Raw genomic sequence first — 230,686 nt, forward strand, 5'->3', positions numbered from 1 at the left:
GTTGGACGCGAGGTTGATCTCGGTGGCGCCGGACTGTCGCGCGAGAGGTGCCCGGTGCAGCCCGGCAGCGGCGGTGCGCTCGGCGACGTCGGCGAGCCACGCCGCGGTCATGCCGGCACTCCCTGCCGGGACTGGAGGGTCGCTTGAACGGCTGCGGTGATGCCGGCGGTGATCGTCGCGAGCTGAGCGTCGTCGGCGATGAACGGGGGCATCGTGTAGATCAGATTCCGGAACGGACGCAGCCACACGCCTGCATCAAGCGCGGCGTCGGTGGCGGCGACCATATCGACGGGCCTGTCGAGTTCGACCACTCCGATCGCGCCGAGTGTGCGGACGTCGACGACCCCGTCCAGTGCGGAGAGCGGCGCCAGACCGTCGGCGAGGCGCTGTTCGATCTGGGGAACGCGGATGCGCCAGTCGGATTCGGCGAGGACTCCGATCGATGCACAGGCGACCGCGCAGGCCAGTGGATTCGCCATGAACGTCGGCCCGTGGGCGAGACCGCCCGCCTCGCCCCGACTGATCACATCCGCCACCTCGTCGGTGGTGAGCGTGGCCGCGAGCGTCATGTATCCGCCGGTGAGAGCCTTGCCGACACACATGATGTCCGGCGTCACCTCGGCATGGTCGACGGCGAACATCTCCCCCGTGCGACCGAACCCGGTGGCGATCTCGTCGCAGATCAACAACACATCGTGCACATTGCACAACGTGCGCAGTTCTGCGACCAACTGCGGATCGTGGAAGCGCATGCCGCCTGCTCCCTGGACGATCGGTTCGACGATCACCGCGGCGATCGTGCCTGCATGAATGGCGAGCGACCGGTCGAGCGCGGCGATGTAGGCCGGGTCGAAGTCGGTCGGCGGCGCGGGTACGAACACCTGCTCGGCGAGCACTCCTCGCCACATCGTGTGCATGCCGCCGTCGGGGTCGCACACGCTCATGGGAGCGAACGTGTCGCCGTGGTAGCCACCGCGCCAGGTGAGGATCTTGGTTCGACCGGCGAGTCCGCGTCCGCGTTGATACTGGATCGCCATCTTGACGGCCACCTCGACCGACACCGACCCGGAGTCGGCGAAGAACACCTTCCGAAGTGCGCCGGGGGTGAGGTCGACGAGCAGACCTGCGAGCCGAGCGGCGGGCTCGTGGGTGAGTCCCCCGAACATGACGTGCGACATCCGTCCGAGCTGCCGTGCGGCGGCGGCGTCGAGCACCGGGTGCCGGTAACCGTGGATTGCGGCCCACCACGAACTCATGCCGTCGACGGCCTCTGTCCCGTCGGCGAAACGAAGGTGGACGCCGGATGCCGATTCGACGATTCTCGGGCGAGTCGATGACGGGAATCCCCCGTACGGGTGCCACACGTGGTCTGCGTCTAGTTGCGCAATCGTGTCGGGACCCACTCCCGCTCCTCTCGTCGTGTCAGGTCACAGCCGACCTACTGATCCTGAACACCGTACAGGAAGTACCTGTACGCCGTACAGGTCGCTATGGTTGGCTGGTGAGCAACACCCGGGCCGACGTCCTCGCCGCCGCGCGCGCCATCCTCGCCGAGCACAGCCTCGCCGACCTGACGATGCGTCGCCTCGCGACCGACCTCGGAGTTCGCCCGAACGCGCTGTACTGGCACTTCCCGAACAAGCAGTCGATGCTCGCCGCACTCGCCGACGACATCCTCGCTCCTGTCATGTCGCACCCAGTCACCTCGCATGAGGGACGCGAGCTCCCCGACCGGATCCGCGACGTCGCGATCTCCATGCGCCGAGCCCTGCTCGCCGTTCCAGACAGCGCCGAGATCGTGTCCTCCGCGTGGGCTTCGGGCCTGTCGGGTCGTGATGCGGTCGACCTCGTCGTCGGGGTGGCCCGCGACGGAGGTCTCGACACCCAGACGTCCGCCGGCGTCGCCACGGCCGTGTGCCAGTTGACGATCGGCCTCACGATCGAGGAGCAGACCCGCACCCAGATGGAGCGGCTCGGCGTCATCGAGCCGTCCGGTCGCGACTTCGACGCGGAGTTCGCCTCCGGACTCGCCGTCATCGTCGCCGGCGCCGTTGCCGGACGCCCGTGAACGGGCGTCCGGGTCGGTAACATCATCGCGTGGAGCCGATAGCGACGTACCGCGTCCAGTTGACGCCCGACTTCGCTTTCGCCGAGGTAGTCGGAATCCTCGATCACCTCGCTGACCTCGGCGTCAGCCACCTCTACCTGTCACCGATCCTCCAGGCGATGCCCGGCTCCACCCACGGCTACGACTGGTGCCCGCCGGCCCGCATCGACCCGGGGTTGGGCGGCCTCGACGGTTTCCGCCTGCTTCGCGCACACGCTCGAGCAGTCGGCATCGGCGTGATCCTCGACATCGTGCCGAATCACCTGGGGATCTCCGATGCACGCCACAACCCCTGGTGGTCCGATGTGCTGCGGAACGGCCCGGACTCGACGTACGCCCACTACTTCGATCTTGATCTCAACTTCGGCGACGGCGCCCTGTGCCTGCCGTGGTTGGACGCCGACGGCGACCTCACTGCACTGCGGCTCGACGACGACGGTCACCTGTCACTCCACGAGCGAGTCCTGGCGACCGCTGACGGGACTGTGGCACGCGGCGATGATCCCCTCGCGGTCCTCTCTCGGCAGCAGTATCGACTGGTTCCGTTCGACAGCATGCAGATCGGCTATCGGCGCTTCCTCGCCGTGAACGACCTCGCGGCGCTCCGGCAGGAGATCGTCGACGTGTTCGACGCCACCCACGGATGGCTGACCGACCTAGTGGCCGAGGACCTCTTCGACGGCGTCCGAGTCGATCATCTGGACGGATTGACCGACCCCGTCGGGTATTGCGCGCGCCTGCGCCGACTGATCGGCGACCGACTTCTCTACGTCGAGAAAGGGCTCTCGGTCGGTGAACGTCTGGATCCTGCGCTCGTCGTTGATGGAACCACCGGATACGACACGCTCCGCGTCATCGAAGGCGCCTACACCGCCGCATCGGGAACCATCGAATTGTCGGAGATCAGCCAGCGGATGACGGGGGTCAGCGGCGACGGCGACGACCTCACCCGCCGCGCGAAGAACCTCAAGCACGTCACTTTGATAGATCTGTTCTCCGACCGCGTCCGCCGTACCACCGAGCTCTTCGCGGCCGCCGCACCCGACGTGCCGGTCCACAACATCCAGCAAGCCGTGACGACCCTGATCTGCGATGCCAGGTTGGCTCGACCCGACTACCCGTCGCTCGTCGAGGACGTCGTCGCCTCGATCGACCGGATCGCCGACGCCAACCCGACGATGTCGGATGCGTTGGACGCACTGGCGTACGCGTTCACTCATCGCGATCACGCCCCGAGCGCGATCGCCCGTCTCGGCGAAGCGGTCGCCGCCGTCAATGCGAAGGCGATGGAGGACATCGGGTACCACCGGACCGGTCGACTCGTGTCGAACAACGAACTGGGCTGCTCGCCCCTCGTTCCATCGGTCAACCGCACCGAGTTCCACGGTCATCACGCCGACCGCGCCCGGGACTGGCCGCTGTCGATGAACGCGCTGTCTACACACGACACAAAACGCAGCGAAGATGTTCGCGCACGGATCGCCGTCATCGCGCAGACTCCACAACGCTGGTCCGTGCTTGTGATGACCCTCTGGCGGGTCGTCCCTCCACCGGACCAACGCACCGCGTACTTCCTCCTGCAGAACATCGTCGGCGTCTGGCCGCAGGGCGATGTGCCGGACATCGCGCTACGGGATCGGCTCGCTCGGTACGCACGCAAAGCGATGCGCGAAGCCGGTCTCATCTCGTCGTGGACAGCCGTCGACGACGACGCCGAACGCATGATGCTCGCATGGCTCGACTCCCTTTACACGGGTCCCGCCACCACACTGATCAGCAACTTCGTCGATGTCATCGCGGACGCCGGCCGTGACGAGGCGATCGCCCGCAAGGTCCTCTCGCTACTACTGCCGGGAGTCGGTGACATCTACCAGGGCAGCCAGTGGTGGGACGACTCGCTCACTGATCCGGACAACCGCAGACCGGTGGACTACACGCAGTCACTCGATCACCCGAAGACCCGCGCGATCATCACCGCCCTCGCCGTACGCCGCCGCACTCCGGAGGCGTTCGGGCGCGGCAGCGGCTACACCGACATCATGTCGAAGGGCACCAACTCGACACACGTCGTCGGGTTCTCGCGCGACGTCGACGGTGAAGCCCGAGTGGTTGTGTTGGCCGTGCGTCTGGCGCACACCTTCCGCACCGTCGAGGCACGCGACGAGGCCCTGGTGCCGCTCCCTCCCGGACTCTGGCGTGACGCCGAGACGGGAGATGATCACTCCGAGAAGGTCACTGCCGCGACCATTCTCGGCTCACGTCCTTTCGCGATCCTCGAGCTTCTCTAGGCCGTCAGCCGCCCGGCTGCGGAGCAGGTGCGGGTGCCGTGGGAGCTCCCGGGGTGCTCGCTCCGTTCGGAACACCCGGGACCACGGCGAAATCGGAGACGAGCCAGTCCCCGTCGACCTTGTCGACGGTCAGCTGAACCAACGCCAGGTTGGTGCCGCCGGTCGGCGCGGTGGCGCTGGTGCCCTTCAACTCCACGGCGATCACCACAACCGCCCGATCCTTGCTGAACGTCTTCACCGACGACGACGTGACCTTCGTGGTGAAGTTGTCGATCTTCGTCTCCTTGGCGAAGTCGACCGCGCCCTGCGAGTCCTTCTCGACACGATCGTGGAACGCGCCCGTCGTCATGGGAAGCACTGCGTCCTTCAAGGCCGACGCCGACTGGTCCTTGCTGAACAACACCTCGAAGTACTTCGTCACAAAGGCCGACGCTGCGCTCTGGGAGTCGTCGAACGCTGCGAGTTCACGCTTGGTGTCGAACAGGGCCCATCCGCCGAAGGCGATGGCGACGACGACAGCAACACCGACCACACCGGCGACGATTCGCTTGAGCGTGCGCGCCGACACCGTGAACTCGCGGTCGGCTGCGGCTTCCGCCTCGCGCGCCTGCGCTTTCGCCTTGGCTTTTGCTGCGACGCCGGAGACCTTCACCTCTTCGGTCTCAACAGTCGCCTCGTCGACGATGTCGTCACCGGTCTTGTCGAGGTTCACCGTGGAGTCGTCGGTGGTGTCAGTCTCTGGTGTCTCGGAACTCATGTGTCCTTTTCTCTATCGGTCGAGCGGAACGGTACGCGCGTTCGGATCATAGTTCGGCGGCGGACCGGCGGTGTCGTCGCCCTTGGGGCGCGGAGCGTTCGCCGCGCCGCGGGTCTGCAGCGTCGGGTCGTTGGTCACGCAGTATAGGTTCTTCGGGACTGTCAGTTCGAGCACCTGGGTGGGCGGCGTCGGCGCGATCGAGTAATTGCACGAGGGCCTCGGGTAGATCGAGGCCAAAGCCCACCAGGCGCCGTCGTGGAACATCTTCTGAGCCTGGACGCTGCCGTCACGGATCGACGGGAAGAGCGTCGCCATCGTCGGCGCCCGCAACGCGCCCTGGCGTGCGATGTCGGCGAACTGTTTGACGAGGTCGGCGATCGGGTCGCTGATCGTCGACAGTGAACCGGCGAGCGAGCTGAACTGTGCGGGTCCGCGGCCGAGCAACTGTCGGAGTTCGCCGTCCGCATTCGCCGCCGCCGTGGCGACCTTGTTGAAGCCCTTCGCGAGAGCGTCGAGGTCCGGCTGAGCGTTGGCGGTCGTCTTGAAGATGGTCCCGAGGTTCTGAATCAACTTCGTCGTCTGCGGAAGTGTCTTGGCCAGATCGGCGAAGATCACGCCACCCGAGTGGAAGATCGACTTCAACTGGTTCGGGCCACGGTCGTTGAGGGCGATCTCCAACTGCTGGAGGGACGCCGTCAGCTTCGGCGGATCGATCTGACCGACCACGTCGAGCGTCGACTGCAGCATCGACGAGAACGCGACGGTCACGTGCGTCTGCCCTACCTCGACAACCGCCCCGTCCTCAAGGAACGGACCGTCATTCGTCGTCGGGGTGAAGTTGACGTACTGCTCACCTGCACCGGACAGGCCCAGCGCGGACACCTTGCTGTTCTTGTTGATCTTCACGTCGTCATCGAGGCGCATCGTCACGACGACGTCGGTCGGCGTCACTTGAATCGTCCGGACCTGCCCGACCTCGGAACCGCGCAGCATCACCTTGCTGGTCTCCTGCAGTCCTCCGGACTGCGGGAAATGGACGGTCACGTCGTAGGTGCCCTGCCACGGGCGCCAGCTCAGAGATCCGAACGCGAGATACGCCAGTCCGAGGAGCATGACGAGCACCAGCGAGAGGTTGCCGACCATGATCTTGTGTTCACGCAGCCAAGTCATCATCGTGCGATCACCGCCCCGTCAGTCGTGCGAGGAGTCGAGCAAGCGTCTGCTGCAGGGCGTGATCGCCCTGAGTGATGTCTGAACCCTCTGGCAGCCTCGACGCCGAGTCGAAACCGGCACCTGGCGTCAGCCAGAACACCTTCGCCGAGACGAGTGCCGCCGAACCCTGCGTCGACTTGATCCACTTCGGATTCAGCTTCTCCATCGCATCGGCCAGCGGGCCGAGCGTCGGCGCCGCATTCCCGAGCGCGATCAACGTGGTGTTTAGATGCCCGAGGAGCTCCGGCAGATTCTGACGTTCGGACCGGAGGAAGTCGTTGGTCGCGTCGGTCACGTTGTTCGTCTTGTCCAGCGTGGACAGGATCAGGCCGATGTCACCGTTGACGGCGTCGATCGCACCGGGAAGCTTGTTGATCGACGCAGCCAACTGCGCGCGTCCGTCGGCCAACGACTGGGTGAGGTTCGCCGTCGTCGCGAACGCCTTGTCGACCGCGCCCGCATTCCGGTTCATCTTGTCGATGGCCGTGGTGAACCCGTCGATCGCGCCACGGAGTTCCGGGGCGTTGCCCGACAGTGCGGTCGACAGTTCGGTGAAGATCCGTTGCATCGCTCCGACGGCGCCACCGTCGACCAGGCCGGTCATGCTGACCAGCAGGTCTTCGACTGTCGCTGCGGCCGACGTCGGTCCGGTGAGATCTCCGCCGTCGGCGATGAAGCCCTTCGACGAGTCCGCAGGCGGAATGAGCGCGACGAAGACGTCGCCGAGCGGCGTTGCCTGACGGAGTTCGGCTCCGGTGCCCACCGGAAGCCTCACATCTGTCGACACCGACATGGTGACATCGGCTCGATAGTTCGACGCAACGATGTCGTCGACCTGTCCGACGTCGGTTCCCGCGAGGCGGACCTTAGCCTGGGCCGGCAGGTTCAACGCGTTGTCGAACAGCGCGTGGACGGTGATGGAGTCACCGATCCCGCCGGGGGCCGGCAGTGGGATCTGCTCGACTGTCAGGCCCGGGATCGAGCCGCAGGCGGCCAGGCTCACTGTCGTGACAAGAGCGACGGCTGTCGCTGCGACCTTTCTCATGCGGTTCATTTCTGCAACAACCCCAACAGTCCTGAGTAGATGCCGAGGTCTGGGCCGAAATCACCCAGCTGACCGGTGCGGCAGCCCTTCTTGTTCACGTTGATCGCCTCACACAGACGGTTGGACAACTCGTTGTCGACCAACGACTTGTCGAGCAGCACCGACGCACGCCATGCGCCCTGTTCGGCGGAGATCGAGTTCGAGAGGTTCTGGAACAGCAGCGGCGCCATATCGATGCCGTCGACGACCTCCCGGGAGAAATCCGAGAGATTCGCCGTGACTGCGGCCATCCGGGACGTCGACGAACTGATCGTGCCGGAGTTGGCTTCGAGGAAATCCGACGTGTTCTGCAGGGCCTTGTTGAGATCGTCGAGTGTTGCGACGAGTCCGACGGACTGTTCGCCGAGCATTCGTGAGACCTGCGTCATCGATGATGAGAAGGCCATCATCTTCGGGTAGTTGTCGGTGAGCGCCGTCGTGAGCGTGCTCATCGCCTTGAGGATCTCGGTGAGCGAGTCGCTGTTGTCGGCGCCGGTCTTGCCTGCGGCGGCCAGCGCGGCGAGTGCGTCCCGCAGCTTCGCACCGTTGCCCGAAGCGATGCCCGATGTGACGTCGACGAAGTCGGCGATCGGACCGGTGCCGGGCTTGTCGCCCGACAGGTTCTCCACCAGTGAGTCGACTGCGTCGAACAGCGTGCCGATCTCCACCGGGGCTTCGGTCTTCTTGACCGTTCCGCCGTCCTGCAGCGTAGGCCCCTTGGTGTAGGCGGGCGTCAGTTCGATGTGACGCGTGGTGACGATCGATGTGTTGACGATCGCCGCGGTGGCGTCTTCAGGGACGTCGACGTCGTTGCTCACGGTGAACACCACCTTGACGCGTGTGCCCTCCGGTTCGACGGACGTGATGCGGCCGACGGGCATGCCCAGCACGGCGACGTCGTTCCCGACGAACAGACCGGACACGTCGTCGAAGTACGCGGTCACCGACTTCGCCTGCCCGAGGGTCGTGGTCCAACTCGCGGGCATCAGCGAGCAGCCGGTGACGCCGAGTGCGACGACTGCCGTCATGGCGGCCGCGGCGAGAGCACGGCGGGGAGCGGTCAGCATCCTTCCACCACCCTCGCGGCGCAGAGCCAGTTGTCGGGGAAGAGTCCCCACGGCAGGTAACCGTTGGCGTATGGACCGTCAGCCATGAGGTTGGTGGTCAAGCGCGCGGTCACCGGCAGTACCTCCAGGAGCTTCCGTAGGTTGTCGCGGTTCTTCTCCAACCCGGTCGAGATCGTGTCCAAGTTGGCCATCAACGGAGCGAACGTGTTGCCGTTCTCCGCAGCGACGGCCCGTGCCTGCTCGGTGAGTTCCGCGATTCCGTCGAGCATGCGAGTGACGAGTTGTTCACGGGTCGCGATCTTGTTCGCGAGCTGAGCACCCTGACCGACGATGATCGACAGCTGGAACTGGCTGCTCTGCACCTGTTCGGTCACGGCCTTCGTGTCCGTCAGGAGCGTGTCGATCTGCGAACTGCGGTCGTTGATGATCTTCGACATCCGTGTCAGCGCCTCGAGGGTCGGGCCCATGATCGCCGGTGCACCCTTGAGCTGCGTGTTCAATGTCCGGATGCTGTTGGCGAGATCCTCCGATTTGATCCCGGCCAGCACCGGGGTGCCCTTGGCGAGGGTCTGTTGCAGGTCGTACGGCACTCGAGTGTCGGTGATCCGCTCCCCCGACAGGTCCTTGTCGGATTCGCCGACGATGATGTCCACATAACGCTGCCCCAGCAGCGTCGACATCTTGATCTCAGCGGATCCGTCCTCCTTGACCTGCACTTCGTCGTCGACGGCCATCGAGATGGTGACGTGGTCGCCGTCCAGCTTCGTGTCGGTGACTTCGCCGACGTCGATCCCTGCTACGCGGACCTTGTCGCCGGGCCGGACCCCACCTGCTTGAGCGAAGTCGCCGGTGTAGGTTCGTTTGCCGAACTCGGCCTGGCTGAGGCCGACCGTCGCGACCAGGATGATGATGATCCCGACAGCACCGAAGATGCCCCACCAGAGGCGACGGTTGCCGTTGTACGAGGACTTCAGTCGATTCTTCACTGGCACACACTCGAATGGTTGGATCCGCCGATCTGAGTGATCAGTCCTGGCGGAAGCAGGACGTCGCCGATGGCGATGTCCAACGTGCAGGCGTAGATGTTCAGGTAGGCGCCCTGAGACATGACGAACGGGAAGTGTCCGAGGAAGATCGGCAGTTGCTTAGCCAGTGAGTCGAGCTTCGCACCGACTCCGATCAGGTCGTTCGTCGCGCTGACCCCTGTCGATCCGATCGACTTGAGGCTCTCACGACTGTCGGAGAGCACTCCGCCCAGTCCGGACGCGGTCTGGCCTATCTTGTTGATCGCCGTGCCGAAAGCCCCCGAGTTGGCGTTCAGATTCTCGACGAGCGTCGCGGCACTGTCGAGGAGCGTCTTGACCTGGTCGCCCTGTGACGCGAGTTCACGCATCACAACCGACAGGTTGGTGATGATCGCACCGAGCACCTGGTCGCGGTTCGCCATGTCACCCGCCACCTGCCCGATCTCGGCGATCGTCCGCGACAGCGACACCTCGTCACCCTGGAAGGCCTGGATGAGGCTCTCCGACATCGAGTTCACCTGTTCCGGAGTGAGCGTGTCGAAGACCGGTTGGAAGCCGGCGAGCAGCTTGGTCACATCGAACGAGTCCTCGCCCGGCAGGCGCAGCGTCGAACCCTTGCTCAACTGACTGCCCGGCGTCGCGCCGTCGAGGTTCAACGCCAGGTATCGCAGTCCGACGAGGTTCTGGTAGCGGATCGCGGCACGAGTGTTGGCGTAGACGTGCTGGCTGTCCTGAACCTCGAAGGTCACACGCGCCTTGCCGTCCTCCAGCGTGATGTCCTGGACTCGTCCCACTCGGACGCCCGCCATGCGGACGTCGTCGCCCGCTTTGAGACCGGAGGCGTCTCGGAACACGGTCGCGAAGTCGGTGGTGCTGCCCGAGACTGACCGCTCCAGCGTCGACCAGATGATGTAGGTCAGCAGGACTGCGACGACCGCGAACACACCGAACCCGATCAGCGGTTTGCGAATGCTCTCGGTGTTCTTGGCGCTCACCGTTCTCCTCCCTGCTCCGGCGTCGCCGACACCAGCGGACCAACCATGAGGGTCTCGGCCGCGGACGGCTTACGGCCCAGCGCCTTGCTCAGCGTCTTCTGGTCCTGCTTCGTGGTGACGCCGCGTACGTTCTTCGACGCCTTGCGCTTCATCGAGTTCGGGTACACCGACAACGGACCGGACATCGTCGGCCCTGTTCCGGTGCCGGGTCCGACACAGCCGGGTCCACGCAACTGGCCGTATGGCCCGCCGTCGTAGACGGGGCAGTTCTGCCGTGTGTACATCTGGTAAGCGCTGAAGTTAACGCCGAGGTTGAGCTGAACGTGACCGTTCACACCCGTGAAGACACCGAGGACACGCGTCGCGAGTGTGTAGATCTCTCGGAGGCCCTCGGGCAGTGAGTTCGGTTCGTACATGAGCGCACCGAGCATCGTGTTCAGGTCGTGGACGAGGCGCTTGCCGCCGTCACCGTTCTTGGCGAACAGCGCCTGAGTCGAGTCGAGCGTCGACTGCGCGTTCGTCAGCAACGCCGTCAGCTCGTCCTGCTTCTCGACGATCGTCATCGCCGGCTTCACCGATTTGCCTAGTGTGTCGAGCAATTCGGGCGTCGACGCCGCGAGTGCGTTGATCGACCGGTTGAAATTGTCGAAGCCGGACGGGGCGCCCGCGGGGAACTGGGCGTTGATCGTCTTCCAGTAGGTGTCGAGGACGCCGACGAACGTGGAGAACGTCGCGCCGCCGCCGTCGAGCGAGTCGGCGATGGTGCCGAGAACCATGCCGAGATCCTCCGGCGGCACACTCTTGAGCAGTGTTCGGAGATCGTTCTGCGCGTCCTGCAGACGGATCGTCGGCTCGGACGTGTCGGCCGGAACGACGTCACCCGAACCGAGTCGATCGCTCGACGGGTTCTCAGGTTGGATCAGCTCGACCGAGTTCACGCCGAACAGGTTCGACGGCACCGTGCGCGCCGTGGTGTTCTTCGGGATGCCCGACGCCTGGCCGGGATCGAGCAGCATCGCCACGTCACGCCGTTGGTCACCGGCCGAGCCGACCACCGACACCGAGTCGACCTCGCCGACGATCATGCCGTTGTAACGGACGTCCGCACCGCTGATCAGGCCGTCGCCCACATCGGTGAGTTGTGCCGTGACTTCCGTGTTGTCGTCGAATTTGCCCTGGTAGCGCATCATCAACAGCGTCACGACGAGTGCCGCCACAGCCGCGAAGATCACGCCGCGCACGAAGTACGTCGACAGTGACGGGTCACGGCCTCCGGTATCGATTCTCATAGACGGTTACCCCGATATCCTGATTCCGGCGGACATGCCCCAGAAGACGAGCGTCATGATCAGATTCGCGAAGACGATCGTGATGATCGACAGTCGGATCGCGTGTCCGGCCGCGACACCGACGCCCTCGGGGCCACCCGACGCGAAGTAGCCGTAATAGCACTGGATGAAGGTGGTCAGCAGGACGAAGACGATCACCTTCACGAATGAGAACGCAACGTCGCGCGACATGATGAACGAGTTGAAGTAGTGCAGGTACGTGCCGGTGCCCTGCCCGCTCTGCACCTGGAACATCAGCTGGCAGGCGATGTAGTTGGCGGCGAGCGAGATCGCGTACAGCGGGATGATCGACAGGACTGCTGCCGCCATTCGGGTGGTCACCAGGTACGGGAGAGGTCGGATCGCGATCGCCTCGAGGGCGTCGATCTCCTCGCTGATGCGCATGGAGCCGAGTTGTGCGGTGAAGCGGCACCCGGACTGCGCTGTGAACGCGGTCGCCGCCAACAGTGGCGCGATCTCGCGGGTTGTCGCGAAGGCCGACAGTCCGCCGGTCACCGGTGACATGCCGAGCAGGTTGAGTGCCGTGTAGCCCTCGATGCCGACCGTCGCACCGCCCATGACGCCGAGGATCACCATGACGCCGACGGTGCCGCCGCCGACGACGATCGCGCCGTTGCCCCATGCGACGTCAGCTAGCAGGCGCCACACTTCCTTCTTGTAGTGCCGGAAGGTGACGGGGGCGAGGCCGATCGACTTCACCAGGAACGTGATGAGGTGACCCATCGCGACGAGCGCGTCGCGCGGGGCTTCGAGCCCCTTGCGGCCCCATTCGAGCGGCTTGAGCAGTGGCGGCGTATACCGAGACGCTGTCATGTCACACCACCTTGGCCGGGACGACGAGGGCGAACAGCTGCGTCATCACCACATTGACGGTGAAAAGCAACAGCACGGAGTTCACAACGGCCGCGTTCACCGAGTTGGCGACACCGGCGGGGCCGCCGGTGGTGTTCAGACCTCGGTCACATGCGACCACGGCGACGATCGCACCGAATATCACGGCCTTCACCAGCGCGAATATCAAGTCCGATGTACTCGCGAACGACGCGAACGTACCCGTGTAGCTGCCAGGCGTTCCGCCCTGTGCGTACACGTTGAAGACGTAGCCGGTGATGAAGCCGACGAAGCAGACGAAGCCGCAGAGCAGGAACGCGACGACCATAGTCGCGAGGAGGCGAGGCGAGATGAGGCGCTGGATCGGGTTGACGCCCATCACCTTCATCGCGTCGATCTCTTCGCGGATGGTGCGGGAGCCGAGATCGGCGGCGATGGCCGACCCGACTGCTCCGGCGAGCAGCAGAGACGTGACCAGCGGCGCGCCCTGGCGGATCACGCCGAGGCCGGTGGCAGCGCCGGAGAACGACGTCGCACCGATCTGCCCGGCGATGTTGGAGACCTGGATCGAGACGATCACGCCGATTGGAATGGCGACCAGCAGCGTCGGGAACACCGACGTGGACGCCATGAACGCGCACTGGCGAATGAATTCCTTGAATGGGAACCGGCGCTTCGCGATGTCCGTCGCCAATACCCCGAAGACTTCGATGAACATCGCGAGCTGTCGCCCGAATGTCTCGAACGACTTGGTGACGTGATCGTGGAACCAGGTTCCGACGCCGCTGCGAGACCAGCGTTCGCCGATGCCGGTGCGCCGGGTGTCGACCGTCTGTGTGCTCACTCCCCTGCCTTCACATCGTCGATGTCATGGCGAAGCGACGCGGTGATTCCGCCTGGCCCCCACGATCTGTGGCTCGAAGCATACACAGAACGACACGTTTCCGGTGCCACGGGTCACAGATAATCACCTACTGTGATCCAGCACTGACGCATCAGCAGTAGTCAACGGGCATATTCGGGCATTTGGCACGACGGCGTGCCACATAGTACCGGCCGCGTGGCGAAACGCGGTCCCTCGGCTACGTCAGGTAGCGGTAGGCGGGAGTTCCCGGTTCGAGGCGCTCGACGTCGAGGCGCGAATGCGCCATTCGACGTTCCAGCCCCTCGAGACCCGACGGGTCGCCGAGCTCGATGCCGACGAGCGCCGCACCGGTGTCTCGGTTGTTCCGCTTCACGTACTCGAACAGAGTGATGTCGTCGTCCGGCCCGAGCACGTCGTCGAGGAATCGCCGCAACGCTCCCGGCTCCTGCGGGAAGTTCACCAGGAAGTAATGCTTGAGCCCACGATGCACGAGGGAACGCTCGATGATCTCCCCGTAACGGGAGACATCGTTATTGCCCCCGGACACCAGGGACACCACACGCGTCCCCGGCGCGATCTGAAGGTCGGCCAGTGCTGCCGTGGCGAGCGCACCCGCAGGCTCCGCGATGATTCCCTCGTTCTGATACAGCTCGAGCATCGTCGAGCAGATCGCCCCCTCGTCGACGTGAGTGAGCGTCACACTGCCCGGTGCGAGGTCGACCTCGTCGGCTTCGATCACCGGCACCGCTGGCGCATCGGTGATCGCGGCGAGGACCGGATGCGCGACGACTCGAGCACCGGCGGCCGACATGACCGCGTGGCCGAGGGCGCCGATCCGCTTGACCGAGGCGCCGTCGACGAACGGATCAATCGTGTCGAGGGTATACGGCGAGCCGTTGACCAGCGCCGCGGCGAGCGACACCGCGCCCGCGGGCTCCACGCCGACGATCGCCACCGCAGGGTGAACGGATCGAAGGTAGGTGACGATGCCGGCCATGCATCCCGCTCCGCCGACCGGGAGGACAACCACGTCGGGCGGCCCGTCGAGCTGATCGAGGATCTCCCGACCGATCGTGCCCTGGCCCGACGCCGTGCGTGCGTCGTCGAACGCGTGAATCCAGGTGGCGCCGGTCCGCATCACATCCGACTGCGCGGCCGACGCGGCGGCGTCGTAGGTCTCCCCCACCGGGATCAACTCGACAAAACCGTTGCCGTGCCAGACGATCCGGTCGCGCTTCTGCTTCGGCGTGGTGGTCGGCACGTAGATCCGGCCGTGAACCTTCATCGTGGCGCACGCGAACGCGACACCCTGTGCATGATTGCCGGCACTCGCCGCGACGACACCCGCCGCCAGTTCAGCCTCTGACAGCTGCGCCATCACGTTGTACGCGCCGCGGATCTTGTAGGACCGCACGGTCTGCAGGTCCTCGCGCTTGAGGTGGATCTGCGCACCGTAGTCACGCGAGAGTCGCGGGCACGTGTCGAGAGGCGTGTTCGAGACGACACCCTCCAGTCGCGCGGCGGCAGCATCAATGCTGCTCGGCGTCAGACCTGGGACGGGCGGCTCGGAACTATCGACTGCTGTCGGCGGCGTACTCACGCCGTCCATCGTCCCACCGTCGGCCGTACCAGGCGTAGCCGCCCCACCACGCTGTGACCGCCGCCGCTGCGGTCATCCAGGCGGCACCGACCATCGTCCCACCGAACACCATCACCGACGTGCCGGCGAGCACTCCGCACAGCACCGCGAGCAGTTTGTTCAGCGGCCACCTGACACCTGCCACGTCGACCGTCGGCATCAGGCGCGTCGCCTCACGAATCAGGGTGGTCATACACCGATGATAGCTCATCCTGATCAAGAGTTTCGGGTGCCCGAAACATGATGTGTCGCACACCCAGCAGACGGAGAGTCAGGTGAGGCAACTGGGGCCGAGGAGCGCCTTCAAGTCGCCCATCAGCGCCGACGTCGGATTCACGCGAAGCGCGTCGGTGAGCCGGAGTTGAGTCTGCTTGCGGTCACTGACGAGCGTCACGTGGACGTCGGACGTACCAGGGTGACGGACCAGAACTTGTTTGAGGGCGCCGATCCGATCAGGTGTGCATCGATTCGCGGCGAGAGTCAGCATCAGTGGCTTCGACGTGCCGACAGCGGTGAGGTCCGGAACGGCGAGATCGTTGGCGCTGATCATCAACGAGTCGTCACGTTTGTTGACGCGTGCCCGGACGAGGACGATGTTGTCCTGTACCAAGTCCATGCCGTACGCCGTGAATGCCCTCGGGAAGAAGTAGACCTCGGCGCCACCGACCATGTCTTCGATGGTGACAGCGGCCCACGGTTCGCCCTTCTTGTTCACTCGACGCGTGACCGACGAGATGATGCCGCCGATAGTGATCTGCGCGCCGTCGGAGATGTTGCCTTCCAGCAGCGAGGTGATCGACGTGTCGGTCTGCGCGGAGATCGCGTGTTCGACTCCGGCGAGCGGATGCCCGGACACGTACAGACCGAGCATGTCGCGTTCGAGCGCGAGCTTGTGCTTATTGTCCCACTCCTCGTCCGGCACCTTGACGGCGAACACGTCTCCGACGTCTTCGATGTCGGAGCCCCCGAAGAGGTCGAATTGGCCCATCGCCTCTGCCTTCTTCGTCCCGAGGACCGAGTCGACGGCATCGGCGTGCACCAGGAACAGACCCTTGCGCGGATGCTCCATGGAGTCGAATGCACCGGCCTTGACCAGTGACTCCGTCACCTTCTTGGTGCACGCGACCACATCGATCTTCCCGAGGTAGTCCGAGAAGTTCGAGTACGAGCCTTTGCTCTCGCGGGTCGCGATGATCGATGCGACCACGCCCGAACCGACGTTGCGGATAGCGGCGAGACCGAAGCGGATGTCCTCGCCGACGGCCGCGAAATCGGCACGCGACTCATTGACGTCCGGCGGAAGCACTGTGATGCCCATTTTGCGACAGTCCGCCAGGTAGATCGCGGCCTTGTCCTTGTCGTCACCGACAGAGGTGAGCAGGCCGGCCATGTACTCGGCCGGGTAGTTGGCTTTGAGGTACGCGGTCCAGAACGACACCAGACCGTAGCCGGCGGCGTGTGACTTGTTGAACGCGTAGCCCGCGAACGGAAGGACCGTGTCCCAGAGCGCCTTGATCGCGGCCTGGGAGAACCCGTTGTTCTTCATCCCCTCGGCGAAGCCGCCGTACGCCTCGTCGAGGATCTCCTTCTTCTTCTTGCCCATCGCACGACGCAGCAGATCGGCCTCGCCGAGCGAGTACCCGGCCACCTTCTGCGCGATCTGCATGATCTGCTCCTGGTAGACGATCAGGCCGTACGTCTCCGAGAGAATCTCCTTGAGCGGCTCTTCCAGCTCCGGATGGATCGGTTTGATGTCCTGCAGACCGTTCTTGCGCTTCGCGTAGTCGGTGTGCGCGTTCACGCCCATCGGCCCCGGACGGTACAGGGCGAGGACCGCGACGATGTCCTCGAAACCGGTCGGTTGCATCATCTTGAGCAGTTCGCGCATGGCCGCACCGTCGAGCTGGAACACGCCGAGAGTGTCGCCGCGAGCCAGCAGCTCGTAGGTGGCCGGGTCTTCCAGCGGAAGCTTGTCGAGATCGAGGTCGATACCGCGGTTCGTTTTGATGTTCTCGATCGCGTCGCCGATGACCGTCAGGTTGCGCAGACCGAGGAAGTCCATCTTGAGCAGACCGATGGCCTCGCACGACGGATAGTCCCAGCCGGTGATGATCGCGCCGTCCTGCGCACGCTTCCACACCGGGATCGCGTCGGTCAGCGGTTCGCTCGACATGATGACGGCACACGCGTGGACGCCGGCGTTACGGATCAGTCCCTCGAGGCCGAGCGCGGTGTCATAGATCCGCTTGACGTCGGGATCGGTGTCGATCAGGGTCCGGACCTCGGCGGCTTCGCCGAAGCGCTCGTGATTCGGATCGGTGATGCCCGCCACCGAGATGTCCTTGGCCATGATGGGCGGCGGGAGCGCCTTCGTGATGCGGTCGGCGATCGCAAAGCCCGGCTGCCCGAATTGGACGCGCGCCGAATCCTTGATCGCAGCTTTCGTCTTAATGGTTCCGAAGGTGATGACCTGAGCGACCTTGTCGTTGCCCCACTTCTGCGACGCGTAGACGATCATCTCGCCGCGTCGGCGGTCGTCGAAGTCGATGTCGATATCGGGCATCGACACGCGTTCCGGGTTGAGGAAGCGCTCGAAGAGCAGCCCGTGCGGGATCGGGTCGATGTTCGTGATGCCGAGCGCCCATGCGACGAGCGAGCCTGCCGCGCTGCCTCGGCCGGGGCCGACGCGGATGCCGACCTCCAGCGCGTGCTTGATGAGGTCTCCGACGACGAGGAAGTACGCGGGGAAACCCATCTGGTTGATGACCGACAGCTCGTACTCGGCGCGTTCTGTGTAGTTCGTGGGAACAGTCTGCCCGGTGAAGCGACGGTCGAGTCCGACCATCACCTCGTGTGCCAGCCAGGACTCCTGGGTGTAGCCCTCCGGCACCGGGAACACCGGCATCCGATCGCGGTGGGTGAACACGGCTTCGTACGACTGGACCCGTTCGCCGATCTCGACGGTGTTGTCACAGCCGCCCGGCACCTGGTGGTCCCACAGCTCGCGCATCTCGTCTGCCGACTTCAGGTAGTACCCGTCGCCGTCGAACTTGAACCGGGTCGGGTCCGACAGGGTCTTTCCGGTCTGCACACACAGAAGCGCTTCGTGCGACGTCGCCTGCTCGCGCGTCACGTAGTGGCAGTCGTTCGTCACGATCGGCTTGATGCCGAGCTTGCGACCGATGTCGAGCAGACCGGACCTCACACGGGACTCGATCTCGAGGCCGTGTTCCATCAGCTCGAGGTAGAAGTTTCCCTTGCCGAAGATGTCCTGCCATTTCGCAGCAGCTTCGAGCGCCTCCTGCTCGTGGCCGAGACGGAGGCGGGTCTGGACCTCACCGGACGGGCATCCGGTCGTCGCGATGATCCCCTTGGCGTGCGCCGCGATGATCTCTGCGTCCATACGCGACCACTTGCCGAGTTGCCCCTCCAGAGAAGCCAACGACGACAGCTTGAACAGGTTCCGGAGACCGTCCTCGTTCTCGGCGACCATCGTCATGTGGGTGTAGGCGCCCGAACCGGACACGTCGTCGCTCTTCTGGTCGCGTGTGCCCCACAGGACGCGCTTGGTGTTGAAGCGGTTGTCCGGCGCGATGTACGCCTCGATGCCGATGATCGGCTTGATGTCGTGTTTGCGGGCGGCGTTGTAGAACTCGGACGCCCCGAACATGTTGCCGTGGTCGGTCATGCCGATCGCGGTCATCCCCAGGCGTTTGGCCTCCGCGAACAGCGGCGACACCTTGGCTGCACCGTCCAACATCGAGTACTCGGTGTGGTTGTGCAGATGGACGAACGACCCCGACACGTGCAGCTCCCCTGATCAGATTCAGCTTCGAATGACACCACTGTATGCCGCCGGTACGACACCTCCGGTCCGGCACACGCGGGTGTGACGGATGAGGCGGTCGGACCGGCTGTCAGACGTCTCGCAAGACGTCCAGAGCGTGTTGCAGATCATCGGGATAGTCGGTCGTGAACTGCACACGACGACCGTCCGCGGGATGGGCGAACGCCAATGAGCGGGCGTGCAGCCACTGCCGTTCCAGACCGAGCCGCTCGGCGAGCTTCGGGTCCGCACCGTATGTCGGGTCACCCGCACACGGATGGTGCAGCGCCGAGAAGTGAACGCGGATCTGGTGAGTGCGGCCGGTCTCGAGGTGCACGTCGAGCAACGAGGCGGCGGCGAACATCTCGAGCGTCTCGTAGTGCGTCGTCGACGGCTTGCCGTTCGCTGTGACGGCGAACCGCCAGTCCGAACCCGGATGGCGGCCGATCGGCGCCTCGATGGTGCCTTCGGGCGGATCCAGGTGGCCCTGCACGAGCGCGTGGTACACCTTCTCCACCGTGCGGTACTTGAACGCTCGCTTGAGCAGCGTGTAGGCGCGTTCGGACGCCGCCACAACCATGATCCCGGACGTTCCGACGTCGAGGCGGTGGACGATGCCCTGCCGCTCCTGCGCGCCGGACGTCGAAATGCGGAAACCTGCTGCGGCGAGTGCCCCGATCACCGTCGGGCCGGTCCATCCCTGCGACGGATGCGCGGCGACGCCCGGCGGCTTGTTGACGACGACGATGTCCGAGTCGTGGTAGATCACGTCCAGGTCTTCCACCGGTGTCGGCTCGATCGTCAGCGGACGCTCCGGTTCGGGGAGCGTCACGTCGAGCCAGGCCCCCGCCACCAATTTGTGCGCCTTGTCGACGGCGACACCGTCGACGGTGATGTCACCGGCGTCGGCGAGCCCTGCCGCGACCGTCCGGGACAGTCCGAGCAGACGCGCGACTCCCGCGTCTGTCCGCATGCCGTGCAGCCCGTCGGGCACGGGCATCGCTCGCGAGTCACGCATGGTTGTCGGTCTCCTCATCGGTGCTGTCGGCCTCGGTCGGGTCAGTGTCCGCCGGGTCGGGGTCGTTGCGCGCCGCCCACCCGGTCCGGGTGCCGTCGTAGTCGTAGCCGAGCAGCGTCAGGACGACGAGCAGAATCGCGCCGCACACGACGGCGGAGTCCGCGACGTTGAACGTCGGCCACCAGTCGCCGACCTTGATGAAGTCGACGACGTGACCGCGCAGCGGGCCCGGGGACCGGAAGATGCGGTCGGTCAGGTTGCCGACCGCACCACCGAGGACCATCCCGAGGCCGATCACCCATCCGGTCGACACCAATTTCGACGAATACCTGATGATCCCGAGGACGACGGCGAGCGCGACGAAGGTGAGCACCCACGTATAGCCGGTCGCCATCGAGAACGCCGCACCGCTGTTGCGAATCAGCGTGAACGTCACGAAGTCGCCGATGATCTCCATCGGCTCGTAGGGCGTCAGGAACGCAACGACGAGGACCTTCGTCAGCAGATCCAGCAGATAGACTGTCACCGCGATGACGGCGAGCAGAGAGACGGTCCGGGCGACGCTGCGCCCGGGCACGGTTTGCTTCATGCGTCGATTGTCCCTCATCGGCCGACCACTACTCTCGTGGGCGTGACTGTTCCGCATCGAGACGCCAGTGCCCCTCCCCGTTCGACGACTCCGCGGCGCCGCACCGTCGCCGCTCTGGCGGTACTTCCGCTGAGCGCCGCCGTCGCGTTGACCGGCTGCTCGTCCGACGACTCCGGCACTGCCGCCGACTCCGGTCCGTGCGCGGAATCCTCGAGCGTGGACCGCGCCGGAGTGCGACCGATCCCCGTCTCCGCGGCGACTGTCACGGTGGTCGACCCGGGGTCCGGGACTCTCCAGTCGCTGACGCCCGCACCGGACACCACTCGCTCCCAGGAGGTGACGCTGACGACCGACTCATTGGAGGCGAGCATCGCGCCGGACGCGGAGAACAAGCAGCAGGTGCAACGGACGCAGCAGAACCTGACGACTCCGATCACCGCTCGGGTGGTGTGCGACGACCCCTCGAACCTCGAGTTCACGATCGGCACACCCACGAGCCTCGACAACGCTCTGACCCCGGAGCTCGGCGCGATCGCCGGATCGACGGGAGGGATCAGCTTCACCGCGGGCCTCAACCCTCAGATGCTCCGCCTGCTCCCCAACGAAGAATCGTCGTCCCCTGCCCGCAGCGCAGTCGAGCAGTCGTTCACCGGTGCGCTCGATCAGTCGGTTCCGCTGCCGACTCAACCCGTGGGCATCGGGGCGCGTTGGCAATCTGTTCGCACCGTTTCCTCGGCCGCGACCATTCGACGCACCACAACGGTGACCCTCAAGTCGCACGTCGGATCGGTCCTGAGGTTGGCGGTGACCGTCGAGGAGACTCCGGTGGACTCGGTGTTCCGGATCCCCGGGTCGGCCCAGACGCTGAACATCGACCGCTACGCGATGGCGGGATCCGGTGAGGTCACCGTCGACCTGACGAAGATGCTGCCGACTGGCGGGAAGATCGTCACCAAGGGAGCGCGTCAGCTGTCCGGGGATGCCGGCGCCCCGCCGTTGCTGCAGCAGAACGAGTACACGGTCTCCTGGGGCCCGTCCAAGCCGTAGTCGAGTTGCACGAACGACACGCTGAACGCACGAATGCCCCCGCCAGACGGCGGGGGCATTCGTGTCAGCAGGTCGAACTCAGTTGGTCGACTTCGCCTTCTTCTTCGACGACGGCGTGTCGCTCGCGCACAGCGGCGACTTGGTGTCGCTCATCGCGAGCAGCGAGCAGACCGTGTCCTTCGACAGCTTCCAGCGGCCGTTGTCGAAGACGATCGATGCGTCGATCGGGTTCGCGGGGTTGCCCGGAATCTTGACGAGAACCTTCACCTTGGCCTTCTTGGGGCCGTTCTTGGTGACCGGAGCCTTGATCCGGTAGGTGACCTTCGGGTTGTCCTTCTTCGCCTTCACCAACTTGTCGAAGATCGACGGATCCTTCTCGGAGCCCTCGATGAGGTCGACCTTCTCCGACGCCTTGATCTTCGGGTCCAGAGCAGTCGTCAGCATGTCGTTGAGCGCGGCGACACTCGGCACCTTGCTCGCGTTGGTCATCTCGGCCTCGGAGCCCGTCGCCGGAGCGCCGGTCGACGCGGCAGCCGAGGAGCTCGTCGAGGTGGGCACGGGCGGCACGCCGGAGTCGTCCGAGCCGCACGCGGCGGTGGTGGCGACAGCAGCGGCCACCACGGCAACGGCCACGAAATTGCGAATCTTCAAGGGTTCAATCCTCACGTCATGTTCCGCCCCGGCCGACTGTCGAGCCCGAGCACACAACCACTATGCCAAAAGGCAGCCATGGCACGCATCCGTTCAATCACGACACATCCGCCACTTCTGCCCCGTCCGCTACCGATGACCAGCGCACACTGCGTGCGAGAAAGTGCAACAATCGGCCCATGAACGCATGCCGGGTTGTGATGATCACCACCGGCGGGACGGCTGCGTCCCGCACGACAGACGACGGAGCAGTGCCTGTGCTGACCGCAGCGGACCTAGTTCCGACTGTGTCCGAGGACGTCTCCGTGATCCCGGTCGAGTTGATGGCCGTCGACTCGTCGGCGATGACGGTCCGTGAACAGTTCGCCGTGGTCCGCGCGATCGCCGATGCACTCGACGATCCGGAAGTGACCGGCGTCGTCGTCACTCACGGCACCGACACACTCGAGGAGACGGCCTTCCTCGCCGACCTCTTCGCAGCCGACCCTCGACCGGTCGTGTTCACCGGTGCACAGTTTCCGGCCGACCACCCGGAGTCGGACGGTCCGGCGAACATCACTGACGCAATCACCGCCGCGGCCGATCCCCGGTATCGCGGGCGCGGTGTGCTGGTTGCACTCGGCGGGTCGATCCTGAACTCCCGGGGAGTGTTCAAACGTTCGACGACTGACTTCCGGGCGTTCGACACGGTCAACGCCGACCTCCCACGTCCGTTGGTCGCCGACACGCTCCCGGACGGGCTCCGCGCACGTGTGGATCTCATCGCTCTCTACCCGGGAGTCTCGCCGGGGACCATCGCAGCGGCCGTTGAACAGCGTGCGACCGGCATCGTCCTGTCGGCGACCGGGTCGGGCAACACGCACCCCGACATCACCGCCCAGGTGAGTCTCGCCGTGCAACGCGACGTTGTTGTCGTCGTCTCGACCCGTGTCCCGTTCGGCGCGGTGGAGCCGACATACGGCGGAGGGGGCGGAGGGGTCGATCTGGACCGGGCCGGCGCGATCTTCTCTCCGTGGCTCCGGGCGCCGCAGGCGCGGATGGCACTGCTTGCTCTGCTGTCGGTCGGAGCAGACCGTCAAAGGGTCTCCGACTTCTTCGCGGCGTCGTCGCCCTCCTGATCCCACCCGAGACTGTCGAGCGGATCGGCCCTGGTCAGGCCGGATGCAGCCAGACGGAAGTTCCGGGTGCGCCCGGGACCGGTCTCGCGTGTCTCGAAGCGCACCGTCACGAACCCGTGTCCACCGCCTTGTACCCAGCCGTGCCCGTGGTCGGGGTGTCGGACATCGGTGCCGGTCGGCAGATCGTCGTCTCCCTCCTGCTCCCGGGGAATCTGCACACCTCGCGGTACGTCCACCGGGTCGGCACCAGCTGCCGGGTCGATGTCGAGTTCCGGGAACAGCGAGTCCTGTCGGACGTCGGACAACCCCGCGTAGCCGACTCCCACGAGCCGGATCGGGCCGATCTCCAACGGATCCAGCATCACCTTCAACGCCGCGTTCGTGAGAACGTCCAGGTCGGTTGTCGCGGCGTGCAAGGTTGACGAGCGGGTCAGCACCGACATGTCACTCCGCCGAAGTTTCACCACAACCGTTCGCGCGCCACGACCGTCGTCGATCAACCTGCGATGCGCGTCGGCCGCGGCAGCCAGCACTGCAGCGCGCAGGCCGACGATGTCGATGATGTCCGTGGCGAAGGTCGACTCCGCACTGATCTGCTTCGCGCTGGCGCGTTCGGCCACCGGTCGATGGTCGATGCCCTTCGCGAGTTGATGCAGGGCGGGCCCGACGGTGCCGCCGAGCACGGAGGCGACTTCGGTATCGGACATCGCCGCGAGGTCTCCGATCGTCTCCACACCGAGGCGGGCGAGTCGATCGCCGGACACCGGCCCGATCCCCCACAGTTTGCGGACCGGGAGTTCCTGGAGGAACTCGAGTTGCCGGCTCGGTTCGATCACACGAAGCCCGTCGGGTTTCGCCAAACCGGACGCGATCTTCGCGATCTGCTTTCCGGTCCCGAACCCCACCGAGGCCGCCAGTCCTGTCGCCTCGCGAATCGCGGTCCGCATGCGGCGCGCGAGCTCTGCGGCTTCGTCGACGCTGGCGCCCTGCAACTCCGCCGGCTCCCCGAACGCCTCGTCGAACGACAGTGTCTCGATGACCGGCGCGAACTCTCGGACGATGCCGAACACTCGCGCGCTGACGACGCGATACACGTCGATGCGCGGCGGCAGGACCACCGCGGACGGCCCGACAAGACGTCGGGCCTGATGCATCGGCATCGCGGACCGCGCACCGAACACACGGGCCTCGTAGCTGGCGCCTGCGACGACACCGCGTCCGCCACTGCCGCCGACCAACACCGGACGTCCTGCGAGCGTCGGCCGAGTCAGTTGTTCCACCGAGGCGAAGAACGCGTCCATGTCGATGTGGAACACCCACCGCGAGCTGCGTTCTGCGGTCACCGTTCGCGACAGAGTGCCAGGACGCGCGGATCAGTCGACGTGAAGCGGTCGACCTCTTCCCCACCGTCACACCGCAGCAGTGAGATCGTCACCGAGTCGGACCGTAGAGCCTCGACCGCCCACTGCGCGCCTGCGTCTTCCCAGCGCTGCAGTCGTTCCAGGTCATCGGCGGGCATGTGTCGATCCTATCCCTGCCTCAGGCAGGCGGAACCGACCACTCCGGGTACTTCGGGGCGAGGGTGTCGCCACTGGACACGCCACGGAGGCGACGACCCAGCCATGGTCCGGCGAAGCCGGTGACCCAGGTCAGGGCCGCGCGCGTCTGCTCGGCGGCACTCAGTTCTGGCAGCGGTGCCAGTTCGAGCGCCTGGAGATCGTGGTCCACACCGAGCGCGTCGAGTACCGCGATGGCCATCCGCTGGTGACCAGCAGCCGACATGTGCAGACGGTCGAAGCTCCACAGACGAACGTCGTCGTAGTCCCGGAGCCGCCAATAGTCGACGAGTACAGCACCGTGGCGATCGGCGATCTCCCGCATCGCTTCGGCGAGAATCGCGAACCGTCCGCGCAGAGCCCGAAATCCGGCGGCCGCACCCGGATCGTGCGGCGTGAACAGCACAACGGTCGCGCCGGAGGACACCAGGCGGCCGACCGCGTCGTTGTAGACCGCGGCAAGCGCGTTGATGTCGACCGACGGGCGCAGCAGGTCGTTGCCGCCCGCATGAATCGTGACCAGATCCGGCCCCAGCTCGATCGCGACGTCGACCTGCTCCTCGACGATCGGCACGAGCTTACGACCGCGGATCGCCAGATTCACGTACCGCGCCTGCGGTTGGGCCGCGTGCAGCACTGCGGCAACACGGTCCGCCCACCCGCGGACACCGTTCGGAAGGGTCGGATCGACGTCTCCGACACCTTCGGTGAAGGAGTCGCCGAGCGCCGCATATCGCAGATAAGTCACCGCGCCAGCGTACCGATACGGACGCGGGCACCAGGATCGGGCGACGGTTTCTGAGATTCGTCTGTCGGGCACGTCGGCCCGGGGTCAGGCCTTCGCCACGTCGGCGGAGACGCCGTCGTTGAGCTCGATCGCCGCGGCGTCGCCGGTATCGACGTCGAAGGTCGTCGCGAGGACCTCGCCTGCGATCATCGCAGCGTGGGTCCTGGCGGTGTCCACACGATCCTCCGGCACCACGAGTCGCACGACGATGCGGTCCGAGATCTCCAGACCGAGGTTTCGTCGGGCGTCCTGCAGTTCGCGGACGCGGTCCTTCGCCCAGCCCTCGGCTTCGAGTTCCGGAGTGACCGCGGTGTCCAGGACCACGAGTCCGGCGCCGCTGGGCAGCTCCGCAGTCGAATCGGGCGATGCCGCGACGAGCTTCCGGGAGAACTCCTCCCCACGCAGTTCGATGCCGTCAGCGACGACAACCTGCTCGCCGGTCTCAGCGTTGGTCGCGAACTCCCAGTTCCCGGACTTGACCGCCTTGATGGCCCGCTGGACCTCCTTGCCGATACGCGGTCCGGCCGCACGGGCATTGACCGCCACCTCGACCTTGCCGAACGAGTCGACGTCGGTCGACAGGTCAACCTTCTTCACGTTCATCTCGTCGGCGATCAGATCTGCGTACGGCGCCATCAACTCGGCGGTCGGCGACGCGACGGTCAGACCCGGCAGCGGCAGACGCACGCGCAGCTTGTTTGCCTTGCGGACGCTCGAGGCGACCGAGCAGACCGACTGGATCTCGTCCATCGCCGCCACGAGATCGGCGTCGGCGGGCAGTTCGCCTTCGGCGGGCCAGTCCGTCAGGTGCACCGAGCGCTCCCCGGTGAGACCGCGCCACATGGCCTCGGTCGCCAACGGCAGGAGCGGTGCGGCCAGTCGGCCCGCAACCTCGAGAACCGTGTACAGCGTGTCGAACGCATCGGGATCGGAGTCCTGACCCGCCCAGAAGCGAGCACGCGAACGACGCACGTACCAGTTGGTGAGCGACTCGCAGAACTCGCGGAAGCTCTCGCAGGCACCCGCGATGTCGTAGACGTCCAGAGCATCGGTCATCTCATCCCGCGTCGCCGCCAGCTTGGCGAGGATGTAGCGGTCGAGGACGTTCTCCGAGTCCGTGCGCCACGTGGCCTGACGGTCCGCGTACAGCTGCAGGAAGCTGTAGGCGTTCCACATCGGGAGCAGCGCCTGTCGGACGCCCTCGCGGATGCCTCGCTCAGTGACGACCAGATTGCCGCCGCGCAGGATCGGCGACGCCATCAGGAACCAACGCATGGCGTCCGACCCGTCGCGGTCGAACACCTCGTTGACGTCCGGGTAGTTGCGCTTGGACTTGCTCATCTTCTGACCGTCGTCGCCCAGCACGATGCCGTGAGCGGCCACCGTCTTGAACGCGGGGCGGTCGAAGAGCGCGGTGGCGAGAACGTGCAGGTTATAGAACCAGCCGCGCGTCTGCCCGTTGTACTCGACGATGAAGTCGCCCGGATTGTGCGGGAGGATCCCCTTCTCGGCCGAACCGTCGAACCAGTCGGTGTTCTCGAAGGGGTAGTGCGCCTGCGCGAACGGCATCGAACCGGACTCGAACCAGCAGTCGAGGACCTCGGGGACACGACGCATCGTCGAACGTCCCGACGGGTCGTCGGGGTTCGGCCGAGTCAGTTCGTCGATGTACGGGCGATGCATGTTGGTCGGACGAACTCCGAAGTCGGCCTCCAACTGATCAAGGCTCCCGTACACGTCGACGCGCGGGTAGTCGGGGTCGTCTGAGACCCACACGGGGATCGGTGCGCCCCAGAACCGGTTGCGGCTGATGTTCCAGTCCTTGGCGCCCTCGAGCCACTTGCCGAACTGGCCGTCACGGATGTGCGAGGGCGACCAGGTGATCTCCTGGTTCAGCTCCAACATCCGGGCCTTGATCGGCTGGACGGCGACGAACCACGACGGGACGGCCATGTAGATCAGCGGCTTGCCCGACCGCCACGAATGGGGGTACGAGTGCTCGATCGTCTCGTGCCGGAGTATCCGGCCGGTCTCCTTCAGGTCCTTGATGATCACCGGGTTGGCGTCGAACACCATCAGGCCCTCGTACGGCGGCACCTGCGCGGTGAACTTGCCGCCCGGATCGAGAGGCTGCACCACCTCGATGCCGTTGGCGGTCGCGCAGTCCATGTCCTCTTCACCGAATGCAGGCGCGAGGTGGACGATGCCGGTGCCGCTGTCGGTGGTCACATAGTCCGCGAGCAGAACGCGGTGGGAGTTCGGGTGGCCTGCGAAGAAGTCGAACGGCGGCGTGTAGGTCAGATCCGCGAGTTCGCGTCCGACGTGTGTGCCGATCGTCTCCACCTCGCCGAGTTCCTTGGCGTACGCCCCGACCAGAGCCGTGGCCAGCAGGTAATCGACGCCCTCAGTTGTGCGGACATGGGAGTACTCGACGTCCGGATGAACGGCGATCGCGAGGTTCGACGGCAGGGTCCAGGGAGTCGTCGTCCAGATGAGGGCGTTGACTCCGTCGAGCGGCGAGCCGGGGGCGCTCAGCGGCATGGTGACGGTCACGGCCGGATCCTGGCGCATCCGGTAGGCGTCGTCGAGCTTCGCCTCCTGGTTCGACAGCGGCGTCTGCTCGTACCAGGAGTACGGCAGCACACGGTAGCCCTGGTACACCAGACCCTTGTCGTGCAGCCGCTTGAACGCCCACATCACCGACTCCATGAAGTCGAGATCGAGGGTCTTGTAGTCGTTGTCGAAGTCCACCCAGCGGGCCTGGCGGGTCACATAGTCGCGCCATTCGCCGGTGTACCGCAGAACCGAGTCGCGGCAGTAGTCGTTGAACTTCTCGACGCCCATGGTCTCGATCTCCGACTTGTCGGTGATCCCCAGCTGACGCTCGGCTTCGAGTTCGGCCGGCAGGCCGTGCGTGTCCCAGCCGAAGCGCCGGTCGACCTTCTTGCCGCGCATGGTCTGGTAGCGCGGGACGACGTCCTTGACGTAGCCGGTCAGCAGGTGACCGTAGTGCGGCAGTCCGTTGGCGAACGGAGGGCCGTCGTAGAAGACGAACTCGGGCGCGTCGTCACGGTTCGCGATCGATGCCTTGAAGGTGTCGTCCGACGCCCAGAACTCCAGCACCCGCTGCTCGACGTCCGGAAACGACGGAGCACCGCGACCGGTGCCGCCCGTCAGATCGACGATCGGGTACACCGGTGCGGTGCTCGTGGTGTCAGTGTCGGGGGCGTTGTCGCTCACCAGTGTCTCCTCGTGCCAGTGCTGACATGTCAGCGTGTCTCGGCACGGGGACGCTCACCTCTGCGGTGCGCGCGGTACCACCCCGCTTGCGCCGCACCGGAATGCGACGCCTCTCGAATCTACGGCTGTGACGGGCCTGCCCGTCCGGTTCTACTGGGGCGCACGCGCCCGTTCTTCCGGAAGCTCCCCGGTGATGGCCGGATCGTCGCTTGGTCGTGACGAAGTCTACCCGTTGCGCGGTTCGCCGGTCGAGCCGGCGTCACCCTGTTCGTCGCCGTATACGAGCTTCATGGCGGGCAGGGTCGGATCCGGGGTGTTGACGACCACGGAGTCCGATTCGCCCTCCACCCGGCGACGCCGTCCGACGTAACCCGAGTCGGTGTTGATCTGCGGCTGACCGCCGGTGATCGGGTCCGACGTCTCGAGCGGTTGCGGATTCGGCTGGTACGACTGGACCGCCGGAATGCGCCCGGTCTGCGATGCGGCCGGGAACTGGCCGGTGACCGATCGGATGTAGTCGTTCGCGTCGCCGGTCTCGACCTCGGGCTCGACATGGTCCTGCGCGGTGTCGAATCGCGGCTGCTGACCCGTGTCGAAACGGGGCTGCTGTCCGGTGTCGAAACGGGGCTGCTGTCCGGTGTCGAAACGGGGCTGCTGTCCGGTGTCGAACGCGCGCTGCTGGCCCGTGTCGAACGTGGGCAGGCGCCCCGACTCGATCGGCTTCTCCGACTGGACCGGATTCCCGTGCGCCTCCGGAGAGACGATCGATCCCAGTCCGGAGGCCTCAGGTGCAGATTCGGCCTCCCACGAGGGCACGGGGTCGGCTACGGCTTCGTCGACGTCGTCCGCCAGCGGCTCGGCGCGCGAGGCCGATTCGCGGCCCCGGATGGTGAACAGCGGCTCGTCGTCAGCACCCGTGCCACCCCGCTTGCCTGCCCGGATGGTGTCGATGAGAAGGACCACCAATCCGACCACACACACGATGATGCACGCGACTGCGAGAGCGAAGTTCGAGCTCACGAGGGCGAAGACGAGAAGGCCGAAACCGACGAGAGTCAGCGCTACGGCGAATGTCAGCACGAGCGAGGTCCTCTCGTCGGTTCGGTGTTCGAGAATGCGGCCACGCTAGTTCTGCGGGTAGCCGCCGTCGAAGCCCTGCGGGGCCTGACTCGAGTCGGCAGGCGCCGCACTGCCCCGCTGCTGCAGCTCTTCCAGCTGCGACTCCAGGTAGGTCTTCAGGCGCGTACGGTACTCACGCTCGAAGGTCTTGAGCTGCTCGATGCGACCCTCCAGCACACCACGCTGCTGGTTGATCGTCGACATGATCTCGGTGTGCTTCTGCTCGGCGTCGCGCTGCAGGAAGTCTGCGCGCTCTTGAGCCTGGCGGACCTGAGCCTCGGCGCGGGTCTGCGCATCGGCCAGAAGCGCCTCGCTGCGCTGACGCGCATCGGCGAGCGTCGCGTCGGCATTGCTCTGCGCTTCGTTGACCATGAACTCGCTGCGCTGACGCGCGTCGTTCAACAGTCCGTCGGCCTCGGCACGCGCCGAGCCCGTCACGCGGTCGGCAGTGTCCTGCGCGAGGGCGAGAACGCGTGCAGCGCGGCCGTGCGCCTCTTCATCGTTGGCAACCGGCGCAGCAGCGACAGGCGCGGGTTCGGGGGCCGGAGCAGGCGCAGGTGCTGCAAACGCCTGAGTGCGGTCCGAGCCGCCCTTGGCGCGGGCCTCGGCGAGTTCGGTCTCGAGTTCGGAGACGCGCTGCTTGAGATCGTTGTTCTCGTCGATCAACCGTGCAAGCTCTGCCTCGGCGAAGTCGAGGAACTGGTCGACCTCGTCCTCGTTGTAGCCACGCTTACCGATCGGCGGTTTGCTGAACGCCACGTTGTGCACATCAGCCGGTGTCAGCCGCATTTCGGTTCCCCTCTTACGTTCCCCTCGAATCCGGTCGGATTTCGAGTCCGTTGTCCTCAGTCGAGTACATGCGGTCCGCGTGAGCGAACACGTTCGATGCGACGGACTTCCATCGCAATTCCATTAATACCAGTACCACTACGTCACTAGCGTGTCATCTCGTCACTCCAGGACCAAGTTTCATCCACAGGCTCTACCCGTTCGAAATACAATCTCGATCGTTTTGTCACCGAGAACGGAGCGGCGAGCCGGTCTGCGGCACCGCGGGCCCCCTGACCGCGTCAAAGGCCATGTCAGAGGCGATGAAGGACGTCCGACCACTGCGACCCGCGACACTTCACGCCGATCACGTACATGTGATCTGCATTCCATTGCCGCGAACCATCGCCACCCTCGACGAAAGGTCAGTTCTCTATTCAACAAAGAATGTGAACAATTGTTCGATACGCGCGGCGGACGTCTATCAGAGACCCGATGCCACCGCGAAATGTTGAGTCACCTGCATGCCGATCGAGACCAGGATCAGGATGATCAGAAGTGAGAGATCGAGGCGCACCGCACCCAAGTTGAGCGGTGGGATCAGTCGGCGCAGAAGCTTCACGGGCGGATCGGTCAGCATGAACACGATCTCGATGATCACCACCGACGGGCCCTTTGGTCGCCACCGACGCGCGAACGACTGCACCATCTCCACCACGAGCCTGCCGAGCAGGAGCAGCGTGTAGACGAACAGCGCGAAATAGAGGATCCACAGAAACGATGTCACCCGTCAATCGTGCCTGATGTCAGACGACAACGCCGCGCCGACCCGCCGGAGGAGGCGGTTCGACGCGGCGCGGGCGTCAGTAGAGACGGTCGCTCAGGACTGGTTGGAGAAACCGGTCTCCGCGATCCGTCGCCGTTGCTCGGGGCTCACGTCGATGCCTGCGGGCGAGAGCAGGAACACCTTGGTGGCGACCTTCTCGAGCGAACCGCGGACCGCGAAGGCGAGTCCCGCAGCGAAGTCGACCAGTCGCTTGGCGTCGTCGTTGCTCATGTCGGCGAGGTCGATGATGACCGGGTTGCCGTCACGGTAGCGCTCACCGATGGTCCGCGCCTCCGAGTAGTCGGCGGGACGCAGCGTCGTGATCTTGGCCGAGGTGTCGGCGACCGCGTCGACCTCCATGCGGGGTTCCGGCGCGATGGCGTTGGCGCCGCGCACCTGCAGACCAGACGACCGCTCGAGAGGCTCGAGACGCGAACGGAGCGGAGCCTCGTCGGCGAGGCGGCGCGGAGCCTCCACGCGGCGTGCCGCGACATACGGACGCTCCGATCGCGGGGCGTACCCGCGCGAGCCCTCAAAGCGGCCGCCGTCGTGCATCACGGGTTCACGCAGCCCGGCGTCGGCGTACTCGGCTTCGCGATAGCCCGCTTCGCGATACTCGCCTCGGAACTCCGACGCGCGGTAGTCGTCGTCTTCGTAGAAGGGTTCCTCGCGCAGCGAGTTCGAACGGTACTTCTCCATGTACGTCCGCTCACGAGCACTGGGCTCGCCGTCGGACGGTCCGTCGAAGTAGTCGTCGTCGTACTCGTTCGGAGGCACCATGCCGAAATATGCCTTGAACTTCTGCATCGTCGTCATCGGAAGCCTTTCTCGAGATGCGCGTGGTCCGTGTGGAAGTTGTTGCCGGTTGGTCCAGATGATTCTGTTGTGACCAATGTGACTAGAGAGAGAGTATCGGTCGCGGACCCATGATCGCGGTTCCGACACGCACACATGTCGATCCGGCTTCGATCGCTTCCTCAAGATCGCCGGACATGCCTGCCGAGAACTCCCGAGCCTCCGGATGGCCGGCGACGAAGCGCTCCCGCACCGCCGCCGCCTGCAGCATTGCCGCATCGGCGGCGATGCCAAGAGGAGCGATGACCATGAGCCCGTCCAAGCGCAACGCATCATGCGAGGCGACGCGATCGGCGGCGCCGGCGAGATCTGCCTCGACGAGTCCGCCACGTGACGGGTCGCCGTCGAGGCTCAGCTGCAGCAGCACACCGAGCGGCGACGTCCGTTCGCCGTCGTCGATGCAGCGAGCCGCGGCGCCACCGAAGGCGTCGATCAAGTCCAGCGAGTCGACCGAGTGCACTCGGCGCGCCCACCGAGCGACCGACCGGGCCTTCTTGCGTTGCACCGTTCCGATCATGTCGGCGTCGAACGAGATGCGGGGACGAGCCGCGGACACTTCGACGAGCTTGCGACTCGCCTCCGGCTCACGTGACTCCCCCACTTCCCGGACACCGAGGTCGAGCAGATGCACAACGTCCGACGCCGGGAAGAACTTAGTCACGACGAGCAATGTGACGTCACCGTCGGTCCGGCCCGCAGCCCGAGTCGCATCCGCCACGCGGGTCTGTGCCGCATTCAGTGCGGCCGACAGCGAGTCGCGTCGGGAATCCGTCACTCGGTCTCCCGCGTGGCAGAGGAGTCCATCCAGACGACCGACGCGATGCGCCCCGTCGGCGCTCCGCGCCGGTGGCTGAACAGCGACAGATCGTCGATCGTGCATCGCGGGTCGACGGCCACTCCCCCGACACCGGCCTCGAGCAACTGCCGACGGATGCCTGCGCGCAGATCGAGTCCCGCCGTGCCCTTGCTCGTGCGGCATGCGCTGCCGGGAAGATGCTTCTCCACATCGGCCTGCATCGCACTGGGCACCTCGTAGCGGTCACCGCCGGCGGCCGGCCCGAGGAACGCGCCGATTCGGTCGGCTCGCGCCCCGAGGTCGAACATCGCCTCCAGGACGACCGGCACGATGCCGATCCGCGCACCGACGCGGCCGGCGTGGACGGCGGCGATCACGCCGGCCTCGTCGTCGCTGAGCAGGATCGGGACGCAGTCCGCGGTCAAGACGGCGAGTGCGAGGTCGGTGCGCGACGTGACGAGTGCATCGGTCACCGGAACCGGTTCGGCGACCGGACCGTCGACGACGGTCACGGTGCGGCTGTGAACCTGCTCCATCCAGACCACACGATCGGGGCCTACGCCCAGATCCCGAGCCAGACGTGACCTGTTCTCGGCGACGGCGCCAGGATCATCGCCCACATGGTCGCCCAGATTGAACGAGTCGTACGGCGACTGCGAGACCCCACCGGCCCGGGTCGTCACGGCACGACGGACCGTGTACGCCACGGTCACTTCATGAAGTCGGGAACGTCGACGTCATCGTCGTCGAAGCGCAACGAGTTGCGGCGCGGCGCCGGGTCGCCGAAGGGGTTGCCCGGCTTCTCCCGCTCGCTGCCGAACAGCGGATCCTTCGCCGCCGGAGTCGAGACCTCGCCGGAACTCGCCGGCGCAACCTGGTTCCGGTTGTTCGACGCGAGAGGTGCGTCGACCTTCTTGCGGGGGGTTCCGCCGTCGAAACCCGCCGCTATCACCGTCACCCGCACCTCGTCACCGAGGTTGTCGTCGATCACGGTGCCGAAGATGATGTTCGCCTCTTCGTGCGCGGCCTCCTGGACCTGCGACGCGGCGTCGTTGATCTCGAACAGGCCGAGATCACTGCCGCCGGCGATCGAGATGAGCACACCGCGGGCGCCCTCCATCGACGCTTCGAGCAGTGGCGAGTTGATCGCGGCCTGCGCCGCCTTGCTCGCGCGGCCGTCTCCCCGCGCGGCGCCGATTCCCATGAGTGCGCTGCCCGCATCACTCATGACGCCCTTGACGTCGGCGAAGTCGACATTGATCAGACCCGGCGTGGTGATCAGGTCCGTGATGCCCTGGACACCGTTGAGGAGCACCTCGTCGGCGCTGCGGAACGCGTCCATCAGCGAGAGGTTGGAGTCGCCGAGCTGCAGCAGGCGATCGTTCGGGATCACGATCAACGTGTCGCACGACTCGCGCAGAGCCGTGATCCCCGCATCGGCCTGACCGCCGCGGCGCTTGCCCTCGAACGAGAACGGGCGTGTGACCACACCGACGGTGAGTGCACCGAGCTTGCGGGAGATCGACGCGACGACCGGTGCGCCGCCGGTGCCGGTGCCGCCTCCCTCGCCCGCAGTCACGAACACCATGTCGGCACCCTTGAGCAGTTCTTCGATCTCGTCGCGCGCATCCTCTGCGGCCGCGCGGCCGACCTCTGGGTTCGCTCCTGCGCCAAGGCCTCGTGTCGAGTCACGGCCGATGTCGAGCTTCACGTCGGCGTCTGAGATCAGGAGCGCCTGGGCATCGGTGTTGATGGCGATGAACTCGACACCCTTGAGGCCCTGCTCGATCATCCGGTTGACGGCATTGACACCACCGCCGCCGATGCCGACGACCTTGATGACAGCCAGGTAGTTGTGGGGTGGCGTCATGATGCCTTTCCTAATCCTGATTCAAACCCTAAAGCTCAACCAAAGGGTTATAGTTATGTCAAGTACGTAACACTTGATGACAACGGTATTGATTTCGTGCACATGTGCCGGGTAAGGCGTGTGGGCGTGTCGCAGATTGTTCGCCGCGAAATCTCAGTTCACCGCTGGGAATTCCGGACTCGACACGTTGTAGGTGTCCCCCTTCACCTTCAGCGCACTCTGCAGAGCTTCCGCTTTGTCGTCGGTCCGCTCTGCATCACCCCAGATCACACGACGTTTCGACGCCATGACCAGAGTGATGTCGGCCGGCGACGACGCTTCGATCGTCGTCGTCCGTGATCGGAGCCACTCCGGCAACTCCTGCGCGACCGTCAGGGCCGCCAAAGTCGCCGGATCCTTCGATCCGGGGTTCGGAACCGCAAGAATCGGCAGTCGCCCGAACGCCTTCGGCACCGAGGCCCGGTCAGCGAACGTCAGATAGACCATTCCCAGCCGATCCATCACGCCGATCTTGCCCTCCCACTCGAGAGTGGCGACCGGCGTCCGCTCGGTGACGTCGATGGTCAGCGTGGACGGATAGCTCCGCTCCACTCGGACCTCTTCGACAGCGGGCAACACCGCGATCCGATCAGCGATCGCACCCGTGTCAACTTGAAGAAGCGGCACCCCCTGCGGCGCGGCCGCGAGGCGCAGCACCTCGTTGCGGTCGACGGACTGCGTCCCGACCACGTCCACCGATCGAACGGACATCAACGGCGAATAGTAGGCGACGGCCACCGCTCCCCCGACCAGTCCCAGGACTCCTGCCAGCACCAGGATCACCGACAACTTGCTCGGCCGCCGACCGCTGTCTCGGGCGGCGCGGTCGCGTCGGCGTCGACGACGCTCGTCGCCGTCGGTCATCCCTGCTGTGCCAGCGCCGACAGTATCGGCGCCGCCTGCATCGTGATGTCTCCGGCCCCGATGGTGAGGACCAGATCACCGCGCCGTGCGCGTGCGGCGACTGCGCCGGGGATCTCGGACATGTTCGGAACGAACTCGGCCGGCACCGTGACCGCGTCGGCGATCAGGAGGCCGCTCACCCCAGGCTGCGGGGCTTCCCGAGCGCCGTAGACGTCGGCGACCAGCACCTCGTCCGCCAGGCTGAGGGCGTCGGCGAACTGGGCGGCGAACTCGGCCGTCCGCGAGTACAGGTGCGGCTGGAACACCGCGATGACGCGGCCCGAACCGTGCCGGACCACGTCGCGTGCCGCCGAAAGGACCGCGCGGACTTCGGTCGGGTGGTGTGCGTAGTCGTCGTAGACGTCGACTTCCCGCTCTCTTCCGCGGAACTCGAACCGTCGGTGCACGCCGCCGAAGCTCTCGATCCCGTCGGCGACGGCGTCGACGCTCTGCCCCGTGCTAACGCAGGCCACGAGCGCGCCGAGCGCATTGAGCGCCATGTGCCGCCCAGGAAGGGTGACGTCGAGGGAACGCTCGAGCACAGTCGACGCGACTGGCGGCGAGAGGCGCACTGCGGTGGTGCTGCCCGCGCCTCGGGGAGTCACCTCGAGAAGCTCGGCCACCAGGGGCACGCCCGGGGCCAAGTCGGCGTGATCACCGGCGCCGTATCCGAGAACGGCGACTCCACGATCGACGAGGGCTGCAGCGGTGCGTCCGCCGAGTGCCGCCGAACCCGGATCGTCGAGGCAGAGCACCAAGACTCCACCGGGACGAATCAGCGCGACGAATCTGTCGAAGACGTCGACATACGCCTGTTCGGTGCCGAAGAAGTCGAGGTGATCAACCTCGATGTTCGTGACGACGACGATGTCGGGGGTGTACTCGAGGAGTGAACCGTCGCTCTCGTCGGCCTCTGCCACGAACACGCCGCCGCTGCCGTGGTGCGCATTGGTGCCCGACTCGTTGAGCTCTCCGCCGACCGCGAACGACGGGTCACTGCCGCAGTGCTGCAATGCGACGACCGACATAGACGTGGTCGACGTCTTCCCGTGAGTACCGGAGATCAACAGCGTGCGATGCCCCTGCATCAAGAGCGCGAGCACCTGCGGGCGGTACAAGATCGGGATCCCGCGTTTGCGAGCCTCCACGAGCTCCGGATTGTCTTTCGGGATGGCGGCGTGAGTGGTCACGACAACAGTCGGACCGCCGTCGAGCACATCCAGCGCGGACGGATCGTGGCCCACGGTGACCTGAGCTCCACGGGTACGAAGTGCGAGAATCCCTCTGGAGTCCTTGGCGTCGGATCCGGAGACACTTCCGCCCCGGGCGAGCAGGATGCGAGCGAGCCCGGACATCCCGGCTCCGCCGATTCCGACCATGTGTACTCGGGCGAGCTGCTCCGGCAGCTGCGACGACGGCGCGGTCATCGGGTTCTTCTCTCGGTCGCGAGTTCCAGTGCTGCGGTGGCGACGGCGACGGCCGCGTCGCGGTGACCGACTGACGCCGCGGCGGCACCCATCGCGGCCAGCCGTTCCGCGTCCGTGATCAATGCGGGCACCTGCTCAGCGACCCATTCGGGCGTGACGTCGTTGTTGTCGACGATCAGGCATCCGCCGACCTGCTCCACGGGGAGGGCGTTGAGCCTCTGTTCACCGTTGCCGTGCGGCAGAGGGACGTACACCGCGGGGAGCCCGGCCGCCGAGATCTCGGCGACGGTCATCGCGCCCGAACGGCACATCACGAGGTCGGCCGCCGCATAGGCGAGGTCCATCCGGTTCAGGTAGCTGATCCCGACGTAGGCCGGAGCTCCTTCGGGCGAGACCGGGCTGATCGAGTTCTTGGGTCCGTATGCGTGGAGAACTCCGACCCCGGCGTCGCCGAGCGCTCCAGCAGCGGGGGCGACGGCCTCGTTGAGCCGTTGTGCACCCTGCGAGCCACCGAACACGAGGAGGGTGGGTGCATCGGCGTCAAGACCGAAGAACTGACGGGCCTGCGCACGAACCGCGGCCCGGTCGAGGCCGGTGATGGCTCCGCGGACGGGGATTCCGACGACCTCTGCGCCTGCGAGCCCGCAGTCGGGGACGGCCGCGAGGACACGGTCGGCGACCTTGGCGCCCACTTTGTTGGCGACGCCCGCACTCGCATTGGCCTCATGGATCACCACTGGCAGTCGAGACGCCCGGCGGAACGTCGACCGGGCCGCGAGGTAAGCCGGCAGTGCGACGTATCCGCCGAACCCGACTACCACATCGGCGTCCACCTCGGCGAACACCTTGCGCGTCGCGCGAACCGAACGCAGTACTCGCCACGGCGTCTTGGCCAGTTCCAGACCGGGCTTGCGGGGCAACGGCACCGGCGGGATCAGTCTCAAGTCGTACCCGCGGTCCGGGACGATGGTCGTCTCCAGACCCCGGGTGGTGCCGAGTGCAGTGATCCGCGCCGTCGGGTCGAGCTGGCGGACGGCATCGGCGACAGCGAGCGCGGGCTCGATGTGCCCCGCGGTCCCGCCACCTGCCACCACGACGGACAGCGGCCTGCCGGTCTCTCTGTTCTTGCTCACCGGCGCCTGGTCTCCCCTTCGTTCCGCCTTGTCGGCCGTGCTCGCGACGACATGTCTGCGCCGCTGCGTTGTGATCGTTCTGCTCGGGCGCCCGCCGACCGAGGTAGGCGCGGCTGCTCACGTCGGAACGCTCCCGGCTGGCTGCCAGGATAGTGGATCTCACCGGAGCGGACAGACGTCGACCCGCTGCCCGTCGCGGGACGCCGGACGCGGGACGAGCGGACAGGCGCCGGACGGCGTCTATCAGCCGTCGGCACCGGACGACGACGCTCCCGGCGACTCCGGTTGACCGCGGCACGCGGCGGCTTGTAGGCCTGCGGAACCGGCAGGCGCAACAGACGCGCAAGGCCCTTCGGCTTCGGCCGAGTCAGTGCGGTGACGGCTGCAGGTTCGTGGCGCGCGGCGTTCGCGAGCAACCCGAGCATCGCGAGCATCGTCAACGCCGATGTGCCGCCGTACGAGAGGATCGGCAACTGGATACCGGTGACCGGCAGCAGACCGATCACGTAGCCGATGTTGATGAAGGCCTGCGCGAGGAACAGCACGGTGATCGTCACCGAGAGCAGTCGGAGGAAAGGGTCCGCCGAACGGCGCGCGATCCGCATTCCCACCCAGCCGAGCAAGACGTACAGGGTGACGACGCTGAGAGCGCCGATCAGCCCGAGCTCTTCGCCGATGATCGCGAAGATGAAGTCGTTGTGCGCGTTCGGCAGGTAGTTCCACTTCGCGGTTCCCTGCCCGAGCCCCTTGCCGAAGATCCCGCCGTCGGCGAGGGCGAACTTGGCTTGATTCGCCTGGTAGCCGCCGCCGAGGACATCCTGGGCTCCGCCGAGGAAGCTGAACACTCGGGCCGCGCGGTACTCCTCGACAAACGCGAAGGCGACGAACCCGATGGCGCCGAAGAACGCGAACGATGCGACGACCCGACCCGGCAGCCCAGCGAAGACGAGCAGCACACCCACGATCATGACGAGGATCATCATCGTCGACTGGTTCGGCTGAATCGCCACGAGGAACGCCATCACCGCCGCCACCGGCAGGAGCGGGAGGAGGAGTTCCTTGCTGAAGGTCCCTCCGGGCCGCTTGTGGGCCAGAATGCTCGCGCCCCACAGACACAGCGCGACCTTCGCGACCTCGGACGGTTGCAGCGTGAGCCCACCGATCTCGATCCATCGCTTGGCTCCACCGCCCTGCACGCCGACTCCGGGGATCATCACCATGATCAGCAGGAACAACGCGACGAGGACCAGCGGGAACGACATTCGCTGCAGGACGGCCGGCGACACTCGCATCGCCAGGTAGAAGCCCACAAAACCGAGAGCGACGAACATCGCCTGCGTCGTGAACATCCCGTAGGCGGAGCCGTCCTTCGAGTACCCGTCGACCGAGGACGCGGACAGCACCATCAGCAGACCGAGGACCGTCAGGATCACCGTCAGCGACAAGACCATGTGGAACGACGTCAACGGTCGTCCGACAAGATTGCCGACGCCCTGCCGCACGGTGCCGATCACGGCGCGGACGTCGAACGAGGACATCGACAGGTTCAACCGCCGAGGGACTTCTGGAACGCGCCTGACGGGTTTCCGTGCTGCCTCGGAGTCAGCGTCCGACTCCGATTCCGCCTCGAGAATGTCCGGTGTCGAGGGATCATCCGAGCCGTCGTCGACCACCGAGCCAGGGTCTGCGGCGGCGCCACCGCCGACTCCCTCCAGCGAGTTCTCGGCGTCGGTGTCCGACTCGGCGACAGGCGCCTCGTCCTTGGCTTCGGTGGTCTTCGCGGTGTCAGCGTCGGCCGCACCGGGCCGCCTGCGGCGTCGGTCGCGACGATCCCGGCCGTCTCGCCGGTCTCGACTGCTCATCGGTTCGCGACGGAGTCGGCGAGAGCCAGCGATGCGGTCGCGAACGAGTCGCCACGCGCACCGTAACTGGCGAACATGTCGAGCGACGCGGCCGCAGGCGCCAACAGCACCGCGTCCACGGCCCGACCGGAGCCCGCCTGGTCTGCCTCTGCCAACTGCCAGGCGGCCGAGACCGCCTGCGCCATCACGGCGTCGGCACCCGAGGCACCGGTCGCTGCGATGGCTGAAGTGCCGCCATCAGTCCGCTGAGTCATCACCGAACCATCGTCCCTTGTGAATACTGTGACTGCTGGGACTTCTGGGGCGTGTCGCGAAATCGCGTCGAGAATGATCTCGCGATCAGTTCCAATCGCGACGACTCCAGCGAAACGATCCTTGTTGCGCGCGATCAGGTCGTCGACCGGCGCACCTTTCAACAGGCCGCCCGCGATGAGCACCACTCGCTCGTATCCGGACACCGCGGCCTGCGCGGCGTGTGGGTTCGTGGCCTTCGAGTCGTCGACGAACACGGTCGTGCTGATCCGCGCCACGGTCTGGCCGCGGTGCGCAGCCGGCGAGAATCCGATCAGGCCGCGCTCGACGGCCTCCGGAGCAATCCCCACCGCCCTGGTGACCGCAGCCGCCGCCAACGCGTCCAACAGCCCCGACGGTCCGGCGGGCCGGATGCGGTCGGCGGCGATGAGCGTCCTCGCGGTGTCGGCGAACGCATTGTCGACGAGCATCCCGTCCACGATGCCCAGTTGGCCGGCCTCCGGCACGGCCAGGGTGAACCCGATCCGCCGGGACCCCTCTCCAACCGGGAGGCCGGAGGCGACCGTGTCGTCGAGACCGATGACGGCCACGTCGCCCAGCAACGCCTGCTGTTTCGCGGCCGCGTACGCGTCGAACGACCCGTGCCAATCGAGATGATCGTCGGCCACATTGAGCACCACACCCGCCGCCGGCCGTACCGACGGCGCCCAGTGCAGTTGGAACGACGACATCTCGACGCACAGGACGTCGGCCCGGGGCGTCGCCCGGAGCGCGTCGGCGACGGTCAGCCCGATGTTGCCGCACGCGAGCACAGCGAGGTCCGCAGCGTCCACGATGGCCTCGGCCATCGACGTCGTGGTGGTCTTGCCGTTGGTACCGGTGATCACGAGCCAGGTCCGCGCCGGGCCGTACAGTCCGGCCTGGTCGGCGCGCCACGCCAGTTCGACGTCGCCCCACACCGGAATCCCCGCGGCGGCCGCGGCCGCCAGCAACGCGTCATCGGGCCGGAAGCCCGGCGACACGACGATCACGTCGACGTCCGACGGCGCACTGACGACACCGTCGACGTCGAACGCGTCGGGTGCGACCATCGCAACGCCTCGCCCAGCCAGATCGGGGTCGGTCCCGCCGTGGGCGAACTTGGTGTCGAGCATCGTCACCCTGGCGTTCTGCTCCTGGAGCAGGTTCAGGACCGCGAGACCGGTCGCCCGCGCTCCTGCGACCAGGACGTGCTTGCCTGCGAGGATGAGTTCGGGCCGCTGCTGCACACTCATGGTTTCGTCAGCTCTGCAGCGAGAGGAACTCGCCGTAGAACAGCGTCAGGCCGAGCGCGCATGCGATGGCCGTGAGCAACCAGAACCTGATGATGACCGTGGTCTCGGCCCAGCCGCCCAACTCGAAGTGATGGTGGAACGGCGCCATGCGGAACACGCGCTTCCCGGTGGTCTGGAAGAACGCGATCTGGACGACCACCGAAATGATCTCGGCGACGAACAGCGCGCCGAGAACAACGGCGAGCAGCTCAGTCTTGGTGGTGATCGACAGGCCCGCGATCAGACCGCCGAGGGCAAGCGAGCCGGTGTCGCCCATGAAGATCTTCGCCGGAGCGGCGTTCCACCAGAGGAAGCCCAAGCACGCGCCGCCTGCCGCTACGGCGACGACGGCGAGGTCGAGCGGGTCGCGAACCTGGTAGCAGCCCGCCTTGTCGTCGGACACGCCGAGCAGTTCACACGACTGACGGAACTGCCAGAACGTGATGAGGACGTACGAACCCATCACCATGGCGGCCGAGCCGGCGGCGAGACCGTCGAGGCCGTCGGTGAAGTTCACCGCGTTCGACCACGCTGCGACAACGAGCCAGCAGAAGAACACAAAACCCACCGCGGTGAGCGAGATGACGTTGATGTCGCGCGCGTACGAGAGGTGCTCGCTCGCGGGCGTCAGTTCGGCGCCGTTGCGGAACTGCAGCAGGAGGATGCCGAAGATGATCGCGGCGAGGAACTGGCCGACCGATTTGGCGGTCTTGTTCAGCCCGAGGTTGCGCTGTTTGCGGATCTTGATGAAGTCGTCGAGGAACCCGACGAGCCCCAAGGCGGTGGCGAGCCCCAGCACCAGGAGACCCGAGGCGCTCGGTCCCTGGCCGTTGCCGATCAGACCTACGAGGTGAGCGCCGAGGTAACCGGCCCACAGTGCGGTGATAATGGCGACGCCGCCCATCGACGGGGTGCCGCGCTTCGCCTTGTGGCTTTCGGGGCCCTCGTCGCGGATCTCCTGGCCGAATCCCTGGCGCGAGAACACCTTGATCAGCACGGGGGTCAACAGAATCGACACCGCCAGCGAGATCGCTCCGGCGATCAGAATCTGGGTCACAGCTGATGAATCCTCACTCGTCGAGAGAACTTTGACTACTGAATCTAGCCTGTGAAGGCCCTGAATGAGGGCACCCGGTAGGCGGTCGCGCGTCGGACATCACACTCGGACGCGACGAACCTGCAGGTGAAGCTCGTTCTGCCAGAACGCGATCAGCGCGGGAGCGAGGTCGTCCGGTCCGGCGACCACCACCACGTCACCCGGTCCGGGGCGGTAACCCGACGCGGTGCGCATGTGGTCGACGGCCGCCGCGGGCGTCTCGACGAACGCGGCCTCGTCGCCCCACGACCCCTCCATGACCGCACCCTGATGCAGGGCACGGACCACACGTGAGGTGCCGACGGCGATGATCTTGTCGACCGCAACACGGACGGCCTGCCGTCCGAGTCCGTCGTGGTCCACCGCCCGGGTGTTGTCGTCGGATCCGGTTGGGTCGGCGAGTTCGCCGAATACGGCCCAGGTTCGGGCCGAATCGCCGGAGCGGTGGGCACTGCCCGCTCCAGAGTCTGCCGCGACCGCCACCATCTCGCGGAGCAGCCGTTTGGCCGCGGGCACGTCGGCTCCGGGGTCGGCGATGAGGACATGCAGCGTCGCGTCACGAGACGTCGCGTCAAGTGCTTCGCCGAGGACCTCGCGGTCGTCGAAGGGATGCTTCACCCCGTTGATCTCCTGCCCCGTCTCGTGGCCCTTGCCCGCGACGAGCACCACGTCGCCGGAACGCGCCCACGCCACGGCGGCGGTGATCGCAGCTCGCCGATCGCCTATCTCACGGACGTCCGATGCTCTGCGCTCGCTGGCGGGAACGGCATCGGCACCGGCGACGACGGCCGCTCGAATCGTCGACGGGTCTTCAGACCGCGGATTGTCGTCGGTCACGATCACCAGGTCGGCGGCCCTCACAGCGGCCGCACCCATCAGAGGCCGCTTCTCCGTGTCGCGGTCGCCGCCTGCGCCGAGAACAACGGCGATACGTCCGTCTGTGTCGGCGGCGAGAGTAGCGAGAACCGCCTCGACGGCCGCGGGCTTGTGCGCATAGTCGACTACTGCCAGGAAGTCCTGCCCTCGGTCGATCTTCTCGACCCGTCCGGGCACGGCCACGTCGGCGAGGCCGCGGATCGCCACGTCGACGTCGACACCCGCCTCGTCGACCGTGGCGAGAGCGACGAGGGCGTTCGCGATGTTGTACGCGCCGGGGAGCGGAACGAGTACGTCGTGGGCTATTCCGTCCACGCTCACCGCGGACACCCGTTGGCTTCCCCGCGCTTCGCTGACCACTGCCGACACCCTCCAGTCGCCCACGGTGCCGCCCGTCGACACCGTGACCGTCGGATGCCCGCCGTCGGACGCGATCCGCGCCATCCGGACACCCCACTCGTCGTCGACGCAGATCACGGTGCGCGCAGCGCGATTGGGCGAGCCTGCGGCGAACAGCCGCGCCTTCGCGTCGAAGTACTCGTCCATCGTCTTGTGGTAGTCGAGGTGATCCTGAGACAGATTGGTGAACGCTCCAACCGCGAACCGGCAGCCGTCGACGCGACCGAGCGACAGAGCATGACTCGACACCTCCATCACCACGGCGTCCGCGCCGCGCTCGAGCATCACCGCGAGCAGCCGCTGGAGGTCGGGCGCCTCCGGCGTGGTCAGGTCGCTCGGAATCGGCTCGCCGTCGATCCTCGATCCCGTCGTCCCGACGAGTCCGACACTCTTGCCCGACGCTCGCAGCGCCGCCTCGGCTAGATACGACGTCGTCGTTTTACCCGACGTCCCAGTGATCCCGATGAGAGTGAGCTTCGACGACGGGTCGCCGTACACGCGCGCCGACACCGCACCGAGCACACTCCGCGGCTCTGGATGGACCAGCACCGGAAGCGTCGACCCGGCCGCCCGGACCGTCTCGAGGCCTGCAGGGTCGGTGAACACCGCTACGGCCCCCGCCGCCTCCGCCTGGCTCACGTAGGTCGCCCCATGGGTCCGTGTGCCTGCCATGGCAGCGAACACGTCGCCTGCTCCGGCCGCCTGCGCACGCAGCGTGATGCCGGAGACCTCGATGTCCGAGCCGTCGAGGGTCGCACCGGACAGAGCAGCGAGCTGCGACAACAGCACCGGATCGGTGGCCGGTCGGAACCCGTTGCGCGGGACGTCCGCTCCTGTGCTCACGTCGAAGACCTCTTCCTGTGGTGCTCCGCGCACGACGGATCGTTCGTGCACGTTTCTCGACAGATGAATCTACCGTGGCCGTGCGACAGCGCCGGTCAGGCCTGCAGGCGCAGACGCGGTGCGGGCTGAGCCGAGTACGGCACACGCTCGTGCTGCAGCAGCCATGCGCCGATCGTGGCGAACAGAGGTGCCGCCGACTGACCGCCCGAGCCGTCGGAGCTGCGCACCGGGTTGTCCATCATGATGCCCACGACGTACCGCGGGTCGTCCGCCGGTGCGATACCCGCGAAAGTGATGTTGTAGCTGGACTTCGAGTAGCAGTTGCACGCCGGATCCACCTGCTGCGCGGTTCCGGTCTTCCCCGAAGTCTGGTATCCGGCGATGGCGCCCTTCGCGCCTGTCCCCTGCTGGTTGCCGTCGTCGTCGTTCTGCATCACGGCTCGGAACATGTCGCGGACGGTGTCGGCCGTCTTGGGAGAGACCACACGCACCGAGTCCGGCTTCTCGCCACCGGTGATGATTCGCGGCGGGATCCGCACACCACCGTTGGCGATCGCCTGGTACATCGACGTCATCTGCAGCAGAGTCATCGACAGACCCTGACCGATCGGGAGGTTTGCGAACGAACCGCCGGACCACTGACTGAGAGCTGGAACGGCGCCTGGGCTCTCGCCCGGCAGACCGACGCCTGTCATCGCACCGAGCCCGAAACGCTGCAGCATGTCGGCGAAGCGACGTTCCCCGACCCGCTGCGCGAGCATGAGCGTGCCGACGTTCGACGACTTCCCGAACACGCCGGTCGTCGTGTACGGCGCCGTGCCGTGGGCCCACGCGTCGTTGACGGTGATGCCCGACATCTTGATCGAGCCCGGAACCTGCAGAACCTCATCGGGATTGGTCACTCCGTACTCGAGCGCGGCAGCGGCGGTCACGATTTTGTTGACCGACCCCGGCTCGAACGGCGAGGTCACCGAACGGTTGCCCAGGTCGGCGCCTTTCTGCTCGTCGAGCGGCTTCGATGCATCGAAGGTGCCGTCGTTGGCCATCGCGAGGACTTCACCGGTCCGACTGTCCATGACGACCGCGGACACGTTGTTCGCACCTGACGCCTTCTTCGCCATGTTGACCTGGCTCTGCACAAACCACTGGACGTCGGAGTCGAGCGTCAGGTGGACAGTCTCACCGTCCTTCGCCGGATGCACGTTCCGCTTGCTGCCGGGGATCATGACGCCGTCACGCCCCTGGTCGAAGGTTTCAGTGCCGTTGGTACCGGCCAGGACCGGTTCGAGCGACGATTCGAGGCCGATCAGTCCGTTGCCGTCGAAGTTCACATCGCCGACGACGTTGGCTGCAAGAGATCCGCCCGGGTACACCCGTATGCTCTGCTTCTCGGCTCCGACCTCGGGGAACTTGTCCTGGATCGACTTCGCGAGCTCCGGAGTTATGGAGCGCGCCAGGTAAACGAAGTCCTTGTCGGACGTCAGCCGCGCGAGCAGATCCTCTTGACTGATGCTGCCGCCGAGCATCTCCGACACACCGGTGGATATCTCCTTGAGTCGCGTCGGAACGTCCGGGACTGCGCTGTTCTTCTTGTGCTCTGTGTCGATGGACGCGCGGACGGCCTTCGGCTGGAAGGTCAGCGCACGCGCGTCGTCGGTGTGCGCCAGGAGTCGCCCGTTGCGGTCGACGATGGATCCACGTGTCGCGGGCAGTTGCATCGTCACCGACCGCTGCTGCGCGGCGAGTGCAGAGATGTCGTCTGCCGCGATCACGTTGACGTACACCATCCGACCGGTGACAAGCACCAATGCGGCGGCCACGAGAACCCCGACGATTCGCTGCCGTCCGATGAATCGTGGCGACGGGGCCGAGTCGAGCTCATCGATCCGCGAGTCGTCCACCGGCGGCGGGGTCGGCGGTCGACCGCCCGCACTCGACCTTGCGCCCGGCCTGGACGCCGGCGGGCGCACGGAACGGGAACTGGATCGGGTCATGATTGTCGATTCTCCACCCGGTCAGCGTGCACGTGCGGTATTCGGCCTCGGCGTGGCGGCAGACCGCGGAACCACATTCGGCGCAGGCGTCGACGATGTCGGGGCCGTCGCGCGGTCGGTTGACGTCGGCGCGGTCGACGTCGTTTCCGTCGTGCCCAGCCCCTCCGAGTCGTCGACCTTGGCGGCGTCGATCTTCGCGACCGGGTTCGGCTCCGGGTTCAGGGCGGGCAGCGGTTTGCCGTCGGCCGGGTTCGCCGTGCCGCGGACCTTCTTCGGCCCGTTCTCGCCGACGGTCACCTGGAGGGCGCCGTCAGCGGGCACCATCCCCTGTTCGGCGGCCTTCGCCGCGAGTGCGGGTGCGGCGTCGGCCTTGTCGAACGTGCGCTGCAGATCGTCGCGACGATCAGCCAGCGACTGGTTCTCACTGCGCAACGCGTCGAGCGCGTACGAGTCCTGAGCCGACTTGGTCGTCAGGTACAGGGTGAGGCCGAGAGCTCCGACGATCAGCAGAAGAACCGGGAACACCAAGGGGACGCCTGCGATGCGCCGACTCGTGATGCCGCCCGACACGACAGCTCCCATGCGACGTTCACGCCGGTCCAGAGCACGCTGCGCGGCCTTCGACCGGCTCGCTCGCTCGACTGCAGCGGTACCGCGAGTCCGCCGCGGACGACGTTCACCTCGTGCCTTCTCGGTCCGAGCGCCGGCCCCCGCCGAACGCTCGGGACCAGTCTTACGGTCGTCGAGCAGAGTGCTCACCGTGTGCCCCCTTCGTCTTGTGCCACGCGTTCGATCGCACGGATGCGCACCGGCGCAGAGCGAGGATTCGCTTCGCGTTCGGTTGCGTCGGCCTGTTCCGCTCCCCTCGTCACGAGAGCGAACCGGGCGGCCGTGCCCGGAAGGTCCACCGGAAGACCGGCGGGTGTGGTGTTGCGGACCGCCTGTGCGAAGTCGCGTTTGACGATCCGGTCCTCGAGGGACTGGTAGCTCATCACCGCAAGACGTCCACCGACTGCGAGTACGTCCAGCGACGCCGGAATCACGCCACGGAGCGAGTCGAGCTCGTGGTTGACCTCGATCCGCAGGGCCTGAAACGTCCGCTTGGCGGGATGACCTCCAGTCCTGCGTGTCGCCGCCGGGATCGTCGCGTACAGCAGCTCGACGAGTCTGCCGCTCGTGGTGAACGGTTCGATGGCGCGCTCACGGAGGACAGCAGACGCGATCTTTCCCGCGAAGCGCTCCTCGCCGTACTCACTGAGCACACGCGCCAATGCACCGTGCTCGTACGTGTTGAGGATGTCCGCGGCGGTCAGATCGTCGTCTGCGTTCATCCGCATGTCTAGTGGGGCGTCCACCGAATAGGCGAAGCCGCGATCGGTGCGGTCGAGTTGCATCGACGAGACGCCGAGGTCGAGCAGGACCCCGTCGACTGTCGACAGGCCGGCGCGCGTCACCACGTCGTCGATCTCGTCGTAGCGTGCGTGGTGAAAGAACACACGGTCGCCGAATCCTGCGAGGCGTTCACTCGCGATGCCGATGGCCGAGGTGTCGCGGTCGATCGCGTGCACCGTGAGCGCGGGCAGCCGGGTGAGGAAGTACTCGGTGTGTCCGCCCGCTCCGAGTGTGCCGTCGACGAGGACCGCGCCACTGCCGTCGGGATCGGTGCGGGTCAGCGCGGGCGCCAGGAGATCGAACATTCGCTCGGCCATCACCGGCACGTGTCCGTGTTCACCGTGCTGACGTTCGTTCACTGCGCCCCCTCCCCGGTGTCGCATGTAGGACGCCGCCACGGGTCGGTGGCAGACGCGTCGTTATGTGCTGAACGAATTGAGCACGCGGAAACGACGCTGCGGTGAAGCGGGGTCCCCGCCCGAGCGCACCTGGCGTTGGGGAAGTACGTCAGGGTCGATCGGGCCGAGGCCTCGTCTCACCGCAGGTGTCGTCGTCCGTCGTGTTCAGTTCGTCAAAAAAGTCGCTAGAGGATCGAGTCCAGTGCGGTCGACCCGGCGTTCGAGAACGCCTCTTCGTGCTCTGCCTGGTACTCGCGCCACTTCTGCGCGTCCCAGATCTCGAGGTGGTCGTACGAGCCGATCACCACGCATTCCTTGGTGAGCTCCGCGTACTCGCGATGCTCTCCGGAGAGGCTCACCCGCCCCTGCCCGTCCAGTCGTTGCTCGTCCGCACCTGCGAAGAAGTACCGCAGGAATGCGCGGGCCTCAGGATCGTTGCGCGACGCGGTCACCGCCTTCTCGGCGATGGCGTCGAACTCCTCTGCGCGGTACACCGACAGGCTGCGGTCCTGGCTTCTTGTCACCATGACCCCTCCTGCCAACGCGTCCCGAAATTTGGCCGGCAAGGTCAACCGCCCCTTGTCGTCGAGCTTGGGTGTGTAGGTACCGAGAAAGCGAGCCATGTCGGCAACCTCCTCACCCGTTCTGGTTTCGGCGGTTCCGGTGTCCCCCTCATCCAGTGATGCCCACAGTACCCCACTTTCCACCACTTTCCACCCCCGAAGCCCCACAGCAGCCCCACCCCCACACATATATGCAGGTCAAGGGAATGACAAGCTGAAGATTCTCAGGAAACAGCCAGCACACAACCTGCGTGTCGGCGGGCATACGTGGGACAAAACAGCACTAAAGAGGCTGAAGTGGGATCCCACGACCGCCGGTGGGTGAAAGTGGGGACCCGAGGTGGGGCATCGTGGGGAACCGGGGGCCGACGGCTTCTGGACACACGAAAGCGGGGCCTCTCCTTCTCTTCGATGAGAGAAGGAGAGGCCCCGCCTGAGATCTCTAGTGGGCTGCTAAAGCCCTAGTGAACTGCTAGTGATCGTCCTGGTCGAACCGACGCTGGAAGCGCTCTTCCATCCGTTCGCTCAGAGACGGTTTGCCCGGCTTCGCCCGCGAGGACGATCCACCCCGCGATGCCGGAGACGACGCGTCGGCGAGGTTCGAACCCCGGGGACCGAATATCCCGAACGCCGCGGCGCCGAACATCACGAGGAAGCCGATGAAGCTCAGAATGCGGAGACCGCCCACTTCGACGTCGACCATGAGGCCTCCGACAAGAAGCGCCAGACCGACAAGGAATCCGAGCACGGCGACAAGGCGTCGTCGCGCCGTCGGACGGCCGACGCGCTGTTTTGTCACGCTCGAGGCGAACTTCGGATCCTCGGCGTACAGCGCGCTTTCGATTTCGTCGAGCATGCGTTGCTCGTGCTCAGAAAGCGGCACTATCCCTCCTCGCTGGTCAGCTAGGCGTCTTCGGTCAATGCCCAGTACAACTTCATGATACGAGCAGATCCGCTTGACGACCACCACTCCGTCCGGTCGACCGACGACGATCGGGCATCTTTCCCTGTTCGTACATCAATAGTGTGGCATCTGCCAGGTCCAAGAACTCCATCGCCCTGCGTTCCACACGCGCGCACAACGTCGAGTCGACAGTCTTGACCAGTCCGGCCTCGACGTGACCGCGCATCACCGAGAGTCCGCCGAAGTACTCCGCGAGATCGTGAGCCTCGGGCGCCACGGCCTTGATCCGACTCCAGGCGTCACGCGCATCGCGGCGCCGACGGACCGGCCCCGGAGGCTCGTGTACGGCCAGGACAGCAGCGGACGCCCGGATCGCAGCCAGGTAGAAGAGGCGGAACCGCTCGGCGCCGTCGTCCTCGACTGCCGACGCATCCTCGAAGAGCGCCTCCGCCCGTTCCAGGAGCTCTCGGCTGCGCAGCACGACCCGCTCGTCGACGACGCTGCGCGTCGACTCGGACGATCGTGCACTCGCTCGCAACCGTGCCATCTCGGGTCACGTCCTCTCGTCATCCCTGCTCGTTCCGGTGCCTCACCGGCGATCTGGTGCTCACAGTCCCACGAGGGTCTGACAATTCTGGTCGCGCTAATCTCTCCACAGCTTTCGCCACACCAGATAGGACAGAAGAATGACCACCCGTTCGCCGTCGCCGTACCGCCTGGTGGCGCTGCATCCGCAGGACGCGAACGAGTGGATCGACCCCGCGGTGCACACGTACGTGACGGCGATGAACTATCCGCGCGGAACGGAGGCGCACCGTGCTCCCCTGTGGCGGGACCACATGTCTCGACCGGGTTGGTACGCGGTCGGCGCGCTCATGGAGGTGTCGAGCGTCGATGCACTTCGCCCATCGATCAGCCGACTCCGCGTCGACGGCATGACCGGCGTGGACCGCGAGATACTCGTCGGAGTCGCGTACGGGTATCACGGCGCCCGCGATCAGTGGTGGAACCAGCAACTTCGATCCGGCCTTCGGCGCACCGGATGCTCGACGGCCGAGATCGAAAAGATCACGTCCGACTACTTCGAGCTCACCGAACTCCACGTCCACCCGATCGCACAGGGCGCACGGCTGGGCGAACGCCTGTTGTTGGCACTGCTCGCGGACCGGCCCGAATCGACGGTTCTCCTCTCGACGCCGGAGGTCGCCGATGAGGCGAACCGCGCGTGGTCGCTGTATCGGCGTCTAGGATTCGCCGACGTCCTGCGCGGCTTCACCTTCGTCGGCGATTCCCGCCCCTTCGCGTTCCTCGGGCGGCCGCTCCCGTGTCGCGAGGACCATTCGTTGCAGCGCTCTGGCACGATGACACCGTGAAGTCACTCCGCAGAGCCCCGGTTCTCGCCGTCGTCGTGCTCCTCGCAGTGGCGCCGCTGCTGTCCGGTTGCCTCACCAAGTCGACGACGGTTGGCGACCAGTTCTCTGGCCGAATCCTCGTCGTGAGCAGCCCCGACGCCGGCCCGACGACTCCCGCGTTCGACATTCCGGCATCGCTCGGCGGCCAGGTGTGGTCTACCGATTTCCCGTCGAAAGACGCGGCGACCGCTCCCACCGCGAGCAAGACCCCGGACTCGACCGACACCGTCGTCCCGACTGCCGAGGGGAAGAGGGGTGCGCAGCTGTCGTTCGATCACCTCTCGACGGGGCAGTTCAGCCAGCTGGGCGACATCATCGCGGCCGCGCTCCCCGACCCGACAGCAACCGTCGACCTGAAGGCGACACGCAGCGGCGAGTTCGTTCGCCTCCGCGGGACGGCTTCGCTGCTCGAGCTCGACCCGGCGAAGACGTTCGTGTCGATCACGGTCGACTTCGCAGGCCCCGTCGCGGCGACGAACGGTCAACAGTCCGGCGACTCCACTGTCACCTGGATCCCCGAGCCCGGTCAGACGACGGATTTCAACGCAGACTCCGAGTACGCCGACCCGGCGACCGCCGCCGTCCCGAGTTGGACCTGGTTCATGCTCATCCTGTGCGGCGCCCTGGTCGTGTTCATCGGTCTCGCCGCCTACAAGAACCGGGACAACAGCCCGCGTCCCGGTCGCTCGCAGCGGTCCACGCCGCTTCCGAAGCCGCTGCAGAAGGTCGCCGACAAGGTCACGTCCTCCAACTGACGCACGTCAGACGGAGGCGAGAGCACCTCGGGTGTCGATGCCGATACGTTCGAGAACCTCACTGGTGGCCTTCGTGAAGTTGAGGCTGCAGAAGTGCAGGCACGGTGCGCCCTCGTCGATCAACCGCTGCGCCATCTCCGTGCACAGGTCGATTCCAACCTGACGGATGGCGGCCTTGTCCTCTTCCGGACCGTGGCCTGCTGCTTCAACGAGTCGCTTCTCCACGTCCGCCGGGATCGTGCTGCCCGAGAGCTCCGTCATACGACGCGCGGTGGCCAACGACGTGATGGGCATGAGCCCCGGGATGAGCGGCTTCGCACCCTGCTCCGGATCCGCGGCCACCACCCGGTCGCGTAGGCGGAAGTAGTCGTCGACGTCGAAGAACACCTGCGTCACCGAGTACTCGGCTCCGGCGCGCAGCTTGCGGACCAGATTCTCCGTGTCCGACGCCAAGTCGGGCGACCGATGGTGACCTTCAGGGAACGACGCGACGCCGGTATGGAAGTCGCCGAGGGAATCGATGAGCTCCACGAGTTCCGATGCGTACTCGACACCCTGAGGATGCTTCGTCCATGTGCCGAGCGGATCGCCCGGGGGGTCGCCGCGCAGTGCGAGAAGGTTGACGATCCCCTTGTCGGCGTAGGCGCCGACAAGGGCCCGAAGTTCATCGATGCTGTGGTTGACCGCGGTCAGGTGCGCGATCGTCAGCAGAGTGGTCTCGGTCGCCAGTTCGCCCGCGATGCGCACCGTGCGGTCGCGGGTGCTCCCCCCGGCGCCGTAGGTCATCGAGACGAAGGCCGGGTTCATTCGTTCGAACACCCGCACGGCACGCCACAGTCGAGCTTCAGCCGCCTCGTCGCGCGGCGGGAAGAACTCGACCGAGAACGGTACGGGCCCGCTGTGGGGGGCTGCGATCCGTTCGATCACGGACTGCCCGCGGGCTGCGACGGCTGTCGACTCATTGCGTTCACTCACGCCCCGATCATACGGTCGTGGCCGGACCGCCTCGGTTCAGCTCCGACACGGACCGATCCCTGCCGCCGACGGTGGTCGGCATGTCGACTCATCGGCGTGAGTGCGGTCACCACAACATCCACCGGTAGGGTTGCTGACGTGGTGAATCTGACGGAGCTGCCGGCTGCAGTGGACGATGTGCTCGACGGGTTCTTCCAGGCCACGGCACCGATCCTCGAGTCGATCTATCCCACTGTCGGCGAGGCAGGCGACGCCCTGCGCGACTTCGTGATGACCGGTGGCAAGCGCGTCCGTCCACTGTTCGTGTTCGCCGGACGGCAGTGCGCCTCTACGCTCCCGACGAGCGCCGGCGGAGATAAAATCACGATGATTGAAACTCCGGAGGCGCTACACGAGACGCTGCGAGTGTGCGCGGCGATCGAGCTGATCCAAGCGTGCGCCCTGGTCCACGACGACATCCTCGATCGTTCCGACACGCGCAGGCAGAATCCGACGGTGCACCGTCGTTTCGAAGCCGTCCACGCCGACCGAGGGTGGTCGTCCGACTCCGGGCACTACGGCGATTCGGCCGCGATCCTGATCGGCGACATGGCTCTGGCCTGGGCAGACGACCTGTTTCACGGTGCCATGCCGACACCTGACGCCGCCTACGCTCCCCCGCACCGCCCGATCCCGTTCGCGGCGACCGCGGTGTGGTCCAGGATGCGGACCGAGGTGCTCGCGGGCCAGTTTCTCGACATCACCAACGAGGTGTCCGGTGACGAGTCGCTGACCGCTGCAGAACGAGTGATGGCTTACAAGACCGCCGCCTACACCGTCGCTCGTCCACTGGAACTAGGTGCGACACTCGGTGGTGCCTCTCCCGAACTGTGCGCCGAACTTCACGGACTCGGCATCGATCTCGGGATAGCGTTCCAGCTTCGCGACGATCTGCTGGGTGTTTTCGGCGACCCCGCCGAGACGGGCAAACCCTCGGGCGACGATCTCGTCGCAGGCAAGCGCACGGCCCTGCTCGCCGTCGCTCTCGACGCCGCGTCCGACGCCGACGCCAGGCTGCTGCGCAACAGCATCGGGCGCCCCATCGGAGACGCCGAGTTGACCGCAGCTCGCGACGTCCTCGTCCGATCCGGAGCCGTCGCCGAGATCGAACGACAGATCGCCGATCGACGCGACGCCGGCCTCGCCAGGATCGACGCACTCGACTGCCCCGCAGGGGCGCGCACCGACCTCACATCCATGGCGCACCGCGTCACCAGCCGAAGCAAGTGACTGCCGTGACTGCTCCCCATGTCGTGGTGATCGGCGCAGGCCTCGCCGGATTGTCGGCAGCGGCCCGCCTCCGCCAGTCCGGCCTCGACGTGACGATCGTCGAGACAACTTCTGCCGCAGGCGGTCTCGTCCGGACCGAGACGATCGACGGGCACCGTTTCGACACGGGCGCAACGGTCCTCACGATGCCGGGGCTCCTCGTCGACGTACTCGACGCCGTCGGCGTCACCGAACAGCAGGCTCGCGAACGCCTGTCTCTGACGCCCGTTGATCCGGGCTACGTGATGAACTACTCCGACGGAACGTCGTTGACGATCCCGCACGACGCGGCGGCGATTCCCGCATCCGTCGCCGAGACCTTCGGCCCGAAGGCGGGTTCCGACGTCGCCGATCTGCTGACCTGGCTCCGGAGAGTGTACGACGCCGAGTTCGACGTCTTCATCGACCGGAATTTCGACGGATTCGGCGACCTCGCCGACGGACGGACCCGAAAGGCGGCGGCCGAGCTCGTCCGACTCCGCACGCTCGGCGGTTTGACCGGCGCGATCTCACGGTTCGTATCGGACGAGCGACTGCAGCGAGCATTCACGTTCCAGGCCCTCTACGCGGGCGTCCCACCACACCGTGCCCGCGCGATCTACGCGATCATCCCGGACATGGACATCGGGCGGGGCGTGTGGGCGGCGCCCGGCGGCATGGGTCGAGTCGGGGAGGTCCTCGCGTCGGCGCTTGTTGATGCAGGCGTCCGCATCTCCTACGGAATCACCGCGACCGGGTTCACCAGAGACTCTTCAGCCAGGATCGTCGCCGTCGACACGACCGACGGTCCGATACCCGCGGACGCAGTCGTCTCGACCGTCGAACGCGACGCCGTCGCGCGCCTGACCGGCGAGAACCGGGCACTGCGACGTCTCACCTACTCCCCGAGCGCTGTCGTCGTCCACGGCCTGGTCCCGGTCGAGAAGACCGCCCGGTGGCGATCGGGTCACCACACGCTCGACTTCGGCGCTGCGTGGACCCAGACGTTCGCCGAGATCACCGGTCGCCGCGGCCGCCTGATGGAAGACGGGTCGTTCCTCGTGACGCGAAGCGCCGTCGGCGATCCGGGCACGTTTGTCGTCGACGGCATGGAATCGGTGTCCGTGCTCGCTCCGACCCCCAATCTCGACTCGGCCGATCTGCCGTGGGATGTCCTCGCCGAGCCGTACGTCGACGAGGTTCTCGCCACGCTCGCACGCCGCGGTTACCCGGGCATCGACGCGATGCGGCTGCTCCGAGTCGACCATCCCCGTACCTGGGAACGGGCGGGCCTGCCCGCAGGCACCCCGTTCTCGGCCGCGCACACGGCCGCGCAGACCGGGCCGTTCCGCACCCGAAACGTCTGGCCGACGATCGACAACCTCGTCCTCGCAGGCAGTGCGACAGTTCCCGGTGTCGGCATCCCTCCGGTCCTGATCTCCGGCGGCCTCGCCGCGTCGCGCGTCATCGACCTGTTTCGAACCAGCGGGCGCCGATGACCACGGCAGTCACCAAGGCCCGCGGCGACGCGACCGACCGGTCGTTCCCCGCGTTCATCGGCCGGTATCCGAACGCCGTGCTGGGATTCGTGGGCGCGCTCGCAGTGACGGTCGGCACCTACGGCCTCGCCGATGTGCCGCGAAACAACCCGACGCTCGCCGACCTCGGTCTCGCGCCGATGAGCTACGGCCACGGCAAGACGCTGTCGGGCCTGGTGTTCTGGCTCGGCGTCACATTCATGATCTGGGCATGGGTGCGGATCGGTCGGACTCCCCACGCGATGAGCACACGAGCGACCGTCACGACGGTCGTGGCCTGGGCCGCGCCGCTGATGCTCGCGATCCCGGTGTACAGCCGGGACGTGTACGCCTATCTCGGTCAGGCCATGGTGCTCGCCGACGGATTCGATCCGTACCAGGACGGCCCCGCCCACGTTCCGGGGCCGATTGTCGACTCGATGGCTCAGATCTGGGCACCCACGACGTCTCCCTACAGCCCGGCGTTCATGCTGCTTGCACGCGGTGTTGTCGCGGTGACCGGCCAGAACGTGTTCGCCGGAGTCATCGCCTTCCGCATCGTTCTGCTGCCCGGTCTGCTGCTCACACTGTGGGCGGTCCCGAAGATCGCCGCGCATTTCGGCGCGAGTCGACGTCGGGGGCTGTGGCTGGCGGGGCTCAACCCCATGCTCCTGATCCATCTCGTCGGCGGTCCGCACGCCGAGCTGCTGCTGATGGGAGTGCTCGCCGCCGGGGTCGCCCTCGTCCTGGACGGCCGTCACGTCCTCGGACTGCTGGTCCTCGGCTGCGCGGGATCGCTCAAGGTGACCGCGTTCATCGCGGTCCCGTTCGTGGTCTGGATCTGGATCGATCACCTGCGCAGGGAACGGGTCGTCTCCGCACGGGACGGTGTTGGAGTGTTCGCCGCGACGGCGGCGATCCCGCTTGCGGTCTTCGGCGCGTTCACGGCCGTCCTCGGACTGGGGATCGGCTGGACCAACGGCCTGACGTTCGCCGACCGCATCATCAACTGGTTCACTCTCCCCAGCCTGGTCGGGCATGTGGCGAGCTATGTCCTCGCGCCGTTCCACGTGTGGAATCTTCAGGCGATCCTGCCGGTGACCCGCCTGATCGGCCAGATAGTACTCGTTGTCCTGCTCGTCTGGTTCTTCCTCCGCGGACGACGCGACGAACACTCCGCCATGAGATACATGTGCTGGGCGATGTTCGCGGTCCTCCTCCTGGAACCGTCGACTCTCCCCTGGTACTACTCGTGGGTGACGGTCCTGGTGGTCGCGTTCACCCTGCCGATGTGGGCGCGGCAAACGATCGTCGGAGCGAGCGCCTTCCTGCTCATCGTGTTCCAGCCGGACGATTCGATCGTGTTCTACAAGCCTGTCGAGACGCTCCTCGCCCTTGCTCTCGCAGTGCTGGCCGCGGTGTCGCTGCGGCAGGCCGACCCGCTCCGACTACGGCGCGGCGGCGCGTTCCTGCTCGGAAGATGAGCGACGTCGCACGCGGGCACTCCGTCGCCCGATCGGTGACGGCGAGGGCAGGCCGTACCTACTATCTGGCGTCACTGATGCTGCCCGCTTCGCGACGCCGCGCGGTGCATGCACTGTACGCATACGCCAGGTCCGTCGACGACGCCGTCGACAGCGGCCTTCCACCAGATGTCGCGACAGCTCGGATCGACGTTCTCGAGGCCGGACTGCACGCCGCGCTGCGAGGCGACGATCCACCTGCTGGGCTGTCTTCCGACGACGTCGACCTACTCGCCGCGCTGGCAGCCGCCGCCGGAGACAACGGCATTCCGATCACGACGTTCGACGCCTTCGGGCACTCGATGCGCATGGACCTTCCCGGCTCTCCGCTGTTCCGAAACCGGTACCGGACATTCGACGAACTCGCCGAGTACACGTACGGTTCCGCCGCAGTCATCGGCATCCAGATGATCCCCGTACTCGGGGCCGACCCGTCGCTCACCGACGGCGCCGCACTGCTCGGCGAAGCCTTTCAACTCACCAACTTCATCCGCGACGTCGCCGAGGACCTGCGGCGCGACCGCGTGTACCTTCCGACGGACGTTCTGTCGGTGTTCGGCGTCGACGAGAGTCGACTGCGCGACGACCTCCGGCGGCAATCGACGTCATCTGAGCTGAGACGCGCAGTAGCTCATCTCATCGCGGTCAACCGGGATCAGTACCGACGCACGACACCCGCGATCGAACGACTGCCCGCGACAACTCGCCCCGCCATCGCGGCCGCCGCACGGTCGTACAGCGACATCCTCCGAGTGATCGAAGACGCCGACCACGACGTCATGGCGGCGCGAGCCGTTGTGCCGCGGCGCACCCGCGTCCGCCACGCGGCTCAGTCCCTGTTCGGCGCCCCCAAGTTCTGATCGAAGCTATCCACCCGCACCGCGATCTGGTCGTCGGAGGGTTCATGGCCGTCTGCGCATCGCATTTCGACGCGGACGGGCGCATTGCAGTCGACGTGCGCCAGTCGCAGTGGCGTGGGCGCGTCGGCGTGGGCCTCTCCCCACTGGAACAGGCCGAACACGACTGGCATGAGGTCCCGACCGGAGTCGGTGAGCACGTACTCGTGGCGAGTGCGCTCCCCCTCTTCTCGATACGCACGCTTATCGAGCAGCCCGGCCTCCACGAGGCCCTTCAGGTTGGCCGACGTCGTCGCCGGAGACATGCCGACTCGCTCGGCGAAGTCGTCGAACCGCATGGTGCCGTAGAACGCCTCCCGCATCACCAGCATCGCGTTGCGTGTGCCGACCACTCGCATCGCCTTCTCGATCGGACACCGCCCGTGAGTGACCCAGGCGCCGCGGTCCTCGAGCACCCCGTCCAATCGCATGACGCACCTCACATGTCTACTGACTTCAGATTACTGAACTCAGCGTACACTCGACACTGACTTCAGATAACTGAAGTCAGATGGCGAAGGAGAGCTCCCATGACCGGTATCGCACGTGACGCAGTGATCGTGGACGCGGTCCGCACCCCCGTGGCCAAAGGCAAGCCGGGCGGCGCGTACCACGAGATCCACCCCGTCGATCTGCACGCTCGCGCCCTGTCCGCACTCGTCCAGCGAACCGGGATCGACCCCACGAGGATCGACGACGTGATCTCCGGGGCCGTCGGCCAGGTCGGCGAGCAGTCGGGGAACACCGCTCGGTGGGCGGCACTCGCCGCCGGCCTCCCGGAGTCGGTGCCCGCGGTGACCGTCGACCGGCAATGCGGGTCGAGCCAGCAGGCTCTGCACTTCGCGGCGCAGGGTGTCATCGCAGGCGCGTACGACGTCGCGATCGCCTCAGGTGTCGAATCGATGAGTCGCATTCCCATCGGCTCTCAGTTCCTCGGCGCGGACTTCGCAGGCCCGACCGTCGCCGAGCGGTACGCACCAGGCCTCATCCCCCAGGGTGTGAGCGCTGAACTGATCGCACAGAAATGGGATCTGAGCCGGACCCGACTGGACGAGTTCTCCGCGGAATCGCACCGCCGCGCCGCGGCCGCGTGGGCGGACGGCAAGTTCGACTCGCAGATCACCTACGTCAACGGCCTCCGGACCGATGAGACGATCCGCCCGTCGTCGACCGCCGAGACCCTCGCCGGCCTGCGACCGGCGTTCCGGAGTGACGCGTGGGAGGCGCGCTTCCCGAACCTCGACTGGCGAATCACCGCGGGCAACAGTTCACCCGTCAACGACGGGTCGGCAGCTGTCCTCGTGGCGTCCGATCTCGCCGCGCAGGAGTTCGGCCTGACTCCGCGGGCGCGTGTTCACTCGTTCGCGGTCTCGGGCGACGATCCGATCCTCATGCTCACCGGCATCATTCCGGCGACCCGAAAGGTGCTCGCGCGCGCGGGCCTGAGCATCGCCGACATCGACGTGTTCGAAGTGAACGAGGCGTTCGCCAGCGTCGTCCTGGCATGGCAGGCCGAGACCGGGGCCGACCTGACGAAGGTCAACATCAACGGCGGCGCCATCTCGATCGGGCATCCGTTGGGCGGGTCGGGGGCGCGCCTGACGACCACCCTGCTCAACAATCTCGAGCAGGTGGACGGACGGTTCGGGCTTCAGGTGATGTGCGAAGCCGGCGGCCTCGCGAACGCCACGATCATCGAGCGAATCTGACGTCCGATCCGCCGGGCGGCTAAAAAGCCTGGGCCTGCGCCCGGCGGATGACCTCGCGTGCGGAATGCGTGTGCAGGGCGTCCGCCGGGCGGAGACCGAGGTCGTCCTGCTCGGTGAACAACCACTCCATCGCGTCGTCGCGGGTGTAACCGCCGTCGAGGAGAGTCCGGACCAGGCCCTCGAGGTGCTTGGCGAGGCCGTCGGGACCGAAGAACGCCGCGGGAATCACCGGCACGCCGTCGCGGGACGCCGCAAGAAGGTTGTGGTCCCGGACCAACGTCCGGACACGGTTGGACGAGACGTGGAGTCGGCGTGCGGCCTCATCGAGGTCGACGGTCTCGACGTCGGCGGGCAGGACATTGACGGAGAGCGGAAGGGATGCCACGGGCGAAACACTACCCGCCCGGTCGGACGCCTCACACGAGACGCCAGGTGTACCGGGTAGATTCGAACATCATGACAGCCCCCGCCGACCCCCTGATCGGCCGCGTCCTCGAGCGGCGATATCAGATCGACGCTCCGATCGCGCGCGGCGGGATGTCGTCGGTGTACGTCGGGACCGATGTCCGGCTGCACCGTCGAGTCGCGATCAAAGTCATGGATTCGCGGTACGTCGGCGATCCGCAGTTCCTCCGCCGCTTCGAGTTCGAGGCGCGCGCCGTCGCGGGATTGAGTCACCCTGGACTTGTCGCCGTCTATGACCAGAGCATCGACGGCGACATCGCCTTCCTGGTCATGGAGCTCGTCCGCGGCGGCAGCATCCGCGAGCTCCTCCGCGAACGCGGCCCGATGCCGCCGCATGCGGTCGCCGCGATCGGCATCCCGATGCTCGGCGGTCTCGGGACCGCTCACCGAGCGGGACTGGTCCACCGCGATGTGAAGCCAGAGAACGTACTGATCTCCGACACCGGAGACATCAAAGTCGCCGACTTCGGCCTTGTTCGCGCCGTCGCTGAAGCGGGCGTCACGTCGGCGAGCGTGATCCTCGGAACGGCCGCCTACCTGTCGCCGGAGCAGGTGTCGTCCACTGACATCGACGCGCGCAGCGACGTCTACTCCGCGGGCATCCTGTTGTTCGAATTGCTCACCGGTCGGCAACCGTTCAGCGGCTCCACCCAGCTCGCGCTCGCCTACCAGCGATTGAGTTACGACGTGCCCGCCCCCGGCGACCTCATTCCCGGCGTGCCCCCGCAGTTCGACGAGATCGTCCTGCGCGCAACCGAGCGACGACCCGACGATCGATTCGCCGACGGCTTCGCGATGCAGCACGCCATCCTCGACGCCGTCGACGAGATCGGGCTGCCACCGTTCACCGTTCCCGCCCCGAGTCAGGCGTCGGCACGCGTGACGAACGCAATCGCCCGCCCCGTCGTGCCTCGCCCCGTCGCCCCGCCTGCGCTCGCTCAACCGGCTGTCGCCGGGACCCGACAGGCTACCGATCCCGATCGATTCGATTACGCACCCGAGTACGACGCCCCCGATGACGACTACGCCGATGACGGGCAGTGGGACGATGACCACTGGGACGATGACCACTGGGACGATGACCACTGGGACGATGAGCACGAATACCGAGGACGAGATCTCGACGACGACCCTTTGCCGCCGTCTCGCCGCATGGCGGCGGTCGTCTGGTTTCTCCTGGTCACCGCCGTCGCGGCGGGAATCGGAACCCTCGGATGGGCGCTCGGTTCCGCTGTCGCCTGACGCTAGACGTGCCACGACGTGCAGTTCGTCCGTTCGGATGAACTCTGTGCAGAGAGCACTTCGCAGGGACGTTTCTTTCCGACCCCGCTCCTACGTTGATGTCCACCAGCAACCGGGCCGAAGGCGCGCGACCCGTCGCCGACGAGTACCGTCGATGATGTGCTTCGAGCTGCTGGAGACATCGAAGAAGCGGCAGCTCACGTTCGGCCGCGACCTGCTCGTGCTTCCCGTGCTCATCGGCACGTACGCGGTGACGATCAGCCGCGAAGCATCTCCGCGACGAGGAACGCCAACTCCAGCGACTGCTGAGTGTTCAGGCGCGGATCACATGCCGTCTCGTAGCGGCCTTCGAGGTCGAGATCAGAGATGTCCTGAGCGCCGCCCAAGCACTCGGTGACGTCCTCACCGGTGAGCTCGATGTGGATGCCGCCGGGATGGGTGCCGAGCGCGCGGTGCACCTCGAAGAAGCCCTGAACCTCGTCGACAACACGATCGAAGTGACGGGTCTTGAAACCCGTCGACGCCGTGTGGGTGTTGCCGTGCATCGGGTCGCACTGCCAGATCACCTTATGCCCGGTCGCTTCGACAGCCTGCACGATTGGCGGGAGCACCTCGCGGACGTTGCCGTTGCCCATCCGGGACACCAGCGTCAGGCGGCCGGGACGGTTGTCGGGGTCGAGCAGCTTCACATACTCGGCGGCCTGTTCCGGCGTTGTCGTTGGGCCGATCTTCATGCCGATCGGGTTGCTGATCAGCTTCGCGAGGGCCACGTGAGCGCCGTCGATCTGACGGGTCCGCTCGCCGATCCACAGGAAGTGCGCCGACAGGTCGTAGAGCACCTGTTCGTCACCGCCGCGCGGATCGTCGGCCAGACGCAGCATGCCGCGTTCGTAGTCGAGGACGAGTGCTTCGTGCGAGGCGAAGATCGACGCCGACTCCAGGCTCGAGTCGGTCACTCCGCACGCGTCCATGAACTTGAGACCGCGGTCGATCTCCGCAGCGAGCGCCTCGTACCGCGCGCCTGCAGGCGAGGTGCGGACGAACTCACGGTTCCAGTCGTGGACCCGAGCCAGACGGGCTTCGGCACCGGTCAACGCCCGGACCAGGTTCATCGCCGCCGACGCGTTGGCGTAGGCGCGGACAAGGCGGGACGGATCGTGAGCGCGGGCCGACTCGTCGGCGGCGAGCGAGTTGACCATGTCGCCGCGGTACGACAGGAGACCGAGCGAATCTGTGTCCGACGAACGGGGCTTCGCGTACTGGCCTGCGATGCGAGCCACCTTGACCACGGGCAGGCTGGCTCCGTAGGTGAGCACAACGGCCATCTGCAGCAGGGTGCGAATGTTGCCCTTGATATGCGGCTCGGTGTTGGCGGCGAACGTCTCGGCGCAGTCACCGCCCTGCAGCAGGAACGCCCGACCATGCGCCACCTCGGCGAGTTGGTCGGCGAGGTTCTCCACTTCGGTCGGCATGCAGATCGGCGGCACGCTCTCCAGAACGGTGCGCATCTTGCGCGCTTCGTCAGCGGGCCAATTCGGCTGCTGAAGTGCAGGGCGCGAGAGCACGTCCTCGAACTTCGCAGCAAGGGAACCCGGCAGCGGAGGCAGTTCGGGAAGCTCGTCGAGGGGCACGTCTACGGTCCAGTTCACCACGTCGTTCAGCCTATCCTGCGTACGCGGAGTCGTCTCGCGCCGCCTCGATCGAGAGCCACTTGTTCAAGTTGTGCCGAGCGTCGGCGAGCGCGTCATGCGCATCCTTCGGAGCCGGGGGCAACGTCGGCGAACCCGCCGCCTCCCAGTGCTGACGAAGCTCGCGGGTGAAACGCGGCAGGTCGCGTGGAAGTTCGGTCATCGGGCCCCACAGCTGGCAGAGCACCACGTGGTCGTAGGCGGCCACCCACGCCCACAGTTCAACACGCCCGTCGCCCGCGACGAGGAAGTCGTAGAGGTCGTCGCGGATGGCGCGCCTGGACTTCCACGCCTTGTCGGCAGGCGACGGCAGCTTGTCCAGAACGTTCGCACGCACCCAATCCCCCGCGCGACCAGGATCGAACTCGGTGGAGACCGCATAGAACTCGCGACCGTCCTCGGCGACCACACCGATCGACACGAGTTCGATAGTGGTTCCGTCTTCGATGAACTCAGTGTCGTAGAAGTAGCGCACGAGTTGAAGGTTATCCCCCCGCAGCGGCCATAATCTCCCTATGTCCTCCTCGACCCGCGCCGCCGAGTCCACGCTGCGCCGTTGGCGGCCGGGCCCGGGGGGGTCGGCGCTGGCCGCTCTCGTGTTCATCGTGTCGTCGACGCTGCAGATCGCCGGCGTCCCGTTCACCTCGAGTTTCGGCACGCGGACCCGCTTCGACATGGACGTCTACCGCCTCGGCGGGCAGATGTGGCACCAGGGGTTCAGCCTGTACGCCGACGGCTCGTTGCCGTTCACCGAGGACGGGATCTGGCTGCCGTTCACCTATCCGCCGTTTGCGGCGCTGCTGTTCACACCGCTCGGCGCGATGTCGTTGGCGGTGACGAGCATCGGCGTCTCCGTCGTCACGGTGCTGCTGCTCGTGTATGTGACCAAGGTGACGTTCGACGTCCTCGGGGTCGGCGATCGTGCAAACCGGTGGCAGGCGGCATCGCTGCTGTCCGCTGTGACGGTGTGGTTCAACCCGTTCGGGATGACGCTGGGATTCGGGCAGATCAATCTGGTGCTGATGGCGGTGATCGTCGTCGACGTCTTCATCGTCGGACGCACCCCGGGCCCGTCGACCGCACTTCAGGGTGTGCTGACCGGCCTGGCCGCCGCCGTGAAGCTGACCCCGCTCGTGTTCCTCGGCGTCTTCCTGGCGGCCGGACGGGTCCGTGCGGCCGTGACCGGCGTCGTGACGTTCGTCGGCGCAGCCGCCATCGCCTGGGTGTGGATCCCCGACGACTCGAAGACGTACTGGACCGACACGGTGTTCCACACGGGGCGGATCGGCGAGCCCGAAGGTCGCATCAATCAGAACCTGAACGCGCTGTGGCTGCGCCTGTTCGACGACGGCGGATCGACGGCGTCGATCCTCTGGGTGCTGTCGAGCCTGCTGGTGACGGTGCCCGCCCTCCTCGCCGTCCTCGCGGCACGTCCACGCGAGGCGTTCTCCCCCGGCCCGATCGGCGGCCGGGTGAACGCAATGGTCGTCACATGCGCGATCGCGGTGTGGGGGCTGCTCGTCTCCCCGACCACCTGGGCTCATCACTGGGTCTGGTGTGTGCCCGCGATCCTGACGTGCCTGGTGTTCGTGTTCCGGGCCGATTCCGGTCGGGTGCGGGCGGTGTACGGGTCGTTGGCCGTGGTCGGAACGGTCGTCTTCGCGATGGGGCCGTTCCAGTTGCTTCCGCCGATCCAGGACGGCTGGGCGTGGTGGCAGCACATCGTCGGAAACGCGTACCCGCTCTGGGGCATCGCGCTGCTCATCGCCTTCTGGCGACTCCCGTACCGGCCCGCCTCGTGACTGCCGAAAGCGGTTCGCGGTCCCCAGCCGTCAGGCTGCGGGTTCGCCGCCGTCCATCAGTTCTTCGGCCTTCTTGTACGTGCCGTCGGAGTTCTTGAGCTTCGCGGCGTACACGTCCACGTACTGCTGCCCGGTCAGACGCATGAGCGCGTACATGATCTCGTCGGTCACGGCGCGTTCGATGAAACGATTGCCCGCCATGCCCTCGTAGCGTGAGAAGTCGAGGGGTTCGCCGACACGAACCGTGATGCGGGTGGGACGGGGAAGAATGGTCCCGGGCGGGTTGATTCGCTCGGTGCCGATCATCGCCACGGGGATGACGGGTTTTCCGGTCTCCAACGCCATGCGGGCGAGTCCGGTCTTGCCCTTGTAGAGGCGACCGTCGGGCGAGCGGGTCCCCTCGGGGTACAGACAGAGCAGACCGCCGGCGTCGAGGACACGCTTACCCGCGATCAGGGCGCCTGCAGCGGCGCTGGCTCCGGACCGGTCGATCGGAATCTGACCCGACGAGCTGAAGAACCACTTCTTGAACTTGCCTTTGACGCCGCCCTCGGTGAAGTACTCCGACTTCGCGAGGAAGAAGATGCGACGACGAACCATCAGCGGAAGGTAAAAGCTGTCGACGACGGCGAGGTGATTGGACGCGATCAGAGCAGCGCCCGACTTCGGGATGTTGTCGTGCCCCTCGACGGTGGGGCGACCCATGAGCCGCAGTCCCGGGCCCATGAGGATGTACTTGAAGATGAAGTACCACATGCTCGCGTCAAGTCCCTTCTCACGACTGCCGGTCGGCTCGTCGGTGCGTCGCCTCACTCTACTGGCTTGTGCGAAGTCCCTCGCGTGCTACTTGTGCGGCGCCGATCACTCCGGCCGACTCACCCAGCTGAGTTCCGCGGATCCGGGCGAGTTGTCGGTGACCCGCACCCGTCACCGACGTCGTGTACTGCTCGCGTGCGTCGTCGAGGAACAGACTGGAGGCCGCCCCGACGCCCCCGGCCAGGACGATCAGATCCGGGTCGAACACGTCGGCGATCATGCCCAGCCCAAGCCCGAGCCATCGCGCCAGGTCCGCGTATGCGGCCAGCGCGACGGGGTCGCCGTCGGCGGCGGCTGCCGCGACTCGCCGCCCGGTGAGCGAGCCGGGGTCGGCGTCCGACTCTGCGGCCAGCACGCTGCGCGGGAACCGTTGTGAGGCGAGTATCTCGACTGCTGTGTCGACGAGTGCCGTCCCGCTGCAGTATCGCTCCCAGCAGCCCTTCTTGCCGCAGCCGCACGGACGACCGTCGGGGACCACGGTGAGGTGACCGAGTTCGGGCGCCACACCGAAACTGCCTCGGTAGAGTTGTCCACCGAGGATCAGACCCGCCCCGATTCCGGTGCCGATCGCGAGGACGAGAGTGTTGTGTCCGCGGGCCGCGGCCCCGAAGTGGAGTTCGGCGACGGCTGCAGCGTTCGCGTCGTGCTCGGCGAACACCGGCATGCCGATCCGCCGTGACATGTCGGCCGCGACATCCGCTTCGATCCACGGCAGGTGAGGCGCGAACCGGACCGTCTTCCGGTCCGGGGTGAGAAACCCCGCGATGGCCAGTCCCACTGCTCCGACCGCCCACCTGTCACTGAGTTCAGCGACCAGCCGATCCAAACAGTGCTCAAGGGCCGACGCCGTGGACGGAGTCGCGGTGCGCAGGGTGTCCAGCATGCGGCCCGACGAGTCGACGACGCAGGCCCGGACGCTGGTGCCGCCGATGTCGATCCCCACGGTCAGGTCCGATCCCGCACTCGACGCCACTCTATCTACGCTCCGGAGTCCGAGATCCGGACCGGGATCGACTCGAAACCGCTGCTCGGCGCCGGCTGTCCGGCGGGTGCCGACCGGAGCGATTCGGCGATCGCTTCGAGGATCGCGATGACTGCGGAGAGGATTCGGGCGAGGAGATCGCCGAGCTCTGCGAGCAACGTCCCCAACTCGGCTGCGAGTTCGGGGATGGGCCCTGGAACGACACCGACGGCCGCGGCGGCAGCCGAGTGCCCTCCGCCGATGATGGCTGCCAACTGATCGATGTTCGAGACCAGTCCGAGCAGCATGTCCTGCACCGGATCGCCGCTCGGGGCGGCGCCGGCGCGGGTGTCGCGCTCGTTTGCAGGCATTGCTCGTGCACTCCTTCGGCGGGGTCCGACGCCCTGGTTGCCCGGCGTCGAGGGTGTGTGCGGATTCTACCGGGCGACGTCGAAGAACTTCCGTGTCGGTTACCTCGCGGGCCCGGATCCGCCGTCTCGTGCGGGCCACACTGCCGGATCGGGCGAAAAGGTCACGGTGATCCGGCCGGACTCCCATCCGGCGCCGGTCACGCGACATCGCCGCAGGACAGAGGGCAGTCGGACCGGATGACGGAAGCCGTCGATAGTGACGAGCAGGTCGTCGCCCGATCGACCGAGTTGGAGTCGATCCGGCCGCGGCAGACCTTGCCGCCACGTGAGTTCGAACACAGTGTCCACCCCGTCGCCGGACACCTTGGTGACTGTCAGTGCACCGCTGCCACGCGGTCGTCCGCTCGGCTTCTGCGCGTGCAGCGTGATCTTGCGGATGCGGGAGAGTCGATCGAGGACGCCGCCCGAGGACACTTCGTGGACGGTGACGGCATGATCGTCGCCGATGAGAGACCGAACGTGCTCGGCGACCGACGCCGTGGAGGCCGCGTCCTCACCGGCGTTGACAAGCACCGATCGCAGTGGGAGACCCGTGAGGTCGGCTACGGCGAGCTGATCGGCGGCGGCGCGGCGTCCACGGTCTCCGGCGTCGAGTACCAGGTGCGCCGACACCGAATGCGGATCGATGAGGAGCTCGGCGAGGTCTTGGCAGTCGCGGTCGATGCCCTCGACGGCGGCCGACAGCTGTGCAAGCGCAGGCTTCTCCGCGGCCTCCGCGAGGCGCGCATGCCTCGGCCACAACCGTTCCAGTGTCGTGGACAAGATGACTGGCGACCGCAGGAATGCGTGAGGATCACCGACACCGGAGAGGTCGACGACAACCCGACGCCACCGCCCGCTGGTTGCGGCGTCGCGGATCTGGCGGAGCAGCAGAAACTCCCCGATTCCCGGTAGCGCGACCATCTCCCCCGGTGCGATCGAGGACAGGGTCCCGACGATCGGCAGGAACGCGCGGGCGGCGCCGGCGGCCGTCAATGCCGCGGTGAAATCGGTCCACGCCTGTTCGACGACAGCCAACGGGTCCAGGTGCAGGAGGTCGGTGTCCGCAGTGATGGCCACGGGCTCGCCTGGTACTCGGAAGACCCCCAGCCGCTCGGGGAGGTACGACTGCCGATCAAGCGTGACCAGGAGAGTGTCGCGTTCGGCGCCGAGGGGCAGGACTCCGCGATGCTCGTGTGTCGACGCGTCGACGGTCAGTGCGGCCGCCGCGGCCACCACGGACACGCCTGATCCACCGGGTCCGAGCACCAGGTGGATGGGCGTCAGATCGATCAGTCTTCGACCCTCTTCTTGAGGTCGCTCAGCGCCGACGTGGTGATCGCCTTCTCAGCACGGCGCTTAAGCTGACTGATCATCGGGATCTTGAGGTCTACGGTGAGCGTGTACGTGACCTTCGTCGAACCCTCCACCTGCTGAGTGAGCAGGTATCGACCGCGTTGGTCGCGTTGAAGATCGCTGGAGACGAGACGCCACGACACCGACGACCCGTCGTCGGCCCATTCATAGCGCAGTTCGTAGGTGTCGGCGAGGACTCCCGCGTCGAGGACGAAGCGCACGTGAACACCGCGTCCGGCGGCGTCACGCTCAAGCACTGCGACCTCGCGTGCGGCGCCGACCCACGCCGGGTAATTCTCGAAGTCGGCGATCACAGCCATCACCGCGGCGACGTCGGCCGCGATGATCGTGGACTGCTCGGTGCTGTCGGTCATGCGACGCTCCCGCTGGTGGCGGGTCCACCGATCTCTCGGTCGGCCTCGAGGAGTTGCTTGACCTCGAAGGCCATCACCTTGCCCGCGACACGTCGCAGCCGGTTGAGCTCAGCGATCTCAGAGAGCCAAGCGTCGGGCTCCGTCGGCAGCGGTGCGACGGGTTCGGCGTGGAGGTAGTAGTGCAGGACGAAGCCGTCCATGCACTTCTCGTTCCATATCTCCATGGTTCCGGTCAGCGGGCCGGACACGCGCCAGCGGACACCTTCGTCGCCGCGGTCCTCGGCGACCTCCAACGTCAGATCCGGCCACCACCGCCGCCACCGGGCTCGATCGCCGACAACGGCTCCGGCCAGGGACGGGGCGGCAGCGACGAATGCCTCGTCAGCCACCTGAATGCTCGTCACCGAACCAGCATCACATACGTGTGTCGCACGGCAAAAGCCGCCTGGCACCGCGGGACCGCATCAGCGGGGATAGAATTACCGACCAGACCAATACGTCTTGTCACATTGTCCTGTTCTGAGAAGGTGTTTCTTGATGGCAGAGTGCCGCGTCCCCGCTGAATTCAACACTCCGAAGGAGCGGAACGCGTCCGACGTCCTCTTCGACATCGCAGCGGCCACCCCAGCGAAGACCGTCTTCCGCGTCCAGCAGGGCACGGAATGGCTTCCGGTCTCCGCGTCCGACGCCGCCGACCGTGTCCGGTCGCTCGCCAAGGGCTTCATCGCCTCCGGCATCAAGCCTGGCGACCGAGTCGCGCTGCTGTCCTCGACCCGTATCGAGTGGACCCTCATCGACTTCGCGATCTGGTCGGCAGGCGCAGTGCCCGTCCCGATCTACGATTCCTCCTCCGGCCCGCAGATCGACTGGATCATGCGCGACTCGGCGGCCGTCGCGATCATCGCCGAGACACCGTCGCACCGCGCCACCGTCGACGCCGTCGAGTCGATCACCGATGCCGTCGCCGTGTACCAGATCGACGACGACCCGGGTAAGGGCATCGTCGAACTGTTCGCCGAACTCGGCAAGGACGTGACCGACGCCGAACTCGACGAGCGTCGTCGCCACCTCACCGCCGCCGATCCGGCGACCCTGATCTACACCTCGGGCACCACCGGACGTCCCAAGGGCTGCATGCTGACGCACGCGAACATGCTCGGCGAGATCGGTGGCGTGCTCGAGACCTCACTGAGCACACTCCTCGGCGACGGCAAACGCCTCCTCTTGTTTTTGCCGATGGCCCACGTCTTGGCCCGCGCGATCAATCTCGTCGCGATCGAGGCGGGCGTCGAAGTCGGCTACACGAACAACATCAAGGACCTGCTCCCGACCTTCGCCCAGTTCCGGCCGTCGCTGATCCTGTCGGTTCCGCGCGTGTTCGAGAAGGTCTTCAACTCGGCACGTCAGGGCGCCCACGACGGCGGCAAGGGCAAGATCTTCGATCTCGCAGCCGACACCGCGGTCGAGTACTCCAAGGCGGTTCAGTCCGGCGTGAAGCCCGGACTGGTTCTGCGAGGCAAGCACGCGCTCTTCGACAAGCTCGTCTACGCGAAGCTGCGTTCTGCGCTCGGCAGCCAATGTGAGATGGCGATCTCGGGCGGCGGGCCTCTCGGCCCGTACCTCGGCCACTTCTTCAGCGGTGCGGGTATTCCCGTATACGAGGGCTATGGCCTCACCGAGACCACCGCCGCCGTGTGTGTGAACACGCCTGGCCGAGTCCGCGTCGGCACCGTCGGTCGCCCGATTCCCGGCAACGGCGTCCGGATCGCCGACGACGGAGAGATTCTGCTCGCCGGTGAGGTCGTCTTCGCCGGCTACTGGCAGAACGAAGAGGCCACCGCGAACGCCATCGTCGACGGCTGGTTCCACACGGGTGACATCGGCAGCCTCGACGAGGACGGTTACCTACGGATCACCGGCCGAAAGAAGGAGATCATCGTGACGGCGGGCGGCAAGAACGTCTCCCCCGGCCCGATGGAGGACATCATGCGCACGCATGCGCTCGTGTCGCAGGCCATGGTCGTCGGCGATCAGCGTCCGTTCGTGTCGACCTTGATCACGATCGACCCGGAGGCCTTCGAGGGCTGGAAGACCCGGAACGGCAAGGACGCGGGCGCCACCGTCGCAGACCTGGCGACCGACCCCGACCTGCGTGCCGAAGTACAGCAGGCGGTCGACCAGGCCAACGAGAGTGTCTCTCGCGCCGAGGCGATCAAGAAGTTCCGCATCCTGCCCTCGGACTTCACCGAGGAGACCGGTGAACTCACGCCGACCCTCAAGGTGAAGCGCAACGTGGTCGCCGAGAAGTTCGCGGCCGACATCGAGGCTCTGTACAAGAAGTAGCCGCACGAACGATGCCCCGCACACACGAGCGTGCGGGGCATCGTTGTAGTTCGTGCGAGATTCGCCTGTGTCAGAGAAGACGCATGAGGCGGGCGGCCTGCTGCCGCCACTGCCAGTTGTCGACCGCCCAGGCCCGGCCTGCTCGCCCCATCGACTCCGCGAGTGCGGAGTCGGTCAAGATGGCGGTGATCGCTCCGGCGACCCGATCGTGGTCCCGGCCGTCGACGACGGTGCCGGTCTCACCTTCGCGGACCGTCTCCGGCGCACCGCCCGAGTCTCCTGCGACGACGGGCACTCCGCTTGCGGACGCCTCGAGGAACACGATCCCCAGTCCTTCGACGTCGAGCCCGCGTCCACGCGTGCGGGTGGGCATCGCGAACACGTCGGCCATCGCGTGATGCTTGGGGAGTTCGTCGGCGGGCACCGAACCGGTGAACATCACCGACTCGGTGACGCCGACCGAGACTGTGAGCTCTCTCAGGTGGTCGCCGTAAGGACCACCACCGACGATGACCAGCCGGGCGTCCGGCACCGACGCCAAGACCTTCGGCCAGGCCTCGATGAGTACGTCCTGGCCCTTCCGTGGGACGAGCCTGGACAGGCAGAGGACAACCGGCGCATCGCCGAGACCGTATCGTCCACGGAGTTCGCCGCGAGCAGCGGCGTCTGGCGCGAAGCGATCGACGTCAACACCGCAGGGCACGTACTCGAGAGCCGCGTGCCGCCCGAACGCCGCGGCGAACCGCCCTCGCGTGTAGCGGCTGACGTAGGTGACCACATCGGTGTTGGTGCCGATGTACCGCAGGACCTGCCGAGATCCCGGCAGCATCGACCAACCCACTTCGTGACCGTGTGTGCTCGCAACGACCCGGGCGGCTCCGGCGCGACGCATGTGCGGGCCGAGGACCGCCAACGGTGCGGCCGCGCCGAACCACACGGTGTGCACGTTGTTGTCGCGGACGAGTCGGGCAGCTTTCCGCGCCACGAAGGGCGTCGGGATCATGAGCGTCGTGCGGTGTCGAACGATCCGGTACGGGGCAGCGGCATCGTACTCTTCGCATCCCTTCCATTTCGGCGCGTAGACGATCACGTCCTCCGGAGGCAAGAACTGGAGAAGGCTCTCGAGGTACGACTGGATTCCGCCGGGTCGCGGTGGAAAGTCGTTGGTGACGAGCAGGGTCCGTTCCATCAGCGGATCTGCTCTCGCAGCCAGCTCTGCCACTGCTTGATCAACGCGGCCTTGTCCCTGCCCAGTGCGGCGGTGATGGCCGCGTCCTGCGTCGGCGAGTCGCCGCCCTTGGCGACCAGGGTGTACAGCGCCTTCAACTTGTCCTCGCCGTACTTGTCGGCGACGAACGCGGCGAACGACCATGCGCTCTGGTAGGCCACACGGGCGGCGTCGCTGTCGACCGCGAAGGCGGAGTCTGCGGGCAAGGTCTTCGGAAGGTCTCCTCCGGCGACGGCGGCTGCGAGATCAGGTGCGGCGTCGATGAACTCGCGATAGGTGCCGCGACGGCCCACATACTCCGGCACTCCTTCGGTGAGCCACAGCGGCGCATTCTCCGCTGTGATCAGCCGAGTTGCGACGTGCATCAGCTCGTGCCGCAACACCACTGCGAGGGCAGGCCCGGACAGGGACGCGGCGTTGGGCGAGAGCACGATCCGCTGGCCGATCACCTTCTTGTCCTGCTTGTCGATGCGGGAGAACACCGTCGCCGCCGCGGCGGTCCTCGTCTCAGCCGACTGCGTACGGGTGAGACCTGCGAACTCGTCCGGGCCGCCGGTGGCGACGACTGCGGCGCGGCGCGGCCAGTCCTCGCCCCAGAACTCGTCGACGGCCGTGACCGCGGCGGGCAGCGCCTTGGCGACCGCGGCGGTGGTCGACTCGGTCTTCGGGTACGACAGGACTGTGGATGATCCTCCCGCGGTCTTCACATCGATCGCGGCCAATCCACCGAACTCCCAGGGACCGACCTCTGCCGGACCCGCCGTCTTGATCGTTGTCGGAGTCGGATCAGGTGCCAGGGTGCCGTCTCCGACGATCTTCCAGTCGTCGTCATAACGTGCGAACGACATCGTCTCGGTGAGCGTGACCACCGGTTCGTCGAGTCCGGGCGTCCGGGCGCCGCCAAGAGCGTACGACAGCTCGACCGGGCTCACCCAGGTGTCGGTGCTGCCCTGCTCCTCGAGACGTGACACCCATTGCTCGCCGAGAAGCCGTTCGGCACCGGTGCTCGGCGCGAGGCGGTAGCTGAACGTCGACGCGGAGAGTGGCCCGCCACGCGTCCCGCGGTCCCCCTTCGCCGCGAACGACGCGGCGATCGTGTGCATACGGGCGCGGAAGGCCGCGGGCGCGGACCTGTCGATGAGCGCGTCGAGCCCGGCGACGTCACCGGTCTTGAGGACCGACGACAGTTGGTCGAGCAGCGCTGTCACACCATCTGATCGCTGTTGTTCGAATGGGTTCAGCGGGGTCGTCGACACCGACCCGGACGGCGCGATCGTGTCGTCGGATCGACTCGAGCAGCTCGTCAGGGCACTGACGGAGACCGTCGCGACCACCAGAACGGCAAGCGCGGTCAGGCCGCGGTGCGAGCTCACTCAGTACCGTCGCGCAGCGTTGTACGGTCCGGCCTTGTCGATCGGGACGACGGCCACGGGGACTCCGAATGTGGAGGCGTGGACGACGAATCCGTCACCGACGTACATGCCCACATGGGAAGCACTGGAGTAGTAGATGATCAGGTCACCCGGCTTGAGGTCCTTGCGCTCGACCGGGGTGCCGCCTGCGAGTTGAGCTTCGCTGGTACGCGGTATCGTCCGTTTGGCCTGCTTGTACGCCCACAGCATCAGACCTGAGCAGTCGAACTGGTGCGGGCCGACCGCGCCCCACACGTAGGGGTCACCGATCCGGGAGATCGCCGCCTGCACGGCAACGAGTGCCGGAGAGGTGCCCTTGGGGACGGCTCTCGCGTCGAACTCGTACCGAGGTCCGCGAAGCGCGGCGAGTTGCTTGCCGGTGAGCGACTTGTAGATCGCCCGGATCTGCACCGCTTCGAGCTGAAGGTCGGCCTGTTTGGCCTGCAGGTCCCCGCGATGACGTTCGGCCTCCGCGACGGCGGCGCGCGCTGCGGCGGCGGCTGCGTCGGCGTCCGAGCGTGCCTGGCGCGTCTGCTTGGCGACGTCTGTGGCCACGCGGAGATCGGTCGCCGTCTGTCGGGACATGATCTCCAGGCCCGACATGTTGTCGAGGAGGTTCTGCGGCGAGTCGCTCACGAGCATGGCGTAGAGGCGATTGACGCGCGCGCCCCGGTAACTCGCTCGAGCGAGCGCGTCCACCTTGACCTGCGCGGCGTCCATCTCCTTCTGCATGGAGTCGAGCTTCTTCGTCGCCGCGGCCGATACACGGCGTTCCCTGACGACGGTCTTGCGCTGCTTGTTGTACTCGACCTGGGCCGAGTTCATCGACTCGGCAGTCCGCTCGGCGTCTTTCGACAGCTCGCGGTACCTGGTCAGGATCTGGTCGGCGCTGCGCACGGGATCCGCAACTGCGACCGGCGGTGCGGGCAGCAGTGCGGCGGTGGCGACGACGACACTCCCGAGCACGGCGGCACGCGTAGTCCGACGTCGCCGGTCACGGTTTATCTGATACACCACATGATCCTTCATACCGTTCGAGCGGGCCGGGTGCACACATGTGCACCTGACCCGCTCGGAACTTCAGTTCGTCGGCGTTGTCACGCTCAGTAGCGACGGATCGCTGCGAGGTTCCAGGCCTTGACCTTGGCGCGCTGCACAGGCACACCCTCGGTGGACGAGTGGATGAAGACGCCGTTGCCCTCGTAGATGCCTGCGTGTCCGCCACCGTTGAAGATAAGGATGTCGCCGGGCTTCGCCTGAGCCAGCGATGCGACGGGGGTGCCGCCGCCCATCTGGCCGTAGCTGTCACGCGGGATGATCTTGCCGGCCTGCTTGAAGGCCCACGAGGTGAGTCCCGAGCAGTCGAAAGCGTTGGGGCCTGCAGCACCGTAGACGTACGGCGAGCCGATCTTCGATGCAGCAGCCTTCACCGCCTTCTTGGCGCGGACTTCCTGCGGGCTGCCGAAGTTGCCGTCGAGCTTCGGGGCCTTCAGGTTGCCGGGAAGCAGGTTGTCCGGAACGTCGAACGTGCCGACATTCGGGATCTTGAGCGGTGCGGCATCTGCCGGTGCGGCTGCCAGCGCAAGCGATCCGCCGAGGGCGATCGAGCCTGCGACCACAGCAGTCGTGGCGGCCTTGAAGGCGCCAGTCTGGGGCTTGTCCAAACGGTGTTTAGCCACTGAACTACGTACTCCTTGTTGTTTCTCCCTGACCGCTGACCGGGTTAGCTGTCGGGTTCGGGCCGGAAGAGATGGCCCTACGCGATCTCGAACCTGGTGGGTTCGGACCGCGATTCACCCCAATTCTCTTCAGTGCGTCTGCACGCACCGACGAGAAGGAAGTGGTTCCCCGGTTCACTCCCGGAGGGTGGGAGCGATTAAGCGGTGACTTTCCAGCGGATGTCACTGGTGGGGGATCACCCTGATTGGAAAGTCTCGAAAAGATTACGAAACCCCGACACCGATGTCCACCAGCCCCGGCACAGATCCGACTCGAAGCGTTGTCAGACTGCCCGCAGCCACCCCACACCCACCCCCTCGATAACGCCCTGACCTGCGCCGACTCCCTCAAGGGCCGCATGTGCAGTTTGCGTCGAAATCATGTCTGTGGCGACGAACACATCAACCGCAGCAAACATTTCACTTGACTCCCGATCTGTTACATACCCGCTGGTAACAGGGCTGAACAGCACCTGCATCATGCAGTCGCCACACTCACGGCTACGTGCAGGGCATGTTGCGCAGTCGATCAACACTGTGATCCGCCTCTCATTCTGGGACAGGGGCGTGTTCCGAGTCGTCGTCGGGGCGTCCGACGCGGCTTCTCTCGTCACGCAACTGTCGATGTGGTGTGGAGACTACGAGTCGCCTACGACAATCTCGGCCCGCGACTTGGACGATCGAGTTTGTCGGAGGTGCGCCGTAGCGTCCCGCCCATGACCACCGGCCAACTGTCGTTCGCGGACATCGACCATGACGAGTTCGCCGACCGCTCCCTGTTCGATACGACCCTCGTCGTCGTCGACCTCGAGACGACGGGCGGCAGTTCGGACACCGATGCGATCACCGAGATCGGTGCGGTCAAGATCCGCGGCGGTGAGGTGCTGGGCGAGTTCGCGACACTCGTCGACCCCGGTCGCGAGATTCCACCGCAGATCGTCGCGCTCACGGGCATCACCACCGCGATGACGTACGACGCTCCTCCCATAGAAGAAGTACTGCCCGCGTTCGCCGAGTTCGCCCGCGGAGCGATCCTCGTCGCACACAACGCACGGTTCGACACCGCATTTCTCCGGAAGTCCGCCGCACGGATGAATCTTCCGTGGCCGTTCACGACATCGTTGTGCACCGTCGCGATGGCTCGCCGAATCCTCACTCGCGAAGAGGCGCCGAGTGTGAAGCTGTCGGCACTCGCCGATCTCTTCAACGTGTCGGTGCGCCCCACTCACCGCGCCCTCGACGACGCCCGTGCCACCGTCGACGTGTTTCACCGACTCCTCGAGAGAGTCGGCAACCGAGGCGTGCACACGTACCAGGACCTCGTCGACTATCTGCCCAGGGCGACGCCCGCGATGCGCGCCAAACGCGGGTTGGCCGCCGGACTCCCCCACGCGCCGGGCGTGTACCTGTTCCGGGGGCCGGGTGACGAGGTGCTGTACGTGGGGACTGCGGTAGATCTCCGCCGCCGCGTAGGTCAGTACTTCTCCGGGTCCGACTCACGGGCCCGGATGACGGAGATGGTGGCGCTGGCGACACGCGTCGACCACGTGGTGTGCGCGCACGGCCTCGAAGCGGGCGTACGCGAACTGACACTGCTCGCGGCCCACAAGCCCGCGTACAACCGCCGATCCCGCAATCCGCATCGTGGATGGTGGATCACACTCACACACGAGCGCTTCCCCCGCCTGACAGTCGGCCGGACTCCGTCCGCCGACTCGATCGGCCCGATAGCGGGGCGGGCGACCGCTGCCGATGTCGCCGATGTGATCAGCGCAGCGGCCGGACTGCGCACCTGCACCCAGAACCTCAAACGCGCCGACCACCACTACTGCCCCGGCGCGGGGCCTGCGGACTCACGACCGGATCCGCTCGTCGCTCATCGACCGGATCTGTGCCATGCCGCGAGTGATCGTCCGCAGACACTCCCGGACTACCTGTGTCGCGCCGAGGCCGCACGCGCCCTGATGGCGGGCGAGTCGGACGAATTGCTCACCGACCTTCAACGCAGGCTCGCACGGTTGTCTGAACTCCGCCGGTTCGAGTCAGCGGCGCGCGCCCGCGACCGGCTCGCGTCGACAATCGAGTCGTTGGCTCGATGCCAACGGCTGACAGCGGTCGCGGGGATCGCGGAGATCGTCGTCGCACGACCGGACGACGCGGGTGGGTGGAACTTCAGTGTGATCCGGCACGGCAGGCTCTCCGGAGCTGCGCACGCCGCCCGCGGCGTGGCACCGATGCCGGTTGTCGAGACCATGCTGGCGAGTGCCTCCACCGTCCTTCCGCCGGGGGACGACGGTCCCCTCGCGGGTGCCCCGGCGGAAGAGGTCGCACTGATCGAGCGCTGGATGAACGAGAGCGGCACCCGACTGGTGTCGTCCACCGACTCCCTGTCGCTGCCGATCGGATCGGCCCAGCGATGGACCGGCTTCGCCAGAACCGCTCGGCTGGCCCGAGACGGCGCGGACGTCGGCGGCCCGGCCGACGACCGCGGTACTAAGGTGAAGCCATGATCACCGCCATCGTTCTCATCGGGGCCGACATCCATCAGATTCCGGAGACCGCTCAGGCGGTCGCGAACATCCCCGGAGTCACCGAGGTCTACTCGTGCGCCGGCGACGTCGACCTGATCGCCAAGGTGCGCGTCCGCAGCCATGACGAGATCGCAGATGTGGTGACGGCGAAGATCAACCGCCTGCCGGGTGTGGTGTCGAGTGCAACTCACATCGCCTTCCGCAGCTACGCGAGCGCCGAGGTCGACGGCGGCTTCTCCATCGGCGAGGCGTAGGGCTCGCTCATTCCGTCAGTGCGGCCGCCCACTCCGCGACCCGTTGGGCACTCTCCTCGTCACTGAGGTCGACCGTGCGGGTCATGACTGACCACCGGATCCCGTACGGGTCGCGGATGCTCGCGTACCGGTCTCCCGACGCGAACTGGCTCGTCGGCTCTCGGAGCACCGATCCTTCGGCGACCGCACGCTCGACCGTGGTGTCGACATCGGTCACGTAGACGGCCAGCGAGAAGCAGGCGTCGTCGCCTGACGGCCCCGACACCAGACGGTATTCCGGGTTCACCTCGCCGAGTTGGAGGCGCCCCACACCAAAGTCGAGGTCGGCGTGCACCACCACACCGCCGTACTCGTTCGACGAGATGAGCCTCGCACCGAAGACCCGTCGGTAAAAGGTGATGGCCGAGGCCGCGTCGGTCACGGCGACGAACGGAGTCAACGAGGTGGATCCGTGCGGTCGACCGTCGCTCGTGTGGTCGCCGGTCACGGCTGCGGTGGACTGGGACCTGATGTTCTGCGTCATGCTGTCGACCCTACGAATTGCAGGCACTGTGCAGCTTGTCGATTCGCGACAGATTCGACCCTCAGTCCTTCGAGGCGTCGGCCCGATAGGCGCTCGGCGTGAATCCGAGGACTCGTGAGAACTCCCGGGTCAGATGAGCGTGGTCGGTGAACCCGGTGTCGGCGGCGATCTCAGCCAGTGACGACTGATCGTTCCGAACTCTCTCGGCCGCCTCATGGAGGCGTCGACGCCTGATCAACGTGAGAGGCGTCAGGCCCGTGTATCGCAGCGTCAACCGCTGCACCGTCCTGGCACTCACTCCGACGGCGGCGCCGACCTGCTCGACCGTCACGATCGTGGCATCGCCTTCGATCAGCGTGACGATCCGGTCCGCCAGTACTGCATCCGGGCCGGGCACCGGAGCGTCGGAGCACAGGGCATCGCTGAATGCGGCGGCCGCCGCCACCGGATCGCGAGACTCTCGCATGATCGTCCGCACCGGGTCTGAAACGACGTCGAGGCGTCTGGTGACCACCTCGTCGACCAGAGTCGCGGGCTCAACTGCTAGCCAGTCGACCGCCGCAGGCCGCATCAGCCCGCCGACCGCCCATCCCGAACCGGTCAGGACTCGCGTGGACAACCTCGTGGTCGCCCCGGACACCGACACCGTCATCGGCTCGACGACGATGTTGAGCGCGGGAAACCCGATGACGTCCTGCGCCGACTCGGCGCCGTCGGGCAGATTCCACTGTGAGATCCAGAACCATCGCACCCACTGCGCTGCCCGTCCGGTCGCGGGAACCCGGTCGAACTGCGGGAGGCGGTCCGGTCGCAGGACGCCCCGCGACGAGGGCTCGGGCGACGGAGAGTCGGGCGACGTCAAGCCAGTGACGTGCTGATCGTCGCCCACTGATCGAGCAGCCGCGCCGCGGCCCCGGAGTCGAGAACGTCGTCGACCCTGGCTTGTGCACTGCGCAGTGCCGACACCAGGCTCGCGTCGTCGAACAGCGTTGTCTGTTCGTATGCGACGATCGCGGCCGCGGCGTTCAAGGTCACCGCGTCCCGCACCGGGCCGCGCACACCTGCGAACAGGTCACGAGCGATCCCGGCGTTCACAACGGCGTCGCCGCCCTGCAGAGCAGACAGGTCCACGAGCTCGATGTCGAGGTCGCGCGGATCGAGGGCCAAACGATTCACTCGGCCGTCGAGAACCTGCCACACCGTGGACGTAGTGGTGGTCGTCAGTTCATCGAGGCCGTCGTCGCCCCGAACCACGAGGGTCCGGTTTCCGCGGCCGGCGAACGCCTCTGCAAGCACCGGAGCCAGGTCTTCGAAAGCGCAGCCGATGAGACCAGCCGTCGGGCCTGCCGGGTTCGTCAACGGGCCGAGCACGTTGAACACCGTTGGAATGCCGATCTCCTTGCGCGGCGGTCCGGTGAATCGGAACGCGGGATGAAAGACCGGAGCGAAACAGAAGCCGATTCCGACTTCTTCCAGACAAGAGCTCACCGCGTCGGGCCCGAGGGTGATGGCGACACCGAGGGCTTCGAGAACGTCCGCCCCTCCGCTCTTGGACGACGCCGCACGATTCCCGTGCTTCACCACGCGAACTCCCGCGGCCGCCACGACGACCGACGTCATCGTCGAGATGTTCACCGTGTGCGAACGGTCGCCACCGGTACCGACTATGTCGACGGCGTCGCCGTCGAAGTCGATGCGGTTGGCGAGCGACAGCATCGTGTCGGAGAGCCCGAGCAGCTCGTCTGAAGCGACACCCTTCATCTTGAGGCCGACGCCGAACGCCGCGATCTGCGCCCCGGTCGCCGAATCGGACATGATCTCGCGCATGGCCCACGACGCCTCGGCCACGGTCAAGTCGACGCCGTCGGTCGCCTTCCCGAGGATCTGCGGCCAGGTGTGCGTCGGTGTGCTGTATTCGGGCATGCTCACCGCTCCACCCTATCGACGCGCGTCACTTGACGACGCGGGCGGGACGTCCAGCAACGCCCACCCGAGAACACGACCACCGCTGCGGGACGCAAGACTCGCGATCCGCGCTCGTTCCTGCGACGCGGTCCGCGCGTCGACCGATTGCACCCGGACAAGAGCCAGGAGCACACCGCCGTCGAACGCCCCTGGGTCGTCGGGCAGCGGCTGACCTTCTGAGTAGCCTTCCAATCCAGCCGATGCCGCCGCGTCGTCGAGCGCACTCTCGGGAAGTTCGAGAAGATGCCGCAGAACGACCTTCCGATCGGAATCGAAGCCCGCATCCGACAAGACCGCCGACGACGCCACCGCGTCGTCGTCCGCTCGGACGATCACCGCCAGGTCGTCGTCGTCGACACTCGGCACACGGACCGCGCGGCTCCCCGAGCCGAAGAGCCTGCCGAGTCTGCTGCGAAGTCCGGACGCTCCCGGAGTGTCACTCGTCATGTCTCGACATAACCAGATCCGCCCAGGTACGCGCACCTCGGGAGACACGCCGAGACGACGCGCCACGATCGTTCTACCTGCAGTGCAGAGAAGTCCGGCCCCAATTTCCCTACCCAGGTGGAAATCGCTTACTACGAACCGTCATACTTCATGTTGTGACTAGCGCTGTGGGTAACTCCGGAACCGCCATCACCTCACGCGTGCACTCGCTGAACCGTCCGAACATGGTCAGCGTCGGCACCATCGTGTGGTTGTCGAGCGAGTTGATGTTCTTCGCCGGCCTGTTCGCGATGTATTTCGTCGCGCGGGCCAACGCTGCCGACGGCTGGCCTCAGCCGCCTGCTCACCTGAATTTGGCACTCGCCGTGCCGGTGACGCTCGTGCTGATCCTCAGCTCGGTCACCTGCCAGTACGGCGTGTTCGCGGCCGAGAAGGGTGACGTGTACGGCCTTCGCCGCTGGTACACGCTCACACTCGCGATGGGCGCGTTCTTCGTGGCAGGTCAGGCGTACGAGTACTACACGCTCGTCGGTGAGGGACTGACCCTCTCGTCGAACGCGTACGGCTCGGTCTTCTACATGGCTACCGGGTTCCACGGCATGCACGTCATCGGCGGTCTCATCGCCTTCGTGTACCTGCTGATCCGCACCCGCATGTCGAAGTTCACGCCCGCGCAGGCGACCGCTGCGATCGTCGTGTCGTACTACTGGCACTTCGTCGACGTCGTGTGGATCGCCCTCTTCGTAGTCATCTACTTCATCCGGTAGTCCCGGCGATCCTTGAAGAACCGATCAGCCCCGGTTCACCAGAAACCAGTCCAACCGCTTAGTAGAGAGTCACCGATGAGATCATCTCCACCGAGTTCGCCGGATTCGAGCGACGAAACGTCAGGAGCGCGCGCCAAGGCGCGCCGCAAGCTGCGTCGACGCGCCGCCGGTACCCTCTTCCTCTTCCTCGGCCTCGTCGCCACCGGCTTGATCGCCGGGCTCATCAGCCCGAAGCCGCAGATCGCGACCGCTGAAGACAAGCAGGTCGCCATGATCAATGCCGGCAAGCAGCTGTACTCGACGTCGTGCATCACCTGCCACGGCACCAACCTCGAAGGCGTGCCGGACCGCGGTCCCTCGCTCATGGGTGTCGGCGACGCCGCCGTGTACTTCCAGGTCTCGACCGGCCGTATGCCCGCCGCTCGCGGTGAGGCTCAGGCACAGCGCAAGCCCGCCAAGTTCACCGAGGCTCAGATCGATCAGCTCGGTGCCTACATTCAGGCGATGGGCGGCGGTCCCCGCGCCGCATACGTTCTGGACGAGAACGGCAACGTCAAGCGCGACGAGAACGGCTTCCCGGAGCTCAAGATGGATCAGCTCCGTGGCACCGACCTCGGTCGCGGCTCCGAGCTCTTCCGCCTCAACTGCGCCTCCTGCCACAACTTCACCGGTCGTGGCGGCGCTCTGTCGGGCGGCAAGTTCGCTCCCCCGCTGACCGATGTGAACCCGCAGCAGCTGTACACGGCGATGCTCACCGGCCCGCAGAACATGCCGAAGTTCTCCAACCGGCAGCTGTCGGTCGAAGACAAGGAAGACATCATCGGCTACATCCGCTACGCGGACACGGCCAACCCGAGCGGCGGACTCGGCCTGGGCGGATTCGGCCCGGCCTCTGAGGGTCTGACCATGTGGGTCGTCGGCGCAGCTGCCATCGTCGCAGGCGCCATGTGGATTGGATCACGAAATTGAGCGAGTCGAACAAGGACCTCCCGACCGCTGAGGAACTCGCGGCGATGTCCACCGAGGACAAGGTTCGTCTCGGCACGAACCTCGACGGTGTGGAGATCATCCACCGCACCGAGCGGTTCCCTGAACCGGGCACCCGCGCCGAGAAGCGCGCCGAGGCGACTGTCGCCATCTGGTTCACCCTCGCCGGGCTGCTCGCCCTTGCGGGAATGGTTCTCTTCATCTGGAACCGGTGGGAATTCACCATGCCGGAAGAAGAGGGCTACTGGGCCTACACGTTCTACACCCCGTTGCTCGGCGTCACCTTCGGCGGCGCGATCCTGGCGTTCGGTTTCGGCGTCATCCAGATCTCCAAGCGCTTCATCCCGCAGGAGATCTCGGTGCAGGACCGCCACGACGGCGGCTCGAGCGAGGTCGACAAGCAGACGATCGTCGCTGAACTCAGCGACACCCTGCAGACCAGCACACTCCCCCGCCGCAAGATGATCATCGGCTCCGCCGTGTTCGGCGTCGGAGCGATCGGTGTGTCGGCGGGCGTCGCAGCTCTGGGCGGTTTCATCAAGAACCCCTGGGCCAAGCGCGAAGACGCCGATCTCTGGCACTCGGGCTGGTCGACCAACCACAGCGAGAAGCCGGGCGAGACCGTCTTCCTGCGTCGCGACACCGGCAACCCGTACCAGGTCGTCCTGGTGCGCCCGGAGGATCTCGACGCAGGCGCCATGGAAACGGTCTTCCCGTGGCGCGTCTCGGACGGCTACGGCGACACCGAGCATTCGCGTCACAAGCTGCTCGAAGGCCTCCGTGCCGTCCGCAACCCCGTGATGCTGATCCGCCTCCGTCCCGAGGACAACAAGCGGGTCGTCAAGCGCCGTGGCCAGGAGAGCTTCAACTTCGGCGACTACTACGCGTACACAAAGGTGTGCAGCCACCTCGGTTGCCCCACCTCGCTGTACGAGCAGCAGACGCAGCGCATCCTGTGCCCGTGCCACCAGTCGCAGTTCAACGCGCTCGAGTACGGAAAGCCGGTCTTCGGTCCCGCCGCCCGCGCTCTCGCTCAGCTGCCTATCACTGTCAACAACCAGGGCTACTTGGTCGCCAACACCGCTATCAACGGCGGCGACTTCATCGAGCCTGTCGGACCGGCATTCTGGGAGCGTAAGTCATGACGATCGCCGATCGCCTCGCCACGCAGGCAGAAGAGGTCGACTCGAGGTACCACCTGGCTGCGGGCATGCGCCGCCAGATCAACAAGGTCTTCCCCACGCATTGGTCGTTCATGCTGGGCGAGGTCTCGCTCTACAGCTTCATCATCCTGCTGCTGTCGGGCGTGTACCTGACGTTCTTCTTCGATCCGTCGATGGCGCACGTCACGTACGAAGGCGCATATCAGCCGCTCAACGGCGTCACGATGAGCCGTGCGTACGAGACCACGCTCGACCTCTCGTTCGAGGTCCGCGGCGGTCTGTTCGTCCGCCAGATCCACCACTGGGCGGCTCTGCTGTTCGCTGCGTCGATCATCCTGCACATGATGCGCATCTTCTTCACCGGCGCGTTCCGTCGCCCGCGTGAGGCGAACTGGGTCATCGGCTGCTTCCTGCTGCTGCTGGCGATGTTCGAGGGCTTCTTCGGTTACTCGCTCCCCGACGATCTGCTGTCGGGCACGGGTGTCCGAGCCGCCATGTCGGGCATCGTCCTGGGCATTCCGTTGATCGGCACCTGGGTCCACTGGGCTCTGTTCGGTGGCGACTTCCCCGGCGACATCATCATCCCGCGCCTGTACGTGCTGCACGTGCTGCTGTTCCCGGCCATCATCCTGGCCCTGATCGGCGCTCACCTCGCACTCGTCTGGTACCAGAAGCACACGCAGTTCCCCGGCCCCGGCCGCACCGAGAAGAACGTCGTCGGCGTTCGCATCCTCCCGGTGTTCGCTGCCAAGGGCGGCGCGTTCTTCGCGATCGTGTTCGGTGTCCTCGCCGTCATGGCCGGCATCTTCCAGATCAACCCGGTCTGGAACATCGGACCGTACAACCCGGCGCAGGTGTCGGCGGGTTCGCAGCCGGACATCTACATGATGTGGACGGACGGTTTCGCTCGACTGATGCCTGCCTGGGAGCTCTACCTGGGCAACTACACGATCCCCGCCATCTTCTGGGTGGTCCTGGTGATCGGCGTGCTGTTCGGTCTGCTCTTCGGTTACCCGTGGATCGAGAAGGCCCTCACCGGCGACACTGCACACCACAACCTGCTGCAGCGTCCCCGTGACACCCCGGTTCGCACCGCCGCCGGCGCGATGGCCCTGACGTTCTACATCATCCTCACGCTGATGTGCATGAACGACATCATCGCCCTGAAGTTCCACATCTCGCTGAACGCGACGACGTGGATGGGTCGAATCGGCCTGATCGTCCTGCCGCCGCTGGTGTACTTCATCACCTACCGTTGGGCACTGTCTCTGCAGCGCAGCGACCGCGACGTTCTCTCCCACGGCATCGAGACGGGCATCATCCGTCGCGAGCCGAAGGGCGAGTACATCGAGATGCACCAGCCGCTGGGCCCGGTGGACGATCACGGCCACCCGATCCCGCTGCCCTACGAGGGTGCGGCGCTGCCGAAGCGCATGAACAAGCTCGGCTCGGCCGGCGCCCCCGGCACCGGTACCGTCCTCGTCCCGGACTCTCTCGAGGAGCAGGCGACCAACCGTCGTATCGCTCACGAGAACCACGACGCCGAGAAGAAGGCGCTCCAGGAACTTCAGGAAAAGGGCGGAAACCCGCTCGCCTGACGCTCCATCGCTTCATCGAGAGAGGCCGCCTCGCATCCGCGAGGCGGCCTCTCTCGTATCCGCTCCCCTCCCCCACCGCCTTCCCGCGGCACTTCTCGTTCCCGCACTTCGTCGGGGCGAGGAGCGCGAACGAGAAGTGCCGCGGGTACAAGCCTGTGGATACCGCCCTGGTCGGATCGCGGACTTCGCGCTTGGATACAGCGCATGTGGACGACAGATGGTAACGGCGTGGTCAGACGGTCCGAGGCGCTCGACGCAGGCCGTACAGACGCGGACATCCGACAGGCGGTCCGGAGAGGAGAACTCCTCGTCGCCTGCCGGGGTTTGTACATACCCAGATGCAGTCTGCCCGTCGAGAAGTGGCGCCTCGAACAAGAGGTCTATAAACGACGCTGCCTCTCCGAAGCCGACGCCGGGGCCGTCCTCAGTCACCAGTCCGCTGCTGCCGTCCTCGGCCTGGCGATGCTGGAACCGGACATGAGCCGTGTCCACGTGTCAGTACAAACCTCAGCCAACGGGAAACGCCGCGCCACGCGGCACATCCACACCAGCCTTGACGAGAATGATGTCATCTCCCTGGACGGCTTCCTGGTCACCAGTCCGGCACGCAGCGCTGTGGACGTAGCGCTGACCTCCGATTTCGCAGGTGCCCTCGCCGTGTTCGATTCTGCGCTGCGAATCGGAGTCGACCGTGCTGAACTCCAGGACCGCCTCGAGTCGGGCCGCCGACGAGGCATAGTCCGAGCGCGTGTTGCGCTGCGGTACGCGAACGGATTGGCCGCGAACCCCGGCGAATCGTGGAGCCGGGCTCAGATGATCGAGGCACGCTTGCCAGTTCCCAGCCTGCAGTCCGAGATCACCGTCGAAGGCCGCACCTACTTCAGCGACTTCGACTGGGATCTGCTGGTCATCGGCGAGTTCGACGGCCAAGGCAAGTACCTGGCGAACCTCCGCCCGGGCGAAGAGGTTGCTGATGCGGTCCTGCGGGAGAAGGACCGCGAGAACGCGCTACGCCGGATGGGCTTCGAGATCGTCCGCTGGGACTGGACTGTCGCGAAACGTCGACAAGTCGCTGCGCGTGTTCGCCCGTACTTGGACGCCGCCGGTCTGTTGTGATCGCGGCACTTCTCGTCCCCGCTCTCTGTCGGGGCGAGGAGCGGGGACGAGAACTGCCGCGTTACCAGACGTCGCCGGCGCGCCAGTCGCAGAGGAGGCGTGCGCTCGTGTCAATGGAGACTGTGGACGGAGTCCGGAGGATGAGGACCCCTCCCTCGTCGTCCGGTGTCATCGTCACACCGTTCGGTGTCAGGGCGCCCAGTGGACCTGTCCACGGCTCCCAGCCGCGTCGGAGATAGAGCGGCATTCCGTCGTCCGACGCCCCCAGCGCCCCGAGGTCGTACGCACTGCGGACTATCTCGTCGATCCGCGACATCAGCGCCTCGCCGATCCCCCGGCGACGCATGCGGGAGGCCACGGCAACGGCTTCTACATAGCCGACGCGATACACGTCGTCTCCTGCGACCAGCTGACGCTGGACAACCGCCGCGTGACCGACAACACCGTCGGCGTCCTCCGCGATGACGTGGACGCCACCGAGAGCATGGTCGAAGTCGGAGGCCTCGAAGTCGTGTTCGAACGCTTCGTCCAAGAATGAGAACAGCGCCGACCGATCATCGTCGGCCAGTTCGTGGGTATGACAAAGCCGCACCCGGTATCCGGGTGCGGCTTTGTCAGATGCTGTGTGCGTCAGTGCTTCTCAGGTCCGACGTGGTACTCGAACACGAGGCCTGCGACAGCAGCGAGGATCACGGCCACCATGGTGATCGAGAACCAGAAGTTGCCGGTCGCGAACCCGATCGCGAAGAGCGAGGCGCCTGCGGCGATTGCGATGGGCCAGTAGCTGTGCGGGCTGAAGAAGCCCAGCTCGCCGGCGCCGTCTTCGATCTCGGCGTCGTCGTAGTCCTCAGGGCGGATCTCAACACGACGAGCAACGAACCGGAAGTACGTTCCCGCGATCAGAGCCAGACCACCCGCGAAGAACATGCACGTGACGCCGGTCCATTCGACGCCCGTCCGGTAGTAGTAGGTGCAGACGGCGTAGATGACGCCCATCAGAATGAAGAAGACTGCGAGGACCTCGAAGAGGCGTGCTTCGATCTTCATCAGTTCTTACCTCCCTCGGCCGGAGTGCATCCGGCCAGTGCGGTGTTGTTCGCATCGCCGAGATCCGACGGAGTCGTGCCATTCGAGACGCGGCGCGTGTCGAACGGAACCGTCGTCACCGAACGCGGCTGCTGGCAGACCGCCTGCAGTGCCTCCGAGTTCGGAGCCTCCGGGTTGGCCTTGCGGAATTCGATGTAGCGAGCGAACACCTCGGGACTCACGGCCCGAACCTCGAAGTTCATCATCGCGTGGTAGGTGCCGCACATCTCCGCGCAGCGTCCGACGAAGGCGCCTTCACGATCGATACCGCTGATCTGGAACGACGAATCCGTGTGGTTCTGCTCCGGGAACGGCATGACGTCGCGCTTGAAGAGGAACTCCGGAACCCAGAACGAGTGGACGACGTCGGCCGCCGCGAGATCGAACTGGATGCGGGTGTCGGTCGGCAGGACCAGGATCGGGATCTCCGACGACGAACCAAGGGTCTCGATCTGATCGAAGGCGAGGTACTTGCGCTCCTCGTTCGACCGGCCGCCTGCGGCGCCCTTGATCTCTTCCTTCTCACCCTCGTGCTCGCGGAACTTCGGGATCTGCAGGTCGAACGCCGAGCCCTTCTTCGAGTCCTTGGCGTCGACGAGCTGCCGGCCGTTCACGTTGACCGAGTTGTACCCGAACTTCCAGTTCCACTGGAACGCGGTCACGTCGACGACGACGGCGGGATTGTCTTCCTTCGCCTCGACCTTGTTCTGGACGACGACGGTGAAGTAGAACATCACGGCGATCAGCACGAACGGGATCGCGGTGTACGCCAGTTCGAGCGGCACGTTGTAGGCCGTCTGACGCGGGATCTCCTGATCCTCGGAGTCGACTGCCTTCGCGCGGTGGAATGTGATGGTCCAGAAGATGAGGGCCCACACGAACACACCCATGGCGAGGGCGGCGATGACCGACCACGTCCAGAATTCGGCCATGTCCTTGGCTTCGCTGGTCACGCCCGCAGGCCATCCGAAGCGCATCGCTTCTTCGGCACTGCAGCCCGAGGTCATCAGCACGACGACACCCAGGACCGCGAGGGCACTGAGTCGCTTGATCGTGCGCGACGTGGGTACCCCACGTCGCACAGACGGCCGTCCACGGTTCGTCAATTTCACGCCTTCCTGCTGACAGGGAGCTGTTCTACAAGTTTCGCGCACGAGTGTTGCACTGCTCGACGCAATTCTTGCACCTAGTAACTACGCAGCGTAGTCCAACCCGCCCATCTGTTCTCGATTGGGGTTGGCGGTTTTGCACTCACGGTGGCCGACCTGCGGATTCCTCCCGTGACAAGAGTGTCGTTTCCCTCACGAGACCCGCGGGATGTCGCACCCGGCGGCGCTTCTGCGGCATAGTAGACGCGGCGCGGAGACCAGTTCTTCGCCGAGACCTGCAATCGATGTGAAAAGAGGCCAGTCAGCGTGTGCGGCTTGCTCGGAATGCTCACCAGCGACGGCACCGCGGGGCCGGACGCCGACCTGATCGCGTCCGCGGCGCATTGCATGCGCCACCGCGGTCCCGACGAGCCCGGCACCTGGCACGACGACGACATCGTCCTCGGCTTCAACCGTCTGTCGATCATCGACATCGAGCACTCTCACCAGCCGCTGCGCTGGGGACCGCCGGAGAACACCGAGCGGTACGCTCTGGTGTTCAACGGGGAGATCTACAACTACCTCGAGATCCGCGAGGAGCTGACCAACGAGTTCGGGACGCAGTTCCGGACCGAGGGCGACGGCGAGTCGATCGTCGCCGGGTTCCACCACTGGGGTCCCGACGTGGTTCGCAAGCTGCGCGGAATGTTCGCCTTCGCCGTCTGGGACACCGAGAAGCGCGAACTGTTCCTCGCCCGCGACCAGTTCGGCATCAAGCCGCTGTTCCTTGCCACGAGCAGCCGTGGCACCGCGTTCGGCAGCGAGAAGAAGAGCCTGCTGGAGATCCTCGAGCGCCTCGATCTGGACTCCGAGCTCGACGATCGCGCCATCGAGCACTACACCGTCCTCCAGTACGTTCCCGAGCCCGAGTCCCTGCATCGGAACATCACTCGCCTCGAATCCGGCTGCTACGCCACGCTTCGTCCCGGCGTCGCACCCGAGGTGACCCGCTACTTCGTGCCGAAGTTCCCCGTCCGCCCATTCGCGGCCGGTGGTGAACAGAAGCGCTACGACGAGATCGCCGACGTGCTGCGCGACTCCGTCGCCAAGCACATGAGGGCCGACGTCACCGTCGGATCATTCCTCTCCGGCGGCATCGACTCGACCGCTATCGCGGCGCTCGCGATCCAGCACAACCCCGACCTCATCACCTTCACCACCGGCTTCGAGCGTGACGGCTACTCCGAAGTGGACGTCGCTGCCGAGTCGGCCGAGGCCATCGGCGCGCGCCACATCGTCAAGGTCGTCTCACCGCGGGAGTTCGTCGACGCTCTCCCGAAGATCATCTGGTACCTCGACGACCCGGTCGCCGACCCGGCACTGGTTCCCCTGTACTTCGTCGCAGCCGAGGCCCGCAAGCATGTGAAGGTGGTCCTGTCGGGCGAGGGCGCCGACGAACTCTTCGGCGGTTACACGATCTACAAGGAGCCGCTGTCGCTCAAGTCGTTCGACAAGCTCTCCCCCGGCCTGCGTCGTCTCGCAGGCAAGGTTTCCGATCGCATCCCCGAAGGCACACGCGGCAAGAGCCTGCTCCATCGCGGTTCGCTCAGCCTTGAGGAGCGCTATTACGGAAACGCCCGCAGCTTCGACGACGCGCGCCTGCGAGCCGTTCTTCGGACCTTCCGTGAGGATTGGATGCACCAGGACGTGACCGCGCCCATCTACAAGATGAGCGAGGGCATGGACCCCGTCACCCGCATGCAGCACCTGGACCTGTTCACATGGCTGCGCGGCGACATCCTCGTCAAGGCCGACAAGATCAACATGGCGCATTCCCTCGAACTGCGCGTGCCGTTCCTCGACAAGGAGGTGTTCGCGATCGCCGAGCAACTCCCCTTCGAGGAGAAGATCAGCCACGACACCACCAAGTACGCGCTGCGCAAGGCCCTCGAGCAGATCGTGCCCCCGCACGTCCTGCACCGCCGCAAACTCGGCTTCCCGGTTCCGCTTCGCCACTGGCTGGCCGGCACCGAGATGTACGACTGGGCGCGCGAACTGATCTCGACGTCCGACACCGACCACATCTTCGACAAGAAGTTCGTGATGCAGATGCTCGAGGAGCACCGTCGCGGCGAGGTGGACAACAGCCGCCGCGTCTGGACCGTCCTCTGCTTCATGCTCTGGTACGGAATCTTCGTCGACAAGACGATCGACCCGCAGATCGAGGATCACGACTACCCGGTTCGTCTGTAGTTTCTCGACCAGCCGGTCTCGACCGACACGTCTCGACCAGCGGGCGAGTCGAAGCGTCTCGCACCCGAACATAAGCTCGGCACCATCGGACAGCAGCAGACCGTCAGACAGTCGAGCTGCCCGTCACGACGCTTCGACTCGCTTCGCTCGCTCAACGAGCAGGAATATCATCGCGAGCTCGCTCAAGATCCACTGCTCGTTGAGCGAGCGAAGCGAGTCGAAGCGTCGGCCGGACTAGGCCAGCGCGGCGCGGATGGCGTCGGCCGATTCCTGGCCGTAGGCACCTGACAGGCGGGCGTGGGCCGCGTCGACGTCCCACGTCCAGCCCTGAGTCGAGTCCGACTCCAGGACGAGGGTCGCGACCATTGCGCCGAGCTGTGCGGAGCGCTCAAAACCGAGGTCCTTGCCGAGGCCGGTCAGGAACCCTGCGCGGAAGCCGTCGCCGACGCCTGTCGGATCGACCTGCTCGTTCACCGGAACGACGCCGACGTGCGTCAATGAGCCGTCCGTGTCGATGATGTCGACGCCCTTGGAACCGAGCGTGGTGACGCGAACACCGACCATCTCGGCGATGTCGCCGTCGGTCAGGCCGGTCTTCTGCTTGAGCAGGCCCCACTCGTACTCATTCGTGAACAGGTAGGCCGCACCATTGATGAGAGCGCGAGCCGTGTCGCCGTCGAGTCGGGCGAGCTGCTGAGACGGATCCGCGGCGAACGCCAGGCCCGCCTCACGGCAGGCGTTCGTGTGCCTGACCATGGCGGCCGGGTCGTCGGCGCCGATGAGCACGATGTCCGGACGTTCCCCGCCCGCGACGACATCGAGCAGGTCGATGTCGCCCGCCTCTGTCATCGCACCCGCGTAGAACGTCGCGAGCTGTGCCATCGTCTCATCGGTGGTGCACATGAATCGTGCGGTGTGCTTGGTTGTCGAACGGCGCACGCCACGGCAGTCGACGCCGTGGTCGGTAAGCCAGTTCTCGTAGTCGTCGAAGTCGGCGCCGGCGGCACCCACCAACAGGGGTCGGTTACCGAGCACGCCGAGTGCGTACGCGATGTTTCCGCCGACTCCTCCGCGATGCAAGACGAGATCCTCGACGAGGAAGCTGAGTGAGATGTGTTCGAGCTGATCGGCGACCAACTGGTCGGAGAACTTGCCCGGGAACTTCATCAGATGATCGGTCGCAAGCGACCCGCAGACGGCTGTGAACATCTGTCTCACGGTAGTGCAGACGAATGTGGCCGCGACCCGGGGTGGGGTCGCGGCCACATCTCGCTTGCGCTGAAAGATCAGTTGAACGAGTCGCCGCAGGCGCAGCTGCCGGTCGCGTTCGGGTTGTCGATCGTGAAGCCCTGCTTCTCGATGCTGTCGACGAAATCGATCGTCGCACCCTGAACGTACGGCGCGCTCATCCGATCGACGGCCAGCTTCACGCCGCCGAAGTCCTGGACCAGGTCGCCGTCGAGCGTCCGGTCGTCGAAGAACAGCTGGTAACGCAAGCCCGCACAACCGCCCGGCTGCACGGCGATGCGCAGCGCGAGGTCGTCGCGGCCCTCCTGATCGAGCAGGGCCTTCGCCTTGGCTGCAGCGCTGTCGCTGAGCAGGACACCTGTGTCGGTGGTTTCATTCTGAACGGTCATGGGCGCTCCTCATGTCGCCGGCCGCGTCTGCACGAGCGAACCGGGATACGTCTGTCGTCGAACCGCAGACACGACGATCACGTGTGTTGACGGTCTGACTGGCTCAACGGTACTCGCTGTGCGCCTATTCCCGCATCACGCCCTCAATTGTGTCCACCGTGCTCGCAACGTCGGCGGCCAGCCCCATCAACGTCTCACGCGGACGCTGCAGGGCCCTTTCCACTGATCCCGCGTGCGCGGCCACAGACCTGACCGCAGTCACTCCGGCGATGTCCGGCGTCCCGCGGACCTGGCCGGCGAGGACGATCAGCGGTGTGCCGCTCGCCTCTGCGGCGAGTGCGGCGATCACCTTCCCTCGAGCGGTCTGCTCGTCGTATCGCCCCTCGCCGGTGACGATCACGTCCGCGGCGGCGATCTGCCTGCGGCGGCCCGTGGCTTCGGCGACCACGTCGGCTCCCGACCTCCGATGTCCCCCGAGCGCCAGCAGCGCGGCGCCGAGGCCTCCCGCGGCACCTGCTCCAGGCAGGTCGGCCACTGCGTCGCCGAGTGTCGCCGCCCAATCAGTCAGACGCGTCTCGAGGAACGTCACCGTCGTCGGATCCGCGCCCTTCTGCGGACCGAACACGGCCGCCGCACCGGCGGCTCCCAACAGCGGATTGTCAACGTCCGAGGCCACAACCAGGTCGATTCCGCTCAGTTGAGCTCTAGCGACGTCGATTCCGCCGAGTGCGTCGACGGCGCCCTTCCCGCCGTCAGTCGTGGCACTTCCGCCCAACCCGACGACGATCCTCGTCGCGCCCGATGAGACAGCGGCTGCGAGCATCGTCCCGACTCCCGCCGTGGACGCTGCACACGCCGACGACGGATCGGGCGCACGGCCGAGCAGGTGGAGTCCGCACGCCTGCGCCGCTTCCAGGTACACCGTCCCGTCGGGGCCGTGGCCCACGGCGGCGTCGACCGGCCGTCCGAGCGGTCCCGGGACCCGCAGAAATCGGACCGAGACCACACCCGCTGCCTGCAGTACGGCGATGAACCCGGGCCCACCGTCCGACTGCGGGAGGAGCCTCACGCGATCGCCGGGACGCGAGACCGACCATCCCTGCGCAATCGCCTCGGCAGCATCGACGGCCGAGAGAGTGCCGCCGAACTCGTCCGGCGCGATGACAACACGAAGCGTCGTCCGGTTCACGGTCGTCGGTGTCATAGGTCGGACACTAACGCCCGATCGTCGACACGGTCCGGTCATCGCCTAGTCTCAACGGTGTGAAGTTGCCCTGGAAGCCCGCTGCGACGAGCACCGACGACACCGCAGACGACGCGGCGTCGTCCTCCGCCGCGCCCGCCCCCGCAGAGACCCCGGCCAAGGCCGGACCTACGCCCGGCAAGGGCCGTCCGACGCCGAAACGACGCGACTCCGAGAAGCGTCGCGGCCCCGTCGCGGCCCCTCCGACGACGCGCGCCGAGGCTCGTGAGCGCAAGAAGGCGCTCAAGAGGACGATGAGCAAGGACGAGCGCAAGGCACTGTCGGCCGAGCGCAAGCAGGTGCGCATCGATCAGCGCGAGAAGATGATGTCGGGTGACGAGAAGTACCTGATGGCCCGCGACAAGGGCCCGGTCCGCAAGATGGTCCGCGACATCGTCGACGCACGACGCAACTTCGCGGGCCTGTTCATGCCGTTCGCGGTGCTGCTCATCGTCGCGATCATGGTGCCCAAGCTCGCGGTGATCGCGAACCTGCTGCTCCTCGTGTTCGTCGTGTTCATGGCGATCGACTCGATGTTCCTCGGCCGCATGGTCAACAAGCGGGTCCGCGAACGCTACCCGGACACGCAGGAGAAGCCCTTCCGCCTCGGTTGGTACGCCTTCACCCGCGCGATGCAGCTCCGAGTGATGCGTGCACCGAAGCCGCAGACCAAGCCCGGCGACAAGGTCTGACATGCGGTATCTCGTCCTGGGCGGAACCCGTTCGGGCAAGTCCGCGCATGCCGAGAACCTCCTCGCGGAAGCTAATCGGCCTCGGTACCTGGCGACCGGCGCGGTCGACGTAGATGAAGCGTGGGATGTCCGCGTGGACGCGCACCGGGCGCGACGCGGAGATCACTTCCTGACTGTCGAGACTCACGATCCGGCGGCCGAGATGCGGCTCGATCCCGAATCACCGGTCCTGATCGACGATCTCGGCTCCTGGGTGACGACACTGCTCGACACCGCGAACGCCTGGGACGATCCGGCCGCCACCATCACCGCTGCCGTCGACGATCTGTGCTCGGCGATCGTCGACCACGGAGCGGATGTGGTCGTTGTGAGCCCCGAAGTCGGGATGTCCGTCGTCGCACCCACCCCTGTCGGTCGCCGGTTCGCCGACGAGATCGGCTCGGTGAACAGCCGTGTCGCGCAGGTCTGCGAGACCGTGCATCTCGTCGTCGCGGGTCGAGTCCTCGAGTTGCCCGCTCGGAGCGTTCCGTTGACGGCAGAGCCCGCGCCGGTCGACGCCGAGACTCCCCGCAGCGCTGTCGAGGCGCCGCTGGTCCCCGTACCCGTCGCCCCCTTTCCCGAGACGATCTCCCCGTCAACGTCGTTCGTCGGCGCCGCTATGCCCGACGGCATCGACGCCGAAGTGTTCCCAGCCGTCGATCCCCCCTCCCCGGAGGTCGCGGACGCGGCGCGCGCCCGTCACCTGACCCTCACCAAGCCCCCGGGCGCGCTCGGGCTGCTCGAGGATCTCGGCGTCTGGATCTCCGCGTGCCAGGACCAGTGTCCGCCGCATCGGCTCACCTCACCCGCGGTGGCCGTGTTCGCCGGAGACCACGGAGTGGCGGAGGACGGCGTGTCGGCCTTCCCGCCCGAGGTGACGGCACAGATGGTCGCGAACATCGCCGCGGGCGGTGCAGCAGTCAATGTCCTCGCGCGTCGTGCCGGTGCGAAAGTGCACGTGTTCGACATGTCGGTGAAGGCAGACGTCCCCGACGGCGATGCCGCGGCAAGCGCGTACAAGGTCCGCAACGGCAGCGGAGACCTCCGCACCGGGGACGCCATGACAATCGCCGAGGCGCGGAAGTCCCTCGCCGCCGGACGCGCGATCGCCGACCGCCTCGTCGACTCCGGTGCTGACCTTCTCATAGCGGGCGACATGGGCATCGGGAACACCACCCCGGCAGCCGTGCTGATCGGCACCATCGCCGATCGCGAGCCTGTTGTCGTCGTTGGACGCGGTACCGGCATCAACGACGCCACCTGGATCCGCAAGACCGCCGCCATTCGCGACGGCATGAGATACGGCCGCCGATTCCGCAATGAGCCGTTGGCACTGCTCGCCGCTGTCGGCGGACCCGACCTGGCAGCCATGACCGGCTTCTACGCCCAGGCCGCCCTTCGTCGGACGCCGGTCCTCATCGACGGTGTGGTGACCTCCGCCGCGGCCCTCGTCGCTGAACAGCTCGCGCCCGGCGCATCGGCCTGGTGGCGAGCCGGTCACCGCTCGACCGAACCGGCCCACGGGTTTGCTCTGGCCAGCCTCGGGCTCGAACCGATCGTCGACATGTCGATGCGTCTCGGCGAAGGCACCGGCGCGCTGACCGCACTCCCGATCGTCGCTTCGGCTGTCGACGTGCTGATCGACATGGCGACATTCGCCGACGCCGGCGTCAGCGATGGCGGTTAATCCGGCCACAGCCCTGCAGGTGGCGGTCACGTGGCTGACCGTCGCACCACTGCCCCAGCCGCGGGCCGAGATGGATCGGCGAACGGGTGGTGCGGCGATCGCCGCAGTCCCAGTGGTCGGCGCCCTCCTCGGCGCGATGGCCACGGCTGTTGCCTTCGGGCTGTCGTACACCAGACTGCCCGATCTCGTCATCGGTCTGCTCGTCGTGAGTGTGCTTGCGCTCGCGACACGGGGCATGCATCTCGACGGGCTCGCCGACACCGCTGACGGCCTCGGCTGCTACGGCGCCCCCGACAGGGTGCGCGAGGTGATGCGCAGCGGCGATGTCGGCCCGTTCGGCGCCGCCACTCTGGCCGTGGTCCTCGCAGTCCAAGCGGTCGCGTACGCGACCCTGACCGGTGACCACGGATGGGCGCAGATCGTCTTCGCAGTAGTCCTCGGCCGAGTCGCCGTCGTCTATGCGTGCCGTCATGGACTGGATGCGGCGAACGCCGACGGCTTCGGCGCCCTCGTCGCCGGGACTCAACGATGGTCGATGTTCGTCTGGACCGTGGCGGCTCTCGGCGCGGCGTGGCCACTCAGTGTCCGCGCGATCTGCGCGGTACCCGCAGCCATCGTGTTCACAGTCGCCTTCACGGCACACTGCCGCCGCCGAATCGGCGGCGTCAGCGGCGACGTGCTCGGTGCCGTCGTGGAACTCACAACGGCAGTGATCCTGGTGGTTCTCATCCTCTGAGCGAAAGTCCGCTGGCACAGATTCGACGCTGTCAATCAGTCGTTGAGACGAATCGACTACTGCCGAGTAACTGACTATGGGGTGTTCGGACACACTCGACGTGCAAAGTCCCCCACGACACACGGAGATTCCATGCCCAACCGGATTCGAAACACGCTCATAGTCGCCGGAATCGCTGCTTGCTCGGCGGTGACGATCGGCGTCGGAACCGCCGCCGCGTACGACACCATCTACGTCGACGAAGCGCTCTACCCGCACACCGACACGCTCACCAGCGGCGTGTTCGACGTGTCCGTCACCAACAAGACCGAGCTGATCGCAGACTGCACCGTGACCCTGTACCCGACGTCGGAGAAGGCCGACGCCGAGAATCTCGCCACCGTGACGAACGATTGGTGGCGGAAGGTCGCTTCCGACACCGAGCTCTCGGATGCACGAGCTTCGGTGACCGGTGAAGCGGGCACGGCGACACTCTCCGACATCCCTGCGGACGGGATCAAGACCGCGTCGATCACACCGTCTGCACCTCTGCAGTCCAGCTACGTGGTGTTCAAGTTCTGCCGCGCCGACGACCTGCCGAACGAGACCTACAAGGTCTCCGCGACGACCTACGAGATCACCGCGACAACTCCCGAGCCGGAGAACCCGACCTTCGGCAGCCTGACCGGTCCGGGACTCGGCAGCCTCGGATCGCTCCTCCCCTGAAAAACGTTGGAGGCGTTTCCCGGTCTGACACCGGGAAACGCCTCCAACGTTTCAGCCTGGGATTACTTGAGGCGGGTCATCCACCCGTGAGTGTCAGCGAAGGTGCCGCGCTGCAGCCCGGTGAGGGTGTCGCGCAGCGCCTGGGTGACCTCGCCGGTGGCGCCGTCGCCGATCGTGTAAGCATCGGTGTCGCTCTGGACCCGGCCGACCGGCGTGATGACGGCCGCCGTGCCACAGGCGAAGACCTCGGTGATCTCGCCGGATCGGACTCCGTCTGCGAGCTCATCCGTGGAGATCTTGCGCTCTTCGACTGAGTAGCCCGCATCCGCGGCGAGCGCGAGCAACGACTTCCGCGTGACACCGGGCAGCAGCGAACCGCTCAACTCGGGCGTCACCAGACGCGCCTGCGAACCGGAACCGAAGACGAAGAACAGGTTCATCCCGCCCATCTCCTCGATGTACCGGTGCTCGGTCGCGTCGAGCCAAACCACCTGGTCACAGCCCTTCTCCGCCGCCTGCGCCTGTGCGAGGAGCGAGGCGGCATAGTTGCCGCCGAACTTGGCTGCGCCCGTGCCGCCGGGCGACGCACGGACGTATTCGGTGCACAGATACACGCTGACCGGCTTGAGCCCGCCTTGGAAGTACGCGCCAGCCGGCGATGCGATCAGCACGTACCGGTACTGGTTCGCCGGACGGACACCGAGGCTGGCCTCGGTCGCGAACATGAAGGGACGCAGGTACAGCGATTCCTCGCCGCCGGCCGGTGGCACCCAGGCGTCGTCGACCTCCAGCAGCGCGCGCAATGATCCGACGAAGTCCTCGACCGGGAACTCGGGCATCGCGAGACGACGTGCCGACGTGTTGAACCGCTCGGCGTTCGCCTCGGGACGGAACGCGGCGATAGTGCCGTCGGGCTGGCGGTAGGCCTTGAGGCCCTCGAAGATCTCCTGCGCGTAGTGCAGGACCATCGCGGCCGGATCGAGCGCGATGGGACCGTACGGAGTCACCTTCGCGTCGTGCCATCCGCGCTCACGGTCGTAGTCGACTACCACCATGTAGTCGGTGAAGTGGTTGCCGAAGCCCGGCGCGGCGAGAATCTCTGCGCGTCGACCCTCCGACACCGGATGCGGATGCTCGGTGCGAGTGAACTCCAAGGTCATGCACCGATCCTAGCGAAGTTCCGCATGCGACTTACGTCGAGACCGGCTGTCAGACGTTGCCCTGGACGAACGGCGGCAGCACCACTTCGCATTCGAGGGCGCGACCGCGGACGTCGACCACCACCGTCGCCCCCTTCTTGACGCCCGACGCCACGTCGATGAAAGCCAGCGCGATGCCCTGCTTGAGCGTCGGCGAGAAGGTGCCGGACGTGCACACGCCGATCGCCTCGCCGCCGGCCTCGAGGTGCACGGTGCAATCCGCGCGCGGCACACCGCGACCGGTGGCCTTGAGACCGTAGAGGCGGCGCGCGGGGCCCGCCTCCTTCTCCGCGACCAAGACGTCGCGGCCGAAGAACTCCGGCTTGTCCCATCCCACTGCCCACGAGCTGCGTGCCTGGACCGGTGTGATGTCGGGGCTCAGTTCGTGGCCGTGCAGGGCGTACCCCATCTCCGTGCGCAGCGTGTCACGTGCGCCGAGACCGGCGGGCAGCCCGTCGCGGGAGGTGACCTCTGCGAGTAGAGCGTCAAAAACCGGGCCGGCGTCGGCCCAGGTCGGCAGGATCTCGTACCCGTGCTCACCGGTGTAGCCGGTCCGACACACCCGCACGGTGCGCTCCGCACCGTCCACGGTCAGGGTCGCGTCGGCGAACGCCATGTACTCCATCTCAGTGGGCAGACCGAGGGAGGCGAGCACATCGGCCGACTTCGGTCCCTGCACGGCGAACACCGCGTAGTCACGATGCAGGTCGGTGATCTCGACGCCTTCCGGCGCCACTGCCTTCAGCGCGGCGACAACCGCAGGGGTGTTGGACGCGTTCGGGATGAGGAACACTTCATCATCGCTGACCAGATAGGTGATCAGATCGTCGACGACGCCGCCTTCTGCGTTGCAGCACATCGTGTACTGCGCCTTACCCGCGGCCACCTTGCGCAGGTCGTTGGTAAAGCAGCGGTTGACGAAGTCGGCAGCGCCGGGCCCGGCGACGAGCGCTTTGCCCAGGTGGCTGACGTCGAAGATCCCAACTGTTTCGCGGACTGCGGTGTGCTCCGCGACGGTGCCGGAGTACGACACCGGCATGTCCCATCCGCCGAATTCGGCGAACGATGCCCCGAGAGCGATGTGACGGTCGGCGATTGGCCCTGCAAGGAGTTCGGTCATACCCGATACGGTATCGCCCTCGCATCAGCCGCGTAGCGCCGCCGGTCGCATCGGCGTCGACCCACCTGTGGCAGAGTTGACACCTGTGAGCAGCAACGACTTCTCCGACCGCGTTCGCGGTCCGCGCATCGAACTGACCACTGCCCTCGCCAAGGACGACGACGTCCTGGTGATCGGCCTGATCGCCGCAGAGGACGCCGACACCGAAGCACCGTCCCTGCTGATCGGCGAGGACCTCCTCGACGACGCGACGGCCGACGCCGTGTCGGCGAGCGTCGCGGCCCTCGGCGGCACCGGCCGCAGCGGAGAGATCCTCAGCTTTCCGGCTCCGGCCTCGCTGCCGGTCCGTCTGATCCAGACCGTCGGCCTCGGCCAGGACACCGGCGAGCACGACGCCGACACGATCCGACAGGCCGCAGGCGAGTCCGTCCGCAAACTCGACGGTGTCGGCCGGGTGGTCAGCACTCTCGCCCAGGCCGGTGTCGGCCCCGCGGCGGAGGGCTACTTCCTCGGCGCATACCGCTTCGAGGAGTTCCGCTCGGAGAAGTCGGCGTCGAAGAAGCAGGCGCCGTCGGAGGTCCGACTGCTGGCCACCAAGTCGAAGGAGAATCGCGCAGAGCTCGATCACGCGCTGATCGTCGCCGACGCTGTCGCGCTCGCCCGAGACTTCGTCAACACTCCCCCGAGTCACCTGTTCCCGGCGGAGTTCGCCGAGCGCACCCGTGTACTCGCCAGCCAGGCCGGTCTCCGCGTCGAGATCCTCGACGACGTCGAGCTCGCCAAGGCCGGTTACGGCGGAATCGTCGGTGTCGGCAAGGGCAGCTCCCGCCCGCCGCGTCTGGTTCGACTCGTCCACGAGGCCAAGGGCGCGGAACGCACAGTCGCGCTTGTCGGCAAGGGCATCACATTCGACACCGGCGGCATCTCGATCAAGCCCGCCGCGGGCATGGACCACATGACCTCCGACATGGGCGGCGCCGCAGCGGTTGTCGCGACGGCGATCGCCGCCGCCAAGCTCGATGTGAACGTCACCGTCATCGCCACCGTGCCGATGGCCGAGAACATGCCGTCGGGTACCGCCCAGCGACCGGGCGACGTCCTGACGCAGTACGGCGGAACGACAGTCGAGGTCCTCAACACTGACGCCGAGGGACGGCTGATCCTCGCCGACGCGATCGTCCGCGCCTGCGAGGACGATCCGGACTACCTGATCGACACCGCTACGCTGACCGGCGCGCAGATGGTGGCACTCGGCAACCGGACGCCCGGCGTGCTCGGCACCGATGATTTCCGTGATCGCGTCGCGTCGGTCTCGCAGAGTGTCGGCGAGAACGGCTGGCCCATGCCGATGCCGTCAGAGCTGCGCGGTGACCTCGATTCGCGAGTCGCCGACCTCGCCAACGTCACCAACCATCGTTGGGGCGGGATGCTGTCCGCGGCGATCTTCCTCAAGGAGTTCGTAGGCGAAGGAATCGGCTGGGCGCACGTGGACGTCGCGGGTCCTGCGTTCAACACCTCCGGACCGTGGGGTTACACGACCAAGGGCGGCACGGGTGTGCCCGTTCGCACGCTGATCGCGGTTCTCGAAGACGTCGTCGAGAACGGCTGAGGCGACGGCGAATCCGCTACCGGCGGGTAACTGATGGACTCCCCTGAGCGGTTCACGGGTTGCGGGTACTGTGAATTCGGGAGTCGGTCGATCCACCGCCTGCACCACGCGTGAGCGCACCACTGCACACGCGATAAGCACCCGCGAATCGGCTTGACCGAACGGCACAAGTTCACGAGTTAGGGAGTCACACGCAATGGCCTTCTCTGTTGAGATGCCCGCCCTGGGTGAGAGCGTCACCGAGGGAACCGTCACCCAATGGCTGAAGCAGGAAGGCGACACCGTCGAAATCGACGAGCCCCTGCTCGAGGTCTCGACCGACAAGGTCGACACCGAGATCCCGTCCCCGGTGGCGGGCGTCCTGACCAAGATCGTCGCCCACGAGGACGACGTGGTCGAGGTCGGAGGCCAGTTGGCTCTCATCGGAGAGGCCGGCGAGGCCGCTCCCGAAGCAGAGGAGCCCGCGGCAGCGGCCGCTCCCGAGCCGGAGGCCGAGCCCGAGGCTGAACCCGCTCCGGCCGAGGCCGCTCCGGCGGCCGAGACCTCGGCTGCCGCACCCGCGAGCGGCTCCGCGTCCGGCACCGATGTCGTGATGCCCGAACTCGGCGAGTCGGTCACCGAAGGCACCGTCACCAACTGGCTCAAGGCCGTCGGCGACACCGTCGACGTGGACGAGCCGCTGCTGGAGGTCTCGACCGACAAGGTCGACACCGAGATCCCGTCGCCCGTCGCAGGTGTGCTCCTGGAGATCATCGCCGACACCGACGACGTCGTCGACGTCGGTGGTCGTCTCGCCGTGATCGGCGACGCGAACGCCGCACCGGCGTCTGAGCCGGCCCCGAAGGCGGCCCCCGAGCCCGAGGCCGAGCCGGAGCCCGCACCCGAGCCGAAGCCCGCACCCGCTCCCGCACCGAAGACCGAGGCGAAGCCCGAACCGGCGCCCGCCCCGGCCGAGCCGGAGCAGGCCGCCCCGGCCGCGTCGTCGGAGACCCTGGAGTCGACCCCGTACGTCACTCCCCTCGTGCGCAAGCTCGCCGCCGAGAACGACATCGACCTCTCGACGCTGACCGGCACCGGTGTCGGCGGACGCATCCGGAAGCAGGACGTGCTCGCCGCTGCCGAGGCGAAGAAGGCTCCGGCGCCCGCACCGGCCGCAGCTGCACCCGCCGCCGCTCCCGCTGCGGCTGCTCCGGCCGTCGCGACTGCCAGCCCCGAGCTCGCGGCGCTCCGCGGAACGACGCAGAAGATCAACCGCATCCGTCAGATCACCGCGGCGAAGACCCGTGAGTCGCTGCAGACGAGCGCACAGCTCACGCAGGTCCACGAAGTCGACATGACCAAGGTCGCGACGCTGCGGAAGGCCGCCAAGGCGGGCTTCGCCGCCGCCGAGGGCGTCAACCTGACGTTCCTGCCGTTCTTCGCCAAGGCCGTCGTCGAGGCCCTCAAGGCGCACCCGAACGTCAACGCGTCGATCAACGAAGAGGCGAAGGAGATCACGTACCACGCGGCCGTGAACCTCGGCATCGCCGTGGACACACCGCAGGGACTGCTCTCGCCTGTGATCCACAACGCCGACGACTTGTCGCTGGCGGGCCTCGCCCGTGCGATCGCCGACATCGCCGACCGCGCACGCAACGGCGGTCTCAAGCCCGATGAGCTCGCAGGCGGCACTTTCACCATCACGAACATCGGCAGCCAGGGCGCACTGTTCGACACGCCGATCCTGGTTCCGCCGCAGGCCGCCATGCTCGGCACGGGTGCGATCGTCAAGCGGCCGGTGGTCCTGACCGCGGCCGACGGCACCGAGTCGATCGCCTCGCGGTCGATGGCGTTCCTGCCGCTGACTTACGATCATCGCCTGATCGACGGCGCTGACGCCGGTCGTTTCGTCACGACTGTCCGCAAGCGTCTGGAAGCCGGAGAGTTCGCCGGCGACCTGGGACTGTGACACGCGTCCAATCCGCATGACCGCCGTTCGCGGCGACCATCCCGGTCGCCGCGGACGGCGTTCGTCTTTCCCGTCCGGAATGATTCCGGTGCGCGCCGCGTTGCAGATTCATGTGCCACGCCGCGACGCCTTTCCCGTCTGTCTGATGTGTTCTTTGGAGTGCCGCTGTGCGTAACGGATCCGCCCGATTGAGCAGTGAACCGATCGAGGTGCGACGCCTCGGCGTGATCGACTATCCGGACGCTTATCGGATACAGCACGAGCTGGCCGATCAACGTGCGTCCGGCGAACTCGACCACGACGTGCTGCTTCTCCTCGAGCATCCATCGGTGTACACCGCGGGCAAGCGGACGCAGGACGCCGACCGCCCCACCAACGGGGCGCTCGTCATCGACGTCGACCGCGGCGGCCGCATCACATGGCACGGCCCCGGCCAGCTCGTCGGCTACCCGATCGTGCTTCTCGCCGAACCGGTCGACGTCGTCGACTACGTCCGCCGCATCGAAGAAGCGCTCATCCGAGTCTGCAACGGGCGGGGTCTGTCCACCGGCCGCGTCGACGGACGGTCCGGCGTCTGGATCGACGACGAGAAGGGCGACCGGAAACTCGGCCAGATCGGCATCCGCGTCGCCAAGGGCGTGACGCTGCACGGCTTCGCCCTCAACGTCGACCCCGACATGACGGTGTTCGACGCGATCGTGCCGTGCGGGATCCCCGACGCGGGCGTCACCTCGATCGCGAAGGAGATCGGCGCGCCCATCAGCGTCGACTCGATCCTCGATGAGGTGACGGCTTCGATCGCCGAATGTCTCGACGATCCGATCCCGCCGTCACCCGGTCACACCGCCGACGTGCTCGACTCGACATCCCCCACACCCTCGACCGTAGGAACTCTGCAGTGACTGCCACACCGTCCACCCCGTCCCCCGCCGACGCCCCGAGCGGCCGCAAACTGCTCCGTCTCGAGGTCCGCAACGCGCAGACCCCCATCGAACGCAAGCCCAAGTGGATCAAGACCAAGGCGACGATGGGCCCGGAGTACACCGAGCTCAAGTCGCTGGTGAAGGGTGAAGGTCTGCACACCGTGTGCGAGGAGGCCGGCTGCCCCAACATCTACGAGTGCTGGGAAGACCGCGAGGCCACCTTCCTCATCGGAGGTGAGCAGTGCACCCGACGCTGCGACTTCTGCCAGATCGACACGGGCAAGCCCTCCGCGCTCGACCGCGACGAGCCCCGTCGCGTGGCCGAGTCGGTCCGGTCGATGGGATTGCGCTACTCGACGATCACCGGCGTCGCACGCGACGACCTTCCCGACGAGGGCGCATGGCTGTACGCGGAGACCGTCCGCAAGATTCACGAACTGAACCCCGGCACGGGCGTCGAGAATCTGATCCCCGACTTCCACGCCAAGCCCGACCTGCTCGCCGAGGTCTTCGAGTCTCGCCCCGAGGTCCTCGCCCACAACGTGGAGACCGTGCCGCGCATCTTCAAGCGGATCCGCCCCGCCTTCCGTTACGAGCGGTCACTCGACGTGATCACCCAGGCGCGCGACTTCGGCCTGGTCACCAAGTCGAACCTGATCCTCGGCATGGGCGAGACACCGGAGGAGATCCAAGAATCGCTTCGCGACCTGCACGAAGCAGGCTGCGACATCGTGACGATCACCCAATACCTGCGCCCGTCGCCACGACACCACCCGGTGGAGCGCTGGGTGAAGCCCGAAGAGTTCGTCGAGCACTCGCAGTACGCGGAAGAGCTCGGTTTCGCCGGCGTGATGGCCGGACCACTCGTCCGCTCGTCCTACCGCGCCGGACGCCTCTACTCGCAGGCCATGGCACGCCACGGGCGCGAACTCGCGCCGGAACTCGCACACCTCGCCTCCGAGGGATCGGCGGCACAGGAAGCGTCGTCCGTCCTCGCTCGGATGTCGCGCTGACCGCGCGACGTATCCCGCATCGAGACCTTTAGACTGGTAGGCATGGCGAAGGCGCAAGACAAGAGCAAAGAGGCGAAGGCCGCAGCGAAGGCCGCCCGCAAGGCGGCCAGCAAGGAACGCCGTCAGCAAATCTGGCAGGCGTTCCAGATGCAGCGCAAGGAGGACAAGGCCCTCATTCCGCTGATGGCGGCAGTGATCCTCGGCGTGACGGCGATCTTCGTCGTTCTGAGCCTCTTCGCATTCGGGCCGCTGTGGATGATGATCCCGCTCGGCCTGATCCTCGGTGTGCTGCTGTCGTTCATCCTGTTCGGCCGCCGCGTCCAGAAGACCGTGTACAAGAAGGCCGACGGACAGCCGGGCGCCGCCGGATGGGCGCTGGGCAACATCCGCGGCCAGTGGCGAGTGCAGCAGGCCGTCGCCGGAACATCTCACCTCGACGCAGTGCACCGCGTGATCGGCAAGCCGGGCGTGATCCTCGTGGCCGAAGGCCAGGCCAGCCGCGTGAAGCCGCTGATGTCGCAGGAGAAGAAGAAGGTCGCTCGCGTCGTCGGCGACACTCCCGTCTACGAGGTCATGGTCGGAGACGGCGAGGGCGAAGTCCCGCTCGCGAAGCTGGAACGCTACATCCGCAAGCTGCCGAACAACATCGACCGCAATCGCATGGAAGCCGTGGACGGTCGTCTGTCGGCGCTCAAGGCGAAGGGCGGCGCCGGCGCCGCGCTACCCAAGGGACCGATGCCTCAAGGCGCCAAGATGCGCAGCGCTGCACGTACCGTTCGTCGTCGCTGACCTTCGAGCTCAAGGCATTTCCTCGCTTCAGACCGAAAGGCGAGGCGAAGCAGTTTCCTCGGCAGTCCTCGCGGGCTCGCCTAGCGGCTCGCGCGCAGCGGAGGGCTCCGAAACTGTTTCGCCTCGCCTTCTTCGTTGGTCTGTCCCTGCTTCCTGCTCGTTGCGTGTCGAAGCGTCGTGACAAGTGATCAGACCCGGTACCAGCGCGCGGCGTTGGACCAGAGCACGTCGTCGATGAGGTCGTCGCCGACCGCTTCACGAACGAGGTCGAGATCGGTGTCGAGGAATGGCCGCGGGGCACGTGTCGACGGCAGGTCGGTTCCGACCATCAGCGCTCCGGGATCCACGTCTACGATCGCCCGCATCGCGGCCACCGGGTCGAGTTCGATGCGACCGAACCCGGTGGCTTTCACTCGGACTCCGGCCCCCACCAGCCGCAGCAGGTCTGTGAACCCGTCTGCCGACAGTCCAAGGTGGTCGATGCTGATCGCCGGAAGCCTGCGAAGCATCGGCGCGAGCGCGGCGAGGTCGTTCGAATCGATGTAGAGCTCGCTGTGCCAGCCGACGAGGTCGTGCACTCGGCACGCCAACGACTCGAGTTCGTCGAGCGACGCCGATCCCCCGCGTCGGACGTTGAACCGGACAGCCCGTACACCGAGGCCGTCCAACTCGGCGATCCGATCGTCAGGCGTGTCGGCCGGAATCTGGGTGACACCGACGAAACATCCGGGCAGAGTCGCCAGAGCGTCGAGGAGATACGTCTGGTCGAATGCCTGGAACGACCCGGAGACGACCGCCCCACCCCGCACCCCCAAGTCTCGGACTCGGCTCGCATAGTCCGCAGCGGTGAACGCCGGCGGCAGGTATCCGTTGTTCTCGACGAGCGGGAATCGCGGATCCACGATGTGCAGGTGGGCGTCGAACAGTCTGCGGGTCATCGCGTTCGGACGATCCTCGAACGCCCCACGACGAAGTGCTCCTCTTGTGGAGCTGCGAGCATGCGGTCGAGGGTCCGGCGGTCGAACGGCCACAGGTCGATGCCCGAACCGGTCTGGTACCAGGAGTTGCAGCCGGTGTTCCAGACAGTCGGCTCCATCGCCTCGGCCACCTGCGCGTTGAACTCGGCCGTCGCCTCCTCGGTCACCTCGACCTCGTCGACGTCGCCGGACCGGAACCTCTCCAACCACGCGATGATGTACGTCGCAGTCTTCGATGCGGAGTGCTGCAGTGAAATCGAACCGGTCGGAGAGTTGGGGCCGAGAACCGTGAACAGGTTCGGGAAGCCGGGGATCGCGGTCATCCGGTAGGCTCGCGGACCGTCGCTCCAGACGTCGTCGAGCTTCACTCCGTCACGTCCGACGACGTTCATCGGACGCATGTAGTCGTGCGCACGGAAGCCGGTCGCCAGAACGATCACGTCCACGTCATGGGTACGACCGTCCTCGGTGACGATGCCGCCATGGACAACTCGGTTGATGCCCGAACTGACCACTTCGGTGTTGCGTGCGTTGATCGCCCGGTAATACGACCCCGACAGCACTTGGCGTTTGCACAGCGGCTCGTAGTCAGGGGTGAGCTGATCGCGCAGCGCTCCCGATCCCACCTGCGCACGTAGTGAGATCTCTGCGTACTTCTGCACGGCGCGCCGACGCCAGGTCGGCTTCGTGACGACGTCGACGAGGATTCCCGCTCCTTTCAGCAGGACACTGTGCAGCGCGTCCTGAACCGAAGGTGCTGCGCGGAAGAGCTTGGCCACGCCGGGCACGGCGGGGAGATGCATCGGCGCCCAGAGAATCCACTGCGGTGAGCGGACGAAGTGAGTCACCGAGGCCGCCTCCGGCTGCAGCGCGGACACCACCTGAACGCCTGTCGAACCGGTGCCGAGTACCGCGATGCGCCTGCCAGCGGTGACCAGATCGTCGTCCCACCGTGCAGTGTGCACAACGGGCCCGTCGAACGTGTCGAGACCGTCGATGTCGGGATACGCCGGATTGTGCAGGACACCCGTCGCGCAGATGACGAAGTCCGCGACGTGGACGTCGCCCGCCGACGTGCTGACCGTCCACTCCCCCGACACGTCGTCGAAGACGGTCGAGACCACCTCCGTGTCGAGGCGGATCCGATCGGCGAGGCCGAACTGCTCGACGACGTCGCGGTGATACTGCTGGATCTGCGGCCCGGTGGCCCAGATCCTCGACCAGTCCGGTTTGGGCGCGAACGCAAACTGATAGATCTCCGACGGCACGTCGCAGGTCAGTCCGGGGTAGTGATTCCAGTACCAGACCCCGCCGACGTCCGAGCCCTTCTCGAGGACGACGAAGTCGGTGAACCCAGCACGATCGAGATGGTGGGCCGTGGTGATTCCGGCGACGCCCGCACCGATGACGACGATGCGCGGCTCCCTGCGACCGCTCACGCGACTGCTCCCTCGTCGAGTGCACGGCGGACGCTGTCGGCGGCGGAGATCATCGACTGCTCGAACGCCTCGGCGCGCTTGTCGCGCGCCATGAAGTTGGGACCGAGGCCACGCAGGTCACGAGCGTCGGGAGTGATCACCACGACCTCGGTGCCGCGTGCCCGGACCGCTTCGACTTCTCGCCACATCACAGCCGACATCGGCTTGCGGAGGAGGAGCCTCTCGAGGGCGCCCCCGATCCCGGGCCCGGAGGCCGCCCCCGCCGACGCCATCGGCGCGAGAAGATAGATCAGGTCAGCCTCATCTGGACCGACCAGATCAACCGATGCGGTCGACGCCGCGCCGCCGTCCACGTACGTGCGACCGTCGATCTCCACCGGCGGCATCCAGCCGGGAATCGCCCACGACGCACGCAACGCCTGGCCTGCCGTGGCAGCGGGCGACCCCGGGCTGCCGAACGCGACACGTTCACCGTCCCCGGGCCGGTAGGCGACCAGCCGCACGCCATCGCGTTCGAACCAGTCACGCCCTCCAGTCGACGCGTCTGCGAGACGCTGGAGCCAGGCGGTGTCACCACGGCCTCGCGGGGCGAGGCCGGTGAGTCGAGAATGCCCCGGTCCTCCGGCTCGAACGGCCGACAGGCTCGGCACCGCCGGTGCCGGCAGCTTCGGCAACGACGGAGGACAGTCCGCGAGGTGACTGCACAGCACCGCGTTCGGCGGGTTCCCCTGCTGCATCGCAACGAGGTCGGCAACACTGTGCCCGCCCGCAAGCATGGTGACGATCTCCGATCCGGCGGAAGTCCCCTGGAGGATCGACGCCGACGCCGGATCCCAGCCCGTCTGGTCGACGAGATGATGCAGCGCGGCGACGGTCCACGCACCGCCGATGGTTCCGCCGCAGCCGATGACGAGTGCGGTGCGGGTCATGCGCCGGCCTCCGACTTGTCTGCCGCGTGATCACGGGACTGGCGATCGATCCGGTCGAGGTATGCGCGACGCTCCTCGGCGTCCAACGCCATGGCCTGACGCTCCCCGGCCAGGCGACGAGCGACTCGCTCGACGAATTCGGGGACGAACGCGTCGACGAGCACCCAACCGGGAGCGATCCAACCCGGCACAGACGTCCGAGGCGCTCTGACGCGGACACTGCGGACCACGGCTCTCGCCACGTCCTCCGGGTCGACCGTCGGCAGGATCCCACCCAGCTTCGCGCCGGACGCCAGTTCGGTGCGGACCGCCGACGGCAGGATCGCCGAGACCGTCACTCCGGTCCCGTCGTACTCCCGGCGCGCGGCAAGCGATGCTCCGAGCGCGGCGAACTTGCTCGCGTTGTACGTGACCATGCCCGGCAGCGGGATCATGCCGGCCAGCGAGGCGACGTTCACGATGTGCCCGACACCTGCGTCGCGCATGAGCGGCAACACGGACCGCATGCCGAGGAGGAGTCCGCGCACGTTCACGTCGAGCATCAGATCAGTCGTCGCGTCCGGCTCGTCTTCGAACGGACCGACGGGCATCACGCCCGCATTGTTGACAAGAACGTCGATTCGTCCCGATTCGCCGATCACCGTCTCGACGAACCGGGTCCACGACGAATGCGAGGTGACATCCAGATGGGCCGATCGAATACCCAGCCGGGCCGCTGTCTGAGCGGCGACGTCGGCGTCGACGTCGCCGATCCACACCTGCGCCCCTCGACTCGCGAACAGTTCGGCGGTGGACGCACCGATGCCGCGGGCGCCGCCGGTGATCACGACGACGGCGCCGTCGACGTCGATCGCCGGATTGGACGAGTTGAGGAATGGCAGCTTCATCATGCCGACGATCATTGTTCAAATACCGCCGGTATGTCAATACCCACGGTATGCACCCGCTATGATCGTCTCCATGCCACCCGAGACCGCACGACTGACCCGATCGGACCGACGAGCTAAGACCGTCGCCGATCTGGTGACGACCGCGCGGACCGCATTCCTCCGAGACGGATACGCCGCCACCAGCCTCGACGCCATCGCGGAGGCCGCGGGTTACTCGAAGGGCGCCGTCTACTCGAACTTCAAGGACAAGCCGACGCTGTGCCGCGCAGTGCTCGTCGACATCCACGACGAGAAGATGGCGGAGATCGCCGATCTGGCGCCCGGCGACGGCGAGGTGGACCCGATTCGATTCGTCGACGGTCTCGCCGACTGGCTTCGACGGTCCCTCGGCGACATGGAGTGGACGATGCTCGAGTTCGAGTACGCCGCGCTCGCGCGCAGCAATCCGGACGTCAAGGAGGCGATCGCGACCCTCCGCTACGAGATCAGCGAGACGATCGCGGCGCAGTTGGCCCGGGTGTTCGGCGATTCACTGGCCATCAGCGACGCGTTCGGCTCACCGCACGACATCGCCGACCTGATACTGAGCACCGGGATCGGCCTCAGCGTGCAGCGCGCGATCGACCCGCGAGTGTCCGTAGAGCCGGCGATCGGCATCCTCACCGCCGTAGCCGCACTGCTGCACAAGATGTGAAAGAACTTCGGCACTCTCTACCGCGCATAGCGCGGCGAAGAGTGCCGAAGTTGAGAGAACGGCGGATCAGCGCGTGCGGACGAGCGCCGTTCCGGTTGCGCGATCGTGCATGCTGCGTCCGTTGAGGTCGGCGATGAGAGCAGGGACGACGAAGAAGACGATCACCTGCCGGACGAGGGCGCGGACGAACCCGACCGCCGCGCGCGGCTCCGTTCCTGCGGCTTCTGCCGCGTTCCGCTCGGCGCCGTAGTCCACGCGGGCCACGCGCATCCCGGCCAGATACTGCCCCGGCGTGAAGCCGAACAGGCTGACGGCGACCAGACCCATCACGAACCAGGTGATCGCCTGCACCGGCGACGCAGCGCGCATCGTCATCTCAAAACCGCTGGCCATCCCCTCGGGGCCACGAACCCCGACGATGAGGATCGCGACTCCGCCTGCGATCAACCAGTCGGCGAGGATGCCGACGAGACGCTGCCAGCCCGAGGCGAGGGCGCCGACACCCGATTCCGGAAGCCCGAGGTCTTCACCACGGAACCGGTTTCCTTCGGCACCCGGGATCTGGGGGCCCGACAGCCACGTCCCCGCGGCACGTCGAGTGGATCCGGAGTCACCGCGTGAAGTCATGCCTTCATCGTAGTCAGTGGGCGGCGAACACCAAGTTCGGTGGCCGAGGCCACACGCACGCGCACCGAGTGCGGCTAATCTGTAACACGTCGTCCGTGACGTAACACGGCGGAAACATTCGCTTGACGCACGGGCAACCTCACCTCCATAGATTTCATTGGTGAGATCCGGCGCCGTCGCATCACGGCGGCTTCGGAAGTGCGACCAGAGGTTCTGGTCGGATGTTCAGTAAGGAGTCAGGCCAACCGTGTACAACACGAACGAAGAGCTGCTCGAGGGAATCCGCACGTCCGGTGTCGAGTACGTCGACATCCGTTTCTGCGATCTGCCGGGCACAATGCAGCACTTCTCCATCCCCGCCGCTGCATTCACCGAAGACGTCTTCACCGAGGGCCTGGCATTCGACGGTTCGTCGGTCCGCGGCTTCCAGTCGATCGACGAGTCGGACATGATGCTGCTGCCCGACCCGGCGACCGCGCGCATCGATCCGTTCCGCAAGGCCAAGACGATGAACGTGAGCTTCTTCGTCCATGACCCGTTCACGCGCGAGGCCTACAGCCGCGACCCGCGTAACGTTGCCCGCAAGGCGGAGGACTACCTGCGTTCGACCGGCATCGCCGACACCTGCTTCTTCGGTGCCGAGGCCGAGTTCTACATCTTCGACTCGGTCTCGTTCAGCTCCGAGATGAACTCGACTCACTACGAGGTCGAGTCCGAGTCGGGCTGGTGGAACTCCGCGTCGCCGACCAACCCCGACGGCACCCCGAACCTCGGCTACAAGGTTCGCCCCAAGGGCGGATACTTCCCCGTCGCTCCGTACGACCACTACGTGGACCTGCGCGACGAGATGTCGACCAACCTGACCAACTCGGGCTTCGAGCTCGAGCGCGGCCACCACGAGGTCGGCACCGGCGGCCAGGCCGAGATCAACTACAAGTTCAACACGCTGCTGCACGCCGCTGACGACGTTCAGCTGTTCAAGTACATCATCAAGAACACCGCGTGGCAGAACCAGAAGTCGGTCACCTTCATGCCGAAGCCGCTCTTCGGCGACAACGGCTCGGGCATGCACGCTCACCAGTCGCTGTGGAAGGACGGCAAGCCCCTGTTCCACGACGAGTCGGGCTACGCCGGTCTGTCGGACATCGCGCGTCACTACATCGGCGGCATCCTGCACCACGCACCGTCGCTGCTCGCGTTCACCAACCCGACGATCAACTCGTACAAGCGTCTGGTCCCCGGTTACGAGGCTCCGATCAACCTGGTCTACAGCCAGCGCAACCGCAGTGCCTGCGTCCGCATCCCGGTCACCGGTAACAACCCGAAGGCCAAGCGCGTCGAGTTCCGTTGCCCCGACAGCTCGGGCAACCCGTACCTGGCCTTCGCCGCGATGATGATGGCAGGCCTGGACGGCGTGAAGAACAAGATCGAGCCGCACGAGCCTGTCGACAAGGACCTCTACGAGCTCCCGCCGGAGGAGGCCAAGGGCATCCCGCAGGCGCCGACCTCGCTGGCAGCGGTCATCGATCGCCTCGAGCAGGATCACGACTACCTCACCGCAGGCGGCGTGTTCACCGAGGACCTGATCGAGACCTGGATCAACCTCAAGCGTGAGAACGAGATCATGCCGGTGCAGATCCGTCCGCACCCGTACGAGTTCTCCCTGTACTACGACTGCTGATCAGTTCTCAGCACAACAGAGCCCCGTCCGACGGTCATGTCGGACGGGGCTCTGTCATTTGCCTACGGCTTCAGCAGGATCTTTCCGGAACGGCCTGCTGTCGCGTTCGCGGCGACGGCGTCGCGGATCTTCTCCAGGGGGTAGACGGCTTCGACGGGGAGCGACAGTTCGCCGGCACCAACACGTTCGACGAGTTCGGCCATCAGTTCAGCGTTCCGCGTACGGTCCATGGTGGCGCTGACCGTGCTCGCCCAGAACCCCTTGACGGTGGCCTGCTTGAAGATGAGGTCTCCCGACGGGATCTTCACGACGGGCGACTCCATCGCCCCGAAAACGATGAGCGTCGAGTTCTCACCCAACAGCTGCATCATGTCGCCCGTCGCGCGTCCACCGACGGAGTCGACACCCGCGATGATCGGCGCGTCGCCGGCGATCGCGCGGACCTTCTCCTGCCACCCGTCCTCATCGGTCGCGACGACACGATCGATTCCGATGGCGGCGAGTTCGTCAACGCCTGCGGCACGACGGACCAGGCTGATCACGTTGACTCCGCGGGCTGACGCGAGCTGAGCGAGCGTGCGGCCGACCGCACCGTTGGCCGCATTCTGGATGAGCCACTGGCCCTCGCCGAGGTTCAGCTGGTCGAGCAGCGTGATCGACGAGTACGGCATCGCGAGGAGTTGGGCGGCGTCCTCATCGGACAAGGTGTCCGGGACCGGAATCAGCCCGGTCGCCTTTGCGACGAAGAACTCGGCCCAGGCGCCGAACTTCTGACCGGTGGCCACTCGCTGCCCGACCGCCAAGTTGTCGACTCCCTCACCGAGTGCGTCGACGACACCGACCGCCTCGGTGCCGGCTTGTGCGGGCAGCTCAGGCTTGAAGCCGTACTCACCCCTGATCGTCCAGAGATCATGGTTGTGGATGGGCGACAGCACTACGCGGACGCGCACCTCGCCGGGGCCCGGGTCGGGAGTAGGGATCTCCTCGACGCCGAGGATCTCTTCCGGCGTTCCGAACTGAGGGTATTTGACGGCGCGCATCGGCTGGCCTCTCTCAACGATTGACGGTGGTCGTCCCCCACCGTACGTCCGCTGTCACACTATGACAAGTAAGGCACTGGATGAACTTTCTGTCACTGATAGACTCGCGTGCATGACTGCAGAGGGCAACGGCATGAGGGCACGCGCACGCGAAGCCGTGACGTGCGCACTCGCCGATCTCGCCCTCGACATGTTCGATCAGCACGGCTACGACACCGTGACGGTCGCCGATATCGCGAAAGCCGCCGACATCTCCTCGCGCAGCTTCTTCCGCTACTTCCCGAACAAGGACGATGTGGTGTTCGGCAGCCGCATGCCGACGGCGCAGGCGGTCGTCGATGCGTACCTCTCACACGGTGGCAGTCCGTGGGAGGCGCTGCGGCTCACCTTCCGCGGCGCAGGCGTCGAGATGGACCTGATGGCAGAGTCGTGGAAGCAGATCATGCGGATCATCTCGTCAAGCTCGGAGCTCCGCGCGAAGAACCTCGAACGGCACATCGCGTGGGCAGTGGCGCTCATGCCGCACGTTGAGAAATCCATCCCGGACAGCAACTCGCGTCGTCTCGCCGACATCACCATCAACTCCGCACTCACCTGCTTCGACGTCGCCCTTCGCACGTGGAGCCAGAGCGACGGGTCCACACCCCTCGCCGACATCATCGACGACATGTTCGCCCAGGTGCAGATACCCGCCGCCGGTTGATCGTCACGCGTCGGCCAGCGGCGCCTCGACTGGAACCGTGAACGCCGGATCAATCGGAAGACCCGCCACGGGGGCTCCCACGAGCGCAGCCATCCGGTCGACGTCGACACTGCCGCCCACCGCCGGGCCGAACACATTCGACGCGACCTCTGACGCTCGGGGAAGCACGGTTTCAGCCCTGTCCCCCGGAACGAGAGGAGCCGACGGCACCGCGGCCAGTTCGGCATCCTGGGCGTCGGATACGGCCACCGGAGGCAACTGAATCCGCTCGGCCACACCGACTCCGGGGACTGCGATCGCGTCGACCACGTCGTCGACAGTCCCGACAACGGCATCCACCAACTGGACGACTGCGACGAGGATCGCCTGCAGATCCGCGATCGGCGGCAGCACAACGGCACCGATTCGCGGAGGCAGCACCCACCCGAGGATGGGCGGGAAGTATGCGGCCACAGGTGTCGGCCGATACGTCGTCGCGATCGGCGCGGGCGTGATGAACAGGCGACTGACCGGGTCGAGCACGTCGTAGAGCGTCGGAATCCCGGGCGCGGGCCTGACGGTGTCCGCCGTCGGTATGTACGGCGCGCGCCGGACCGTGTGCAAGTGACCGTCGTCGACGGTGTGCGGTGCGGCGAAGTAGTCGCCGTGCGCACCGTAGACGAGATACCCGAGAAGATTGTTGACGAACCCGATCGGGTCGAGTATCGGGTTGGGCGCCGCGCAGATCCCGTCGTTGGTCTGGCAGACCTGCGTGACGCGGATGTTCCGCGTCTGCGGCCGCGGCCCCATCATCGGGAATCCCGGCACAAACGACGGCAGCGTCGCCATGACTCCGGGTCGGACTGGATCAGGTCGGCGTGGATCCGAATAGAGGACGCAGCTCGTGTTTCGCGCCATCACCGGGTCGGAGTCGAACGTGTTGCACACGTTGCCGGTGACGAGAGCCCCTTGAGAGAATCCCACCAGGCGGATGTGCGATTCCGGGCAGCGCGCGCGGAACGACCGCGCGGCCCGGCGCAGGTTCCGTTCGCCCTCGGCCGTCGACTCGGCCCCACTGATGTTGCCCCCGACCGGCGAGATGCTCGCGCTGTAGCGAACCTTTGTTCGCTGCGTGTCGGCCGGCACCGGCTTCCCCATCGCACCGAGTCGAATGCCGTCGGGCTGCGCCGCCCCTCCGGTGGAGAACTCCATCACCTGCGGGCAGTTCGGAGCCGCCGACGCCGTCCCGACGTTTGATGGCAACATCGGGGACAGAAGTCCCGCGGCAAGCAGAACCAAGATCCCGGATCTCCGAATATTCATGCGGCAGAGAGTATTTCGCCTTTTCACTGGAGCCCATAGTAAAAAAGGTGATGCGCAACACTCAGCAAATCAGTGACGCGAATGTAAACAGCTATGGCGCACTAACCGAGGCGTCACAGGCCGTTTCGCGAGGTCGCGACGCGGTGACGACGGATGCGGTATCACGCAGTTAACCTCGCAGCAAAGTGCGTCGTACTGCCTGTGACGGACACCTCAGTGCACCCAGCAAACCATCCGCGCATTCGGACCGGTCTCGTCGGGCTGCTAGCGTCGAACCCTGGACATCATGTAGAGAGTTCAACGACCGAAGGGACGAGATGAGCGGACGGCATCGTGCTTCGTCGGATGACAGCACGTCCGTGCGGCGCGCACCCGTCTTCGCCGGTCTCGCCGTCGTTGTGATCGTCGCAATTGCAGTCGGGGTGTTTCTTGTCGTCCGGAACGACGACGAGAGTCGTCCACTCGCCGACGCCGCTCCGACCGCGCAGTCGCCTGCCGACGCGGAGGCTCGACTGACTGCATCCTTCCGCGCGCTCCGCTTCCGCACCCCAGTCGGCGTGGCCATCGTTCCCGTCGGAGGCGGCAAGCCCCTCTTGTTCGGGGATCAGACGGTCCGCGACGCGTGGTCCACGATCAAGGCGCCTCTCGGCCTTGCAGCCGAGCGGAAGCACGGTATGAGCCGCACCGAGGCGAACGCCGTCGTCGACTCCGACAACAACTCCGCCCGCATTCTCACCAAGTCGCTCGGCACCCCCGCGGAGGCCTCAGAGGCGCTCGCCGACGTCCTCAGCGAAGGCGGCGACACGACCACCGTGCCTCCCCCGCATCGCGGTTCCACACACCCGATGCTCGGCGAGACCCAGTGGTCGCTCGTCGACTCCGCCACGTGGACTGCGAACCTTCCGTGCATGACCGGCAGCGATCACATCCTCGAGCTCATGCGCGACGTCGCCGATGTCCAGGAATGGGGTGTGCGGCGCCTCGGTGACGAGCGGACCGCAGTCAAGGGCGGATGGGGACCCGCAGCGGACGGCGGTTACGTCGTTCGTCAGATCGGAGTCGTGACGCTCCACGACGGATCGCAAGTCGCCGTATCCACGAGCACCCACACTCCGAAGATGACGTTCGAGGCAGGCACGGCGACGCTCGACAAGGTCGCAGCGTGGTTGAAGGACGAATTCGACAGCCTTCCCGGTGGCCGCTGCCACTGACCGCTACAGTTTCTCCCATGAACAGCCCCACCGTCGGTCCCGTCGACTACCTCGTGATCGAGTTCCCCGCGGGCACGGTCTCCGCCGGAGGCTTCTCCGCGCTGCTGGAGCGCGTCGACGCCGGTATCGTCTTCATCGTCGACATCGAGTTCTTCCGCCGTGACGACGTAGGCGTCACCACCGTCCCCGCACACGACTTCGGCGTGGTCGACGGGCTCGACTTCGCCGAGTTCGACGGCGCTGCGAGCAGCCTGCTCGACGCCGATGACCTCGCTATCGTCACCGACGCCCTCATCCCCGGATCGGTCGGAGCCGTGATCGTGTACGAAGACCTGACCATGGCTCCAGTCGTGGCCGCGTTCGACGCTGCGGGCGCTCGACTCGTCGCCTCCGGTCCTGTGTCAACTGACGATCTCGACACCGCCCTTGGCGACGCCTGACGTCCACCACCATCCTCTGAGGAGTCCCCATGGCACTTTTGAAGCGCGCCGCGCGCGTTGCCGTCGCCAGTTCAGTCCACGGACGCGTGCAGCGTCGGCAACAGCAGCGCTGGGCCCAGCAAGACACTGCCGCCGCAGCTGCTGCGCAACCCACTGCGCAGACGCCCGTCGCGGCCCCGTTGGCAGCCGCGCCGACGGCAGGCGCTATCGACGATCAGCTCGCCCGACTCGCACAGCTCGGCCAACTCCGCGACGCGGGCGTCCTCACCGACGCTGAGTTCGAGGCGAAGAAGGCCCAGATCCTCGCCCTCTGATCGGCCCGGCGACCCGCCGCCGGTACGCTTGCCGATCATGAAGCTCAAGCCCCTGATCCTGGTCCCCGCTGCAGTGTCGGCGCTGGTTCTCGCCGGCTGTTCGTCAACAGACGACTCCGCCTCCGAGACCACGTCGCCGACGGTGGCCCCCACCACGTGCCCAACCGATGTGCCCGCGTCCACGACACAGGCCGACTGGGTGCTCCAGGGCACGAAGGGGTCGATCGAGGTCGTCGCGCCTACAGACGCCAAGGCTCCGCTGATCACGGTCAATGGGAATTTCGAAGTCGGTGAGACGACCGTCAAGACGCTCGTCCCGGGTACTGGCGCTGACGTCACCGCGGACTCGTTTGTGAGTGTCTGCTACGAAGGCGTCAACGGGCGCGACGGCAAGATCTTCGACAGCGCCTTCGAGAAGGGGTCGCCGGCATCATTCTCGCCCACGGGCGTCGTTCCCGGTTTCCGCGAGGCGCTCATCGGTCAGAAGGTCGGCGCCAAGGTGGCCGTGGCCATGACGCCTGCCGACGGGTACGGACCTGATGGGCAACCCGACGCCGGCATTCAGGGCACCGACACGCTCGTCTTCGCGCTCTCCATCCTCGACGCGAGCTGACGTCGGGCGCCGGGGTCAACCGCGCAGCTCGCGCCGGAGCACCTTTCCGGTGGCCGTCTTCGGCAGTTCGGTGACGACGGTGAATCGCCGCGGCCGCTTGTAGGCGGCGAGTTGTGTCGCGACGAAGGTCTCGATCTCGTCGACAGTCGCGGTGGCACCGGACTCGAGGGCGACGAATGCGCTGACCACTTCGCCACGCGTGTCGTCGGGCACGCCGACCACGGCGGCCTCGGCGACCGCTGGGTGTCGGTACAACACGTCCTCGACTTCGCGCGGCCACACCTTGTAACCGGCGGTGGTGATCATGTCCTTGCGACGGTCGATGAGAAATACCCAGCCGTCGCTGTCGCGGAATCCGACGTCGCCGGTGCGGAGTGCACCGTCGACTGGACCGTCGACGACCACGCCATCACGCCAGTAGCCGGGACTCACCTGCGGACCGGAGATCTCCACTTCACCGACCACGCCGGGGCCGACGGGTGCGCCGGAGTCGTCGACGATCCGGCACCGCGTAGCCGCAACGGGAACGCCGATGGAGAGTGCTCCCGATTCCGGGTCGATTCGCTGTGCCTCACCGATCGGGGTGGCGATCGCGGGCGACGTGGTCTCGGTCAAGCCGTACACGATGCTGAGGTCCCGGCCTGCGCGCTCGGCCACCCGGTCGGCGACGGCCGCAGAGACGGGGGCGCCGCCGGTCGCCATCCATTTCACCGACCGGAAGTCGTCGGCCCCGGCGGAGGCGTCGACGAGCGCGACCATCGCACTGATGGCGCCGACGATGAAAGCGGGTCGATGATCGCGCATCGCCTGCACCAGGAGCCCCGCATCGAAGCGGTGAGCCAGAATCAGCGGCGCGCCCACCCGCAACGACAGCGCGAGGTGTCCGACGACTCCGGTCACGTGGAACAGCGGCGTGATCGCGAGGATCTCGTCGTCCGCGGTGATCGAGGTCCACTGTCGATAGAGTTCGGCGGCGGCCGTCAGATTCCCGTGGGTGATGACTGCGGCCTTGGGGACACCCGTAGTCCCAGACGTGTAGAGCAGGAGTGCCGGATCGTCTGACGCCGGCGGTGAGTCGCGCAGCCCCGCCGAGTTCGTCAACGGAGGGGCCGAACGCCAGTCGCCGGCTGACGTCAGCACAACTGTCGTCACGTCGGTGTCTCCGCCGGAGATGATCGACTCCGCACCGGCCGAGTACAGCTCGTCGAGGCAGACGAGCGCCCGAGCGCCGGTGTCGACCAACGCGAACGCGAGTTCACGCTCGGTGTTCATGGGGTTCAGCGGAACGGCCGTCCCGCCCGCCTTCCACGCGGCGATCACGGCGACGACAAAGCCGGGATCGTTCTGGCAGAGCACTGCGACACGGTCCCCGGGTCCGAATCCATCGTCGAGGAGCCTCTCGGCGAGCCGGTCGGAGAACAGATCCACGTCCCCGACCGTCAGTGTCGTGCCGAGGTATCGGATCATCGGTCGGTCCGCTCCGGCGGCGAGAGCCCCGGTGAACATCTCGAGGCCGGAAGTCGGCCGCGTCAGGTCGGCCGCGTCATCGATCATCAACGTGCTGCTCTCATTCCCCGTTGTCAGTGACAGTCGGCTCCCGCACCGCGATTGTAGGCTCCGCCGCCGTGTCGGCGTTGGGGTTTCACGGCCGGGTCGCACCCGAGATCGGTTGCGGCCAACTACGGTTGACGCATGTCCGAACCGCCGACCCAGGCGCAGTTGATGATCCGCCCGGCGCGGGAGCTGTCTGGGATCTCGATGCGTGAGCTCGCACGCCGCGTCGGCGTGAGCGTCGGGACGATGAGCGGGATCGAGACCGGCAAGGCTACGGTCAGCGTCGAGCGGCTCACCACGATCGCGACCGAATTGGGAACGACCGTCGAGTCGCTCGCCGAACTCTTCTCCCCCGCCCGGATCGACGACGTCGTTTCGACGTTCGATTGGCGGGTCTTTCCGGATCGTGACCTCGACCCTGCACTTGCAGCCGCGATCCGGTGTTTTGTCGGCGTCGGCTATCACGGTGCGACGATGCGCACGATCGCCGCGGAGGCCGGCCTGAGCGCGGCAGGCGTGTATCACCACTACCCGAGTAAGCAGTCGCTGCTGACGGCGGTGTTCGACCTGGCGTACGCCGAGCTGGCCGCGCACACCGATGCCGCTGCCGCCGACGCGGACTCCCCGACCGGGTCGTTCGGCAATGTGTGCGAAGCCGTCGCCTTGTTCTCCGCCACACGGCGCGACGTGATGGCGGTCGTCCTGACCGATCAGGCGAACGTCGATCCCGCAGACAAAGCCCGAGTGCAGTCGGCGTCGGACCGGCTGGTTCGGCAGGTCGAGCGTCTGGTCGGCGAGATCGGAGTCGACGATCCGGCGGCGACCGCGCGCGCCGTCGTCGACCTGTGCGGAAGTGTCTGCCGCCTCGACCCGACCGGGGATCCGGCGACGATCGCACGCCTCTACCGACAGTTCGGCCTTCGACTCGCGCGAGAGTGAACCGACGAACTCTCCGCCCGACGGACGACGTCGGGCGGAGAGTCGATGGTGCGCCCTAGGAGCGTGCGATCACCTCGTCGCGCAACGTCCGCCGCAGCACTTTTCCGGTCGCGGTCTTCGGGAGCTCGGCGACGATCTCCACGGACCGCGGATACTTGTACGCCGCCATCTGGGCCTTGCAGAACTCGACGATCTCCTCCCCCGTCGCCGACTTGCCCGGCTGGAGTGAGACGAACGCCTTGACAGTCTCACCGCGATACTCGTCCGGCACACCGACGACCGCGGCCTCCGCCACTGCCGGATGCCCGTACAGCACGTCCTCGACTTCCCGAGGCCACACCTTGTACCCGGACGCGTTGATCATGTCCTTCTTGCGATCGACCAGGTAGAACCAGCCGTCGGCGTCCATGAATCCGACGTCGCCGGTCCGGAGTTCGCCTCCTGGCATCGATTCCGCCGTCGCCTCGGGTCGATTCCAATATCCCGGTACCACTTGCGGACCCGACGTGGCGAACTCCCCGACTTCGCCGACTGGGACGTCGTCGCCGTTGTCGTCGATCACCCGGACCACCGTGTTGAACACCGGCACCCCGACTGAGAGGGCGCCCGACTCGGCGTCGACCGGCGCACGGACACCGAACGGCACCCCGTGCGACGGCGAGTTGGTCTCCGTGAGGCCGTAGATGTTGTGGATGTATGCCCCGAGCACCTTCTCGAGACGATCTGCGACCGCAGGTGCGATCGGTGCGCCGCCGGAGTACAGCGCCCGCAAGGATGTGAAGTCGCCGGACACCGCGCCACCGGAGTCGGCGAGTGCGATGTACGCGGTGATGGCACCGACAGTGAATGTCGGCCGATGCTCGCGAATCGCATCAACCATCACCTCCGGCGAGAACCGATGCGTCAGTACCAGTGGCGCCCGAAGCAGAGCCGCGATCATCACGTGCCCGACCAAGCCGGTGATGTGGAAGAGGGGCGCGACGCCGAGCACCACGTCGGCTCCGGTCAGGCCCATCCACTCGCGGTAGGTCTGAGCGTTGAACGCCAAGTTTCCGTGAGTGTTGAGCGCACCCTTCGGCTTTCCCGTCGTTCCCGATGTGTAGGTCAGGACGGCGAGATCGTCCGACGTCGGCGGCGTCGCGGGAACCACGGCCGTCCCGTCGTACCCGGTGATGACCTCTGTCAAGGACAGAGTCCCGTCGGGGACGTCCGACGTCTGCCCACCGAGCACACGGTTGTCGTCGCGCGACTGGCCGTCGAGCGCGGACACCGTGATCACCGTCTGCACGGCGGTCCCTCCCGCGGCGATCACTTCGCGTGCCACGTCGTCGTAGAGCTCGTTGAGAGCGAGCAAGGCGACCGCGCCCGAGTCCTCGAGGAGATACGCGAGTTCGCGGTGCCGATTCATCGGGTTCACCGCGACCGCCGCACCACCCGCTTTCCACGCCGCGACCAGCCCGATCACAAAGGCCGGATTGTTCTGGACGTAGAGCGCCAGACGATCGCCCGGTGCGAAGCCGTCGGCGATCAACGACGCAGCCAGCGCATCGGCGGCACAGTTGATCTCTCGATAGGTCACGACACCGTCGAAGTACTTGATCGCGGGCGCGTCCGGCACCTCGGTGGCCGCCGACACGAAGATCTCGAGAGCCGACTCGTTGTCCGATGTGATGTCGGCGGGCCGGCCTTGCGAGTACAGCGCGAGCCACGGCCGGTCGGTGTACACCGTCACTTGATCGCCACCGGGTTGACCGGGGATCCCGTCGCACGATGGATCTTGAGAGGCGCGGCCACATAGAACGACGTGTAACGACCGTCGTCCGCCGAGTCGGCGGCGAGTTTCTCGAGGTCGCAGATCTCGGTGAACGTGACGCCGAGGTTCCGCATCAGCGCATTGTGCAGGACAAGCGCCACACCGCTGTTCGGATCGAACGTGACTTCGTTCGCGATCGTGTCGGTGACGAGATTGGGGATCTCCATTTCCTGGAACCACTCGACGAGTCCCGGCGAGTACACCAGTCCCGACTCGCAGAAGTCCTCATAGAATGCGTCGCCTTTGTCGAAGAACAACTGAAGGTGGTTTGTGCGGATCATCAAGATGTCGCGCTTGGCGATCGGCGTGCCCTGTGCTTCTGCGCAGGCGATGAGGTCCTCGTGTGTGAACGTCTCGCCCGGCTCGAGGTAGTCCTTACCGCGGAAGCGCGCCATGTCGAGGAGGTTCGCCCGGCCTGCGACGCCGCGCTGCGCGATCGGTTCGACGCTGGCCTTCTCGAGGCCGCCGATGGTGGTGCGGGCGTCGTAGCCGTTCCAGATCTTGCCGTCGTACCAGACGTGTCCCAGAGCGTCGTATTGCGTTGATCCCTGGAGGAAGGCGTTCAGCTTGTCGTCGGCGTAGTGCAGTCCACCGGGGAAGGCCGGTCCGTCGCCGCCCTCGTCCCAATGCGATTCGTCCAGGATCATCTCGCGGGTGGCAGGACTGCGGCCGGGCCACACCGGATCGCCGTTCGGATCGCCGATGAGTCTCTGAAGGGTGAACAGCTCCCCCTTCTGGATCTGCGCAGCACCGGCCACGACCTGTTCCGGCGTCAGGTAGTTCAGCGATCCGACCTGATCGTCCGGTCCCCACTTGCCCCAGTTCGACGGGGAGTCGGCCAGAAGCTCGGTAAGGTCAGGAGCATCGGTCATGGGTGTCACACCTTCCAGAGAATGAACACTCGCCCACCGAGCGTTCGGTTTGTTCAGCTGTGATCAGAGTCACCCGCCTGGCGGAGAAAGTCAAGAGGCAATCGCAGCGTTCCGCGAAAGTGCAGGTACGCCGCTCACCGAGCGCCTACGTCGACTCGGGTCGTACACCCATCGATCGGATTTGTGGACTCACCTGTCCGCGTCAGGAGACGCCGCGAACGGCTTGATGAACTCCGGCATGCCGCCGGTTCGACGCAGCAACGGTGTGCCGAAGAACGGTGCAACAACCTGACAGGGCACCACTCTGCTCGGATGGTCGTCGAGCGCGTTGAGGACGAAGGCCGCGGCGCGGGGCGATCCACAGATGCCGAGGTGATCGGACAGGTCTTTCACACAGCCGGACTGAAGGACGATGTTCGTGACGTCGACGCCCTCCGGTCCCGGGAGTTGACCTGACGTGAACGGGTGGACCAGTTCGTCGTGGACAGTCGAGATGTTGGTGTACGAGATGCCTGGGACGTACGGCCCGCCGTCGGAGTTCATGGTGGCGATGAACTCCGAATCGTCCATCATCTGCGGGAGAGCACGGCAGGGAACCACTCCCGCAGGATCGAAGCCGAACCGGTCGAGGACGCCGGTGGCTCCGTCGAGCACCGTGGTTCCCTCCCACAGGGGCGCCAGGGACACGTACTTGCCGATTTTGTCGTGCCCGCCGAGGAAGCGCGCCCAATAGTTGGGGACGAGTGTGCCCTGCGAATGGCCGACGACGTGCACCTTGTCCGACCCGGTCGCGGCCATGACCTTCTCGGCGAAGGCGCCGAACTCCACCGCACTCTCCTCGATCGTCGTCATCCCTCCGAGCGCCGAGATCGGCCACCTCGACCCGGGGATTGCGCCGAAGGTGAGCGTGAACACCGAGTATCCGGCCTCGGTGAGCAACGGAACATAGGTGCCCCAGTTCGTCTGGCCGCCGCCTGCGGTTCCGTGCGCGAGGATCACCGGGATCGGGTGTGCCGGGTCGAGCGGGTCGTCCCATCGGTTCGCGCCGGGCAGACTTCCGCCCGGATGCGCGAGTTCGGGGCCGATGCCTGCGAAGAAGTCGTAGACCACCTTGCCGGTCGGGTCGTCCGCGTCACCGCCGAGACTGATCAGTTCGCGCGGAAACCGCTGGACGACGGAGTTGGCCGCCTTCAACAGCGGCTGACTGATCTTCTGCGCCGCCGCAAGCGGAAGCGTCACCAGGTCGCCGATGAACTCGTTCAGGTTCTTCGGAGGCATTCGACCATCGTAGTCACCGCTGCCCTCAGCTCCCGAACACCTCCAGCACCACGGCCTTGGCCCGTCGCGTCACTCGCATGTAGTGCTCCAGGAACTCCAACGCCTCGTCTTGAGGCCAGCCCGCCGCGTAGGCCACCGCACGCAGCTGACGGCCCGGTGACGGGAGCTGGTCGACGGGCTTGCCGCGGACCAGGACCAGCGCATTCCGCGCCTTCGTGGCGGTGAGCCACGCCTCGGTGAGGATCTCGACCTCGTCGACCGGCACGAGTTCGGCCGCCGCGATGGCATCGAGTGTCTCCAACGTCGACGTGTTGTGCAGGGACGGATACTCGTGGGCGTACCGCAGCTGGGTCAGCTGGACGGTCCACTCGACATCGGCGAGTCCGCCGCGACCGAGTTTTGTGTGCGTCGCGGGGTCCGCGCCGCGAGGCAGCCGCTCGGAGTCGACGCGGGCCTTGATGCGACGGATCTCACGGACCGCGTCCGGGGACACACCACCGGCCGGGTAACGGGTCCGATCGATCATGTGCAGGAACGCCAGACCGAGGTCGGCATCGCCTGCCACGGTATGAGCACGCAGCAGCGCCTGCACTTCCCACGCCTGCGCCCACTGGTCGTAGTACGCCGCGTACGACGCCAACGTCCGAACCACGGGGCCGTTCCGCCCCTCCGGTCGGAGACCGATGTCCACTTCGAGAGGCGGATCGGCGCTCGGCGTGCCGAGCATCGTCCTGACCTGCTCGCACACCTTCTGCGCCCACCGGACGGCGTCGGCCTCGTCCGCACCGTCGACGGGATCGCACACGAACAGAACGTCCGCGTCCGAGCCGTAGCCCAGCTCACCTCCACCGAGCCTGCCCATGCCGATGACGGCCAGCCGTGCGGGCGCGGGCTCGCCTTGTAACGACTCCTCGATCACTTTCTCCAGCGCCGCGTCGAGCACTGCCGCCCACACTGTCGACAGTGCCCGGCACACCTGCTGGACTGTCATCAGTCCGAGGATGTCGGCCGATGCGATCCGTGCGAGTTCGGCGCGGCGATGAGATCGCGCGACTGCGATCGCCCGGGTCAGGTCCGGGGCGCGCCGCATGGACGCGCGCAGGCCTTTCGCCACGTCGGCCGAGTCGACCTCGATGAGCTTGGGTCCGGTCGCACCTGTCGAGTAGAGCGCGATGACATCCGGCGACCGCATCAGCAGGTCGGCGATGTACTCGCTGGTCCCCAGGACTCGCATGAGCCGCTCCGAGACAACACCGTCGTCGCGGAGAAGGCGCAGGTACCAGGCCGTGGTACCCATCTGCTCACTGAGCTTGCGGTAGTTCAGCAGGCCCGCGTCCGGGTCTGGAGTGTCGGAGATGTGCTCGAGCAGACCGGGCAGAATCATCGACTGAATAGCACCGGTGCGCCCCGGCGTCGAGGCCAACGCCCGAATGTGTGCGAGCGCGCGATCGGGCATCGCGTACCCGAGTGCGGCGAGCTGGCGCTTGGCCGAGTCGTCGGTGAGTCGCAGCAGCCCCTTGTCCTGCCGCGCCACGGCGTCGAGCAGCGGCCGATAGAACAGCTTCTCGTGCAACTGCCGTACACGCGTGATCTGCTTGCGCAGGTCACGACGGAGAACCGCGGCGGCGTCCTGGCTTCCTTCGGGACGAATGTGCGCAGCGCGTGCCAACCAGCGCATCGCGGACTCGTCGTCGGGCTCGGGCAACAGATGGGTCCGACTCAGACGCTGCAGCTGGATCCGATGCTCGAGCAAGCGGAGGAACTGGTACGACGCCGAGAAGTTCGCGCCGTCATCGCGCCCGATGTACCCGGCTGTCGTCAATGCGTCCAGCGCATCGACAGTCGACTGCACACGCAGGGACGCGTCGACGCGTCCATGCACCATCTGCAGCAGTTGGACGGCGAACTCGACATCACGCAAGCCGCCCCGGCCGAGCTTCAGATTGCGGGCCTTGTGCTCGTCGGGAACGAGGGACTCCACCCTGCGGCGCATCGCCTGCACCTCGGGGACGAAGTCGTCGCGCTCGGACGCGTCCCACACCATCGGAGACGTCGCCGCGACGTAGTCGCGGCCGAGCGACATGTCGCCGGTCATCGGACGCGCTTTCAACAAGGCCTGGAATTCCCAGGTCTTGGCCCACCGCCGGTAGTACGCGACATGTGATTCGAGGGTCCGGGTGAGCGCACCGGACTTGCCCTCCGGACGCAGACCCGCGTCGACGTCGAAGAAGGCCTGCGAACCGATGCGCATCATCTCGCCCGCTATCCGGGCAGATGCTCCGTCGGCCGGCTCCGCGACGAAGACGACGTCGACGTCGGAGACGTAGTTCAGCTCGCGGGCGCCGCATTTCCCCATCGCGATCACTGAGAGTCGGGTCTCGAGCGGGCTGTCCCCCGCTACCTCGGCGATCGCAACGGCGAGGGCAGCAGTCAACGCCGCGTCGGCCAGGTCCGCCAGCCGGCCGCCCACCTCGGCCAGGTAGAGGACTTCCTCGTTCTCAACGGTCGCGGCGAGGTCGTGCGCGGCGAGGATCAGAATCTGATCGCGGTACGCCCTGCGGAGCGCCGCGACCGCGTCCGGTCCGGTGATCGCGGCGCGGAAGAGCAGATCGTCGTCGGACGTCCCGGAGACCCGGACCGCTCCGATCGAGTCGAGGAGCGCGGACCGCGACTGCTCGGCAGATGGCATCTCGTCGTCGACGAGCAGCCGCCACGCATCGGGTTCGGCGACGACGTGGTCGGCGAGCGCATCCGACCCGCCGAGCACCGACAAAAGCCTGCCGCGGAACGCCTTCGACGATCGCAGCAACGCATCGATCTGCGGCCAGTCCCCTGACCCTTCACGGTCGTGGAGCCGCACGAGCGCCCGCAACGCCAAATCGGCGTCGGGTGCCCGCGACAGAGCCCACAAGAGATCAACCGTCGCAGCACTCGACCAGCCCAGCGTCGCGAGATCCGCGCGCGCCGTGTCGTCGAGAAGCCCCAGACGGCCAGGACTCGGAATGGCCGAACGGCCTCCGGTACTCGTCACGTCTGTGCCCTTCTACAGCGGTAGGTAACTCTCGAGCTCGAACGGGGTCACGCGGCCTCGATACTCGGCCCACTCCGCCCACTTATTGCGGAGGAAGTAGTCGAAGACGTGCTCTCCGAGGGTCTCGGCGACGAGTTCTGACTTCTCCATCTGTGTGAGGGCGTCGGCCAGCGAACCCGGGAGTTCCTTGTAGCCCATCGCACGACGCTCTGCGGGCGTCAGCGCCCAGACGTTGTCCTCAGCCTCTTCGGGCAGCTCGTAACCCTCTTCGATGCCCTTGAGTCCGGCCGCCAACAGGACTGCGAAGGTCAGGTACGGGTTGCAGGCGGAGTCGGGGCTTCGGACCTCAACACGCCGCGACGATGCCTTGTTCGGCGTGTACAGCGGGAGACGGACCATCGCCGAACGGTTTGCACGACCCCATGTGGCGGCCGTCGGGGCCTCGTCGCCGTAAATGAGCCTCTTGTAGCTGTTGACCCACTGGTTGGTGACCGCGCTCATCTCGTTCGCGTGCTCGAGGATGCCCGCGATGAACTGCTTGCCGATCTTCGACAGCTGCATCGGATCATCCGGGTTGTGGAAGGCGTTCGTGTCGCCTTCGAACAACGACAGATGCGTGTGCATGGCCGATCCCGGGTGCTCACTGAACGGCTTCGGCATGAACGTGGCGCGGACACCGTCGTTGAACGCGACCTGCTTAATCAGGTAGCGGAAGGTCATCACGTTGTCGGCCATCGACAGAGCGTCGGCGTAGCGGAGATCGATCTCCTGCTGGCCTGGGGCGCCCTCATGGTGCGAGAACTCCACCGAGATGCCCATCGACTCGAGGGCCTCGATCGCGTGCCGACGGAAGTTCGGCGCGGAGTCGTGGAACGTCTGGTCGAAGTAGCCGCCGCCGTCCGCCGGGATCGGCGGGGTGCCGTCGAGTGGCAGATCCTTGAGCAGGAAGAACTCGATCTCCGGGTGGACGTAGCAGGTGAAGCCCTGGTCGGCGGCCTTGTTCAGCTGGCGACGCAGCACGTTGCGCGGGTCGGCCCACGACGGAGTCCCGTCGGGCATCGCGATGTCGCAGAAGATCCGCGCCGAGTGCTGACGGCCGTCAGTGACCCACGGGAGCACCTGGAACGTCGACGGGTCGGGCTTGGCGACGGTGTCGGCCTCGGAGACGCGCGAGAAGCCCTCGATGGCCGAGCCGTCGAACCCGATGCCCTCGGCGAACGCGCCTTCGAGCTCGGCCGGTGCGATCGCCACCGATTTCAGGTATCCGAGAATGTCGGTGAACCACAGCCGGACGAAGCGGATGTCGCGCTCCTCGAGGGTGCGCAGCACGAATTCCTGTTGGCGATCCATACCCGAACCCTAGTGCTCCGCGATTACGCGCGTGTTACACCCGGCACTTTGCCGAATCGCGGTGCCTGGCGAGCCTCAGCCGCATGTGACTAACGCCACCGAATCCCATCTGCCGGAGGCACGACGCCGGTGGGAGAATCGAGAGGTCCACACCAACCCGGGTACCCGCACACGCGGGACTCGAGGCAGAAATGAGGCAGTCATGTCGGAAGCATCCGTCTACGGTTCGGCAAGCACCCCGAGCCCCCGTCGCGCCACGCGCATTCAGCACCTCGCCCAGTGGAAGACCGAAGGTCACAAGTGGGCGATGCTCACGGCCTACGACTACTCCACAGCTCGCATCTTCGACGAAGCCGAGATCCCCGTCCTGCTGGTCGGAGACTCCGCAGCCAACGTCGTCTACGGCTACGACACCACGATCCCCGTCTCACTCGACGAACTGATCCCGCTCGCTCGTGCCGTTGTGCGCGGAGCGCCGCATGCGATGGTCGTCGCCGACCTGCCGTTCGGCACGTACGAGGTGGGCCCCCAGCAGGCACTCGAATCGTCGATCCGCATGTTCAAGGAGTCCGGCGCCCACGCGATCAAGATCGAGGGCGGCGAACGGATCGCTCCGCAGATCTCCGCGCTGACGCAGGCCGGCATCCCGGTCATGGCGCACGTCGGCTTCACGCCGCAGAGCGTCAACGGCCTCGGCGGCTACCGCGTCCAGGGCCGCGGAGACGCAGCCGACCAGCTCATCGCCGACGCCATCGCCGTCCAGGAGGCCGGCGCGTTCGCCGTCGTCATGGAGATGGTCCCCGCCGACGTCGCAGGCCAGATCACTCGCAAGCTGACCATCCCGACAGTCGGCATCGGCGCAGGCAACGAGACCGACGCCCAGGTGCTCGTCTGGCAGGACGCTGCGGGATACACCCACGGCAAGACCGCCAAGTTCGTCAAGCGCTACGCGTCGATCGGCGACGATCTGCGTACTGCTGCCCGCCAGTACGCCGCCGAGGTCGCGTCGGCCTCGTTCCCAGGTCCCGAGCACTCCTACTGACCGATAGGCTGGACGCATGCGCACGTTGTACCCACCCATCGAGCAGTATGCGTCCGGCCATCTGTCGGTCGGCGACGGTCAAGACGTCTACTGGGAGTGCTCTGGCAACCCGGACGGGAAGCCCGTGGTATTCGTGCACGGCGGCCCCGGCGGCGGGACGTCCCCGCAGCAGCGCCGGTTCTTCGACCCGTCGAAGTACCGGATCGTGCTGTTCGACCAGCGCGGCTGCGGGCAGTCGCGACCGCACATCGCCGACGGCGCCGATCTGTCGGTCAACACCACGCAGCACCTGATCGCGGACATGGAGGCGATCCGTGAGCACCTCGGTATCGACACGTGGCAGGTGTTCGGCGGATCGTGGGGCTCCACTCTGGGGCTCGCCTATGCCCAGACCCACCCGGAGCGTGTGACCGAGTTGGTCCTGCGCGGGATCTTCCTGCTGCGTCGCAGCGAGATCGATTGGTACTACAACGGCGGTGCGGCACACATCTACCCCGACGTGTGGGAACAGTACTTGGAGCCGATTCCGGAAGACGAACGCTCAGGCGATCTCGTCGCCGCCTATCACCGGCTGCTCACCGGTGACGACCGCGAGGCCGCTCAACATGCGGCGAACGCGTGGTCGGCGTGGGAGAACATGACGAGCTACTTGGAGCCCCGCCCCAACTCGGGCGACGAAGGCGTCGAAGACCTCGCCTTCGCCACCATCGAGAATCACTACTTCACCAACCACGGGTTCATCAACGACGGCCAACTCCTGACCGACATCGCGCGCATCGAGCACATCCCAGCCGTCATCGTCCAGGGACGCTACGACGTCGTCTGCCCGATGCGAAGCGCCTGGGATCTGCACCGGGCGTGGCCAGACGCCGACCTCCATGTGGTCGACGACGCAGGCCACGCCTCCTTCGAACCCGGCATCGTCCATCACCTGGTGGAAGCCACCGACCGCTTCGCCCACACCCGAGCCTGAAGGCACATCATGAGTCCCGCCGCGCACGAATCCCTCGAGATCGAGTTGAAGTTCGACGTCGACGCGGGACTGCCCGCACCCGACCTGTCCGGGCTGGTGCCGGACGGTCGGGTCGGCGAACCGCAGACCTACCTCCTCGAAGCCACCTACTACGACACCGCGGACACCGTCCTCGCCGCCAACCGGACCACCCTGCGACGACGGGCTGGTGGCACCGACGGCGGATGGCATCTCAAGCGCCCGTCCACGGTGAAAGCCGCTCGTCGTGAACTCGCAGTCGACTTCGACGAGGCGCCGTACGACGGCGGTGTGCCCGCGGCGTTGACCGATCAGGTGGCCGCGATCGTCCGCACCGGGAAACTGGTACCGGTGGCCACGATCACCACGGACCGCACAGTAACCAGCGTCTTCGACAGTGACGACCGCGAGATCGCGGTGTTCTGCGAAGACGTCGTCTCCGCGGAGTCCCTGCTACCCGGCGGGGGCGTCAGCCGGTGGGCGGAGTGGGAGTTCGAGCTGGTGAACGGTGACGCCGCGATCCTCAAGCGCGCCAAGGCGTATCTGAAAGACGCAGGCGCACGGAAAGCGTCGAGCACGTCGAAACTGGCTCGGGCGATCGGATCGCAGCCCGCCGACGTCGGCCGGCCCGCCCTGCCGAAGAAGCCGACTGCTCTCGACCTCGTCATGACCGATCTCGCAGCGCATCGCGACGCGCTCGTCGCGTACGATCCCCTCGCCCGCGACGACGCCCCGGACGCTGTCCACCAGATGCGCGTCGCAGCCCGCAAGCTGCGCTCGATCCTCACCTCCTACCCTCAGGTACTCGCTGTCGACGTCGCGGCTCCGATCTCCGAGGAATTGCGCCTACTCGGCGAGGTGCTCGGCGACGTCCGCGATCTGGAAGTCCAGTTGGAGACGAACGAACTGCTGCTGGCACGCGAGAACGCACCAGAGGATCTTGTGGCGGTGCTGGTCGACGGCGAACGCGTCCGCCACGAGCGCGCGCTCAAATCGATGCGGTTCGCGTTGTCGACGCATCGCTACCTGACTCTGCTCGACGATCTCGACCGACTCATCGCGGCACCGGCCACAGGACCAGACGCCGATCGACCGGCACGCGACGTGGCCGCCGAGGCTGTCGCCGCATCGTACAAACGCCTGCGTAAAGCCCAGAAAGCCCTCCGGGATCACGAAGTGTGGTCCCACGACTGGGTGGAGCAACTGCACAAGATTCGCAAGCGCGCGAAGGCGGCTCGGTACACAGCGGAATCGACCGAGGCCCTTCGCCGGGACTCATTCGGCAAGGTCGGTCGCTACGCCAAACAGATCCAGACGCACCTCGGTGTTTTCAACGACACCGCCGTCAACCGAGAGCGCTTGCTCGCTGTGGCTGCGAACTCGCCGCTCAGCCCGCAGGCGCACTTCGTCCTCGGCCGCCTCGACGCACGCGAAGAGGCCCGAGGCCGCAAAGCGGTGAAGGCCTACCGCCGCCTCGACTGAGGCGGTCAACGTTGGCGGCGATTTCGGTGCTGAGCACCAGAATCGCTGCCAACGTTCGTAGTCGCATACATTCGATCCCATGCAGCGCAGAGTGTTCGCACCAGCCATCGACTTCGACCAGATCCGACGGGAACTCGACGTCACCGAGGAGTTCCCCTCCGCAGCGACTGCTGAAGCCGAGGCCGCCACCGACCGAGTACCCGACGGCCGCGTGGATCGAACTGACATCGACCTGGTCACCATCGATCCGCCCGGGTCGAAGGACCTCGATCAGGCACTGCACATCGACGCGACCGACGACGGGTTCACCGTCCACTACGCGATCGCCGACGTGGCCGCGCTCGTCGCGCCCGGCGGCCCGATCGACACCGAGAGCCGGATGCGGGGGCAGACGATCTACTTCCCCGACGGAAGCGTCCCTCTGCATCCGCGTCCGATGTCCGAAGGCGTCGGGTCGCTCCTGCCCGGCCAGACCCGGCCCGCAGTTCTGTGGACGGTGACGGTGAATCACGACGGCGACCAGACCGGCGTTCACGTCGAACGCACAACTGTCCGTTCCCGCGAGCGGCTCGACTACGCAGGGGTGATGGCCGCCGCAGACGGCGGCACCCTGCATCCGTCGATCGCCGCGCTCCCGGCCTTCGGAAAGACGCGTATCGACTGGGCGCTGCGGCGTGGCGCAGTCCAGTTGGACCTACCCGATCAGGAGATCGTCCCCCACAACGGCGACCGGGCGTGGACGCTTCAGATCGCACCGCACACCCCGGCCGATCAGTGGAACGCCCAGGTGTCGCTGCTCGTCGGGATGGCCGCCGGACGGATGCAACGCGACGCGGGCGTCGGACTGCTGCGCACCCTGCCGCCCGCGTCTCGCGAGGCGATCGACGATCTGCGCGCGGCGGCCACTCACCTCGGAGTGGCGTGGGCCGACGGCGCGACGCCGGGCGAATTCCTCGCGTCCCTCCCCGCAGACGCTCCGACCACGCTGGCGCTCATGTCCGTCGGGGCACGGCTCATGCGCGGCGCCGGATACCTGTCACTCGACGACTCGTCGGCCGCCCTCGATGACGACGCCGTCGCCCACGCGGGAGTCGGTGGCGTGTACTCGCACGTCACCGCGCCCCTCCGACGCCTCGGCGACCGGTATGCAACCGAGACATGCCTCGCCATCGCCGCAGGCGGCCGACCTGGCCAATGGGTACTCGACGTGCTGCCAACGCTCCCGAAGATCATGGCGTCGTCCGACTCGACGGCGTCGACGGCCGAACGCCGTAGCGTCGACCTCACCGAGGCAGTGGTGCTCGCCGACCAGATCGGCACTCGTTTCGACGCCGTCGTGATGCGAGACGCGCGCGGAGACAAGCCGGCCGAGGTGTTCATCTCGTCGCCCGCGATCATCGGCGGCTGCGATGCAGCGCCCGCTGCCGGGACGGCGTGCACCGTCGAAGTGGTCGAAGCCGACCCGGCGACATCGCGAGTCCGCTTTCGTGCGGTGTAGAGGCGAACGAGTCGGCGCATAAGCCGGATCCTGTACCGGTCGTGAAGACCGGCGGCGACCATCCATCTGGACACACCGTCGCCGGGTGCCTCAAGCAGCCAACCCGCGAGCTCGGACGAGCAGTCCTGAAAGCACTCGCGCATCCGCACCGCGAGCGGTGCGGACTTCGGCCTTGCTCCGGGTGGGGTTTACCTAGCCGTCGCGGTCACCCGTGACGCTGGTGCGCTCTTACCGCACCGTTTCACCCTTACCTCCCGCCGAAGCGGGCGGCGGTCTGTTCTCTGTGGCACTGTCCCGCGGGTCGCCCCGGGTTGCCGTTAACAACCACCCTGCTGTGTGGAGTCCGGACTTTCCTCGACATCAGGCCTGCACGAATGCTCGTACGGTTCCCTCGCCGCGGCCGCCCGGCCGACTCGTTCGCCATTGAAGGATACCTGCACGCCTACGGTGCGCTCGACAGGCAGGGTGCCGGGCTACTGGAGGTGGGCGGTGTCGTTGACGAGGCGGACGACGGAACCACCGTCGGGATAGAACTCGACGATCGAGAAAGACGCGAGGTCGAGGTGCATCCGGAACAGGAGTTCCGGGCCGACGCCGAGCGCGCCGCGCAGGAACGTCTTGATGGGAGTCACGTGACTCACGGCGAGGATCGTCTGCCCCGGGTACTGGTCGACGAGATCGTCGCGGACCTGCGCGATGCGCTCGGCGACGACGGCGAAGCTCTCTCCTCCGGGCGGCGCGACGTCGACGTCGCTCAGCCATTTGCGGTGCAGACGACCGTCGCGGTCGGCCGCCTCGCGGAACGTCAGTCCCTCCCACTCTCCGAAGTCGGTTTCGATGAGCCCTTCGTGAACGGCCACGTCGAGACCAAGAACTCGGGCGGCGAACTCCGCGGTGTCACGAGTCCGGGCCAACGGCGACGAGACGATGGTGTCGATCGGGCCGAACGGCGATGACGACAGTCGGGTGGCGGCGGCTGTCGCCTGTGCGAGGCCAACATCCGTGAGCGACGGGTTGCCGCGACCCGAGTACCGGCGTTCCACCGAGAGCGGTGTCTGTCCGTGACGCAGCAGGACGATACGGGTCGGCGTCGACGTCTGCCCCTGCCAGGTGGCCTTGTCACTCACGCGGACGTCCCTGCCCGGGAAGTCCGGAGTGATTGGTGCGCACCATGATCGCGCCGCACTCCTCGCACCGGAGCACTTCGTCCTCATCGGCGGCGGCGATCCGCGACAGCGTGCGGGGATCGAGTTCCATCCGGCACGCGCCACAGCGACGAGCCTGGACGAGTCCGGCGCCGACCTGCCCTCGACTGCGCAAACCGTCGTAGATCGCCACGAGCGGACCGTCGATCGTCGCCGCGAGTGAGCGTCGGCGATCGGTGATGTCGGCGACCTTCTGTTCTGCCTCCGTAGCGCTCGAATCGCGTTGAGCGACGAGGTCGAGTTCCTTCTCGGTCAGCACCAACAGTGCCGCCTCGGCACGATCCGCTTCGGTGCCCGTGGCCTCCTGCTGTTCCATCAACTCGAGCATCTCGGCTTCAAGATCGTCGCGGCGACGGACCAGATGATCCAGCTCGTGCTGCAGCTCGGTGAGCGCTTTGTGACCGACGGTCCCGGCGTCGATGGCGGCCTGATCGCGTGCGGCGTGCTCAGTCATCCCGGTTAGCTCGGCGTCGATCTTGTCGTACACCGCCTGCAGATCGTCGACGGCGACCCTCGATCGTGCGACGTCGTCTCGTGCGGTCTCCAGCGCCGTCGCGAGGTCCGCCAGTTCGGCGTCCTCGGGCAGGTTCTTACGCGAATGCTGCGCTTTGGCGATGTCGGCGTCCAGCTCGGCGAGGTCGAGCAGCAGTCGCTGCTGCGCTGCGGGTGCTTTCACGGCGCTCTCCTATCTCTGTCGGTCGACCACGGTGAACGGGTCGGTTGGCGGTGCGTAGACGGTCGTCTCGCACCCGAAGTCGGTGAGTACATCCGCTGCGGACGTACACCACGGGAACTCAGTGGCCCAGTGACCCGCATCGATGAGCGCGGGAGCCCCGGCTCGCCGCGCCTCGTCGACAACGTGGTGGCGCAAGTCGCCGGTGAGGTACGCGTCGACTCGGGCCGCGGTCGCCGCGCCGATGAGCGAGTCGCCCGCGCCACCGCACACTGCGATGGTCTCGACGACGCCGGCCGGGTCGCCCGCTGCGCGGATTGGCCAGGCCGCCGTCGGCAACGCCGTTCCAGCGTGTGCGACGAACTCGTCGAGCCGCATCGGCGCAGGCAGCCGTCCGATCCGTCCGAGGCCGAGATCACTGTCGACCGCTGCCTGCTCGAACACGTCGTATGCGGGCTCCTCGTACGGGTGTGAGTCCCGAAGCGCGGCCAGTACGGCCGACCGTGCCCGCCGCGGTGCGACGGTCTCCACGCGTTCTTCGTCGACGTGGGTCAGTTCGCCGACGCCGCCGATGGCGGGCGACGCGCCCTCAACGGGTCGGAACTGGCCGGTGCCGACCACTCCCCACCGGCAGTCGCGGTAGTCGCCGACCGCTCCGGCGCCCGCCGCGAACATCGCTTCGGTCACCTGGTCGACGTTGCCTTCGGGGACCATGACGACCCACTTGTCCAATACCGGGGCGGGTTCGACCTCCAGCGGGCGGGTGTCGACGAGGCCGAGGGCGCCGGCCAAGGCGTCCGAGACGCCCGGTCGCGCCTTGTCCGCGTTGGTGTGCGCGGTGAACAACGCGCAGTTCGCCCGGATCAAGCGGTGGACGATGCGTCCTTTCGGGGTACCCGCCGACACGGTGTCGACCCCGCGCAGAAGCAGCGGGTGATGTGCCAGCACGAGGTCGGCGCCCACATCGATCGCGTGGTCGACGACGGAGTCTGTCACGTCGACGCAGACGACCACTCGGCGCACCTGCTCGGCTGGATCGCCGCAGACTAGACCCACGGAATCCCACGTCTCCGCGAGTTCGGGCGGGTACACGGTGTCGAGCCGCAGAATCACCTCGGCGAGTGTGCGGGTCATCGGTTGCCTGTCTCTCCTGGTTCGGCGGGTTGGTCTCTCATATCTTGCATCGCGGCGATCAGCGCATCGCTCAGATTCTTCGGACGCACCGCGAGGCGCAGGTGGTCCGATCCCAGGCCGACGAAGTTCGCGCAGCTGCGGACCGCGAACCCACGCTCCCGCAGTGTTTCCTTGAGATCGAGTGCGTGCGGTGTGGACAGCAGAACGTACGGTGCGCGCGGCGGTGCGAGTGGATGCAGTCCGATCTCCCCCAATCGGGCGACCAGGTGCGCTCGGTCGGCCGCGACGATCCGCGCCTGGTCGTGCGCGTACCCCTGGCCGGCCGCACCGAGGCACGCATGCAGGGCCGTGAGGGTGAGCGTGCCGAGCGGCCAGTGGCGTCGCCCCCGTGTCATAGCGTCGATCATCTGTGATGACGCGAGGAGATACCCGGCGCGCAACCCGGCGAGCCCGAAGGTCTTTGTCACAGACCGGACGACGATCAGGTCGTCTCCGGCCAGGTGCGCCACCGACTCCGGCTCGAGCCGGTCGCCGTCGAGGGTGAGGTCGGCGAACGCTTCGTCGACGAGGATCGTTCGCCCTGGTCGTCGCAACGCGAGAAGGTCGGCGGCCGGATGCAGCACCGACGTCGGGTTCGTGGGGTTTCCGACGACGACGAGGTCTGCGTCCTCAGGGACCTCCGCGTCCGACAGACGCCATGGCGGCGGCGGCGTCACGTGTGTCACCCGCGTGCCGGCAGCGACAAGGACTCGCTCCGGTTCGGTGAACGACGGTTGGATCAGCGCGGCGTGAGAGAAGCCGAGGCGCGCGACGAGTTCGAAGCCTTCGGCCGCTCCACCCAGGAGAAGCACATCATTCACATCTCGGCCGTGAATCGCTGCGGCGCGAGCGGTGGCTGCGGCGGTGTCGGCGTCCGATGGATATGCAGCGAGATCGGCGATACGCGAGGTCAGGGCCTCAACGATGAAGGGCGGCGGGCCGGGGCGGACGTTGACCGCGAAGTCGACGAGGCCGGGACCGGCGTCGGCGTCGCCGTGTCGGTTCGGATCAGTCAGGCGATCGTGTGACGATCCGACGCCACCTGCCGCCGCGGTGAGCCCAGGCACGTCGACTGTCATGATCACTCACCCTACGTGCACGATGGAGGGATGAGTCCGTCCGCAGTGCCCCGCATCGTCGATGGTCGGCGGAGCGTCGACCCGGCCGCCGCCGACACGGTGGTGCTGTTCGACCTGGACGGGACGGTCACCGACAGTTTTGTGGGAATCACGACATCGTTCCGGCATGCGTTGATCGAGATCGGCGAACCGCTCCCGCCCGACGACTTCTGGCCGTCCATCGTCGGCCCTCCGCTCATCGACTCACTGGCCATGCTCGGGATCACCGGCGACCGTGCGGTCGCCGGCGTACGGGCGTACCGCGCCCGATACGACGTCATCGGCTGGCGCGAGAACGCAGTGTTCCCCGGCATGGCCGAGTTGCTCGCCGACCTCACCACGGCCGGGCGCACACTCGCGATCGCGACGTCGAAGAACGAGGTGATCGCCCGACGGATCCTTGAGCATTTTGATCTCGCTGACCGATTCACGCACATCTGCGGTGCCGACGACGCCGTCGGACGGTCCGCGAAAGGCGACGTCGTCGCCGAAGCGCTCCGTCGTCTCGGCACGAATCCGACAGATCGGCCGATCGTCATGATCGGTGATCGATCTCACGACGTCGACGGGGCCGCTTCGTGCCACGTCCCGACGATCGGCGTGAAGTGGGGTTACGCTCACGCAGGAGAGTTGGAGGCGGCCCAGCATCGAGCGGGCAGCCCGGAAGACAATCGGTGGATCGTCACGACGGTCCCCCATCTGCGAAAGGTTCTCGGTGTCTGACAACACGGCGACTTCGGCCGCCAGCAGCGCCCTGCACATCTGCTTCGTCTGCTCCGGCAACATCTGCCGGTCGCCGATGGCCGAACTCATCTTCGCCCGAGCCGTCGACGACGCCGGGCTGTCGGAGCAGGTCAGGGTGACAAGTGCCGGGACGGGCGGGTGGCACATCGGCGAACCGGCGGACAATCGTGCGCGTACCGAACTCCTCGCACACGGTTACTCCGACCAGCACGTCGCCGCGCAACTGTCACCCGATCACCTCTCGGCCGATCTGATCGTCGTAGCCGACCGCGGTCACGTCGCCGACCTTGAGCGCAAACGCCTCGGAAACCGCGTCCGCCTGCTCCGGAGCTTCGACCCGGACGCCGCCGACGCCGACCTTCCCGACCCCTACTACGGAACACCGGACGACTTCTCGGAGGTCCGCGAACAGATCGAAGCAGCGATCCCCGGTCTGCTCGCGTGGACGCACGCCACGCTGGCCGATCGCGGCTGAAGACGCCGGGTCAGTAATCTTGGGGGCGTGCGCGTCCTTCGTTCGTTCTTCAAGCCCGGGTGGCTCCTGCTCGCGGTGTTCGTCGTGGCGTTCGCCGCCGCTTGTTTCTCGATTCTCGCGCCGTGGCAGCTCGGCAAGAACTCCGACACCGAACATCGCAACGAACTGATCCGCGCCGCCACCGGCACCGCACCGGTCGCGATCGACGAGTTGGCGCCGAAGGGCACTGCGTTCGATCCGGAGCGCGAGTGGCGCGAGGTGACCGTTCGGGGTCGGTACCTGCCGAAAGGGCAGGTGCTGCTGCGTTTCCGCTACGCGGACGAACGTCCTGCAGTGGAGGCGCTCACTCCGTTCCAAGTAGCTGGCTCCGACCGCGTCATCATGGTGAACCGCGGAATCGTGCCGTCGGCTGCCGACGGCACGTTCAGTGTCCCGACTCCGCCCGATGTCGAGGTGACGATCGCGGCGCGCCTGATGCAGACCGAAGGCACCAGCCCCGGCAAGGAACCGCGCGTCGAGAACAACGTGCTCACGGCCTACACGATCGATACGGCGGCATTGTCGAAGGCGACCACGATGCCGTTGGAGTCGTTCTACCTGCAATTGTCGTCTGAGCAGCCTGGATCGCTCGGCGAGATCGCCCTGCCGCAGCTCGAGAGCGGACCTTACCTCTCGTACGGCTTGCAGTGGCTGGCATTCGGCGTGATGGTGCCACTCGGCGCCGGATACTTCATCTTCAACGAGGTCAAGGCGCGTCGCGCACAGAAGGTGTCGTCGGACGACGACACCTCCGAGGAGCCGCTGCCCACGGCGAAGTCCGAGCGCGACCGTGTCCGCCAGGCCCTGCGCGAGTCGGGCCAGCGGTCGGGCAACGACGTCGATTCGAAGGCCGTCGCCGGAATCGGCGAGGGCGGCTCGGACGTCGAGTCTGACGACGACGTCGTCCGAGCCAAACTCGCCGCACGCTACGGGAGGTAGCGCCGCTGTGTTCGATCAGTCGTCGGAGACGGTGATCGTGACCGGGATGTTTCCGCGAGTCGCGTTCGAGTACGGGCACACTTCGTGCGCCTTGTCGGCGAGCGCCTGCGCTTGCGCCTGATCGAGGTTGGGGATGGTCACTTCGAGGGTCACCTCGAGTGCGAAGCCGCCGGCGTCGTTCGGCCCGATGCCGACGCGCGCGCCGACCGACGAATCGGTGACGTCTGCCTTCGCCTGGCGGGCGACCAACTGGAGCGCCGAGTGGAAGCAGGCGGCATAGCCGACGGCGAACAGCTGCTCCGGGTTGGTCCCCTGACCACTGCCGCCCATCTCGGTCGGGATGGCGAGGTCGAGGTCGAGACGACCGTCGGACGATCGGCCGTGGCCGTTGCGGCCTTCCCCGGTGGCGAGGGCTTCTGCGGTGTAGATGGTGCTCATGAGCATTCCTGTCTATTGGGTCGATCGACTACACGGGGTCAGCGCCGTGCGCGCGGAGTGCTGCGGTGAGTTCAACGAGCCGGTCGCGGAGAGCGACTGCGGACTCGCGGTCGAGCCCGGTGGCGGACGCGATGCAGCGGGGGATCTCCTCGGCGTCGGCGCGCAGAGCACGCCCGGCGTCGGTGAGGTGAACGTCGACTCGTCGCTCGTCGTCGCGCTGGCGACGACGTTCGATGAAACCGAGAGCTTCGAGCCTCCGGAGCAGGGGCGACAAGGTTCCGGTGTCGAGGTCGAGCTCGGCGCCGATCTCTCGAACTCCCCTGCCGTCGCGCTCCCACAACACGAGGAGCACGAGGTACTGCGGATACGTGACTCCGAGCTCGTCCAGCATCGGCCGGTACACCGCAGTGGTCGCCCGGGAGGCGGCGTACAGCGCGAAGCAGAGTTGCTGGTCGAGTGCGAGGTCGTCGTTCACATCGATAACGGTAGCCCACATTTAAGTTGTTTACAACCTAATTTTGGACGTCTCACCTTCGTACATGACAACAACGCAGCTCAGGCTGGTCAGCGGCGTCGAGCGGTGGCGGCGAGGACTGCGCTCACCCGTTGCACACCACGAGACAGACGGGCTGCAGCACGAAGGTCGGCGGCCAGGGGTGCGGGCCCGTCGCCCAGGGTCGGTCGGTCCTCGGTTCCGTGCGCGTACACAGTGCGTCCGCCGAGTGTCACCCCGAGTGCTCCGGCGAACGCAGCTTCGACCACCCCGGCGTTCGGACTGGGATGCAGGTGCGCGTCACGTCGGACACTGCGCCAGACCGCCGCCGGTCGACCCGCCACCACGCCGACAAGCACCGCCGTGATCCGTGCGGGTACGAGGTTCGCCACGTCGTCGAGGCGAGCAGCCGCCCACCCGAACCGCAGGTGGCGCGGCGATCGATATCCGACCATCGCATCCAGAGTGTTCGCCGCCCGATACCCGAGCATGCCCGGCGCACCGGCGACAGCGCCCCAGAACAACGGTGCGACAGCCGCATCCGAGGTGTTCTCTGCGATCGACTCGACAGCGGCGCGACAGATCCCCGCTTCGTCGAGCCGAGTGGTGTCGCGTCCGACCAGGCCTGCGACGAGTGTTCTCGCGCCGGTGATGTCGCCGGCGTCGAGTGCGTCGGCGATCCGGTCGCCGATCGCTGCGAGCGATGTGCCGCCCAACGCGGTGAACGTCGCCGCCGCAGTGCCGGTGGCGCCCGCGCGTCCAGCGATCACCCCCGCGGCGACTCCGATCCCGATCCAGCCGACGGCGAACACCGCGCCGCGCAGCCGCGAGTCGTCGTACACCCGCTTCTCAACCGCGGAAACACCCGATCCGAACACTGCGACGGGGTGCCATCGCTGCGGATCGCCGAACATTGCGTCGGCCACCGCTCCGAGGCCGATCCCGAGTGCATCATCGGTGGGCAGTCGCATCGGACGATGGTATCGGCCGACGATACGATGATCAGTCATGGCCGCCTCCCACCCCGCACCCACCGCCGGAGTCTTCGACATCTCCACCGGTACCGCGGAACTCGTCCACAGCATCGACGGAGGCTGGCTCCTGTCGATCAACGGCGCCCAGTCGAGTCACATCGACCCGGACCGCCCGGAACAGCTCGACTTCGAGTACATGCGCCAGGCGGCCGCGGCGATCGCCGATCGGTATCGCGAGGCGTCGACACCACTTCGGGTCCTCCACCTCGGCGCCGCGGCGTGTGCGCTCCCCCGATTCCTCGCCCACCGATACCCGCAGTCGCGGCACGTCGCTGTCGAGATCGACGCCGACCTCGCGCGGCTCGCGCGCGAATGGTTCGACCTCCCCCGTGCGCCCCGCCTCCGCATCCGAGTCGGCGACGCGCGGGACGTCACCGAGAGTCTCCTTCCGGAGACTCGCGACGTCGTCATGCGTGACGCTTTCAGTGGCAGCGTGACACCCGAGCACCTGACAACCGCCGAGTTCACACGGGCGGTTCAGAGAGTGCTTGTCCCCGGGGGCCTGTACATCGCAAACTGCGGCGACCGGCGTGACCTGAACTCGGTGCGCTCGGAGGTGTCGACGATCGCCGAGGTGTTCGAGAACGTCGCCCTCATCTCCGACCCTGCGATGTTCAAGGGTCGACGCAGCGGGAACATCGTCGTCGTCGCGAGTGACGGCGCGGTCCCCGACTCCGCCGACCTCGAGCGAACACTGCGAAGCGATCCCGAACCCGCACGGTTGATGTCCGGGACCGCGGCCCGCTCGTTCGGTTCCGGCCGGGTGCGACGCGACGTGTGACCGACCGAGACTCAGATCAGATAGTGCAGGTTGTCGGCGATCGCGTCGCCTATCGCCTTGTCGCCCTCGATGACAACAGTGGCGGCCGTACCGCCCGGCCGTCCACCCGCGAGCCGGGCGTAGTCGGCGAGACTCAAGCGGATCGTCACATCGGCCGGACCGTCGTGCGCCGGAACAACCGCGGCCCGCTCGCCCACCGCGACATGAGCCAGCGACGGCACCAGTCCTACGAAATCGAACGTGACTGCGCTCCCCGCCGGCACGCGCGCCTTCTTCCCCACCACATACGGCAGATTGTGCTCGAACTCGGCGAGAGCGAATCCGGCGGGCTCCGGGACCGTCGGATCACCGAGCCCCAGCGCGTCACGGATGTCGATCTCATGCACCCAGCAGTCGAAATTGCGCACCCGAATGAATCGGCCGTAGCTCTCGGGACCGACTGGAGTGACTGAGTCGGCATTCCAAGCCTCATCGTCCAACGCGTGGAGATCGGCGACCCGTTTTGCGGTGAGCGCGCGATAGTCGGCCATCACCTCGTCACGCGTGCGCGCCCGGTAGTAGTCGAGCCAGTTCTCGTTCAGAACCCCGATCGGGTTCTTCACATGGTCGAGCGACTCGACGTCTCGTATCGATTCGACCGTTCGGCCGTCGAGCATGCTCTCGGTGCCGATGACGTGGGCGACGACATCGCCGACCGTCCACCCTGGAAGCCCGGTCGCGGTGTTCCACTGCTCGTCGGTCAGCGGGGTCACCAGATCGTCGATGCTCTTCCACTGCGCTTCGAGCGCATCGATCAGAGCAGTCTTCTCAACGATGGTCTTCACGTTCTACAGTCCTCCGGTCGGGTTGAACAGTGATGGATCGTACGAAGTCGTGGGCTTCGGTCATGAGGCTTTCCCATTGGTCGGCGTGATCGAGGCCGACATGCATCCACTCACGCATGACACGACCACGCATCTCCATTCGAGCACCGACACCGCCGACGGTGAGAGCGTCGACACGGTCGGACGGCAGCTTGACCACGATCTCGCCACGTCTGGCCACGAACGCGAACACCTTTCCGAGGACACGCACGCCCTCCGACCCGAACATCGGCCCGATGTCGACATCTGGGCGCGCGAAGAGCTTGTCGCACAACGGATCGAACACGTCGTGTGCTCGACGCATCGCGTCTTCGTCCCTCATGTCGTCGAGCGTAGCGGTGCCGCCCGCGCCACAGCGCGCGATTCAGTTTGGGCAAGCGGCGTCCACCCGATAATGTGCCAATGGACGTCACGTGCAACTGACGTCGCGCGCGAATAGCTCAGTGGTAGAGCTCTGGTTTTACACACCAGCGGTCGGGGGTTCGAAACCCTCTTCGCGCACCACGATTTACCAGACGAGAAGCAAGGTGGACGCAGCCTCGGACGCGCTACGTGCCCCCATTCTGCCCACTATCCTCTCGCACCCCGAGCTGCCGCCCTGTGCTCGGCGAGGTCTGCGCGCAGTCGCTCGATTGCGGCCCACGTTTCGGGTCGTCCTCGTACTCCGACTCTGCGAGTGCGTCGTGGGTATAGGTCCAGTCGTCATCCAGGTCAGGCCATGGGGCGACGGCATCCCCCGCCAGGCGCAACGCGTTCCGTGCAACGACACAACACCCCTGCCCGAATGTCGGAAATAGGCCGTCACGAGCGAACCGGACCACAGTCCGTGTCCGGACCGGACAAATGGAAACAACAGCTGAGCTGGGCGTTCGCAGAGCCTTCCGGACAATTGTTTGCCTTACGATTGCCCAAAGAGTCAAATCACTTGCGGGAGCACAGTGCTTCCACCGCACACCGGATCTGTAGTGAGTATCGCCGGTTCGGAAGCGGTTGTTACACAGGCCGATTGGCCTGTTCTGACTTTGGGGGTCACCTATGTTGCGTCGTATCGCGACACCACTCGTCCTTGCCGTCATCGCCGCGTTCGCATTGGCTTCGAGTTTGCTCGCCGGGCCCGCCGACGCCCGGACGCATCACACACGTGAAGGTGTCGACATCACCCTCACCGCATCTAAACTCCGGGCCAAGAAGATCCCCGCCCTGGACTCCTCACCATTCTCCGGCGAAGCACTGCTCTCCTCGGACGTGCACGCCGCCGTTCGCAACATCGACGGCAAGACCGTTCGGGCCACAGTCGAGGTCGGCTACCAGATCGGCTACCCCGTCTCCGTCGCACCGAACGGCGTGAAAGTCACCGCCCACACCCCCGAACTGAAACTGACCGGCGGCCTCAACGCCAAACTCGCCCCCAACGTCACCATCTCCGGCAGCGGCGGCGGAGGCTCGGTCGGCGAGATCGGCGCCGAACTCGGCGCCGAAGCAACCGTCATCCCGTCGGCAGACCTCGAATTCGAGGTCGGCGCCGGCAAGATCACCACCGTCACCCTCGCCGAGATCGCCCTGACCCAGCCGACCGCCGACATCGTCCTGTCCGGCATCGAACTCAACATCACCAACGCCCTCGGACCCATCAGCGTCCGCCCCTACGCCAAAATCAGCGTCACCACCGACACCGGCGTCTACGTCTACTACGACCACGGCCCCACCAGCCGCATCTGACCGGGAGAGAAGACGTTGACAACGAACTACACTCCCGGCCGCGAACGGCACGCCTGGGGAACTCTCATCGCCGGCCTGATTGCACTGACCGCACTAGCGGCAGCAATGGTGCTCGCGATCTCACTCGCACCGGCCTCCGCTGAAACCCCGGCCGAGCGCTGCAAACGCGAAACCTCCGCCTACAACAACGCGTGGAAGAATTCCTGGGCCGCATCACACCCAGGAAAGAAGCCCAGTGACGCACCACCGCCGCCTGTGCCCTACAAGTGCGGCGGAAACAACGACGGACCACCGCCCACGGTGCAGCCGACCACAACCACCCCAGACGCGTCTAGGGAAACTGTTGAGCCATCGACCGAGACACCTAGTGATGGGACAGGTCCAAATATGAACGCGCCGACTGAACGACGCGACCTAGAACACCCCGACTCTGGACAACGAACAATCGGTGGACGTACAACGCCGTCGACATCGGCGCGAACGGACTCACCTGTACCTACGGCACCTTCGACCACAGATCTGCCAGCGCAGGCGAGCGAGGCACCGACGACAGCGCCATACAGCCGCAGCTCCACTTCCGACGACAGAAGCGACCCCTTCAAGAAGAACGTCTCGGACGAGGGCAATAACGACACGTCCGATAGCGCTTGCGTTCGAATCTGGGGAACTGAAACTCGGATCGGATCAAACTGTCATCACTACCGAGAGGAAGTTCGGAAGGTCTCTACTCGCGACTACATCGACTTCAACGACATCGCTGGAACGTGCACCTACGACGAGAACAGCGCGCCGTGCGGCCTCTCGCATACTGCGACGCGCGGCGTAACGGTCGGATTTACCGGCGGGTTTGAAGCGGAGTTCGTGAAAGCCGAGTTGAGCATGTCGGTAGAGGAGTCGATCTCCGTCCAGGTCACGTGCGGTCCGCCACTAAAGCCTGAAACGTCCAAGGGTACAATCGCATTCGTCACCTACTACGAACCGACGTATACGATCGATAAGTACTACGTTTCTGGTGGCGGCCTTGCCGAGCGATCAGATGAACAGCAGGGAAAGCAGGGAAAGGGCGTCCATTGCCAAACAATCGCACGAACCGCCTCGTAGCGGCCTCGCTGGTCGCTGTCGCCGCCCTCGCGGCAGCCGGATGTAGTGACGACCAGCCAGAAGTAAGCCACAATACTTCCAAGGCCGCGCCGGAAGTCTCGGCAGGTACCACCTATCAGTCAAGCCTCCCAGACCTACAGGTAAAGGACCTGGTTGGCCTCACCGCCAACCAGGTGAACGTGAGGATTTTCACCGAACGGTACCGGCTAACTCAGGTAGGAGATGGAAAAGTCCGAGATTTTGGTGGCGTCAAGTTCGCCACCGACCTTCTCAACCTAACCAAACCCCTCGCTCCTACGCGCGCAAGAGAGTTTGACTCGTATGGCGGCAACTTCACCGTTGTTGCGGCCTGCACAACACGCGAGCCAGGCGAAGCATACTCACTGCACATAGGAATACTTCCGCCCGAGCTCGCAACAGAATCAATTATCGGCAAGGGCAAGAGCGGGGACTACACGCACATCATGGACCGCAACACAACATGCCAGTCCTGGGGCCCAATACTGCCGCTCTCCAGAATGAGATAAAGAAGGCCAGTGGAAGCAGCCACAGTAGTCTAACCGACCGGTACCCCGTGAGCTGAGCTACGACATACACTGCTGTGCCCGGCACTCTTTCGAGGAGTGCCGGGCACATGTATACATCTCAGTGTGACCGGCCATGCTCGACGTCGAAGCACCCGCCGTTTCTCGGCCAAAACAGCGGAGCATCGCGACCTTTCATATGCGGAAGCAAGGGGCGTTGTCGGGCGGAAGGTCCGGTAGGGACAACCTCCACGTAGGGGGTGCCGCCGTACAAGGGATCGCCCGCGATGTTGCTGCGGTTCGACCACTCGATATGGACGAGAGCGCCAGCCGCGACAGTCCTCGACTACATCATCATCTTCGTCACGCAGGCGACACCGTTAGTCCACGTCTGCGATGCGACGTGCGAAGCATTTACGCACAGGCGTCCGTAGGCCGAGGACCCCAGCCGTGTGACGGGCTTCTAGTCGGCCTGGGTGTTGCCGGTCTTGACCATGCGCTGACGGGAGAAGCCTTCCGCCCGACGGAGGGATGCTGACGATGTGCATCAGGCGACGCGCGCCTTGGTTTCAACAACCAGGCCCTCACCGGGAGTCTCGTCCCAACGCCAGTCACTTGAACCGTCAAGATGTCACCCGCCGCGGCACATACGTACGGTCCCGATACGGTTCCGCCTACAACCAGGTTGGCGGCGGAAATTGCCTGAGACGTCCTATCGATCACGGATCCCGTTGTTGCGAAGCTCGACCACTAGGTTTCCGGACGCGTCCGCGGTGATGCCGCGCACCGCGACCGACTCAATAACCAAGCCCCAGCTGGAGTCGCACGCCGAACGGGTTTGTCGCCAGTGCCGATCCGCGCGCTGTGTCCTTGCCGGACCCGATGATGCTGATGCGAGGTCCACGTCGGCTCGGTCACGGGAAGCCTGCACTGGGTTGCGAGCTTGGCTTTCGTGACCGCGGTGCCGGCGATCTCCGCCGTCGACACAGTGGCGCCAGTCGGGGTGCGGTCATCTACGAGCCGTGGATCGTCACCAACCACCGCCCGCGTTGCGCCGCCGATCGTCGCCAAGAACGTGAACGGCTTGTTCTTGACATCGGACCATTCCGGCATACAAACCGCCGCCCCCTCCGCGAAGATGACACTCGACTTCTACGGGCGTCTCTATGACGACGACCTGACGGCCGTGGCTGACCGTATGAGCTTGATGGTTCCTGCCCACATTTTGCCCACAGCAACGTCGGAGAACGTAGTAGATCTTGATGTATCCCGATCGACACAAGCGCAGGTGATAGATAATTCGCGCGGTCACGAATCTGTCTGTCCTGGTTTGATACACCAGCGGTCGGGGGTTCGAAACCCTCTTCGCGCACACGCCTGACGCGGCAAGACGTCAGCAACGCCGTCACAACAGAAGAAGCCCCGCACCTTGAAGGTGCGGGGCTTCAGAAGTCTGAGTCAGACTGCGACTACGTCCACTGCCTGCGGGCCTTTGGCGCCCTGCTCGGTGGTGAACTCCACGCGCTGGTTCTCCTCCAGGTTGCGGAATCCGCCACCGGTGATCGAGGAGTAGTGGACGAAGACATCCGCTCCACCGTTGTCGGGAGCGATGAAGCCGAAGCCCTTTTCGCCGTTGAACCACTTGACGGTTCCTTGAGCCATGCTGTGTTACTGCTTTCTTCAGAGTGCGGGGCCAAAATCTGATCACCCGCTGCCTCCAGCATGTCACGGATCGTCGCCTGACGCGACTCTCCGTCGGCTATGCCGGTCTACGGTTCGACTGCGACACGAGTGGGATCACCAGCGGAGTGTGCGATTCAGGGTCGTCGATGATCCGACATGCCAGGCCGAAGACCTCCTCGACGAGATCGGCGGTCACGACTTCGGCGGGCACGCCCTCCGTGACGATCCGGCCGTCCTTCATCACGATCAGATGATCTGCGTAACGACATGCGTGGTTGAGATCGTGGAGGACGGCGACCATCGTGTGCCCCTGCTCGCGGTTCAGTCGCGCGCACAGGTCGAGGAGATCGATCTGGTGGGCGATGTCGAGGAACGTCGTGGGTTCGTCGAGAAGCACCAGCGGCGTCTGCTGCGCCAACACCATCGCCACCCACACACGCTGCCGTTGTCCGCCGGACAGTTCGTCGACGAGCCGACTCGACAATTCGGTGACGCCGGTGGCCGCCATCGCCTCGACGACGGCGGCCTCGTCCGCGGCGGACCACTGTCGGATGAGCTTCTGGTGCGGATACCGGCCACGCGCGACGAGGTCGCCGACGCGGATCCCGTCCGGCGCGATCGACGACTGCGGCAGCAGACCGAGCTGCCGTGCGACCATTTTCGCCGGGTACGACGTGATGGCCTTTCCGTCCAGGAGGACCGATCCCGCGGTGGGCGTCAAGAGGCGCGACAGGGCTCGCAACAGAGTCGATTTGCCACACGCGTTCGGCCCGACGATGACGGTGAACGCCCCGTCCGGGATGTCGACGCTCAACGACTCGCTGATCACGCGTCGGTCGTAGCCGATCGTGAGGTCTCGAGCCTGCAGACGCGCAGACGGCGACGTCCCCTTGGTCATGTCGATGCTCGCTCCGGTCATTGCCGACGCCCTTCCTTGAACAGCAGCCACACAAGATAGATCCCGCCGACGGACACCGTCACCACACCGACGGGGAGAGGGGTCGGCGCGAACGCCCGTTGCGCCACCAGATCACTCGCCACGAGCAGTAGTGCCCCCATGACCGCGGCCGGCGCGAGCCCCACCCCGGGCGCCCCGGTGAGCCGTCGGGCGATCTGAGGCGCGGCCAACGACACGAACGCGATCGGCCCCGCCGCGGCAGCCGCGATGGCCGTCAGCACCACGCCCACCAGGATGAGATAGAGCCTGGTCCCCTCGGCCCGGAGACCGACGGCTTTGGCCGCGTCGTCTCCGAGGTCGAGGATCGGCATTCGGACGGCCGCCACCACCAGCAGCGGGACACACAGGGCTGCGACGATCAGGACCGGTGTCGCGTTGTCCCAGCGGAGGCCGTTGAGGGAACCCGCTCCCCAGACCGACGCCGACATCGCGCGATCCAGGTCCGCTTTGACCAGTATCCAGGCGTTGATCGAGGTCAGCATCGCACTCACGGCGATTCCGACGATGATCAGCCGGAAACCTTGAACCCCGCGCTTGTACGCGAGCAGATACACCGCAAGAGCGGTCGCCACGCCGCCGATCAGGGCGCCCGCCGCCGTCTCGTAATAGCCCTTCTGCCCGATCAGCAGAATCACGACGAGGGCGCCGGTGTACGCGCCGGTATTGAAGCCGATGACGTCGGGACTGCCGAGCGGGTTCCGCGTCACGGACTGGAAGATCGCACCGCTCGCGCCGAGCAGCGCCCCCAGCACGAGTGCGAGCACCACCCTCGGCATCCGCCACTTCACGACGACGGTCGTCTCCATCCGGCTGCCGTCGCCCATGATCGCGGCGAGCACACGATCGGGAGCGATCGGCAGGTCGCCGACACAGAGAGTCACGACGCCGACGGCGATCGCCGCCGTCGCGACGAGTGCACACACGGACACCATCCGCAGGTCGGCACGCACCGACCAGCCGCCACCGAATCCGCGGCCGACCACCATCGGTCGACCGAAGTCGACCCGAGACCTGGAGATCACAGCCCACTGGCCTTTCCGCGACGCACGAGCAGGATCAGGACCGGAGCACCGATCAGGGCACTCACGATTCCGACCTGGAGCTCACCGGGGCGAACGACGAGCCGACCCACGATGTCCGAGACCAGCAGCAGCGTCGGCGCGCCGACCACCGTGTACGCCAGGATCCACCGCTGGTCAGGTCCGACGATCCAGCGTGCGACGTGCGGAACCATCAGGCCGAGGAACACGATCGGACCCGCTGCCGCCGTCGCCGCGCCGCACAAGAGGGTCACCGCGACAACGCCGATCAGACGCGTCCGGTTCACATCCGCGCCCAGAGATCTCGCGAGGTCGTCGCCGAGGGCCACCGCGTTCAGCGGCCGCGCGATCAGCACCGTCAGCACCAGGCCGATGACGATGAACGGCAGGACCGAGCTCGTGACATCGAAGCCGCGCCCGGCGATCGATCCCGCGTTCCACGAACGCATCGTGGCGAACGCCGCCGGATCGAGCAGGACGAGGCCCGACGTGACTCCCGTCAGGACGGCGCCGACGGCGACACCCGACAGCGTGAGCCGGATCGGAGTCGCGCCTCCCCGTCCGGACGAGCCGAGTGCGTACACCAGCACCATCACGAGAATCGCTCCGATGAAGGCGAACCAGACATAAACTCGGATGTCGGTGAACCCGAGCACACCGACGGCCAACGCGACGAAGAACGCGGCGCCTGCGTTCACTCCGAGAATGCCCGGATCGGCGAGCGGGTTGCGTGTCATCGCCTGGATCAGCGCGCCGCCGACACCCAGCGCCGCACCGACGACCAGCCCCAGGACCGTCCTCGGCAGACGCATGTCGCGGACGATGATGTGCTCGTCGGAGTGATCGAACGACCACAGGGCCTGCCAGACAGTACTGAAGGGGATGCTGGTCGAGCCGACGCTCAAGCTGGCCAGGAACACCAGCCCGAGCAGCGCGACGGCGACCAGCAAGCCCGCGGTGATCCGCCCGACCCGCCACCAGTCGACGGGCTTCCGGACGTCGGGAACAGGTGCCGCGCGCGGAGTCTCAGCGTCGACCGTCATCCGTTGCACTCCCGCCCTGTCACGCCATTTTGGTTACCCTCACCTTAACTGTCGTGGTCGACATGCCTCCGCAGGGCGTCTGCCCAGGCGTCCAGGAGTGCGGCGCTGCCTTCCCCGGCCGAGCTCAGGTGCACCGACGTCTCGTCGACCCGGTACCGATACACGGCTGAATGGAAGAGCTCGTCCCCCTCTGCGACACCGGGGCGCGCCGTCTCGGCGAACTGTCGGGTCACCAGGATCGGAGCTTCGCCGAAGCGTTTCGCCACCCGGCGGCCGTCCCTGCTGCCGTACCGAGCGAGTGTCGACCAACCACGGTCGGCCGCGGGCGTGTCCACCGCACGGTCGAACGTCGTGGTGGACGACAACCATCCGACAGTGCTGCGGTCGGCGCCGACGATCGGACGCAGATCCGCGTCGACGGCGACCGGCTGGCCGGATTCGACGACGGACAGGAAGAGTTCCTCGACCAGGGCCGGGTCGAACTGGCCTACGACTCGGTCGGCCCGATTCCCTCCGGCACTCCCTTCGACCGGCGCGCCGCCGGGATCACGCAGTCCGTCGACCCAGGATTCGATCGCCTCCGATTGCGCGGACGTCGACAGTCGCTCGGCGACGTCGGCCACCGCGGGTCCAGGACGCGGCGCGTCCGCGCCGGCGAGCAGTGACGACAGAGCCGTCAGCAGCGATCGGACCGACCGACTGTCGACGAGTGCCCCGTGGACGGCCGCCACCAAGTGCACACCGTCGGCGCTGGTAACCGACGCGACCCGCACGCCGTCGCCGGACGACACGTCCACGGTGGAGGCCAGCCGGTCGGCGACGTCCGCCACGGCCCGTGTCCGCGGAAGGTCGGTCTGCTCGACGACGACGGCGTCGACGATCCGCCGAGCCGACGGCGGCAACACCTCGGTGAGCCAGACGCGTCCGCGCGGGGTGATGCGTTGACGCAACGCATCGAACGTCGTCACTGCAGTCAGCAACGCGGCATGCACTGCCGTGGGCTCCGGGGCCGCCGGAAGGTCGACGACTCCGGTGCGGACGAACTCGACGAGCGGGACATCACTCGTGCGGAGCCGGTGCTGGTTCGCGGTCGGCGGCGCGGCGATCGGGTCGGACAACTCGAATCCGGAGTGGTGCACCGCACCTTTCGCGATCGCCGCCACCGCTGACTCCCACCGAGCGACGAGGTCGTCGAGAGCCTCCGCGTACAGCCGCCGGTCGGATTCGACGGCGAAGTCGAAGACCAGGGAGCCTTCGACGCGGCGCCCCGTCACGTTGACGACAAGTGGATGAGTGGGCTCCGCGGTGTCGGTTGCGAGGAGTCGCGGCAGGTCGTCGGGCGTGGACCAAGCGTTGTCGCCTGCGGTGCGGGCACCGATCACCCCGCCGAAGTTGAACTGCACCTCTGCGCGGGCGAAGGACTCGAACCGCGCCCTGTTCTCGGTGTCCAGGTAACGCAGCACCCCGTAGCCGAAGCCGCCGTCGGGCACCTCGTCGACCGCTCGACGCGTCTCCTCCACGAGATCGACCGCCAAGATCGGTGCGGTGTTCAGCGCGGCGGCCGTATGCGCGTCGACCCTCACCGGGGTCGGTGTGACCACCGTGAACCATCCCACCGTCGATTCGACGGGCGGCGCGCCCTCGGGCGACGTCCGACCGTGCCCTTCGAGATCAACGAGCACCTCGTCGCCGCCCGCGGTCCCCCGCCAGGACTGCAGTGCAACGGCGAATCCGGCGAGCAGCACCGATTGAGCGAAACCGTCGTGGACTGCCGCGCCCGCTGCAACCGCCGCCCCCGTCTCGGCATCGAACACGCCGACGGCCCTAGTCGGTTCCCCTCGCTCGGGATCCGGACCGACGGGGATCGAGCCGAGCCGCTCCGCCCAGAAGTCGACCTCGCCGCGCGCATGGTCAACGGCGTCGGTGTTGAGATACTCCATCCACTGCAGGAACGAGTCGTCGACCTCCGCCGCTGAGGGCGTGTCAGGCGAGTCGTACAACTCGGCGAGGTCCGCGACGAGGACATCCCAGGACACGAAGTCGACGCCGAAATGATTGACCGTCCAGACGATCACATGGTCGTCGTCGCCTCGGTCCACGACGGCGATAGCGGTGAGCTGCCCGGCCGCCGCGTCGAGTTGCTCAGCGAGGCGTCGGTCGGCATCCGCGACGACCGATTCGAGATCGGCGCCGCGGCGGTCGGCGCCGTTGATCGTCTCGATCATCCGCGGCGTACGGGTCGGATCACCGAGTCGGACACCCGCCTGATCGATGCACAGGGACAGTGCGGCGTGTCGATTGATGACCGCCGCCAATGCAGCGTGCAGTCGTGTCACATCGAGGTCTGCGGGTGCTGTCAGCAGTACCGTCTGCCGGAAGGACGAGAGGTCTCCGCCCGCCGCCAGTTGGCGGTGCATGATCGGCGTCAGCGACGTCGGTCGATGCGTCAACCGACGTTGAGAGCGGGTGTCGTCGTCAACAGGTCGGGACGCGAATGCGATGGCGTCCACCCGCCGGTGATCGAAGACGTCCTTGAGGGTGATCACCACACCGTTTGCGCGTGCCTGCCGCACAACGGAGAGCGCGGAGATGCTGTCGCCTCCCAGGTGGAAGAAGTCGGCGTCGACGCCGACGTCATCGATGCCGAGAACCGATGTGACGGCAGCGTGGACCGCGATCTCAGCCGGGCCGTCGAGGGGACGAGACGCTGAGGACTCGTCTGCGGTCGAAGGCTCGGGCAGCGCGCGCCGATCGAGTTTTCCGTTACCGGTGAGCGGCATCGCGTCGATCCGGGTGATCGCGGCAGGCACCATGTGGACTGGCAGCGACTGCTCCAGGTGTGCACGGATCGCGGTGTTCTCGGCGGGCGATCCGACCCAATACGCACTCAGATACGCATCTCCGCTCGGGCGGCGTCCGACCACGACGCGCGCGGTGGCGACCGCCGGATGCGCCTCGAGAGCCTCGACGATCTCGTGCAGTTCGATGCGGAACCCGCGGATCTTTACCTGCTCGTCCGCCCGGGACGCGTACTCCAGCAGGCCGTCGCTGTTCCACCGCATGAGATCGCCGGTGCGGTACAGCCGATCGCCCGGAGAACCGAAGGGATTCGCGACGAAACGACTTGATGTCAGTCCAGCTCGATGCCAGTAGCCGTCTGCCACCTGAGTGCCGGCGACGTAGAGTTCCCCGACCACACCTACTGGAACGGGCCGCAGTCGGTGATCGAGGACGTACGTCGACAGACCTGGCAACGGCCGCCCGATCACGCTCGCTCCGGACGCCTCGTCACCCGTGACCACGTGGACTGTGGTGTGCACGGTGGTCTCGGTGATGCCGAACATGTTGATGAGGGTCGTCTGGTCGGACGGGTGCGTCTCCCGCCACCTGCGGAGGCGATGGAGGTCGAGCGCCTCGCCGCCGAACACGACCGTGCGCACTGCTAGGCCAGAGGTGTCGTCGCGGTCGCATTCGGCGTCGGTCAACGCGTAGAACGCCGACGGAGTCTGATTGAGCACGGTGACCTGCTGATCACGGAGAAGGTCACCGAACGCTTTCGGGTCCCGCGACGTGGGGTGATCAACAACGACCACACGACCGCCGCTGCACAGCGGCGCCCACATCTCCCAGACGGAGAAGTCGAAAGAGTACGAGTGGAACAGTGTCCACACGTCGTCGGGGCCGAACTCCATGTCGGCGGTCGCGTCGAGCAACGCCACCACGTTCCGGTGCGGAATCATGACGCCCTTCGGCGCCCCGGTCGACCCGGACGTGTAGATCATGTACGCCGAATCTCCGGGGCCCGGGGCACCCGGCAGGTCCGCCGCCGACAGAGGTGCGTCCGACAGCCGGGCGAGATCCGCGGCCGTCTCCGGCGAGTTCAGGACGATGGTCGGGACGTCGGACACGTCCGCATCGAGGACGTCGAGGTCGCTCACCAGTAGCGCCGACGGTTCGCTGTCGGTGAGCAAGTAGGCGATCCGAGCTTGTGGGTACGTCGGGTCCACCGGGACGTAGGTGGCTCCGGCGGTCAACACTCCGAGGATCATGACCACCAGGTCAGGGCTGCGCGGCGACAGGATCGCCACGCGGTCACCGCACCGCACGCCCGCATCGCCGAGGAGCCGGGCCACCCGGTTGGCTGCGCCGACCAGATCGGCGTATGTTCGGCGGTCCTCCCCCATAGCGAGCGCGACCCGGTTCGGCGCCTCGAGCGCGATCCGGGCGACGAGTCGCTCGATCCGAGCCTCACGGGGCGAGGCGATCGCTCCGGCCGAGGACTCCGCTGCGCTGCCTTCGATGTCGAGAGTGGAGAGGCGACGTTCGCTCCCGGCCGCCAGCTCGTGGAGGGTCTGAGCCAACGCGTCGACGTAGCGGCGGGCGGTCTGCTCGTCGAAGAGGTCGGCGGCGAACACGACGTCGAGCGACATGCTCCCCGAGTCGAGCTCGACTATCTCGAACTCCATGTCGAACTTCGCCCAGCTCGCGGGCGTCGGAACGAACTCCACGGCGGCGTCGCCGATGGTCGCAGGCAGACCACGGCTGTTGCGGTAGACGACCATCGTCTGGAACAACGGGTGCCGCGACGTGATCCGTTCGGGATTCACGTGATCGACCACCTGCTCGAACGGAACGTCCTGGTGATCGAACGCGTCGAGGACTCGTCTGCGCGTCCGGGAGAGCAGTTCACCTCCCGTGGGGTCCCCCGACAGGTCGTTGCGGATGACCACGGTGTTGACGAAGAATCCGATGGTGTCGGCCACGGCCGCGTCGCTGCGCCCGGAGACCGGTGTTCCCACAGGCACATCCGGTCCCGCGCCGAAGCGGTCCAGGACCAGCGCCACGGCAGCCTGCGCGAACATGAACTCAGTGACTCGGTGAGCTCGGCACACGCCCTTGATCGCGGTGACGGTCGATGGGTCGACCGCTCGGCTGACCGTGAACCCGAGACGGCCGGTCTCGGCGGGTCGGACCCGGTCGGTCAACACCGGCAACTCGTCGGGCAGATCCTGCAGCGTCTCCCCCCAGTAGGCGAGTCCGGACGCACCGCGAACGTCTCGCGTGCGTTCCTGCCACGCCGCGTAGTCGGCGTACTGCACGGGCAGATCACCGAGGTCAGGCGTCTTTCCGGCAGCCGCGGCACAGTACGCCGTGTCCAACTCTCGGAACAGGATCGGCAGTGACCACTGGTCAAATGCGCTGTGATGGACGACGACGCACAAGATCGACTCGGTGTGGCCTGCCAGGATCGACACCCGCATCGGTGTCTGGCACTCCAGATCGAACGGAAGATCTCGACGCTCAGAGATGAAGGCGGCGATCGTCGAGTCGTCGAAGACTTCCGTGGTGAGAACCTCGATGTGCGGGTCGGTCACGTCGAGGACACGTTGGACGGCTCCGTCGACGCCTTCGGAGAACACCGTTCGAAGCGACTCGTGTCTAGCGACGACAGCCCGCACCGCATGGGTGAGGGCCGCGCGGTCCAACAGTCCCCGCACGCGCAGCGGAATCACGATGTTGTACACGGCGTTCGGGCCGTCGAGGCGATGCTGGAACCAGAGTCGACTCTGCGCCGTCGACAGCGGCGCGGGCGTGCTGCGCTCGGTCCGAACGGCGAATGCGACGAGGTCGGGATCGAGACCGCTGTGGTCGTCCACGGCGAGTGCAGCGGCGTCGATCTGTGCGGCGAGGGCAGCGATCGTCGGATGCTCGAACACGTCGCGCAAGGCGAGCGTGACGTGCCATGTCGAACTGATCGCGACCAGCAGCCTGGTCGCCGACAACGAGTGTCCGCCGAGGGCGAAGAAGTCGTCCGCCGGTCCGATGCCTGCGACACCGAGCGTCTCGCCGACGAGTTCGGCGAGACGTGCCTGTGTCGCGGTGGTGGGCTCAGCCTCACCAGAGACCACCCGTGGTTCGCGCGCGGTGAGCGCCCCACGATCGATCTTCCCTGACGGCGTGGTCGGCATCTCGTCGACAACGACGATCGTGGAGGGCACCAGGTATGACGGCAGCGTCTGTGCCAGCCGGGTCGTCATGTCGGCCGGGTGAAGCACCGTCCGCCCGGTGACGTACGCGACGATCGTGCGATCGCCGGACGGCCCGACCGGCGCGACGACGGCAGAGTCGACCACGCCGTCGAGGGCGGACACCGCCGCTTCGATCTCCCCGAGTTCCACCCGGAATCCGCGAACGGCGACTTGGTGGTCGGTGCGACCGTGATAGCTCAGCGAGCCGTCGGAAGACCACGTCGCCAGGTCGCCGGTCCGGTACAGGCGGGTCCCCGACCCGCCGGGGTCGGCGACGAATCGTTCGGCGGTGAGCGCCGGGCGGCGGTGATAACCACGGGCCACCTGCGACCCGCCGACATAGAGCTCTCCGACCACTCCCGGCGGCACGGGTGTCAGCCACCGGTCGAGGACGGCGAGACGGACGCCGGGCGCAGGCGTACCGATCGTCACGTGGTCGGTCACGTCGGCGAACGTGACATCGCCCGCCACTTCCGACGACCCGTAGGAGTTCGTGACCGTCACTGACGGATCGGCCGCACACAGGTCGCGCACCAGACCGGACGGCAGGTCCTCGCCGCTGGCGATCCAGCGGCGTACCGTCCGCACGCGGTCGCGGCCGATGTCGATCATCGCGCGCAGCAGCGACGGCACTGCCGTCACCTGACTGGCCGAGTGAGCGTCGATGGTGTCGACGAGCGCTCGCGCGTCTTGAGCGGTGTCCTCGTCCACGAGGATCGTCGTAGCTCCGGCGACGAGAGCGCCGAGGAGCTCGGTGGTCCCGTCGATGAAACTCACCGAGCTCTTGGCCAGGCGCACGTCCGGGCCGTCGACCGTCCAGCGGTCGACGGCCCACGCGACACGATCGGCGAGCGCACCGTGGGTTCCGGCTACTCCCTTCGGCACACCGGTGGAGCCGGACGTGTAGACCAGATACGCCTGATCGTCGCGCCGGGGACTCGCCGGGCGACTCGACTGCGGCGGCGGCCCCGCCGGCCGGTCGAGCACACTGACCGAGGCTCGCGACGAATCGAGAACGTCCGCCCACTCCTCGCACAGGACATCCGACGTCAGAATCGTGTCCGGGCTCGAATCGTCGAGCATGAAGCCGACACGCGCCGCGGGATACGACGAGTCGATCGGCACCACACACGCGCCTGCTGTCAGGGTCGCGAGAGTCGCCACCACGTGATCGACCGTTCGGGGAAGCAGCAGAGCCACTCGGCTGTCCGGCCCGACCCCACTCGAGACCAGTCGCGCGGCGAGGTCGTCGGCCTGTCGGAGGAGACTGATGTACGACGTCTCGCCGCCCGCGTCGACGACGGCGACGCGGTCTGCGAGACGTACGGCCGTGGCGCGGAACATCGCTCCCACGGTGGTCGACTCCGTCTGTGTGTCGCCGACCGACCAACTGTCGACAAGTTCCAGTTCGGCTGCGGTCGCGACGGGGACTGTTCGACGCGCGGCGGCTGGGTCCGCCTCGACCAGGCCCGACACGTGAGCGCACAGTCTGTCGGCGAGCACCTCCAGCTGGGCGACCGAGTACAGGTCGGGGTTGGCATCGAGTGAAAACGTGAAGCCGTGCGTCGCATCGCGGTACACCGACAGCGCGACGTCGGTCACCGGTCCCGTGGCAAGGCTCTCCTGGACGGCTCCGATCCCCGCGAAGTCGAGCCGGTAGTCGAAGACCTTGATGTTGATCAACGACCCGACGAGGTGCCGCCGCGCCCCGACCAGACCCGCGTCACGGGCGATGTCCTCCGCTCGGTACGCCTGGTGGCGGCGTAGCTCCCGGAGTCCGTCGGCCACGATCCGGAGTGAGTCGACGATCGACGTCGACCCCGGCAGGTCGATGTGGAACGGCAGGACGTTCGCGGCCAGCATGGGTGTGCGGATCGCGGGGCGCCCGGCGCGCCCCATCATCGGCATTCCGACTACAACGTGGTCGTCACCGCTCGTTGCGCTCTGGACCGACGCCCACGCCAGCACGGCGACGTCGGCCCAGGTGCTCCGAGTCGACGCGGCCAGGGCGTCGATGCGTTCGGCGAGCTCGGCGTCGATCACGCGGCGGCTCTGAATCGGAGTGTGTGGATTGATCTGAGCGAGCTCACCGTCGCCGGACAGCGGCCGGACTACGCCACGGCCGTCGACCGCCCTCCTCCAGTACTCGCGGTCGGCGGCGATCGCATCGTCGTCGCGAACAGACGCCTCGATCACCTCGGCGAGCGACGCGAAGTTCGACTCGGCGCACGCGACTCCCGTGACCGACGCGGTGTAGACCGCAGCGACGCGTTTAGACACGAGGGACAGGCCGTACGCGTCGATGAGGATGTGGTGGATCCGCAGGTGCCACACCCACCGCTCCGAGCCGAGCCGGAAGAGGGTCGATCCGACGAGATCGTCACCTGTCATGGCTCTCGGGACATCCAGGTCGGCGCGCATCGCGGCACGCGCGGCGGCCTCCGGGTCGGTCTCCCCCGACAGATCGACGACTCCCCACGGTTCGGGCCGGTCCGGTGTCGTGACCGTGACGTCACCCTCCAGATCGTCGCCCGCCGTGTCGTCGAACAGGGAGCGGAGCACGTCGGACTCCGACCACGTCCGTGCCCACGCCGCGGCGAAGGCGTCGGGATCAACGGCCCCGTCCAACCACAGGGCCTGTCCGATGTTGAACACCGGGCTGTCCGGCATCAGCTGCTGAGCGAACCAGACTCCCTCCTGTGCGGGCAGCAGGGTGATTCGAGCGAGAGCGGGGGCAGACATCTCAGTCCTCTCCAGGTGTCTGATGCAGGCGGTTCGCCCACCACGGCGACCACGCGGGCACACCCGACGTGGTGAGAAGGTCTTCGTGTCCGACGTCGACACGCTCGACGTCGATGTCGTCGGCGAAGTGTGCACGCCAGCCGGCTGCCATGTCGTCGGCGGTCTCCTCGTGATCGCTGCCGATCACAAGCAGCCCCCGTGCCCGGAGCACACCGTGTGTGGGCGTGGACTCCTGCAGTCGAAGGCAGCGGTCGAACGAGTCCATGAACGCCATGGATTCACTGATCGAGAGCGACGCGAGGGGACCGTCCGACGTCGTGTTGAGCGCCGCGAGTTCGTCGCGTTCCGGCAGACGGTCGTTGGGCAGGTTCGCGTGGGGAAGCCCTGCAAACTGTGCGAACGACGAGCGCACCCGGGTGTCTCGGTCGGCGTCCGCCCAGGTGACGACCGTCTCCGGCGTCACCGCGGGAGTGTCGAGGATCGTCACCGTCTCCACGGCGATCTCTTGTTCCTGCAGCCGCCTGGCCACACCGAACGCGAGGTGGCCGCCGTACGACCAGCCCAGCAGGTTGTACGGCCGAGCCGCACCCGAGTCGATGACGGCGTCCGCATACACGTCGACCAGCTCGTCGAGGGACTCGACGTCCCGGGGTTCACCCGCGTGCGCCGGATCCTGGAGAGCGATCAGTCCGACTCCCGGCGGCAGGTTCGGCCGGAGGGTCGAGTAGACCGTGCCGAAGCCGGAGCTGGCGTGGATCGCGAACACCGTTCCCGCGGTCCCCGACTCGGCGAGCGGCAGCAGAATCGGATCGTCGACCGTCCGCCCTTCGTCGATGGCGGACGCGAGTGCTCCGACGGTGGGCCGACTGAACACGGACTTCAGGGTCAACCCGGCACCGAGGCGGCCGACGAGTCGCGCCGCGAGCAGCGAATGGCCGCCGAGCCGGAAGAAGTCGTCGTCGACAGTGATCCGCGTGGTGTCATCGAGACCGAGGACGTCACGGATCGCCGCAACCACCTCGATCTCCGTCGGTGTCGTGGGTTCCCGCCCGCCTGCCGACACATGAACGGGCTCCGGAAGGGCTCGTGTGTCGAGTTTGCCGTTGGAGGTCACTGGGATCGAGTCGATGCGCACCCACGACGACGGCGTCATGTAGTCGGGCAGCGTGGACGCGGTGTGCGCGATGATCGACGGCTCCACCGTGTCGTCGACGTCTCCGACGACGGTGTAGTACGCCACGAGCACGCGGTCGCCTGCATCCCGCCGGTCTCTGGCGACCACCGCCGCCGACCCCACCGCGGGGTGCTGTTCGACCACCGTGCGGATCTCGTCGATCTCGATGCGGAATCCGCGGATCTTGATCTGATCGTCAACGCGACCCAGGTACTCCAGGTCGCCGCCGGAGTTCCACCTCACGAGGTCGCCGGTCCGGTACATGCGCTCACCTGCGCGGAAGGGGTCCGCGACGAACGCGGCGGCGGTGAGATCTGGTCGGCCGGAGTAGCCCTGCGCGAGTTGGACACCGTCGAGGTACAACTCGCCGACCACCCCGATAGGGGTAGGTGCGAGAGACGCGTCGAGGACCCTCGCTCCGCTGTTGTACGCCGGGACGCCGATCGGCAGACCGCCGCCGAACCTCGCACCGGACGCCAGCAGACCCGCCGTCACGTGTTTTCCGGCGATGCCGACTGTCGTCTCGGTCGGCCCGTACAGGTTGTGGACGATGTCCCCGAACCGTTCGAGAGCTGCAGCAGCCGTCGCGACCGACAGCGCCTCACCGCCGCAGAACACCCGCCTCACGCTCGACAGGTCGACGTCGTCCAGTCCGTGTTCGAGCAATGCGTCGAGCATCGACGGGACGAACTCGACAGTGGTCAGTCGCTCCTCGGCGATCACCCTGGCCAGATAGTCCGGGTCGCGATGCCCGTCGGGTTCCGCCATGACGACGGTGGCGCCGACCATAAGCGGGACGAAGAACTCCCACAGCGAGGCGTCGAACGAGATCGGGGTCTTCTGCAGAATCCGATCATCGAGGTCGATACCGGTGGTCTCCTGTTTCCATCGCAGGAAGTTGACGAATCCGCGGTGTTCGACGACCACGCCCTTCGGCCTCCCCGTGGAGCCGGACGTGTAGATCACGTACGCGACATCTCGGCCGCGGATCGGCCCTCCACGTTCGGCGTCGCTCACCGGTTCCGGGGACGAACTCGCCAGCGTCGAGCGAACTCGATCGTCGCCGAGGTCGAGCACTGTGGGGACTGTCGTGAGCGTGGAGAGGACATCACGGGTGGAGTCGTCGACGACCACGATCCGCGCACCGCTCTGGTCGAGCACGTAGTCGATCCGGTCCGCCGGGTTGGTCGGGTCGATCGGCACGAACGCGGCACCGGACCGGAGCACACCGGCCAGCACTGCGGGCAAGCTGATGCTTCGATGCAGCATCACGGCGACACGATCACCCCGCCTGACACCGGTCGCCGCCAGCGCGCGTGCCAGTCGATTCACCGCGGCGTCGAACTCCGCGTAGTCGAGCCTCTCGCCGCCCGCCCGCACCGCGATCCGGTCCCGGCTCGACCGGGCGACCTCCACGAGCAGTCGGTCGATCGAGGCCTCGGCCTCCAGCGGCACACGCGGCCCGGCAGACCACGCGTCGATGCACGTACGCTGCGCGTGATCGATCACGGACACCGCCGACAACCGTCGATCCGCATCGGTGGCGAACGCTGCGAGCACCGTGCGCATGCCTGCCGCAAGCCGGCGGCCCGTCGCCTCGTCGAACAGCGACGAGGCGCATGAGACCGTCCCGGCGAGGCCCCCGCCGACTCGCTGCTCGCCGAGATCGATCTCGAGGTCGCTCTTCACCGACCCGATACCGATGCGTGTGGCGACGGGTTCCAGGCCCGCGTCGGCGAGGCTGTCGACGGTGGTTCCCATGACGTCGGCGACACGATAGGTGACGAGCGTCTGAAACAGCGGATTGTGAGCACTGCTGCGAGGCGCCCCGACATGACCGACGATTCGCTCGAAGGGCACGTCCTGGTTGGCGAATCCGTTGAGGACGGTCTCCCGAGCTTGCGCCAGCACATCGGAGAGAGTCGGGTCGCCGTCCAACCGATGACGCAGCGGCAACGTGTTCACGAAGTAGCCGACGACTGCGTCGAGATCAGCGTCGCCGCGACCACCGACAGGCGATCCGAGCACGATGTCGTCGCCCGCCCCGTAGCCGCGCATCATGACGGCGACCGCCGCCTGGACCAGCATGTACATGGTGGTGTCGGAACGCTCGCACAGTTCGCGCAACGCCAGCGTGACATCGGAGTCGACCTCGAAGTCGACCGTGAAACCCTCGTACTCGGCGACCGCCGGGCGGGGGCGGTCCACGGCCACCATCGACACCTCGGGTGCACCGTCGACGTGTCTGCGCCAATAGTCCAGCCGCGTCCTGCAGAGCGGGGTGGGATCGTCGACGCTCCCGAACGTCTGCCGTTGCCAGACCGAGTACTGCGCGTAGGTCACGGTAGGAGCGTTGAACTCCGGAACGCCGCCGGACCGACGCGCTCGGTACGCATCACCGAGGTCGCGCAGCAGCGGCGGCAACGACCATTCGTCCACCGCGACGTGATCGATGGCGAGAGCGACGACCGTCCCGGACTCGGACAACTCGGCGCCGACGCCGCGGAACACGGCGGATCGGACGGGGTAGTCGGCACCGGAGGTCACCGGATGCTGGACCCACTCCTCGATTCGAGCGTGGGCGTCGTCCGCGGAGTCGAGAACGAACCGGTCGGGTGCAAGACGGCCGGCGACCTCGTCAGCGGGCACTGCGACCTGTACGAGCTCGCCGCCAGATTCGATGAGCGTGGTGCGCAGAGCGTCATGGCGCACGGTCACGTCGACGAGTGCCGCGAACCAGGCGTCCTCGTCGAAGTGCGCGTCCACGGTGAGGACGACGGGGATCGTGTACACCGAGCCCGGACCCGTCACTTGACCGATCAGCCACAGCGCCTGCTGGCCGAACGATGCCGGAACAACGGATCCGACGGCGACGTCGGCCACCCGGAACGCGTCATTCTCGCTTGGCCCGGCGCTCGCCACCGCGCCGGCGAGCGCGGCGACGGTCGGGCTGTCGAAGACATCACGCAGGGACAGGTTCGTTCCCAGGCTGGAGTTGAGTCTGGACACGATCCGCATGGCGAGCAACGAGTGCCCGCCGAGGCGGAAGAAGTCGGAGTCGGCGTCCACTGTCTCGACCCCGAGGATGTCGGTGAAGGCACCAGCGATCTCCGTCTCGACGTCGCCATCGGGGGCCCGTCCCGGCGCCGGCGCCGCCGAATCCTCGAGCGCTTCGAGTGCGGCGACGTCGAGTTTGCCGTTCGGGGTGAGCGGCAACGCGTCGACGGCGATCACCGCAGACGGGACCATGTGGACCGGTAGGCGGCCGCGGAGGTCTGCGCGCAGGCGATCGGTGTCGAGTGCGGCGGCGCCTTGGGAACCGGGCGTCACGTAGGCGACGAGACGTGCCGAGCCCTGGGATCGGGAGACGACAACCGCACAGTGGCCGACTTCCGGCGCTGCGGAGACGGCCGCTTCGACGTCACCCGGTTCCACACGCGAACCGTTGATCTTCACCTGGTGATCTGACCGCCCGATGAAGACGAGTTGCCCGTCGTCGTTCCACCGAACGAGGTCGCCGGTCCGATACAGGCGATCGCCCGACGCCCCGAACGGGTCGGCGACGAAAAACGCCGCGGTCAGGTCCACCCGGTCGAGGTACCCGCGAGCCAACTGTCTGCCGCCGATGTACAGGTCGCCGACGACTCCCGGAGCGACGGGCCGCAACAGGTCGTCGAGGACCCTGACGACTGTGTCGGCGACCGGGACGCCGATGGGCACTGCTCCGCGGTCCGCGACAGGTGAATCACCGGCTTCGAACGAGGTCACCTCGACGGCGGCCTCGGCCGGGCCGTAGGTGTTCCACACCCGCAGGCCCCATTGATCGAGGATCCGCTCGAGCAACGATGCCGAGAGCGCTTCGCCACCGAGCGACAAGTACTTGACCGCCGACCCGGCCAGCGTCACGCCGTCGTCGAGCATCGCCGCCGCGACGGACGGGACGAGTTCGGCGAACGTGACGTCGCCGGAACTCAGCAGATCGGCGAGGTATCGCAGGTCACGGTCTCCCCCGGCGGCGGCGACGACGACTCTGGCGCCGTACAGCAGCGGCCAGAGGATCTCCGGAATCGCCGGGTCGAAACCGAGCGACGTCTTCTGGAGCACACCGTCACCCGGCTGCAGTTCGAACTCGCACTGGCGCCAGCGGATCAGATTCACGATCGCGGTGTGGTCGACGAGGATGCCCTTCGGACGGCCGGTGGACCCCGACGTGTACACCGCGTAGGCCGCATTGGAAACTCGTGCTCGCGGGGCTCCCGAGATCCCGTCGACAGGCGTCGCGGAGTCGTCGAGCTGATCCACGTTGATCAGGCTGGCGCCGATCGCCGACGCCGCCGACGCGAATCGAGTGTGCGTGCCCGCTGAGACGAGGAGGACCGTCGGACGCGCATCGGCGAGTATCGCTGTGATCCGGTCGTCGGGATACGACGTGTCGATCGGCAGGATCACGCCACCGGCCAGCGGTACCGCGACAAATCCGGCGACCATCGTCGCAGACCTCGGGATCAGCAGGGCGACGCGGTCCTCGGGCTCGAGACCGATGACACGAAGCCTGCGCGCGATCGCGCTCGCGGACCTGTTGAGCTCGCGGTAGGTCAGGCTCTCGCCGTCGGCGACCACGGCGACCCGATCGTCGTATCGGGAGAAGGCATCGACGAGCAGTTCCCCGAGCGGGGCCTCCGCGGCCGGGACGCGCCCCACCCCGGTCGACCACGCGGTGATCGCGGCCGCGTCGAGATCACCCGACACCGCCATCTCAGACAGCCGGAGTGAGGGGTCGTCCGCGAACGCGGTGAGCACCCTCACGAGACCCCGAGCGAGCCGCTCGGCGGTCGAGGAGTCGAACAACGCACGTGCATACGCGATGACCCCGGTCAGCCCGCCCGTCTGCTCGGCGAGGTCGATCTCCAGGTCCGCTTTGACGGTCCCGACCTCCACTCGTTCGGGGAGCGGACCGAATCCGGCGTCGTCGAGGAGGTCCGCGTCGTCACCGATCACTCCATCGACCCGATACGTGACGAGAGTCTGGAACAACGGGTTGTACGCGCTGCTCCGACTGACCCCAGACCGCCCGACGATCATGTCGAACGGCACATCCTGATGAGCGAACCCGTCGAGGACCGTTTCTCTGACTCGCGCGATCACGTCGAGCAGCGTCGGATTGCCGTCGAGTCGGTGCCGTAACGGGAGGGTGTTCACGAAGTAGCCGACGAGGTCGTCCAGCGCGGTGTCGCCTCGGCCGCCGACCGGGGATCCCAACACGATATCGTCTCCCGCACCGAGGCCGTGCATGGCCACCGCGACCGCGGCCTGTACCAGCATGTACATGCTCGCGTCTTCGGCGGCGCAGAGGTCACGGAGCCGGGCGGTCACGTCGGCGGGCACAACGAGGTCGACGCTGAGACCGTCCGAGTCCCACATCGCCGGGCGCGCGCGGTCGGTCGCGATCATTGAGATCTCGGGAGCACCGTCGAGGCGCTCCACCCAGTGGTCCAGTGCGTCTGTCGAGTCGGCCAGCATGTCCTGCTGCCACACCGAGTACTGGCGGTAGCTCGAGGTGAGAGGTGTGAAGTCCGGGACGCTCCCGGCGGCGCGCGCCGTGTAGGCGATGCCGAGATCGCGCAGCAGCACGGGAAGGGACCACTCGTCGATCGACGCGTGGTGGATCGCGAGCGCGACGACCGCAGGGTGGTCCGTGCTTCCAGATCCGGCCTGCGCCGTTCCGATCGCCGCCCGCACCGGGAAGTCGCCCGCCAGGACCGGGCGGCCGACCCATTCCCGAACAACGTCGAGAGGCCGAGTGTGGTCACGGAAGTGAAAGCGGTCGACGTGCAGGCGTTCGTCCACGACATCGGCGGGTGTCACCTCCTGCACCAGTTCGCCGTCCGATTCGAGGAGGACTGTGCGGAGGGCCTCCTGCCTGATCACTACGTCGCGCAGCGCCGCAGTCCAGGCGTTCGGATCGAAGTCGGCCGGCGCTGTCATCACGACCGGGATGGTGTACATCGAACTCGCCCCGGACACCTGGTCGATGAGCCACAACGATCGCTGCCCCGACGACGCGGGGACGATCGACCCGACGACCGTGTCAACCACCGCTGCACGCGCGCCTGCCGACGTGCGGACCGCCGCCGCGATGCCGACGACCGTCGGTGCGTCGAACACCTCGCGCATCGACAGGTCGGCGTCCAGGTCGGCGTTCACTCGGGCCACGACCCGCATCGCCAACAGCGAATGACCGCCGATAGCGAAGAAGTCGTCGACGACAGACACCCGGTCCACGCCGAGGGCACCGGCAACGATGTCGGCCACCGCGGCCTCGAGTTCGTCATGCGGCGCCACGTACTCGTCGTGGGCGACGTCGACGGCGGGCAATGCTCGAACGTCCACTTTGCCGTTGATCGTCAACGGGATCTCGTCGAGTCGCCCGAACGCCGACGGAACCATGTAGTCGGGAAGCCGGGATGCCGCGTGATCTCGGAGGCGATCGACGTCGAGATCGGCGGCATCGGACGCGACGACGTACGCGACGAGCGTCGGCCCGCTCGCTCCGTCGCGGACCACCACCGTCGCCTGCCCGACCATCTCGGATTCGAGCAGCACGTTGGCCACTTCGCCGAGCTCGATGCGGAACCCTCGGATCTTCACCTGGTCATCGGCCCGACCGAGGTACTCGATGCTGCCGTCCGCGCGCCACCGAGCGAGATCACCCGTCCGGTACATGCGCTCACCGTCACCCCATGGGCAGGCCACGAACCTGTCCGCCGTCAACGCCGGCTGGTCTTGGTAGCCGCGGGCCGTGCCCGCACCCGCGAGATACAGTTCGCCGGCCACCTGAGGCAGAACCGGGTGCAGGCTCGAGTCGAGGATGTGGGCACGTGTGTTGAAGATCGGTCGGCCGACCGACGAGACCGTGCTGTCGGCGACGTCCGCCCCCAACGCGTTGATCGTGTACTCGGTCGGGCCGTACAGGTTGTAGCCCTGGACACCTGGTGCGTTCCGGAGTGCGGTCCACAAGACGTCAGGCACAGCCTCGCCGCCGAGAGACACGAAGACGACGCCTTCCGCTTCCGCGGCCACCGATCGCCCGCGTGGGCGGTCGCGATCGAGCAGACCCTGTTCCACGAGGTGCATCGCATAAGACGGAGTGACGTCGAACCCGTCGACCGACGCTGAGTCGTAGTACGCGAGCAGCGCTGCCGGGTCGCGCCGAAGATCTTCGTCGATCACGTGGACCTCGTGACCCGCGAGCATCCAGAACAACTGCTCCCACGACGCGTCGAACGAGAAAGAGGTGGTGTGCGCGATCCGCATGCGCCGCCCGCCCTGGCTCCCGACGACGTGGTCGAAGATCCGCTCGAGGTGATTGGCGTACATGTTGGTGAGGCCGCGGTACGGCACGGCGACACCCTTCGGCCGCCCCGTCGATCCTGACGTGAAGATGATGTAGGCGAGGTTGTCGGCCGTAGCGTGGGTGGGGCGTTCGGCCCGGCTCAACGGGCTCGGATCGAGGGCGGCGATCCGTTCGGCGTCGGCGTCGAGGTCGAGGACCGGACATGCGGTCGCGTCGAACGTCTCCCGGTAGCCCGGGCGGTCACGCAGCGAACCCACGGTGACGATCAGCGTCGGTCGTGCCGCGTCGACCATGTATCCGATGCGGTCGGCCGGGTAGTCCGCGTCGACGGGGACGTACGCGGCTCCGGTCGCGAAGGTCGCGAACATCGCCACGATCATCCGGTGATCGCGCGGCAGCATGAGGAGCACTCGGGCCTCGGGCGACGCGCCAAGCCGCGCGAACATCCGTGCGTGTCTGTTCACCTCGTCCCCGAGCGCAGTGAACGAGAGACGGCGAGGGCCGGCGACCAGCGCGACGTCGTCGCCTCCGCGAGCGACACACTCGTCGAACAGCGTCGCGACGGTGACGTCGCGGACGGCCCGATCACCGCCATTCCACTTCGTGGCCGCGTCGGCGAGTTCAGCCGCGGTCGCGATCGACATGCTTCCCACGGGGGCGGTGAGATCAGTCGACATAGATTCGAGGACGGTCGTGAACCGCTCGGTGAGCGAGGCGATCTCGCCTGCGTTGTACAGATCGCCGCGATACGCGCACCGGATGTGAATGGTCTCGCCGGGATGAACCGCGTACGAGATCGGGTAGTGCGTCGAGTCGGTCAGATCGGCCTGCGTGACTCGCACATCGCCGTCGGGTCCATACGTCCGACTCTCGTCTCGTCCCGGATGGTTCTGAATGATGAACAGCGTGTCGAACAGTGCGCGCAGTCCGGCGGCAGCGTGGATGTCGCCGAGCCCGACGTACGGGTGATCGAGGACGGCCACTGTCGACGTGTTAACGGCTGACAGGAGTTCGCCGATCGACTGCGACGGGCGCGTGCGGACGCGGACCGGCACCGTGTTGAACAGGAGACCGACGATGCGTTCGGATCCGGCCAGTTCGGGCGGTCGGCCCGACACTGTGGTCCCGAACACGACGTCGTCCGAGCCCACCAGCCGCGACAGGACCACACCCCATGCGGTCTGGAGGAACGTGCTGACGGTGACACCGGCGCGTCCCGCCGCCGCGCGGACGCGCTCGCTCAGTTCTGCGTCCAGGTCGTGGTGGTAGTCACGCGCCATCGCCGTCGACGCTGCCGACGCGTCGGCGTCCGGACGGATCAGGGTCGGCTGGTCGATGCCGGACATCTCTCGAGCCCAGACTGCGCGGGCCGCGCCCAGGTCACGTCCGCTCAACCATTCGAGGTAGTCGCGGAAAGGCACGGGCGCCGGAAGATCACGACCTGTCGGGTCGCTGTACAACTCCAGGAGCGTGTCCATCATCAGTCCGGCCGACCAGCCGTCGGCGACGATGTGCTCGAAGGTCACGCACAGCACCGACTCGGTCGCGGACTCCTCGACGAGAAGGAACCGGATCAGGGGCGGCCTGGTCGCGGAGAACGGCCGCGTCCGTTCCTCGGCGAAGAGGACGTCGAGCCCTGCCCGGTGATCCCACTCCGAACTGCGCACAACGGTGAAGTCGGGATCGACGACGGCCGGGACGACCGACAGCGACCGATCACCGAAGGTGATGAAGCCCGCCGCGAGATTGGGGTGGCGGCGGAGCAGCGACGCGACGGCGTCGCGCATCCGGTTCGAGTCGACCGGTCCGGCGAGCCGTAGATGGAACTGTGACGCGTACAGGTCTGTCGTGTCCGACGACTGTGCCGAGGACAGGTGATACAGGAGCCCCTCCTGCAGGGTGGACACCGGCAGGATGTCGCGAACTGCGCCGAACGTCTGCTCGACGGCGGCCCGCGCCGCCGCACTGACCTCGACGAGGGGCTCTGGGACACCCACTCGACGCGCGTCGGCGGGTGGACGCACCCCGGAGCGGACAAGACCATCGACGATCCCCGCACACAATCGATCGGCGTCCACGTCGACGTCCGGAGCGACGACGACGTCCACCGCGACATCGCCGTCTCGACGCGGAATCCACACGGTCACGATCACTCGATAACGGCCGAAATCAGTGATCTCGCCCTTGCGGCTCGTCGGGTCGGGCATCGCGTCACCCGACCGCAGCGCAACCAGGACCTCTGCTTCGGCGAGATCGTCGAAAAGTCCGTCGGCGAGCGGGTTGTCGAAACGGAGAGCGCCGTAGTCCGAGGCCGTCTGTGCATCGACATCGGTGACGGCGCCGTCCGATTCAAGGACCTCGGTCGACAGCAGGAGCGGGAACCGGCGTCGGATTCGGCCCGGCACTGCCACCAGATCCGGTGTCCGCGCGGGCTCTTCAACGTCCACCAGCAGCCCGTCGCCGAGGTCGCCGGAGAGGCCTCGGGCGACGACGAGTGCTCGGCCCACGAGTGCGGCGACATCACCGTGCGACGACCCTGTCGCCCGCCTGGCCACCCGCGCCGATCGCACGGCGGCTTGTGTACCGCGTCCGCCACCGCGGGCGACCTGTGCGGGTTCGAGATCCTCCAGTTCGTCGGCGAATCGATGCCAGTGGTCCCGATCGAACACGTCACTGGACTTGTTGCGGGCGGAGAGTCGAGCCGCTTCCGCGTCGACGTCGCCGACGACGGACTCCATCGGCCGTCCGCCGTAGTGTGCGTGTGCCAGGTCGGCGATCACGTCGGACGCGCCGTCGAGCCACACCTCGTCGACGTCCGATGAGGTCACAGTGATCGAGAAGTCGGCGATGCGCCCGAGTGGATCGATCACTCGGCGGACCGAGATCGACGCGCCCGCGTCCGACCGCACGCCGGAGAGGTGCTCGGCCCAGTGCGCGTACGCCTCCCCCGCGATGTCGGCCGGCAGGCCGACGACGCCGGGCACTTCGACGACGAGGGAGTCTGCACCGAACACGCACCCGGCGTCGACGTCCGCGTCGGCGAGAAGATCGAGCGTTGCGCCGCGATACGCTACGACGACGGCGTCCGCGCCATCGAAGGACGTCTCGCCGCGATCGGAACCTGTCACCGTGCTGAACGTCTCGGTCATATGAGAAAAGCCCTCCGTGCCACCATCGGCGAATCGCTGGAAAGTTAGCTTAGGCTATCTTAACTGATGGCGATCTGCCGGTGCGGCCCGGAGGGCTCCCACCCCGTGTGACGCCGCGAGCGGGTCACACGATCTGTGAACTACTTGGCCACGGCCTCGGAGAACTTCGGAGCAACCTGGCCGACACCCCACTCGAGGCTCTGCGGAGACGGGAAGCCGAGTGCGAACGGAACGCCCTCCGACTTCGGGACAACAGTGAAAGCACCGCGCTTGACGGCGGGCAGCTGCGGCCACAGCGGCTGCGCGTCGAGAACCGACATCTGATCGGCGGTGTCAGGGATCACCCAGAGGAGATCGGCGTCGAGCTTGGGCAGGTTCTCCCACGAGACCTCACCCTTGCCGCCGTCGCACTCGACCGTCTTGGCGTAGTCGCTGAGCTCGAGGCCGAGACCCTTCATCGCGCGGGCCATGTTGTCCTCTTCCGAGCACAGGACATAAACGCCGTCCTCCGACGGCGAGATGATCGCGTTGTACTTCTTTCCGGCGAGCTTCGGGTTCGCCTCCCGAACCGACGTCATCGACGCCTCGGCTGCGGTGATGCTCTCCTCCGCCTTCTCAGTGCCTCCGACGGCCTTACCGACCTTCCGGACGTTGTCCTGCCACGCGTCGGCATTGGCCTCGGTGTCGAAGTGAACCACGGGCGCGATGTCCGAGAGGGCTCCGTAAACCTTCTCGTCGAGCCCCCAGAATCCGGTCGCGACGATCAAGTCCGGATTGAGGGCGGCGACGGCTTCAACACTGATGTCGGTCGCCGGCGCCTCCACCTTCGGGGTGTCGGCCGGGTACAGCGACTTCTGCCACGGATAAACGCCCGTGCCACCGGTGGCAGCGTTCGACTGCTCGAGGATCGGTACCGCGATCGGCTTGGCGCCTGCCGCGAACACGAAGTCGGCATCCGTCGTCGACAGCGCGACGATGCGCTGCGGAGTGCCTTCGATCGTGGCCTCGCCGAACGCGCCGGAAACGGTGACGGCCGCATCCGCGGAGTCGCCAGAGTCGCTGGAACACGCGACCGGCAGGACGAGAACGGCGGCGAGTGCCGCCGCCGCCCCGACAGAGCGGAATCGACTGGAGATGTGCATGGGGCGGAGATCCTTCGCTGACAGCGACGGCGGAAACACCGTCGACTACGGGGCGACCCCACACGGGAGGGCGAGGCCGGGCCTCGACGAAACGGACATCGAAGTCGGACGTCCGTCACATCGAAGACTCGTTGCGATAGTAAACTAAGCCTAAGCTGATAAGTCAACGGAGCTCTCCGCGCGGCGATTCGACAGAGTCGCCCGAAACAGAGCGGATGACAGGACTCGAACCTGCGTAGACGGTTTTGCAGACCGCTGCTTGACCACTCAGCCACACCCGCGAGCGCCTTCGACACTCCCAGACGAAACCGTCCGAGTCGAGGGTTTTGCGCGGCGATGATCACAATGCCTCCCCTGCCGCTTCGTCCCCCTGGGGGGGTCGCGAAGACCCCGCCTGCGGCACATCGAGACCCTTCCGCAATCCGCCAGAGGTTGAAACGCATGGGATGACTGTTATCTACTGAGGTTATTGTGACTACAGATCAGATGTCCTCAGCCCGCACGCCCACGCGTCGCCGCCTTCAGCTGACCGCAGGAGTCGTCGGCGCGCTTGCTGCGCTCTCGTTTGTTCCCACCGCACCTGCGTCAGCGGAACCATCGATCGGCGAACTGATCGACAGCGCCGGACGGATCATCCAGGAACTGCCCATCGACCAGAACGGCAGCGGCGGATACGACCTCAACTCCCTGTTCAACCTTCTCGCGCCGCAGGCCCCGAACGGTAAGACCCCTCCACAGGTCACACCGACGGGTGATCGCCGCACATCGTGCACCCAGGTCACCCACATCGGCGATTCGACATCGGTCGGCATCGACAGCGCCTCGAAGGTCACCGATCCCGAGGATCGACTCAGCGCGCAGTACAAACGAGTCGGCGCCACCGACAGCGTCCTCGACGCGTCGGGCGGTCGGTCCATCGTCGAGAAGGTCGACGGTGAACCCAATGCCGTAGACGCCGTCACCGCACAGCTCGCATCCGGTCGGCGCGGCTGCTGGGTGATCGCCATGGGCGTCAACGACGCCGCGAACGTCGCGGTCGGCAGCACTGTGGACGCCGCCGCCCGGATCGACCGCGTGATGTCGAAGCTGACCGGGCAGAACGTGCTGTGGCCCACGGTGATGACATCGGATCCGAGCAACAAGGCATACGTCCCCGCGAACATGCGCACCTTCAACGCGGCACTGCAGAAGGCCACCGCGAGGTATCCGAACCTGAAGGTCTACGACTTCGCCTCGGAGACCCAGGCCGACTGGTATGTCGACGGAATCCATTACAACGCGGCAGGCATCGTCCAGCGCAATCGACTGTTCGCCACCGCTCTCGCGACCGCGTTTCCGGCCTGAGCGTTCATACGGTCGTCGGGACGTGATGCAACCCACGTCCTGACACCGACATCTCCGTGTCATCCGGTCACATGAATGACAGGGGCACCCCTGGCGAGGACCTATGATGGAACGTCGACGCCGCTGCCCGTGACGACGGGCGGGACCGGCTCCACTCCCATCGTCGAGCGGGGAGAGAGCGTCGTCGCACACTGTCTCACCGCATCAGGGGGTGCCGCCCGGACATGCCACGTCCCACGCACAACGAATCGTCCTATCTACCGGGCCTCGACGGCATCCGCGCCGTCGCTGTGACGGTGGTCCTGCTGTATCACCTGCAGGTCCCCGGCTTCGGGGGCGGACTACTCGGCGTCGGCGTGTTCTTCACCCTGAGCGGCTACCTGATCACGTCGCTGCTGATCTCGACGCACCAGCGCACCGGTGGGCTCAACCTCAAGACGTTCTGGCTTCGACGCGCACGGCGACTGCTGCCCGCGGTGGTCCTGGTCCTGATCGCCACTCTCGTCACCACTGCGGTGGTGATCCCCGACAAACTCGGCACCTACGCGGGACAGGCGCTCAGCGCGTTGTTCTACGTCAACAACTGGCACACGATCCTGTCGGACACCTCGTACTTCGAGCGGTTCGGCGGCCCCAGCCCGCTGAGCCACATGTGGTCATTGTCGATCGAGGAACAGTTCTACATACTCTGGCCGCTTCTGCTCGGCCTGTTCTACCTCGTCCTGCGCAAGCGCTGGCTGATCAGCCTGGTGACTATTGGACTGGCTCTGGGCTCGTTCTACCTGCTCACGACACTCGCCGAAGCCGGCTTCGACAACACCCGCGCCTATGAGGGCACCGACACGCGTGCCGGCGCACTGCTGATGGGCGCGGCGCTCGCCTTCTGGTGGCCCGCACGCGCCCGGACTGTCACCCACAATCAGCGGTGCACCCTCGATGCCGTGGGCATCGCCGGCCTCGCGGGCGTCCTCTACCTGTGCATGTCCACGGGCGACAACTCTCTCGAGCTCTACGAGTGGGGCATCGCGGTGCTGACTGTCGCGACGATGGGCGTCCTGATGGCGGCGGTCACCCCGTCGACTCTCGTCGCGACAGTCCTGAGCATGCAGCCGTTCCGGTGGATCGGCGAGCGATCGTACGGCATCTATCTGTGGCACATGCCGCTGGTCGCGTTCCTCCCCGGCATCATCCGTGGAGGCTCACCGCTGATCAGCTCCATCGTGGTGGTCATCGCGACCCTCGTCATCGCGTCCCTGTCGTGGCGCTATGTGGAGGACCCGATCCGGAGACACGGCTTCCGCGCGGCGCTCACCACTCCACGCCGTCACGAAGACACCATGCGCGCTGCGCTGGCCGCCACCGCAGACTCCGTCTTCACCACCCTCGCGCGACCCTTCAGGTCGGCGAAGCCCGACGATCTCCCCACCGAGGAGCCCCCGATGGCCGACGAACACCCCCAGGACCCCGTTCCCTCCGTCACCGGATGGGACCCCGCGGCGTCCACCCCCACCGAACCACGGCCTCTCCGAGAGGAGCCGGTGGATGTGGTGCTTCGCGCTCCGCTCGTCGAGGAATCCGTCGATCTCGGTACGCCCGATGCCGACGACGTACCCGACGGGGAGCCGACACCCGGCGGTTCCGCTGAGCCTTCGTCTGCCGAGACGGTGCGATTCCGCGTGCCCACCGGTGTCACCGTCTTGGCGAAGGCGCCGAGCGTGTTGAACCTTCCTCCGAAAGTCGACGAGACGCTCGCGGTGCCGACCACTCCCGCCGACATGGCAACCGACCCCATTGCTGCGGCTTCTGAGCCGCCCGCCGATCAGGTGCACGCGCCGACGGACCAACGCCGCTCCCCCACCCGCGCCGTTCTCGCGACATTGGTGGTCCTCGGTCTGGCCGTCGGTTCGATGGTCGCCGTGTCGAAGCTCAATCCCGACCTCCCGATCGTCTCGGCACTTTACAAGTCAGACGACGGCGGCAGCGGCATCGACGATGAACTCGACGAAGGTCTGAAGCCCGAACGATCCGGACCCACGTTGCCTGCCGATCAGCGTCGGACCAAGTGTTCGACCGTGATCCACGTCGGCGACTCGACGTCGATCGGAATGAGCGATCCCGGCATGCAGCCGAACGTCGCACTCCGCCTTGAGGGGCGCTACCGCGCGGTCGGCGCGAAGACCTACATCGAAGACGTCGTCGGCGGCCGCTCGAGCATGGAGAGGGTGAACGATCAGCCGAACGCCACCGAATCGATCGAGGCCGCTCTCGGCCGCGGCGTGCGGGGCTGCTGGGTGATCGCAATGGGCATCAACGACACCGCCAACGTGGAGGTCGGGGGCGTCGGCCCCGTCGATATGCGCATCGACAACATCCTCAAGCCGCTCGTCGGTCAGCCTGTGCTGTGGCCGACCGTCATCACCAACCGACTCAACGAGAATCCGGCGTACGACAACCGTGCGATGCGGAACTTCAACCGCGCCCTCGTTCGGGCGTGCAAGCGCTACCCGAACCTGCGAGTCTACGACTGGGCCGGTGAAACCGATCAGGCGTGGTTCCTGGACGGCGTGCACTACACGGAGGCGGGTTACGTCGAGCGTGCTCGACGCTTCTCGGTCGCGCTGGCCACCATGTACCCGGCGACGGATCTGCCACCCGCGGGCTGTGTCCTGAAGTCGACAACCGAGGTCGTCCCGCCGCAGCCGTGATTCGAAGGGTGCGCGGGCTCGATCAGGAGCGGAGCGAGAGCGCTTCGTCCCAGGTGTCGACGGTGCGGGCCTCGCCGGGGCCCACCATGTCGGAGAATAGGACCGTCCCGTCTCCCGCGACGAGGAACGTACCGCGGTTGGCGTACCCGCGGTCGGGGTCGAGGACTCCGTACTCGCTCGCCACGCCGCCATGCGGCCAGAAGTCCGAGAGAATCGGGAACAGATAGCCCTGCGCCGACGACCACACTTTGTGTGTCGGCGGCGGGCCGACGGAGACCGCGACGGTCGTCAACGTGCCGTCCTCGAACTGCGGCAGGTGATCGCGGATGTATCCGAGCTCGCCTTCGCAGGTACCGGTGAAGGCGAGCGGGAAGAACACGATCAGAACGTCGCCCTTCTCCCGAAGGGCCGACAACGCGACCCGCCTGTTGTTCTGGTCGCGCAGCTCGAACTCGGGGGCGACCGAACCGACGGGCAGCGGGCCGACAGCAATGCTGTCCGGCGTCGTCATGCTCGTTTGCCCGACCGAGCCTTCGGTGTCACCAGACGTGCACCGGTCCAGTCGCCGAGGCTCGTCACTGATGTCTGAGTGAGTCCAGCGGTGGGCGCCGACTCCGCGATGACCGTCGGGTCGACGTAGCCGTCGCGTCCGGTCTTCGGCGAGAGCACCCAGATGAATCCACCTTCGGCGAGCGGGCCGATGGCGTCCATCAGAGCGTCGACGAGGTCGCCGTCGTCGTCTCGCCACCACAGGACCACGGCGTCGACGACGTCGATCGCGTCCTCGTCGAGCATCTCCGCATCGATCGCGTCTTCGATCTCGATGCGCAGATCGTCGTCGGTGTCCTCGTCCCAACCGCGCTCCTGGATCACCATTCCGTTGGTGAATCCGAGCTTGCTCGCCTTGTCGTCCGTGGCGGCTACCACCGCGTGTGTCCTCCCGTTTGTTTACATGGGTCCTGTTCACTCGACCGTGCCGTTTGCCGTGTATTCACGGCCGACAACGTCATTGTCGAGCGAAACTCAGTTCAAGACTAGAGGTTCGACGGGCATCCCGACAGTGGACACCCGGTGTTTCCCTCGCCCGATCATGTTCTGCGGGCACGGATTCACTCCGCAGGGAGGAACTCCGAGCATTTGTTGAGTGCCGCACTGCGATCGCTTCCCCAGGTGTCCGACGCCGCGTTGAGGCCGCCGAGCTGCTTCTCGCCGATCCGCTCGGCGAGATCGTCCGAACTGTCCACGAATCGGTTGACAGCTCCGAGAAGGTCCGACGGCGTGGCGGGCGCTATCGCCTTGCGGACCTGGTCGGCGCCTGCGGTGAGAGTGTCGGCGGCCCAGCGGTCCTCTGACGACATCTTGTCGTACGTCTGCACATTGTTGAGCTTGGTGATGAAGACGTTGTAGTCGCGAACCATCGCTCCGGCGGAGGTGATCACATTGCGGCACACCTGGACCGCCGCGATCTTCTCCAGTTCGGAACGCTCTGCGGTCGGGACCGGAGCGACCCGACTCGTGCCGACCGACGACGGTGTCGAGACGACTGACGGCGACGGCGTCGAATCCTCCGAGCACGAGGCGACGAGTACCGACAGCACGATCACAACCGCGACGCCTGCCACCGCACGGTCCATCATCGGTTCGCCTCCCCACCCGTGAAATGAATCGAACTAGGTTACCGCAGAGTAGAACGTGTGACTGGGCACATCGACTGCCGAGAGCGGTGATTTACGGCACGATGGAACAGTGGTTCACCAAGAATCCTTGTGGACCCTAATCGATCCGCCGTCACACCCCGACGGCCCCACAGCGAGCCCGCCGACCTGTCCCCGGCTCGCCGACGAGAATGGTGGATTTGTGACTGACCCGACCATGACCAGCCCCAACGACGGTCCCACGCGCACAAGCCGCGTCGAAGTGATCCGCGACGGCGTCGCGTCGTACCTCGCCGACAGCGATCCGACCGAAACCGATGAATGGCTGGAATCGTTCGATGCGATGCTGAGTGCTGCAGGCCCGGAGCGGGCTCGCTACCTGATGCTCCGCATGCTCGAACGGGCCGACGACAATCGCGTTGCGCTGCCACCGCTCACCTCGACGGACTACGTCAACACCATCCCGACCGACCTCGAACCCGAGTTCCCCGGCGATGAGGACCTCGAGCGTAGGTTCCGCGCGTTCATCCGGTGGAACGCCGCAATCATGGTCCACCGCGCGCAGCGCCCCGGCATCGGCGTCGGCGGCCACATCTCGACCTACGCGTCGTCGGCGTCGCTGTACGAAGTCGGCTTCAACCACTTCTTCCGCGGACCGAACCACCCGGGCGGCGGCGATCAGATCTTCGTGCAGGGCCATGCCTCTCCCGGTGTCTACGCCCGCGCGTTCCTCGAGGGGCGCATCGACGAGCACCGCATGGACGGGTTCCGCCAGGAGCACAGCCACGCCGGGCTCGGCGGCGGCCTGCCGTCATACCCGCATCCTCGCCTGATGCCCGACTTCTGGCAGTTCCCCACGGTGTCGATGGGCCTCGGCCCGATGAACGCCATCTATCAGGCGCGGTTCAACCACTACCTGCACGACCGCGGCATCAAAGACACCTCCGATCAGCACGTGTGGGCGTTCCTCGGCGACGGCGAGATGGACGAGGCCGAGTCGCGGGGCCTTGCGCACGTCGCGGCGACCGAGGGCCTGGACAATCTGACGTTTGTCGTCAACTGCAACCTGCAGCGGCTCGACGGCCCGGTCCGCGGCAACGGCAAGATCATCCAGGAGCTCGAATCGTTCTTCCGCGGCGCGGGCTGGAACGTCATCAAGGTCGTCTGGGGCCGCGAGTGGGACGCACTCTTCCACGCCGACCAGGACGGCGCCCTCGTCAATCTGATGAACAAGACGCGCGACGGCGACTTCCAGACCTTCCGAGCCAACGACGGACAGTTCATCCGCGAGCAGTTCTTCAACCGCGACCCTCGCACGAAGGCGCTCGTCGAGAATCTCACCGACCAGGACATCTGGCAGCTCAAGCGCGGCGGCCACGACTACCGCAAGGTCTACGCCGCGTACAACGCCGCCATGAATCACAAGGGGCAGCCGACCGTCATCCTCGCGAAGACGATCAAGGGTTACACGCTCGGCAAGCATTTCGAGGGCCGCAACGCGACCCACCAGATGAAGAAGCTGACTCTCGACGACCTCAAGGCGTTCCGCGACACCTCTCGGGTCCCGATCACCGACGCCCAGCTCGAGGCCGACCCGTATCTGCCGCCGTACTACCACCCCGGCGCGGATTCGCCGGAGATCCAGTACCTCCTCGATCGCCGTCGCGACCTCGGCGGCTTCCTGCCGTCACGGCGGACGACAACTATCCCACTGCACCCGGACACCACCAAAGCCCTCGCCGTCACTGCGAAGGGATCGGGCAATCAGCAGGTCGCGACCACGATGGCCCTGGTCCGCATCTTCAAGGAGCTTCTCCGCGACAAGGAGATCGGCGAGCGCATCGTGCCGATCATCCCCGACGAGGCGCGCACCTTCGGCATGGACTCGTGGTTCCCGACCCTCAAGATCTACAACCGGAACGGCCAGCAGTACCGGTCGGTCGACGCCGAGCTGATGCTCGCCTACAAGGAGGCCAAGGAAGGCCAGATCCTGCACGAGGGAATCAACGAAGCGGGTTCCACCGCGAGCTTCACCGCCGTCGGCACGTCGTACGCCACTCACGGCGAGCCGATGATCCCGCTGTACATCTTCTACTCGATGTTCGGGTTCCAGCGGACCGGCGACGGCTTCTGGGCGGCCGCCGACCAGATGTCACGAGGCTTCGTGATCGGTGCGACGGCCGGTCGCACCACGCTGACCGGCGAGGGCCTGCAGCACGCCGACGGCCACTCGCCGTTGATCGCCGCGACCAATCCCGGAGTCGTCTCATACGATCCGGCGTTCGCGTACGAACTCGCCGCCATCGTCGACAACGGCCTGACCCGCATGTACGGCGAGAACCCTGACGACGTGTATTTCTACATCACCGTCTACAACGAGCCGATCACTCAGCCCGCACGTCCGGACGACCTCGACGTCGATGGTCTGCTCAAGGGCGGCTACCTGTTCCGCAAGGGCCCCGACGGAAAGACGCACCGCGCAAGCATCCTCGTCTCGGGTGTCACCATGGGCGACGCGCTGCGAGCTCAGGATCTGCTCGCCGACGAATGGGACGTCTCCGCGGACGTGTACTCGATCACCTCGTGGTCGGAGCTCGCGCGCGACGGCATCGACGCCGACCGTGGGGAGTTGCGGGACCCGACGCAGTCGCGCACCCCGCATCTGACGGCGCTGCTGGCCGGTTCGTCGGGCCCGACGGTCGGTGTCTCGGATTACATGCGTGGGGTCCAGGAGCAGGTCCGGGCTTATGTTCCCGGCACCTACCTGACGCTGGGCGCGGACGGTTTCGGGTTCTCCGACACCCGTCCCGCCGCTCGACGGTTCTTCAACATCGACGCGGAGTCGATCGCCGTCGGCGTCCTGGTCGGACTGGCCCGTGACGGCGAGGTGGACCGGTCGGTGGCAGCACAGGCCGCCGACAAGTACCAGATCACCGACGTCACCGCGGCACCGGAGCAGACCAGCGATCCCGGCGTCGCATAGACGCCGACCGCTAGAGGGCGCAGATCGTGAGTGCACGCCGGTCACGATCTGCGCCCTCTGTGCAACCGGGCCGGGCGCACGCCCCTCGGATCAGACGACCTGCACGTTAGATTGGTTGCGTGCCCGAAGAACAGCAACCAACCAGCGAAGCACTCGCCGCGAGTGCCGCATCCGGTGTGCTCTACAACAGTCGCGGGGCTCACGTACCGGCGCCCGCCACCGTGCACGATGCGCTGCCGGATGCTCTGCTGCGGCGAATGAAGCTGTACAGCGGACGCCTCGCGACCGAGGCGGTCCACGCGATGTCGGAGCAACTGCCCTATTTCACCGAGCTGGACGCCGGGCAGAAGGCCAGCGTCCAACTCGTCGTGCAGACGTCTGTTGTGAACTTCGTCGAATGGATCCAGGATCCCGAGGGAAACGTCAAGTTCACTGTTCAGGCGTTTCAGGTGGTGCCCCAGGACCTGGCACGGCGAGTCACCCTCCTGCAGACCGTCGAGATGGTTCGCGTCGCGATGGAGTTCTTCGAGAAGTGGCTGCCGCTGCTGGCGAGGAACGACGTCCAACTGCGCGCACTGACCGAATCGGTGCTGCGCTACGGCAGAGAGATCGGATTCGCCGCAGCGGCCATCTACGCGTCGGCCGCCGAGTCACGCGGCGCGTGGGACTCCCGGATGGAAGCGCTGGTCGTCGACGCCGTCGTCCGCGGCGACGGCAGCACCGAGCTGCTGTCCCGCGCCGCCGCTCTCAATTGGCCGAGCGACACGCAGGCCACCGTCATCGTCGGAACCCCGCCACCCGAACAGAACGTGTCGGTGCCGCTCGCGATCCACAACACCGGCAAGCACCATGATCGCGCGACGCTGACCGTCGTCCAGGGCAGCACACTTGTCGCGATCGTCGGCGGCACCCTCAGCTCCACCGACCGGTTTCTGACCGACCTCCTCGACAACTTCGCGGACGGTCCGGTCGTCATCGGACCGACGATGCCGAATCTGACGGTGGCTCACGCCTCTGCGGTCGAGGCGATGACCGCTGCGGACGCAGTACGCGGCTGGCCCGGTGCACCGCGTCCGGTGCACAGTTCCGATCTGCTCCCCGAGCGAGCCTTGAACGGGGACCAGGCGGCCGCGCAGATGCTGATCGATTCTCTGATCACGCCGCTCGGCGGCGACGGGCAGACCCTGCAAGCCACCCTCGAGGCGTATCTCGACGCGGGCGGGTCCATCGAATCCTGCGCGCGGGAACTGTACATACATCCGAACACTGTGCGATATCGACTAAAAAAGGTGACTGACGTCACTGGACGTGACCCAGGTAACTCGCGGGACGCATATGTCCTTCGGGTGGCACTGACAGTCGCTCGGCTCGCCCGAAATCAACAACAAACGCCCCCCATAGTCACCTGAGTCACATACGCCCCGGGACTTTCGGACTCAATGCCAGGTGCCGTAATATTTTCTCCATATCGGTAACAGATCACGAGCCGGTGACGATGCGGATGCCCTTAGGGATTCATTTGTAGGGTTCCCACAAATTTCGTTCTGCAGGTTCATACGACTCAACACCATCCAGACGACCGTTGAGGGTGTTGTCTTGTCACGTGCTTTCGTTGCTTGCGCCCGGACAGGGCTCTCAGACACCCGGCATGCTCACCGAATGGTTGGAGCAGCCCGGTGCCCGCGATCGTGTCGCGACTTGGTCGGAGACCGTCGGCCTCGACCTCGTTCGTCTCGGGACCGTCGCCACGGCCGACGAGATCACCGACACCGCGGTGACGCAGCCGCTCGTCGTCGTCTCGGCGCTCTTGGCTTTCAATGAGTTCCGCAACCGCAACGGCGAGCTGCCCGCAGACACCATCGTCGCGGGCCACTCCGTTGGAGAACTCGCGGCCGCAGCCATCACCGGAGTGATCACCGACGACGAAGCAGTCCGCCTCGCAGGAATCCGCGGCGGCGAGATGGCCAAGGCCTGCGCCCTCGAAGCGACCACCATGGCCGCGGTGTTGGGCGGCGACGAGACCGCCGTCCTCGCGCGCCTCGCCGAACTCGACCTCATTCCGGCGAACCGCAATGCAGTCGGCCAGATCGTCGCCGCGGGGTCGGTCGCCGCGATCGACGAACTGATCGCCAACCCGCCCGAGAAAGCACGCACCCGCAAGCTGGCCGTGGCGGGCGCCTTTCACACCCACTACATGGCGCCGGCACGCGATGCGGTCGCCGCGGCCGCCGCCGACATCACCCCGAATGACCCGAACCGCACACTCCTCTCGAACTCCGACGGGGCAGCAGTGACCGAAGGGTCCGCTGCACTCGCCAAGCTCGTCGACCAGGTCACCAGTCCCGTACGTTGGGACCTGTGCTCGGCCACGATGCGCGCCGCAGGTGTCGACGCCATCATCGAACTCACGCCGGCGGGCGCTCTCGTGGGCATCGCCAAGCGTGAACTCAAAGGCGTGCCCTCGCGCGCCGTCAAGGTCCCCGCAGATCTGGAGGACCTCCCAGGACTTGGATGAGGCCGGACACCCCCGGCCGTCGGAGGCCGCTCCACCCGAGCGGATGTCCAGCAGCGAACCCCGCTGACCTCCGGAACCCCCGCAAGCAACACACAGAAGAAGGGAGCCACATCGTGGCCGCCACTCAGGAACAGCTCGTCGCCGGCATCGCAGAGATCGTCGAAGAGGTCACCGGCATCGAGCCGTCAGAAGTGACCCTCGAGAAGTCGTTCGTCGACGACCTGGACATCGACTCGCTGTCGATGGTCGAGATCGCCGTCCAGGTCGAGGACAAGTACGGCGTCAAGGTCCCCGATGAGGATCTCGCCAGCCTGCGCACCGTCGGCGACACTGTCGCCTACGTCCAGAAGCTCGAGGCCGAGAACCCGGAGACCGCCGCAGCGATCGCCGCTCAGATCGAGGCGAGCCAGGCCTGATATGACTGAACTGCGTGATTTTTCGACCAGGGGTGGAGAATTCCCCAGCGTGGTGGTGACCTCGATGGTCGCCAGCACCAGTCTCGGCGGAGATCTCGACACGACCTGGGAGAATCTCGTCGCAGGGAAGTCCGGGATCCGCACGCTCACCGACGACTACATCGAGCAGTACAAGTTGCCGGTGAGCATCGGCGGCAAGTTCGTCGAGGACCCGTCGCTTGAAGTGACGCGCATCGAGGCACGCCGCATGGCGTACGTCGAGCGGATCTCGCACGTGCTGAGCAAGCGCCTCTGGGCGCAGGCCGGCACACCCGAGGTCGACCCCGATCGGCTCGCCGTTGTGCTCGGCACCGGTATCGGTGGCGCCGAGGCCATGATGGATGCGGACCGGATGCTGCGCGAGACCGGCAACTACCGCAAGGTGTCGCCGCTCGCCGTCTCCATGACGATGCCCAACGGTCCCGCGGCCGTCGCCGGCCTGAACATCGGCGCACGCGCCGGCGTCATCACGCCTGTCTCGGCCTGCTCATCGGGCGCTGAAGCCATCGCACACGCATGGCGGCACATCGTGTTCGGCGACGCCGACATGGTCGTCACCGGCGGTGTGGAAGGACACATCGACGCGGTGCCCATCGCGGCGTTCTCGATGATGCGCGCGATGAGCACCCGCAACGACGATCCGGCGGCAGCGTCGCGACCGTTCGACAAGGATCGTGACGGCTTCGTCTTCGGCGAAGCGGCAGCGATGCTGATCCTCGAGCGTGAGGATCACGCCAAGGCGCGCGGTGCTCACATCCACGCCCGACTGCTCGGCTCCGGCATCACGTCCGACGGCTTCCACCTCGTCGCGCCGGACCCCTCGGGTCAGGGCAACGCACGTGCGATGACACGTGCACTGCAGACCGCAGGCCTGCAGAAGTCCGACATCACGCATGTCAACGCACATGCAACGTCGACACCGATCGGTGACACCGCCGAATCGGAGGGCATCCAGGCCTCGGTGGGCAACCACGCGGCCATCTATGCGCCCAAGTCGGCTCTGGGCCACTCGATCGGCGCCGTCGGCGCTCTCGAAGCGGTCCTGACGATCAAGTCGGTGGAGGAGTCAGTCATTCCGCCGACGCTGAATCTCGAGAACCAGGATCCGGCATGCGGCGACATCGACGTCGTGCACGGTGAAGCGCGTCGCGGACAGATCGACTACGCGCTGAGCAACTCGTTCGGATTCGGTGGCCACAACGTCGCATTGGCGTTCGGCCGGTACTGACACACCCTCCCCGCATAGGAGAAACCGATGACCACACTGGCTCCCATCCCCGGCCGTGAGGAAGCGACGGATCCCCGTGACCCGCTGCTTCGGTTGACCACCTTCTTCGACGAAGGCACCGTCGAGCTCCTGCACCCCCGCGACAAATCGGGTGTGCTGGCGGCCGTCGGTGAGGTCGACGGTGTCCGCACCGTCTCCTATTGCACTGATGGCACCGTGATGGGCGGTGCCATGGGGGTGGTCGGTTGTGCTCACATCGTGAACGCGATCGACACCGCCATCGCCGATCAGGCTCCGGTCGTCGGCATCTGGCATTCCGGTGGTGCACGCCTCGCCGAAGGCGTCGAAGGCCTGCACGCGGTCGGCGGCGTGTTCGAAGCGATGGTGCGCGCCTCCGGCTACGTCCCGCAGATCTCCGTTGTCGTCGGCTTCGCCGCCGGCGGCGCCGCGTACGGCCCCGCTCTGACCGACGTTGTCATCATGGCCCCGGACGGGCGTGTGTTCGTCACCGGCCCCGACGTCGTCAAGAGCGTCACCGGCGAGAGTGTCAGCATGGAGGAGCTCGGCGGCCCCCACACGCACGGCAAGCGCTCCGGCGTCAGTCACATCACCGCCGACTCCGAGCTCGACGCCTACTGGCGTGCTCGTCGACTGGTGACCACGTTCTCCCAGCAGGGCGCGATCGACATGGCGCACGCTGCCGCCGAGGACACCGACTTGCGCGCGCTGCTCCCCGAGTCGAACCGACGCGCCTACGACGTTCACCCGATCATCGAAAACCTTCTCGACACCCAGTTCGCCGCCGACGGCGCCACCGAGATCTCGACATTCGAGGAGATCCAGGCCAAGTGGGCTCCGAACATCTCGATCGGTTTCGGCAGGCTCGCAGGCCGATCGGTCGGCGTGATCGCCAACAATCCGCTGCGCATGGGCGGCTGCCTCAACTCGGAAGCAGCGGAGAAGGCCTCCCGCTTCGTCCGGCTCTGTGACGCGTTCGGCGTCCCGCTTGTTGTGCTGACCGACGTCCCCGGCTATCTGCCCGGCGTCGGACAGGAGTGGAACGGCGTCGTGAGACGCGGAGCCAAACTGCTCCACTCGTTCGCCGAGTGCACCGTCCCGCGCGTGACGCTGGTGACCCGCAAGATCTATGGCGGCGCCTACATCGCGATGAACTCCCGTGCCCTCGGCGCTACTGCGGTATTCGCGTGGCCGGGTTCCGAGGTCGCCGTGATGGGCGCCAAAGCCGCCGTCGGCATCCTGCACAAGAAGACTCTCGCGGCAGCCCCTGAGGACGAGCGCGAAGCGCTTCACGAGCGTCTCGCCGTGGAGCACGAGCAGATCGCGGGTGGCGTCGGCCGTGCACAGTCGATCGGCGTCGTCGACGAGATCATCGATCCCGCAGTGACCCGGAGTCGTCTCGCGGAGGCACTCGCCGCAGCGCCGTCGCGACGCGGTCGCCACAAGAACATCCCGCTCTGACGCCTGCCGTCCACCTCGACAGCACATTCACACCAAATACATCTAGCGCAACACGCACCTCACAAGGCATAATCTGTATCAGTAGTGTGATATCCGATCTCGACGCGGTGCCTTGGGGAAGACGTTCCTCGTCGAATCGGAGGTGAAAACAGTGCGCATTCTCAACCAGTTTGCGGACCTGACGACTGGCGTGGTGTACATCCACGCCTCTCCCGTCGCGCTGTGCCCGCATGTGGAGTGGGCACTGTCGTCGACGCTGAATGCGCGCGCCGATCTCAAATGGTCGACACAGGACGCTGAGCCCGGACGCATGCGCGCCACGGTGGACTGGACCGGTCCGGTCGGTACCGGTGCCCGTCTGGCGAACGCGCTGCGCGAGTGGCCCGGCCTGGCCTTCGAGGTGACCGAGAACGCGAGCGAAGGCGTCGACGGCGAACGATTCAGCCATGTCCCCGGCCTCGGCCTCTGGCGCGGATCCATCAGCGCCAACGGCGACGTGATCGTCGGCGAGATGCAGCTGCGCGCCATGATGGACGCCCAGCCCGACAGCGCGGGCCTGGCCGCCGAACTCGACACCGCGCTCGGCACTGCGTGGGACGACGCCCTGGAGTCATATCGCATGGGCGGTGCCGACGGCGAAGTGACCTGGCTACACCAACGAGTCGGCTGACCCGCATCACAGACCATCTCCCCCACGGAACGCGCGCACGGCGATCAGCCGGGCGCGCGTTTCTCATTGGTCCCCGCCGCTTGCTCGTTCTTTCAGCAGCCGCGGGCACACCTGTCCGATCGTCTCGTCGGTGAGCGCTGTAGCGTCATGGACATGTCGAGTCCCGAGTCAGACAGGTCAGGGGTTGTCGGTCACACCGCCGGCCCCGTGAAAACCTAGTCTCGCCGCCCACGTCCTGTGGGCACATCCGGCGTGTCCGGGATGCCGGCCGTGGTGACAAGAAGATCCCATTCTTGATCTCTCACCTCGGAGTACTCGATGCCTCTTGCTCTCTACTCACTCGCTCTGGCGGTCTTCGTCATGGGCACGTCAGAATTCATGCTCGCGGGGCTGATCCCTGCGATGGCGACCGAACTCGGCGTCTCAGTCGGCACTGCGGGCCTATTGACCTCGACATTCGCGGTCGGCATGGTCATCGGCGCACCCTTGCTGACGGCCCTTTCTCGCCGTTGGCCGGCGCGGTCGACTCTGATCCTCTGCATTCTCATGTTCGCGACGACCCACGTCATCGGTGCACTCACGTCTGCGTTCTCCCTGCTCCTAGCCACCCGAGTGATCAGCGCGTTCGCGAACGCCGGGTTCCTCGCCGTAGCGCTCGGCACGGCCACGAACCTCGTGCCGCCACACAGGAAGGGACGAGCGCTGTCCATCCTGCTCGCCGGCACGACAGTGGCGACTGTCGTCGGCGTCCCTGCCGGGGCGCTGCTCGGCACGGCGCTGGGGTGGCGCACGACGTTCTGGGCGATCGCCATCCTCTGCCTGCCCGCGGCCTTCGGAGTCCTTCGAGGCGTCCCCGACACGACAGATGGGGCCGCGACGAAGACGTCGTCGCCAGGGCTTCGTGCCGAGTTCAGACAACTGGCTACGCCGAGGCTCATCGTGGCCATGGCGCTCGGAGCACTGATCAACGGAGCGACCTTTGCGGCGTTCACTTTTCTGGCGCCCATCGTGACCGAGAATGCAGGTCTGGCCGATGCGTGGGTGTCGGTCGCGCTGGTGGTCTTCGGGATCGGATCGTTTCTCGGCGTCACGACTGCGGGACGACTCTCGGATCAGCGGCCCGGTGCGGTGCTCGCAGTGGGCGGGCCGCTGTTGCTGGCGGGCTGGATCGTCCTGGCGATGGTTTCATCCCACCCCGTTGCACTTCTCGCCCTCATCTTCGTCCAGGGGTTTCTGTCGTTCGCCGTTGGAAGCACCTTGATCACACGGGTGCTGTACGCGGCGGCGGGGGCGCCATCGATGGGCGGCTCTTTCGCGACCGCTGCATTGAACGTCGGAGCGGCCGCGGGACCGATGCTCGGCGCGTTCGGACTCGCAACCGGGCTCGGAACGCTCGCGCCGGTGTGGGTCGGATCAGCGCTGACAGCGGTCGCCCTCGTCATCATGGCGCTATGCAGACGAGATCTCACCGAGCGGCCGGACCAGACGGCGGCGTGACCTGAGTTTCGGGACTGTTCCCTCGAGATCCGTTCATTCATCGCGGTCCGCTGGCATTCTGACCGTGGACCGCGATGAACGTACCGATCTTGGGAGCGCTACCGCGCCGGACAGGCAGTCAGCGACGGAGTTCGTTCACGACGGCGTCGTTGAACTCGCTCCACAACGGCTTCGCCCACGCACCGAAGGGGCGGTCGGTCAGGACCACACACGCGGCACCTAGCACCGGGTCCACCCACAGGAATGTGCCGGCCTGACCGAAGTGGCCGAACGTCTGAGGCGAATTCGCCGTTCCAGTCCAGTGCGGCGTCTTCTCTCCCCGAATCTCGAAGCCAAGACCCCAGTCGCACGGCCGGTGTCTGCCGTACCCGGGGACGAAGCCGTCAAGGCCGGGAAACTGCACCGTCGTCGCAGCAGCTGCTGTCGCCGGAGTGAGCACCCGGGGTGCCAGCAGATCGCCTGCGAAACGGGCGAGGTCGTCCACGTTCGACCGAGCGCCATGCCCGGCCGGGCCCGCGAGCACGGTCGACGTCATGCCGAGCGGTTCGCACACCGCTTCGCCGAGATAGTCCTCGAATGCGATGTCCGTGTGTGCAGTGACGAGTTCGGCGAGAGCTTCGAAACCTGCGCTCGAATAGATGCGCTGCTCCCCCGGGCCCGCCTGCGGCTCACGCGAGTCGAACGCCATGCCCGACGCGTGGGACAGCAGATGTCGGACGGTCGCGCCGGGTAGACCGGCCGGAGTCGACAGGTCGACCGCCTCCTCGTCGACCGCAACCAGGACGGCCTGCGCGACGAGCAGCTTCGTCACCGACGCCAATTCGTAGACGCGCGAGGTGTCGCCGACAGCCGAGACGACGACGCCCCCGGGGCCGATGATCGCCCCGGCGACGTTGTCGACCGGCCAACGCGGCAGGTCATTCAGGACCGACACCGTTAGCCCGCCTACGGCGTCGCTGGAACGGTCGACGACTGGGGCTCACCCTCATGCACTTCGGAATCGGGCTTCTCTGCGGGTGACTTCACTTCCGGCGTGCCGGAGGTCTCGATGAACTGGTCATCGTCGAGAGTGGACTTGACGTCGTCCACCTCGCCCAGCACACGATCGACGTCCGCGGCGGTGTAACCGCAGTTGTTGATCGCCTCCGACACCCACTTCTTAGTGAGACGCGGGATGTTGCCTGCATGCGCGTCGGCGACCGACGTGTGCTCTTTCGTCTTCGTCGAGCGGCGCAGGTCCGGAACGTCCTCGCAGACGTGGAAGGCAGAGCCACCCTTGACCCAGACGACCTCGTCCTTGCCGGTCAGTTCTTTCACGACATTGGTCTCAACGCTGTACTGCTCGACCGACGGCGGATTCCAGTCGGCACTGGCCAGGCCGACTGCTGCGGCGATGACGATTGCGATGCCGCCGGCGATGCCCTTCTGCTTGCCGTCCATGTCCTTGTTCAGGAAGATCATCACGATCAGCGGCAGGAACGCGATCACGGTGATGATGACGCCGAGCTGGTTCTGGACGAAGAAGCGAACCGTGTCCTTGCGCGACGCCGGGTCGAGACGGTTCGCCTTCTTCCACAGCAGCGAACCGCCGAGTGCAAAAGCACCGATGGCGACAAGCATGACGATGAGCAGCCACATGAGGATGGGATCCTGCCGGAGCACCCAGAAGATTGCGAAAAGTTCCCCGCCGATGGCGATCGCCCACAGCACCGCAGCGATGATGCGGAACGTCAGCGCCTTCGACTTCGCCTCTGGCGAGGCCGACCACGAACCACCGCTCGTCGTCTGCTGTTCCGCGACTTCGGCGCCCTTTTTCGCTCGTGAGCTCCGGCTGTTCTCGGCCATGTGTTTCCTCCCGCATTCCTTCTCGACGCCGCTCGGAGAGCGGGTCGGGTTCCGCTCAACGAACGGGTTCACGTCCGCCCGATGAGCGCGTCATCTCCGCCCTTCGAGCGCAGTCGAGAAGAACATTAATGCAGATTCGCGCGAGAAACGCAGAAGGCCCGCCGACTCGAAGTCGGCGGGCCTCATGCGAGGTTCGCGAAGATCAGTGATCGGCGTCCGTGTAGCGAATGACACCGCGGATGTTGCGGCCTTCGAGCATGTCGGTGTAGCCCTCGTTGATCTGGTCGAGGGTGTATTCGCGGGTGATCATGTCGGCGATGTTGAGCTTGCCGATCTTGTACATCGACAGTAGGAGCGGGATGTCGAGCTTCGGGTTCGCGCCACCGAAGATCGAGCCCTGCAGGTTCTTCTGCAGCAGTGTCAGCATCGCCAGGTTCAGCGTCACCTGGTTGTCCATCATGTTGCCCATGCCGGTCAGGACGCACGTGCCGTTCTTAGCGGTGATCGACAGCCAGGTGTCGACGTCCTTGCCGAACACTTCGCCGACGGTGACGATGACCTTCTGGCACATGCCCCACTCGGTGGCGTTGCCGATCTCGTTCATTGCCTCTTCGACGGTCGCGAACGCCTGTGTCGCACCGAATTTGAGCGCCTGCTCCCGCTTCCACTCGACGGGGTCGATGGCGAACACGTTGCGTGCGCCTGCGATCACGGCGCCCTGGAGCGCTGCGGTGCCCACGCCGCCGACGCCGACGATGGCGACGTCTTCGCCCGGGCGGACGTCGCCACTGCGGGTGGACGAGCCGTAGCCGGTGGGGATGCCGCAGCCGCAGAGTGCTGCGACCTCGAACGGGATGTCCTTGTCGATCTTCACCGCGGACGCCTCGTGGACCACCATGTAGGGCGAGAAGGTGCCGAGCAGGGTCATCGGGTAGACGGGCTCGCCGTCGGTGGTGTGGATCCGGAACGTGTGGTCCGAGACGGCCTCACCCTGGAGCAGCATGGCGCCGAAGTCGCAGAGGTTGGCGACGCCGGCCTTACAGGACTTGCACTTGCCACACGATGGGATGAACGACAGCACGACGTGGTCGCCGACCTCGAAGTCGGTGACGCCTTCACCGAGCGCTTCGACGACGCCTGCGCCCTCGTGGCCGCCGAGGATCGGGAATCCGCCCATCGGGATGCCGCCGGTCATCAGGTGATGGTCCGAGTGGCACATGCCCGCGGCTTCCATGCGGATCCTGATCTCGTGCGCCTTGGGGTCGCCGATCTCGATCTCTTCGATCTGCCACGGCTGGTTCAGCTCCCGCAGGAGTGCGCCCTTCGTCTTCACCTTCACAACCTCACTTCGAACGGATGTCTTCTCGGGCCACGCGTTTCGCGTCGCGCGGGATCGTGCTTCGCTTGTGAGAGTAGTCACCTGAGACGGAAATTGAAACACGTTCCAGTTTTGGCACTGGAACGTGTTTCGATTCCGCTGCTCAGACGGCTATCTCAAGAGACACGATCAGCTCTTGAGGCCCGCGTCCTTGCTGCCGTACGCCTGCCGCAGACCCGGCTTCACCACCTTGCCGCCCGCGTTTCGCGGCAGCTCGTCCACGACGACGATGTCCTTGGGGTGCTTGAAACGGGCGAGGTTGTCGTTGAGGAACGGTTCAAGCTCCTCGATGGTCAGCTCGTCGACCCCCTCGGCGAGCACCACGACGCCGACGGGAACTTCACCCCACTTGTCGTGAGCGCGACCGATCACAGCGGCTTCCAGGATCTTCGGATGCGAGTACAGGACGTTCTCGACCTCGGCACAGTAGATGTTCTCTCCACCGGAGATGATCATGTCCTTGGCTCGGTCGACGACGAACAGGAATCCCTCCTCATCGGCGCGCACGAGGTCGCCCGAATGGAACCAGCCACCACGGAACGCATCGGCAGTGCCCTGCTGGTTCTGCCAGTACCCGGCCATCAGATTCGCACCCCGATAGACGATCTCACCCACCTCGCCCTGCGGCACGTCGTTCATCTCCGGGTCGACGATGCGCGCGGTCACCGCGGGCACCACCTTTCCGATGGAACCGATCTTGCGCTGTGCGTCCTTGCCTTCGAGCACACACGTGATCGGCGACATCTCCGTCTGACCGAAGACTGCGATGTTCAACGCATCCGGGAACGTGTCGTTCATCGCCTGCAGCACGGTGTCCGACGCCGGTGCGGCGCCCCACGAGATCACGCGCAGCTTCACATCGCGCGGCTTGGCCTGTTGGGCCGCGCAGACGGCCTGCCACTGAGCCGGAACCAGGAAGATCGACGTGGTGCCTTCGCGTTCCAGAGTGTCGAGCATGTCGTTCGGATCGAACGCCCCGAGCGGATGGATCACCGACAGTGCGCCGATGTAGATCAACGCCGTCATCGCACCGAGTGCGGCGATGTGGAACATCGGAGCGACACACGAACCGATGTCGTCGGCCGACGTGTTCAGCGCCTGCAGCGTCGTCTGCGCCTGCGACTGCAGGTTCTGGTGAGTCAACATCGCACCCTTGGGCTTACCCGTGGTACCCGACGTGTACATGATCAGGGCGATCGTCTCTTCCGGGATGTCGATGTCCGGAAGCGGATCTCCTTCTTCTGCCACCAGGGCCTCGTAGTCCAGGTGACCGTCGTTCTGTGCTCCGCCGACGACGATCGTGTGCTCGATCGCGCCGGTGGCAGCGGACACCGCATCTGCCAGCGGCGCGAGCATCGTCTCGGTCACGACGACCTTCGCTCCCGAGTCGGATACGAGGTAGGCGATCTCTGGCGGGGTCATGCGGAAGTTCACCGGGACCGGGATCGCGCCGATCAGGTTCGCCGCGAACACCAACTCGACGTACTCCGTGCGGTTGAGCATGATCACGAGGATTCGATCGCCGAACGACACCCCGCGACGCAGGAGCGACGCAGCCAGCGAGTGAGTGCGCGCGTCGAGTTGGGACCACGTGGTGGTGGTGCCCATGAACCGCAGCGCCGGAGCATCCGGCTTCATCTCCGCATGTCGACGGACCTGGTTGTTCCAGTGGTGGCGGCGCGAACGCTGCGGCTCGGCGTTGAGGGCGAAGCCCAGTACGTCGGTCATCTCTTCTAGCTCCTCGATCTCAGGTCGTGCGATGGGGTTCGGGGTGATGCGGGGGGTCATTTGCCGACGAACGCGGCGAGCGCTCGCCGGAAGGCCGGGGATTGCAGGAGATGTGTCTGGCCCGCGATCTCGCGGTCGATCGCGTCGCTGTAGCCGACCAGCGAATGCGCGTCGAGGGCCGCCTTCGTCACCGTGAGGGCGTCGGGCGAGCTCTTGAGAAGTCGGCCGACGACGCGATCGACTGTCGCCGCCAACGCATCGGCGTCGTCGACGACGGCGTTGATCAGACCAGCGTCGAGCGCTTCGGGCGCCCACAGCTTCTCCCCCAGGAGGGCGAGCGAGTTAGCCCGCGCACGCCCGAGCGACGCGGTGAAGAGCGCAGTCGCTCCACCGTCGGGCATCAGGCCGATGTTTACGAACGCGAGCAGAAAGTAGGCACGACTCGTCGCGTAGACGAGGTCGGCGGCGACTGCCAGGGACGCGCCGATCCCGACCGCGGCGCCGTCGACCGCCGCGACCACGGGCATCGGCAGTGACCGCATCGCCCCGATCAGCCGGGAACCGTTCTCGATGATCGTGCGGGATGCCGATTCGTCGAACCCTCCGGTCGCCGCCGAGTCCGCGGCCATGCCGGCGACATCTGCGCCTGCACAGAACGACCCGCCTCGACCGGTGATCACAACAACTCGGATGTCCGAGCGCGTCGCGAAGTCACGACAGAGTTCGATGATCCGCCCGGAGGCCACGCCGTCGAGCGCGTTCATCCGTTCCGGTCGATCGATCTCGATGTGCGCAACACCACGATCGTCGATCTCGTCGCGGACACCGCCGTTGAACTCGGCCTCGTCGCTCATCGTTCCTCGCACCACCGTCGGACTTGTCGTTGATATGCCACACACCGTAACAGGAAGAGTGACGGAAGTCATGCGAATGTTGATTAACTTATAAGTCAACTTACTGGGCGGTTACCTGCGTTTATCAGACTTCAGATGATTCTCGGCAAGTTTCTCCGGGCTTCGATACCATCGCTACCCATGACCATCCGGCCTGCCGATCGGCGCGAGAGGATCCTGTCGGCGGCCGCGACCGCGTTCAGCTCCGAGGGCTACGCCGCGACCCGTTTGTCGGACATCGCAGACGAGGTGGGGATCTCCGCACCTGCCCTGTATCGCCACTTCGACACGAAATACGGGCTGTTCGCCGCAACTGTCGAGCAGTTGTCCCGACGTGTGGACGAGGCCGTGTCGAGTGTTCCCACCCGTGACGATCCGAGGGCCGAGTTCGCCGCGGTCCTCACCGCGTTCACCGACATGACGTTCGTCCGCCGCGCCGGCGGGAATCTGTATCGATGGGAGGACCGGGTGCTGCGCGCCGAGGATCGCACGTACACACGCGACGTGCGGATCCGACTGAACCGCAGACTCAGGGCGCTCGTCGAGGCGGCCCGACCCGATGTCGACCGCGCGACGGCACAGGCCGTGACCATAGCATCCCTCTCCGTGGCGGCGAGCGCGACCACCCACCGCGCAGTCCTGGGCCGACGCGCCGCAGTCGACCTGCTGTCGAACGCCGCAGCTCGCATCGTCGAGGTGGACGTGCCCCAGCACACAGCCGCCCAGGTCCCCACTGCCGGGTTGGCGCCTACCGGCAGACGCGAGGCGATCCTTGCGGCGTCGGTGCGACTCTTCGCCGATCGAGGCTTCCACGAGGTGACGGTCGACGACATCGGCAACGCCGTCGGACTGCCGGCCTCCGGCGTCTACCGTCACTTCTCGTCCAAGAGCGCCATCCTCGCGGCCGCCCTCTGGCGAACGGCGGACCGCACCACAGACGCAGTCGCTGCGGCTCTTGCCCAAGCGCAGACGCCGAGCGAGGCGGTCGTGGCCCTTGCCGAGCGGTACAGCGATCTCTGCGTCGACGCGCCCGACATCATGACCGTCTACATGAACGGGATCGGCGCGGTGGACGACAGCGAGCGTCGAGCTCTGCGTCGAAGCCAACGACTCAACGTCGACGAATGGGCAGCCTGGGTCGTACGCGCGCGGCCAGACCTGACCACCGCGCAGGCGCGATTCCTCGTCCACGCGAGCCTGAATGTCGCGACCGATCTGGTCAACGGGCAGCCCGGGATCGGGAAGCCCCTGGTGGCGGCGGCATGCGCGAAGACATTGACCGGCTGACGCCGCAAGCGGGAAGGCGTCCCTACTGCCCCAGCTGCACCAGACGTCCCGCCGCCGTTCTAGTGGCGCGTGGCAACTCGCCGACGCTAGACGACGTCCAACCCGGAGACCAGCCAACGACCGTCGGTCTTCACAAGTGTCAGTTCCACACGCGACTGCGACGGATCCCCCTGGCCGAGGACCGGCGCATCAGGGCTGGTCACTGCCATGTCGAGAGCCACGAGGACCACCGCCTGGTCGGGGTCGATGGACACGATGCCCGCACTGGTCGCCGAGCCCTTCGACGACGCCTTAGCTTCGTCGTTCGCCTTCCGCGCGAGCTGGGACGACTTGATGTACTCGTCGGCGAACTCGGGAGCCGAGATCGCTCGAATACGCCGATCGAGGTCGTCGTACTTGCCTGATTGATAGGTGAACATCTCCGACGCGTACGTCTTCGCGTCGCGGAGCGCACCCTGCTCGTCGGTGCCGCCATCGTTCCCCGACTTCCCCGCGAGGAGCACTCCGAGCACGATCACCGCCACCACCAGGACTGCCACTGTCGCGCCCAGTGCCACGACAACGACGTTGCGTCGGCCGGACCCCGACAACTCAGCCGTGTCGCCCGACTTCGTGAGGTCGACGGCGTCGTCCGCCTTCCCTGCCTCCTCAACACGGATGCGTTCGCGATTCGCCCTGTTCACGGCGAGGAAGTCGTCACCGTCGAGCGGTGTCGGGGTGTCGTCAGAGCTGGAGGACATGGGCACCAATGTAGCGGCTCTTCGATGTGCCCCTTGCCACAGCTCGTCTAATCACATATATCTGATAACAGAGTGTCGCACATGGCGGCGCAGGCACCTTCCATCATCAGGAGACGTCCACATGGTCACTTTCACCCCCGAGCAGACTGCGTTCGCACAGGCGGTCACCGATTTCTGCCAGCGCGAGACCGGCACGCGCGAGCAGCGTGACAAGTGGACGAACAACGGCGAGGAGAACCACTCGCAGGAGCTGTACAAGAAGATGGCCGACCTCGGCTGGGCCGGCATCATCGTTCCGGAGGAGTTCGGCGGCGCAGGCGCCGGAAACGTCGAGCTCTGCATCTTCCTCGAGGAAGCGATCCGCAACCAGGCGCCGATCGGCGGGATCGGACCGACGCTGATCACCGCGGCGGCGTACGAGAAGTTCGCCAACGACGACCTCAAGCGTGAGGTGCTCGAAGGAGTCGTCGCGGGTGACGCGCTGTCGATCTCGATGTCCGAGCCCGAAGCAGGCTCCGACGTCGGCGCGCTCACCTGCCGTGCCGACAAGGTCGACGGCGGCTGGGTCATCAACGGCCAGAAGACGTGGTGCTCAAACGCCCATTTCGCGAAGTCGATACTGCTCATCGCTCGCACCGACCGCAGCGGCGGCAAGCACGAGGGTCTCACCCAGTTCCATATCCCCGCCGACACACCCGGCCTGCAGATCTCACAGATCGACACTCTCGGGGGCCGCGAGGTGAACGACCTCTACTTCACCGACTGCAAGGTGCCCGATTCCGCCGTCGTCGGTCAGGTCGGCAACGGCTGGAAGCAACTGATGGCCGGACTCAACACCGAACGTCTCATCCTCGCCGCGATGCAGCTCGGACTGGCACAGCGTTCATTCGACGACACTCTCGCATTCATCACCGAGCGGAAGCAGTTCGGACGCCCGATCGGTACGTTCCAGGCGTTGCGTCACCGCATGGCCGACCACGCGACGGAGATCGCGTGCACCCGAGAACTCGTGTACAGCGTCGCGAAGGCCGCCGACGCCAACCCCGACAAGCTGATGCCGCGTGAAGCGTCGATGGTCAAGCTCAAGGCCACCGAGACCAGCAAGGCCATGACGATCGACGGCATGCAGATGATGGGCGGCTACGGCTACGCCAAGGAGTTCGACGCCGAGCGGCTGATGCGCGGCGCGATCATCTCGACGGTGTTCGGCGGCACCAACGAGATCCAGCGAGACGTCATCGGAAAGACCTATGGCCTCTGAGCCGAGCTCACAGCCGGCGTTGGGCCGTCGTCCGCAGTTGTCGGAAGAGGTGGCGTCGGTCGTACGCCACAGAATCATGACGGCCGAGCTCCTCCCCGGCGAACGAGTCCGCCTAGACGAGACGGCCGCTGCGCTCGGGGTTAGCGTGACGCCGGTTCGCGAGGCATTGCTCACGCTGCGGGGCGAAGGCATGGTCGCCTTCGCCCCGCACCGCGGGTACACCGTCGCCGATCTGACCCGAACGGACGTCGCAGACCTGTTCTGGCTGCAAGGCGAAGCTGCGGCGCGCATCGCCCGGCGGACATGTGCACTCATCACTCCGTCGGAGATCGATCAACTCGCGTGGGCGAACGCGAATCTGAGGGGCGCTGCCATGTCGGGTGACGCCGCCGCGATCGTCGAGGCAGAGTTCGATTTCCACCGGACGCACAATCACGTCAGCGGCAGCGGAAAGCTCGCATGGATCCTGCAGAACGCGACGCGGTACACACCGCATCAGCTGTACGCGCGCGACCCCGAGTGGGCACGCGACGCGCTCGAAGCCCACGAGGAGTTGATCAACGCGTATCGCGAAGGTGACGGCGACGCTGCGGCCGGTGCCGTCCGCCGCCAGTTCGACGACGGCGCCGCCCGCCTCATCGGACACCTCGAATCCACCTCGATCTGGGACTGACCAGCGGTTTTGCAACGGACAGAATCCATGCGCTAGAGTTTGACCTCGGTTCGGAAAGAACATTCCCCCATAGCTCAATTGGCAGAGCAGCCGACTGTTAATCGGCAGGTTACTGGTTCGAGTCCAGTTGGGGGAGCACACAGACCCGCTGTTTCCCGCAGCGGGTTTTCTGCTGTCTGCACCCTTTCTCCGCCCGAACTCGTTTGCTGCGAGCGGTCCTCGGGCATAGCCTGGGCGTCGTGACCATTCGAATGCAGGAGGACTCCGGCGCGCTCAGCGCCGAGTCAAGATGACCGCGCCCCGCAGCCGATCCGTGCGATCGGCCGCTTAACGGTCCCCTCATTCACGCGCGCGGCAGCCGCACCGGCCCGCGCACCTCACGAACGGTTGCATTCGATGCGCACACTCACCCAGAAGCAGATCCTGTCCGCATTCCGCGGCACCACGAAGAGCGAACTCGCCCGGGTCACCTTCCCTCTCGACTTCAACGACGTCGACTTCTCCCGCCGCGAGTTCTACGGTTGGCGCGACCGCAAGATCCCGCGCCGCGCGTACATCGTCGTTGAACTGGGCGACGAGCTCGTCGCGCTCATCCTGACCCGCGCCGAGGCGAAGCCGTCCCGTCGTGCGATGTGCGCGTGGTGCCGAGACGTCGACCTCTCACAGGACGCCGTCCTCTACACCACCCGCCGCACCGGGTCGCGTGGCCGACGCGGCGACACGATCGGCGCCCTGGTGTGCGAGGACTTCGGCTGCCCGAAGCACGCCCGCAAACTGCCACCCGCCTACCACAAGGGCACCGACCTCGACGCGATCCGCGCCATGCAGGTCGACGAGATGACGCGTCGCGTCGAGGCGTTCGTCGCCGAGGTCCTGTCGACCCAGGACTGAACGGCGACGGCGACGTCAGTCGTGGGCAAACGTGCCCGACGCAGGCCGCGCGGCGACCACCACGCCGCGCGGCCTGCCAGGCACAGGATCACCGGCAGGAGGACCAGCTCCACGTGACGATGCGCCCGTGGGCGGCCGCCCAGAGGCCGAGTGCACCGAGGCGACCGCGCCGTCGCCCTTCATCCGCGAGTCTCGACATCGTTTCTGTTACCTGCATCCATCCCCCTCATCCCCCTAGGGGGTTATGAGATACTCGGTGGAGGACGTCCCCACACTGTGCAGAGGAGCCGAGGAATGACGTCATTCACCATGTCCACAACAGTCGCCACGCAGTACGACGAGACCGTCGCGCGCGTTCGCGAAGCACTCGCCGACGCCGGATTCGGCGTTCTCACCGAAATCGACATCAAGGCGACACTGAAGACCAAACTCGACGTCGACATCGAACCGAAGATCATCCTCGGCGCATGCCGACCCCAATTGGCCCACCAGGCACTGGCCGCCGATCCGCGGGTCGCCGCGCTGCTCCCGTGCAACGTCGTCGTCTCCGCCGACGGACCACACAGCTCATTGGTCGAGATCATGGACCCGTCCGTCATGGAGGACTTCACCGGCACCGCCGAACTCGGCCCGATCGCCACGGATGCGAAAGAGCGACTCTCCGGTGTCCTCACCGCACTCAGCGAAGGACTCTGAACAATGCAGCTGCCCGACGAGGACCTCAAACCGGTCCTCACCCGCCTGCGTCGAGCACACGGCCACCTCGCGAGCGTCATTCGCATGCTCGAAGAGGGTTCCGAGTGCGAGGACGCGCTCACCCAGTTGGCCGCCGTCGACAAGGCTCTCCGACGCAGCGGATACACCATGGTTGCCACCGGCCTGGAGCACTGCTTGATCAATGAGGGGCCCGAGAACGTCGACAAGGAGAAGCTGGAGCGACTGTTCCTGTCATTCGCGTGACATGCCGATCCTCAACACCTGTTCGACATTGTCGGCCGGTGATGTGTCACCGTTGATCGGTGAGCACACCGACCGACCGCACGTCGCGACGCCGCGACCGGCGCAAGGCCGAGATGATCCAGGCGGCCCTCGCACTGCTGTCAGCGAACGGATATCACGGCATGCGCTTCGAAGACGTCGCCGAACGTGCCGACATCGCCAAAGCCAGCCTCTACTACTACTTCCCCAGCAAGGACCAGCTGGTCGCCGAAGCGTTGGCCAAGCTGACCGACGACGTCGTGGGGCGTCTGACCACCGCCCTCGAACCCTTGACCGGAGCGCCGGCGAGGGCCCGCTTTCGAGTGCTGGTCGACACCCAGCTCGACATTCTGACTGTCGACTACCCCGAGGTGGGGGCGATCTTCTCCTTTCCAGCCCCGTGGCCGGCCGAGCACGCGACCGCGATCAAGGCGATGCGGCGCACACACGACATGATCTTCCGCGACGTCGTCGACGCCGGCGTCGCGAGCGGCGAGTTCACTACCTCCGACCCGGCAGTGGCCCTGCACTGCCTCCACGGAATGCTCAATCACGCCTCCCTGTGGCTCGACCCGACGTCCGACGCCGAACGCCGCCAACGCGACGCCGTCGTCGACGCGGCACTCCGCCTGTTCGTCTGATCACGTCATTGCGGTAGACGAGGCGGGCCCGGATAGTCGTTTCAGCACTTTCGACCCCAGGGTTGATAAATTGGCATTCGGGTCGATACGCTCCGAACCATGACTGGGAACAGCGACGTCGAGCCCTATTTCCACGCCCTTGGCGATGGCCGGTATCGGGCGACGAATCATGTGCAGGGTGCATGGTCGTTGGACGAACAACACATCGCGGCGCCTTTGGGACTGCTGACGCACGTGGTCGAGAACGATCACGCAGCCCGTCGGGGCGACCTCGTGATCAGCAGGCTCTCCTTCGACATCCTCGGCATAATGCCGATCGGCGAGGTCGACCTCGCAGCCGAGGTGGTCCGGCCGGGTCGGACCATCGAACTCGTCGAAGGCACACTCTCGTACGGCGGCCGAGTGATCGTCCGCCTGCGCGCCTGGCTCACCACGCCGTCCGACACGTCGTCCGTCGCGGGCACCGGATTCGATCCGATCCCCCCGGTCGACGCGCACGAACCATGGGATGCTTCGCAGATGTGGGGTGGCGGCTACATCGCGTCCGCCGAGGTGCGACGCCTCCTCCGTGAACCGGGCCGCGGGACGGTCTGGGCGCGGTCGCCGCATCCCCTCGTGGGCAACGAGACTGTCCGGCCGCTGCCGCACGCCACCCGCATGTTCGACATCGCGAACGGCATGTCGGCCCGCATGGATCCGACGACGATCGCCTACCCGAACCTCGACCTGACCGCACACCTGTTCCGCGAACCGCACGGCGAATGGATCGGCTTCGACACGTCGGTATCGTTCGGCCCCAATGGAGTCGGGCTCACATCGAGTGTCCTCCACGATGAGTCGGGACCGTTCGGCGCTCTCAACCAGTCGCTGACCCTGCGGCCTCACTGACTGACGCGTCTTCGCTGACATCTGTCGCGCGGATCGCGGCCCGCGCCGCGCGGCGTCCAGCGCGAGTCGCCCCCAGTGTCGACGCACTTCGGCCGTAGCCGACGAGGTACAGGCCCGGCGCCACGACGACGCTCACGTCGTCGTCGGCCATCAGCACGCCACCCGCCGGGTCGCGGATTCCCAGGGGAGCGAGGTGACCGAGAGCCGCCCGAAACCCAGTGGCCCAGAGGATCACGTCCACCGGCTCGTGGGTACCGTCGGCGAAGTCGACCCCGTCATCGGTGAGCGCCGCGATGGCGCCTCGGGAGACGAGCAGTCCACGTTCCACATCGACACGCCCTTCGGCGGTGAGCGGAAGCCCGGTCGCGGCAACGACACTCAGCGGCCGCAGGCCCGCCCGGGTCCGCGCAGCGACGCTGTTCTCGACATCGAGACCCCACATCGGGTCGAACGGCGCCTCCCGCCACCGCGGCGGCGTCCGCGTCGACCACAGCGTGTCGACACCCGCCTCGTCGAGCATCTGGAGGAACTGAACCGCGGAGATGCCGCCTCCGACGACGAGCACTCGACGTCCCACGAAATCCGCGGGCTCCGTGAAGTCACGCGTGGTCAGCTGACGACCGCCGAACGAGCCCGGATACCACGGCACGTATGGGTGATCCCACGTTCCGGTCCCCGAGATGACTGCACCCGCGCGGTAGACCGCGGTCCGACCGTCCGGGTGTTCCGCAGTGACCTCGTAACGTTCGACCGTCCCCACACCGGAGGGGCCTGCATCGATTCTGGTGACTGAGCGGACGCGCCAGGGGCGGTCGACCGACAGCCCCTGTTCCGTCTCGTAGCGGCTGTAGTAGCGCTTGATCACTTCGCGCGCAGGCTCGTGCGGATCGGCGTCGCCCAGTTCGGATTCGGGTAGGTCGTGAAGACCGTTCACCCGGTCGAACGTCAGGGCGTCCCATCGATGACTCCACGCGCCGCCCGCGGTCGGGTTGGCGTCGAGCACTTCGAAGTCGAATCCGGCGACGAGACCGGCTCGCTGGAGGAAATGCGCTGCCGACAGCCCGGCCTGACCGGCACCGATCACCACCACCCGACGGTGCCGCACATCAACAGTCTGCGCGTGTCCCGACTCTGTCATGTCCACTGCCAACGCCGCGCCACCGGTTCAGCATTCCATCCGAGTCTCGTCAGTCACATTCACTGGTGCAATAGTTGCACTCATGCAATGATGCACTAGTGCAAGAAACACACGGAGGACTACGCGAGCGGCAACGTGCCGAGACACTGCAGCGCATCCACGACGCGGCTATCGATCTCGTCCGCGACGAGGGATTCACGGCAGCGACGGTCGCCAACATCGCCGATCGTGCAGGCGTCTCGCGTCGCACCTTCTTCAACTACTTCCCCACCAAAGAGGACGCCGTGCTCGGCGCGGGACCCGCGACGGTCCCGTTCGACGCGCTCGACGACCTTCTCGACGGTCCGGACCAGTTGACCAAGGCCACACTCGTCGTCCACGCGGTCGCCCGCAGCGTCCGCCACGTCCGCACTGACGAACCGGTGCGTCGTGCCCTGGTGAAGTCCATCCCTGAGCTGAGAGCACGCGGCGGACAGCACCACTTCGCATCTCAGGAACTCTTGGCGCAAGCGCTGTCCGAACGCTTCGACGCCGAGGACGCTGCACGAGCCACCGCGCTCGTCATGGTCGGATCCGCCGTTCTCCGTTACGCCTACACACTCGACCCCGACGTCGTCGACGACCCGGACTCTCCGGCTCTCACCGCCGCCGTCGAACTCTTCCGAAACACCTTGAAGGACCTCACATGACCACACCCGAGACCACGCAGGCGTCCCAGACGCCGAGCGAGAGCTCGATGTCGCAGAAGAACATCATTCTGCTGTTCATCGGATTGATGATCACGATGCTGCTCGCAGCACTCAACCAGACCGTCCTGTCGACGGCACTCCCCACGATCGTCGGCGAACTCCACGGCGTCGATCAGATGACGTGGGTCATCACGTCGTACATCCTCGCAAGCACCATCGTCATGCCCGTGTACGGACGTATCAGCGACCTCATCGGACGCAAGCCGGTGATCCTCACCGCGATCGCCCTCTTCATCGCGGGTTCGATCGTCGGCGCTCTCGCGGGAGACATCACCTGGCTGATCATCGGCCGCGTGATCCAGGGCCTCGGCGGCGGCGGTCTCATGATCTTGTCGCAGGCCGCGATCGCCGACGTCGTCTCTCCACGCGACCGCGGAAAGTACATGGGGTTCATGGGCGCGGTGTTCGCCGTCGCGTCGGTCGCGGGCCCGCTGCTCGGCGGCTGGCTCACCGAAGGACCCGGCTGGCGCTGGGCGTTCTGGCTCAACATTCCGCTCGGCGCCCTCGCCATCGGCGCGACGATCGTCTTCATGCGCCTGCCCAAGCCGCAGCACACCGAACGCCCGAAGCTCGATTACACGGGCATGGCACTCATCGCGGCCGCGACCACCGCGCTGGTGCTGATGTGCACCTGGGGCGGACACACCTACGACTGGGCGAGCCCGCAGATCATCGGCCTCGGCATCGCATCCATCGTCCTCGCTGTTGCGTTCGTGTTCGTCGAGAAGCGAGCTCAGACGCCGATCATCCCGATGCAGTTGTTCTCCAACCGCAACTTCACCCTGGTCACCATCGCCGCGCTCATGGTCGGCATCACGATGTTCGGCGCGCTCGGATACATGCCGACCTACATCCAGATGGTGACCGGCGTCGACGCCACCGTGGCCGGCCTGTACATGATCCCGATGATGGGCGGACTGCTCATCACCTCCATCGCTTCCGGTCAGATCATTTCGCGCACTGGCCGATACAAGATGTTTCCGCTGGTCGGTTCGGTGATCATCGGCATCGCACTCGCCCTGCTGTCGACCATGCACATCGATACTCCGACCTGGCTGATGTGTGTGTACCTCGCCGTCTTCGGCATCGGCCTCGGCCTGGCGATGCAGGTGCTCACCCTGATCGTCCAGAACGAGTTCCCCGGCGCCCTTGTCGGCACTGCAACCGCAGCGAACAACTACTTCCGCCAAGTCGGCGCCACCCTCGGCTCGGCCATCGTCGGTTCGATCTTCGCCTCGCGCCTCGTCGATCTGCTCAGCGATCGCCTCGGCGGGACCGGAGCAGCGGCAGGCGGGTCGAGCGGCCGGAACGACCTGACCCCTGCCGCTGTCAATTCGATGCCCGACCAGATCCGGATCCCGATCATCGAGTCCTACAACGACGCGCTCCTCCCGATCTTCCTGTTCTTCGTTCCGCTGGCCGTCGCCGCTCTGATCGTCCTGCTCTTCGTGGACGAGAAGCCGCTGTCGACCAAGGTGCGCGAAGTCGCTGAGGTCGAAGGCGTCGGCGAGGGCCAGGTGCTTCCCGAGCCGTTCGATGTTCCCGCCCGCGACTCAGACACCACTGTCCGGTCGTCGCTCACGAAGGTCCGCGAGCGGGCGGACGTATAACACTCGCAACACACCGGCGGCCGCCGAGGAATCCCTCGACGGCCGCCGTTGTCAGTCGGTCACGCGACGGCCAGGGCGTCGACCGGTGCGATCGCGACTGCGCGTCGGCTCGGCGGCAGCGACGCGACGATGACCAGCGCGACGGTGCCGACGACGATCGTCACAAGAGCGGGCAGCGGGAGCCCGATCGGGAAGCCGTCGGTCATGAAGCCGATCAACGACTGGGCGCCGACTGCGCCGAGCACGATACCCAGAAGCAGCCCGGTGGCGACGGCGGTGCCGCTCAACGCGATGGACTCCAGGGTGATCATCGACCGGATCTGCTTCGCGGTGAAGCCCATCGCCCGGAGCATGCCGATCTCGCGAGTCCGGCCGATCACCGTCAACGACATCGTGGAGACGAAACCGACGGCGGCGATCACTGCGGAGATCGCGATCATCGCGATGAGGACCGACGACATCACCGAGAGGATCTGCTGAGCTTCCTGCACTTCCTTCGGGCTCATGCCCTCCCAAGCGGTCACCGACTCACGCACTGAGCGCATGCCGCTGGCGATGGTGGTGACGAGGGTGACTCCGATCAGCAACCCGATCGTCGAACGGGTGGTCCGCTGCGGGTCGGCGACGGCGTTCTTGCGGGCGATGACCGCGGACGGTGACGCGCCGACGAGGCGACCGACACCCGCGACGAGGGCCGGGACGATCCGACCCGCGCCCATCATGATTCCGACGGCGAGAACCGCCGATCCGAAGAACGCTGCGAAGAACCCCGCCTGCGAGCCCTGCTCACCGAGGTAGCAGGCAGCGACCAGGATCACCACGCCGCCGCCGATGCCGAGTGCGGCGACCAGGTCGCGGAACCAGGATCGAACGGTCCGGGTGGAGCGCACAACGGAGGCCGACGACAGCGCGCTTCGGGTGCCGACAAGGGTCGCACCCACGGCGGTCGCCACCACTGCGAGCGCCCCCATGACGGCGAGCGGCGGGAACACGCGGTAGTCGAGGTCGTCGAGAGTGCCACGGCTCACCAGGATCACCCGAGTGATCCACGTCGTCACGACTCCCAGAAGCACCCCGGCGACGGCACCGATCGCGGCGATCTTGGTGACCGCGTTCATCAGGCTTCCGCGCAACTGCTTGCTGCTGGCGCCGACCAGACGCAGAAGACTCAGTTCCCGGCGTCGGCCTGCGATGACGGTGTCGACACCGTTGCTGATGACTACACCCGCCACGAACAGCGCGATCAGGATGAACACGGAGGAGACGATGCCGAGCGCAACTCCTGCGCTGCCGCCCTTCGCCTCCGAGAGGGTGCCGAGGATGCTCGACGCGCACACCAGCGCGGTCGCGTACATCGCGCTCAGCCCGCAGACGACGCCGATCGCCGACAGTTCGCGGATCGACCCGACTGTCAGTCGGGAACTCGTGGCCTTCATGCGGCAGCTCCTTGCAGGTTGATGAGGAGATCGGAGATCTGGCGGGGATCCAGGCCTCGGTACTCACCGACGATCCGGCCGTCCGCCAGCACCAGGATTCGATCCGCGTACGACGCCGCCACCGGATCGTGAGTGACCATCGCGATGCCCTGCCCGTATTCGCGGGCCGCTGTGGTCAGGAGAGTGAGCACTTCACGGCTGGTCCGGGTGTCGAGTGCACCCGTCGGTTCGTCGGCCAGGATGATCGTGGGACGCCCGGCCAGTGCGCGGACGATGGCGACACGCTGCTGCTGGCCGCCGGACAGCTCGGACGGCAGGTGACCGAGGCGTTCACGGATGCCGAGCGAGGTGACCAGGTGGGCGATCCAGGCCTCCTGCTCGGCGGTCGGCTTGCGACCGGCCAGGACGAACGGAAGTCGGATGTTCTCGTCGGCGGTGAGCGTCGGGACGAGATTGAACGACTGGAAGATGAAGCCGATGTTGGTGCGGCGCAGGATGGTGCGGGCGGTGTCACCGATGCCGACGATCGGGTTGTGGCCGAGCCAGATCTGACCGGCGGTGGCCTCGTCGAGACCGGCCATCACGTTCATCATCGTCGACTTGCCCGAGCCGGAGGGCCCCATGATCGCGGTGAACTCGCGGCGGCGGATGTCCACACTCACGTCGCGGAGCGCGTGAATCGGGTTGGCCGGGTCGCCGTACGTCCTGGACACATTGCGCATGGCCACTGCCACGGTGTTGTCGGTGTTCGTCATGACACCAACGTTATGGCCGTGACCAGGCCTTACACATCGGCCACGAGAACCGGATCGAGTCGTCCCCGAGGATGTGGGCGTGTACAACTTGCGATGTACACGCGGCCGTACTCGGTGGGGGTCAGACCAGGTTGTGCTCGTATGCGTACACCACGAGTTGCACACGATCTCGCAGGGTCAGTTTCGACAGGATCCGCGAGATGTGCGTCTTCACCGTCGCCTCCGAGAGGAACTCGGCTGACGCGATCTCGGCGTTCGACAAGCCGCGCGCCGCGCGGATCAAGATCTCGCGTTCGCGGGGCGTGAGCTCGTTGTACTCGGGGCCGGGAGTCGACGCGGCCCGAGCTCGATGCCGTTCGAACAGGCGTCGTGTGGCCGATGCGGCCACCACTTGGCTGCCGTCCGCGACGGCCCGGACCGCTGCGAGGAGGAAGTCGGGCTGCGCGTCTTTGAGGACGAAGCCGCTCGCTCCGGCCTCGATCGCGGAGGCGGCCGCCTCATCGACGTCGAACGTCGTCAGGACGAGCACACGCGGCGCGGATTCGCCGAGCTCGCGGACGAGTGACGAGGTGGCGGTGATCCCGTCGACGCCCGGCATGCGGACGTCCATGAGAATCACGTCGGGCGCGTCGCGTTCGACCATCGCCATCAGGTCGAGGGCAGACGACTCCTGAGCGACCACGTCGATGTCGGACTGGCTCTCGAGGATCATCGCGATGCCTCCGCGGAACAGCGGCTGGTCGTCGACGAGGGCGACGCGGATCATCGCGGCAGTCCTTCCTGATTGGGGATGTGCAGAACGACGAGCCAGTCGTCGCCGTCGCGCGCAGAGCGCAGAGTGCCGCCTGCGTGCGCGGCTCGCTCTGTCATGCCGATGATTCCGTGGTGGGCGCCACCGGGCGCGAGCGGGTCGTCGGAGAGGGTGTTCCGCACGGTCAGCCTGCAGCCCTCCGACCAATCGTGGTGGACCGTCACAGGACGGGCCAGGTCCCCGTACTTGAGCGCATTGGTCAATGCCTCGGTGAGCACTCCGAACGCGGCACGGGTGACGGTCGGACCGACATCGGTCGCGTCGCCTTCGTCGGTGACGACGATCAGCATTCCAGCCGCACGCATCCGGGTGAACAATTGCTCGCGGTCGGATCGGCTGATCTCCTCGGCCGACGACGTGCTGCGCAGCTCTTCGAGGACCGATCGCACATCGGCGAGTGCTTCTCGCGCCGTGTCGGCGATGACCCCGAGTGCATCACGCGCCGCCTCGGGGTTGGCGTCGAGGGTGTACCGGGCGCCCTCCGCCTGCGCGACGACAACCGCCAACGAATGCGCGACGACGTCGTGCATGTCCCTGGCCAGCCGCGACCGTTCGGCCTGCTCGTCGTAGAGATCCAGGACCCGACGCCGCTCGAGCTCCGCGATCGTCTCGCTGACCTCGGCCGCGGCGACGGTGCGCCGTTGGTATCCGATGAATCCGGTCACCCATCCGCCGACGACGAACAACGCCGCGCCTGCAGACGCGAACAACGCGCCCCAGATGAAGTTGCTGGGTTCCGGGTCGGCGATGCCCGACGGGAATGCTCGGGGAATGGTGACGCCCGCGACGACCGAGCCGACGAGCGCGACCACCAGCGACCCCCGCCGGACGCGTCGATCCGGGTGCCCGCCGACGGTGAAGAACAGGACGGTGTAGGCCAACGACAGCGCCGACACCTCGAGCGAGACCACCTGGATCGTCGCCGACACGACCGCGGTGACCATCATCAGACTCGGTGAGATCCGGCGCAGAGCGAGCGACGCGCAGATCAGTGCATCCGCGAGATGAATCGCGGTGGACATCTCGAAATTGGCCAGCGCGATCAGTCCGCCGACAAGCGCTGTACAGACGTCGAAGAACATCGAACTCGGACGCAGGGCGGGAGCAGCCAGCGGATCTCGCATCCCGGCCCTCCCCTGCCCTACGTCGTGGCGTGCCCCGTGTCGGGCTCGAACCGACGAATGACCGCTTTATGAGAGCGGGGCCTTAACCAACTTGGCTAACGGGGCGATGAAGAGCCTACCGAGTCGCAGAAACGCACCTGCCGTCGCATGTGACCCTGATCGCCGAACCACACACCGTGCCAATGTTCGTTGTATCGTTTGCCGGTGACCTCCCTCGTCGCCCGTGGCCGTGACCGTGTGACTTCCGCCGTGTCGCAGTCGACGCAGATCGTCGGCCGTGCCGCGGACGCGATTGCCGCGCCTGGCGCACGAGCCATCGATGCCGCACTGGCGCTCAATCCGATCTCGGCCCAGGCGGCCCCCACTCCCGTTGACGGAGTGGAGGGCGCGAACCGCCTCCTCCGCCAACTCGGCATCACCACGTTCACGCCGACCGTCGGCCTGAGCCTGGACCTCACCTTGCCCGTCGCAGTCGGCGGAGCAGTCGCCGGGCCGTACACACCCGGAATCGGCAACCTGACCGTCGCGAACGTGAGCGTGAACGCGGTCAAACGCGGGGAAATCCTGTACGGGTTCCTGCCCGTCGGCGTGTTCGCCGACTTCGGCGACAAGTCCGGCGTTCAGGTCGCGTGGTTCAACTTCGAGTCGTTGCGCGGCGGCATCGGCTCGCCGCTCGGTGGGCTCACCGACACCGTGATCGACGCCGTCGGTCGACACGCGCGGTCGACCCCGATCCCCGACGTGCTGTTCGACGCCACCGTCTCCCGCCTCAAGAAGGTGCTGAGCATAGTGCCGTCGAACGGCGTCCGAGGCGGCGTCGTCGACACCGGCTCCGGAGTTGTGCTGTGCGCCGTCTACGGCACGGTGAGGCGTGGCCGAACGACGTACTTCTTCCTCCCGTCCATCGGCCTCACCCGCGCCTGCCCCTGACAGACGACCGGCCCGGCAGAGTTGATGTCGCGTGAGTTCGTCCTGCATGATCTCGTCCAACGATTACCGCTCAGCACGAGGAGTGCCTGTACAGGCCATGCTTGCGCTGAGCGGTAATGGTTGAACGCGGCAGTGACGTGTCTCGACTGCGGCTCGACTATCGGGGTGCGACTACTTCTTCAGCGAGCCGCTCATCGCCGCGAAGTCGCGTTCTGAGCGCAGCTGGGTGTAGCGGTAGAGGCCGAAGACGATCAGCACGAACACTGCGATGCCGACGAGCTGAGCACCGTCGCCGTACCCGTCGCCGACGATCGAGAGCGGCGCTTCCTTACCAGTTCCTGCGACGATGCCCGCGAAGATCACGCCGTAGATGCTCTCGCCGACGATGAGGCCCGTCGCGAGGAGGATGCCGAGGCGCTTCTTGCGGTCGCCGTCCACCGCGTCGCGAGAGGCCCACGAGTCGTAGTAGCGCCCGATGAAGGCACCGATGGGGATAGTCAGGGTCAGCGACATCGGAAGGTACATGCCCATGCCGACCGCTAGCGGGGGTAGACGCATGCTCGACGTGCTCCGCTTGAGTGTCTCGTCGACGATGATCACGGCGATGCCGATGAGCGCCCCGAGTCCAACGAGTGCCCAGTTGAGGTCACCGCCGAACACACCCTTGGCGAGCGTCGACATCAGATTGGCCTGGGGAGCCGAGAGTGTGCCTTCGGCGCCCTCCGCGTTTGTCGATCCCACGAACCCGAAAGCATTGTTCATCAAGCTGAGGATCGGCGGGATGATCGCCGAGCCGAAAAGGACACCGACGATCAGGGCGACCTGCTGCTTCCACGGCGTGGCCCCGACCAGCTGACCGGTCTTGAGGTCCTGCAGATTGTCGTTCGAGATCGTTGCGACGCCGAACACGACGGCCGCGGTGAAGAGGGTGTACGCGATCAACGCGTCGATCTGGTTCGGGTCGTCGGTCGGACCGTGTGTGACCTTGATCAGCAGAGCAGCGGTCAGCACGACAAGAATGCCGACACCGGAGATCGGGCTGTTGGACGATCCGATCAGACCGGCCATGTAGCCGCAGACAGCGGCGACGACGAGTCCGATGACCAGGACGAACACGATGCTGACTGCGATGATGCCTGCCAGTGAATCGGAGATGTGCGAGTCGGCGGCGAAGTCCCACAGGAGCCATCCGATCGGAATCATCGCCAGAATCACCGTGAGGCCGACCCACTGGATCGGGATGTCCCGCTCGGTCACGTCCACCACGGTGCCCGCCTTGCGTGCCTTGGCACTGGCCATGGCCGCGATGATGCCCTTGATGATCGGACCGATCACCGTGGCGAGCGTCCAGATCGCGGCAACCGCGATCGCGCCGGCACCGACCATGCGGACTTCGCTTGAGAAGATGCCGCTGACGAAGTCGAGAAGACTCTCGTCTGCGGCCGGTCCCGAACCCCACGTGCGGATGGGCAGCATCACGAAGAACGAGATCACCAGGCCGACCACCATGGCCACACCGACGGCAACACCCACGAGGTGCCCGACGCCGATCAGCGCGAGGGAGAGGCTGCCGCTCACCATCGTCGCACCGGAGCCCACTTTGAACGCCGCCGCCGCCTCGGTCGCGACGAGCTTGAGAGAGCCGAGGAGTGAGAAGAACGCTGCACCCAGTGAGCCGACGACGATCGCCCGCATACCGCCGCGGTTCTGGTCGACCCCCTTCGAGTCGATGTCGGCCGCGTGCGCTTCGGAGGCCTCCCCGACCTTCAGGACCTCTGCAGCGGCAACACCTTCCGGATACGGGAGATCTGAACCGGTGACGAGCGCTCGCCGCAGCGGGATCGAGTACATGACGCCGAGGATGCCGCCGATCGCGCACACCGCCACCGTCGTCCAGTACGGAAAGCCCGACCACCAGCCGATCATGATCAGGCCCGGCAGCACGAACACGATGGCCGACAGTGTGCCCGCCGCAGACGCGATCGTCTGGACGATGTTGTTCTCCATGATCGTGTGCTGCTTGAAGTAGCGGAGCACCGACATGGAGATGACAGCCGCCGGAATGGCCGTCGCGAAGGTCAGACCCACCTTGAGCCCGAGGTATACGTTCGCCGCAGTGAACACCAACGTGATCAGGCCGCCAAGGACGACCGCCCGAATGGTGAGTTCGCGAACGCCGGACGACGCTCGTGGCGCGTCCGTGGTTGTTTCAGACATGGGGGTCCTCCCGGCTGAGCTACGAATTACGTTGTCTCACGATAGAACCCGCCGTGTCATCTCATGCGACGACCCGGAATTGTCCGAATGTCGTCAGACTGCGTCGGCGCCCGGTTCGAATGCCTGCTCGAGCAGGCTGCGGCGGTAGGCCTCGAGCGCGACGAGGTCGCCGAACAGTGCGTTGTAGCCGTCCGGATCACCCCCTGGCGACATCCTCCGCAGCTTCGACTTGATGTCGGCGATCTGCGAACCGACCCAGACTTCTTGGGAACGGGCGAGGACGCTGGAGATGTAGCGCGGCACCTTATCGTCCTCGACGGGCATCGGTTCGACGGCGAGTTCGGTGACGAGCGGAGTGAATGCGGCGTCGTCGACGGCTTGAATCACGGCGTCCACCCAGGTGGCACCCCCGAGACCGCTCGCCGTCCCGCCTGCGACGGAGATCGCCTCGCGCACGCGACGGTACGAGGAGTCACTGAAGCACTCACCCGGCAGGGAGTCGAAGACGGTGCCCGCGATCGCCGGGTACTGCAGCGCCGCTTTGAGCGCCTCACGCTGCGCCCACAATCGTGGATCGTTCGGCAATGGCCGGGCGGTGGGTGGTGTGGACATCGCTTCAGGCCGGACACGTCCGACATTGCGGCCCCTCTGTCGACCGCCGCCGCCCTTCTTCGCCATGCCACGGACACGCACGAGGACCTGGCCGACGTCGTCCCACCCGACCCAGCCCGCGAGTTGGCGAGCGTACTCGTCGCGCAACGCAACGTCGCGGATCCGGGAGACCACCGGGACCGCGTCGCGGAGCGCACCCACACGACCTTCCGCAGTGTCGAGGTCGTGGTTGCGGATGAGCGCCTTGATCGCGAACTCGAACATCGGGATGCGACGCGCGATGAGATCTCGGACTGCACTGTCGCCCGACTCCTGACGGAGCTCACAGGGATCCATGCCATCGGGAGCGACGGCGACGAACGTCTGCCCGGCTATGGCCTGCTCGCCTTCGAAAGCCTTCAAAGCAGCGGCCTGACCTGCGGCGTCGCCGTCGAACGTGTAGATCACCTCACCGCGAAAATACGAATCGTCCATCATCAGACGACGGATCAGAGCGAGGTGATCCTCGCCGAACGCCGTGCCACACGACGCCACAGCCGTCTCGACGCCCGCCACGTGCATCGCCATGACGTCGGTGTAGCCCTCGACGATCACCACCTGGTGTGCACGGGCGATGTTCTTCTTCGCGAGGTCGAGACCGAACAGCACCTGCGACTTCTTGTAGAGCATCGTCTCGGGTGTGTTCATGTACTTGCCGAGATTGTCGTCGTCGAAGAGTTTGCGGGCGCCGAACCCGATGACGTCGCCGCCGAGGTTGCGGATCGGCCACAGGAGCCTGCGGTGGAACCTGTCGATCGGTCCTTTCCGGCCCTGTTTGGCCAGGCCCGCCGCTTCGAGCTCGGAGAACGCAAAACCCTGCGCCTGCAGAGCCTTGGTCATGGTGTCCCACCCGGCCGGGGCGTACCCGCAGCCGAACTTCTCCGCGGTGGCGCCGTCGAATCCGCGGCCGGTCAAGAAGTCGCGCGCGGTCTGCGCGTCCGGCGTGCGGAGTTGTTCGGCGTAGTAGCGCTGCGCAGCGGCGTTCGCGGCGACGAGCCGTGCGCGGGTACCCCGATCACGCGTGATCGTCGTGCCGCCGCCCTGGTAGTCGATGCGATACCCGATGCGGTCGGCCATCTGCTCGACAGCCTCGACGAAGCTGATGTGCTCCTGCTTCTGCAGAAAGGTGTAGACGTCGCCGCCCTCACCGCAGCCGAAGCAGTGAAAATGGCCGTGATTGGGCCGAACATGGAACGACGGCGACTTCTCGTCGTGGAACGGGCACAGCCCCTTCATGCTGTCTGCGCCCGCGCGTCGCAGCGCGACGTATTCGCCGATGACGTCCTCTATCCGCGTCTGTTCGCGGATCGCGGTGATGTCGCGATCGGGGATACGTCCTGGCACGACCACCACTGTAGTCGTCGTGGCGGTCGTGCCTATTCGGTCAGTCCTCTTCGACGATCTTCGCACCGTCCGCGGCACGCTGAACGGCTTCGGTTCCCTTGATCGCGCCGTCCTTCGATGCGTACGGCTGACTGGTGGCGACCACCTCGCCGTTGCCGGCGACGAGGTTGAAGAAGTACTTGCCGCCCGCGTTCTTCTTGATCTTGAACGTTCCTGCCATGACTGGTGTCCCTTCGTGATCCTGCGGACCGCACTGAACGGCGGACCTGCCGTCGATCGTGCCTCGAAATCTGCATTCGCGCACGTCAGAGTGCCTTTAGTCCGTTCTGTCGTACCCGAGGTCTAACGTACCCCTCAGATCGAACACATGAGCGATTCGTCGCCGACGGACCGCCGAACCGAAGGAGTGAACATGTATGAATGGGATCCCCGCTGCAGCGGGTCGGACGATCTGGTCGGACACGCCCTCGCCCTTATCGCCGCCGGGTCGTGGGCCGTCACAGGCGTGTACGGCGACGCAACGGCACCTCCGATCGCCTACACGACAGGCCTGACCGAGCTCGGCCGCCCCGAACTCGTCATCACCGGTGTCGATCCTGAACAAGCGGGCCCGGTTCTCAACGAGGCCGCCACGCTCATCGTCGCTCGCCCCGACTTCGGTGCGGGCGCCATCCTGAGCGACCTGACGAGCGCTCCCGGATCCGACTTCACGGCGATCAACGTGATCGACGCGTCGGCGCTCCGCATCACGGCCCTGTTGTTCGGGCGCGGATTCCAGGCGGTTCAACTCGTCTGGGCGGACATGAGCCATCGACTTCCATGGGATCGCGGGTACGCCCTCGCTCCGGACGATCAGCCTCTGCTCGGTGTCGCGACGAACGCCGCTTGAGTCATTTCGACGATTCGCGCAGGAGCAGCCAGACGAGGTAGAGGCCACCGAGAGTGACTGTGACGGCGCCCACCGGCGGGTGGACGTCGCCGAGGAGGTGTTGGGCCGCCAAGTCGCCGATCGCGAGCACAGCGGCACCTACCAGTGCCGATCCGCCCAGACTCAGCGATGGCCGGCCGAGTAGTCGTTTCGCGATCTGCGGCGCAGCGAGAGAGACGAAGCCGATCGGGCCTGCGACTGCTGTGACGATGGCAGTGAACACCACTCCGACGATCACCATCACGAGTTTGGTCTGCTCCACCCGCACGCCGAGCGACGCCGCGGTGTCCTCCCCCAGGTCCAGGGCCCGAGTGAGGAATGCGAGACGTGGAAGGCTCAGCGCCATCACTGCGGCGACGCACGCTGTGACGATCAGCGGCGTCCACGTCATGCCGTTGAGCGAGCCCGCGCCCCAGATCGCGGCGCGCATCGATTCGTCGAGGTCTGCGCGCACACTGAACCAGTGATTGAACGATGAGAGGACGGCGCTCACCGCGATGCCGACGATGATCAACCGGAAGCCCGCAAGCCCCTGTCGGTAGGCGAGGAAGAACACGGCGAGGGCCGCCACGAGGCTGCCGACAACCGCGCCTGCCGCAAGTTCGCCGAAACCGGATCCGCCGATCATGACCACCACGATCACGCCGGTGTACGCGCCGGAGTTGAGGCCGATCACGTCGGGACTGCCCAGCGCGTTGCGGGTCAGCGATTGGAACAACGCACCGCTGACGCCGAGACATGCACCGAAGAGCACGGCCGCGAACGCACGCGGTGCGCGCCGTTCATAGATGAACACCTGCTTCTTGGACGCGTCGGGGCCGAGCAGATCAACAAGGTCGGTCATCGTCAGGCCGGTCCTGCCGAGGGACAAGGACAGGAGAACACACGCGATGATGATCGAGATCAGGAGCAGCCCGACGATCACGGATCGTCTATGCAGAGTCACCGAACCGCCTTCCGCCGCCGAACGAGCCAGATCAGGATCGGCGCACCGATGAGCGGTGTGATCACGCCGACCTGCAGTTCCGCGGGCCAGAGGAGGAGTCGTCCGACGATGTCGGCGGACAGGAGCAGAATGGGACCGACCACAGCCGAGTACAGGATCACCCACCGCTGGTCCACCCCGGCGACGAGGCGGACCGCGTGCGGAATCATCAGTCCGACGAACGCGATCGGTCCGGCTGCCGCGGTCGCCGCACCACACAGCAGGACGAGCGAGATCAGGCCCATCACCTGGGTGGAGCGGACTCGGACGCCGACACCACGCGCAACGTCATCGCCCAAGGCAAGAGCATTGAGGGACCGCGAACCGATCACCGCCAGGACCAACCCGGCGATGATGAACGGCGCGATGAAACCTGCGGTGCCGGGCGGGCGGTCTGCGATCGTCCCGACTCCCCAGAATCTGACGTGTTCGAAGCGGGCGGGATTGACCAACGACAAGCTCATGCTCATGCCGTTGAACACCGCTGTCATCGCGACGCCGACGAGGGTGAGCCGAAGCGGCGTCACCCCGCCCGGGCCGCGCGCAGCGATGGCCGTCACCAGTACCGCTGCGATGACCGAGCCGAGGAGTGCAAGCCAGATGAACTCCGAGATCTGCGTGAGGCCGAGGTAGGCGACGCCGAGCGCGACGGCGAGCCCGGCGCCCGCGTTGACTCCGAGAATGCCGGGGTCGGCGAGCGGGTTGCGGCTCACCGCCTGCATCAACGCGCCGGCGACCCCTAGCCCCGCACCGACCATCAAGCCGATCGCCGTCCTCGGCACGCGGACGTCACGCACGGTGATGTGATCGATGCTGCCGTCGTAGGAGGTCAGCGCCTCCCACACCGTCGAGGGCGGGAGCAGCGCCGAGCCGACCGCCACACTCGCAACACACACCACCGCGAGCAGCACAAGAGCTCCGACGAACCAGAGCACCCGGTGGCGTCCGACGGCCCGAACGTACCGCCGCGTCTCGACCGCCGTCGGATCGCCGGTCACGTCGCAGGGGTGAGCGTGACCGCGTCCACTCCCCAACCAAGCGCAACGGCGCCGGAGACCCTCCACCCCGCCGCCACTGCAATCGTCGACAATCGGTCGGCGTTCCGCGGGGAGTCGCCGACCACGGCAACGTGAACCAGAGCCTCCTCGAGTTCACCCGTTCCGAGGGCGTCAGCCGATGTCGACTCGATCAGGAGCACGGATGAGGCGCGCCCGGACGCCGATCGCAGCAACGCCACCGCTTCCCGGTCGTTGAGATGGCTGAGCGCATCGACGCCGACCAGGAGATCAACGGGAGACCCGTCGACGAGCAGGCTGTCGGAGTACTCATGATGCCCGGCGGACGATGCACGTAGCGCGTCCACCTCGTCGCTCGTCCCGACGATCGTTGTTCGGACGCCGTCGACCCGGCCCACGCCCTGCAGTCCGTCGGCGACGACAGCGGCACCCGGTCCGCAGAACGCGATCGTCTTCCGATCGGCGAACGCCGTCAATGCGGCGACCGCGGGCATGAGGAACACCCGGCCGCTGCTCTCGTCGATCAGTTCTGCGAACTCCGCGGACGACGACTGCACATGGGTCGCGAACGTCTGGCCGGTCGCCGTCTCCCACGCTGATCGGCCGGTGGGCAGTGCCTCGGCGAGGTCCTTCAGTGCCAGGATCTTCTCCGCTTCGGCGCCGTTGAACGCCTCCGCCTCGTGGGGGTCGGTCAGCAGCCTGTCGCCGACCTCGCCGAGCGTGAGACCGCCATCGTCCTCAGCCAACACACCACACGCGATGAGGACGTCGATCAGCGGATCGATGCGGTCATCCGGCAGCGCCAATCGCACGGTCAGAGCGGCGCGATCCGGCCGGTGGGCGTCGACGAGCTCGAGCAGTCCCAGCCGCAGCGCTGCGCGGACCGCGAACCAGGTGACGGGGGACTCGACGAGGTCGAGACCGTGAGCGGCCGCGGGTGCGGGCTCGTCGGATGCAGCCGGCGTTTCGGGTTCACGTCGATGCCAGTAGCCCGTGATGTCGACGTGGTCTTTGGGGACCGCGAGTTCGCGTGCCACGTACTTACGGACGGCCAGAAGAGACCGGCTCTCCGCCGCTGCCCACACGTATGCGACGCCCGGGAGCGGTGACACGGCGCGAACGGCGGCCACAAGGGCCTCCCGATCGCCCGGGGCAGCGACCACCCAGGTGACGGTGTCGTCAGGGCCCAGTGGCAGTTCGCGTCGTGCGGACTCGTCGGCGATCGTGAGCACGATCCGCGCCGGGCCCGCGACCGGCCTGTCGAGGAGGAAGCGTTCAACGGCGGGTTGGGCTGTCTCGTCTCCTGCGAGCAACGCCCATTCGGCGTCGCGTGGAACCACCGTCGATGATTTCGGGCCGACGATCCAGAGTTCGTCGCCTTCCGACGCGGCACACGCCCAGGTCTCGGCGGGTCCACGATCGTCGCCGTCTGAGTGGACGACGAAGTCGAACGCCATCGATCCGCCCTCCACATCGACGTGGACCGGCGTGTAGTCGCGGGTCAGTCGATGTTCCGACACGCCCCATTCGATTCCCAGCTCCCGCTGTGCGGGCAGCGCGTCAGCGATGTCGCCTTCGGCAGTGAAGATCAGTTTGACGTGATCGTCGAACGCTTCGCTCGTGAAGGCCGGGAGCGACAATCCGTCGCGCTCGAATTGCCCCAGCTCCGGCCCGCCGACGGTCACTCTCCGCATGCGGCCGGTGACACTGCGGACGTCGAGCACCCTCAGCCGCCGCAGGATGATGGGCAGGGGCTTGATCCGGAGCTGGGCCATGATTCCTCTACTTCTTCTTGAACTGGGTCTCGACGATGTCCAGCAGTTCCATCGCTTCGTCGAAGTCGCTGCGCTGCACCCAGTACGGCAGGTCGAATGCCTGGTTGTTGGTGAACGAAGGCAGCGCCGACCAGATCGGCTGCTTGCGCATGTCGGCGACGGTGGTCACGTCTGCGTTGAAACCGGCCTGGAACAGAGTCGGCTGCGTCAGGACTTGGCCGACCTGCTCGGTCGAGAGTTCAAAGCTGTCGCCACCGGCGGTGTAGGGCTTGAATCGGCCAGTTGCGAACAGCGGTGCGGGGCGGAAGCCCAGCTTCGCGAACTCCTTGGGCAGACCGCGGTCCTCGATCAGCACGAACGCACGTCCATCGGCCAACATCGACAGGAACACCGACTCCCCCGCCGGCACGGTGATGTTGTTCTTGACCTCGGTGATCCGAGCGTCGTACGCGGAGACCGCGTCACGGTACACCTCCGGCTTGCCGAACACCTTGTCTGCAAGGAACTCGTACTGCCCCTGCCAGTCGGTGAGGTCCCCGCTGACGATCACAGTGGGTGCGATCTTGGAGAGTTCGTCGTACGCGGTGGTCGCGTGCTTCAGCGGGAATCCGAGACCGCCGGCGACGATCAGATCGGGATCCTGCTCGAGAATCGCCTCCATGTCGAAGCCGTCCGCGCTCCACGGCAGCAACGTGGTGCCCTGCTCGGTCGCCTTGTCCGACCACTGCTTGGCGAACTCGCCCTTCTCGTCGGTCGACTGTGTCGTCACGCCGACGACCGGGACGTCGAGGTCGTACAGGTAACCCGCGAGGGCGTAGTTGAGCACCACCACTCGCTTGGGGGCCGCGGGGATGTCGACGCCGCCCTGATCAGTGATCACGGTTCGTTTCTCACCGGACGAACTGTCGTCGGAGCTCGACGAGCAGGCCGAGAGCGCCAGGGCGAGCACTGCCAGCACGGCGGCGATCACCGCGGGTATCGCGCGAGGTTTACGCATGGGGTCCTTCTTCTCGAGTCTCGGGCGTGGGGTCGTATAGGCATGACGAGCCCCTCGCCGTATCATTAGGCAACCCTAAGCTAGACCCTCGATCGATCTCCACTGATCCCAACCCGACACGATCTGGAGACGGACCGGACACGACGGACCTTCAGGAGGCCTCACGATGGACCAGGTGCCAGGCCGGTTGGCCACGCTCGTCCCCGAGAACTCGATCCGTTTCCTCGGCCACCCGATGCACAGCCACCCCGAACCTCATCTGGTTTATGTGAGTGCCGGATCGGCACGACTCGAGATCGACGACGAGCAGGTCGTCCTCGGCCCGCAGGAATCTGTGTGGCTCGCTCCCGACGTTCCGCACGCCGCTCGCTACGCACCGGGCAGCCTCGTCCTCGGCCCATTGCTCTCGCCGACCACTCTCCCGCCAGAACGTGTCCACCGACTCGGCGTGCGGCCCTCGATCACCACAGTGATGACCGCCCTGCTCGGTGCGGCGCCGAGCACTGCTGCCGAGATCTCCGTCTTCCGGGAGGCGCTCGACAGCGTGCTCACCGCCCTCGGCGGACCGTACTTCGCGCTTCCGTCGCCGACCCATCCGGTCGCCGCGACCGTGGCCAAGGAGATCGGATTGTCGACCGAACCCCTCGACGAGATCGCTGCACGGCACGGCGTCAGCACCCGCCACCTGCAACGTCTGTTCGTCGCAGAGACCGGGATCGGCCTACACCAATGGCGGGTGCGGTCACGCCTGAATGTCGCGATCGACCGTCTCCGCCACGGCGCCACCCTCACCCGAGCCGCACACGCCGCCGGTTACTCGACAGGGTCCGGACTGCGGAAAGCGCTGCATCGGGAAGCCGGAGTCGACGTCGACGTCGTCCGACGCGCAGGTTGAGTCAGCCGCGCGCGAGCGCGGCGGCGCGCACGGCGACGGCATTCGCCATCAGCACGTCGGTCGACACCATTCCGGGGAAGTAGTCCGCGAGCCGAGCCCACATCGCCCGGCCCTCGTCGGTGAGGCCGCCTTGCTTCAGTCGGCCGTGCGCCTGCAGACGCGCGACGGCCGCGAAGCACATCGACTGCATCGACAGCAGCATCCACGGGTTGCCTCCGGTGTCGACACCGTCGAGCGCTTCGTTGCGTGCGGCGATCAAGTCGTACATCTCCGGCGACGAACGACGGACGTCGCGCAGCATCGTGTTGACGTGTCGTGGAGCTTCCAGGCTCACCGGATCGGCCATCCAGTCCACCCGCCGATGGAAGGCGTCGATGGTTGCGCTGGTGCGCATGTCGAGATCGAGCACCGGTCCGGGGACGATGCGGAAGTGCTGGAACAGCATGTCGACCTGGTCGCGGCTCATGGCGTCGACGGCGAGCACGTTCCGGTCGAACACACCGGTGCGCGGGTCACTCATCCGGCCCGACGCGAGAAGCCGGAGGATCTCGTCTCCGCCGCGGGTGACGAGATACGACTGCACCTCATCGCGGTCCGGCGCCGTCGGATCGGCGATCTCCGCCATCGCGAGCATGCAGCCGATATACGGATTCGGGTGCGATGCCGCCGCGCGCCCACTCGGCGCGAACGGCAGTTCCGCGAGTCCTGAGCGGATGAACATGGCAGGCACCCGATCCGGCGACACGGGGCTGTCGGCGAGCGCCAGCAACGACGCCGTCGGATCTGCGGTGAGCAGTTCGTCAACAGGAGCCTCCGCCGGATCCAACAGCGGTTCGTCGGCGGGCGCACTCGTCTCCTCGGCGTGCGCCGCGTCAAGGCTCATCCACTCGTTGATCAGCGGGTCTTCGACGACAACACTCGGAACGACCGCGCGGTCGCCGCCACGCACGACAGTCGCCACCGGGGCCTCGTCGGTCGCACCGGACTCGTCGTCGATGAGCGCGACCAGCGTGCCGGACACCAGGCGCTTCGCAGCGTCGGCGACACCGCGGGTGGAGAGCGAGAACTCCGCACCCGACCGGCCGTCGGCGTCCCACTCGCGGACGATCTCGAGATCGCCGTCGAGCAGCGCGAACGACACGTCGATCGCGCCGGGGACGTACACCGCCAGCCTGTGATGGTCGGCGGCGGTCACGTCGAGCTCGGCCAGACACGTCTGCCACGCGGCCGGAACTCCGGACCGCTCGATGCGGACGAGAGCGTGCGGTGGCCTGACGACCATTTCGAGGTGATCTGATCCGGCCGAGACAGTGGTGATCAGCTCGGTGACGTCCGGCGCGAACTCCACGGTCTCGTCCACCACGCTGAGGCCCCCGTCGACGGTGAACTCCGTCGTCGATTCGGTGAGGCCCTTGTCGACGGGCAGCCGCACTGCGGGTTCGTGGACCACGTCCAATCCCTCGGCGATGTCGGCGACACGACGGAGGTCGAGACCGTACGAGTCGCTGACGACGATCTCGTAGCGCCCCAGGAGCGGCCCTTCGACTCCGTCGAAAGGGTCCGCCGAGGTCACGTAGTCTTCTGCCGCCCAGGGGTAGTCGACGAGCCAGTCGATAGCTCCTGCCCGCCGGACACGGACGCGCCACTCCTTGACGTCGTCGCCCTCGTGAGCCGGCAGATCGACGAGCGGTCGTTCTCCGAACACGGGGTCGCCGTCTCTTGTGGTGATTCCGGCGAGCGGTTCCGGAAGCTCGATGCTCGGACTCTCGGCCGGGCGCACCCGACGGGTCTGCCCGGCGCGCCCGTCGCGATGGACGGTCAGCTCGCGATGACCCTCCAGATCGACGGTCCGCAGCAGCCATCCGTCCCACGGTCCGGTCCGAGTCTCGATGACAGGCACCGCGGCGCGGTCCGCTCCGAGAAGTTCCGCATCGTTCGGAACCAACGCGACGACCGGTCCGGCGGGCAGAGTGCGGTGGCGCGACATCACCCGTCCGTCCGGGGCGAACAGGACAACCGGGTCGCCGGGCAACACGACGGGCACCGACCGACGCGCCCCGTTGTCCAGGCTGACCAGGACACACTCGCGCAGAGCCGCCGTCACCGGGACCACAGCGGCCTCATCGGCTCCGACGGAGACCTGTTCGGGCGCGTCGCCCGCCCAGACACGCCACGTCGTAGCGGCAGCGTCGGACGGGACGATCACCGTGAGCGAGCCCTCGGCCACGTCGTAACGCAGTTCGGGGAATCGGGCACTGCAGAGCGCAGCAGCGGCGCCGTCACCCGAGAGGAACGCGGTTCGCTCGAGGCGGTCGCTCACCGCGGCGAGCACCGTCGGCGGAAGGTCGACGGTGGCGGGCGTCAATCTGTCGGCGTTCCACTCGTCGGGTGAGGCGACACTGGCGACGAGCGTCGCGCAGATCCGGGCGAGGAAGGTCGCGGCGATGTCGGGCGCCTGCTCCAGCAAGACCCGGAATCCCGTCGGAAGCACGGTGTGACGGTGGGCGAAGCCGGGTTCGGTCAGGTGATCGAGAATCGCCGTGCCCGACGGCGCACGCCCGGCGGCGACGTGTCGTTCGATCACGTCGACCAGGGCGTCGACGGTGCGCGGCGTGAGTCCGGCATGGAGGTCGAGAAGAGGCAGCAGGTCGTCGGCTCGAAGGGAAGCGACATCGCGGAGTCCCGCCTCGCGGAGCATGTCGCCGGCGAAAGCTGAGACGGCGGCGGAGAACGATCTGTCGGCATCGACACCGATCGAAGCGAAGAATCCATCCCAGAAGTCGTCGTCCGACGACCGGGTCGTGGCGTGACCGACAAGCGCGGTGATGATCAGCGCCGGGTGGCGGGTGATGAGTGCGATGTGTGCGCCCGCGGGCATGTCACGCATGAGCACGCCCAGGCTTCGCTGGGCGTCACGAAGCTCGTCGAGGGTGAAGTCCGCTTCGACGACAAGTGCGACGGAGGCGAAGCGCTCGCGGATGGTGGTCTCGATATCGGCCGTCTGGGGGCTCGCCGAACCGGTCATGCGTGCGTGTCCACACCTTCTGTCGTGGCGCCTGCGGGAGGGTGCGCGGCGCGTGCTGAGACGAGTGTCGGGCGGCACCGGGGTGCCGGGATTCCACCCGAGGCAAGGAGACAAGTTACTCCGGTGGCGGCCTCGTTCTCGAACCTCGAAGCAGTGCTGTGGGAAGGCTCACGCCGACCGCCGATTCGTGCCTGCGCGGCCCTTCTCGGACGTGTTCGACTCTGGCACAATCGAACTCGCAACGAGCAGCGACGAGAGGCCCACTGATGGAGCAGTTCACTCGCGACGGATTGACGTTCGACGTCATCGACTCAGGGCCACCCGACGGCGACGTCGTCCTTCTCCTTCACGGCTTCCCACAGACCGGTTCCTCGTGGTCAGGCGTGTCTGCGGTGCTGAACGAGCACGGGTTCCGGACGATCGCCCCGACTCAGCGCGGCTACTCCCCCGGCGCGCGGCCGCGCGGGAGACGCGCGTATCGGACTAGCGAATTGACGGCCGACGCCGTGGCGCTCGTGGAGGAGCTCGACTGCGGTCCGGTTCACCTCGTCGGACACGATTGGGGTGCCGCTGTCGCGTGGTCGTTGGCCGCGAGCCGACCAGATCTCGTGCGCTCGTTCACGTCGGTCTCCGTGCCGCATCCAGGAGCCTTCATCAAGTCGATGACCCGGAGCCGACAGCTGCCGCGATCGTGGTACATGTTCGCGTTTCAAATCCCCCGCGTTCCGGAATTCCTGATCCGTCGATTCCCCGATCAGTTCGAGACGAAGCTGTCGTCAGGTGGCCTCACTCCGGAAGGCGCAGCCGAGATTCGACGCGACGTCCTTGAAACGGACGCGCTGACCGGCGGGATGAACTGGTATCGAGCCATGATGCTGGGTGCACCGAGTGACCTGAAACGGCGAGTGACCGTCCCCACGACCCATGTGTGGAGCGACGCCGACTTCGCTCTCGACCGTGTCGGCGCCGAATTGGCCGCCGACTACGTCACGGCAGACTTCCGTCTCGAAGTGTTCGAAGGCGTCTCCCATTGGATCCCCGACCAACGTCCGACTGAGCTCGCCGACGTGATCCTCGCCCGGATCGCAAGCGTCAGCGGCTGAGTCGCTGCCTGCACTCCGCCTGAGTGTTGGTCTCGAGACACTCTGCCCATGCGGCTTGGTCGTCTCCCCAGTCGGTCTTGGCGCGCTGACCCACGTTCACCTGCCACATGTAGTCGCTGCAGACGAGCTGGGTCCCGGTCGCGTCGTACGCGAATGACCCGGTCTGATAGCCGTGACAGGGCGTTCCGGCGGAGACTGTCGAAGTACCGAGAGCTGGATTGGGTGCGACGGTCGCGTTCCTCGACCAGACGAGGGCGTCAGTTCCTGCCAGGCGAGCACAGTGGGCGACCGTCCCATCGCCGAACGACGCGGTGGTTCCTTGATAGCTGCACGCCGCGCCTTCCCCTACTACGACAACCGCCGGGGTCGTCATCGGCGCGAGCGTGGTCTCCGGCGGCGAACTGGTGACAGTCAACGTCGACACCTTCGCAGTCGATGAAGCGCCTGAAGTCGATGGCTCTGCCGCGTCGTTGGAACTCGAACCGCACGCTGAGAGAGTGACCACCGCCGCTCCGACGAAGGCGGCAGCCCAGTACTTGGTGTTCACAATTGGCCCTCCGCAGTTCGACCGGGAGCGATGAACCCGTCCGGATGGTCACAGTGTTCGTGAAAGGTACACGCAGGCGGGCGGACATCGGCGTATCTCGGCACGTATGTGCGCTCTCGTGAACATTTTGCGGCCGGTCAGAGCAGGACGCCTGGATTGAGGAGCCCGTCGGGATCGAGAGCAGATTTGATGAGCTTCGTGAGGTCCATGACGTCGTCGCCGACCTGATCTCTGAGCCAGCCCTTCTTGAGTCTGCCGACTCCGTGCTCGCCGGTGATCGTGCCGCCGAGCGAGATCGCAAGATCCATGATCTGGCCGAATGCGACGTTGGCGCGCGCCGTCTCGTCCGCGTCGGACGGGTCGTGAACGATCAGCGGGTGCGTGTTGCCGTCACCGGCGTGCGCGATCACGGAGATGAGCACACTGTTATCGGCGGCGATAGCCTCGACGCCGTCGATGAGGTCCGGCAACGCAGGCAGCGGCACGCCGACGTCTTCCAGCAGGAGTGCGCCCAGGCGCTCCACCGCCGGAATGGCGACGCGGCGCGCCTGGGTGAACGCCTCCGACTCGACCGGGTCCGCCGTCGCGAACACCTCTCCCGCCCCGCATCGCGCGAACGCCTGCTCGATGATGGCGACCTCCGCCTCCCCTGCCGGGCCAGGCGCATCGGACTGAGCGACGAGAAGTGCCCCCGCGTCCCGGTCGAGACCCATCTTGAGCATGTCCTCGACGGCGTTGATCGACACCGAGTCCATGAATTCGAGCATCGCCGGCCGAATCTGGGCGGTCACTGCGAGCACGGCTTCGCTCGCCGCTCGAACGCTTGAGAACGATCCGACGACTGTGCACGCGGGCGCCTGCGGCGGCAGGAGGCGCAGCGTCACCTC

At 66.4% G+C, this 230,686-nt stretch carries 195 protein-coding genes, 5 tRNA genes, 1 other RNA gene and 1 riboswitch (2 of these 202 cut by a window edge); of the genes, 76 read left to right on the forward strand and 125 right to left on the reverse strand.

All coding sequences use genetic code 11. From position 1 onward, the window contains the following. Together JVX90_RS10070 and JVX90_RS10075 are read right to left on the reverse strand one after the other, a co-directional pair. A protein-coding gene (locus JVX90_RS10070) for an 8-amino-7-oxononanoate synthase (protein ID WP_205332184.1) crosses the window boundary here: on the reverse strand, positions 1 to 111 show its beginning. Its footprint begins 1,020 nt before the window's first position; only the first 111 of its 1,131 coding nucleotides appear in the window; it begins with the start codon at positions 109 to 111; its stop codon lies off the left edge, out of view. Then, the gene (locus tag JVX90_RS10075; RefSeq protein ID WP_205332185.1) at positions 108 to 1,403 is read right to left on the reverse strand and encodes an adenosylmethionine--8-amino-7-oxononanoate transaminase; all 1,296 of its coding nucleotides are present in this window, start codon (positions 1,401 to 1,403) and stop codon (positions 108 to 110) included. Before JVX90_RS10075 ends, JVX90_RS10070 begins: the two co-directional genes overlap by 4 nt. Positions 1,404 to 1,501: 98 nt before the next feature. On the opposite strand from JVX90_RS10075, the gene JVX90_RS10080 reads away from it, so the two are divergent. Together JVX90_RS10080 and treY are read left to right on the forward strand one after the other, a co-directional pair. After that, on the forward strand, positions 1,502 to 2,068 hold the full coding sequence (locus tag JVX90_RS10080; RefSeq protein ID WP_205332186.1) for a TetR family transcriptional regulator: 567 nt from the start codon (positions 1,502 to 1,504) through the stop codon (positions 2,066 to 2,068). Between the two features lie 29 nt (positions 2,069 to 2,097). After that, the gene (gene treY, locus JVX90_RS10085; RefSeq protein ID WP_205332187.1) at positions 2,098 to 4,395 is read left to right on the forward strand and encodes a malto-oligosyltrehalose synthase; all 2,298 of its coding nucleotides are present in this window, start codon (positions 2,098 to 2,100) and stop codon (positions 4,393 to 4,395) included. Positions 4,396 to 4,399: 4 nt separating this feature from the next. Here treY and JVX90_RS10090 read toward each other — a convergent pair whose 3' ends face one another. The 14 genes from JVX90_RS10090 to lspA form a co-directional block, all read right to left on the reverse strand. Next, positions 4,400 to 5,152, reverse strand: a complete 753-nt coding sequence (locus tag JVX90_RS10090) for a hypothetical protein (protein WP_205332188.1) — start codon at positions 5,150 to 5,152, stop codon at positions 4,400 to 4,402. A 12-nt stretch (positions 5,153 to 5,164) separates the two neighbouring features. After that, positions 5,165 to 6,325, reverse strand: coding sequence for an MlaD family protein (locus JVX90_RS10095; RefSeq protein ID WP_205332189.1), 1,161 nt, complete (start codon positions 6,323 to 6,325; stop codon positions 5,165 to 5,167). A 7-nt stretch (positions 6,326 to 6,332) separates the two neighbouring features. Next, positions 6,333 to 7,418, reverse strand: coding sequence for an MCE family protein (locus tag JVX90_RS10100; protein WP_205332190.1), 1,086 nt, complete (start codon positions 7,416 to 7,418; stop codon positions 6,333 to 6,335). After that, positions 7,415 to 8,515: an MCE family protein gene (locus tag JVX90_RS10105; RefSeq protein WP_205332191.1), complete on the reverse strand. Its 1,101-nt coding sequence runs from the start codon at positions 8,513 to 8,515 to the stop codon at positions 7,415 to 7,417. Before JVX90_RS10105 ends, JVX90_RS10100 begins: the two co-directional genes overlap by 4 nt. Next, entirely contained in the window at positions 8,509 to 9,501 is a 993-nt protein-coding gene (locus JVX90_RS10110; RefSeq protein WP_205332192.1) for an MlaD family protein, read from the reverse strand. Before JVX90_RS10110 ends, JVX90_RS10105 begins: the two co-directional genes overlap by 7 nt. After that, positions 9,498 to 10,535, reverse strand: a complete 1,038-nt coding sequence (locus tag JVX90_RS10115) for an MCE family protein (protein ID WP_205332193.1) — start codon at positions 10,533 to 10,535, stop codon at positions 9,498 to 9,500. The genes JVX90_RS10110 and JVX90_RS10115 overlap by 4 nt, the downstream gene beginning before the upstream one ends. Further along, positions 10,532 to 11,824, reverse strand: coding sequence for an MCE family protein (locus tag JVX90_RS10120; protein WP_205332194.1), 1,293 nt, complete (start codon positions 11,822 to 11,824; stop codon positions 10,532 to 10,534). Before JVX90_RS10120 ends, JVX90_RS10115 begins: the two co-directional genes overlap by 4 nt. A 6-nt stretch (positions 11,825 to 11,830) precedes the next feature. Further along, on the reverse strand, positions 11,831 to 12,697 hold the full coding sequence (locus JVX90_RS10125; RefSeq protein ID WP_205332195.1) for an ABC transporter permease: 867 nt from the start codon (positions 12,695 to 12,697) through the stop codon (positions 11,831 to 11,833). A 1-nt stretch (position 12,698) separates the two neighbouring features. Continuing rightward, the gene (locus JVX90_RS10130; RefSeq protein WP_205332372.1) at positions 12,699 to 13,523 is read right to left on the reverse strand and encodes an ABC transporter permease; all 825 of its coding nucleotides are present in this window, start codon (positions 13,521 to 13,523) and stop codon (positions 12,699 to 12,701) included. Positions 13,524 to 13,797: 274 nt separating this feature from the next. Continuing rightward, positions 13,798 to 15,189, reverse strand: coding sequence for a threonine ammonia-lyase IlvA (ilvA, locus tag JVX90_RS10135; RefSeq protein ID WP_205332196.1), 1,392 nt, complete (start codon positions 15,187 to 15,189; stop codon positions 13,798 to 13,800). Further along, entirely contained in the window at positions 15,152 to 15,412 is a 261-nt protein-coding gene (locus tag JVX90_RS10140) for a hypothetical protein (RefSeq protein ID WP_205328676.1), read from the reverse strand. The genes ilvA and JVX90_RS10140 overlap by 38 nt, the downstream gene beginning before the upstream one ends. Positions 15,413 to 15,490: 78 nt before the next feature. Then, positions 15,491 to 19,024 carry a DNA polymerase III subunit alpha gene (dnaE, locus tag JVX90_RS10145; protein WP_205328677.1) on the reverse strand — a complete coding sequence of 1,178 codons (3,534 nt, stop codon included), beginning with the start codon at positions 19,022 to 19,024 and terminating at the stop codon, positions 15,491 to 15,493. Between the two features lie 112 nt (positions 19,025 to 19,136). Next, entirely contained in the window at positions 19,137 to 20,063 is a 927-nt protein-coding gene (locus tag JVX90_RS10150) for an RluA family pseudouridine synthase (protein ID WP_205328678.1), read from the reverse strand. After that, positions 20,056 to 20,652, reverse strand: coding sequence for a signal peptidase II (lspA, locus tag JVX90_RS10155; RefSeq protein WP_205328679.1), 597 nt, complete (start codon positions 20,650 to 20,652; stop codon positions 20,056 to 20,058). Before lspA ends, JVX90_RS10150 begins: the two co-directional genes overlap by 8 nt. A 42-nt stretch (positions 20,653 to 20,694) precedes the next feature. Here lspA and JVX90_RS10160 point away from each other — a divergent pair, with 42 nt between their 5' ends. Further along, positions 20,695 to 21,699, forward strand: a complete 1,005-nt coding sequence (locus tag JVX90_RS10160; RefSeq protein ID WP_240193849.1) for a hypothetical protein — start codon at positions 20,695 to 20,697, stop codon at positions 21,697 to 21,699. A gap of 78 nt (positions 21,700 to 21,777) precedes the next feature. Here the strand turns inward: JVX90_RS10160 and JVX90_RS10165 are convergent, their stop codons facing one another. Further along, complete coding sequence (locus JVX90_RS10165; protein ID WP_205328681.1) at positions 21,778 to 22,350, reverse strand: hypothetical protein; 573 nt, start codon at positions 22,348 to 22,350, stop codon at positions 21,778 to 21,780. A 179-nt stretch (positions 22,351 to 22,529) separates the two neighbouring features. Between JVX90_RS10165 and JVX90_RS10170 the strand changes: the two genes are divergently transcribed. Next, positions 22,530 to 23,468, forward strand: coding sequence for an asparaginase (locus JVX90_RS10170; protein ID WP_205328682.1), 939 nt, complete (start codon positions 22,530 to 22,532; stop codon positions 23,466 to 23,468). Here the strand turns inward: JVX90_RS10170 and JVX90_RS10175 are convergent. The 24 genes from JVX90_RS10175 to JVX90_RS10290 form a co-directional block, all read right to left on the reverse strand. Next, complete coding sequence (locus tag JVX90_RS10175; RefSeq protein WP_275889923.1) at positions 23,426 to 24,811, reverse strand: DNA polymerase IV; 1,386 nt, start codon at positions 24,809 to 24,811, stop codon at positions 23,426 to 23,428. The two genes, JVX90_RS10170 and JVX90_RS10175, sit on opposite strands and share 43 nt — an antisense overlap. Further along, the gene (locus tag JVX90_RS10180; protein WP_205328683.1) at positions 24,808 to 24,987 is read right to left on the reverse strand and encodes a hypothetical protein; all 180 of its coding nucleotides are present in this window, start codon (positions 24,985 to 24,987) and stop codon (positions 24,808 to 24,810) included. Before JVX90_RS10180 ends, JVX90_RS10175 begins: the two co-directional genes overlap by 4 nt. Before the next feature lie 20 nt (positions 24,988 to 25,007). After that, a complete protein-coding gene (locus tag JVX90_RS10185) occupies positions 25,008 to 25,772 on the reverse strand; it encodes an SGNH/GDSL hydrolase family protein (RefSeq protein WP_205328684.1) in 765 nt (254 codons plus the stop codon). A gap of 84 nt (positions 25,773 to 25,856) precedes the next feature. Then, entirely contained in the window at positions 25,857 to 29,051 is a 3,195-nt protein-coding gene (gene ileS, locus JVX90_RS10190; RefSeq protein WP_205328685.1) for an isoleucine--tRNA ligase, read from the reverse strand. Positions 29,052 to 29,276: 225 nt separating this feature from the next. Next, on the reverse strand, positions 29,277 to 30,131 hold the full coding sequence (locus JVX90_RS10195; protein ID WP_205328686.1) for a hypothetical protein: 855 nt from the start codon (positions 30,129 to 30,131) through the stop codon (positions 29,277 to 29,279). A 45-nt stretch (positions 30,132 to 30,176) separates the two neighbouring features. After that, complete coding sequence (locus tag JVX90_RS10200) at positions 30,177 to 30,959, reverse strand: DivIVA domain-containing protein (protein ID WP_205328687.1); 783 nt, start codon at positions 30,957 to 30,959, stop codon at positions 30,177 to 30,179. A 463-nt stretch (positions 30,960 to 31,422) separates the two neighbouring features. Then, complete coding sequence (locus JVX90_RS10205) at positions 31,423 to 31,725, reverse strand: YggT family protein (protein ID WP_205328688.1); 303 nt, start codon at positions 31,723 to 31,725, stop codon at positions 31,423 to 31,425. 93 nt (positions 31,726 to 31,818) lie between these two features. Continuing rightward, a complete protein-coding gene (gene sepF / locus JVX90_RS10210) occupies positions 31,819 to 32,580 on the reverse strand; it encodes a cell division protein SepF (RefSeq protein WP_205328689.1) in 762 nt (253 codons plus the stop codon). Between the two features lie 82 nt (positions 32,581 to 32,662). Then, complete coding sequence (locus JVX90_RS10215; protein WP_205328690.1) at positions 32,663 to 33,394, reverse strand: YggS family pyridoxal phosphate-dependent enzyme; 732 nt, start codon at positions 33,392 to 33,394, stop codon at positions 32,663 to 32,665. Continuing rightward, entirely contained in the window at positions 33,391 to 34,122 is a 732-nt protein-coding gene (pgeF, locus tag JVX90_RS10220) for a peptidoglycan editing factor PgeF (protein ID WP_205328691.1), read from the reverse strand. Before pgeF ends, JVX90_RS10215 begins: the two co-directional genes overlap by 4 nt. 2 nt (positions 34,123 to 34,124) lie before the next feature. Continuing rightward, positions 34,125 to 35,285: a cell division protein FtsZ gene (ftsZ, locus tag JVX90_RS10225; RefSeq protein WP_205328692.1), complete on the reverse strand. Its 1,161-nt coding sequence runs from the start codon at positions 35,283 to 35,285 to the stop codon at positions 34,125 to 34,127. Positions 35,286 to 35,438: 153 nt separating this feature from the next. Further along, positions 35,439 to 36,188, reverse strand: coding sequence for an FtsQ-type POTRA domain-containing protein (locus tag JVX90_RS10230; RefSeq protein ID WP_240193850.1), 750 nt, complete (start codon positions 36,186 to 36,188; stop codon positions 35,439 to 35,441). Continuing rightward, on the reverse strand, positions 36,185 to 37,654 hold the full coding sequence (gene murC, locus JVX90_RS10235; RefSeq protein WP_205328693.1) for a UDP-N-acetylmuramate--L-alanine ligase: 1,470 nt from the start codon (positions 37,652 to 37,654) through the stop codon (positions 36,185 to 36,187). The genes JVX90_RS10230 and murC overlap by 4 nt, the downstream gene beginning before the upstream one ends. Beyond that, the gene (gene murG / locus JVX90_RS10240; protein ID WP_205328694.1) at positions 37,651 to 38,787 is read right to left on the reverse strand and encodes an undecaprenyldiphospho-muramoylpentapeptide beta-N-acetylglucosaminyltransferase; all 1,137 of its coding nucleotides are present in this window, start codon (positions 38,785 to 38,787) and stop codon (positions 37,651 to 37,653) included. The genes murC and murG overlap by 4 nt, the downstream gene beginning before the upstream one ends. Continuing rightward, positions 38,784 to 40,325, reverse strand: a complete 1,542-nt coding sequence (ftsW, locus tag JVX90_RS10245) for a putative lipid II flippase FtsW (RefSeq protein ID WP_205332375.1) — start codon at positions 40,323 to 40,325, stop codon at positions 38,784 to 38,786. The genes murG and ftsW overlap by 4 nt, the downstream gene beginning before the upstream one ends. Before the next feature lie 320 nt (positions 40,326 to 40,645). Continuing rightward, positions 40,646 to 42,175 (reverse strand): UDP-N-acetylmuramoyl-L-alanine--D-glutamate ligase, encoded by a 1,530-nt coding sequence (murD, locus tag JVX90_RS10250; RefSeq protein WP_205328695.1) that lies wholly within the window; start codon positions 42,173 to 42,175, stop codon positions 40,646 to 40,648. Positions 42,176 to 42,182: 7 nt separating this feature from the next. Continuing rightward, positions 42,183 to 43,271: a phospho-N-acetylmuramoyl-pentapeptide-transferase gene (mraY, locus tag JVX90_RS10255; protein ID WP_205328696.1), complete on the reverse strand. Its 1,089-nt coding sequence runs from the start codon at positions 43,269 to 43,271 to the stop codon at positions 42,183 to 42,185. A gap of 99 nt (positions 43,272 to 43,370) precedes the next feature. Then, on the reverse strand, positions 43,371 to 45,428 hold the full coding sequence (locus JVX90_RS10260) for a UDP-N-acetylmuramoyl-L-alanyl-D-glutamate--2,6-diaminopimelate ligase (RefSeq protein WP_205328697.1): 2,058 nt from the start codon (positions 45,426 to 45,428) through the stop codon (positions 43,371 to 43,373). Between the two features lie 95 nt (positions 45,429 to 45,523). Continuing rightward, complete coding sequence (locus tag JVX90_RS10265; RefSeq protein WP_240193851.1) at positions 45,524 to 47,422, reverse strand: penicillin-binding protein 2; 1,899 nt, start codon at positions 47,420 to 47,422, stop codon at positions 45,524 to 45,526. A gap of 21 nt (positions 47,423 to 47,443) precedes the next feature. Next, positions 47,444 to 48,181, reverse strand: a complete 738-nt coding sequence (locus JVX90_RS10270) for a hypothetical protein (protein WP_205328698.1) — start codon at positions 48,179 to 48,181, stop codon at positions 47,444 to 47,446. Further along, complete coding sequence (gene rsmH, locus JVX90_RS10275) at positions 48,178 to 49,173, reverse strand: 16S rRNA (cytosine(1402)-N(4))-methyltransferase RsmH (protein WP_275889924.1); 996 nt, start codon at positions 49,171 to 49,173, stop codon at positions 48,178 to 48,180. Before rsmH ends, JVX90_RS10270 begins: the two co-directional genes overlap by 4 nt. A 224-nt stretch (positions 49,174 to 49,397) precedes the next feature. Beyond that, positions 49,398 to 49,835: a division/cell wall cluster transcriptional repressor MraZ gene (gene mraZ, locus JVX90_RS10280; RefSeq protein WP_008376758.1), complete on the reverse strand. Its 438-nt coding sequence runs from the start codon at positions 49,833 to 49,835 to the stop codon at positions 49,398 to 49,400. Between the two features lie 412 nt (positions 49,836 to 50,247). After that, the gene (locus JVX90_RS10285) at positions 50,248 to 50,658 is read right to left on the reverse strand and encodes a DUF3040 domain-containing protein (protein ID WP_205328700.1); all 411 of its coding nucleotides are present in this window, start codon (positions 50,656 to 50,658) and stop codon (positions 50,248 to 50,250) included. Between the two features lie 52 nt (positions 50,659 to 50,710). Beyond that, positions 50,711 to 51,226, reverse strand: a complete 516-nt coding sequence (locus JVX90_RS10290; protein WP_205328701.1) for an SAV_6107 family HEPN domain-containing protein — start codon at positions 51,224 to 51,226, stop codon at positions 50,711 to 50,713. Positions 51,227 to 51,365: 139 nt separating this feature from the next. Here JVX90_RS10290 and JVX90_RS10295 point away from each other — a divergent pair, with 139 nt between their 5' ends. After that, positions 51,366 to 52,052, forward strand: coding sequence for a GNAT family N-acetyltransferase (locus JVX90_RS10295; RefSeq protein WP_205328702.1), 687 nt, complete (start codon positions 51,366 to 51,368; stop codon positions 52,050 to 52,052). Next, positions 52,049 to 52,846 carry a hypothetical protein gene (locus tag JVX90_RS10300; protein WP_205328703.1) on the forward strand — a complete coding sequence of 266 codons (798 nt, stop codon included), beginning with the start codon at positions 52,049 to 52,051 and terminating at the stop codon, positions 52,844 to 52,846. Before JVX90_RS10295 ends, JVX90_RS10300 begins: the two co-directional genes overlap by 4 nt. Before the next feature lie 6 nt (positions 52,847 to 52,852). Here the strand turns inward: JVX90_RS10300 and metF are convergent, their stop codons facing one another. Beyond that, on the reverse strand, positions 52,853 to 53,821 hold the full coding sequence (metF, locus tag JVX90_RS10305; RefSeq protein ID WP_205328704.1) for a methylenetetrahydrofolate reductase [NAD(P)H]: 969 nt from the start codon (positions 53,819 to 53,821) through the stop codon (positions 52,853 to 52,855). A 138-nt stretch (positions 53,822 to 53,959) separates the two neighbouring features. Here metF and JVX90_RS10310 point away from each other — a divergent pair, with 138 nt between their 5' ends. From JVX90_RS10310 to JVX90_RS10325, 4 genes are read left to right on the forward strand one after another with little or no spacing between them, the layout of a single operon-like run. Further along, on the forward strand, positions 53,960 to 55,090 hold the full coding sequence (locus JVX90_RS10310; protein ID WP_240193852.1) for a polyprenyl synthetase family protein: 1,131 nt from the start codon (positions 53,960 to 53,962) through the stop codon (positions 55,088 to 55,090). Then, complete coding sequence (gene crtI / locus JVX90_RS10315) at positions 55,087 to 56,607, forward strand: phytoene desaturase family protein (protein ID WP_205328706.1); 1,521 nt, start codon at positions 55,087 to 55,089, stop codon at positions 56,605 to 56,607. The genes JVX90_RS10310 and crtI overlap by 4 nt, the downstream gene beginning before the upstream one ends. Further along, positions 56,604 to 58,109, forward strand: coding sequence for a polyprenol phosphomannose-dependent alpha 1,6 mannosyltransferase MptB (gene mptB, locus JVX90_RS10320; protein WP_205328707.1), 1,506 nt, complete (start codon positions 56,604 to 56,606; stop codon positions 58,107 to 58,109). Before crtI ends, mptB begins: the two co-directional genes overlap by 4 nt. Next, a complete protein-coding gene (locus tag JVX90_RS10325) occupies positions 58,106 to 59,008 on the forward strand; it encodes a phytoene/squalene synthase family protein (RefSeq protein ID WP_205328708.1) in 903 nt (300 codons plus the stop codon). Before mptB ends, JVX90_RS10325 begins: the two co-directional genes overlap by 4 nt. Here JVX90_RS10325 and JVX90_RS10330 read toward each other — a convergent pair. Continuing rightward, a complete protein-coding gene (locus JVX90_RS10330) occupies positions 58,978 to 59,475 on the reverse strand; it encodes a helix-turn-helix domain-containing protein (protein ID WP_205328709.1) in 498 nt (165 codons plus the stop codon). The genes JVX90_RS10325 and JVX90_RS10330 overlap by 31 nt on opposite strands. Before the next feature lie 99 nt (positions 59,476 to 59,574). Between JVX90_RS10330 and JVX90_RS10335 the strand changes: the two genes are divergently transcribed. After that, positions 59,575 to 60,753 (forward strand): acetyl-CoA C-acyltransferase, encoded by a 1,179-nt coding sequence (locus JVX90_RS10335; protein WP_205328710.1) that lies wholly within the window; start codon positions 59,575 to 59,577, stop codon positions 60,751 to 60,753. Positions 60,754 to 60,772: 19 nt separating this feature from the next. Here JVX90_RS10335 and JVX90_RS10340 read toward each other — a convergent pair whose 3' ends face one another. Further along, positions 60,773 to 61,138: an Rv2175c family DNA-binding protein gene (locus JVX90_RS10340; protein ID WP_205328711.1), complete on the reverse strand. Its 366-nt coding sequence runs from the start codon at positions 61,136 to 61,138 to the stop codon at positions 60,773 to 60,775. 71 nt (positions 61,139 to 61,209) lie between these two features. Here JVX90_RS10340 and JVX90_RS10345 point away from each other — a divergent pair, with 71 nt between their 5' ends. Beyond that, positions 61,210 to 62,460 (forward strand): protein kinase, encoded by a 1,251-nt coding sequence (locus JVX90_RS10345; protein ID WP_205328712.1) that lies wholly within the window; start codon positions 61,210 to 61,212, stop codon positions 62,458 to 62,460. A 257-nt stretch (positions 62,461 to 62,717) separates the two neighbouring features. On the opposite strand, the gene JVX90_RS10350 is transcribed toward JVX90_RS10345, so the two are convergent. Together JVX90_RS10350 and JVX90_RS10355 are read right to left on the reverse strand one after the other, a co-directional pair. Then, positions 62,718 to 64,112 carry a 3-deoxy-7-phosphoheptulonate synthase class II gene (locus tag JVX90_RS10350; RefSeq protein ID WP_205328713.1) on the reverse strand — a complete coding sequence of 465 codons (1,395 nt, stop codon included), beginning with the start codon at positions 64,110 to 64,112 and terminating at the stop codon, positions 62,718 to 62,720. A 10-nt stretch (positions 64,113 to 64,122) separates the two neighbouring features. Next, entirely contained in the window at positions 64,123 to 64,623 is a 501-nt protein-coding gene (locus tag JVX90_RS10355; protein ID WP_205328714.1) for a polyadenylate-specific 3'-exoribonuclease AS, read from the reverse strand. A 40-nt stretch (positions 64,624 to 64,663) separates the two neighbouring features. Between JVX90_RS10355 and JVX90_RS10360 the strand changes: the two genes are divergently transcribed. After that, positions 64,664 to 65,950 (forward strand): glycosyltransferase 87 family protein, encoded by a 1,287-nt coding sequence (locus tag JVX90_RS10360; RefSeq protein WP_205328715.1) that lies wholly within the window; start codon positions 64,664 to 64,666, stop codon positions 65,948 to 65,950. A gap of 30 nt (positions 65,951 to 65,980) precedes the next feature. Here the strand turns inward: JVX90_RS10360 and JVX90_RS10365 are convergent, their stop codons facing one another. The 6 genes from JVX90_RS10365 to JVX90_RS10390 all read right to left on the reverse strand — a co-directional run bounded on the left by JVX90_RS10365 (position 65,981) and on the right by JVX90_RS10390 (position 70,271). Then, entirely contained in the window at positions 65,981 to 66,706 is a 726-nt protein-coding gene (locus tag JVX90_RS10365; protein WP_205332377.1) for a lysophospholipid acyltransferase family protein, read from the reverse strand. Between the two features lie 58 nt (positions 66,707 to 66,764). Next, positions 66,765 to 67,739, reverse strand: a complete 975-nt coding sequence (locus JVX90_RS10370) for an ROK family protein (RefSeq protein ID WP_205328716.1) — start codon at positions 67,737 to 67,739, stop codon at positions 66,765 to 66,767. Positions 67,740 to 67,744: 5 nt separating this feature from the next. Then, positions 67,745 to 68,098: a hypothetical protein gene (locus tag JVX90_RS10375; RefSeq protein ID WP_205328717.1), complete on the reverse strand. Its 354-nt coding sequence runs from the start codon at positions 68,096 to 68,098 to the stop codon at positions 67,745 to 67,747. A gap of 99 nt (positions 68,099 to 68,197) precedes the next feature. Further along, a complete protein-coding gene (locus JVX90_RS10380) occupies positions 68,198 to 69,409 on the reverse strand; it encodes an ArsA family ATPase (protein ID WP_205332378.1) in 1,212 nt (403 codons plus the stop codon). 20 nt (positions 69,410 to 69,429) lie between these two features. Beyond that, on the reverse strand, positions 69,430 to 69,867 hold the full coding sequence (locus JVX90_RS10385) for an SRPBCC family protein (protein WP_205328718.1): 438 nt from the start codon (positions 69,865 to 69,867) through the stop codon (positions 69,430 to 69,432). After that, the gene (locus JVX90_RS10390; RefSeq protein ID WP_205328719.1) at positions 69,864 to 70,271 is read right to left on the reverse strand and encodes a hypothetical protein; all 408 of its coding nucleotides are present in this window, start codon (positions 70,269 to 70,271) and stop codon (positions 69,864 to 69,866) included. Before JVX90_RS10390 ends, JVX90_RS10385 begins: the two co-directional genes overlap by 4 nt. A 133-nt stretch (positions 70,272 to 70,404) precedes the next feature. On the opposite strand from JVX90_RS10390, the gene JVX90_RS10395 reads away from it, so the two are divergent. Then, entirely contained in the window at positions 70,405 to 72,210 is a 1,806-nt protein-coding gene (locus JVX90_RS10395; RefSeq protein WP_205328720.1) for a long-chain fatty acid--CoA ligase, read from the forward strand. A gap of 70 nt (positions 72,211 to 72,280) precedes the next feature. Here the strand turns inward: JVX90_RS10395 and JVX90_RS10400 are convergent, their stop codons facing one another. The 5 genes from JVX90_RS10400 to JVX90_RS10420 form a co-directional block, all read right to left on the reverse strand. Then, on the reverse strand, positions 72,281 to 73,399 hold the full coding sequence (locus tag JVX90_RS10400; RefSeq protein ID WP_205328721.1) for a glycosyltransferase family 4 protein: 1,119 nt from the start codon (positions 73,397 to 73,399) through the stop codon (positions 72,281 to 72,283). Beyond that, positions 73,399 to 74,811: a peptidase MA family metallohydrolase gene (locus tag JVX90_RS10405; RefSeq protein WP_205328722.1), complete on the reverse strand. Its 1,413-nt coding sequence runs from the start codon at positions 74,809 to 74,811 to the stop codon at positions 73,399 to 73,401. Before JVX90_RS10405 ends, JVX90_RS10400 begins: the two co-directional genes overlap by 1 nt. Further along, on the reverse strand, positions 74,812 to 75,903 hold the full coding sequence (locus JVX90_RS10410) for a C40 family peptidase (protein WP_205328723.1): 1,092 nt from the start codon (positions 75,901 to 75,903) through the stop codon (positions 74,812 to 74,814). A 50-nt stretch (positions 75,904 to 75,953) separates the two neighbouring features. Then, entirely contained in the window at positions 75,954 to 76,529 is a 576-nt protein-coding gene (locus tag JVX90_RS10415) for an NlpC/P60 family protein (protein ID WP_205328724.1), read from the reverse strand. A gap of 19 nt (positions 76,530 to 76,548) precedes the next feature. Continuing rightward, positions 76,549 to 76,743: riboswitch (cyclic di-AMP (ydaO/yuaA leader) on the reverse strand. A gap of 109 nt (positions 76,744 to 76,852) precedes the next feature. Further along, positions 76,853 to 77,050, reverse strand: coding sequence for a hypothetical protein (locus JVX90_RS10420; RefSeq protein WP_240193853.1), 198 nt, complete (start codon positions 77,048 to 77,050; stop codon positions 76,853 to 76,855). A 234-nt stretch (positions 77,051 to 77,284) separates the two neighbouring features. On the opposite strand from JVX90_RS10420, the gene JVX90_RS10425 reads away from it, so the two are divergent. Both JVX90_RS10425 and JVX90_RS10430 read left to right on the forward strand, forming a co-directional pair. After that, on the forward strand, positions 77,285 to 79,078 hold the full coding sequence (locus JVX90_RS10425) for a DEDD exonuclease domain-containing protein (RefSeq protein ID WP_205328726.1): 1,794 nt from the start codon (positions 77,285 to 77,287) through the stop codon (positions 79,076 to 79,078). After that, entirely contained in the window at positions 79,075 to 79,353 is a 279-nt protein-coding gene (locus tag JVX90_RS10430; RefSeq protein WP_008376797.1) for an Lrp/AsnC ligand binding domain-containing protein, read from the forward strand. Before JVX90_RS10425 ends, JVX90_RS10430 begins: the two co-directional genes overlap by 4 nt. 7 nt (positions 79,354 to 79,360) lie before the next feature. On the opposite strand, the gene JVX90_RS10435 is transcribed toward JVX90_RS10430, so the two are convergent. The 4 genes from JVX90_RS10435 to JVX90_RS10450 form a co-directional block, all read right to left on the reverse strand. Continuing rightward, positions 79,361 to 79,876 carry a VOC family protein gene (locus JVX90_RS10435; RefSeq protein WP_205328727.1) on the reverse strand — a complete coding sequence of 172 codons (516 nt, stop codon included), beginning with the start codon at positions 79,874 to 79,876 and terminating at the stop codon, positions 79,361 to 79,363. Between the two features lie 61 nt (positions 79,877 to 79,937). Beyond that, positions 79,938 to 80,738 (reverse strand): helix-turn-helix transcriptional regulator, encoded by an 801-nt coding sequence (locus tag JVX90_RS10440; protein WP_205328728.1) that lies wholly within the window; start codon positions 80,736 to 80,738, stop codon positions 79,938 to 79,940. Then, positions 80,735 to 81,799, reverse strand: a complete 1,065-nt coding sequence (gene trpD, locus JVX90_RS10445) for an anthranilate phosphoribosyltransferase (RefSeq protein WP_205332379.1) — start codon at positions 81,797 to 81,799, stop codon at positions 80,735 to 80,737. Before trpD ends, JVX90_RS10440 begins: the two co-directional genes overlap by 4 nt. A gap of 15 nt (positions 81,800 to 81,814) precedes the next feature. Then, positions 81,815 to 82,288, reverse strand: coding sequence for a hypothetical protein (locus JVX90_RS10450; RefSeq protein ID WP_205328729.1), 474 nt, complete (start codon positions 82,286 to 82,288; stop codon positions 81,815 to 81,817). Between the two features lie 155 nt (positions 82,289 to 82,443). Here JVX90_RS10450 and JVX90_RS10455 point away from each other — a divergent pair, with 155 nt between their 5' ends. The 5 genes from JVX90_RS10455 (at position 82,444) to JVX90_RS10475 (ending at position 87,919) form a co-directional block, all read left to right on the forward strand. After that, positions 82,444 to 83,055, forward strand: a complete 612-nt coding sequence (locus JVX90_RS10455; protein WP_040519451.1) for a heme-copper oxidase subunit III — start codon at positions 82,444 to 82,446, stop codon at positions 83,053 to 83,055. A 75-nt stretch (positions 83,056 to 83,130) separates the two neighbouring features. Further along, on the forward strand, positions 83,131 to 84,024 hold the full coding sequence (locus JVX90_RS10460; RefSeq protein WP_205328730.1) for a cytochrome c: 894 nt from the start codon (positions 83,131 to 83,133) through the stop codon (positions 84,022 to 84,024). Next, positions 84,021 to 85,187: a ubiquinol-cytochrome c reductase iron-sulfur subunit gene (locus JVX90_RS10465; RefSeq protein ID WP_205328731.1), complete on the forward strand. Its 1,167-nt coding sequence runs from the start codon at positions 84,021 to 84,023 to the stop codon at positions 85,185 to 85,187. Before JVX90_RS10460 ends, JVX90_RS10465 begins: the two co-directional genes overlap by 4 nt. After that, positions 85,184 to 86,803, forward strand: a complete 1,620-nt coding sequence (locus tag JVX90_RS10470; protein ID WP_205328732.1) for a cytochrome bc complex cytochrome b subunit — start codon at positions 85,184 to 85,186, stop codon at positions 86,801 to 86,803. The genes JVX90_RS10465 and JVX90_RS10470 overlap by 4 nt, the downstream gene beginning before the upstream one ends. A 204-nt stretch (positions 86,804 to 87,007) precedes the next feature. Beyond that, positions 87,008 to 87,919, forward strand: a complete 912-nt coding sequence (locus JVX90_RS10475; protein ID WP_205328733.1) for a type IV toxin-antitoxin system AbiEi family antitoxin domain-containing protein — start codon at positions 87,008 to 87,010, stop codon at positions 87,917 to 87,919. Positions 87,920 to 87,980: 61 nt separating this feature from the next. Here JVX90_RS10475 and JVX90_RS10480 read toward each other — a convergent pair whose 3' ends face one another. From JVX90_RS10480 to JVX90_RS10490, 3 genes are read right to left on the reverse strand one after another with little or no spacing between them, the layout of a single operon-like run. Beyond that, complete coding sequence (locus JVX90_RS10480; protein ID WP_205328734.1) at positions 87,981 to 88,511, reverse strand: GNAT family N-acetyltransferase; 531 nt, start codon at positions 88,509 to 88,511, stop codon at positions 87,981 to 87,983. Positions 88,512 to 88,549: 38 nt separating this feature from the next. Further along, a complete protein-coding gene (locus JVX90_RS10485) occupies positions 88,550 to 88,966 on the reverse strand; it encodes a cytochrome c oxidase subunit 4 (RefSeq protein ID WP_008376808.1) in 417 nt (138 codons plus the stop codon). Then, positions 88,966 to 90,117 carry a cytochrome c oxidase subunit II gene (locus JVX90_RS10490; RefSeq protein WP_205328735.1) on the reverse strand — a complete coding sequence of 384 codons (1,152 nt, stop codon included), beginning with the start codon at positions 90,115 to 90,117 and terminating at the stop codon, positions 88,966 to 88,968. Before JVX90_RS10490 ends, JVX90_RS10485 begins: the two co-directional genes overlap by 1 nt. 303 nt (positions 90,118 to 90,420) lie before the next feature. Between JVX90_RS10490 and asnB the strand changes: the two genes are divergently transcribed. Beyond that, positions 90,421 to 92,346, forward strand: a complete 1,926-nt coding sequence (gene asnB / locus JVX90_RS10495; protein WP_205328736.1) for an asparagine synthase (glutamine-hydrolyzing) — start codon at positions 90,421 to 90,423, stop codon at positions 92,344 to 92,346. A gap of 234 nt (positions 92,347 to 92,580) precedes the next feature. On the opposite strand, the gene JVX90_RS10500 is transcribed toward asnB, so the two are convergent. The 3 genes from JVX90_RS10500 to JVX90_RS10510 all read right to left on the reverse strand — a co-directional run bounded on the left by JVX90_RS10500 (position 92,581) and on the right by JVX90_RS10510 (position 95,187). Next, entirely contained in the window at positions 92,581 to 93,555 is a 975-nt protein-coding gene (locus JVX90_RS10500) for a carbohydrate kinase family protein (RefSeq protein ID WP_205328737.1), read from the reverse strand. Positions 93,556 to 93,632: 77 nt separating this feature from the next. Then, positions 93,633 to 93,983, reverse strand: coding sequence for an iron-sulfur cluster assembly accessory protein (locus tag JVX90_RS10505; RefSeq protein WP_205328738.1), 351 nt, complete (start codon positions 93,981 to 93,983; stop codon positions 93,633 to 93,635). A gap of 124 nt (positions 93,984 to 94,107) precedes the next feature. After that, complete coding sequence (locus JVX90_RS10510) at positions 94,108 to 95,187, reverse strand: glycerate kinase (RefSeq protein ID WP_205328739.1); 1,080 nt, start codon at positions 95,185 to 95,187, stop codon at positions 94,108 to 94,110. A 59-nt stretch (positions 95,188 to 95,246) separates the two neighbouring features. Between JVX90_RS10510 and JVX90_RS10515 the strand changes: the two genes are divergently transcribed. The 4 genes from JVX90_RS10515 to JVX90_RS10530 all read left to right on the forward strand — a co-directional run bounded on the left by JVX90_RS10515 (position 95,247) and on the right by JVX90_RS10530 (position 99,085). Further along, the gene (locus JVX90_RS10515; RefSeq protein ID WP_205328740.1) at positions 95,247 to 95,918 is read left to right on the forward strand and encodes a DUF3043 domain-containing protein; all 672 of its coding nucleotides are present in this window, start codon (positions 95,247 to 95,249) and stop codon (positions 95,916 to 95,918) included. Between the two features lies 1 nt (position 95,919). Next, on the forward strand, positions 95,920 to 97,644 hold the full coding sequence (gene cobT, locus JVX90_RS10520; RefSeq protein WP_205328741.1) for a nicotinate-nucleotide--dimethylbenzimidazole phosphoribosyltransferase: 1,725 nt from the start codon (positions 95,920 to 95,922) through the stop codon (positions 97,642 to 97,644). Next, complete coding sequence (locus tag JVX90_RS10525; protein WP_205328742.1) at positions 97,634 to 98,380, forward strand: adenosylcobinamide-GDP ribazoletransferase; 747 nt, start codon at positions 97,634 to 97,636, stop codon at positions 98,378 to 98,380. The genes cobT and JVX90_RS10525 overlap by 11 nt, the downstream gene beginning before the upstream one ends. 132 nt (positions 98,381 to 98,512) lie before the next feature. Continuing rightward, on the forward strand, positions 98,513 to 99,085 hold the full coding sequence (locus JVX90_RS10530; RefSeq protein WP_205328743.1) for a hypothetical protein: 573 nt from the start codon (positions 98,513 to 98,515) through the stop codon (positions 99,083 to 99,085). A 62-nt stretch (positions 99,086 to 99,147) separates the two neighbouring features. Here JVX90_RS10530 and JVX90_RS10535 read toward each other — a convergent pair whose 3' ends face one another. Both JVX90_RS10535 and gcvT read right to left on the reverse strand, forming a co-directional pair. Continuing rightward, entirely contained in the window at positions 99,148 to 100,245 is a 1,098-nt protein-coding gene (locus JVX90_RS10535; protein ID WP_205328744.1) for a branched-chain amino acid aminotransferase, read from the reverse strand. A 49-nt stretch (positions 100,246 to 100,294) separates the two neighbouring features. Beyond that, entirely contained in the window at positions 100,295 to 101,404 is a 1,110-nt protein-coding gene (gene gcvT / locus JVX90_RS10540; RefSeq protein WP_205328745.1) for a glycine cleavage system aminomethyltransferase GcvT, read from the reverse strand. Positions 101,405 to 101,489: 85 nt separating this feature from the next. On the opposite strand from gcvT, the gene JVX90_RS10545 reads away from it, so the two are divergent. The 5 genes from JVX90_RS10545 (at position 101,490) to JVX90_RS10565 (ending at position 107,686) form a co-directional block, all read left to right on the forward strand. Next, on the forward strand, positions 101,490 to 103,013 hold the full coding sequence (locus JVX90_RS10545) for a leucyl aminopeptidase (protein WP_205328746.1): 1,524 nt from the start codon (positions 101,490 to 101,492) through the stop codon (positions 103,011 to 103,013). Positions 103,014 to 103,209: 196 nt separating this feature from the next. Next, entirely contained in the window at positions 103,210 to 104,961 is a 1,752-nt protein-coding gene (sucB, locus tag JVX90_RS10550; RefSeq protein ID WP_205328747.1) for a 2-oxoglutarate dehydrogenase, E2 component, dihydrolipoamide succinyltransferase, read from the forward strand. Between the two features lie 167 nt (positions 104,962 to 105,128). Beyond that, positions 105,129 to 105,863: a lipoyl(octanoyl) transferase LipB gene (gene lipB, locus JVX90_RS10555; protein WP_205328748.1), complete on the forward strand. Its 735-nt coding sequence runs from the start codon at positions 105,129 to 105,131 to the stop codon at positions 105,861 to 105,863. Then, the gene (gene lipA, locus JVX90_RS10560; RefSeq protein ID WP_205328749.1) at positions 105,860 to 106,897 is read left to right on the forward strand and encodes a lipoyl synthase; all 1,038 of its coding nucleotides are present in this window, start codon (positions 105,860 to 105,862) and stop codon (positions 106,895 to 106,897) included. The genes lipB and lipA overlap by 4 nt, the downstream gene beginning before the upstream one ends. Before the next feature lie 42 nt (positions 106,898 to 106,939). After that, positions 106,940 to 107,686, forward strand: a complete 747-nt coding sequence (locus tag JVX90_RS10565) for a DUF4191 domain-containing protein (RefSeq protein WP_008376824.1) — start codon at positions 106,940 to 106,942, stop codon at positions 107,684 to 107,686. Positions 107,687 to 107,874: 188 nt separating this feature from the next. Here JVX90_RS10565 and JVX90_RS10570 read toward each other — a convergent pair whose 3' ends face one another. The 4 genes from JVX90_RS10570 to JVX90_RS10585 are packed head-to-tail and all read right to left on the reverse strand — an operon-like array spanning position 107,875 to position 111,921. Continuing rightward, the gene (locus JVX90_RS10570; protein WP_205328750.1) at positions 107,875 to 108,624 is read right to left on the reverse strand and encodes an amidohydrolase family protein; all 750 of its coding nucleotides are present in this window, start codon (positions 108,622 to 108,624) and stop codon (positions 107,875 to 107,877) included. Next, on the reverse strand, positions 108,621 to 110,102 hold the full coding sequence (locus tag JVX90_RS10575) for an NAD(P)/FAD-dependent oxidoreductase (RefSeq protein ID WP_205328751.1): 1,482 nt from the start codon (positions 110,100 to 110,102) through the stop codon (positions 108,621 to 108,623). Before JVX90_RS10575 ends, JVX90_RS10570 begins: the two co-directional genes overlap by 4 nt. Beyond that, positions 110,099 to 111,031, reverse strand: a complete 933-nt coding sequence (locus tag JVX90_RS10580) for a patatin-like phospholipase family protein (RefSeq protein WP_205328752.1) — start codon at positions 111,029 to 111,031, stop codon at positions 110,099 to 110,101. The genes JVX90_RS10575 and JVX90_RS10580 overlap by 4 nt, the downstream gene beginning before the upstream one ends. Beyond that, a complete protein-coding gene (locus tag JVX90_RS10585; RefSeq protein WP_205328753.1) occupies positions 111,028 to 111,921 on the reverse strand; it encodes an SDR family oxidoreductase in 894 nt (297 codons plus the stop codon). Before JVX90_RS10585 ends, JVX90_RS10580 begins: the two co-directional genes overlap by 4 nt. 70 nt (positions 111,922 to 111,991) lie before the next feature. On the opposite strand from JVX90_RS10585, the gene JVX90_RS10590 reads away from it, so the two are divergent. Then, positions 111,992 to 112,615, forward strand: a complete 624-nt coding sequence (locus JVX90_RS10590) for a TetR/AcrR family transcriptional regulator (RefSeq protein ID WP_205328754.1) — start codon at positions 111,992 to 111,994, stop codon at positions 112,613 to 112,615. 66 nt (positions 112,616 to 112,681) lie between these two features. Here JVX90_RS10590 and JVX90_RS10595 read toward each other — a convergent pair whose 3' ends face one another. Further along, positions 112,682 to 113,242 (reverse strand): RDD family protein, encoded by a 561-nt coding sequence (locus tag JVX90_RS10595; RefSeq protein ID WP_205328755.1) that lies wholly within the window; start codon positions 113,240 to 113,242, stop codon positions 112,682 to 112,684. A gap of 247 nt (positions 113,243 to 113,489) precedes the next feature. Between JVX90_RS10595 and glnA the strand changes: the two genes are divergently transcribed. Further along, positions 113,490 to 114,923 carry a type I glutamate--ammonia ligase gene (gene glnA / locus JVX90_RS10600; RefSeq protein WP_008376831.1) on the forward strand — a complete coding sequence of 478 codons (1,434 nt, stop codon included), beginning with the start codon at positions 113,490 to 113,492 and terminating at the stop codon, positions 114,921 to 114,923. Positions 114,924 to 114,985: 62 nt separating this feature from the next. Here the strand turns inward: glnA and JVX90_RS10605 are convergent, their stop codons facing one another. Continuing rightward, a complete protein-coding gene (locus tag JVX90_RS10605; protein WP_205328756.1) occupies positions 114,986 to 115,963 on the reverse strand; it encodes a zinc-binding dehydrogenase in 978 nt (325 codons plus the stop codon). 112 nt (positions 115,964 to 116,075) lie between these two features. Here JVX90_RS10605 and JVX90_RS10610 point away from each other — a divergent pair, with 112 nt between their 5' ends. Continuing rightward, positions 116,076 to 116,666, forward strand: coding sequence for a TetR family transcriptional regulator (locus tag JVX90_RS10610; protein ID WP_205328757.1), 591 nt, complete (start codon positions 116,076 to 116,078; stop codon positions 116,664 to 116,666). Positions 116,667 to 116,669: 3 nt separating this feature from the next. On the opposite strand, the gene JVX90_RS10615 is transcribed toward JVX90_RS10610, so the two are convergent. Then, positions 116,670 to 117,968, reverse strand: coding sequence for a PE-PPE domain-containing protein (locus JVX90_RS10615; protein ID WP_205328758.1), 1,299 nt, complete (start codon positions 117,966 to 117,968; stop codon positions 116,670 to 116,672). Positions 117,969 to 118,285: 317 nt separating this feature from the next. Between JVX90_RS10615 and JVX90_RS10620 the strand changes: the two genes are divergently transcribed. From JVX90_RS10620 to JVX90_RS10635, 4 genes are read left to right on the forward strand one after another with little or no spacing between them, the layout of a single operon-like run. Then, complete coding sequence (locus JVX90_RS10620; RefSeq protein WP_205328759.1) at positions 118,286 to 119,179, forward strand: hypothetical protein; 894 nt, start codon at positions 118,286 to 118,288, stop codon at positions 119,177 to 119,179. 17 nt (positions 119,180 to 119,196) lie between these two features. Further along, entirely contained in the window at positions 119,197 to 119,619 is a 423-nt protein-coding gene (locus tag JVX90_RS10625) for a DUF6325 family protein (RefSeq protein ID WP_205328760.1), read from the forward strand. Positions 119,620 to 119,648: 29 nt separating this feature from the next. Continuing rightward, a complete protein-coding gene (locus tag JVX90_RS10630; protein WP_205328761.1) occupies positions 119,649 to 119,933 on the forward strand; it encodes an SHOCT domain-containing protein in 285 nt (94 codons plus the stop codon). 37 nt (positions 119,934 to 119,970) lie between these two features. Then, entirely contained in the window at positions 119,971 to 120,546 is a 576-nt protein-coding gene (locus JVX90_RS10635; RefSeq protein ID WP_205328762.1) for an FKBP-type peptidyl-prolyl cis-trans isomerase, read from the forward strand. 15 nt (positions 120,547 to 120,561) lie between these two features. Here the strand turns inward: JVX90_RS10635 and JVX90_RS10640 are convergent, their stop codons facing one another. Further along, complete coding sequence (locus JVX90_RS10640; RefSeq protein WP_205328763.1) at positions 120,562 to 122,100, reverse strand: AMP-binding protein; 1,539 nt, start codon at positions 122,098 to 122,100, stop codon at positions 120,562 to 120,564. 138 nt (positions 122,101 to 122,238) lie between these two features. Here JVX90_RS10640 and JVX90_RS10645 point away from each other — a divergent pair, with 138 nt between their 5' ends. After that, positions 122,239 to 123,039 (forward strand): TetR family transcriptional regulator, encoded by an 801-nt coding sequence (locus tag JVX90_RS10645; RefSeq protein ID WP_205328764.1) that lies wholly within the window; start codon positions 122,239 to 122,241, stop codon positions 123,037 to 123,039. Positions 123,040 to 123,094: 55 nt separating this feature from the next. Here the strand turns inward: JVX90_RS10645 and JVX90_RS10650 are convergent, their stop codons facing one another. The 5 genes from JVX90_RS10650 to JVX90_RS10670 all read right to left on the reverse strand — a co-directional run bounded on the left by JVX90_RS10650 (position 123,095) and on the right by JVX90_RS10670 (position 131,383). Next, positions 123,095 to 124,771, reverse strand: a complete 1,677-nt coding sequence (locus JVX90_RS10650) for an AMP-binding protein (protein ID WP_205328765.1) — start codon at positions 124,769 to 124,771, stop codon at positions 123,095 to 123,097. Then, a complete protein-coding gene (locus JVX90_RS10655; protein ID WP_205328766.1) occupies positions 124,768 to 125,724 on the reverse strand; it encodes a cyclase family protein in 957 nt (318 codons plus the stop codon). Before JVX90_RS10655 ends, JVX90_RS10650 begins: the two co-directional genes overlap by 4 nt. A gap of 189 nt (positions 125,725 to 125,913) precedes the next feature. Next, entirely contained in the window at positions 125,914 to 127,002 is a 1,089-nt protein-coding gene (locus tag JVX90_RS10660; protein WP_205328767.1) for an alpha/beta fold hydrolase, read from the reverse strand. Positions 127,003 to 127,027: 25 nt separating this feature from the next. Beyond that, a complete protein-coding gene (locus tag JVX90_RS10665) occupies positions 127,028 to 130,033 on the reverse strand; it encodes a bifunctional [glutamine synthetase] adenylyltransferase/[glutamine synthetase]-adenylyl-L-tyrosine phosphorylase (protein ID WP_205328768.1) in 3,006 nt (1,001 codons plus the stop codon). A gap of 12 nt (positions 130,034 to 130,045) precedes the next feature. Next, complete coding sequence (locus JVX90_RS10670) at positions 130,046 to 131,383, reverse strand: glutamine synthetase family protein (RefSeq protein WP_205328769.1); 1,338 nt, start codon at positions 131,381 to 131,383, stop codon at positions 130,046 to 130,048. Between the two features lie 202 nt (positions 131,384 to 131,585). On the opposite strand from JVX90_RS10670, the gene panB reads away from it, so the two are divergent. The 4 genes from panB (at position 131,586) to JVX90_RS10690 (ending at position 136,396) form a co-directional block, all read left to right on the forward strand. After that, complete coding sequence (panB, locus tag JVX90_RS10675; RefSeq protein ID WP_205328770.1) at positions 131,586 to 132,425, forward strand: 3-methyl-2-oxobutanoate hydroxymethyltransferase; 840 nt, start codon at positions 131,586 to 131,588, stop codon at positions 132,423 to 132,425. Between the two features lie 16 nt (positions 132,426 to 132,441). Next, positions 132,442 to 133,398, forward strand: coding sequence for a prolyl aminopeptidase (gene pip / locus JVX90_RS10680; protein WP_205328771.1), 957 nt, complete (start codon positions 132,442 to 132,444; stop codon positions 133,396 to 133,398). A gap of 9 nt (positions 133,399 to 133,407) precedes the next feature. Beyond that, the gene (locus JVX90_RS10685; RefSeq protein ID WP_205328772.1) at positions 133,408 to 134,898 is read left to right on the forward strand and encodes a CYTH and CHAD domain-containing protein; all 1,491 of its coding nucleotides are present in this window, start codon (positions 133,408 to 133,410) and stop codon (positions 134,896 to 134,898) included. A 79-nt stretch (positions 134,899 to 134,977) separates the two neighbouring features. Next, entirely contained in the window at positions 134,978 to 136,396 is a 1,419-nt protein-coding gene (locus JVX90_RS10690) for an RNB domain-containing ribonuclease (protein ID WP_205328773.1), read from the forward strand. 3 nt (positions 136,397 to 136,399) lie between these two features. Here the strand turns inward: JVX90_RS10690 and rnpB are convergent. The 5 genes from rnpB to cobC all read right to left on the reverse strand — a co-directional run bounded on the left by rnpB (position 136,400) and on the right by cobC (position 140,526). Beyond that, an RNA gene (gene rnpB, locus JVX90_RS10695) (RNase P RNA component class A) lies at positions 136,400 to 136,812 on the reverse strand. A 57-nt stretch (positions 136,813 to 136,869) separates the two neighbouring features. Next, positions 136,870 to 137,523, reverse strand: coding sequence for a histidine phosphatase family protein (locus JVX90_RS10700; RefSeq protein WP_205328774.1), 654 nt, complete (start codon positions 137,521 to 137,523; stop codon positions 136,870 to 136,872). After that, on the reverse strand, positions 137,516 to 138,277 hold the full coding sequence (locus tag JVX90_RS10705; protein WP_205328775.1) for a C4-type zinc ribbon domain-containing protein: 762 nt from the start codon (positions 138,275 to 138,277) through the stop codon (positions 137,516 to 137,518). The genes JVX90_RS10700 and JVX90_RS10705 overlap by 8 nt, the downstream gene beginning before the upstream one ends. A 9-nt stretch (positions 138,278 to 138,286) precedes the next feature. Then, positions 138,287 to 139,408, reverse strand: coding sequence for a Nif3-like dinuclear metal center hexameric protein (locus JVX90_RS10710; protein ID WP_205328776.1), 1,122 nt, complete (start codon positions 139,406 to 139,408; stop codon positions 138,287 to 138,289). After that, on the reverse strand, positions 139,405 to 140,526 hold the full coding sequence (cobC, locus tag JVX90_RS10715) for an Rv2231c family pyridoxal phosphate-dependent protein CobC (RefSeq protein ID WP_205328777.1): 1,122 nt from the start codon (positions 140,524 to 140,526) through the stop codon (positions 139,405 to 139,407). Before cobC ends, JVX90_RS10710 begins: the two co-directional genes overlap by 4 nt. 30 nt (positions 140,527 to 140,556) lie before the next feature. On the opposite strand from cobC, the gene JVX90_RS10720 reads away from it, so the two are divergent. The 3 genes from JVX90_RS10720 to JVX90_RS10730 are packed head-to-tail and all read left to right on the forward strand — an operon-like array spanning position 140,557 to position 142,762. Then, positions 140,557 to 141,288, forward strand: a complete 732-nt coding sequence (locus tag JVX90_RS10720) for an HAD hydrolase-like protein (RefSeq protein WP_205328778.1) — start codon at positions 140,557 to 140,559, stop codon at positions 141,286 to 141,288. Continuing rightward, the gene (locus JVX90_RS10725) at positions 141,281 to 141,784 is read left to right on the forward strand and encodes a low molecular weight protein-tyrosine-phosphatase (protein ID WP_205328779.1); all 504 of its coding nucleotides are present in this window, start codon (positions 141,281 to 141,283) and stop codon (positions 141,782 to 141,784) included. The genes JVX90_RS10720 and JVX90_RS10725 overlap by 8 nt, the downstream gene beginning before the upstream one ends. A 27-nt stretch (positions 141,785 to 141,811) precedes the next feature. Then, positions 141,812 to 142,762 carry an SURF1 family protein gene (locus JVX90_RS10730; protein ID WP_205328780.1) on the forward strand — a complete coding sequence of 317 codons (951 nt, stop codon included), beginning with the start codon at positions 141,812 to 141,814 and terminating at the stop codon, positions 142,760 to 142,762. 15 nt (positions 142,763 to 142,777) lie between these two features. Here JVX90_RS10730 and JVX90_RS10735 read toward each other — a convergent pair whose 3' ends face one another. The 3 genes from JVX90_RS10735 to JVX90_RS10745 all read right to left on the reverse strand — a co-directional run bounded on the left by JVX90_RS10735 (position 142,778) and on the right by JVX90_RS10745 (position 144,664). Then, on the reverse strand, positions 142,778 to 143,200 hold the full coding sequence (locus JVX90_RS10735) for an organic hydroperoxide resistance protein (protein ID WP_205328781.1): 423 nt from the start codon (positions 143,198 to 143,200) through the stop codon (positions 142,778 to 142,780). 28 nt (positions 143,201 to 143,228) lie between these two features. Then, positions 143,229 to 143,675, reverse strand: a complete 447-nt coding sequence (locus tag JVX90_RS10740; RefSeq protein ID WP_275889925.1) for a MarR family winged helix-turn-helix transcriptional regulator — start codon at positions 143,673 to 143,675, stop codon at positions 143,229 to 143,231. Positions 143,676 to 143,764: 89 nt separating this feature from the next. Next, positions 143,765 to 144,664, reverse strand: a complete 900-nt coding sequence (locus tag JVX90_RS10745) for a cobalamin biosynthesis protein (RefSeq protein ID WP_240193855.1) — start codon at positions 144,662 to 144,664, stop codon at positions 143,765 to 143,767. A gap of 37 nt (positions 144,665 to 144,701) precedes the next feature. On the opposite strand from JVX90_RS10745, the gene JVX90_RS10750 reads away from it, so the two are divergent. Continuing rightward, the gene (locus JVX90_RS10750; protein WP_205328784.1) at positions 144,702 to 145,508 is read left to right on the forward strand and encodes a fused MFS/spermidine synthase; all 807 of its coding nucleotides are present in this window, start codon (positions 144,702 to 144,704) and stop codon (positions 145,506 to 145,508) included. Positions 145,509 to 145,519: 11 nt separating this feature from the next. Here the strand turns inward: JVX90_RS10750 and JVX90_RS10755 are convergent, their stop codons facing one another. Beyond that, a complete protein-coding gene (locus JVX90_RS10755) occupies positions 145,520 to 146,332 on the reverse strand; it encodes a maleylpyruvate isomerase family mycothiol-dependent enzyme (protein WP_205328785.1) in 813 nt (270 codons plus the stop codon). Further along, entirely contained in the window at positions 146,316 to 146,693 is a 378-nt protein-coding gene (locus JVX90_RS10760) for a hypothetical protein (protein WP_205328786.1), read from the reverse strand. Before JVX90_RS10760 ends, JVX90_RS10755 begins: the two co-directional genes overlap by 17 nt. 107 nt (positions 146,694 to 146,800) lie before the next feature. Between JVX90_RS10760 and JVX90_RS10765 the strand changes: the two genes are divergently transcribed. The 4 genes from JVX90_RS10765 to JVX90_RS10780 all read left to right on the forward strand — a co-directional run bounded on the left by JVX90_RS10765 (position 146,801) and on the right by JVX90_RS10780 (position 151,087). Next, positions 146,801 to 146,875 (forward strand) — tRNA-Val (locus tag JVX90_RS10765). A 531-nt stretch (positions 146,876 to 147,406) separates the two neighbouring features. Then, positions 147,407 to 148,090 (forward strand): MspA family porin, encoded by a 684-nt coding sequence (locus JVX90_RS10770; protein ID WP_240193856.1) that lies wholly within the window; start codon positions 147,407 to 147,409, stop codon positions 148,088 to 148,090. 15 nt (positions 148,091 to 148,105) lie between these two features. Further along, entirely contained in the window at positions 148,106 to 149,191 is a 1,086-nt protein-coding gene (locus JVX90_RS10775) for a hypothetical protein (protein WP_205328787.1), read from the forward strand. Positions 149,192 to 150,997: 1,806 nt separating this feature from the next. Then, a tRNA-Ile gene (locus JVX90_RS10780) sits at positions 150,998 to 151,087 on the forward strand. A gap of 86 nt (positions 151,088 to 151,173) precedes the next feature. Here JVX90_RS10780 and JVX90_RS10785 read toward each other — a convergent pair. The 8 genes from JVX90_RS10785 to JVX90_RS10820 form a co-directional block, all read right to left on the reverse strand. Beyond that, entirely contained in the window at positions 151,174 to 151,377 is a 204-nt protein-coding gene (locus JVX90_RS10785; RefSeq protein WP_205328788.1) for a cold-shock protein, read from the reverse strand. Between the two features lie 97 nt (positions 151,378 to 151,474). Further along, complete coding sequence (locus tag JVX90_RS10790; protein ID WP_205328789.1) at positions 151,475 to 152,317, reverse strand: ABC transporter ATP-binding protein; 843 nt, start codon at positions 152,315 to 152,317, stop codon at positions 151,475 to 151,477. Beyond that, positions 152,314 to 153,342, reverse strand: coding sequence for an iron chelate uptake ABC transporter family permease subunit (locus JVX90_RS10795; RefSeq protein ID WP_205332381.1), 1,029 nt, complete (start codon positions 153,340 to 153,342; stop codon positions 152,314 to 152,316). Before JVX90_RS10795 ends, JVX90_RS10790 begins: the two co-directional genes overlap by 4 nt. A 32-nt stretch (positions 153,343 to 153,374) precedes the next feature. Further along, positions 153,375 to 154,439, reverse strand: a complete 1,065-nt coding sequence (locus JVX90_RS10800; protein ID WP_205328790.1) for an iron chelate uptake ABC transporter family permease subunit — start codon at positions 154,437 to 154,439, stop codon at positions 153,375 to 153,377. Between the two features lie 44 nt (positions 154,440 to 154,483). Beyond that, positions 154,484 to 163,210, reverse strand: coding sequence for a non-ribosomal peptide synthetase (locus JVX90_RS10805; RefSeq protein ID WP_205328791.1), 8,727 nt, complete (start codon positions 163,208 to 163,210; stop codon positions 154,484 to 154,486). A 1-nt stretch (position 163,211) separates the two neighbouring features. Next, positions 163,212 to 174,887, reverse strand: coding sequence for a non-ribosomal peptide synthetase (locus tag JVX90_RS10810; RefSeq protein WP_205328792.1), 11,676 nt, complete (start codon positions 174,885 to 174,887; stop codon positions 163,212 to 163,214). A 140-nt stretch (positions 174,888 to 175,027) separates the two neighbouring features. Further along, complete coding sequence (locus tag JVX90_RS10815) at positions 175,028 to 176,029, reverse strand: ABC transporter substrate-binding protein (RefSeq protein ID WP_205328793.1); 1,002 nt, start codon at positions 176,027 to 176,029, stop codon at positions 175,028 to 175,030. A 210-nt stretch (positions 176,030 to 176,239) separates the two neighbouring features. Continuing rightward, positions 176,240 to 176,310, reverse strand: a tRNA-Cys gene (locus tag JVX90_RS10820). Positions 176,311 to 176,500: 190 nt separating this feature from the next. Here JVX90_RS10820 and JVX90_RS10825 point away from each other — a divergent pair. Next, a complete protein-coding gene (locus JVX90_RS10825; RefSeq protein WP_205328794.1) occupies positions 176,501 to 177,373 on the forward strand; it encodes an SGNH/GDSL hydrolase family protein in 873 nt (290 codons plus the stop codon). A 224-nt stretch (positions 177,374 to 177,597) separates the two neighbouring features. Further along, the gene (locus tag JVX90_RS10830) at positions 177,598 to 180,078 is read left to right on the forward strand and encodes an acyltransferase family protein (protein WP_205328795.1); all 2,481 of its coding nucleotides are present in this window, start codon (positions 177,598 to 177,600) and stop codon (positions 180,076 to 180,078) included. Between the two features lie 22 nt (positions 180,079 to 180,100). Here JVX90_RS10830 and JVX90_RS10835 read toward each other — a convergent pair whose 3' ends face one another. From JVX90_RS10835 to JVX90_RS10845, 3 genes are all read right to left on the reverse strand, one after another. Beyond that, on the reverse strand, positions 180,101 to 180,589 hold the full coding sequence (locus JVX90_RS10835; protein ID WP_205328796.1) for a redoxin domain-containing protein: 489 nt from the start codon (positions 180,587 to 180,589) through the stop codon (positions 180,101 to 180,103). Then, entirely contained in the window at positions 180,586 to 181,005 is a 420-nt protein-coding gene (locus JVX90_RS10840; RefSeq protein ID WP_205328797.1) for a DUF3052 domain-containing protein, read from the reverse strand. The genes JVX90_RS10835 and JVX90_RS10840 overlap by 4 nt, the downstream gene beginning before the upstream one ends. Before the next feature lie 182 nt (positions 181,006 to 181,187). After that, positions 181,188 to 181,715, reverse strand: a complete 528-nt coding sequence (locus tag JVX90_RS10845) for a hypothetical protein (RefSeq protein ID WP_240193857.1) — start codon at positions 181,713 to 181,715, stop codon at positions 181,188 to 181,190. Between the two features lie 235 nt (positions 181,716 to 181,950). Here JVX90_RS10845 and aceE point away from each other — a divergent pair, with 235 nt between their 5' ends. From aceE to JVX90_RS10885, 8 genes are all read left to right on the forward strand, one after another. After that, positions 181,951 to 184,716 carry a pyruvate dehydrogenase (acetyl-transferring), homodimeric type gene (aceE, locus tag JVX90_RS10850; protein ID WP_205332383.1) on the forward strand — a complete coding sequence of 922 codons (2,766 nt, stop codon included), beginning with the start codon at positions 181,951 to 181,953 and terminating at the stop codon, positions 184,714 to 184,716. A 176-nt stretch (positions 184,717 to 184,892) separates the two neighbouring features. Then, entirely contained in the window at positions 184,893 to 186,125 is a 1,233-nt protein-coding gene (locus JVX90_RS10855) for a helix-turn-helix domain-containing protein (RefSeq protein ID WP_205332384.1), read from the forward strand. A 194-nt stretch (positions 186,126 to 186,319) separates the two neighbouring features. Next, the gene (locus JVX90_RS10860) at positions 186,320 to 187,231 is read left to right on the forward strand and encodes an ACP S-malonyltransferase (RefSeq protein ID WP_205328798.1); all 912 of its coding nucleotides are present in this window, start codon (positions 186,320 to 186,322) and stop codon (positions 187,229 to 187,231) included. A 113-nt stretch (positions 187,232 to 187,344) separates the two neighbouring features. Beyond that, the gene (gene acpM / locus JVX90_RS10865; RefSeq protein ID WP_008376882.1) at positions 187,345 to 187,647 is read left to right on the forward strand and encodes a meromycolate extension acyl carrier protein AcpM; all 303 of its coding nucleotides are present in this window, start codon (positions 187,345 to 187,347) and stop codon (positions 187,645 to 187,647) included. A gap of 1 nt (position 187,648) precedes the next feature. Further along, complete coding sequence (locus JVX90_RS10870; RefSeq protein ID WP_205328799.1) at positions 187,649 to 188,914, forward strand: KasA/KasB family beta-ketoacyl-ACP synthase; 1,266 nt, start codon at positions 187,649 to 187,651, stop codon at positions 188,912 to 188,914. Positions 188,915 to 188,941: 27 nt separating this feature from the next. Continuing rightward, positions 188,942 to 190,393, forward strand: a complete 1,452-nt coding sequence (locus JVX90_RS10875; RefSeq protein WP_205328800.1) for a carboxyl transferase domain-containing protein — start codon at positions 188,942 to 188,944, stop codon at positions 190,391 to 190,393. A gap of 151 nt (positions 190,394 to 190,544) precedes the next feature. Further along, complete coding sequence (locus JVX90_RS10880) at positions 190,545 to 191,063, forward strand: DUF3145 domain-containing protein (RefSeq protein WP_205328801.1); 519 nt, start codon at positions 190,545 to 190,547, stop codon at positions 191,061 to 191,063. Between the two features lie 318 nt (positions 191,064 to 191,381). After that, positions 191,382 to 192,560 (forward strand): Cmx/CmrA family chloramphenicol efflux MFS transporter, encoded by a 1,179-nt coding sequence (locus tag JVX90_RS10885; RefSeq protein ID WP_205328802.1) that lies wholly within the window; start codon positions 191,382 to 191,384, stop codon positions 192,558 to 192,560. Between the two features lie 118 nt (positions 192,561 to 192,678). Here the strand turns inward: JVX90_RS10885 and JVX90_RS10890 are convergent, their stop codons facing one another. The 5 genes from JVX90_RS10890 to JVX90_RS10910 form a co-directional block, all read right to left on the reverse strand. After that, positions 192,679 to 193,494: a serine hydrolase domain-containing protein gene (locus JVX90_RS10890; RefSeq protein WP_205328803.1), complete on the reverse strand. Its 816-nt coding sequence runs from the start codon at positions 193,492 to 193,494 to the stop codon at positions 192,679 to 192,681. Positions 193,495 to 193,505: 11 nt separating this feature from the next. Then, positions 193,506 to 194,405, reverse strand: coding sequence for a hypothetical protein (locus tag JVX90_RS10895; RefSeq protein ID WP_205328804.1), 900 nt, complete (start codon positions 194,403 to 194,405; stop codon positions 193,506 to 193,508). A gap of 202 nt (positions 194,406 to 194,607) precedes the next feature. Beyond that, on the reverse strand, positions 194,608 to 195,738 hold the full coding sequence (locus tag JVX90_RS10900; RefSeq protein ID WP_205328805.1) for an NDMA-dependent alcohol dehydrogenase: 1,131 nt from the start codon (positions 195,736 to 195,738) through the stop codon (positions 194,608 to 194,610). Between the two features lie 174 nt (positions 195,739 to 195,912). Then, positions 195,913 to 197,511 (reverse strand): fatty-acid--CoA ligase FadD5, encoded by a 1,599-nt coding sequence (fadD5, locus tag JVX90_RS10905; RefSeq protein WP_205328806.1) that lies wholly within the window; start codon positions 197,509 to 197,511, stop codon positions 195,913 to 195,915. Between the two features lie 56 nt (positions 197,512 to 197,567). Next, on the reverse strand, positions 197,568 to 198,365 hold the full coding sequence (locus JVX90_RS10910) for an enoyl-CoA hydratase-related protein (protein ID WP_205328807.1): 798 nt from the start codon (positions 198,363 to 198,365) through the stop codon (positions 197,568 to 197,570). A 180-nt stretch (positions 198,366 to 198,545) separates the two neighbouring features. On the opposite strand from JVX90_RS10910, the gene JVX90_RS10915 reads away from it, so the two are divergent. After that, on the forward strand, positions 198,546 to 199,691 hold the full coding sequence (locus JVX90_RS10915) for a TetR/AcrR family transcriptional regulator (protein WP_205328808.1): 1,146 nt from the start codon (positions 198,546 to 198,548) through the stop codon (positions 199,689 to 199,691). Between the two features lie 86 nt (positions 199,692 to 199,777). Here JVX90_RS10915 and JVX90_RS10920 read toward each other — a convergent pair whose 3' ends face one another. Further along, on the reverse strand, positions 199,778 to 200,431 hold the full coding sequence (locus tag JVX90_RS10920) for a hypothetical protein (RefSeq protein WP_205328809.1): 654 nt from the start codon (positions 200,429 to 200,431) through the stop codon (positions 199,778 to 199,780). Positions 200,432 to 200,552: 121 nt separating this feature from the next. Between JVX90_RS10920 and JVX90_RS10925 the strand changes: the two genes are divergently transcribed. The 8 genes from JVX90_RS10925 to JVX90_RS10960 all read left to right on the forward strand — a co-directional run bounded on the left by JVX90_RS10925 (position 200,553) and on the right by JVX90_RS10960 (position 205,763). After that, positions 200,553 to 201,692: an acyl-CoA dehydrogenase family protein gene (locus tag JVX90_RS10925; protein ID WP_205328810.1), complete on the forward strand. Its 1,140-nt coding sequence runs from the start codon at positions 200,553 to 200,555 to the stop codon at positions 201,690 to 201,692. Beyond that, positions 201,682 to 202,365 (forward strand): GntR family transcriptional regulator, encoded by a 684-nt coding sequence (locus JVX90_RS10930; protein WP_205328811.1) that lies wholly within the window; start codon positions 201,682 to 201,684, stop codon positions 202,363 to 202,365. The genes JVX90_RS10925 and JVX90_RS10930 overlap by 11 nt, the downstream gene beginning before the upstream one ends. A 63-nt stretch (positions 202,366 to 202,428) precedes the next feature. Continuing rightward, positions 202,429 to 202,501: transfer RNA gene (locus JVX90_RS10935), tRNA-Asn, on the forward strand. A gap of 260 nt (positions 202,502 to 202,761) precedes the next feature. Further along, complete coding sequence (locus tag JVX90_RS10940; protein ID WP_205328812.1) at positions 202,762 to 203,256, forward strand: FBP domain-containing protein; 495 nt, start codon at positions 202,762 to 202,764, stop codon at positions 203,254 to 203,256. A 294-nt stretch (positions 203,257 to 203,550) separates the two neighbouring features. Continuing rightward, positions 203,551 to 203,952 (forward strand): DUF302 domain-containing protein, encoded by a 402-nt coding sequence (locus JVX90_RS10945; protein ID WP_205328813.1) that lies wholly within the window; start codon positions 203,551 to 203,553, stop codon positions 203,950 to 203,952. Positions 203,953 to 203,955: 3 nt separating this feature from the next. Then, the gene (locus JVX90_RS10950) at positions 203,956 to 204,216 is read left to right on the forward strand and encodes a metal-sensitive transcriptional regulator (protein ID WP_205328814.1); all 261 of its coding nucleotides are present in this window, start codon (positions 203,956 to 203,958) and stop codon (positions 204,214 to 204,216) included. 59 nt (positions 204,217 to 204,275) lie between these two features. After that, positions 204,276 to 204,875 carry a TetR/AcrR family transcriptional regulator gene (locus JVX90_RS10955; protein ID WP_205328815.1) on the forward strand — a complete coding sequence of 200 codons (600 nt, stop codon included), beginning with the start codon at positions 204,276 to 204,278 and terminating at the stop codon, positions 204,873 to 204,875. Positions 204,876 to 204,974: 99 nt separating this feature from the next. Next, on the forward strand, positions 204,975 to 205,763 hold the full coding sequence (locus JVX90_RS10960) for a thioesterase family protein (RefSeq protein WP_205328816.1): 789 nt from the start codon (positions 204,975 to 204,977) through the stop codon (positions 205,761 to 205,763). Here the strand turns inward: JVX90_RS10960 and JVX90_RS10965 are convergent. Beyond that, a complete protein-coding gene (locus tag JVX90_RS10965; protein ID WP_205328817.1) occupies positions 205,732 to 206,901 on the reverse strand; it encodes an NAD(P)/FAD-dependent oxidoreductase in 1,170 nt (389 codons plus the stop codon). The genes JVX90_RS10960 and JVX90_RS10965 overlap by 32 nt on opposite strands. Positions 206,902 to 206,999: 98 nt before the next feature. Between JVX90_RS10965 and JVX90_RS10970 the strand changes: the two genes are divergently transcribed. Both JVX90_RS10970 and JVX90_RS10975 read left to right on the forward strand, forming a co-directional pair. Beyond that, positions 207,000 to 207,590 carry a TetR family transcriptional regulator gene (locus tag JVX90_RS10970; protein WP_205328818.1) on the forward strand — a complete coding sequence of 197 codons (591 nt, stop codon included), beginning with the start codon at positions 207,000 to 207,002 and terminating at the stop codon, positions 207,588 to 207,590. Beyond that, a complete protein-coding gene (locus tag JVX90_RS10975) occupies positions 207,587 to 209,260 on the forward strand; it encodes an MDR family MFS transporter (protein WP_205328819.1) in 1,674 nt (557 codons plus the stop codon). Before JVX90_RS10970 ends, JVX90_RS10975 begins: the two co-directional genes overlap by 4 nt. A gap of 59 nt (positions 209,261 to 209,319) precedes the next feature. Here JVX90_RS10975 and JVX90_RS10980 read toward each other — a convergent pair whose 3' ends face one another. From JVX90_RS10980 to JVX90_RS11000, 5 genes are all read right to left on the reverse strand, one after another. After that, a complete protein-coding gene (locus tag JVX90_RS10980) occupies positions 209,320 to 210,696 on the reverse strand; it encodes an FtsX-like permease family protein (RefSeq protein WP_205328820.1) in 1,377 nt (458 codons plus the stop codon). Further along, positions 210,693 to 211,451, reverse strand: a complete 759-nt coding sequence (locus tag JVX90_RS10985) for an ABC transporter ATP-binding protein (RefSeq protein WP_205328821.1) — start codon at positions 211,449 to 211,451, stop codon at positions 210,693 to 210,695. Before JVX90_RS10985 ends, JVX90_RS10980 begins: the two co-directional genes overlap by 4 nt. A 121-nt stretch (positions 211,452 to 211,572) precedes the next feature. Beyond that, the gene (locus JVX90_RS10990) at positions 211,573 to 212,217 is read right to left on the reverse strand and encodes a response regulator transcription factor (protein WP_205328822.1); all 645 of its coding nucleotides are present in this window, start codon (positions 212,215 to 212,217) and stop codon (positions 211,573 to 211,575) included. Further along, positions 212,214 to 213,386, reverse strand: coding sequence for a histidine kinase (locus JVX90_RS10995; RefSeq protein WP_205328823.1), 1,173 nt, complete (start codon positions 213,384 to 213,386; stop codon positions 212,214 to 212,216). The genes JVX90_RS10990 and JVX90_RS10995 overlap by 4 nt, the downstream gene beginning before the upstream one ends. A 30-nt stretch (positions 213,387 to 213,416) precedes the next feature. Next, positions 213,417 to 213,491: transfer RNA gene (locus JVX90_RS11000), tRNA-Ile, on the reverse strand. A 99-nt stretch (positions 213,492 to 213,590) separates the two neighbouring features. Between JVX90_RS11000 and JVX90_RS11005 the strand changes: the two genes are divergently transcribed. Then, entirely contained in the window at positions 213,591 to 214,316 is a 726-nt protein-coding gene (locus JVX90_RS11005; protein WP_240193858.1) for a hypothetical protein, read from the forward strand. A 171-nt stretch (positions 214,317 to 214,487) separates the two neighbouring features. Here the strand turns inward: JVX90_RS11005 and JVX90_RS11010 are convergent, their stop codons facing one another. The 3 genes from JVX90_RS11010 to JVX90_RS11020 form a co-directional block, all read right to left on the reverse strand. Continuing rightward, positions 214,488 to 216,533 carry an oligopeptide transporter, OPT family gene (locus tag JVX90_RS11010; RefSeq protein WP_205328824.1) on the reverse strand — a complete coding sequence of 682 codons (2,046 nt, stop codon included), beginning with the start codon at positions 216,531 to 216,533 and terminating at the stop codon, positions 214,488 to 214,490. Between the two features lie 93 nt (positions 216,534 to 216,626). After that, complete coding sequence (gene dnaG / locus JVX90_RS11015; RefSeq protein ID WP_205328825.1) at positions 216,627 to 218,528, reverse strand: DNA primase; 1,902 nt, start codon at positions 218,526 to 218,528, stop codon at positions 216,627 to 216,629. A gap of 40 nt (positions 218,529 to 218,568) precedes the next feature. Further along, positions 218,569 to 218,748 carry a DUF1508 domain-containing protein gene (locus JVX90_RS11020; RefSeq protein WP_205328826.1) on the reverse strand — a complete coding sequence of 60 codons (180 nt, stop codon included), beginning with the start codon at positions 218,746 to 218,748 and terminating at the stop codon, positions 218,569 to 218,571. A gap of 192 nt (positions 218,749 to 218,940) precedes the next feature. On the opposite strand from JVX90_RS11020, the gene JVX90_RS11025 reads away from it, so the two are divergent. Then, positions 218,941 to 219,417: a DUF4262 domain-containing protein gene (locus tag JVX90_RS11025; RefSeq protein ID WP_205328827.1), complete on the forward strand. Its 477-nt coding sequence runs from the start codon at positions 218,941 to 218,943 to the stop codon at positions 219,415 to 219,417. A 1-nt stretch (position 219,418) separates the two neighbouring features. Here JVX90_RS11025 and JVX90_RS11030 read toward each other — a convergent pair whose 3' ends face one another. Genes JVX90_RS11030 through JVX90_RS11045 form a run of 4 tightly spaced genes read right to left on the reverse strand, consistent with a single transcriptional unit; the run spans position 219,419 to position 224,229 of the window. After that, entirely contained in the window at positions 219,419 to 220,402 is a 984-nt protein-coding gene (locus JVX90_RS11030) for an iron chelate uptake ABC transporter family permease subunit (protein WP_205328828.1), read from the reverse strand. After that, on the reverse strand, positions 220,399 to 221,439 hold the full coding sequence (locus JVX90_RS11035) for an iron chelate uptake ABC transporter family permease subunit (RefSeq protein ID WP_205328829.1): 1,041 nt from the start codon (positions 221,437 to 221,439) through the stop codon (positions 220,399 to 220,401). The genes JVX90_RS11030 and JVX90_RS11035 overlap by 4 nt, the downstream gene beginning before the upstream one ends. Beyond that, positions 221,436 to 223,232, reverse strand: coding sequence for a siderophore-interacting protein (locus tag JVX90_RS11040; protein ID WP_205328830.1), 1,797 nt, complete (start codon positions 223,230 to 223,232; stop codon positions 221,436 to 221,438). The genes JVX90_RS11035 and JVX90_RS11040 overlap by 4 nt, the downstream gene beginning before the upstream one ends. 7 nt (positions 223,233 to 223,239) lie before the next feature. After that, positions 223,240 to 224,229, reverse strand: coding sequence for an ABC transporter substrate-binding protein (locus JVX90_RS11045; protein ID WP_205328831.1), 990 nt, complete (start codon positions 224,227 to 224,229; stop codon positions 223,240 to 223,242). Between the two features lie 166 nt (positions 224,230 to 224,395). Between JVX90_RS11045 and JVX90_RS11050 the strand changes: the two genes are divergently transcribed. Continuing rightward, positions 224,396 to 225,124, forward strand: a complete 729-nt coding sequence (locus JVX90_RS11050) for a helix-turn-helix transcriptional regulator (RefSeq protein ID WP_205328832.1) — start codon at positions 224,396 to 224,398, stop codon at positions 225,122 to 225,124. A gap of 1 nt (position 225,125) precedes the next feature. On the opposite strand, the gene JVX90_RS11055 is transcribed toward JVX90_RS11050, so the two are convergent. After that, the gene (locus tag JVX90_RS11055) at positions 225,126 to 228,149 is read right to left on the reverse strand and encodes a hypothetical protein (RefSeq protein ID WP_205328833.1); all 3,024 of its coding nucleotides are present in this window, start codon (positions 228,147 to 228,149) and stop codon (positions 225,126 to 225,128) included. Between the two features lie 266 nt (positions 228,150 to 228,415). On the opposite strand from JVX90_RS11055, the gene JVX90_RS11060 reads away from it, so the two are divergent. Beyond that, positions 228,416 to 229,252: an alpha/beta fold hydrolase gene (locus JVX90_RS11060; RefSeq protein WP_205328834.1), complete on the forward strand. Its 837-nt coding sequence runs from the start codon at positions 228,416 to 228,418 to the stop codon at positions 229,250 to 229,252. Here JVX90_RS11060 and JVX90_RS11065 read toward each other — a convergent pair. Then, complete coding sequence (locus JVX90_RS11065; RefSeq protein ID WP_205328835.1) at positions 229,242 to 229,667, reverse strand: hypothetical protein; 426 nt, start codon at positions 229,665 to 229,667, stop codon at positions 229,242 to 229,244. The genes JVX90_RS11060 and JVX90_RS11065 overlap by 11 nt on opposite strands. A gap of 269 nt (positions 229,668 to 229,936) precedes the next feature. Beyond that, positions 229,937 to 230,686, reverse strand: the 3' portion of a protein-coding gene (locus JVX90_RS11070) for an FAD-linked oxidase C-terminal domain-containing protein (protein WP_205328836.1). It continues 618 nt past the right edge of the window; 750 of the gene's 1,368 nt are visible here — the last part of the coding sequence; its start codon lies off the right edge, out of view; its stop codon occupies positions 229,937 to 229,939.

Origin of the sequence: Gordonia sp. PDNC005, assembly GCF_016919385.1 — a bacterium.
Taxonomy (GTDB): Bacteria; Actinomycetota; Actinomycetes; order Mycobacteriales; family Mycobacteriaceae; genus Gordonia.

What these genes read in the sequence shown, in the direction of transcription:
- JVX90_RS10845 (WP_240193857.1), bottom strand. Translation starts at nt 181,715, where the DNA reads ATGATGGACCGTGCGGTGGCAGGCGTCGCGGTTGTGATCGTGCTGTCG.
- JVX90_RS10120 (WP_205332194.1), bottom strand. Translation starts at nt 11,824, where the DNA reads ATGAGAATCGATACCGGAGGCCGTGACCCGTCACTGTCGACGTACTTC.
- lspA (WP_205328679.1), bottom strand. Translation starts at nt 20,652, where the DNA reads ATGAAGCAAACCGTGCCCGGGCGCAGCGTCGCCCGGACCGTCTCTCTG.
- JVX90_RS10500 (WP_205328737.1), bottom strand. Translation starts at nt 93,555, where the DNA reads ATGTTCACAGCCGTCTGCGGGTCGCTTGCGACCGATCATCTGATGAAG.
- murC (WP_205328693.1), bottom strand. Translation starts at nt 37,654, where the DNA reads ATGACCGCGCCGTCGTCGCAGCTGCCGGAGCAGCTCGCCCGAGTACAC.
- JVX90_RS10535 (WP_205328744.1), bottom strand. Translation starts at nt 100,245, where the DNA reads ATGACCTTGGAGTTCACTCGCACCGAGCATCCGCATCCGGTGTCGGAG.
- JVX90_RS10365 (WP_205332377.1), bottom strand. Translation starts at nt 66,706, where the DNA reads ATGTGGTACTTCATCTTCAAGTACATCCTCATGGGCCCGGGACTGCGG.
- panB (WP_205328770.1), top strand. Translation starts at nt 131,586, where the DNA reads ATGTCGGAAGCATCCGTCTACGGTTCGGCAAGCACCCCGAGCCCCCGT.
- mraZ (WP_008376758.1), bottom strand. Translation starts at nt 49,835, where the DNA reads ATGGCTCGCTTTCTCGGTACCTACACACCCAAGCTCGACGACAAGGGG.
- JVX90_RS10995 (WP_205328823.1), bottom strand. Translation starts at nt 213,386, where the DNA reads ATGCGAGATCCGCTGGCTGCTCCCGCCCTGCGTCCGAGTTCGATGTTC.
- JVX90_RS10400 (WP_205328721.1), bottom strand. Translation starts at nt 73,399, where the DNA reads ATGGAACGGACCCTGCTCGTCACCAACGACTTTCCACCGCGACCCGGC.
- JVX90_RS10940 (WP_205328812.1), top strand. Translation starts at nt 202,762, where the DNA reads ATGCGCACACTCACCCAGAAGCAGATCCTGTCCGCATTCCGCGGCACC.
- JVX90_RS10470 (WP_205328732.1), top strand. Translation starts at nt 85,184, where the DNA reads ATGACGATCGCCGATCGCCTCGCCACGCAGGCAGAAGAGGTCGACTCG.
- JVX90_RS10635 (WP_205328762.1), top strand. Translation starts at nt 119,971, where the DNA reads ATGAAGCTCAAGCCCCTGATCCTGGTCCCCGCTGCAGTGTCGGCGCTG.
- JVX90_RS10460 (WP_205328730.1), top strand. Translation starts at nt 83,131, where the DNA reads ATGAGATCATCTCCACCGAGTTCGCCGGATTCGAGCGACGAAACGTCA.
- JVX90_RS10640 (WP_205328763.1), bottom strand. Translation starts at nt 122,100, where the DNA reads ATGATCGATGACGCGGCCGACCTGACGCGGCCGACTTCCGGCCTCGAG.
- JVX90_RS10810 (WP_205328792.1), bottom strand. Translation starts at nt 174,887, where the DNA reads ATGACCGAGACGTTCAGCACGGTGACAGGTTCCGATCGCGGCGAGACG.
- JVX90_RS10735 (WP_205328781.1), bottom strand. Translation starts at nt 143,200, where the DNA reads ATGAGCACCATCTACACCGCAGAAGCCCTCGCCACCGGGGAAGGCCGC.
- JVX90_RS10795 (WP_205332381.1), bottom strand. Translation starts at nt 153,342, where the DNA reads ATGGTGGTCGGCCGCGGATTCGGTGGCGGCTGGTCGGTGCGTGCCGAC.
- JVX90_RS11055 (WP_205328833.1), bottom strand. Translation starts at nt 228,149, where the DNA reads ATGACCGGTTCGGCGAGCCCCCAGACGGCCGATATCGAGACCACCATC.
- JVX90_RS10565 (WP_008376824.1), top strand. Translation starts at nt 106,940, where the DNA reads ATGGCGAAGGCGCAAGACAAGAGCAAAGAGGCGAAGGCCGCAGCGAAG.
- JVX90_RS10985 (WP_205328821.1), bottom strand. Translation starts at nt 211,451, where the DNA reads ATGACGAACACCGACAACACCGTGGCAGTGGCCATGCGCAATGTGTCC.
- JVX90_RS11010 (WP_205328824.1), bottom strand. Translation starts at nt 216,533, where the DNA reads ATGTCTGAAACAACCACGGACGCGCCACGAGCGTCGTCCGGCGTTCGC.
- JVX90_RS10335 (WP_205328710.1), top strand. Translation starts at nt 59,575, where the DNA reads ATGACCGGTATCGCACGTGACGCAGTGATCGTGGACGCGGTCCGCACC.
- JVX90_RS10830 (WP_205328795.1), top strand. Translation starts at nt 177,598, where the DNA reads ATGCCACGTCCCACGCACAACGAATCGTCCTATCTACCGGGCCTCGAC.
- JVX90_RS10295 (WP_205328702.1), top strand. Translation starts at nt 51,366, where the DNA reads ATGACCACCCGTTCGCCGTCGCCGTACCGCCTGGTGGCGCTGCATCCG.
- JVX90_RS10950 (WP_205328814.1), top strand. Translation starts at nt 203,956, where the DNA reads ATGCAGCTGCCCGACGAGGACCTCAAACCGGTCCTCACCCGCCTGCGT.
- pip (WP_205328771.1), top strand. Translation starts at nt 132,442, where the DNA reads ATGCGCACGTTGTACCCACCCATCGAGCAGTATGCGTCCGGCCATCTG.
- JVX90_RS11060 (WP_205328834.1), top strand. Translation starts at nt 228,416, where the DNA reads ATGGAGCAGTTCACTCGCGACGGATTGACGTTCGACGTCATCGACTCA.
- JVX90_RS10580 (WP_205328752.1), bottom strand. Translation starts at nt 111,031, where the DNA reads ATGACCCGCACCGCACTCGTCATCGGCTGCGGCGGAACCATCGGCGGT.
- JVX90_RS10090 (WP_205332188.1), bottom strand. Translation starts at nt 5,152, where the DNA reads ATGAGTTCCGAGACACCAGAGACTGACACCACCGACGACTCCACGGTG.
- JVX90_RS10945 (WP_205328813.1), top strand. Translation starts at nt 203,551, where the DNA reads ATGACGTCATTCACCATGTCCACAACAGTCGCCACGCAGTACGACGAG.
- JVX90_RS10375 (WP_205328717.1), bottom strand. Translation starts at nt 68,098, where the DNA reads ATGCCTGCAAACGAGCGCGACACCCGCGCCGGCGCCGCCCCGAGCGGC.
- JVX90_RS10895 (WP_205328804.1), bottom strand. Translation starts at nt 194,405, where the DNA reads ATGGCCGAGAACAGCCGGAGCTCACGAGCGAAAAAGGGCGCCGAAGTC.
- JVX90_RS10230 (WP_240193850.1), bottom strand. Translation starts at nt 36,188, where the DNA reads ATGACCGACGGCGACGAGCGTCGTCGACGCCGACGCGACCGCGCCGCC.
- JVX90_RS10590 (WP_205328754.1), top strand. Translation starts at nt 111,992, where the DNA reads ATGCCACCCGAGACCGCACGACTGACCCGATCGGACCGACGAGCTAAG.
- JVX90_RS10625 (WP_205328760.1), top strand. Translation starts at nt 119,197, where the DNA reads ATGAACAGCCCCACCGTCGGTCCCGTCGACTACCTCGTGATCGAGTTC.
- JVX90_RS10645 (WP_205328764.1), top strand. Translation starts at nt 122,239, where the DNA reads ATGTCCGAACCGCCGACCCAGGCGCAGTTGATGATCCGCCCGGCGCGG.
- JVX90_RS11025 (WP_205328827.1), top strand. Translation starts at nt 218,941, where the DNA reads ATGTATGAATGGGATCCCCGCTGCAGCGGGTCGGACGATCTGGTCGGA.
- JVX90_RS10525 (WP_205328742.1), top strand. Translation starts at nt 97,634, where the DNA reads ATGGCGGTTAATCCGGCCACAGCCCTGCAGGTGGCGGTCACGTGGCTG.
- JVX90_RS10200 (WP_205328687.1), bottom strand. Translation starts at nt 30,959, where the DNA reads ATGCGGCTGACACCGGCTGATGTGCACAACGTGGCGTTCAGCAAACCG.
- JVX90_RS10670 (WP_205328769.1), bottom strand. Translation starts at nt 131,383, where the DNA reads ATGGATCGCCAACAGGAATTCGTGCTGCGCACCCTCGAGGAGCGCGAC.
- JVX90_RS10980 (WP_205328820.1), bottom strand. Translation starts at nt 210,696, where the DNA reads ATGAAGGCCACGAGTTCCCGACTGACAGTCGGGTCGATCCGCGAACTG.
- JVX90_RS10870 (WP_205328799.1), top strand. Translation starts at nt 187,649, where the DNA reads ATGACTGAACTGCGTGATTTTTCGACCAGGGGTGGAGAATTCCCCAGC.
- JVX90_RS10760 (WP_205328786.1), bottom strand. Translation starts at nt 146,693, where the DNA reads ATGAGGGACGAAGACGCGATGCGTCGAGCACACGACGTGTTCGATCCG.
- JVX90_RS10095 (WP_205332189.1), bottom strand. Translation starts at nt 6,325, where the DNA reads ATGATGACTTGGCTGCGTGAACACAAGATCATGGTCGGCAACCTCTCG.
- cobT (WP_205328741.1), top strand. Translation starts at nt 95,920, where the DNA reads ATGCGGTATCTCGTCCTGGGCGGAACCCGTTCGGGCAAGTCCGCGCAT.
- JVX90_RS10965 (WP_205328817.1), bottom strand. Translation starts at nt 206,901, where the DNA reads ATGACAGAGTCGGGACACGCGCAGACTGTTGATGTGCGGCACCGTCGG.
- JVX90_RS10745 (WP_240193855.1), bottom strand. Translation starts at nt 144,664, where the DNA reads ATGCGACTGCCCACCGATGATGCACTCGGGATCGGCCTCGGAGCGGTG.
- JVX90_RS10660 (WP_205328767.1), bottom strand. Translation starts at nt 127,002, where the DNA reads ATGCCTCCGAAGAACCTGAACGAGTTCATCGGCGACCTGGTGACGCTT.
- JVX90_RS10920 (WP_205328809.1), bottom strand. Translation starts at nt 200,431, where the DNA reads ATGTCCTCCAGCTCTGACGACACCCCGACACCGCTCGACGGTGACGAC.
- JVX90_RS10785 (WP_205328788.1), bottom strand. Translation starts at nt 151,377, where the DNA reads ATGGCTCAAGGAACCGTCAAGTGGTTCAACGGCGAAAAGGGCTTCGGC.
- JVX90_RS10925 (WP_205328810.1), top strand. Translation starts at nt 200,553, where the DNA reads ATGGTCACTTTCACCCCCGAGCAGACTGCGTTCGCACAGGCGGTCACC.
- JVX90_RS11020 (WP_205328826.1), bottom strand. Translation starts at nt 218,748, where the DNA reads ATGGCAGGAACGTTCAAGATCAAGAAGAACGCGGGCGGCAAGTACTTC.
- JVX90_RS10345 (WP_205328712.1), top strand. Translation starts at nt 61,210, where the DNA reads ATGACAGCCCCCGCCGACCCCCTGATCGGCCGCGTCCTCGAGCGGCGA.
- JVX90_RS10510 (WP_205328739.1), bottom strand. Translation starts at nt 95,187, where the DNA reads ATGACACCGACGACCGTGAACCGGACGACGCTTCGTGTTGTCATCGCG.
- JVX90_RS10420 (WP_240193853.1), bottom strand. Translation starts at nt 77,050, where the DNA reads ATGATGCAGGTGCTGTTCAGCCCTGTTACCAGCGGGTATGTAACAGAT.
- JVX90_RS10960 (WP_205328816.1), top strand. Translation starts at nt 204,975, where the DNA reads ATGACTGGGAACAGCGACGTCGAGCCCTATTTCCACGCCCTTGGCGAT.
- JVX90_RS10330 (WP_205328709.1), bottom strand. Translation starts at nt 59,475, where the DNA reads ATGCGATTGGACGGGGTGCTCGAGGACCGCGGCGCCTGGGTCACTCAC.
- JVX90_RS10805 (WP_205328791.1), bottom strand. Translation starts at nt 163,210, where the DNA reads ATGTCTGCCCCCGCTCTCGCTCGAATCACCCTGCTGCCCGCACAGGAG.
- JVX90_RS10685 (WP_205328772.1), top strand. Translation starts at nt 133,408, where the DNA reads ATGAGTCCCGCCGCGCACGAATCCCTCGAGATCGAGTTGAAGTTCGAC.
- JVX90_RS10530 (WP_205328743.1), top strand. Translation starts at nt 98,513, where the DNA reads ATGCCCAACCGGATTCGAAACACGCTCATAGTCGCCGGAATCGCTGCT.
- aceE (WP_205332383.1), top strand. Translation starts at nt 181,951, where the DNA reads ATGACCAGCCCCAACGACGGTCCCACGCGCACAAGCCGCGTCGAAGTG.
- JVX90_RS10710 (WP_205328776.1), bottom strand. Translation starts at nt 139,408, where the DNA reads ATGACCCGCACACTCGCCGAGGTGATTCTGCGGCTCGACACCGTGTAC.
- ilvA (WP_205332196.1), bottom strand. Translation starts at nt 15,189, where the DNA reads ATGGACGGCGTGAGTACGCCGCCGACAGCAGTCGATAGTTCCGAGCCG.
- JVX90_RS10505 (WP_205328738.1), bottom strand. Translation starts at nt 93,983, where the DNA reads ATGACCGTTCAGAATGAAACCACCGACACAGGTGTCCTGCTCAGCGAC.
- JVX90_RS10770 (WP_240193856.1), top strand. Translation starts at nt 147,407, where the DNA reads ATGTTGCGTCGTATCGCGACACCACTCGTCCTTGCCGTCATCGCCGCG.
- JVX90_RS10615 (WP_205328758.1), bottom strand. Translation starts at nt 117,968, where the DNA reads ATGAATATTCGGAGATCCGGGATCTTGGTTCTGCTTGCCGCGGGACTT.
- JVX90_RS11045 (WP_205328831.1), bottom strand. Translation starts at nt 224,229, where the DNA reads ATGCGTAAACCTCGCGCGATACCCGCGGTGATCGCCGCCGTGCTGGCA.
- JVX90_RS10425 (WP_205328726.1), top strand. Translation starts at nt 77,285, where the DNA reads ATGACCACCGGCCAACTGTCGTTCGCGGACATCGACCATGACGAGTTC.
- gcvT (WP_205328745.1), bottom strand. Translation starts at nt 101,404, where the DNA reads ATGACCGAACTCCTTGCAGGGCCAATCGCCGACCGTCACATCGCTCTC.
- murD (WP_205328695.1), bottom strand. Translation starts at nt 42,175, where the DNA reads ATGAGTGTGCAGCAGCGGCCCGAACTCATCCTCGCAGGCAAGCACGTC.
- JVX90_RS10100 (WP_205332190.1), bottom strand. Translation starts at nt 7,418, where the DNA reads ATGAACCGCATGAGAAAGGTCGCAGCGACAGCCGTCGCTCTTGTCACG.
- JVX90_RS10815 (WP_205328793.1), bottom strand. Translation starts at nt 176,029, where the DNA reads ATGCACATCTCCAGTCGATTCCGCTCTGTCGGGGCGGCGGCGGCACTC.
- ftsW (WP_205332375.1), bottom strand. Translation starts at nt 40,325, where the DNA reads ATGTCCTCGTTCGACGTCCGCGCCGTGATCGGCACCGTGCGGCAGGGC.
- fadD5 (WP_205328806.1), bottom strand. Translation starts at nt 197,511, where the DNA reads ATGACCGACGTACTGGGCTTCGCCCTCAACGCCGAGCCGCAGCGTTCG.
- JVX90_RS10180 (WP_205328683.1), bottom strand. Translation starts at nt 24,987, where the DNA reads ATGCCCGCCGATGACCTGGAACGACTGCAGCGCTGGGAAGACGCAGGC.
- JVX90_RS10150 (WP_205328678.1), bottom strand. Translation starts at nt 20,063, where the DNA reads ATGCGTGACTCGCGAGCGATGCCCGTGCCCGACGGGCTGCACGGCATG.
- JVX90_RS10885 (WP_205328802.1), top strand. Translation starts at nt 191,382, where the DNA reads ATGCCTCTTGCTCTCTACTCACTCGCTCTGGCGGTCTTCGTCATGGGC.
- JVX90_RS10605 (WP_205328756.1), bottom strand. Translation starts at nt 115,963, where the DNA reads ATGCGCGCCGTCAAATACCCTCAGTTCGGAACGCCGGAAGAGATCCTC.
- JVX90_RS10385 (WP_205328718.1), bottom strand. Translation starts at nt 69,867, where the DNA reads ATGACCGACAGCACCGAGCAGTCCACGATCATCGCGGCCGACGTCGCC.
- JVX90_RS10910 (WP_205328807.1), bottom strand. Translation starts at nt 198,365, where the DNA reads ATGAGCGACGAGGCCGAGTTCAACGGCGGTGTCCGCGACGAGATCGAC.
- JVX90_RS10290 (WP_205328701.1), bottom strand. Translation starts at nt 51,226, where the DNA reads ATGGCACGGTTGCGAGCGAGTGCACGATCGTCCGAGTCGACGCGCAGC.
- cobC (WP_205328777.1), bottom strand. Translation starts at nt 140,526, where the DNA reads ATGACAGTCGACGTGCCTGGGCTCACCGCGGCGGCAGGTGGCGTCGGA.
- JVX90_RS10655 (WP_205328766.1), bottom strand. Translation starts at nt 125,724, where the DNA reads ATGACCGATGCTCCTGACCTTACCGAGCTTCTGGCCGACTCCCCGTCG.
- sucB (WP_205328747.1), top strand. Translation starts at nt 103,210, where the DNA reads ATGGCCTTCTCTGTTGAGATGCCCGCCCTGGGTGAGAGCGTCACCGAG.
- JVX90_RS10450 (WP_205328729.1), bottom strand. Translation starts at nt 82,288, where the DNA reads ATGACGAGTGACACTCCGGGAGCGTCCGGACTTCGCAGCAGACTCGGC.
- JVX90_RS11040 (WP_205328830.1), bottom strand. Translation starts at nt 223,232, where the DNA reads ATGGCCCAGCTCCGGATCAAGCCCCTGCCCATCATCCTGCGGCGGCTG.
- JVX90_RS10610 (WP_205328757.1), top strand. Translation starts at nt 116,076, where the DNA reads ATGACTGCAGAGGGCAACGGCATGAGGGCACGCGCACGCGAAGCCGTG.
- JVX90_RS10430 (WP_008376797.1), top strand. Translation starts at nt 79,075, where the DNA reads ATGATCACCGCCATCGTTCTCATCGGGGCCGACATCCATCAGATTCCG.
- ftsZ (WP_205328692.1), bottom strand. Translation starts at nt 35,285, where the DNA reads ATGACGCCACCCCACAACTACCTGGCTGTCATCAAGGTCGTCGGCATC.
- JVX90_RS10585 (WP_205328753.1), bottom strand. Translation starts at nt 111,921, where the DNA reads ATGATGAAGCTGCCATTCCTCAACTCGTCCAATCCGGCGATCGACGTC.
- JVX90_RS10835 (WP_205328796.1), bottom strand. Translation starts at nt 180,589, where the DNA reads ATGACGACGCCGGACAGCATTGCTGTCGGCCCGCTGCCCGTCGGTTCG.
- JVX90_RS10485 (WP_008376808.1), bottom strand. Translation starts at nt 88,966, where the DNA reads ATGAAGATCGAAGCACGCCTCTTCGAGGTCCTCGCAGTCTTCTTCATT.
- JVX90_RS10570 (WP_205328750.1), bottom strand. Translation starts at nt 108,624, where the DNA reads ATGACCCGCAGACTGTTCGACGCCCACCTGCACATCGTGGATCCGCGA.
- JVX90_RS11050 (WP_205328832.1), top strand. Translation starts at nt 224,396, where the DNA reads ATGGACCAGGTGCCAGGCCGGTTGGCCACGCTCGTCCCCGAGAACTCG.
- JVX90_RS10790 (WP_205328789.1), bottom strand. Translation starts at nt 152,317, where the DNA reads ATGACCGGAGCGAGCATCGACATGACCAAGGGGACGTCGCCGTCTGCG.
- JVX90_RS10395 (WP_205328720.1), top strand. Translation starts at nt 70,405, where the DNA reads ATGGCAGAGTGCCGCGTCCCCGCTGAATTCAACACTCCGAAGGAGCGG.
- JVX90_RS10690 (WP_205328773.1), top strand. Translation starts at nt 134,978, where the DNA reads ATGCAGCGCAGAGTGTTCGCACCAGCCATCGACTTCGACCAGATCCGA.
- JVX90_RS10125 (WP_205332195.1), bottom strand. Translation starts at nt 12,697, where the DNA reads ATGACAGCGTCTCGGTATACGCCGCCACTGCTCAAGCCGCTCGAATGG.
- JVX90_RS10620 (WP_205328759.1), top strand. Translation starts at nt 118,286, where the DNA reads ATGAGCGGACGGCATCGTGCTTCGTCGGATGACAGCACGTCCGTGCGG.
- JVX90_RS10265 (WP_240193851.1), bottom strand. Translation starts at nt 47,422, where the DNA reads ATGACCCGATCCAGTTCCCGTTCCGTGCGCCCGCCGGCGTCCAGGCCG.
- JVX90_RS10475 (WP_205328733.1), top strand. Translation starts at nt 87,008, where the DNA reads ATGTGGACGACAGATGGTAACGGCGTGGTCAGACGGTCCGAGGCGCTC.
- JVX90_RS10105 (WP_205332191.1), bottom strand. Translation starts at nt 8,515, where the DNA reads ATGCTGACCGCTCCCCGCCGTGCTCTCGCCGCGGCCGCCATGACGGCA.
- JVX90_RS10595 (WP_205328755.1), bottom strand. Translation starts at nt 113,242, where the DNA reads ATGACTTCACGCGGTGACTCCGGATCCACTCGACGTGCCGCGGGGACG.
- JVX90_RS10915 (WP_205328808.1), top strand. Translation starts at nt 198,546, where the DNA reads ATGACCATCCGGCCTGCCGATCGGCGCGAGAGGATCCTGTCGGCGGCC.
- JVX90_RS10140 (WP_205328676.1), bottom strand. Translation starts at nt 15,412, where the DNA reads ATGACCACCCTGATTCGTGAGGCGACGCGCCTGATGCCGACGGTCGAC.
- JVX90_RS10720 (WP_205328778.1), top strand. Translation starts at nt 140,557, where the DNA reads ATGAGTCCGTCCGCAGTGCCCCGCATCGTCGATGGTCGGCGGAGCGTC.
- JVX90_RS10750 (WP_205328784.1), top strand. Translation starts at nt 144,702, where the DNA reads ATGGCCGCCTCCCACCCCGCACCCACCGCCGGAGTCTTCGACATCTCC.
- sepF (WP_205328689.1), bottom strand. Translation starts at nt 32,580, where the DNA reads ATGACGACGATGCAGAAGTTCAAGGCATATTTCGGCATGGTGCCTCCG.
- JVX90_RS10930 (WP_205328811.1), top strand. Translation starts at nt 201,682, where the DNA reads ATGGCCTCTGAGCCGAGCTCACAGCCGGCGTTGGGCCGTCGTCCGCAG.
- JVX90_RS10975 (WP_205328819.1), top strand. Translation starts at nt 207,587, where the DNA reads ATGACCACACCCGAGACCACGCAGGCGTCCCAGACGCCGAGCGAGAGC.
- JVX90_RS10170 (WP_205328682.1), top strand. Translation starts at nt 22,530, where the DNA reads ATGAACGCATGCCGGGTTGTGATGATCACCACCGGCGGGACGGCTGCG.
- JVX90_RS10990 (WP_205328822.1), bottom strand. Translation starts at nt 212,217, where the DNA reads ATGATCCGCGTCGCCCTCGTCGACGACCAGCCGCTGTTCCGCGGAGGC.
- JVX90_RS10435 (WP_205328727.1), bottom strand. Translation starts at nt 79,876, where the DNA reads ATGACGCAGAACATCAGGTCCCAGTCCACCGCAGCCGTGACCGGCGAC.
- JVX90_RS10630 (WP_205328761.1), top strand. Translation starts at nt 119,649, where the DNA reads ATGGCACTTTTGAAGCGCGCCGCGCGCGTTGCCGTCGCCAGTTCAGTC.
- JVX90_RS10875 (WP_205328800.1), top strand. Translation starts at nt 188,942, where the DNA reads ATGACCACACTGGCTCCCATCCCCGGCCGTGAGGAAGCGACGGATCCC.
- JVX90_RS10800 (WP_205328790.1), bottom strand. Translation starts at nt 154,439, where the DNA reads ATGACGGTCGACGCTGAGACTCCGCGCGCGGCACCTGTTCCCGACGTC.
- JVX90_RS10325 (WP_205328708.1), top strand. Translation starts at nt 58,106, where the DNA reads ATGAGCGACGTCGCACGCGGGCACTCCGTCGCCCGATCGGTGACGGCG.
- trpD (WP_205332379.1), bottom strand. Translation starts at nt 81,799, where the DNA reads ATGCCCGAATACAGCACACCGACGCACACCTGGCCGCAGATCCTCGGG.
- mptB (WP_205328707.1), top strand. Translation starts at nt 56,604, where the DNA reads ATGACCACGGCAGTCACCAAGGCCCGCGGCGACGCGACCGACCGGTCG.
- JVX90_RS10360 (WP_205328715.1), top strand. Translation starts at nt 64,664, where the DNA reads ATGTCCTCCTCGACCCGCGCCGCCGAGTCCACGCTGCGCCGTTGGCGG.